The organism is Lentzea albidocapillata (genome assembly GCF_000719115.1).
Taxonomy (GTDB): domain Bacteria; phylum Actinomycetota; class Actinomycetes; order Mycobacteriales; family Pseudonocardiaceae; genus Lentzea; species Lentzea albidocapillata.
On the sequence record NZ_JOEA01000020.1, the window covers coordinates 1 to 230686 of the forward strand.

At 68.1% G+C, this 230686-nt stretch carries 220 protein-coding genes, 4 tRNA genes, 3 pseudogenes and 1 riboswitch (1 of these 228 cut by a window edge); of the genes and pseudogenes, 124 read left to right on the top strand and 103 right to left on the bottom strand.

The annotated features are described in order from the left end of the window. Positions 1-136: 136 nt before the first annotated feature. Positions 137-784 (bottom strand): pyridoxamine 5'-phosphate oxidase family protein, encoded by a 648-nt coding sequence (locus tag IG04_RS0129705; protein WP_338043601.1) that lies wholly within the window; start codon positions 782-784, stop codon positions 137-139. A 318-nt stretch (positions 785-1102) separates the two neighbouring features. Between IG04_RS0129705 and IG04_RS0129710 the strand changes: the two genes are divergently transcribed. Both IG04_RS0129710 and IG04_RS0129715 read left to right on the top strand, forming a co-directional pair. After that, the gene (locus IG04_RS0129710) at positions 1103-2206 is read left to right on the top strand and encodes an FAD-binding oxidoreductase (RefSeq protein WP_030480045.1); all 1104 of its coding nucleotides are present in this window, start codon (positions 1103-1105) and stop codon (positions 2204-2206) included. Positions 2207-2212: 6 nt separating this feature from the next. Next, positions 2213-2297: riboswitch (ZMP/ZTP riboswitch) on the top strand. A gap of 13 nt (positions 2298-2310) precedes the next feature. Further along, positions 2311-3528 (top strand): serine hydroxymethyltransferase, encoded by a 1218-nt coding sequence (locus IG04_RS0129715; RefSeq protein WP_030480046.1) that lies wholly within the window; start codon positions 2311-2313, stop codon positions 3526-3528. Here IG04_RS0129715 and IG04_RS0129720 read toward each other — a convergent pair. Next, positions 3511-4086, bottom strand: a complete 576-nt coding sequence (locus IG04_RS0129720; protein WP_030480047.1) for a TetR/AcrR family transcriptional regulator — start codon at positions 4084-4086, stop codon at positions 3511-3513. The two genes, IG04_RS0129715 and IG04_RS0129720, sit on opposite strands and share 18 nt — an antisense overlap. An 83-nt stretch (positions 4087-4169) precedes the next feature. Here IG04_RS0129720 and IG04_RS0129725 point away from each other — a divergent pair, with 83 nt between their 5' ends. Then, complete coding sequence (locus IG04_RS0129725) at positions 4170-5069, top strand: SDR family oxidoreductase (RefSeq protein WP_030480048.1); 900 nt, start codon at positions 4170-4172, stop codon at positions 5067-5069. Between the two features lies 1 nt (position 5070). On the opposite strand, the gene IG04_RS0129730 is transcribed toward IG04_RS0129725, so the two are convergent. The 8 genes from IG04_RS0129730 to IG04_RS0129765 all read right to left on the bottom strand — a co-directional run bounded on the left by IG04_RS0129730 (position 5071) and on the right by IG04_RS0129765 (position 11757). After that, on the bottom strand, positions 5071-5499 hold the full coding sequence (locus IG04_RS0129730; RefSeq protein WP_084401584.1) for a heat shock protein transcriptional repressor HspR: 429 nt from the start codon (positions 5497-5499) through the stop codon (positions 5071-5073). 5 nt (positions 5500-5504) lie between these two features. Then, entirely contained in the window at positions 5505-6668 is a 1164-nt protein-coding gene (gene dnaJ, locus IG04_RS0129735; protein WP_030480050.1) for a molecular chaperone DnaJ, read from the bottom strand. A gap of 17 nt (positions 6669-6685) precedes the next feature. After that, positions 6686-7309 carry a nucleotide exchange factor GrpE gene (gene grpE / locus IG04_RS0129740; protein WP_030480051.1) on the bottom strand — a complete coding sequence of 208 codons (624 nt, stop codon included), beginning with the start codon at positions 7307-7309 and terminating at the stop codon, positions 6686-6688. Continuing rightward, positions 7306-9177 (bottom strand): molecular chaperone DnaK, encoded by a 1872-nt coding sequence (gene dnaK / locus IG04_RS0129745; RefSeq protein ID WP_030480052.1) that lies wholly within the window; start codon positions 9175-9177, stop codon positions 7306-7308. Before dnaK ends, grpE (IG04_RS0129740) begins: the two co-directional genes overlap by 4 nt. A gap of 187 nt (positions 9178-9364) precedes the next feature. Continuing rightward, the gene (locus IG04_RS0129750) at positions 9365-10207 is read right to left on the bottom strand and encodes a DUF4097 family beta strand repeat-containing protein (protein ID WP_144065412.1); all 843 of its coding nucleotides are present in this window, start codon (positions 10205-10207) and stop codon (positions 9365-9367) included. 80 nt (positions 10208-10287) lie between these two features. Beyond that, entirely contained in the window at positions 10288-10842 is a 555-nt protein-coding gene (locus IG04_RS0129755) for a hypothetical protein (protein WP_030480054.1), read from the bottom strand. A gap of 4 nt (positions 10843-10846) precedes the next feature. Beyond that, positions 10847-11425 (bottom strand): TetR/AcrR family transcriptional regulator, encoded by a 579-nt coding sequence (locus IG04_RS0129760; protein WP_051770943.1) that lies wholly within the window; start codon positions 11423-11425, stop codon positions 10847-10849. An 8-nt stretch (positions 11426-11433) separates the two neighbouring features. After that, a complete protein-coding gene (locus IG04_RS0129765; protein WP_030480056.1) occupies positions 11434-11757 on the bottom strand; it encodes a DMT family transporter in 324 nt (107 codons plus the stop codon). Positions 11758-11901: 144 nt separating this feature from the next. Here IG04_RS0129765 and IG04_RS0129770 point away from each other — a divergent pair, with 144 nt between their 5' ends. Further along, entirely contained in the window at positions 11902-14163 is a 2262-nt protein-coding gene (locus IG04_RS0129770; RefSeq protein ID WP_030480057.1) for a (Fe-S)-binding protein, read from the top strand. 223 nt (positions 14164-14386) lie between these two features. Here IG04_RS0129770 and IG04_RS0129775 read toward each other — a convergent pair whose 3' ends face one another. The 3 genes from IG04_RS0129775 to IG04_RS0129785 all read right to left on the bottom strand — a co-directional run bounded on the left by IG04_RS0129775 (position 14387) and on the right by IG04_RS0129785 (position 17573). Beyond that, positions 14387-14767, bottom strand: coding sequence for a phage holin family protein (locus IG04_RS0129775; RefSeq protein WP_030480058.1), 381 nt, complete (start codon positions 14765-14767; stop codon positions 14387-14389). Between the two features lie 34 nt (positions 14768-14801). After that, a complete protein-coding gene (locus IG04_RS0129780) occupies positions 14802-16067 on the bottom strand; it encodes a hypothetical protein (protein ID WP_144065413.1) in 1266 nt (421 codons plus the stop codon). A 243-nt stretch (positions 16068-16310) separates the two neighbouring features. Then, a complete protein-coding gene (locus IG04_RS0129785) occupies positions 16311-17573 on the bottom strand; it encodes an SdrD B-like domain-containing protein (RefSeq protein WP_030480060.1) in 1263 nt (420 codons plus the stop codon). A 191-nt stretch (positions 17574-17764) separates the two neighbouring features. Between IG04_RS0129785 and IG04_RS0129790 the strand changes: the two genes are divergently transcribed. Then, positions 17765-18745 carry a cation diffusion facilitator family transporter gene (locus IG04_RS0129790; RefSeq protein WP_030480061.1) on the top strand — a complete coding sequence of 327 codons (981 nt, stop codon included), beginning with the start codon at positions 17765-17767 and terminating at the stop codon, positions 18743-18745. Here IG04_RS0129790 and dcd read toward each other — a convergent pair. Beyond that, the gene (dcd, locus tag IG04_RS0129795) at positions 18742-19323 is read right to left on the bottom strand and encodes a dCTP deaminase (protein ID WP_030480062.1); all 582 of its coding nucleotides are present in this window, start codon (positions 19321-19323) and stop codon (positions 18742-18744) included. The genes IG04_RS0129790 and dcd overlap by 4 nt on opposite strands. Before the next feature lie 72 nt (positions 19324-19395). Between dcd and IG04_RS0129800 the strand changes: the two genes are divergently transcribed. The 3 genes from IG04_RS0129800 (at position 19396) to IG04_RS0129810 (ending at position 21286) form a co-directional block, all read left to right on the top strand. Continuing rightward, positions 19396-19469 (top strand) — tRNA-Gly (locus tag IG04_RS0129800). Positions 19470-20338: 869 nt separating this feature from the next. After that, positions 20339-20755, top strand: a complete 417-nt coding sequence (locus IG04_RS0129805) for a roadblock/LC7 domain-containing protein (RefSeq protein WP_276326719.1) — start codon at positions 20339-20341, stop codon at positions 20753-20755. A 159-nt stretch (positions 20756-20914) separates the two neighbouring features. Continuing rightward, positions 20915-21286 carry a hypothetical protein gene (locus IG04_RS0129810; protein ID WP_030480064.1) on the top strand — a complete coding sequence of 124 codons (372 nt, stop codon included), beginning with the start codon at positions 20915-20917 and terminating at the stop codon, positions 21284-21286. 81 nt (positions 21287-21367) lie between these two features. Here the strand turns inward: IG04_RS0129810 and IG04_RS0129815 are convergent, their stop codons facing one another. Both IG04_RS0129815 and IG04_RS0129820 read right to left on the bottom strand, forming a co-directional pair. Continuing rightward, a complete protein-coding gene (locus tag IG04_RS0129815) occupies positions 21368-21784 on the bottom strand; it encodes a hypothetical protein (RefSeq protein ID WP_144065414.1) in 417 nt (138 codons plus the stop codon). Between the two features lie 148 nt (positions 21785-21932). Next, entirely contained in the window at positions 21933-23441 is a 1509-nt protein-coding gene (locus IG04_RS0129820; protein ID WP_030480066.1) for a sodium:solute symporter family protein, read from the bottom strand. 242 nt (positions 23442-23683) lie between these two features. Here IG04_RS0129820 and IG04_RS0129825 point away from each other — a divergent pair, with 242 nt between their 5' ends. Together IG04_RS0129825 and IG04_RS0129830 are read left to right on the top strand one after the other, a co-directional pair. Then, the gene (locus IG04_RS0129825) at positions 23684-24322 is read left to right on the top strand and encodes a LuxR C-terminal-related transcriptional regulator (protein WP_030480067.1); all 639 of its coding nucleotides are present in this window, start codon (positions 23684-23686) and stop codon (positions 24320-24322) included. A gap of 201 nt (positions 24323-24523) precedes the next feature. Then, positions 24524-26359 carry an acyl-CoA dehydrogenase gene (locus tag IG04_RS0129830; protein WP_030480068.1) on the top strand — a complete coding sequence of 612 codons (1836 nt, stop codon included), beginning with the start codon at positions 24524-24526 and terminating at the stop codon, positions 26357-26359. Positions 26360-26434: 75 nt separating this feature from the next. Here IG04_RS0129830 and IG04_RS0129835 read toward each other — a convergent pair. Next, positions 26435-27460 (bottom strand): annotated as a pseudogene (locus IG04_RS0129835) (Cmx/CmrA family chloramphenicol efflux MFS transporter); the annotation flags it as partial. A 171-nt stretch (positions 27461-27631) separates the two neighbouring features. On the opposite strand from IG04_RS0129835, the gene IG04_RS0129840 reads away from it, so the two are divergent. Continuing rightward, the gene (locus tag IG04_RS0129840; protein ID WP_030480070.1) at positions 27632-28078 is read left to right on the top strand and encodes a hypothetical protein; all 447 of its coding nucleotides are present in this window, start codon (positions 27632-27634) and stop codon (positions 28076-28078) included. Here the strand turns inward: IG04_RS0129840 and IG04_RS0129845 are convergent. The 4 genes from IG04_RS0129845 to IG04_RS0129860 form a co-directional block, all read right to left on the bottom strand. Beyond that, positions 28068-28859, bottom strand: coding sequence for a DUF1206 domain-containing protein (locus IG04_RS0129845; RefSeq protein ID WP_030480071.1), 792 nt, complete (start codon positions 28857-28859; stop codon positions 28068-28070). The two genes, IG04_RS0129840 and IG04_RS0129845, sit on opposite strands and share 11 nt — an antisense overlap. A gap of 46 nt (positions 28860-28905) precedes the next feature. Beyond that, on the bottom strand, positions 28906-30690 hold the full coding sequence (locus IG04_RS0129850; RefSeq protein WP_420843976.1) for a VanW family protein: 1785 nt from the start codon (positions 30688-30690) through the stop codon (positions 28906-28908). Between the two features lie 283 nt (positions 30691-30973). Beyond that, on the bottom strand, positions 30974-31267 hold the full coding sequence (locus tag IG04_RS0129855; RefSeq protein WP_084401587.1) for a GroES family chaperonin: 294 nt from the start codon (positions 31265-31267) through the stop codon (positions 30974-30976). Between the two features lie 36 nt (positions 31268-31303). Beyond that, on the bottom strand, positions 31304-33163 hold the full coding sequence (locus IG04_RS0129860) for an NHL domain-containing thioredoxin family protein (RefSeq protein WP_051770947.1): 1860 nt from the start codon (positions 33161-33163) through the stop codon (positions 31304-31306). 125 nt (positions 33164-33288) lie between these two features. Here IG04_RS0129860 and IG04_RS0129865 point away from each other — a divergent pair, with 125 nt between their 5' ends. Next, on the top strand, positions 33289-34341 hold the full coding sequence (locus IG04_RS0129865; protein ID WP_084401523.1) for an NAD(P)-binding domain-containing protein: 1053 nt from the start codon (positions 33289-33291) through the stop codon (positions 34339-34341). Here IG04_RS0129865 and IG04_RS0129870 read toward each other — a convergent pair. Both IG04_RS0129870 and IG04_RS0129875 read right to left on the bottom strand, forming a co-directional pair. Further along, positions 34338-35006 carry a dienelactone hydrolase family protein gene (locus IG04_RS0129870; RefSeq protein WP_030480076.1) on the bottom strand — a complete coding sequence of 223 codons (669 nt, stop codon included), beginning with the start codon at positions 35004-35006 and terminating at the stop codon, positions 34338-34340. The genes IG04_RS0129865 and IG04_RS0129870 overlap by 4 nt on opposite strands. A gap of 27 nt (positions 35007-35033) precedes the next feature. Then, positions 35034-35951, bottom strand: a complete 918-nt coding sequence (locus tag IG04_RS0129875) for an SDR family oxidoreductase (protein ID WP_030480077.1) — start codon at positions 35949-35951, stop codon at positions 35034-35036. 97 nt (positions 35952-36048) lie between these two features. Here IG04_RS0129875 and IG04_RS0129880 point away from each other — a divergent pair, with 97 nt between their 5' ends. Beyond that, positions 36049-36711, top strand: coding sequence for a TetR/AcrR family transcriptional regulator (locus IG04_RS0129880; protein WP_211257840.1), 663 nt, complete (start codon positions 36049-36051; stop codon positions 36709-36711). 21 nt (positions 36712-36732) lie between these two features. Next, entirely contained in the window at positions 36733-37506 is a 774-nt protein-coding gene (locus IG04_RS0129885; RefSeq protein ID WP_036016259.1) for an HAD-IIB family hydrolase, read from the top strand. On the opposite strand, the gene IG04_RS0129890 is transcribed toward IG04_RS0129885, so the two are convergent. The 5 genes from IG04_RS0129890 to IG04_RS0129910 form a co-directional block, all read right to left on the bottom strand. Then, on the bottom strand, positions 37503-37847 hold the full coding sequence (locus tag IG04_RS0129890) for a hypothetical protein (protein ID WP_036016262.1): 345 nt from the start codon (positions 37845-37847) through the stop codon (positions 37503-37505). The genes IG04_RS0129885 and IG04_RS0129890 overlap by 4 nt on opposite strands. 14 nt (positions 37848-37861) lie before the next feature. Continuing rightward, on the bottom strand, positions 37862-39232 hold the full coding sequence (locus tag IG04_RS0129895; RefSeq protein WP_084401525.1) for a S28 family serine protease: 1371 nt from the start codon (positions 39230-39232) through the stop codon (positions 37862-37864). 52 nt (positions 39233-39284) lie between these two features. Beyond that, the gene (locus tag IG04_RS0129900) at positions 39285-40136 is read right to left on the bottom strand and encodes an NAD(P)-dependent oxidoreductase (protein WP_030480082.1); all 852 of its coding nucleotides are present in this window, start codon (positions 40134-40136) and stop codon (positions 39285-39287) included. 226 nt (positions 40137-40362) lie between these two features. After that, complete coding sequence (locus tag IG04_RS47310) at positions 40363-40509, bottom strand: hypothetical protein (protein ID WP_169746017.1); 147 nt, start codon at positions 40507-40509, stop codon at positions 40363-40365. Positions 40510-40668: 159 nt separating this feature from the next. Next, the gene (locus IG04_RS0129910) at positions 40669-41862 is read right to left on the bottom strand and encodes an ATP-binding protein (protein WP_030480083.1); all 1194 of its coding nucleotides are present in this window, start codon (positions 41860-41862) and stop codon (positions 40669-40671) included. 154 nt (positions 41863-42016) lie between these two features. Between IG04_RS0129910 and IG04_RS0129915 the strand changes: the two genes are divergently transcribed. From IG04_RS0129915 to IG04_RS0129935, 5 genes are all read left to right on the top strand, one after another. Continuing rightward, entirely contained in the window at positions 42017-42631 is a 615-nt protein-coding gene (locus tag IG04_RS0129915) for an SIMPL domain-containing protein (RefSeq protein ID WP_036016305.1), read from the top strand. Positions 42632-42751: 120 nt separating this feature from the next. Next, a complete protein-coding gene (locus IG04_RS0129920; RefSeq protein ID WP_030480085.1) occupies positions 42752-43477 on the top strand; it encodes a hypothetical protein in 726 nt (241 codons plus the stop codon). A 1-nt stretch (position 43478) separates the two neighbouring features. Continuing rightward, entirely contained in the window at positions 43479-43817 is a 339-nt protein-coding gene (locus IG04_RS43005; protein ID WP_036016264.1) for a hypothetical protein, read from the top strand. 18 nt (positions 43818-43835) lie between these two features. Next, positions 43836-44564: a hypothetical protein gene (locus IG04_RS0129930; protein ID WP_051770949.1), complete on the top strand. Its 729-nt coding sequence runs from the start codon at positions 43836-43838 to the stop codon at positions 44562-44564. Further along, a complete protein-coding gene (locus tag IG04_RS0129935; RefSeq protein WP_144065416.1) occupies positions 44561-45148 on the top strand; it encodes a hypothetical protein in 588 nt (195 codons plus the stop codon). Before IG04_RS0129930 ends, IG04_RS0129935 begins: the two co-directional genes overlap by 4 nt. Positions 45149-45184: 36 nt before the next feature. Here IG04_RS0129935 and IG04_RS0129940 read toward each other — a convergent pair whose 3' ends face one another. Then, positions 45185-45445 (bottom strand): hypothetical protein, encoded by a 261-nt coding sequence (locus tag IG04_RS0129940; protein WP_030480088.1) that lies wholly within the window; start codon positions 45443-45445, stop codon positions 45185-45187. A 76-nt stretch (positions 45446-45521) separates the two neighbouring features. Further along, the gene (locus IG04_RS0129945) at positions 45522-46727 is read right to left on the bottom strand and encodes an acetyl-CoA C-acetyltransferase (protein WP_030480089.1); all 1206 of its coding nucleotides are present in this window, start codon (positions 46725-46727) and stop codon (positions 45522-45524) included. A 53-nt stretch (positions 46728-46780) separates the two neighbouring features. Here IG04_RS0129945 and IG04_RS0129950 point away from each other — a divergent pair, with 53 nt between their 5' ends. Next, entirely contained in the window at positions 46781-48016 is a 1236-nt protein-coding gene (locus IG04_RS0129950; RefSeq protein WP_030480090.1) for a 3-oxoacyl-ACP reductase, read from the top strand. After that, positions 48016-48777, top strand: a complete 762-nt coding sequence (locus IG04_RS0129955; protein WP_030480091.1) for a MaoC family dehydratase — start codon at positions 48016-48018, stop codon at positions 48775-48777. Before IG04_RS0129950 ends, IG04_RS0129955 begins: the two co-directional genes overlap by 1 nt. Here IG04_RS0129955 and IG04_RS0129960 read toward each other — a convergent pair. Beyond that, positions 48766-49404, bottom strand: coding sequence for a TetR/AcrR family transcriptional regulator (locus tag IG04_RS0129960; RefSeq protein ID WP_144065417.1), 639 nt, complete (start codon positions 49402-49404; stop codon positions 48766-48768). The two genes, IG04_RS0129955 and IG04_RS0129960, sit on opposite strands and share 12 nt — an antisense overlap. Before the next feature lie 98 nt (positions 49405-49502). Here IG04_RS0129960 and IG04_RS0129965 point away from each other — a divergent pair, with 98 nt between their 5' ends. The 3 genes from IG04_RS0129965 to IG04_RS0129975 all read left to right on the top strand — a co-directional run bounded on the left by IG04_RS0129965 (position 49503) and on the right by IG04_RS0129975 (position 52619). Then, positions 49503-50132: an SCP2 sterol-binding domain-containing protein gene (locus IG04_RS0129965; protein WP_030480093.1), complete on the top strand. Its 630-nt coding sequence runs from the start codon at positions 49503-49505 to the stop codon at positions 50130-50132. 10 nt (positions 50133-50142) lie between these two features. Continuing rightward, entirely contained in the window at positions 50143-51357 is a 1215-nt protein-coding gene (locus tag IG04_RS0129970) for an acyl-CoA dehydrogenase family protein (RefSeq protein WP_030480094.1), read from the top strand. 104 nt (positions 51358-51461) lie between these two features. After that, positions 51462-52619, top strand: a complete 1158-nt coding sequence (locus IG04_RS0129975) for an acyltransferase family protein (protein WP_051770951.1) — start codon at positions 51462-51464, stop codon at positions 52617-52619. Between the two features lie 105 nt (positions 52620-52724). Here the strand turns inward: IG04_RS0129975 and IG04_RS0129980 are convergent, their stop codons facing one another. From IG04_RS0129980 to pdhA, 6 genes are all read right to left on the bottom strand, one after another. Beyond that, positions 52725-53051, bottom strand: a complete 327-nt coding sequence (locus tag IG04_RS0129980; RefSeq protein WP_030480096.1) for a hypothetical protein — start codon at positions 53049-53051, stop codon at positions 52725-52727. Between the two features lie 69 nt (positions 53052-53120). Further along, complete coding sequence (locus IG04_RS0129985; RefSeq protein WP_144065418.1) at positions 53121-54041, bottom strand: helix-turn-helix domain-containing protein; 921 nt, start codon at positions 54039-54041, stop codon at positions 53121-53123. A gap of 34 nt (positions 54042-54075) precedes the next feature. After that, positions 54076-54252 carry a hypothetical protein gene (locus IG04_RS47315; protein ID WP_169746018.1) on the bottom strand — a complete coding sequence of 59 codons (177 nt, stop codon included), beginning with the start codon at positions 54250-54252 and terminating at the stop codon, positions 54076-54078. Positions 54253-54359: 107 nt separating this feature from the next. Then, positions 54360-55739, bottom strand: a complete 1380-nt coding sequence (locus tag IG04_RS0129995; protein ID WP_030480098.1) for a dihydrolipoamide acetyltransferase family protein — start codon at positions 55737-55739, stop codon at positions 54360-54362. Between the two features lie 14 nt (positions 55740-55753). Beyond that, positions 55754-56779, bottom strand: a complete 1026-nt coding sequence (locus tag IG04_RS0130000) for an alpha-ketoacid dehydrogenase subunit beta (RefSeq protein WP_030480099.1) — start codon at positions 56777-56779, stop codon at positions 55754-55756. Then, the gene (gene pdhA / locus IG04_RS0130005; RefSeq protein ID WP_030480100.1) at positions 56779-57975 is read right to left on the bottom strand and encodes a pyruvate dehydrogenase (acetyl-transferring) E1 component subunit alpha; all 1197 of its coding nucleotides are present in this window, start codon (positions 57973-57975) and stop codon (positions 56779-56781) included. The genes IG04_RS0130000 and pdhA overlap by 1 nt, the downstream gene beginning before the upstream one ends. Positions 57976-58344: 369 nt before the next feature. Between pdhA and IG04_RS0130010 the strand changes: the two genes are divergently transcribed. The 9 genes from IG04_RS0130010 to IG04_RS0130050 all read left to right on the top strand — a co-directional run bounded on the left by IG04_RS0130010 (position 58345) and on the right by IG04_RS0130050 (position 72210). Next, complete coding sequence (locus IG04_RS0130010; protein ID WP_420843974.1) at positions 58345-59748, top strand: M20/M25/M40 family metallo-hydrolase; 1404 nt, start codon at positions 58345-58347, stop codon at positions 59746-59748. 144 nt (positions 59749-59892) lie between these two features. Continuing rightward, positions 59893-61551 (top strand): ATP-binding protein, encoded by a 1659-nt coding sequence (locus tag IG04_RS0130015; RefSeq protein ID WP_211257841.1) that lies wholly within the window; start codon positions 59893-59895, stop codon positions 61549-61551. Positions 61552-61614: 63 nt separating this feature from the next. Beyond that, a complete protein-coding gene (locus IG04_RS0130020; protein ID WP_030480103.1) occupies positions 61615-64269 on the top strand; it encodes an MGH1-like glycoside hydrolase domain-containing protein in 2655 nt (884 codons plus the stop codon). 241 nt (positions 64270-64510) lie between these two features. Beyond that, positions 64511-65329, top strand: coding sequence for a basic amino acid ABC transporter substrate-binding protein (locus tag IG04_RS0130025; protein WP_030480104.1), 819 nt, complete (start codon positions 64511-64513; stop codon positions 65327-65329). Positions 65330-65402: 73 nt separating this feature from the next. Continuing rightward, the gene (locus IG04_RS0130030; protein WP_030480105.1) at positions 65403-66200 is read left to right on the top strand and encodes an amino acid ABC transporter permease; all 798 of its coding nucleotides are present in this window, start codon (positions 65403-65405) and stop codon (positions 66198-66200) included. Next, positions 66197-66964: an amino acid ABC transporter ATP-binding protein gene (locus tag IG04_RS0130035; protein WP_030480106.1), complete on the top strand. Its 768-nt coding sequence runs from the start codon at positions 66197-66199 to the stop codon at positions 66962-66964. The genes IG04_RS0130030 and IG04_RS0130035 overlap by 4 nt, the downstream gene beginning before the upstream one ends. A 4-nt stretch (positions 66965-66968) precedes the next feature. Next, positions 66969-69077 carry a hypothetical protein gene (locus IG04_RS0130040; RefSeq protein WP_051770953.1) on the top strand — a complete coding sequence of 703 codons (2109 nt, stop codon included), beginning with the start codon at positions 66969-66971 and terminating at the stop codon, positions 69075-69077. Positions 69078-69130: 53 nt separating this feature from the next. Beyond that, positions 69131-71299, top strand: a complete 2169-nt coding sequence (locus tag IG04_RS0130045; protein WP_030480108.1) for an NEW3 domain-containing protein — start codon at positions 69131-69133, stop codon at positions 71297-71299. Between the two features lie 11 nt (positions 71300-71310). Next, positions 71311-72210 carry an ROK family protein gene (locus tag IG04_RS0130050; RefSeq protein ID WP_030480109.1) on the top strand — a complete coding sequence of 300 codons (900 nt, stop codon included), beginning with the start codon at positions 71311-71313 and terminating at the stop codon, positions 72208-72210. Between the two features lie 323 nt (positions 72211-72533). On the opposite strand, the gene IG04_RS0130055 is transcribed toward IG04_RS0130050, so the two are convergent. Beyond that, positions 72534-73313, bottom strand: coding sequence for a LamB/YcsF family protein (locus IG04_RS0130055; RefSeq protein WP_051770956.1), 780 nt, complete (start codon positions 73311-73313; stop codon positions 72534-72536). Positions 73314-73409: 96 nt separating this feature from the next. On the opposite strand from IG04_RS0130055, the gene IG04_RS0130060 reads away from it, so the two are divergent. From IG04_RS0130060 to IG04_RS0130085, 5 genes are all read left to right on the top strand, one after another. Then, on the top strand, positions 73410-74096 hold the full coding sequence (locus tag IG04_RS0130060) for a GntR family transcriptional regulator (RefSeq protein ID WP_030480111.1): 687 nt from the start codon (positions 73410-73412) through the stop codon (positions 74094-74096). Between the two features lie 105 nt (positions 74097-74201). Further along, the gene (locus tag IG04_RS0130070) at positions 74202-74468 is read left to right on the top strand and encodes a DUF3311 domain-containing protein (protein ID WP_030480112.1); all 267 of its coding nucleotides are present in this window, start codon (positions 74202-74204) and stop codon (positions 74466-74468) included. After that, on the top strand, positions 74468-76102 hold the full coding sequence (gene mctP / locus IG04_RS0130075) for a monocarboxylate uptake permease MctP (protein WP_030480113.1): 1635 nt from the start codon (positions 74468-74470) through the stop codon (positions 76100-76102). The genes IG04_RS0130070 and mctP overlap by 1 nt, the downstream gene beginning before the upstream one ends. A 71-nt stretch (positions 76103-76173) precedes the next feature. Then, a complete protein-coding gene (locus IG04_RS0130080; RefSeq protein ID WP_036016275.1) occupies positions 76174-77421 on the top strand; it encodes a pyroglutamyl-peptidase I in 1248 nt (415 codons plus the stop codon). Beyond that, positions 77418-78260: a septum formation family protein gene (locus IG04_RS0130085; RefSeq protein WP_144065419.1), complete on the top strand. Its 843-nt coding sequence runs from the start codon at positions 77418-77420 to the stop codon at positions 78258-78260. Before IG04_RS0130080 ends, IG04_RS0130085 begins: the two co-directional genes overlap by 4 nt. Before the next feature lie 286 nt (positions 78261-78546). On the opposite strand, the gene IG04_RS0130090 is transcribed toward IG04_RS0130085, so the two are convergent. The 4 genes from IG04_RS0130090 to IG04_RS0130105 all read right to left on the bottom strand — a co-directional run bounded on the left by IG04_RS0130090 (position 78547) and on the right by IG04_RS0130105 (position 81920). Next, entirely contained in the window at positions 78547-78756 is a 210-nt protein-coding gene (locus tag IG04_RS0130090) for a hypothetical protein (protein WP_030480116.1), read from the bottom strand. A gap of 75 nt (positions 78757-78831) precedes the next feature. Beyond that, positions 78832-80643: a phosphoenolpyruvate carboxykinase (GTP) gene (locus IG04_RS0130095; protein ID WP_030480117.1), complete on the bottom strand. Its 1812-nt coding sequence runs from the start codon at positions 80641-80643 to the stop codon at positions 78832-78834. Between the two features lie 310 nt (positions 80644-80953). Further along, a complete protein-coding gene (locus tag IG04_RS0130100) occupies positions 80954-81640 on the bottom strand; it encodes a DUF6802 family protein (protein WP_030480118.1) in 687 nt (228 codons plus the stop codon). A gap of 43 nt (positions 81641-81683) precedes the next feature. Further along, positions 81684-81920, bottom strand: coding sequence for a hypothetical protein (locus tag IG04_RS0130105; protein WP_030480119.1), 237 nt, complete (start codon positions 81918-81920; stop codon positions 81684-81686). A 101-nt stretch (positions 81921-82021) separates the two neighbouring features. Between IG04_RS0130105 and IG04_RS0130110 the strand changes: the two genes are divergently transcribed. Next, positions 82022-82879, top strand: a complete 858-nt coding sequence (locus tag IG04_RS0130110) for a helix-turn-helix domain-containing protein (RefSeq protein WP_030480120.1) — start codon at positions 82022-82024, stop codon at positions 82877-82879. Positions 82880-82936: 57 nt separating this feature from the next. Further along, positions 82937-83068, top strand: coding sequence for a DUF397 domain-containing protein (locus tag IG04_RS45635; RefSeq protein WP_245816334.1), 132 nt, complete (start codon positions 82937-82939; stop codon positions 83066-83068). Here IG04_RS45635 and IG04_RS0130115 read toward each other — a convergent pair. The 3 genes from IG04_RS0130115 to IG04_RS0130125 are packed head-to-tail and all read right to left on the bottom strand — an operon-like array spanning position 83030 to position 86729. Further along, on the bottom strand, positions 83030-84850 hold the full coding sequence (locus IG04_RS0130115; RefSeq protein ID WP_030480121.1) for a dynamin family protein: 1821 nt from the start codon (positions 84848-84850) through the stop codon (positions 83030-83032). The genes IG04_RS45635 and IG04_RS0130115 overlap by 39 nt on opposite strands. Then, positions 84847-85212 (bottom strand): nucleotide exchange factor GrpE, encoded by a 366-nt coding sequence (gene grpE / locus IG04_RS0130120; protein ID WP_030480122.1) that lies wholly within the window; start codon positions 85210-85212, stop codon positions 84847-84849. Before grpE (IG04_RS0130120) ends, IG04_RS0130115 begins: the two co-directional genes overlap by 4 nt. Further along, positions 85209-86729: a dynamin family protein gene (locus tag IG04_RS0130125; RefSeq protein WP_420864958.1), complete on the bottom strand. Its 1521-nt coding sequence runs from the start codon at positions 86727-86729 to the stop codon at positions 85209-85211. The genes grpE (IG04_RS0130120) and IG04_RS0130125 overlap by 4 nt, the downstream gene beginning before the upstream one ends. Positions 86730-86765: 36 nt before the next feature. Here IG04_RS0130125 and IG04_RS0130130 point away from each other — a divergent pair, with 36 nt between their 5' ends. Next, positions 86766-87215 carry a hypothetical protein gene (locus tag IG04_RS0130130; protein WP_051770959.1) on the top strand — a complete coding sequence of 150 codons (450 nt, stop codon included), beginning with the start codon at positions 86766-86768 and terminating at the stop codon, positions 87213-87215. Here IG04_RS0130130 and IG04_RS0130135 read toward each other — a convergent pair. Together IG04_RS0130135 and IG04_RS0130140 are read right to left on the bottom strand one after the other, a co-directional pair. Beyond that, on the bottom strand, positions 87200-87568 hold the full coding sequence (locus IG04_RS0130135) for a GntR family transcriptional regulator (protein ID WP_030480125.1): 369 nt from the start codon (positions 87566-87568) through the stop codon (positions 87200-87202). The genes IG04_RS0130130 and IG04_RS0130135 overlap by 16 nt on opposite strands. After that, entirely contained in the window at positions 87565-88233 is a 669-nt protein-coding gene (locus IG04_RS0130140; RefSeq protein WP_051770961.1) for a hypothetical protein, read from the bottom strand. Before IG04_RS0130140 ends, IG04_RS0130135 begins: the two co-directional genes overlap by 4 nt. Positions 88234-88349: 116 nt before the next feature. Here IG04_RS0130140 and IG04_RS0130145 point away from each other — a divergent pair, with 116 nt between their 5' ends. Beyond that, positions 88350-89525, top strand: coding sequence for a sensor histidine kinase (locus tag IG04_RS0130145; RefSeq protein ID WP_338043604.1), 1176 nt, complete (start codon positions 88350-88352; stop codon positions 89523-89525). Between the two features lie 9 nt (positions 89526-89534). Then, positions 89535-90191 (top strand): response regulator, encoded by a 657-nt coding sequence (locus tag IG04_RS0130150; RefSeq protein ID WP_030480128.1) that lies wholly within the window; start codon positions 89535-89537, stop codon positions 90189-90191. A 64-nt stretch (positions 90192-90255) separates the two neighbouring features. On the opposite strand, the gene IG04_RS0130155 is transcribed toward IG04_RS0130150, so the two are convergent. Genes IG04_RS0130155 through IG04_RS0130165 form a run of 3 tightly spaced genes read right to left on the bottom strand, consistent with a single transcriptional unit; the run spans position 90256 to position 92160 of the window. After that, complete coding sequence (locus IG04_RS0130155) at positions 90256-91176, bottom strand: SDR family oxidoreductase (RefSeq protein ID WP_030480129.1); 921 nt, start codon at positions 91174-91176, stop codon at positions 90256-90258. Further along, positions 91160-91633, bottom strand: coding sequence for a pyridoxamine 5'-phosphate oxidase family protein (locus IG04_RS0130160; RefSeq protein WP_030480130.1), 474 nt, complete (start codon positions 91631-91633; stop codon positions 91160-91162). Before IG04_RS0130160 ends, IG04_RS0130155 begins: the two co-directional genes overlap by 17 nt. Then, entirely contained in the window at positions 91633-92160 is a 528-nt protein-coding gene (locus tag IG04_RS0130165) for a TetR/AcrR family transcriptional regulator (RefSeq protein ID WP_030480131.1), read from the bottom strand. The genes IG04_RS0130160 and IG04_RS0130165 overlap by 1 nt, the downstream gene beginning before the upstream one ends. Before the next feature lie 48 nt (positions 92161-92208). Between IG04_RS0130165 and IG04_RS0130170 the strand changes: the two genes are divergently transcribed. Then, positions 92209-92994, top strand: coding sequence for an HAD family hydrolase (locus tag IG04_RS0130170; RefSeq protein ID WP_030480132.1), 786 nt, complete (start codon positions 92209-92211; stop codon positions 92992-92994). Here IG04_RS0130170 and IG04_RS0130175 read toward each other — a convergent pair. Next, positions 92991-93425, bottom strand: a complete 435-nt coding sequence (locus tag IG04_RS0130175; protein WP_030480133.1) for a PPOX class F420-dependent oxidoreductase — start codon at positions 93423-93425, stop codon at positions 92991-92993. The genes IG04_RS0130170 and IG04_RS0130175 overlap by 4 nt on opposite strands. Positions 93426-93555: 130 nt before the next feature. Here IG04_RS0130175 and IG04_RS0130180 point away from each other — a divergent pair, with 130 nt between their 5' ends. The 3 genes from IG04_RS0130180 to IG04_RS0130190 all read left to right on the top strand — a co-directional run bounded on the left by IG04_RS0130180 (position 93556) and on the right by IG04_RS0130190 (position 96223). Continuing rightward, a complete protein-coding gene (locus tag IG04_RS0130180) occupies positions 93556-94467 on the top strand; it encodes an ABC transporter ATP-binding protein (protein WP_030480134.1) in 912 nt (303 codons plus the stop codon). 5 nt (positions 94468-94472) lie between these two features. Continuing rightward, complete coding sequence (locus tag IG04_RS0130185; protein ID WP_030480135.1) at positions 94473-95228, top strand: ABC transporter permease; 756 nt, start codon at positions 94473-94475, stop codon at positions 95226-95228. Between the two features lie 92 nt (positions 95229-95320). Next, positions 95321-96223, top strand: a complete 903-nt coding sequence (locus IG04_RS0130190; protein ID WP_030480136.1) for an ABC transporter ATP-binding protein — start codon at positions 95321-95323, stop codon at positions 96221-96223. Here IG04_RS0130190 and mycP read toward each other — a convergent pair. Next, positions 96189-97331: a type VII secretion-associated serine protease mycosin gene (gene mycP, locus IG04_RS43015; RefSeq protein WP_051770963.1), complete on the bottom strand. Its 1143-nt coding sequence runs from the start codon at positions 97329-97331 to the stop codon at positions 96189-96191. The two genes, IG04_RS0130190 and mycP, sit on opposite strands and share 35 nt — an antisense overlap. A 155-nt stretch (positions 97332-97486) precedes the next feature. On the opposite strand from mycP, the gene IG04_RS0130200 reads away from it, so the two are divergent. The 5 genes from IG04_RS0130200 to IG04_RS0130230 all read left to right on the top strand — a co-directional run bounded on the left by IG04_RS0130200 (position 97487) and on the right by IG04_RS0130230 (position 103044). After that, on the top strand, positions 97487-97996 hold the full coding sequence (locus tag IG04_RS0130200) for a hypothetical protein (protein ID WP_245816312.1): 510 nt from the start codon (positions 97487-97489) through the stop codon (positions 97994-97996). Between the two features lie 68 nt (positions 97997-98064). Beyond that, a complete protein-coding gene (trmB, locus tag IG04_RS0130205) occupies positions 98065-98709 on the top strand; it encodes a tRNA (guanosine(46)-N7)-methyltransferase TrmB (RefSeq protein ID WP_216824328.1) in 645 nt (214 codons plus the stop codon). Positions 98710-98841: 132 nt separating this feature from the next. Next, positions 98842-99948, top strand: a complete 1107-nt coding sequence (locus IG04_RS43020; RefSeq protein ID WP_063758336.1) for a nitric oxide synthase oxygenase — start codon at positions 98842-98844, stop codon at positions 99946-99948. A 293-nt stretch (positions 99949-100241) separates the two neighbouring features. Beyond that, the gene (locus tag IG04_RS0130220; protein ID WP_030480141.1) at positions 100242-101399 is read left to right on the top strand and encodes a sensor histidine kinase; all 1158 of its coding nucleotides are present in this window, start codon (positions 100242-100244) and stop codon (positions 101397-101399) included. A gap of 337 nt (positions 101400-101736) precedes the next feature. Continuing rightward, positions 101737-103044 (top strand): amidohydrolase family protein, encoded by a 1308-nt coding sequence (locus IG04_RS0130230; protein WP_030480142.1) that lies wholly within the window; start codon positions 101737-101739, stop codon positions 103042-103044. A 105-nt stretch (positions 103045-103149) separates the two neighbouring features. On the opposite strand, the gene IG04_RS0130235 is transcribed toward IG04_RS0130230, so the two are convergent. The 4 genes from IG04_RS0130235 to IG04_RS0130250 form a co-directional block, all read right to left on the bottom strand. After that, positions 103150-103827: an SDR family oxidoreductase gene (locus IG04_RS0130235; RefSeq protein ID WP_030480143.1), complete on the bottom strand. Its 678-nt coding sequence runs from the start codon at positions 103825-103827 to the stop codon at positions 103150-103152. 71 nt (positions 103828-103898) lie between these two features. Beyond that, on the bottom strand, positions 103899-105992 hold the full coding sequence (locus IG04_RS0130240) for a PhoX family protein (RefSeq protein WP_030480144.1): 2094 nt from the start codon (positions 105990-105992) through the stop codon (positions 103899-103901). 129 nt (positions 105993-106121) lie between these two features. Continuing rightward, entirely contained in the window at positions 106122-108134 is a 2013-nt protein-coding gene (locus IG04_RS0130245; protein ID WP_030480145.1) for a PhoX family protein, read from the bottom strand. A 64-nt stretch (positions 108135-108198) separates the two neighbouring features. Next, positions 108199-108411, bottom strand: a complete 213-nt coding sequence (locus tag IG04_RS0130250; RefSeq protein ID WP_030480146.1) for a hypothetical protein — start codon at positions 108409-108411, stop codon at positions 108199-108201. Between the two features lie 20 nt (positions 108412-108431). Between IG04_RS0130250 and IG04_RS0130255 the strand changes: the two genes are divergently transcribed. Beyond that, complete coding sequence (locus IG04_RS0130255) at positions 108432-109061, top strand: HAD family hydrolase (RefSeq protein WP_030480147.1); 630 nt, start codon at positions 108432-108434, stop codon at positions 109059-109061. Here IG04_RS0130255 and IG04_RS0130260 read toward each other — a convergent pair. Continuing rightward, on the bottom strand, positions 109010-109591 hold the full coding sequence (locus tag IG04_RS0130260) for a hypothetical protein (protein WP_051770968.1): 582 nt from the start codon (positions 109589-109591) through the stop codon (positions 109010-109012). The genes IG04_RS0130255 and IG04_RS0130260 overlap by 52 nt on opposite strands. A gap of 100 nt (positions 109592-109691) precedes the next feature. Here IG04_RS0130260 and IG04_RS0130265 point away from each other — a divergent pair, with 100 nt between their 5' ends. The 3 genes from IG04_RS0130265 to IG04_RS0130275 are packed head-to-tail and all read left to right on the top strand — an operon-like array spanning position 109692 to position 112028. Next, the gene (locus IG04_RS0130265) at positions 109692-110585 is read left to right on the top strand and encodes a DNA-processing protein DprA (RefSeq protein ID WP_036016277.1); all 894 of its coding nucleotides are present in this window, start codon (positions 109692-109694) and stop codon (positions 110583-110585) included. A gap of 1 nt (position 110586) precedes the next feature. Further along, positions 110587-111276, top strand: coding sequence for a ComF family protein (locus IG04_RS0130270; protein ID WP_051770970.1), 690 nt, complete (start codon positions 110587-110589; stop codon positions 111274-111276). Positions 111277-111293: 17 nt separating this feature from the next. After that, positions 111294-112028, top strand: coding sequence for an SDR family NAD(P)-dependent oxidoreductase (locus IG04_RS0130275; protein WP_030480151.1), 735 nt, complete (start codon positions 111294-111296; stop codon positions 112026-112028). Positions 112029-112070: 42 nt separating this feature from the next. On the opposite strand, the gene IG04_RS0130280 is transcribed toward IG04_RS0130275, so the two are convergent. Beyond that, the gene (locus IG04_RS0130280) at positions 112071-113156 is read right to left on the bottom strand and encodes an inositol-3-phosphate synthase (RefSeq protein ID WP_030480152.1); all 1086 of its coding nucleotides are present in this window, start codon (positions 113154-113156) and stop codon (positions 112071-112073) included. Between the two features lie 31 nt (positions 113157-113187). Then, positions 113188-113724 (bottom strand): PadR family transcriptional regulator, encoded by a 537-nt coding sequence (locus IG04_RS0130285; protein ID WP_030480153.1) that lies wholly within the window; start codon positions 113722-113724, stop codon positions 113188-113190. Between the two features lie 164 nt (positions 113725-113888). Between IG04_RS0130285 and IG04_RS0130290 the strand changes: the two genes are divergently transcribed. The 5 genes from IG04_RS0130290 (at position 113889) to IG04_RS0130310 (ending at position 120093) form a co-directional block, all read left to right on the top strand. Then, positions 113889-114287: a DUF5318 domain-containing protein gene (locus IG04_RS0130290; protein WP_030480154.1), complete on the top strand. Its 399-nt coding sequence runs from the start codon at positions 113889-113891 to the stop codon at positions 114285-114287. Positions 114288-114634: 347 nt separating this feature from the next. Beyond that, positions 114635-117139 carry a transglycosylase domain-containing protein gene (locus IG04_RS43030; RefSeq protein WP_157513021.1) on the top strand — a complete coding sequence of 835 codons (2505 nt, stop codon included), beginning with the start codon at positions 114635-114637 and terminating at the stop codon, positions 117137-117139. Between the two features lie 58 nt (positions 117140-117197). After that, entirely contained in the window at positions 117198-117383 is a 186-nt protein-coding gene (locus IG04_RS0130300) for a hypothetical protein (RefSeq protein WP_030480156.1), read from the top strand. 33 nt (positions 117384-117416) lie between these two features. Next, on the top strand, positions 117417-118127 hold the full coding sequence (locus tag IG04_RS0130305) for a hypothetical protein (protein ID WP_144065421.1): 711 nt from the start codon (positions 117417-117419) through the stop codon (positions 118125-118127). A gap of 352 nt (positions 118128-118479) precedes the next feature. After that, complete coding sequence (locus IG04_RS0130310; RefSeq protein ID WP_030480158.1) at positions 118480-120093, top strand: glycosyltransferase family 87 protein; 1614 nt, start codon at positions 118480-118482, stop codon at positions 120091-120093. Here IG04_RS0130310 and IG04_RS0130315 read toward each other — a convergent pair. Genes IG04_RS0130315 through IG04_RS0130325 form a run of 3 tightly spaced genes read right to left on the bottom strand, consistent with a single transcriptional unit; the run spans position 120005 to position 123202 of the window. Further along, positions 120005-121012, bottom strand: a complete 1008-nt coding sequence (locus IG04_RS0130315) for a GDSL-type esterase/lipase family protein (protein WP_144065422.1) — start codon at positions 121010-121012, stop codon at positions 120005-120007. The two genes, IG04_RS0130310 and IG04_RS0130315, sit on opposite strands and share 89 nt — an antisense overlap. A 19-nt stretch (positions 121013-121031) precedes the next feature. Beyond that, on the bottom strand, positions 121032-122408 hold the full coding sequence (locus IG04_RS0130320; protein WP_245816314.1) for a glycosyltransferase family 87 protein: 1377 nt from the start codon (positions 122406-122408) through the stop codon (positions 121032-121034). Between the two features lie 23 nt (positions 122409-122431). Beyond that, a complete protein-coding gene (locus tag IG04_RS0130325) occupies positions 122432-123202 on the bottom strand; it encodes a deoxyribonuclease IV (protein ID WP_030480161.1) in 771 nt (256 codons plus the stop codon). A 131-nt stretch (positions 123203-123333) separates the two neighbouring features. On the opposite strand from IG04_RS0130325, the gene IG04_RS44340 reads away from it, so the two are divergent. The 6 genes and pseudogenes from IG04_RS44340 to dnaB all read left to right on the top strand — a co-directional run bounded on the left by IG04_RS44340 (position 123334) and on the right by dnaB (position 128381). Beyond that, on the top strand, positions 123334-124266 hold the full coding sequence (locus tag IG04_RS44340; RefSeq protein WP_051770975.1) for a hypothetical protein: 933 nt from the start codon (positions 123334-123336) through the stop codon (positions 124264-124266). 101 nt (positions 124267-124367) lie between these two features. Further along, positions 124368-124742 (top strand): 30S ribosomal protein S6, encoded by a 375-nt coding sequence (rpsF, locus tag IG04_RS0130335; RefSeq protein ID WP_084401594.1) that lies wholly within the window; start codon positions 124368-124370, stop codon positions 124740-124742. 29 nt (positions 124743-124771) lie between these two features. Further along, positions 124772-125005, top strand: a pseudogene (gene ssb / locus IG04_RS0130340) (single-stranded DNA-binding protein); the annotation flags it as partial. A 93-nt stretch (positions 125006-125098) separates the two neighbouring features. After that, a complete protein-coding gene (gene rpsR, locus IG04_RS0130345; RefSeq protein ID WP_030480165.1) occupies positions 125099-125338 on the top strand; it encodes a 30S ribosomal protein S18 in 240 nt (79 codons plus the stop codon). A 17-nt stretch (positions 125339-125355) separates the two neighbouring features. Continuing rightward, entirely contained in the window at positions 125356-125811 is a 456-nt protein-coding gene (gene rplI / locus IG04_RS0130350) for a 50S ribosomal protein L9 (RefSeq protein ID WP_030480166.1), read from the top strand. 611 nt (positions 125812-126422) lie between these two features. Beyond that, on the top strand, positions 126423-128381 hold the full coding sequence (dnaB, locus tag IG04_RS0130355) for a replicative DNA helicase (RefSeq protein WP_420864959.1): 1959 nt from the start codon (positions 126423-126425) through the stop codon (positions 128379-128381). Positions 128382-128393: 12 nt separating this feature from the next. Here the strand turns inward: dnaB and IG04_RS44345 are convergent, their stop codons facing one another. Continuing rightward, positions 128394-129965 (bottom strand): TIR domain-containing protein, encoded by a 1572-nt coding sequence (locus IG04_RS44345; RefSeq protein ID WP_051770978.1) that lies wholly within the window; start codon positions 129963-129965, stop codon positions 128394-128396. A gap of 142 nt (positions 129966-130107) precedes the next feature. On the opposite strand from IG04_RS44345, the gene IG04_RS43040 reads away from it, so the two are divergent. Further along, positions 130108-130476 (top strand): nucleotidyl cyclase domain-containing protein, encoded by a 369-nt coding sequence (locus IG04_RS43040; RefSeq protein ID WP_051770979.1) that lies wholly within the window; start codon positions 130108-130110, stop codon positions 130474-130476. Positions 130477-130566: 90 nt separating this feature from the next. Here the strand turns inward: IG04_RS43040 and IG04_RS0130370 are convergent, their stop codons facing one another. The 3 genes from IG04_RS0130370 to IG04_RS0130380 form a co-directional block, all read right to left on the bottom strand. Then, entirely contained in the window at positions 130567-133572 is a 3006-nt protein-coding gene (locus IG04_RS0130370) for a beta strand repeat-containing protein (protein ID WP_030480169.1), read from the bottom strand. Positions 133573-133769: 197 nt separating this feature from the next. Continuing rightward, complete coding sequence (locus IG04_RS0130375; protein ID WP_030480170.1) at positions 133770-134546, bottom strand: hypothetical protein; 777 nt, start codon at positions 134544-134546, stop codon at positions 133770-133772. A gap of 149 nt (positions 134547-134695) precedes the next feature. Beyond that, positions 134696-136873, bottom strand: a complete 2178-nt coding sequence (locus IG04_RS0130380; RefSeq protein ID WP_030480171.1) for a translocation/assembly module TamB domain-containing protein — start codon at positions 136871-136873, stop codon at positions 134696-134698. A 79-nt stretch (positions 136874-136952) separates the two neighbouring features. Here IG04_RS0130380 and IG04_RS0130385 point away from each other — a divergent pair, with 79 nt between their 5' ends. Continuing rightward, positions 136953-138104 (top strand): AI-2E family transporter, encoded by a 1152-nt coding sequence (locus tag IG04_RS0130385; RefSeq protein ID WP_051770983.1) that lies wholly within the window; start codon positions 136953-136955, stop codon positions 138102-138104. On the opposite strand, the gene IG04_RS0130390 is transcribed toward IG04_RS0130385, so the two are convergent. After that, on the bottom strand, positions 138101-139303 hold the full coding sequence (locus IG04_RS0130390; protein ID WP_338043606.1) for a GGDEF domain-containing protein: 1203 nt from the start codon (positions 139301-139303) through the stop codon (positions 138101-138103). The genes IG04_RS0130385 and IG04_RS0130390 overlap by 4 nt on opposite strands. Before the next feature lie 116 nt (positions 139304-139419). Between IG04_RS0130390 and macS the strand changes: the two genes are divergently transcribed. From macS to IG04_RS0130405, 3 genes are read left to right on the top strand one after another with little or no spacing between them, the layout of a single operon-like run. Next, the gene (gene macS, locus IG04_RS0130395; protein ID WP_245816317.1) at positions 139420-140580 is read left to right on the top strand and encodes a MacS family sensor histidine kinase; all 1161 of its coding nucleotides are present in this window, start codon (positions 139420-139422) and stop codon (positions 140578-140580) included. Continuing rightward, complete coding sequence (locus IG04_RS0130400; RefSeq protein WP_030480175.1) at positions 140577-141239, top strand: response regulator; 663 nt, start codon at positions 140577-140579, stop codon at positions 141237-141239. The genes macS and IG04_RS0130400 overlap by 4 nt, the downstream gene beginning before the upstream one ends. After that, on the top strand, positions 141236-141775 hold the full coding sequence (locus tag IG04_RS0130405; protein WP_030480176.1) for a DUF1707 SHOCT-like domain-containing protein: 540 nt from the start codon (positions 141236-141238) through the stop codon (positions 141773-141775). Before IG04_RS0130400 ends, IG04_RS0130405 begins: the two co-directional genes overlap by 4 nt. A gap of 5 nt (positions 141776-141780) precedes the next feature. Here IG04_RS0130405 and IG04_RS44350 read toward each other — a convergent pair whose 3' ends face one another. Next, complete coding sequence (locus IG04_RS44350; RefSeq protein WP_144065424.1) at positions 141781-142596, bottom strand: nucleotidyltransferase domain-containing protein; 816 nt, start codon at positions 142594-142596, stop codon at positions 141781-141783. A 79-nt stretch (positions 142597-142675) separates the two neighbouring features. Here IG04_RS44350 and IG04_RS0130415 point away from each other — a divergent pair, with 79 nt between their 5' ends. The 8 genes from IG04_RS0130415 (at position 142676) to IG04_RS0130445 (ending at position 149815) form a co-directional block, all read left to right on the top strand. Then, a complete protein-coding gene (locus IG04_RS0130415; protein WP_030480178.1) occupies positions 142676-144130 on the top strand; it encodes an SDR family oxidoreductase in 1455 nt (484 codons plus the stop codon). A 36-nt stretch (positions 144131-144166) separates the two neighbouring features. Next, the gene (gene tdh, locus IG04_RS0130420; RefSeq protein WP_030480179.1) at positions 144167-145198 is read left to right on the top strand and encodes an L-threonine 3-dehydrogenase; all 1032 of its coding nucleotides are present in this window, start codon (positions 144167-144169) and stop codon (positions 145196-145198) included. Further along, positions 145198-146376 carry a glycine C-acetyltransferase gene (locus tag IG04_RS0130425; RefSeq protein ID WP_030480180.1) on the top strand — a complete coding sequence of 393 codons (1179 nt, stop codon included), beginning with the start codon at positions 145198-145200 and terminating at the stop codon, positions 146374-146376. Before tdh ends, IG04_RS0130425 begins: the two co-directional genes overlap by 1 nt. A gap of 97 nt (positions 146377-146473) precedes the next feature. After that, the gene (locus IG04_RS0130430; protein WP_084401541.1) at positions 146474-147301 is read left to right on the top strand and encodes a helix-turn-helix domain-containing protein; all 828 of its coding nucleotides are present in this window, start codon (positions 146474-146476) and stop codon (positions 147299-147301) included. Positions 147302-147313: 12 nt separating this feature from the next. Next, positions 147314-147481, top strand: coding sequence for a DUF397 domain-containing protein (locus IG04_RS45645; RefSeq protein ID WP_084401543.1), 168 nt, complete (start codon positions 147314-147316; stop codon positions 147479-147481). A 29-nt stretch (positions 147482-147510) separates the two neighbouring features. After that, entirely contained in the window at positions 147511-147984 is a 474-nt protein-coding gene (locus IG04_RS0130435) for an RNA polymerase sigma factor (protein WP_051770987.1), read from the top strand. Next, the gene (locus IG04_RS0130440; protein ID WP_144065425.1) at positions 147969-148979 is read left to right on the top strand and encodes a hypothetical protein; all 1011 of its coding nucleotides are present in this window, start codon (positions 147969-147971) and stop codon (positions 148977-148979) included. The genes IG04_RS0130435 and IG04_RS0130440 overlap by 16 nt, the downstream gene beginning before the upstream one ends. Next, complete coding sequence (locus tag IG04_RS0130445) at positions 148976-149815, top strand: LysR family transcriptional regulator (RefSeq protein ID WP_036016289.1); 840 nt, start codon at positions 148976-148978, stop codon at positions 149813-149815. Before IG04_RS0130440 ends, IG04_RS0130445 begins: the two co-directional genes overlap by 4 nt. Here IG04_RS0130445 and IG04_RS0130450 read toward each other — a convergent pair. Next, positions 149812-150210: a MarR family winged helix-turn-helix transcriptional regulator gene (locus tag IG04_RS0130450; RefSeq protein ID WP_084401600.1), complete on the bottom strand. Its 399-nt coding sequence runs from the start codon at positions 150208-150210 to the stop codon at positions 149812-149814. The genes IG04_RS0130445 and IG04_RS0130450 overlap by 4 nt on opposite strands. Before the next feature lie 100 nt (positions 150211-150310). Between IG04_RS0130450 and IG04_RS0130455 the strand changes: the two genes are divergently transcribed. Continuing rightward, entirely contained in the window at positions 150311-150736 is a 426-nt protein-coding gene (locus tag IG04_RS0130455) for a Rid family hydrolase (RefSeq protein WP_030480186.1), read from the top strand. Here the strand turns inward: IG04_RS0130455 and ptsP are convergent. Beyond that, on the bottom strand, positions 150733-152364 hold the full coding sequence (gene ptsP, locus IG04_RS0130460; RefSeq protein ID WP_030480187.1) for a phosphoenolpyruvate--protein phosphotransferase: 1632 nt from the start codon (positions 152362-152364) through the stop codon (positions 150733-150735). The two genes, IG04_RS0130455 and ptsP, sit on opposite strands and share 4 nt — an antisense overlap. A 157-nt stretch (positions 152365-152521) precedes the next feature. Here ptsP and IG04_RS0130465 point away from each other — a divergent pair, with 157 nt between their 5' ends. Next, entirely contained in the window at positions 152522-153571 is a 1050-nt protein-coding gene (locus IG04_RS0130465) for a right-handed parallel beta-helix repeat-containing protein (RefSeq protein WP_030480188.1), read from the top strand. A gap of 1 nt (position 153572) precedes the next feature. On the opposite strand, the gene IG04_RS0130470 is transcribed toward IG04_RS0130465, so the two are convergent. Genes IG04_RS0130470 through IG04_RS0130490 form a run of 5 tightly spaced genes read right to left on the bottom strand, consistent with a single transcriptional unit; the run spans position 153573 to position 158652 of the window. Beyond that, a complete protein-coding gene (locus IG04_RS0130470) occupies positions 153573-154436 on the bottom strand; it encodes a ribokinase (RefSeq protein ID WP_030480189.1) in 864 nt (287 codons plus the stop codon). After that, positions 154433-155347 (bottom strand): substrate-binding domain-containing protein, encoded by a 915-nt coding sequence (locus IG04_RS47320; RefSeq protein ID WP_030480190.1) that lies wholly within the window; start codon positions 155345-155347, stop codon positions 154433-154435. Before IG04_RS47320 ends, IG04_RS0130470 begins: the two co-directional genes overlap by 4 nt. 31 nt (positions 155348-155378) lie before the next feature. After that, on the bottom strand, positions 155379-156284 hold the full coding sequence (locus IG04_RS47325; protein ID WP_030480191.1) for an ABC transporter permease: 906 nt from the start codon (positions 156282-156284) through the stop codon (positions 155379-155381). Beyond that, the gene (locus IG04_RS0130485; RefSeq protein ID WP_030480192.1) at positions 156281-157690 is read right to left on the bottom strand and encodes a sugar ABC transporter ATP-binding protein; all 1410 of its coding nucleotides are present in this window, start codon (positions 157688-157690) and stop codon (positions 156281-156283) included. Before IG04_RS0130485 ends, IG04_RS47325 begins: the two co-directional genes overlap by 4 nt. Continuing rightward, complete coding sequence (locus tag IG04_RS0130490; RefSeq protein WP_036016338.1) at positions 157687-158652, bottom strand: LacI family DNA-binding transcriptional regulator; 966 nt, start codon at positions 158650-158652, stop codon at positions 157687-157689. The genes IG04_RS0130485 and IG04_RS0130490 overlap by 4 nt, the downstream gene beginning before the upstream one ends. Positions 158653-158754: 102 nt before the next feature. On the opposite strand from IG04_RS0130490, the gene IG04_RS0130495 reads away from it, so the two are divergent. Together IG04_RS0130495 and IG04_RS0130500 are read left to right on the top strand one after the other, a co-directional pair. Next, on the top strand, positions 158755-160758 hold the full coding sequence (locus IG04_RS0130495; RefSeq protein WP_051770992.1) for a DUF2339 domain-containing protein: 2004 nt from the start codon (positions 158755-158757) through the stop codon (positions 160756-160758). Between the two features lie 245 nt (positions 160759-161003). Continuing rightward, complete coding sequence (locus tag IG04_RS0130500; RefSeq protein ID WP_159460478.1) at positions 161004-161951, top strand: YVTN family beta-propeller repeat protein; 948 nt, start codon at positions 161004-161006, stop codon at positions 161949-161951. On the opposite strand, the gene IG04_RS0130505 is transcribed toward IG04_RS0130500, so the two are convergent. Then, positions 161891-164005, bottom strand: a complete 2115-nt coding sequence (locus IG04_RS0130505; protein WP_030480196.1) for an MMPL family transporter — start codon at positions 164003-164005, stop codon at positions 161891-161893. The two genes, IG04_RS0130500 and IG04_RS0130505, sit on opposite strands and share 61 nt — an antisense overlap. Positions 164006-164117: 112 nt before the next feature. Between IG04_RS0130505 and IG04_RS0130510 the strand changes: the two genes are divergently transcribed. The 3 genes from IG04_RS0130510 to IG04_RS0130520 are packed head-to-tail and all read left to right on the top strand — an operon-like array spanning position 164118 to position 165610. After that, entirely contained in the window at positions 164118-164825 is a 708-nt protein-coding gene (locus IG04_RS0130510) for a TetR/AcrR family transcriptional regulator (protein ID WP_030480197.1), read from the top strand. A 17-nt stretch (positions 164826-164842) separates the two neighbouring features. After that, positions 164843-165367, top strand: coding sequence for a hypothetical protein (locus IG04_RS0130515; protein ID WP_144065426.1), 525 nt, complete (start codon positions 164843-164845; stop codon positions 165365-165367). Positions 165368-165388: 21 nt separating this feature from the next. Next, positions 165389-165610, top strand: coding sequence for a hypothetical protein (locus IG04_RS0130520; RefSeq protein WP_030480199.1), 222 nt, complete (start codon positions 165389-165391; stop codon positions 165608-165610). 21 nt (positions 165611-165631) lie between these two features. On the opposite strand, the gene leuS is transcribed toward IG04_RS0130520, so the two are convergent. Beyond that, on the bottom strand, positions 165632-168409 hold the full coding sequence (leuS, locus tag IG04_RS0130525; protein ID WP_030480200.1) for a leucine--tRNA ligase: 2778 nt from the start codon (positions 168407-168409) through the stop codon (positions 165632-165634). Positions 168410-168659: 250 nt separating this feature from the next. Here leuS and IG04_RS0130530 point away from each other — a divergent pair, with 250 nt between their 5' ends. Next, positions 168660-169064: an SdpI family protein gene (locus IG04_RS0130530; RefSeq protein WP_245816321.1), complete on the top strand. Its 405-nt coding sequence runs from the start codon at positions 168660-168662 to the stop codon at positions 169062-169064. A gap of 18 nt (positions 169065-169082) precedes the next feature. Here IG04_RS0130530 and IG04_RS0130535 read toward each other — a convergent pair whose 3' ends face one another. Continuing rightward, complete coding sequence (locus IG04_RS0130535; RefSeq protein WP_030480202.1) at positions 169083-169661, bottom strand: YqgE/AlgH family protein; 579 nt, start codon at positions 169659-169661, stop codon at positions 169083-169085. Positions 169662-169896: 235 nt separating this feature from the next. Here IG04_RS0130535 and IG04_RS0130540 point away from each other — a divergent pair, with 235 nt between their 5' ends. After that, positions 169897-171240 (top strand): MFS transporter, encoded by a 1344-nt coding sequence (locus IG04_RS0130540; RefSeq protein WP_051770994.1) that lies wholly within the window; start codon positions 169897-169899, stop codon positions 171238-171240. Here IG04_RS0130540 and IG04_RS45655 read toward each other — a convergent pair. Together IG04_RS45655 and IG04_RS0130545 are read right to left on the bottom strand one after the other, a co-directional pair. Further along, a complete protein-coding gene (locus tag IG04_RS45655; RefSeq protein WP_090006620.1) occupies positions 171169-171438 on the bottom strand; it encodes a response regulator transcription factor in 270 nt (89 codons plus the stop codon). The genes IG04_RS0130540 and IG04_RS45655 overlap by 72 nt on opposite strands. Positions 171439-171519: 81 nt before the next feature. Next, positions 171520-172956, bottom strand: a complete 1437-nt coding sequence (locus IG04_RS0130545; protein ID WP_030480204.1) for a CCA tRNA nucleotidyltransferase — start codon at positions 172954-172956, stop codon at positions 171520-171522. Positions 172957-172998: 42 nt separating this feature from the next. Here IG04_RS0130545 and IG04_RS43050 point away from each other — a divergent pair, with 42 nt between their 5' ends. The 9 genes from IG04_RS43050 (at position 172999) to IG04_RS0130590 (ending at position 183221) form a co-directional block, all read left to right on the top strand. Next, positions 172999-173514, top strand: coding sequence for an NUDIX hydrolase (locus tag IG04_RS43050; protein WP_030480205.1), 516 nt, complete (start codon positions 172999-173001; stop codon positions 173512-173514). Next, positions 173511-175805, top strand: coding sequence for a DUF6049 family protein (locus tag IG04_RS0130555; RefSeq protein ID WP_084401552.1), 2295 nt, complete (start codon positions 173511-173513; stop codon positions 175803-175805). The genes IG04_RS43050 and IG04_RS0130555 overlap by 4 nt, the downstream gene beginning before the upstream one ends. Next, entirely contained in the window at positions 175802-177451 is a 1650-nt protein-coding gene (murJ, locus tag IG04_RS0130560; protein ID WP_030480207.1) for a murein biosynthesis integral membrane protein MurJ, read from the top strand. The genes IG04_RS0130555 and murJ overlap by 4 nt, the downstream gene beginning before the upstream one ends. A 37-nt stretch (positions 177452-177488) precedes the next feature. Continuing rightward, positions 177489-179006: a protein kinase family protein gene (locus IG04_RS0130565; RefSeq protein WP_030480208.1), complete on the top strand. Its 1518-nt coding sequence runs from the start codon at positions 177489-177491 to the stop codon at positions 179004-179006. A 79-nt stretch (positions 179007-179085) separates the two neighbouring features. Continuing rightward, the gene (gene sigM, locus IG04_RS0130570; RefSeq protein WP_030480209.1) at positions 179086-179703 is read left to right on the top strand and encodes an RNA polymerase sigma factor SigM; all 618 of its coding nucleotides are present in this window, start codon (positions 179086-179088) and stop codon (positions 179701-179703) included. Beyond that, positions 179700-180440, top strand: a complete 741-nt coding sequence (locus IG04_RS0130575; RefSeq protein ID WP_030480210.1) for a hypothetical protein — start codon at positions 179700-179702, stop codon at positions 180438-180440. Before sigM ends, IG04_RS0130575 begins: the two co-directional genes overlap by 4 nt. 78 nt (positions 180441-180518) lie before the next feature. Next, positions 180519-181499 (top strand): thioredoxin-disulfide reductase, encoded by a 981-nt coding sequence (trxB, locus tag IG04_RS0130580; protein ID WP_030480211.1) that lies wholly within the window; start codon positions 180519-180521, stop codon positions 181497-181499. A 33-nt stretch (positions 181500-181532) separates the two neighbouring features. Then, positions 181533-181862, top strand: coding sequence for a thioredoxin (trxA, locus tag IG04_RS0130585; protein ID WP_030480212.1), 330 nt, complete (start codon positions 181533-181535; stop codon positions 181860-181862). A gap of 219 nt (positions 181863-182081) precedes the next feature. Next, complete coding sequence (locus IG04_RS0130590; RefSeq protein WP_030480213.1) at positions 182082-183221, top strand: N-acetylmuramoyl-L-alanine amidase; 1140 nt, start codon at positions 182082-182084, stop codon at positions 183219-183221. Positions 183222-183274: 53 nt separating this feature from the next. Here the strand turns inward: IG04_RS0130590 and IG04_RS0130595 are convergent, their stop codons facing one another. After that, the gene (locus IG04_RS0130595) at positions 183275-183907 is read right to left on the bottom strand and encodes a GNAT family N-acetyltransferase (RefSeq protein WP_030480214.1); all 633 of its coding nucleotides are present in this window, start codon (positions 183905-183907) and stop codon (positions 183275-183277) included. 134 nt (positions 183908-184041) lie between these two features. Here IG04_RS0130595 and IG04_RS0130600 point away from each other — a divergent pair, with 134 nt between their 5' ends. Together IG04_RS0130600 and IG04_RS0130605 are read left to right on the top strand one after the other, a co-directional pair. Next, on the top strand, positions 184042-185358 hold the full coding sequence (locus IG04_RS0130600; protein WP_030480215.1) for an aminotransferase-like domain-containing protein: 1317 nt from the start codon (positions 184042-184044) through the stop codon (positions 185356-185358). Positions 185359-185374: 16 nt separating this feature from the next. Further along, a complete protein-coding gene (locus IG04_RS0130605) occupies positions 185375-186319 on the top strand; it encodes a D-alanine--D-alanine ligase family protein (protein ID WP_030480216.1) in 945 nt (314 codons plus the stop codon). A gap of 125 nt (positions 186320-186444) precedes the next feature. Here the strand turns inward: IG04_RS0130605 and IG04_RS0130610 are convergent, their stop codons facing one another. The 3 genes from IG04_RS0130610 to rsmG all read right to left on the bottom strand — a co-directional run bounded on the left by IG04_RS0130610 (position 186445) and on the right by rsmG (position 189028). Then, positions 186445-187413 (bottom strand): ParB/RepB/Spo0J family partition protein, encoded by a 969-nt coding sequence (locus IG04_RS0130610; RefSeq protein WP_030480217.1) that lies wholly within the window; start codon positions 187411-187413, stop codon positions 186445-186447. After that, positions 187410-188285 (bottom strand): ParA family protein, encoded by an 876-nt coding sequence (locus IG04_RS0130615; protein ID WP_030480218.1) that lies wholly within the window; start codon positions 188283-188285, stop codon positions 187410-187412. Before IG04_RS0130615 ends, IG04_RS0130610 begins: the two co-directional genes overlap by 4 nt. A gap of 95 nt (positions 188286-188380) precedes the next feature. Continuing rightward, positions 188381-189028: a 16S rRNA (guanine(527)-N(7))-methyltransferase RsmG gene (gene rsmG / locus IG04_RS0130620; RefSeq protein WP_030480219.1), complete on the bottom strand. Its 648-nt coding sequence runs from the start codon at positions 189026-189028 to the stop codon at positions 188381-188383. A gap of 159 nt (positions 189029-189187) precedes the next feature. Between rsmG and IG04_RS0130625 the strand changes: the two genes are divergently transcribed. After that, positions 189188-189676: a protein-tyrosine phosphatase family protein gene (locus tag IG04_RS0130625; RefSeq protein WP_211257842.1), complete on the top strand. Its 489-nt coding sequence runs from the start codon at positions 189188-189190 to the stop codon at positions 189674-189676. Between the two features lie 662 nt (positions 189677-190338). Here IG04_RS0130625 and IG04_RS0130630 read toward each other — a convergent pair. From IG04_RS0130630 to rpmH, 5 genes are read right to left on the bottom strand one after another with little or no spacing between them, the layout of a single operon-like run. Then, complete coding sequence (locus tag IG04_RS0130630) at positions 190339-190902, bottom strand: Jag family protein (RefSeq protein WP_030480221.1); 564 nt, start codon at positions 190900-190902, stop codon at positions 190339-190341. A gap of 30 nt (positions 190903-190932) precedes the next feature. Beyond that, positions 190933-191961, bottom strand: a complete 1029-nt coding sequence (gene yidC / locus IG04_RS0130635; protein ID WP_030480222.1) for a membrane protein insertase YidC — start codon at positions 191959-191961, stop codon at positions 190933-190935. Positions 191962-191966: 5 nt separating this feature from the next. Next, positions 191967-192224 carry a membrane protein insertion efficiency factor YidD gene (gene yidD / locus IG04_RS0130640; protein WP_030480223.1) on the bottom strand — a complete coding sequence of 86 codons (258 nt, stop codon included), beginning with the start codon at positions 192222-192224 and terminating at the stop codon, positions 191967-191969. Beyond that, the gene (rnpA, locus tag IG04_RS0130645) at positions 192221-192562 is read right to left on the bottom strand and encodes a ribonuclease P protein component (RefSeq protein WP_030480224.1); all 342 of its coding nucleotides are present in this window, start codon (positions 192560-192562) and stop codon (positions 192221-192223) included. Before rnpA ends, yidD begins: the two co-directional genes overlap by 4 nt. 26 nt (positions 192563-192588) lie before the next feature. Continuing rightward, positions 192589-192732, bottom strand: a complete 144-nt coding sequence (gene rpmH, locus IG04_RS0130650) for a 50S ribosomal protein L34 (protein WP_030465619.1) — start codon at positions 192730-192732, stop codon at positions 192589-192591. Between the two features lie 347 nt (positions 192733-193079). On the opposite strand from rpmH, the gene dnaA reads away from it, so the two are divergent. From dnaA to IG04_RS0130705, 11 genes and pseudogenes are all read left to right on the top strand, one after another. Further along, complete coding sequence (dnaA, locus tag IG04_RS0130655; protein WP_030480225.1) at positions 193080-194669, top strand: chromosomal replication initiator protein DnaA; 1590 nt, start codon at positions 193080-193082, stop codon at positions 194667-194669. Between the two features lie 773 nt (positions 194670-195442). Then, complete coding sequence (gene dnaN, locus IG04_RS0130660; RefSeq protein ID WP_030480226.1) at positions 195443-196567, top strand: DNA polymerase III subunit beta; 1125 nt, start codon at positions 195443-195445, stop codon at positions 196565-196567. Positions 196568-196610: 43 nt separating this feature from the next. Further along, positions 196611-197525, top strand: coding sequence for a phosphogluconate dehydrogenase (NAD(+)-dependent, decarboxylating) (gnd, locus tag IG04_RS0130665; protein WP_276326716.1), 915 nt, complete (start codon positions 196611-196613; stop codon positions 197523-197525). A gap of 5 nt (positions 197526-197530) precedes the next feature. Beyond that, positions 197531-198637, top strand: coding sequence for a DNA replication/repair protein RecF (recF, locus tag IG04_RS0130670; RefSeq protein WP_030480228.1), 1107 nt, complete (start codon positions 197531-197533; stop codon positions 198635-198637). A gap of 118 nt (positions 198638-198755) precedes the next feature. Then, the gene (locus IG04_RS0130675; protein ID WP_036016295.1) at positions 198756-199289 is read left to right on the top strand and encodes a DciA family protein; all 534 of its coding nucleotides are present in this window, start codon (positions 198756-198758) and stop codon (positions 199287-199289) included. Between the two features lie 227 nt (positions 199290-199516). Beyond that, the gene (gene gyrB / locus IG04_RS0130680) at positions 199517-201487 is read left to right on the top strand and encodes a DNA topoisomerase (ATP-hydrolyzing) subunit B (RefSeq protein ID WP_030480230.1); all 1971 of its coding nucleotides are present in this window, start codon (positions 199517-199519) and stop codon (positions 201485-201487) included. 49 nt (positions 201488-201536) lie between these two features. Next, complete coding sequence (gyrA, locus tag IG04_RS0130685; RefSeq protein ID WP_030480231.1) at positions 201537-204080, top strand: DNA gyrase subunit A; 2544 nt, start codon at positions 201537-201539, stop codon at positions 204078-204080. A 397-nt stretch (positions 204081-204477) separates the two neighbouring features. Further along, positions 204478-205128 (top strand): DUF3566 domain-containing protein, encoded by a 651-nt coding sequence (locus tag IG04_RS44355; protein WP_051771038.1) that lies wholly within the window; start codon positions 204478-204480, stop codon positions 205126-205128. Positions 205129-205198: 70 nt separating this feature from the next. Beyond that, a tRNA-Ile gene (locus tag IG04_RS0130695) sits at positions 205199-205272 on the top strand. Positions 205273-205471: 199 nt separating this feature from the next. Next, positions 205472-205591 (top strand): annotated as a pseudogene (locus IG04_RS47770) (DLW-39 family protein); the annotation flags it as partial. A 40-nt stretch (positions 205592-205631) separates the two neighbouring features. Next, positions 205632-205704, top strand: a tRNA-Ala gene (locus IG04_RS0130705). Between the two features lie 66 nt (positions 205705-205770). Here the strand turns inward: IG04_RS0130705 and IG04_RS0130710 are convergent. Further along, positions 205771-206163, bottom strand: coding sequence for a DoxX family protein (locus IG04_RS0130710; RefSeq protein WP_030480233.1), 393 nt, complete (start codon positions 206161-206163; stop codon positions 205771-205773). 109 nt (positions 206164-206272) lie between these two features. Here IG04_RS0130710 and IG04_RS0130715 point away from each other — a divergent pair, with 109 nt between their 5' ends. Then, positions 206273-206806, top strand: a complete 534-nt coding sequence (locus IG04_RS0130715) for a DUF2020 domain-containing protein (RefSeq protein WP_030480234.1) — start codon at positions 206273-206275, stop codon at positions 206804-206806. A 75-nt stretch (positions 206807-206881) separates the two neighbouring features. Here IG04_RS0130715 and IG04_RS44360 read toward each other — a convergent pair whose 3' ends face one another. After that, complete coding sequence (locus IG04_RS44360; protein WP_030480235.1) at positions 206882-207448, bottom strand: hypothetical protein; 567 nt, start codon at positions 207446-207448, stop codon at positions 206882-206884. Between the two features lie 93 nt (positions 207449-207541). Between IG04_RS44360 and IG04_RS0130725 the strand changes: the two genes are divergently transcribed. Both IG04_RS0130725 and IG04_RS0130730 read left to right on the top strand, forming a co-directional pair. After that, positions 207542-208090: a peptidylprolyl isomerase gene (locus IG04_RS0130725; protein WP_030480236.1), complete on the top strand. Its 549-nt coding sequence runs from the start codon at positions 207542-207544 to the stop codon at positions 208088-208090. Further along, positions 208087-209004 (top strand): rhomboid family intramembrane serine protease, encoded by a 918-nt coding sequence (locus IG04_RS0130730; protein WP_030480237.1) that lies wholly within the window; start codon positions 208087-208089, stop codon positions 209002-209004. The genes IG04_RS0130725 and IG04_RS0130730 overlap by 4 nt, the downstream gene beginning before the upstream one ends. Positions 209005-209011: 7 nt before the next feature. On the opposite strand, the gene IG04_RS0130735 is transcribed toward IG04_RS0130730, so the two are convergent. Both IG04_RS0130735 and crgA read right to left on the bottom strand, forming a co-directional pair. Then, positions 209012-209407, bottom strand: coding sequence for a PH domain-containing protein (locus IG04_RS0130735; protein ID WP_030480238.1), 396 nt, complete (start codon positions 209405-209407; stop codon positions 209012-209014). 234 nt (positions 209408-209641) lie between these two features. Further along, positions 209642-209908: a cell division protein CrgA gene (gene crgA, locus IG04_RS0130740; protein WP_030465604.1), complete on the bottom strand. Its 267-nt coding sequence runs from the start codon at positions 209906-209908 to the stop codon at positions 209642-209644. A gap of 212 nt (positions 209909-210120) precedes the next feature. Here crgA and IG04_RS43060 point away from each other — a divergent pair, with 212 nt between their 5' ends. Next, entirely contained in the window at positions 210121-211230 is a 1110-nt protein-coding gene (locus tag IG04_RS43060) for a class E sortase (protein ID WP_248782537.1), read from the top strand. Next, positions 211230-211385 carry a hypothetical protein gene (locus IG04_RS47330; protein WP_169746019.1) on the top strand — a complete coding sequence of 52 codons (156 nt, stop codon included), beginning with the start codon at positions 211230-211232 and terminating at the stop codon, positions 211383-211385. Before IG04_RS43060 ends, IG04_RS47330 begins: the two co-directional genes overlap by 1 nt. Before the next feature lie 534 nt (positions 211386-211919). On the opposite strand, the gene IG04_RS0130755 is transcribed toward IG04_RS47330, so the two are convergent. Continuing rightward, positions 211920-213263 carry an FAD-dependent oxidoreductase gene (locus IG04_RS0130755; protein ID WP_030480240.1) on the bottom strand — a complete coding sequence of 448 codons (1344 nt, stop codon included), beginning with the start codon at positions 213261-213263 and terminating at the stop codon, positions 211920-211922. Positions 213264-213340: 77 nt separating this feature from the next. Here IG04_RS0130755 and IG04_RS0130760 point away from each other — a divergent pair, with 77 nt between their 5' ends. After that, a complete protein-coding gene (locus IG04_RS0130760; RefSeq protein WP_030480241.1) occupies positions 213341-213982 on the top strand; it encodes an aminodeoxychorismate/anthranilate synthase component II in 642 nt (213 codons plus the stop codon). Between the two features lie 59 nt (positions 213983-214041). Here IG04_RS0130760 and pknB read toward each other — a convergent pair whose 3' ends face one another. The 7 genes from pknB to IG04_RS0130795 are packed head-to-tail and all read right to left on the bottom strand — an operon-like array spanning position 214042 to position 223699. Further along, the gene (pknB, locus tag IG04_RS0130765; protein WP_030480242.1) at positions 214042-216042 is read right to left on the bottom strand and encodes a Stk1 family PASTA domain-containing Ser/Thr kinase; all 2001 of its coding nucleotides are present in this window, start codon (positions 216040-216042) and stop codon (positions 214042-214044) included. 55 nt (positions 216043-216097) lie between these two features. Further along, positions 216098-217582 (bottom strand): serine/threonine-protein kinase, encoded by a 1485-nt coding sequence (locus IG04_RS0130770; protein WP_030480243.1) that lies wholly within the window; start codon positions 217580-217582, stop codon positions 216098-216100. After that, positions 217582-219057 carry a peptidoglycan D,D-transpeptidase FtsI family protein gene (locus IG04_RS0130775; protein WP_030480244.1) on the bottom strand — a complete coding sequence of 492 codons (1476 nt, stop codon included), beginning with the start codon at positions 219055-219057 and terminating at the stop codon, positions 217582-217584. The genes IG04_RS0130770 and IG04_RS0130775 overlap by 1 nt, the downstream gene beginning before the upstream one ends. Then, complete coding sequence (locus tag IG04_RS0130780) at positions 219054-220526, bottom strand: FtsW/RodA/SpoVE family cell cycle protein (RefSeq protein ID WP_030480245.1); 1473 nt, start codon at positions 220524-220526, stop codon at positions 219054-219056. Before IG04_RS0130780 ends, IG04_RS0130775 begins: the two co-directional genes overlap by 4 nt. A 3-nt stretch (positions 220527-220529) precedes the next feature. After that, entirely contained in the window at positions 220530-221921 is a 1392-nt protein-coding gene (locus IG04_RS0130785; RefSeq protein ID WP_030480246.1) for a PP2C family protein-serine/threonine phosphatase, read from the bottom strand. Continuing rightward, the gene (locus tag IG04_RS0130790; protein ID WP_030480247.1) at positions 221918-222379 is read right to left on the bottom strand and encodes an FHA domain-containing protein FhaB/FipA; all 462 of its coding nucleotides are present in this window, start codon (positions 222377-222379) and stop codon (positions 221918-221920) included. Before IG04_RS0130790 ends, IG04_RS0130785 begins: the two co-directional genes overlap by 4 nt. 51 nt (positions 222380-222430) lie before the next feature. Further along, the gene (locus IG04_RS0130795) at positions 222431-223699 is read right to left on the bottom strand and encodes a DUF3662 and FHA domain-containing protein (protein ID WP_030480248.1); all 1269 of its coding nucleotides are present in this window, start codon (positions 223697-223699) and stop codon (positions 222431-222433) included. A gap of 126 nt (positions 223700-223825) precedes the next feature. Between IG04_RS0130795 and IG04_RS0130800 the strand changes: the two genes are divergently transcribed. The 4 genes from IG04_RS0130800 to IG04_RS0130815 all read left to right on the top strand — a co-directional run bounded on the left by IG04_RS0130800 (position 223826) and on the right by IG04_RS0130815 (position 226415). After that, positions 223826-223908, top strand: a tRNA-Leu gene (locus IG04_RS0130800). 116 nt (positions 223909-224024) lie between these two features. Continuing rightward, positions 224025-224810 carry an NADP-dependent oxidoreductase gene (locus tag IG04_RS44365; protein WP_051770997.1) on the top strand — a complete coding sequence of 262 codons (786 nt, stop codon included), beginning with the start codon at positions 224025-224027 and terminating at the stop codon, positions 224808-224810. 316 nt (positions 224811-225126) lie between these two features. After that, entirely contained in the window at positions 225127-225744 is a 618-nt protein-coding gene (locus IG04_RS0130810; RefSeq protein WP_030480250.1) for a hypothetical protein, read from the top strand. Between the two features lie 14 nt (positions 225745-225758). After that, a complete protein-coding gene (locus IG04_RS0130815) occupies positions 225759-226415 on the top strand; it encodes an NAD(P)H-binding protein (RefSeq protein WP_030480251.1) in 657 nt (218 codons plus the stop codon). A gap of 159 nt (positions 226416-226574) precedes the next feature. Here the strand turns inward: IG04_RS0130815 and IG04_RS0130820 are convergent, their stop codons facing one another. Next, entirely contained in the window at positions 226575-227855 is a 1281-nt protein-coding gene (locus tag IG04_RS0130820; RefSeq protein ID WP_030480252.1) for a D-arabinono-1,4-lactone oxidase, read from the bottom strand. Between the two features lie 86 nt (positions 227856-227941). Here IG04_RS0130820 and IG04_RS0130825 point away from each other — a divergent pair, with 86 nt between their 5' ends. Further along, complete coding sequence (locus IG04_RS0130825; RefSeq protein WP_030480253.1) at positions 227942-229123, top strand: amino acid deaminase/aldolase; 1182 nt, start codon at positions 227942-227944, stop codon at positions 229121-229123. On the opposite strand, the gene IG04_RS0130830 is transcribed toward IG04_RS0130825, so the two are convergent. Continuing rightward, positions 229120-229764 carry a TetR/AcrR family transcriptional regulator gene (locus tag IG04_RS0130830; protein ID WP_051770999.1) on the bottom strand — a complete coding sequence of 215 codons (645 nt, stop codon included), beginning with the start codon at positions 229762-229764 and terminating at the stop codon, positions 229120-229122. The genes IG04_RS0130825 and IG04_RS0130830 overlap by 4 nt on opposite strands. A gap of 82 nt (positions 229765-229846) precedes the next feature. Here IG04_RS0130830 and IG04_RS0130835 point away from each other — a divergent pair, with 82 nt between their 5' ends. Next, on the top strand, positions 229847-230686 hold the 5' portion of the coding sequence (locus IG04_RS0130835) for a GH1 family beta-glucosidase (protein WP_030480255.1). The gene runs 408 nt beyond the window's last position; 840 of the gene's 1248 nt are visible here — the first part of the coding sequence; its start codon is at positions 229847-229849; its stop codon lies beyond the right edge, outside the window.

A 230686-nucleotide genomic window follows, 5' to 3' on the forward strand; every position in this document is an offset into this window, starting at 1 on the left:
GGGCAGCGCCCCCAGGGGAAGCACGCAACCGCAAGCTCGCCGCCCGCAAGGCGACCACCCGCCCGGTCGCGGCCCGCAAAGGTGACCACCCGCCCGGTCACAGCCCACCCGGTCACAGCACCCACAAAGGCCCGCGTCACCCGCCGGCATCACTCATCTTGTCGGCCTTGACCCCAAAGAAGTCGCCACCCTTCCGCTTAACATCATCAGTCCCCCAATGACGAACCCGATCAACGGGCACCATCCGCGGGACATGCTTGCGACAGTGGATATAGGCCTCCTGAACCGAGACCACCACCCACCGCTCGACCTTCTTACCCCCGGGACCGGTCGACGCCTCATCCCCGGAAGCGAACTCCTCAAGCGGAGCGATCCGGGCCCGCCCGTTCACATGCAGCCCGATCAGATCCTCGGCGAAGTCCACCATCAGCATCCCGACGTGCGGGTTCTCCATGATGTTCCCCAGCGAGGCCATCACGCCGTTCCCCCGGTACTCGGGGTAGACGAGGGTCCGCGAGTCGATCACCCGTAAAAACCCGGCAGAGCCGGCTCGCAGCGAGGAGTCGCACTCCCCGTCCGCATCAGCGGTCGAGATGAAGGCCATCTCCATCCGGCCGACGAACTCGGCCATCGCGGGGTTGAGGTGGTCCAGCACCTGGTCCGAGTAGAAGCGTGTGGCGCGGTCGGACGTCTCCAGGGCACATTGGAGGAAGTGCTCGCCGCGTGAGCCGGGGAGCTCGACACGGTCGGGTGAGGTGGTTTCAGTCAGCTCAGGCAGGGACACGCGGCCCACCCAAGCACGCAAGCGCACAACCCGGTACAGACCGACCCTCACATTCACACTGTTGCGGTAACAACTACTCACCTAGAGTGACCATGCTTCGCTCGAAGGTGGCATCAAGGAGTCAAACGGCCCGATCAGGGGTTACTGTCCACCCCTGTCGGGGGACGGATGCTTGACGAGGACGCACGGCGCCTTGCCGGCGCCACTGAGAACGACGATGAAGAACGTGGAGACTGCGCGCGGACCATGACTGCGAACGCTGTGCTGAGCCCCATCCCTACCCCGCCCCACCGAGAACCCCCGCCTGGTGTCACCGCGATGGTGCGGATGATCCGGGAGAGCTTCGCGGTGGTGGAGCCGTATTCCGAAGAAGTGGCGAAGTTCTTCTACGGAATGCTCTTCTCGCTCTCGCCTGCCACACGCGAGATGTTCCCCGCGAACATGGAGGTGCAACGCAGCCGTCTGCTGCGCGCCCTCGTGCACGTGGTACAGATGGTCGACCGCCCGGACGACCTCATCCCCTTCCTGCGTCAGCTGGGTCGTGACCACCGGAAGTTCGGTGTCATCAACGTCCACTACGAGGCGGTCGGGACCGCACTGCTGTCCGCGGTGAAGAAGTTCTCCGGCGCCGCCTGGACGCCCAAGGTCGAGATGGCGTGGGCAGAGGCCTACACCCTCATGGCCAGGGCGATGCAGGAGGCGGCCGACGCCGACAACGGGCCCGCCTACTGGCACGCGACGGTGCTGGAGCACCAGCGCGTCTCGTGGGACCTGGCCGTCGTGCGCCTGCAGCCGGACCACCCGGTGAGCTACAAGGCCGGTCAGTACGTCAGCGTGGAGACGCCGCAGCGCAAGCGCCTGTGGCGGTACTACACGCCGGCGAACGCACCGCGCGAGGACGGCGTCATCGAGTTCCACATCCGGTCCGTCGACGGCGGCTGGGTGTCCCGCTCGGTGGTCGGCCACACGCAGGCCGGTGACACGTGGCGCATCGGACCGCCCATGGGACGTCTCTCGGTCGACCGCACCGCCGGGACGGACATCCTGATGGTGGCCGGTGGCACGGGTGTCGCGCCGATGCACGCCATGATCGACGAGATGGCGCAGTACGGCGAGAACCCGCGCGTGCACCTGTTCTACGGCGGCCGCACCCGCGAGGACCTCTACGACCTGGACAACCTGCAGCGCATCGCGACCACGAACCCGTGGCTCACGGTCGTGCCGGTGCTGGAGTCCGACCCCGGCGTCCGGGGTGTCGAGCAGGGCAGCCTCGCCGACGTGGTCACCCGCTACGGCGCATGGGAAGAGCGCGACGTCCTGGTCTGCGGCAGCCCCGCCATGATCAGATCGACGGTGTCCCGCATGCTGGTCGCCGGAACGCCGCTCGACCGGATCAAGTACGACCCGTTCACGCTGGACTAAACTCGGCACGTCGAAAGCGACTGGCGTGCCGAGGGTGGAAGTGACCACCGGGAAGCGACGGCCGAGCGCACCGAACGCCTGGGTGCCCGGCACGGAGTGATGCCGTGCTGCGCGAAGTCGATCCCGAGATCGCCACCCTGATCCAGGCCGAGGAACACCGCCAGGCCCGCAAGCTGCGCATGATCGCGTCCGAGAACGACGTGTCTGCCGCCGTGCTCGAGGCAACGGGCTCGGTGCTGACGAACAAGTACTCCGAGGGCTACCCCGGCAAGCGGTACTACGAGGGCCAGCAGGTCATCGACCAGGTCGAACTGCTGGCGCAGGACCGCGCGAAGGCGCTCTTCGGCGTCGACCACGCGAACGTCCAGCCGTACTCGGGTTCCCCGGCGAACCTCGCCGTGTACCTGGCGTTCCTGCAGCCGGGCGACACCGTGATGGGCATGTCCCTGCCGATGGGCGGCCACCTCACGCACGGCTGGAGCGTCTCGGCCACCGGCAGGTGGTTCCGCAGCGTCCAGTACGAGGTCCGCAAGGACACCGGCCGCGTCGACATGGACGATGTCCGCGCGCTCGCACTCGCCGAACGCCCGAAGGTGATCTTCTGCGGTGGCACGGCGATCCCGCGCACCATCGACTTCCCCGCGTTCGCGGACATCGCCAGGGAGGTCGACGCGCTGCTGGTCGCCGACATCGCGCACATCGCGGGTCTCGTCGCCGGCGGCGCGCACCCGTCGCCGGTCGGGCACGCGCCGGTGATCACCACGACCACGCACAAAACGCTGAGGGGCCCGCGTGGCGCCATGATCCTCACCGACGCCGCGCACGCGAAGGCGATCGACCGCGCCGTGTTCCCCGGCCTGCAGGGCGGCCCGCACAACCACACGACGGCCGCCATCGCCGTCGCGCTCAAAGAGGCGTCGCAGCCGGAGTTCCGCGACTACGCGCACATGATCGTGAAGAACGCGCAGGCGCTCGCGGAGGCGTTGCTGGAACGCGGTTTCGACCTCGTGTCCGGCGGCACGGACAACCACCTGGTGCTGATCGACCTGACGTCCAAGCTGATCGGCGGCAAGCCGGCCGCGCAGGCGCTCGACCGCGCGGGCATCGAGCTGAACTACAACGCCGTCCCGTTCGACACCCGCAAGCCGTTCGACCCGTCCGGCATCCGGCTCGGCACGCCGGGCGTCACGACGCGCGGCCTCAGGCCCGAGCAGATGCCGTTGATCGCGGACTGGATGGACCGCGCGATCGCCGCCCACGACAACGACCAGGCGCTGGACCTCATCGCCGCCGAGGTCGAGGAACTACTCGGCTCGCTCTAGAGAACCGACGGCCGCACGCACGTCGCTGAACGTCCGGCGGGCGACTTCCGCGAAGTCCCCGCCGGTCTCCAGCCAGCGCTCGTAGCCGTGGTTGAACGCCAGCACTCCCAACTCCGCGGCCACGGCGGCCTCCAACTCCGGCACCCCGCGCTGCTTCAACGCGTCCGTCATCGCGACGGCGAACCCGACCATCTTCAACGCGGCCCGCTCGCGCAGTTCGTCGTTGCCCGCGATCACCACGAGCCGCTGCGGTCCGTGCGCCCGCCGCTCGTCGGTGAACGTCGCGGCCGTCGCCACCAGCGCCGCCTCGACCGCCTCCAGCGGCCCCGCCTCCGCGGGCGCACCGGAGATCGCGCCGGTCATCAGCTCGGCCAGCACGTCCTGGCCGCCGAAGAGCACCTCGCGCTTGTCCCGGAAGTGCCGGAAGAACGTGCTCTTCGTGAGGCCCGCGCGCTCGGCGATCTGCGCGACCGCGGTGTTCTCGTACCCCTGCTCGCTGAACAGGTCGAGTGCGGCGCGCACCAACCGCTCCCGCGCGTCCGGCTCCCATCGACCCATGGCTCACATCCTAAGTGATGCGACTCAGTCCCATCGCTCTGCTACGGTGATGAGACCAAGTCCCATCACTTGAAGGAAGTGTCATGAAGGTCTTCGTCACGGGCGCCAGCGGCCACGTCGGCTCGGCGCTGGTCCCGGAACTGCTGCGAGCGGGACACCAGGTCGTCGGACTGGCCCGTTCTGACGCCTCCGCCGCCAAGCTCGACACCCAGGGCGCCACGGTCAAGCTCGGCGATCTGGACGACCTCGACGGGCTGCGCAAGGGCGCGGCCGAGGCGGACGCCGTGATCCACCTGGCGTTCAAGCACGACGAGATGTACGCGGGCGACTACCAGGGCGCCTCCGACGCCGACCTCGCCGTCGTCCAGGCCTTCCTGGACGAGCTCTCCGGCACCGGCAAGGCGCTGGTCGGCACCGGCGGCACGCTGTCGTACTCGGGCCTGGGCCGCACCGCCACCGAGGAGGAGCGGGTCTCGAGCGAGAGCCCGCGGGGCGCCGCGCGCAACGCGATCATCGACGCCGCGGACGTCCGGGGCTCGGTCGTCGTGCTGCCGCCGACCGTCCACAGTGCACTGGACACGGCGGGTTTCATCCCGATCCTGGTCAGGACCGCCCGTGTCACAGGGATTTCCGGCTACCCCGGCGACGGCACGAACCGCTGGTCCGCCACGCACACGCTGGACGCGGCGAGGCTCTACCGGCTGGCCGCGGAGAAGGCCTCCGCGGGCTCGGTGCTGCACGCGGTCGCGGAGGAGGCCGTGACGATGAGGGAGATCGCCGAGGTCATCGGGCGGAAGCTGGACGTGCCCGTGCAGAGCATTCCGGCGGAGCGCGCCCAGGAGCACTTCGGCCCGCTCGCGTTCATGGTCTCGCGGGACGCACCGACGTCCAGCACGAAGACCCGCGAGCTTCTGGGCTGGGAAGCAGAAGAACCCGGCCTCCTCGCGGATCTGGAGGCCGGGTTCTACTTCGAGCAGCACTGAACTATTTGCGCGGCTTGGGTTTCCACACGACGAGCGCGGTCTCCTGCCGGATGGGCACGAGGTCGCGACGATAGGACGCGTGCACGGCGGCGGCCGTGGAGTCGGCTGCCGCCATGGCCTGCGCGAGCTCCTGCTGGAGTTCGGCGACCCGCGACTGCAGCGCGTCGACCTGGTTCTCCAGGTCGATGATCCGCTTGATGCCGGCGAGGTTCACGCCCTCGTCCTGCGAGAGGCGCTGGACTTCGCGCAGGAGCACGATGTCGCGCATCGAGTAGCGGCGGCCGCCACCGGACGTGCGGCCCGGAGAGACCAGGCCCATCCGGTCGTAGGACCGCAGGGTCTGGGCGTGCAGGCCCGACAGCTGGGCCGCCACCGAGATCACGAAGAACGGCGTGTCCTCATCGGTTCCCGGCGGGAACGGAAAACCCACCGAACTCACCGCCCTTCAAGGAGTGCGTTCAGATCGCCGCGCGGGTCATGGTCCTGGGTCACGTCCGCGTACGCCTCGAGTGCCTTGCGGGCCTCGGACGACAGGTTGTTCGGCACCGCGACCTCCAGGGTGATCAGGAGATCGCCCGCGGTCCCGTCCCGCTTCGTGATCCCCTTGCCCCGCGCCCGCAGCACCCGCCCGGAGGCGGTACCGGCAGGCACCTTCAGGGAAACCTTGCCGTCCAGCGTGGGCACGGTCAACGTGGTTCCGAGCGCGAGCTCGGCGAACGTCATCAGCGCCGTCAGCGTCAGGTCGTTGCCCTGACGGCCGAAGATGCCGTGCGGGTTGACGTGCACACGCACGAACAGATCGCCGTTCGGTCCGCCGTTGCGCCCCGGTTCGCCTTGCCCCGCAAGGCGAATCCGCTGGCCGTCGGAGACTCCCGACGGGATCCGGACGGTCAGCGTGCGGGTGCGGGTGCTGACGCCGTCGCCACCGCACTCGAGGCACGGGTCGTCGATGATCCGGCCGGTGCCACGGCAGTCGCGGCACGGCTCGCTGAACGCGAACGCGCCCTGCGACCGCGTGACGAGGCCGGAACCCGAGCACGTCGCGCAGGTGTGCGGGGTGGTGCCCGGCTTGGCACCGGAACCGTTGCACGTCGTGCAGGCGGCGGGGGACGACAGGCGCAGCGGCACCGTCGCTCCCTTCACCGCCTCGGTGAAGTCGATGCGGACGTCGGTCTCGACGTCCTCACCACGACGCGGCCGCGTGGGCGAACCCGCCGCCGCGCCGCCGCGCCGGTTGAACAGCCCGCCGAGCAGGTCGCCCAGGCCGCCGCCACCGGTGCCCTGCGCGGCACGGCCGAACAGGTCGTTGACGTCGAACCCGCCGGAGCCGAAGCCGCCGGAACCCGGGAACCCGCCGCCGCCCGCGAACAGGCGGCGGGCCTCGTCGTACTGCTTGCGCTTGGCCGGGTCCGACAGCACGCCGTAGGCCTCGGAGACCGCCTTGAAGCGGGCCTCCGCCTTGGCGTCACCGGGGTTCGCGTCGGGATGCAGCTCGCGCGCGAGCTTGCGGTACGACTTCTTGATCTCGTCCGCGGTCGCCTCGGAGGAGACGCCCAGCTCGCGGTAGAAGTCCTTCTCGATCCAGTCCCTCTGACTCACCGGACGGCTCCTCCTCCCTAGGCTTCTTCGGACGGTGCGGCTGCGGCGGGCTCGTGGTCGGTCACCGCGACGAGCGCGGGCCGGACGAGCTTGTCGCCGAACGTGTAGCCACGACGCAGAACTGCCGTGACGGTCGGGCCCTCGACGTCCGGGGACGTGCTGTGCTGCACGGCCTCGTGCACCGACGGGTCGAACGCCTCGCCGTCGTGCGCGAACGGCACCAGACCGGTCTTGGCGAGCGTGGACACGAGCTTGTCCGCCACCGCCTTGAAGGCACCGGTCAGGTCGCCGTGCGCGGCGGCCCGTTCGATGTCGTCCAGCACCGAGAGCAGTTCGGAGGCGACGGACGCCTTCGCGTTGTTGATCACTGCTTCCCGGTCGCGTTCCACCCGCTTGCGGTAGTTCGCGTACTCGGCGGTGAGCCGCTGCAGGTCGGCGGTGCGCTCGTCGAGCTGGGTCTTCAGCTCGGCGGCCACCTCGTCCACGACCTCGGCGACCAGGGGCTCTTCTACCGGAGCACTGTCCTCGGCAGCGTGGGCCGGCGGCCGGACGTCACCCGTTTCGGGGTCGATCCGGCGCCGGTCGTTCACGACTACCTGAGGCTGCTCCTCGTCAGGGGCGGCATGCCTCGGTTCGGTCACTTCTTCTCGTCCTCATCCACGATCTCGGCGTCGACGACGTCGTCCTGGCCGGCCTTGGCACCGGCGCCCGCACCAGCGGCACCCGGCGCGTCGGCACCGGGAGCCTCGGCACCGGGGGCGCCCGGCGCGTTGGCGTAGATCGCCTGGCCGATGGCCTGGGACTCGGTCGCGAGCTTCTCGACCGCCGTCTTGATGGCGTTGATGTCGGTGCCCTTGAGCGCCTCGGTCGCCTCGGCGATCGCCGCGTTGACCTTGTCCTTGATCTCGGCCGGGAGCTTGTCGTCGTTCTCCTTGACGACCTTCTCCGTCTGGTAGACGAGCGTCTCGGCCTGGTTGCGGACCTCGGCCTCCTCGCGGCGGCGCTTGTCCTCCTCCGCGTGGGCCTCGGCGTCCTTCACCATGCGGTCGATGTCGTCCTTCGGCAGCGCGGAGCCACCGGTGATCGTCATCGACTGCTCCTTGCCGGTGCCCAGGTCCTTCGCCGACACGTGGACGATGCCGTTCGCGTCGATGTCGAAGGTGACCTCGATCTGCGGCACGCCACGCGGGGCGGGCGGCAGGCCGGTCAGCTCGAACATGCCGAGCTTCTTGTTGTGCGCCGCGATCTCGCGCTCGCCCTGGAAGACCTGGATCTGCACGGACGGCTGGCTGTCGTCGGCCGTCGTGAAGGTCTCGGAGCGCTTCGTCGGGATCGTGGTGTTGCGCTCGATCAGCTTGGTCATGATGCCGCCCTTGGTCTCGATGCCGAGGGACAGCGGGGTGACGTCGAGCAGCAGGACGTCCTTGACCTCACCCTTGAGGACACCGGCCTGCAGGGCTGCGCCGACGGCGACGACCTCGTCCGGGTTCACGCCCTTGTTGGGCTCGCGGCCACCGGTCAGCTCCTTGACGAGCTCCGCGACGGCGGGCATGCGGGTCGAGCCACCGACGAGCACGACGTGGTCGATGTCGCCGACGGAGACGCCCGCGTCCTTGATCACGTTGTTGAACGGCGCGCGGGTGCGCTCGAGCAGGTCGTTCGTGATCCGCTGGAACTCGGCACGGGACAGCGTCTCGTCGAGGAACAGCGGGTTCTTGTCGCCGTCGACCGTGATGTACGGCAGGTTGATCGAGGCGTTGTTGGAGCTCGACAGCTCGATCTTGGCCTTCTCCGCAGCCTCACGGATGCGCTGGAGGGCCATCTTGTCCTTGGTCAGGTCGATGCCGTTGGCCTGCTTGAAGCGCTCGACCAGCCAGTCGACGACGCGCTGGTCCCAGTCGTCGCCACCGAGGTGGTTGTCACCGGAGGTCGCCCGGACCTCGACCACGCCGTCGCCGAGCTCGAGCAGCGAGACGTCGAACGTGCCGCCACCGAGGTCGAAGACCAGGATGGTCTGCTCCTTCTCGCCCTTGTCGAGGCCGTAGGCCAGAGCGGCCGACGTCGGCTCGTTGACGATGCGGAGCACGTTGAGGCCCGCGATCTGGCCGGCCTCCTTGGTGGCCTGGCGCTGCGCGTCCTCGAAGTAGGCCGGGACGGTGATGACCGCGTCGGTGATCTCCTCGCCCAGGTACGCCTCGGCGTCGCGCTTGAGCTTCATCAGCACGCGCGCGCTGATCTCCTGCGAGGTGTACTTCTTGCCGTCGATCTCGTCGGTCTGCCAGTTCGTGCCGACGTGACGCTTGACCGACCGGATGGTGCGGTCGACGTTGGTGACGGCCTGGTTCTTCGCGGGCTGGCCCACGAGGACCTCGCCGTTCTTGGCGAACGCGACGATGGACGGGGTCGTCCTGGAGCCCTCCGAGTTGGCGATGACCGTCGGCTCACCGCCTTCGAGGACTGCGACGACCGAGTTGGTCGTCCCGAGGTCGATGCCGACTGCACGCGCCATTGGAGTTCCTTCCGCTAGTACTTGTTGAGCGTTGCTGACTCAAGTTTGCCATCTCGCCCAACCTTGAGCCTACTCGACTCAAGCTTTCTGCCTGACCCAACGGCCGACAAGGTCTGGTTGTTCCCTCACAACGCGTCGAGGGCCACTCCTCGTGGAGTGGCCCTCGACACATTCCCCCCGGTCGAACTCAGGCCGCGAACACCTGGACCTCCCCGGATCCGGTGTTGAGGTCGAGTTCGAGCGATGCGTTCGGATCGGTCGGCACGTGGATCGAGCGCTCACCGCTGCCCGACGTGCCGGTGATCTTGAACGGACCCCCTGGCACCCGGACGACGACCTCGCCGGACCCGGTGTTGGCCCGCACCGAGTTCGCCACCGACAACATCAGTTCGATTCGCCCGGAGTCGGCCTTCGCGATCACCTCGCTCGCCATCGAGGTGCCGTTGATCTCCCCGGAACCGGTGCCGAGCAGCGCCTTGCCCTTGATCGCGTCCAGCAAGATCCCGCCGGACCCCAAGTCGGCCGTGACGGCGCCACCGATCCTGGCGCCCTCGAAGTCACCGGATCCGGCCTTCACCTTGACATCCCCCGCGATGTCGCGGGCGACGACCCTGCCGGAGCCGGTCCTGAAGTCGACGGAGGCCAGCCCCTCGACGGTCACGTCCCCCGATCCGGTGTCACCGATCAGCGAAATGCCCGCGGACGGGACCAGGACCACGTAGTCGATCTCGCAGTTCCTGCCGCAGCCGTCCAGCACCAGCGTGCTGCCCTCGATGCGGTGCGCGATGCCCGAGGGCTTGTTGTCCTTCGCGTGCTCGACCTTGCGGTGGATCTTCGTCTCGGCCAGCCCCTCCTGGTACCGGATCGACACGTCCCCCGCGCCGTCTTCTCCACGCACCTTCACCGACGTGAAGGTCTCAGCGACGACGTGGTCGTCCTGGAACTCGTACTTCATGATGCGGATGCCACAGCCGGTCGACACTGTGAGCACCGCCCCCGCCACCAACGCCACCAGCGCCGTCCTCATCATGAGCACAAAACTAGAGGTCGTGGCGCTCAGCTACACGGCTGCAAGCCCCCGGAGGCGAGGTGGGGTTCTCCCTACCTAGATCAGACGAGGTCTTCGAGCACCGCGCGCAACGCGGGAGCAGTGCGCGCCGGGTCGTTGAGGAACCTCGTCGACGCCAGCACGTGCGCGGGCGCGATCCGTTCCCACAGCAGGCCGTCCACCGGCACCTCGGCGATGTGCAGCTCGACGCTCTGCGCCCACCGGCCGATGCGCGACTCGATGCCGCGCAGCACGTCGCCCATCGGTAACGCGGCAGGGCTCTGCACCTGGTGCAGTCGCTCGATACCCGGCTTCAGCGCGAGCACCACGGCACGGCTGGCCGGGCGGGTCAGCAACGCCTCGGCGTCCTCGGGGGTCTCGGGTTCGGCGTTGCGCCTGCACGCGTCCAGCGCGTCGGCCCACCAGCCCGGCCATTCGGCGGTCACCGCGGCGCGGTCGGTGCCCGGCGGCACCCGCACCGGTAACGACGGGTCCAGGCCCGGCACGTGCGGCTCGACGTCGACCGACAACGCCAGCGAGTCGCGCACGTAGAGCGCGGCGAGCAGCCCCAGGCTCACCCCGTGGCTGATGCCGGACACCTCTCGCGCGAACTTCATGACCTCATTCTTCCCGCGGGGCGGCCGTGAAATCGTCGCAGCCGCGGATCAAGAAGGACACAATTGGCTCCAGCTCGTCCTCGTTCGGAGCAACGTCGGCGATCAGGCCCTGCATCAGCAGCCCGTCGACGGCCGCGAGGAACGCCCGGAACGCGACGGGATCCGCCGGCCGCACCGCCTCGACGGCCAGGTCCAGCCACCGGCGCGCGGCGGGCTTCAGCTCGGGACGCCGGCCCGCCAGCAGGTACAGCTCGTACTCGGCGAGCGTGCGACTCCGGTTCTCGTTGACCGCCTTCGCCAGGCTCTGCGCGATGTCGCGGGCGCAGCCGCCGCTCGCGACGATCTTCAGCATGTCGTCGCACAGCTCTTCCGCCGACCACAGCAGCGTGGCGATCAGCAGGTCGTCGAGTGTCGCGAAGTAGTAGGTGGGTGCCGTCGTCGGCACGCCCGCCTCACGGGCGACGCTGCGATGCGTCACGCCCGCGACGCCGTCGCGTTCGATCACGCGCAGGGTGGCCTCGACGATGGTGCGCCGCTTCTTCTCACCACGCGCCTTGCGGCCGTCGACCTTCTGCAACTCCACTGTCGCGGTCAGTGCGTCCTCCCGAGTTCGAGCGTCACCACGCCCCCGATGATCAGGACCAGCCCGATGACCATCGTGGGGTTGAGGGTTTCGCCGAGGAACTTCCAGCCGATGATCGCGACTGATGCAACGCCGACAGCGGACCATACGGCGTAGGCGACGCCCACGGGCATACCCAACTTCAACGCGCGCGAAAGCGCGGTAAAGGCGATGGCGTAACCGAGGACGACGACCACGGACGGCCAGAGTCTGGTGAAGCCCTCGGACAGCTTCAACGAGACGGTGGCGGCGATCTCCGCCACGATCGCCGCGGCGAGATACAGGTACAACACGGCGGCCTCCGGCTGCTCAGGACAACTACCTGAACAAGTGTTCCACAAGTTTTTGATCAATTTTCGGATTCTTGACCGGTACGTGAGGAGACACCGGCCACGTCCAAGTGGTTACTCATCAGTAACGTGGCCTAGAATCCCGCCATGACCCTCCAGCTGGTTCTCGGACTCGTCGCCGTGGCGGTGAGCGTCGTCGCCTGGGGCGTGTTCGTCGCCGCCGTGCTGAAGCAGATCAAGATCATCCGGCTCGGCCAGCCGGACGGCACCCGCATGGGCCCGTTCGTGCCGCGCATGAAGACGATGATCGTCGAGTTCGTCGCGCACACCAGAATGGCGAAGTTCCGTTCGGTCGCCCCGTGGCACTGGATGGTGATGTGGGGCTTCCTCATCGGCTCCGCGGTGCTGTTCGAGGCGTACGGCGAGGTGTTCGACCCGCACTTCCACTGGCCGATCATCGGCACGTGGTCGGTCTGGCTGCTGCTGATCGAACTGCTGGGCCTCGGCACGGTCGTCGGTGGTGTGGCCCTGGCGGTGATCCGCCAGCGCAACCACCCGCGCCGCGCCGACAGGGTCTCCCGGTTCCAGGGCTCCGACTTCAAGTCCGCGTACTTCGTCGAGGCCGTCGTGATCATCGAGGGCGTCGGCATCCTGATGGTCAAGGCGTTCAAGCAGTCGAGCGGCCTGGAGGTCGCCCCGCTGTGGACGTCGTTCGTGACGCAGCCGCTCGCGCAGATCCTCCCCGCCGCGCCCATCTGGGTGTCGGTGATGGCGCTGGTCAAGCTGCTGAGCGGCATGATCTGGCTGATCGTGGTCGGCCGGAACCTCACGATGGGCGTCGCCTGGCACCGGTTCTCGGCGTTCTTCAACATCTACTTCAAGCGCGAGGACGACGGTGGCGTCGCTCTGGGCGCGCTGAAGCCGATGATGTCCGGCGGCAAGGTCCTGGATCTGGAGGAGGCCGACCCGGACAAGGACGTGTTCGGCGTCGGCAAGGTCGAGGACTTCAGCTGGAAGGGCTGGCTCGACTTCTCCACCTGCACCGAGTGCGGCCGCTGCCAGTCGCAGTGTCCCGCCTGGAACACCGCGAAGCCGTTGTCCCCCAAGCTGCTCATCACCCAGCTGCGCGACCACGCCTACGCCAAGGCGCCGTACCTGCTGGCGGGCGGCTCGCGCGACATGGCCGGCGACGAGGTCGGCCTGACCGAGGACAAGTACGAGGACTACAAGAAGCGCCTCGAGTCCATCGACGTGCTGGCGATGGCCGAGGCCGAGCGCCCGCTGGTCGGCGGCCCGGACGAGCTGGGTGTCATCGACCCCGAGGTGCTGTGGTCCTGCACGACCTGCGGCGCGTGCGTCGAGCAGTGCCCCGTGGACATCGAGCACGTCGACCACATCGTCGACATGCGCCGCTACCAGGTGCTGATCGAGTCGAACTTCCCGTCCGAGCTCGGCGGCATGTTCAAGAACCTGGAGAACAAGGGCAACCCGTGGGGCCAGAACTCCAAGGACCGCCTGGCGTGGACCGAGGGCCTCGAGTTCGAGGTGCCGGTGTTCGACGGTGACCTCGGCGACGCGGAGTACCTGTTCTGGGTCGGCTGCGCCGGTGCGTTCGAGGACCGCGCGAAGAAGACCACCCGCGCCGTCGCCGAGCTGCTGCACACCGCGGACGTCAAGTACACGGTGCTCGGCCCGGAGGAGACCTGCACCGGTGACCCGGCCCGCCGCGCCGGCAACGAGTTCCTGTTCCAGATGCTCGCGCAGCAGAACGTCGAGGTGCTCAACTCGGTGTTCGAGGACCGGCCCGCCGGCCAGCGCAAGATCGTCGTGACGTGCGCGCACTGCTTCAACACGCTGGCGAACGAGTACCCGCAGGTCGGTGGCACGTACGAGGTCGTGCACCACACGCAGCTGCTGAACAAGCTGGTGCGCGAACGCCGCCTGGTGCCGGTCGCGCCGGTCACCGAGGACGTCACGTACCACGACCCTTGCTACCTGGGCCGCCACAACAAGATCTACGAGGCGCCGCGTGAGCTGATCGGGGCGTCGGGCGCGAAGCTGCGCGAGATGCCGCGGCACGAGGAACGGTCCATGTGCTGCGGTGCCGGTGGCGCCCGCATGTGGATGGAGGAGCGGATCGGCAAGCGCATCAACGTCGACCGCGTGGACGAGGCCCTCTCGACCGCGCCGTCGAAGATCGCGACGGGCTGCCCGTTCTGCCGCGTGATGCTGACCGACGGCGTGACCGCGCGTCAGGCCGACGGCCTGGCAGGGGCGCACGTCGAGGTCGTGGACGTGGCGCAGATGCTGCTCGAGTCCGTGAAGCGCGGTACGGAGAAGCAGGACACGCCGACCGACGAGGTCCCGACCGGCACGCCGTTGCCGGACGAGGACAAGGCGAAGGCCTAGTGCCGCGACCGGCAGCCTTTGCCCCCGTATTCGGCGGTCAGACGGGTGCATCGTGGTGCCGGCCCCACGTCCTCATCCTGGTTGGCTGTGGGCGTGGGGCCGGTGCCGCGAGGCGCCCTGCTGAGCGTCGAAGACGCGGCGAAGGTTGCCGGTCGTGGCACTAGTTCAGGCAAGCGAAAGGCCCTCGGTCCGTTGTGGACCGAGGGCCTTTTTCGTTGTGGTGTCAGTCTTTGTCGGTGACCTTGTCGTAGACCACGTTCAGCACCCAGCCCGTCAGGGCGACGATGATCGCGCCCCAGAACGCGGGCCAGAAGCCGTCGACGCGGAACGGCAGGTCGAACTGCTCCGCCAGCCACCCGGTGAGCATGAACAGCAGCGCGTTCACCACGAGCCCGATGAGACCGAGCGTCAGCAGGTAGAACAGGCAGCCGAAGAACTTCACCAGCGGCTTCACGATCGCGTTCACCAGGCCGAAGATCACCGCGACGCCGATCAGCGTGAGGATCCTCAACCCGGTCGAGCCCTCGCCCAGGTCGATGCCGGGGAGGGCGGTCGACACCCACACCGCCACGGCAGTCAGCAGCACATGCACCAAGATGCCCATGCCGCGCAGACTAGCCGTGGCGGGTCCTATGTGGTCAGGACCGGCGGCGGCGTGCCACGAAGACCGCGCTCGTGCCTGCTGCGAGCAGCAGGGCGCCGATGGCCAGGAAGCCCAGCGGTGACGCTCCGGTCGACGCGAGACCGGAGGAGTTGCCCGCCCCGGCGACGGCCGGAGTCGTCGTGGTGGTAGTCGGCGCGGAGGTGGTGGTCGAGGTGGTCGGGGCGGTGGTCTCCGCGCCCTTCTCGACGACCGTCACGGCGATCTGCAGCATGTTGTCGGTGCTGTCGACGTCCTTCAGCCCACGCATCGGGTCGAACACGACCAGTTGCAGGCCGGTGAAGATGGTGCCGGTGGGCGTGAACGTCAGCTCGATCTCGGCCGTCTCGCCGGGAACGATCTTGCGCTTGAGCTCGAACTGGGTGCTGGTGTCAGCTGCGAGGCTGTCGCTGTACCGGATCAGCTTCGCGTGGAACCGGCCCAGTCCGATCGTCGGCATGACCGGCGCGTTGCCGGTGTTGATCAGCTGCACCTTCGCGGTGATCTCCTCACCGACCAGGTAGGTGTCCTTGGCCGGCGAGAGTGACCCCTTGACGGTGATGTTCGCCGCCGCGGTGATGTAGCGCAGGTCGACCTGCTCGGTCTTGCCGGTGCTCGCCACGGTGATCGTGCGGGTGCCGGTGGCCCAGTCGACGTCGGTGGCGGACGCGGGCTTGCCGAGGACGAAGCCCTCGTCGTTCAGCGGCGTCGTGAGCGTGAACTCGCCGAGGGGCAGGTCGATCGCGTACGTGCCGTCCGAGCCCGGCGTCTTGCTCACGTCGACCGGGGAACCGTCCTTGGCCTTGCCCACGACCTTGATCTCGCCGGCAACGGCCCTCTCGTCCGCCTGCTTGGCTCCGTCACCGTTGGCGTCGAGGTACGAGGTACCCCTCACGACGTGGCCGACCAGCGGGAAGTCGCCGTTGGTCAGGGTCTCCGAGGTCGTGTAGGAGGTCTTGGAGCTGGTGTAGTTCGTGACGTCGAGGTTCTCGACCAGGTACGTCGACTTCGGCAGGTTGAAGATCCCGTATCGGCCGTTCGCTCCCACAGGAAGGGTGTGGACCTGTCCGCTGACCTGGTCGGTGATCCGGACGCCGACACCCCAGGCTCGGACGCCGTCGCCTGCGTCGTAGGTGTTGTCACCGTTGCGGTCGTGGAAGACCTGGCCGGCAATGTTGATCTTCTCGTTCTGCGCGAGGGCGGGAGCGCCCGTCGCGAGCAGCACGAGGGCAGCAGTCGCCCCGACAGCGAAGATTGTTCGCATTGATCCCCCAGCGTTCGGCTTATCCACTTAGGACATCGATTCACCGGGGGTCCGGTGTTGCGTGATGCCGGTCACTCACTCCGACAGTGGACAGCAGAACGGCCCGCGTCTCTCCCGGACGCGGGCCGTTCCGTCTTACCCCCTGGTGATCAGCGTCCCCCCGGAGCAGATCCCAGCTTTAAGACACCGCAGGGGCGGTCGATGTTGCCCACGCCCGTGAATGTCACTCGAATGGCCTAGAGATCAGGCCATCCGGCGGCGAGCACCGAAGACCGCCAGACCGCCGAGAGCCAGTGCGCCCAGACCGATCGCACCCGCGGCAACGGGGTCGACACCGGTGTCGGCCAGGCCGGCCGTCTTGTTGATCACGGGAGCGGCGTGGACCGGCTCGTCGCCGCGCGGCTGCTTGTGCGCCACCACGTCGATCGTGCGGGTCAGCACGTTGTTGGACAGGTCGGAGTCGACGTAGTCGCTCTTCACCTCCCACTTGATCTGACCGCCCTTGAACTCCTTCTCGACGGCGACCCTGGCGCCGGCGAACTCGATCAGGCCGGGGGCCTTCTTCGGACCGAACGGCACGATCACCTGCTGGCCCTGCACGACGGCGGTCTCTCCCAGACCACCGACCGGCGCGAGGATCCGCAGGCCCTCGGGCAGCGTCAGCGTGCCGCCGAGGCTCTCCGGCGCGTTGCCGTTGGCCACGACAGAGCCGATGATCTGGATGGTCTCGCCCACCTCGAAGGTGTTGCTGTCGGTGACCTGGCCGTTGTCGATCAGCAGCTGCACGGCCTTGAGGTCGGAGCGGAGCGTCCTGTACCCGGCGTCGATGCCCTTGACCTGCTCGCCCTTGCCGACCTTGACCGGCTGCGACAGCGCGCTGACCCAGTCGAACCTGGAGTCACCGCCAGGCTGGGTGAGCACGAGCGGGTCGTGCGTCCGCTTGCTGGAGACCAACCGGTACTCACCGGCGTCCAGGCCGTCGAAGCAGTAGACGCCGTCCGCGCCGGTCTCGACGTGCCGGTCGAGCTTCTCGACGTAGATCAGCCGGCCGGCCACCGGACCCTCGCCCGCCTGGCGCTTGCCGTCCTCGTTGGCGTCGTTCCAGGCCACACCGCAGATCGAGCCGCCGCGCACGCCGAAGTAGATGCCCGGCGTGTCCCCGGGACCGACCTTGACCTTGGTGGACGACGGCGTGGTGTTGCCCAGCTTCGGGTCGGCGTAGCTGACCTCGTACTCGCCGTACGGCGTGCGCTTCACCGTGAAGACGCCGTAGTTGTCGGTCGAGTACGGGTGGACCTGACCGTTCTCTCCCTTGACCGAGACGTTGACGTCCTTGATGCCCGGCTCGCCGTCCTGCTTCACGCCGTCGCCGTTGAGGTCGTTGAAGACGATGCCACCGAGGTAGCCCGTCTCGTCCTGAGCGACGGCGGTGCCGGCGAGCGCGAGCGGCACGGCGACCAGGGAGGTCGCGACGGTGATGGCTGCGGCGCGAATCTTGATGCTCATTTTCCTGCCCCCAGGATTTTTGCGCAGCGCAAATACGCCACGCATTTCTTCGGCCATTTTCCCGGCAGCTCCAGCGGCCGGTCGCTTATAGGTCGTTTGAGGGCCGGGCTCGGTTGCAGTCCGAGACCGAACCGTGATTCTCGCCGGTCAACGGCGTGTGCGCGCACACCTGGAGTCCTAGGCTGATCACTATGAGCGAGAAGCAGCCGAGTTCAGGCGAAAGCACACTCACGGTGGTGCTGGCGCTGTCGGTCAACCTTGCCATCGCGGTCATGAAGGCCATCGCGGGCGTTCTGACCGGATCGGCCGCAATCCTCTCGGAAGCCGCGCACTCGGTGGCCGACACGTTCACCGAGGCACTCCTGCTGACCGCTCTCCGCCGCTCCGGCCGGCCGGCCGACCGCCGCCACCCGTTCGGCTACGGCAAGGAGCGCTACTTCTGGTCGTTGCTCGCGGCGGTCTCGATCTTCGCCTCGGGCGCGATGTTCGCGTTCTACGAGGGCTTCCGCACGGTTTTCGGCGAGCCGGAAGAGCAGACCCGGCCGCTGGTCGGCTACGTCGTGCTGGGCCTGGCGTTCGTCCTGGAGTCCGTTTCGTGGACGCAGGCGTTCCGGCAGGTCCGTTCCGAGTCCGCCGCGCACGGCCGCGGGTTCTGGGACTTCCTGCGCGTCTCCGACGACCCGACCGTCAAGACCGTGTTCCTGGAGGACTCGGCCGCCCTGATCGGCCTGGTGCTGGCGTTCGCGGGCCTCGGCCTGCACCAGCTGACCGGCTCGTCGCTGTGGGACGGCCTCGCGTCGCTGGCGATCGGCCTGCTGCTCGCGCTGGTCGCTTACGTCCTGGCGCGCACGAACCGCGGCCTGCTGATCGGACAGCAGGCAGACCCGGTGATGGTGAAGTCGATCTGGCGTCGGCTGTCCGAGGCGTCCGAGGTGGACGCCGTCGTGGACATCCTGACGATGTCGATCGGCACCGACCGCGTACTGCTGTGCGCGCGGCTCGACTTCGACGACGCGCTGACGGCACATCAGCTGGAAGACGCGTGCGTGCGCATCTCCGCGGAGTTGCGCACGCAGTTCCCGGACCTGGACGAGATCTTCCTCGAGCCCGTCCCGCGCACCGATCCCGAACTGCGCCGGCGAGTGCTGGAGCGGTACGGCGACCTGAGTTAGCGCCGCGTGTCGGTCTGGTGGAAGTTCAGGTAGGCGCGGCTCGGCGTCGGCCCGCGCTGGCCCTGGTACCGGCTGCCGGCCTGCGTCGAGCCGTACGGGTGCTCCGCCGGGCTCGACAGCTTGAACAGGCACAGCTGCCCGATCTTCATACCGGGGTGCAGCGTGATGGGCAGGTTCGCGACGTTCGACAGCTCCAGCGTGATGTGGCCGGAGAAGCCGGGGTCGATGAAGCCCGCGGTGGAGTGCGTGAGCAGACCGAGCCTGCCGAGGCTGGACTTGCCTTCGAGCCGACCGGCCAGGTCGTCCGGCAGCGTCACCATCTCGTAGGTCGACCCGAGCACGAACTCGCCGGGGTGCAGCACGAACCGCTCACCCGCCGGCGTCTCGACCAGGCTCGTCAGCTCGTCCTGCTGCTGCGCGGGGTCGATGTGGGTGTACTTGGTGTTGTTGAAGACCCGGAAGAACCGGTCCAGCCGCACGTCGAAGCTCGACGGCTGGAGCATCTCGGCGTCGAAGGGGTCGAGGACGAGACGGCCTGACTCGACCTCTTTGCGCAGATCCTGGTCACTCAGCAGCACCCGGACAGGCTAACCGAAGCGGGCGCCCCACAGGTTCCCGCGCTGTGTATGATCGGCCACGAGCTTGCTCACGCGGGTGTAGTTCATTGGTAGAACGACAGCTTCCCAAGCTGTAGAGGCGGGTTCGATTCCCGTCACCCGCTCCACGCCGAAGGCCCTGGCGAGTCCCTCCGACTCGCCAGGGCCTTCGCTTTTGATCCCCCAGTACGGCTGACGACGTCATAACGGGCACCCCTTTCCAGCGGACTCATTTATCGGCAATGAAATGCTTGCCGTCTCAATTGGAATGCTTCACTCGATCAGGTGACGCTTGGCTTAGGTTGGCACTATCAGAAGGTAAGAAGTAGCCCTGGCGGTCACCCTTTCGATTCGAGCACCGCACTCGATCGGATGATCAGATCGCCAGACACTCCCGCGCTGTAAGTCCGAATCAACCGGAGCCAACCCCTGAGACGCGACAATCGAGCCGCATTCGACGTACTCGCGCAGGCCCCGGCTCGGTGTCACGCGGATCGAGTCACCCGGCACGTTGCGCATTGTGGGCAATGCGGGCGGGCTGTTCCATTTCCGCAATGGAGTGGTGATTTCGGTGGAAGTCCGGGCTCACCCGGAACGGAGACGCTGCTGCTGAGTTCGGGCCGGATCGAGGAAGAGGACTGGACCGCGGCTCTGGTGGAGAGTGTCGAGACGCGGTCCCTGCAGGCCGCGCTCGTCGCCCACGGGATCGGCGCCACCGAGCTCCAGAGCCTCATGAAGGCCGCGATGCACGACGGGGCGTTCTCCCTGTCGCCGTACCGGGACTGCGTGGTGCCCGCCCGCGTGACCTGGCGTTCGCGCTCGGCCGGAGCCTTCATCCGGTCACCGTCGAGATCGCCCGAATGCTCGAGGACGGACTGCTGGAAATCGCCCCGCCCGCGACGTCGTTCCGATGTTCGCACTGGGGGTTGGTTGCGCTGCGTCCGCGGACGCGGGCCGGAACGGATTTCGAAATCTCCCCGAGGTCTTCGGAGGTGTGATGTTTGTCCTGAGCGGTTCGACATTTCCGATTCTGAAAGGGAGTGAATTGGACTACGACGCTCTGAGCGCCGAACTGCGAAAGCTTCGAGAAAACGTCGCCGGAGTGACCGACACGGTCATCGCCGCGTCCGACGGGATCCCCATCGTCGCCGACGTGGCGAAGAACATCGACCCCGCCCACATCTCCGCGCTGGCCGCCGCCGATCTCGGAATCGCACGTCAGGCGGCGGAGGTGATCGGTCTGGGCACGCTCAGTCAGACCGTCGTGTTCGGCAGCGAGGGCTACCTGGCCGTGTACGCCATCGGCAGGCTGTCGCTGATGGTCGTGCTCGGGGACAAAGGCCTGAACCTCGGCCGCCTTCTGCACGAGACCCGGCCCGTGATCGAGCGGGTCGGCGTGATCCTCTCCTCGTAGACGCACCAGTGCGAAAAATGGTCGCAGCCCATGTCCACGCTTGGTTCACGGCTCTCGTCAATGATGTCTTCTTTCTGGAGACATGTCCGCACACGACCGAGCCTCGGCAATTCGAATACGCCGCCTCGGTCACCAGTAGGCATAGGAAAGTGGAGTTTGATGAACATCGATACCGCGTTGAAAGAAGCCATGTCCATCTCCGGCGCTGTCGGCGTCGCACTGGTTGACTACGACAGCGGGATGTCGCTCGGCACCAGCGGCGGAGGTGACTGGCTGAACCTGGAGATCGCGGCGGCCGGGAACACCGAGGTCATTCGCTCGAAACTCCGGGTGATGCAGTCGCTCGGCCTCAGCGACAGCATCGAGGACATCCTGATCACGCTGCACCGGCAGTACCACCTGATCCGGTTGATGGGCGGCGTGAAGAACAGGGGTTCGCTCTTCCTGTACCTGGTGCTGGAAAGAGACAATGCGAACCTCGCGCTGGCGCGGCACCAACTCAAGCGCATCGAGGGCGACCTGATCGTCTAGATCAGGTCAACACCGCGGAAATGCCGAAATTCCTCCGCGCGGGAGGGCTTTCGGCATTTCCGGAACAATCGCCTGGGAGCGTTAGTCGACCGGTAGGCCCCACGGCCGGCGGTCGAGCTCCACCCAGCCGCCACCGCGTGCGAGTGCAGCGCGCACACCGGCCACGTGGTCAGCGAACGACGCAAGGTCCCCGTGCAGCAGTTCGGCTCGCTCGACGTCCAACGGGTGTGTGTCGTCATGCCACAGGTCGACCGCGAACGAAGCGACGAACGACATCGACTGCAGGAGCTGCAGCAGCGCCACGGAAGGCCTCGGAGTCTCCGTGAGGTAGGAGAGGCGGATCTCCTCGCACACGGCCAGCAGCGATCGCACCTGGCGGATGGCGTCGGCCGGAGTGCCGTCCCACGACGGGTCCGGCCACACGCGGTCGCTCAGCTCCAGCCAAAGCCGCCAGCCCGTGGCGAGTTCCGCGTCGTCTGCAGGAGACCACTTACCCATGCATCCACTGTGCATGCGTGGGCAGGAAGAGTCTCGTGACGATGACGCACGCCACGGCAACCGATGCGCCACACACACGTCTTGTATGCCCTCGCGGCGGCGCCCCTGTTCGGGTGCGCCGCCGCGAGGACCATGAGGAACGAACGGCTTACGCCTTCACCCGCTCCGGTTCGGGCTCGTCGGAGTTGAGCGAGTCGAGCAGGACGTCGCGCTCGGTGGAGGGCTCCTTCTTCAGGAAGCCGATCGACAGGTAGAGCACCAGCGAGAGCAGCAGCGGCCACGACACGAGCACGCCCTTGGTGACCCAGGCGGCCTTGTTCAGCTGCTCGATGTACAGGAACGCCCACATGCCCAGGCCGCCGACGACCGAGGCGATCGCCGCCGTCGAGCCGACCTTGCGGAACCACGGCAGCAGGCCGAGCATCAACGGGATCGCGATCGGGCCCATCGTGGCGGCGACGAGGTCGACCACCACCTTGAGCACGAAGCCCTGGCCTCCGGACGCGATGGCGATGATCATGCTTATGCCGATGAAGGAGAACGTCGTGATGCGGGCCAGCTTCAGCTGGTTGTCCGCAGAGAACGTCTTCACCTTCTTCCAGAGGTGGGGCAGCATGTCGCGGTTGATGACCGCGGCGATGACGTTCGCGTCCGACGACACCATGGCCATGGTGTGCGAGAAGAAGCCCGCCAGGACCAGGCCGATCATGCCCGCGGGCAGCATCTGCTTGCCCATCTCGATGTACGCGTTCTCCGCCTGCGCGCCTTCGAGGCCCGGCACGATCAGCGGCGCGGCCCACATCGGGAGGAACAGCACGAGCGGCCACACGAGCCACAGCGCGGACGAGAGCAGCGCGGACCGCTTGGCCGCGAAGCCGGACGGCGCGGCCATGTAGCGCTGCGCCAGGTTCCACATGCCGCCGTTGTACTCGAGCGTCTTGATCAGGAAGAGCGCCATCAGGAACATCGACGTGTACGGGCCCGCCAGCGGGTCGCTGTGGCTCTCCGGGAGCTTGTCCCAGATCGTCACGGGGAAGTCCCAGCCGAGGGTGCCGGCGACGGCGAACAGCATCGCGAAGCCGGCGGCAGCCTGGATGATGAACTGGCCAAAGTCGGTGAGCGCGTCGGCCCAGAGGCCGCCGAGCACGGAGTAGACCATCGTGACCACGCCGATGATGATGATGCCCCAGGTGATCGGGACACCCGCGAAGCCGCGGAGCAGGATCGAGACGGCCGCCCACTTGGCGGCGATGTCGACGACCTTGAGCAACGCACCCGCGTAGGCCATGACCTGCTGGGTGGGCACGTTGTAGCGCTTCGCCAGGTACTCGAGCGGCGACTTGACGTCGTGCTTCGAGCGCAGTCGGTTCCACCGCGGCGCGAACAGGAACGCGCCGATGCCGACGCCGATGCCGATCGTCAGTGACCACCACACGTAGACGGTGAGTCCGAGCCGGTACGCCTCAGAGGCGAACGCGACGAACATGACCGCGCTGTAGCCCGACATGTGGTGCGAGATGCCGGACAACCACCACGGCATCTTGCCGCCTGCCGTGAAGAAGTCGGCGATGTTGTGGACTCGCCCGCGCGACCAGAGTCCGATCCCGACCATCACGAAGAAATAGCCGACAACCACGATCCAATCGAGGGTGCCCATGTGACCTCCTTGCGTGCACACACGTGTGCCCGCGAGAGCACCAGGCCTCATGGCGGCGGAACCTGGCACATCCGCACGGGATATGTGACGTAGGTCTTACGAGACTGTTGCGGTGGGGCGGAAGACCTTCGGCCGTCTTGAATCACATTCGTGACCCTTGTTCACCCACGTGAACCGATGATTCCGCGTCACGCGTCCGAGTGAACGACGTCTCTCCTCCAGAAGCACGAACGGAGGTGCTGATGCTCCCGCCCGGCCGGCCCACTCCCGGCGTCGCACTGATCGATCCCGTACCGCTCTACCGCGAAGGTCTGTCCGCACTGGTCAGACGGACTCCCGGCCTGCGCTGGCTCGGTTCGACCGGTGACCTGCACGCCGCCGTTCGCCTGCACGGACGACTGCGTCCCGACGTGCTGCTCATCGACTCCGTGCTCGACCCGGTGGGCCATCTGGCCCGGCTGCTGGTCGAACGCGATCCAGCCCTGCTCGTCATCGGACTCGTTCGCGACGCGCACTCGCACGCGAACTACGTGACGACCGCGTTGGAGGCAGGAGTCCGTGGCGTCGTGCCGCGCAGCGCCCAGCCCGAACAGATGCTGCGGGTGATCGCCGAGACGATCCGCTCGCGCGGCTACGTGCACCCCGACCTGCGGCCGAAGGACCGGCCGACGCTGTCCAAGCGCGAGTACGAGGTGCTCACGCTCATCGCGGACGGCCTGGAGAACCAGCAGGTCGCGAACGAGCTGATCGTGTCCGTCGAGACCGTGCGGACCCACGTCAAAGGCATCCTGCGCAAGCTCAGCGCACGCGATCGGACACACGCGGTGTCGCTTGCCTACCGGTCAGGACTGCTGATCGGCCGCCCAGCCATGCTCGAGTAACCGGCGCCGCACTTCCCGAGATGGTCTCCGAACGCTCAGCAGGCGTCTGACCGGCCCTCATGCCCGATTCAGGTCACTCAGAGGACTGTCTACTTCGCCACCAGTGGGTGGTCGGCCTTGCCGGGGTTACTGTCGAGTAATACTCTGTTGTTACCGGTCAGTAGGCGACCCCGCCGCGACCCTGAGGAGTGAGCTGACGAGATGGGCCACTACAAGAGCAACGTCCGGGATCTCGAGTTCAACCTGTTCGAGGTCTTCAACGTGCAGGACCACCTCGGCAAGGGGCCGTTCGAGCAGTCCGACGAGGACACTGCGCGCAGCGTGCTGGCCGAGGTGAAGAACCTCGCCGAGGGTGTCCTCGGGGACTCCTTCGTCGACGCCGACCGCAACCCGCCGGTGTTCGACCCGGCGACGCACTCGGCCACCCTGCCGGAGTCGCTGAAGAAGTCGTACCAGGCGGTGTGGGACGGCGAGTGGTACCGCCTGTTCCTGCCGAACGAGCTGGGCGGCTTCGGCACCCCGCCGTCGGTCACGTGGGCCGCGTCCGAGCTGCTGCTCGGTGCGAACCCGGCCGTCTACATGTACCTGGCGGGCCCGAGCTTCGCGACGGTCGTCTACAACAACGGCACTGAGCGCGACAAGCAGTGGGCTCAGCTGATGATCGACCGCGGCTGGGGCGCCACGATGGTGCTGACCGAGCCGGACGCCGGTTCCGACGTCGGCGCCGGCCGCACCAAGGCCTTCAAGCAGGACGACGGCAGCTGGCACATCGAGGGCGTGAAGCGCTTCATCACGTCCGCCGACCAGGACCTGACCGAGAACATCATGCACATGGTGCTCGCGCGTCCCGAGGGCGAAGGCATCGAGGCGAAGCCCGGCACCAAGGGCCTGTCGCTGTTCCTGGTGCCGAAGTTCCACTTCGACCCGGAGTCCGGTGACCTGGGCGAGCGCAACGGCGCCTTCGTCACCAACGTCGAGCACAAGATGGGCCTCAAGGCGTCCACCACGTGCGAGCTGACGTTCGGCCAGCACGGCGTGCCCGCCAAGGGCTGGCTGCTCGGCGAGGTGCACGACGGTATCGCGCAGATGTTCGACGTCATCGAGTACGCCCGCATGATGGTCGGCACCAAGGCCATCGCGACGCTGTCGACCGGCTACCTGAACGCGCTGTCCTACGCCAAGGAGCGCGTGCAGAGCGCCGACCTGACGCGTATGACGGACAAGACCGCGCCGCGCGTCACCATCACCAACCACCCGGACGTCCGCCGCAGCCTGATGCTGCAGAAGGCGTACGCCGAGGGTCTGCGCGCCGTGTACCTGTACACCGCGACGCAGCAGGACAAGGTGATGTTCGGCGGCGACGACGCGAAGCTGGCGGCCAAGGTCAACGACCTGCTGCTGCCGATCGTCAAGGGCGTCGGCTCGGAGCGCGCGTACGAGCAGCTGGCGCAGTCGCTGCAGACGCTGGGCGGCTCGGGCTTCCTGCAGGAGTACCCGATCGAGCAGTACATCCGCGACGCGAAGATCGACTCGCTGTACGAGGGCACCACGGCCATCCAGTCGCTGGACTTCTTCTTCCGGAAGATCATCCGCGACAAGGGCCAGGCGCTCACGTTCATCAACGGCGAGATCCAGAAGTTCCTCGACAACGAGGGCGGCAACGGCCGTCTGAAGGAGGAGCGGGCGCTGCTCAAGCAGGGTCTCGAAGACCTGCAGGGCATGCTCGGCGCGCTGGTCGGCTTCCTGACCACCTCGCAGGAGGACGTCCGCAACCTCTACAAGGTCGGCCAGAACTCGGTCCGCCTGCTGATGACCGCCGGTGACGTCCTCGTCGGCTGGCTGCTGCTGCGCCAGGCCGAGGTCGCGCTGGAGAAGCTCGGTGGCACGCCGTCCGCCAAGGACAAGGCGTTCTACGAGGGCAAGGTCGCGGTGGCGTCGTTCTTCGCGAAGAGCGTGCTGCCGGAGCTCACCGCTCGCCGCAAGATCGCCGAGTCCACGGACAACGCGCTGATGGACATCGACGAGAGCGTTTTCTAAGCGCCCCTCGACGGACTACGGGTCCTCGCACCTCCTGCCCGAGGTGCGAGGACCCGTTTTTCATTGCGCCACGAAGAGGAGCGGACCGGCCACGGCGCCGATGTTGAACGCGGTGGTCGCGTAGGAGCCGGCCATCGTCGGCGCACCTGCCGCGTGGTGCAGCACCCTCGCGATCAACGTGCTGCCCACCGCGAACGACACCACACCGAGCGCGAACACCAACGGCAGCAACACGATCGGCTCACGACCGAGCACGTCGAGGCTGAACCATCCCGCGAGCACCAGCACTCCGCCGATCGCGACGACCGGACGTGCCGCAGAGCCGGACAGGCGTCCACCTGTGGTGACCCCCGCGAACGAGCCGACGCCGAAGAGCACCAGCACGACCGGCACCCACCACTCACCCAGCCCTGCGACGTCGGTGACGACCGGGGCCAGGAACGTGAAGTGGCCGAAGGTCACCGCGTTCACCAGGACCGCGAGCGCGATCACCAGCACCAGCCGCGGTTTCCGCAGCTCCGCCAACTCGGGTCGCAACGCGACGGTGGTGTGCTGCTGCCGGGACGGAATCCCTTTGAGGACACCGGCTGCGGCCGGCACGCAGAGCACCGCGACGGCCAGGAACGTGGCACGCCAGCCGAGCGCGGTGCCGAGCAGCGATCCTCCCGGCACACCGGCGATCATGGCCACCGTCGTGCCGGACAGCAGCACGGCGAGCGCCCGTCCACGTTGCCGTGGCGGCACTGATGCCGTGGCGGACGTCAGCGCCACGGCGAGGAAACCGGCGTTCGCGAGCGCGGCCACCACCCTGGTCACGAGCAACACGGCGAAGCTCTCGGTGACGGCCCCGATCAGGTGTGCGGCGAGGAAGACAGCGAGGAACGCGAACAGGCTGAACCTCGGTGGCCAGTTGCGGGCCAGCGCGGCCATCAGCGGTGCGCCGACGACCATCCCTGCCGCGAAGGCCGAGGTGAGCGTACCGGCCGTGCCCACGGACACGTGGAAGTCGGCGGCGACGGCGGGCAACAGCCCGGAGAGCATGAACTCAGAGGTGCCCATGGCGAACAGGGCCAGGGCGAGCAGGTACAGCGAAAGAGGCACGGAGGAGCTCCGAGGACGAGGGGTTTACCGGGGCTGACGGCTAGACCGCAGACCCGACCCTGGATGCCTCAGGACTCGACATGATCGGCACGGTAGCGCGATCACCTCACACGATGCAGCTTGATTTCGTTGTCAGTTGACAGCCGCTCGTTCGGAATCAAAAATTGGCCGGTGTTCCTGTACCTGCTGATGCTGTGCGCGATCGCCGGCATCGTGGCGCTCGCGACGATCGTCCTGCGACGCCTCAAGAACCGGCAGGTGCGCCAGGACGAACTGTGGTCCGGGTACCAGCAGCACATGAACGCGCTGCGCGAGGCGTCGCCGGAAGCGGAGCTGGCGACGGTCGCGCAGGTGTACCAACGTGCGAAGAGCGGCACCAAGGCCGTGATCGCGTGGGAGCGCACGGGAGTCGAGCAGGACTCGTGGTTCGAGGGGATGGACCCGAGTCCCGGCGACGTCCTGCTGCTGCGCTGCAGCCCCGGCTGGGGGCCGGACTCCGCCAGCCCCAACGTCTTCTACGTGGCGCCGGGACAGGTCCTGTCGTCGATGACGGTGGAGGCGCAGGCAGCCGCGGCCCGGCATGAGCATCGGCTCGCGGCCACCGGCGTCACTCCTTGAGTGCTCGCGCGGCGGCGAAGCAGTAGACGCCGAACGCGGCGATGCCGATCGCCACGGCGGACAGCAGGAACATGCCGTAAGGCTGTGCCACCAACGTTTTCAGGGCCTTGTCCATGCCGCCGGACTGCTGGGGGTCCGCGTTGATCGCGGCGAGTCCGACGAGGACACCGATGACGCCGTACGCGGAGCCCTTGCCGATCCAGCCGATCCTGCCGACCGGCTCGATCCACGACGGCGCACGGCTCATGTCGAGATCCTTCTCGAAGGACTTCTTGATGCCCTTGTAGATGATCACGCCGGCGATGACGAGGATGCCGATCGCCACGGCGCCGACGATGAACTGGCCGCCGGACAGGGCGAGCAGCTGCGCCGTGAGTTCCTGCTGCTGCTGGTTCTGGTCACCGGAACCGCCCGAGCCCGTCGCGTACTTGAAGGCACCCAGCGCGATACCGGTCGCGGTGATGGCGCGGGCCGCGGACCCGATGCGCTTGGAGATCCGCTTCCGCTTCTTGCCGATGTAGGTGTACCCGACGAAGGCGAGCAGCAGCTGCCACAGCGCGAAGCACACGAGCCCGATGGCGAGCGTCCACAGCAACCACGCGCCGCCCTGCGCGATGTCGCTCACCGCGCCCTTCGAGTCGGCCTGTTCGGAGTCGCCGAACGCTACCTGGATCGCGAGCCACGCCACCAGGACGTGCACGACCCCGTAGAACACCATCCCCACCCGCCCGAACGTCTGGACGACGGGGTGTCTTCGCGCCTCTTGCGCAACAGTGGCCACGAACGGGTGACTACCCGCGCGTGGCCACTGTCAACCTGAAAGAAGCTCAGCCGCCGGGTGGTGGCTCACAGATGATCTTGAACTGCGGGTCGTAGCGGACCGTGCGCGATTCGCTGCGGGACTGGCCCGTGCGGCGGTCCGTGATCGTGCGGGTGTCCGTCACCGAGAAACCAGGAGCACCGTTGCTCGCGGAGCACGGGGTCTTGTTGACCTTCTTCTCCTGCGGCTGGGTGGGGTTGAAGTCCCCGCTGGTCGAGCCGGTGACGTCGTAGTTCTTGGTGCCCCACAGCACGATCTTGATGGACCCCGGGGTCCAGATCGTCTGGATGGCGACGCCCGTGTCGTCCGGGTTCGTGAAGGAGATGTCGATCAGGCTGTTGCCCGCGCCGTCCATGAACACGGTGGCCTCGCGGCCCTTCGGGTACCGCGTGATCCAGTAGCTGTGCTCCCTGTGGCCCGCGTCCTTCATGCCCGCGTAGTAGTACGCGTTGTAGAGCGTGGTCGCGAACTGCGAGATGCCGCCACCGACCGCCATGCCGGGGATGCCGTTCTCGATGATGCCCGCCTCGACGTAGCCCTGCGCGGTACCGCGGGGGCCGGTGTGCTTGTTGAGGCTGAACGTCTCCTTGGGCTTCACGATCGCGCCGTTGACCTTCTCGGCCACGACCCGGATGTTGACGCCCGAGGCGGGGGCGAAGCCACCGGTCTGGAACTCGCCGATGACCTCCTTGATGCCCATCTTGTTCGCCTGCTCGGTGGTGACCTTCGCGGGCGTGTGCTTGTACTCGAACTTGACCTCGCGCGCGTCGGTCTTCTTCAGCGTGTCGAAGTAGGGCTGGAGGTTCTTGTCCCAGTCGAGGTCGAGGCCGTCCACCGACGGCTTGACGGTCGGCCTGCCACCCTCGAAGACGATCTCGGCGTCCTTGCCCTGCTTGACCGTGTCCTTGAGCTGCGGCGTGGTCACCTCGGCGAGCTTGTCCTTGTTCGGCGTGACGTTCAGCGCGCCACCCTCACCGGGAGCGAAGGCCAGCGTGGTCCCGATCTGCTCCGGCGTGAGCGTCGCGTCCTTGCCCTCGCCCTTGATGACGACGGGACCGGACACCGCGATCTTCACGACCTCGTTGAGCGCCTTCTCGACGCCCTCCTTGGTCGTCTTGACCGGGGTGAAGTCCATCGGGACCTCGACCGGGTTGCCGGACGCCCAGTTCGCGACGACTGCGCCCACGGCTTCCCCGGCCTTGAGCTTCTGGCCTTCGTGCGGCTCGACGGCGACGGGATTCGCGCCCTCGAACCTGATGGTGCCCTCGATCGGGTCGTGGTCGAGCTTGGGGCGCAGGGCCTCCAGCGCGCCGGTGACCTTCGCGTCGTCGGCCTTCGTCGCGACACCGACCTCGCGGCTGGTGAAGAACGACGTGACACGCGTGAACGGGCTGAGCGGCTGGCTGCCGGCACGCTCGATCGTGCTGTTCCAGTCGAGCTCGAGACCCGCGGCCTTGGGGTCGAGCTCGGACGTGACGTCGCCGGCCTTGAGCGCGACGGGCTTGTCCAGGCGCGGGCCGATCTCGTCGCGCAGCTTCTTCTCGGCCTCGTCGTGGCTCATGCCGCCGACGTCGACGCCCGCCACCGTCACACCGCGCGGCACGTTGCCGCTGGAGACGAGCATGTCGAGGCCGTAGAGCAGACCGAAGGCGCCGACCACGGCCGCGGCCACGATCAACGCCTTCTTCTTCGTGTTCTTCGGCTGCGCCTCGTCCTGACCCGGCTCGATCATCACGGGCCCGTAGACGCCGGAGTCCTCCGGCTGCGGCTCGGGTGGCGCCACCGGCTTCATGTACTCCGTGGCGGCCTCGGCGGCCGGGAACCCGACACCGGGCACAGCCGCGGTGACGGTCGGCTCGTTCGAGTCCGGCTCCTCAGACGGCCACGCCTCGGTCGAGGCGTCCACCTGGACCGGAGCGATCTTGGTCGTCTGCTCCGAGGACGTGCCGCCGGGACCCACCGGTGGCATCGCTCTCGTCTTGTCAGCGTCGTACGGCACAGCTCTCCCCGTTGCCCTGTCTCTCCTGAGGTGGCATATGTGTGCAGCTATCAGGCGTCGATCACGAACCGGCGGCTCATAGGTACAGACCAGTACCGTGCTCGGTGAGCTCCGTCGCAACCGCGTGCAGATCGCGTTCCCTCATCACGAGATACGTGGTGCCGTGCACCTCGACCTCAAGCTGATCTTCCGGGTTGAACATCACCCGGTCCCCGACCTTCACGTGGCGCACGCTGGTACCGACTCCGAACACATCACCCCACGCCAACCGCTTCGCCATCTGGGCCGTAGCGGGGATCACGATGCCTCCGCTGGAACGCCGCTCGCCGTCCTCGGGCGAGATGCGGACCATCACACGGTCGTACAGCATCTGGATCTCGAGCTTGACATCAGGCACCAGCAGAGTCTACGTGCCTTGTGGACCCTCCTCGTCCATGCCGCCCATCAGCAGCGGGAGCCGGGTAGGTGCATCGGCAACAACTCGAACCGGGACCCCCCAGTCCTGCCTGGTCAGACGGCACACCGGGTGTTCGTCCGCAGGATCGTCACTGCAACTGGCGGCCTGCGCTACGACATGCAGAACGCCGTTCGTGACCTGATCGTTGATCCGCAGCGCCCGTACCAGCCCAGTGGTGACGCCGGCCCCCTCGATGATCAGCTCCGGAGGCGAGCTGGTGATCTCCAGACGGGTGGAGGGGCCGTACCTTTCGTCCAGTTTCGTCCCGGTCGGCGGGGTGAAGACGACCGCGAGCTCGAACGCTCCCGGCGCGATGTCGGTGGACGGCCGCTTCACCTCGTGGGCCGCGCCGTCGATCTTCGTGGCGGCCGCCGTGAACCGTTCGAGCCGGTGGGCCGCACTCGCGACCACGACGAGTTCGTTCTGGATGAGGAGCGCGTCGGACGGCTCGGCGATGTCCGTGGCGATGGTGGTCAGGGTGTTCGTCTCAGGGTCGAAACGCCTGATCGCGTTGTTGTAGGTGTCGCTGATGACGACCGAGTGGTCGCCGAGGACCGTGACGCCCAGCGGGTGCTGCAGCAGGGCCTCGTCCGCGTCACCGTCCTTGTGCCCGAACGCGAACAGCCCCTTGCCGACGACCGTGCGGACCTCACCGTTCTCGAGGTAGCGCAACGCACTCGTCTCGGAGTCGACCATCCACAGCCGGTCGCCGTCCGCCGCGAGCCCGGACGTCTGCGCGAAGAAGGCCCCTTCGGCCGGACCGTCGTTGATGCCCTCGACGGTGGTGCCGGCCAGCCTCCTGACGGTGCCGGTCCCAGGGTCGAAGAAGCTCAGCGTGTGGTTGCCGGCCATCGCGATCGCGACACCGCCGTTCCACCAGGCCACGTCCCACGGACTAGTCAGCTCGATCTTGTCGGCCGGCCCGTCGGTCTCCCCGTCACGCCACTGCTCGCCGGTGCCCGCGAGCGTCGTGACCTCGCCCGTTTCGAGGTCGAGGCCGCGAAGGAGGTGGTTGACCGTGTCGGCGACGACGACGTCGTTGGTACCGGGAACCAGCGTGAGACCCGCGGGCTCGGAGAAGGTGGGGTTCAGGCCGTCCTGCCGGCCGCGCTCGCCGGTGCCGATGCGGCGGATGACGGTCTCACCGTCCGCTTCGAGCTCCACGATGCTGTGGTGGGCCGAGTCGCTGACGAGGATCGTGCCACTCGGCGTCACGATGGCCTTGGCGGGGAAGCGAAGCGTGGTGTTCTCCGGCTCCGGCGCCTGGTACGGACCTCGGCCGCGGTGCAACGTGCCCTTCTCGTCGTGCTCCTCGACCAGTTCCCTGATGACGGTCCTGAGCGCCTCGACATGCCCCTCACCAGCGGCGACGTGCACGACGTAACCCTCGGGGTCGACCAGGGTCAGCGTCGGCCACGCCTTCACGGCGTAGTTCTGCCACGTCGTGAGCTCCGGGTCGTCCAGGACCGGGTGATGCACCCCGTACCGCTCGACGGCGGCCTTGAGCGCCTCGGGGTCCGCCTCGTGCACGAACTTCGGCGAGTGCACGCCGATCGTGACCAGGACGTCCTCGAACTCGTCCTCCAGCGGGCGCAGCTCGTCGAGGACGTGCAGGCAGTTGATGCAGCAGAACGTCCAGAAGTCGAGGAGCAAGATCTTGCCGCGCAGGTCCTTGAGGCTGACCTGGTCGCCGCCGGTGTTCAGCCAGCCGCGTCCTACCAGCTCAGGGGCACGGACACGGGCACGGCGCTTCGCAGTCGTCACGTCCCGATCCAACACTGTGGACGGTCGTGCTGTTCCGGCGTCCATCACGTGAGAAGAACGGCCTTGAGATGTGGCCCGGCTCCTCGCATCCCGGCCTACGGGAAGGTTGACCCGAACCCACCGGTAGCCCTCATCATGGAACGAGGACCGCCCGCCTGAACCTTTTCGCCGTGATCGGCGTAGAGGACGCCGGGAGGTGCGTGATGGTGGAGTACCTGGTGATCGGTGCGGGTCCGGCGGGCTTGCAGATGGGGCGCTTTCTACACCGTGCGGGCCGCGACTACCTGATCGTCGAGCAGGAACCCGAGCCGGCGAGCTTCTTCCGGACGTTCCCGCGGCACCGCGTGCTCTCGACGGACGACAACTCGCTGTTCGATGGTGCGCCGTTCGCGCGCTACAGCAAGCGGTCCTTTCCCGACGCGGATGATCTGGTGCGTTATCTGGAGGACTTCGCGCGGCCGTTGAACATCCGCTACAACACGCCGGTCAGCGACCTGAGCCGGTACCAGGCGCGGCACGTGGTCGTCGCGACCGGCAACAAGCCCCACCTGCCGAACGTTCCCGGCGTCGAGCACACCGAGACGTACGCGAGCGCGAGCACTGATCCGACCGAGTACGCGGGCAAGCGCGTGCTGATCGTCGGGCGCGGGCCCAGTGCGTTCGAGACTGCCGACAACATCGCGTCCACGGCACGGCTCACGCACACCGTCGGGCGGTCCGTGCAGCGGATCGTCAAGGAGGGCAACGAGTTCGTCGCGACGATCGACGGCACCGGCGAGCTGCGCTACGACAAGGTCGTCGTGTGTACCGGGTTCCGCAGGGACACCGCGCTGGACGGACCCGGCGTGCACGTGCTCGGCGGCGACTCGATCAAGGCGATCCGGCACTCGGCCAGGGCGTTGCACCGGTCGTTGGAGGCCGAGCATCACGGGGTGCCGTGGCCGCATCGCCGGTTGCGTAGCCGGCCGGACGCGCTGGCGGCCACGATCGCCACGCGGGCGAGTGAGATTCCGGACGGGCTGGCGGATGTCGTTGTGACGCAAGGGCAGCACGCGCTGCTCTACGACGAGATGCCCACCACCGAACGGAACGGGTTCGTCGTCACGAGCACGCAGGTGAGGCACTACCGGCGCAACGAGCTGATCGCGGTCGAGCGCCGGTTGCACCGCAAGCCGCTGGAGAGGTTCTTCTCGCAGCAGCTCGCGGTGCCGTGCATTTCCTAGACCGGCAGTGTGCGCGCGAGGAACTTCACGGAGACGTCCCACGCGCTGTCGGCGGCGTCCTTGTCGTACCAGGGGCCGAGGTGGTTGAGGAACGCGTGGCCCGCGGGCTCCAGGTGGATCTCGGCGCCCTGATGCGACGGCACCGCGTCCACGACCTTCTGGTAGCCGGTGATGAACGGGTCCTCGCTACCGAAGACGAACTGGATCGGGCACGACACCTGGTCGAGCGTGCTGATCTGGTCCGGCACGCCCGAGCCGTAGAACGAGACGGCGGTGTCCGGGTCGGAGGCGGTGGCCGCGGCGTAGGCCAGGGTGCCGCCGAGGCAGAAGCCGAGCACGCCGACGCCGCCGGTCACCTCGGGCAGGTCGCGCAGGTACTGCACGGACTTGACGACGTCCTGCACGGCGAGCGGGAAGTCGAGGTTGCCGACGACCTCCATCGACTTCGCGATGCCCGCCTCGTCGTGCTCACCGACCCAGCCCGGCTGGAAGCGGTGGAAGAGCTCGGGTACGGCCACGACGTAGCCGAGCGCGGCGAGCTTCTCCGCGACGCCGCGCAGGTAGCCGTCCAGGCCGAAGATCTCCTGGATCAGCACGATGCCGGGGCCGGAACCGGACTCCGGGAGCCAGACCGGCAACGGCATGTCGTCAACTCGATGGGTCATGAACCGATCTTGCCCGAGCACGTCCGATCACCGGCCCACGACCTCCACCGACGTGCCGGTGAGGCGTTCGGCCTCGGTCCACAGACGGGCGGCCAGCGCCTTGTCCCGCGCGGACCGGGGCATCGAGGCGGGCCTGGTCGGACCGACGAGCGCCCAGCGCGGCCCGTAGTAGCCACCGGCGACCGCTGCCGGATCGGCCGCCGCGTGCAGGAGCGGTTCGGTGCCCTGCTCGACGCCCTGCGAGGGCACGAACCGATACCCGACCGACTCGATCAGACCGGGCTTGCCACCGTTCAGGCGCGGGCCCGAGGTCATCAGGTTGGTGCGGGTGTAGCCGGGGTGCGCGCCGACCGAGAGCAGCGGCCAGTCGTTCTCGGCCGCGAGGTCCGCCAGGCGCACCATCATCAGCAGGTCGGCCAGCTTGGAGAGCGAGTAGGCCGGCATGGGGCTGTACCGGCGGCGGGACTGCAGGTCGTCGAAGTCGATCCGCCCGAGGTACGCGGCACCGCTGCTCATCATCACGACTCGCGGCGCGGGCGCGGCCAGCAGCAACGGCAGCAGGCGGACGGTCAGGGCGAACGGGCCGAGGAAGTTGCTGGCGAGCTGGAGCTCGAAGCCGTCGACGGTCTCGGTCCGCGCGGGCACGTTCATCACGCCGGCGTTGTTGACCAGGACGTCCAGCGGCTGGCCCTCGGCGATCAGCTCCTCGGCGAACGTCCGCACCGACGCCTGGTCGGCCAGGTCGAGCCGCCGGACCTCCACCCTGGCTCCGGGATGCGCGGCGAGGATCTCCGCCTCGGCCTGCCGGCCCTTGGCCTCGGTGCGCACCGCGAGGACGACGTGGGCCCCGGCTCCCGCCAGTCGTTTTGCCGCCTCCTTGCCGGTGCCGCTGTTCGCGCCGGTGACGACGATGCGCTTGCCGTGCTGGTCAGGAACCTGGTACATCGCGACCCCTCATTAAGTACTTCCGGTCTCTTATGTCACCAACATAACGGACCGTCGGTATCTTAGTAAAGTACCGCTGGTCTGTAACATGCGCGACATGAGTTTCCAGCGGGCGCGCACCGACGAGCAGCGCAACGAACGGCGGCGGCAGATCCTCGCCACCGCGGCCGCGATGCTCATCGAGATGCCGGTCGCCGAGCTGACCCTCACCGCGCTCAGCCGCCGGGTCTGCCTGGCCAAAGCCAACGTCCTGCGCTACTTCGAGTCGCGGGAGGCGGTGCTGCTGGCACTGCTGGAGGCGGAGATCGCGGACTGGATCACGGAACTGGAGTCTGCGGCGTTCCCCGGCGGTGGCACCGCCGGGGAACGCGGAGACCGGCTGGCGGAACTCCTGGCCAGCTCACTGGTGCGTCGCCCTGTGCTGTGCGACCTGATCAGCGCCCAGGCCACCGTGCTGGAGCGCAACATCTCCGCCGAAACGGCGCTGCGGCACAAACGCGCCATCCACGAGTGCCTGACGACGCTCGTCCAGTTCACCGGACGGCACCTTCCCGAACTGGGCGACGAGAACGCCGGCGCCCTGATGCGGACCGTCATGCTGATCGCGGTCGCCGCCTGGCCGGCCAGCCGTCCCCCGCAGGCGGTTCTCGACGCCTACGCCGCCGATCCGGATCTGGCCGTGATGTGCGTCGACTTCGCCGACGTCGTGCGCCGCACCGCCGAGGTGACGGCTTCCGGGCTTCTCGCCCGCAGCCGGTAGGTCCTGCCCGATAATCAGCCGATGATCAGGTTGATCGCGACCGACCTCGACGGCACGCTGCTGCAACCGGGCGGCGTGCTGAGCGATCGCACCCGCGCCACGCTCCACGCCGTCGACGCGGACGTCGTGGTCGTCACGGCGCGCCCGCCGCGGTTCGTGCAGAACCTGGAGTTGACCGGCACGGCGATCTGCTCCAACGGTGCGATGATCTACGACCTGACGAACCGCGAGGTCACGCACGCGCAGACGGTGCCGTTCGACGTCGTGCGGAAGGTGTCCGAGGCGTTGGCCGAGGTGATCCCGAACGTCGGCATCGCGGTCGAGACCGGGCTGGAAGTGTTGTCGGAGCCCGGTTTCCAGGGCTTCGGGCCGAAGAATCCACACAGGACACTGGAGTTGCTCGACCACGTCTTCGAGGAGGCGCACCAGGTCGTGCAGATGCTCGCGTGGGCACCGGACGCCGAGGTCGACCACATGATGGAGATCGCGCGCGAGGCCGTCGGGCAGCACGTCTCCGTCACGCACTCTGGCGGCCTCGGACTGCTGGAGATCAGCCCGCCGGGCGTCTCGAAGGCCGCCACGCTCGAATCCCTGTGCAACACCAGGGGAATCGGCAAGGACGAGGTCATCGCGTTCGGTGACATGCCGAACGACCTGTCGGTGCTCGGGTGGGCCGGCACGGCCTACGCGATGGGCAACGCGCACCCGCTCGTGAAGCAGGCCTGCACCAACCACGCGCCGCCCAACACCGAGGACGGCGTGGCGCAGATCCTCGAAAGCCTCTTCAGGCTCTAACGACGCGGCACCGAGGTGGGTCCTGCCACCTCGGCACCCAGCGCCGTCACCCGCTGCCGCAACTCGCGGTCGGCGGTCACCACCGTCACCGAACGCCCCAAGCCCTCGGTCCGCACGACCTCGACGATCGTGTCGTCGCCATCGCCGGGGGCGGAGACCACCCGGACGTCGTCAACGGAGGAAACGTTGCGCGCCTTGCCTTCCACGACCAGGACGACCTCCTCGTCGCGGCCGCGCAGGGCGTCGCGGAGGCGTTCGGCCGCGCCCGCCCGGTCGCGCCACCACCCGTCCGGGACCGATCCCACGACGTTGGCTGCGTCGACCACGAGCAACGGCTTCACACCCTCAGCGTGCCTCAGCCCCGGCGCGCCCGCAGCGCGTCCAGCGAGTCCGGGCCCTCGTCCACGGCAAGTGCCGCAACAGGAGCGGACGGAACGCCGGCCCAGCGCAGGACGGCGGCCGTCGCGGCGGCGCGTTCCTTTTCGGGCAGCTTCGCGATGTTCGCGCCGTGGTTGCCACCGGGCACCGTGAGCGACAGCGAGTCGCGCGTGCCCCGGCCGAGGCGGAATGGCTCCGCGCTCCACGGGTCGTTCTGCCCGTTCACGAACAGCAGCCGCGAGCCCTGGTGGCGCACCCACGAGTCCACGTCACGCATCGCCGACCGGTCGAACCGCGGGAACCTGATGTCCGGCGAGACCATCGAGCGCGGCACCGAGGAACCGGGGTGGCGCAGCAGGTCGCGCACGGCGGACTCGTCCGCTTCCGGCCAGCCGAGCTGCGTGCCCGCCTGGTAGTAGTACGCCGTGTAGGGCGCGACGCCGGCGTCGGTGTAGAAGTCCCAGCCCACGGTCGTGTCGATGAACTTCCAGAGGTCGTCGACCGAGGCGCCCGCACCGGGGACCAGCGCGCACTGCGCCTGCGTGCCGTACTGCCAGAACGTGAACGGCGTGTCGAGCACGAGGATCTCCAGCGCCTTGTGCGCGCTGCCGAACTGCTTGTAGGTGTAGCCCTTGGCCTCCAGCCGCGAGACGAACTCGTCGCGGTGCTGCAGGATCTGCCGCTGCACGCCTTCCAGACGGCGGTTGCACGTCGGGTCGTCGCCGACCTCGCGGATGAACTCACCGTAGATGTCGCGGTCGTTCACCACGTCGTTCGGCGCCACATACGCGATGGTCGCGTCGACGTCGCGCGGGAAGAACCGGCGGTGGTAGATCGACGTCATGCCGCCCTTGCTGGCACCCGTCGACAGCCACTTCGCGCCGTAGATCTTCTTGAACGCGCCGACGATCCGGTGGTGGTCACTGGCCGCCTGCCAGATGTTCAGGTCGTCCCAGTCGGCCGGAGCGGGCCGTGACGGCGTGAAGAACCGCTGCTCGACGCTGATCTGGTTGCCGTCGACGAGCCGGGCGGGCTCGGACGGGCTGATCGTGCCGGACAGGTTGTAGCCGCTGGTGTGCAGCACCATCGGCTTCGATTCCGCCTTGTGCAGCAACGAGAAGCGCTGCTCGAACCTCGTGCCGCGCGGTCTGCGGTGGTCCGCGGGCTGCTGGATGCCGAGGACGAACGTCCGCGCGGTGCCGGACGTCCCCTCGCTGATGATCCGCACGCCGGGGATGGCGGCGATGCGGTCCTTGATGTCGGGAGCGGCGGACACGACTGCGGCGGTGGCCACGACCTGCGCCGATGCCAGGCCGAACGCCAGCAGGGAGCGTGCGAGTCTGTTCACCAGGCCAAGCTATTGAGCCCGCACGCCCCGCCGGACCGGCCGATCGTCGGGCTTATTCGTGGCTCGCGTAGTAAGACGCGGCCATGTCCTCGCCGCCGTGCCCCTTGGTGACAGCGCGGTTCAGCCGCGCGCTCGACGCCTGCGCCACGTCGAGCCGCACGTTGGCGCGCACCGCGGCCTCGTTCACCAGCAACGCGTCCTTCAGCGCGTTCTGCACGGTGAACGCGGGCGGGAAGGACCGCTCGATGACCGCGTTGCCCTTCGTCTGCAGGTACGCGCAGTCCACCGCGCCACCGGACACGGCTTCGAGGAACAGCTTCGGGTCGATCCCGGACGCCTCCGCGAGCGACACGGCCTCGCCGACGGCGGCGGTCAGCGCGAGCACCCAGCTGTTCGCGACCAGCTTCAACTTCGACGACGCCCCGGCCTCGCCGACCCACATCGTGCGGGCACCGATCACGTCGAACACGGGCTGCACGCGCTCGCGCAGTTCATCGGCACCGGAGGCGAGCACGACGAGCTTGCCCTCGGCCGCGGGCTTCGTGCTGCCGAGCACGGGCGCGTCGACGAACTCCAGGCCGAGCGACCGCGCCAGGGCGATGTGGTCCTCGGTGAAGGCGACGCCGACCGTGGACGCCTGGATCCACACGGCGTCGTGCGACAGGGAGGGTGCGGCGTCCTGCATGGCGGCGGTGACCGTGGCGCCGTCGTTCAGGACCGTCAGCACGACCTCGGCGCCTTCGACGGCCTCAGCGGGGCTGTCCGTGACGGTGGCGCCCTTCGCGGCGAGCGGTTCGGCCTTGGCGCGCGTGCGGTTCCAGACGCGGACGGCGTGTCCGGCTGCGGCGAGGTTGGCTGCGATGGGGGCACCCATGAGGCCGGTGCCGAGCACGGCGATCTTCATGTCCCCCAGCAAACAAGAAACCTCGCGGTGCTGCCAGGTCGGGGGTCCGACAGCACCGCGAGGTCAACAGTGACATCGGCGGACCGACGTGCGCTGTTACAACGCCATCATACTGTGGCGTGGATCACGTTTAACAGAATGAAACCCCTGGAGCGCGGGAGATGCTCCAGGGGTTCCGGTAAGGGAGGCACTCGCGACGGGGCGCCGTGCGAGTGCCGGGTCGTGGTCAGCGGAGGGTGGTGACCTGAGCCTGGGCGATGGCCATGAGCTCGTGACGCATGGACGGGGTGGTCGCCATGTCGATCGCGCGAGCCACGGCCTTCCGGTTGCGCGCCTCGGCACGGCGGGCGCGGAGCTTCGCTGCGAAGTTCATCTCGGTCTGCACTTCCCTCTGTGAGGTCTGTTTGGCTGGTAACCCAAGTATGCACCTACGCGCGCATGAAAGCACGTGATTATCCGGTGAGGTGGGGCACATGCCGATGAATCATCGGCTGACAACGTGAACAGCCGGACAACGACGGGGTGCCCCGGGTCACTCCTCGCGGCCGAGCAGGAACCGTCCGAAGTGCGGCACGGTGAAGGCGATCTGACCCCGTTCCGCGCTGTAGACCAGGCCTTTCTTGATGAGCGAGTCCCGCGCGGGTGACAGCGACGAGGGCTTGCGCTTCAGGTGGTCGGCCACCTGGGCGGTGTTGACGCCCGCATCCTTTCCGTCGGTCAACTCGGCCATCGACCGGAGATACTCGCGTTCAGCGGGCGTCGCACGCTCGTATCGGGAGCCGAAGAAGCCAACTGCGAGCTCCGCGTCGGCCTCCGGAGCGGCCACGGAGACGTCCATCGCGGTGATCGGATCGGCCGGCGCGGCGTCCCAGGCGGCCTTTCCGTACGCCTGGATGAAGTACGGGTAGCCCCCGGACGCGTCGAACAACGCGTCGAGCGCCTCATCGGTGATCCCCGCGTCCTCGCGTTCGACGGGAGCGAGCACGGCGCGGTCGGCGTCCTCACGGCTGAGCCGGTCGATGCGGACGTAGCGGAAGAGGCGTTCCGAGTAGGACTTGCTCGCACTCAGCACCGCCGGCAGGTGCGGCAGGCCGGCGCCGACGACCACCAGTGGCGCGCCGATCTGCGACAGCTCGTGGCACGCCGCGCACAACGCGCTGATGTCGTCCGGCTTGAGGTCCTGCATCTCGTCGATGAGCAGCGCGACGCCGGTGCCGACGTCCTGCGCGAGCTCGGCGACGTCGGTGAACAGCTCGACCAGGTCGATCTCGATGTCGCCGGAGTCGGCCCGCCCGGACGCCGCGGGCACGTCGATGCCGGGCTGCCAGCGGTCGCGCAGCTTGGCGCCGTCGGGAGCGGCCCTGAGCGCGAACGCCTTCAGGATGCCGAGGATCGCCTCGACCCGGTCCGGCGCGCGGTGCCGGACCGCGAGATCCCGGATCGCCCGGTGCAGCGCGGCCGACAGGGGCCTTCTGAGATCGGCGTCGGGCCTGGCCTCGACCTTGCCCGCGCCCCAGCCGCGTTTGACGGCCATCGACCGCAACTCGCCGAGCAGCACGGTCTTGCCGACGCCCCGCAGCCCCGTCAGCACGAGGCTGCGCTCGGGACGGCCGCGGGCCACGCGTTCGAGCACCACCTCGAACGCGCCGACCTCTTTGTCCCGGCCGGCGAGCTCAGGAGGCCGCTGGCCTGCACCGGGAGCGAACGGATTGCGCACCGGGTCCATGGCTCGCACCGTATCCGCGTTTCTAGTACTCGCCGTAGAGACGCGCAGACCAACCTCGAAGTGCGGCCGGATGCCGCTGTATTGGTATATCTAGTGATTGAGCAATACGGGGTAATAGTTGCGGATGAACCCCTGTGCCGGTTGGCTGGCGCTCGTGGCTGAAGTCGTGACGAAGGGAACGGGCGAGGTCGAGCGCACTGCCGACCGCGCCCAGGTGGACGTGACGTTCGAGGCTCTCGGCGCCGAACGCTCCGAGGCGGTGAGCACGCTCAACCAGCGCATTTCGGCCGTCGAGCCGCTGCTCGAGGAGTTCGAGGTGCGGTCGCGGCAGCTGTCCGCGCACGACAACTGGGACAACAACCAGCGCGTCGGCAGCCGCGCGTCCCAGCAGTACGTGATCTGGGTGAAGAACCTGGACCGCCTCGACGCGCTGCTGGCCGAACTCGTGCAGGCGGAGCCGTCCTGGATCAACGGCCCTTCGTGGACGCTCGTCGACGACACCGAGGCGATCCGTGAGGCGCAACGGGAAGCCGTGGCAGACGCGCTGCGACGTGCCGAGGGGTACGCATCGGCGTTGGGGCGGCGGCTCGGGCCGTTGCTGCGCATCGGCGACACCGAGGGAGGCGCGCACTACCAGCCGCGCATGATGAGCGGCGCCGCGTCGTTCGAGATGGCCGGGCCCGCCGGAATGGTCGACCAGCTGAACCTCAAGGCACAGCAGATCACCGTGTCGGCGTCGTGCACGGCGGCCTGGTCGCTGCTGGACTGACTCCTCGACGAGGTCACCGAGTGCAACTGTTCGGTTACCCAAATAGCCTGCATCGCCCTTGAGACGTCGCTATGGTCGATTCCGTACGTACGAGCGTTACGGAATTCGGGGGTACGCGTTGTGCCACTTGAGCACATCGAACTGGCGAGGCTGAACGTTCCGGACAACCCGCAGACCAGAGCCCGCTTGGCCGAGCTCACCCATCCCGCAGGCGTCGCCCTCCAGCCGGCCGACACTTACGAGGCCCGCGACCCGGCAGGGATCGTCACCATCGTCGTGGACAGACACCAAATGGTGACGAGTGTGCGCATCCGCCCTCGGTGGTTCGAGCAACTGCGGCCGGAGGCTTTTCCAGCCACCGTCTACAACACGTACGTGACCGCGGTTCAACGCGCGCTTGCGGTGGAGTTCGCTCACCGCGCTCCAGAACCGCAGGGCCAGTTCGCGCCTCCTGCGCCGAGAGCGGATCCCTCTGACGTTCCACTCGAGGAGTGGCTGGCGAGCACGAGGTCCCGGCTCGACGCCATCGACGCCGAGTACGACGCGATCCGCCGCCGGGAACAGGCACCGCCATCGGCCGACGTCACCGAAGTCCGCAGTCCGCTCGGCTATCTGTCGATGCAGATGCGCAACGGCGGGCCGATCTCGCTGCAGGGTGACCCGCAGGCGCTGGACAACCCGTCCGACACGGTGCTGGCCGACGACGTTCTGCGCCTTTTCGTGCGCGCGGGTCTGGGCGTCGACCCCGGTGAACGTCCGCGCCCAGCGGCGCGGCCGCGAACCGGCGGTGACGAAGGGGACGACGACTACTTCACCGATTTCCGCGTCTTGGGCAAGGGGGACTGACATGGCCGGCTACGAGGTCGTCACTCAGGATCTACGGGAAGAGGCCAAGCTCTGGCAGGAGAAGGCCGACAGAGCCGAGCCGGTCGTGCAGGCCGTGCGCGACACGCACCTCTCCGCACCGGCGTTCTTCGTGGGCGACCTCGCGACCCTGGGGGCCGGGATGGTCAACGCCGCGTTCGAGGCGAGTCAGTACGAGCAGTTCCGTGCGTTCATCGAAAAGTGCGTCACGGGAGCCGTCACCGAGTTCAACCAGATCGACGGCGTGCTGCGCAAGATCGCGGACGAGTACGACCGCACCGAGAGCGTGAACGAAATCGAACTCCGCGAGTTCTACGGCTAACAGGAGCGCCACAATCCCATGAGCAGTTCCGGTGAATTGACCAACCTGTTCGAACGCGGGTTCCAGGGACTCGAAGACAAAGCTCGCGAGTGCGCCCAGAAGTTCAACGCCGGTGTCGACCACATCAACGACTGGCGCTTCGTGCTCGGTCCCGCGATGCTCGTCATCAACCCGGCGCTGGACACCATCCGCGAGGCCATGGAGAAGGTGTTCAAGCTGATCAGGACAGCGGTGGAGCACCACATGCCCGTCGTGTCGCTGATCTGGCAGTCCTTCAACTGGGTCGAGAAGGTCCAGCAACCGATGAACGGACTCACCCATCAGCCGTCCGACACCTACCTGGCCGCTCGCTGGTCGGGCGAAGCCGCGACCGCCTACTCGCAGCGGTTCACGGCGCAGAACAACGCGATCACCGCCGTCTCGACCAAGGCCGACGGCGTCAGCAAGTGGCTGATGGACATCGCCAAGTACAACATCGAGTACATGACCGAGCTGTCGAAGATGGTGACCGAGTTCCTCGGCGCGCTGGTCGCCGCCGCGATCGAAGGTGCGACAGTCGTCGGCATCGTGTTCTCGGTCAAGGACCTGGCCGGCGCCATCGGCACCCTCGTCACCCAGTCGCTGGACAATCTGGTGGGCATCGCCAAGCGGTTCGTCGAAGCCCTCAGCAAGGTGCGGGACCTCCTGAGCATGATGACCGACTCGAACTTGCCCAACCAGGGGTGGCCGCAGGCGGTGAAGGGGTGAGGGCGTTCGCCGGCGCGGTAGCGGTGCTGGCCCTCGTCGCGGGTTGCAGCGCCAAGCGGGCGGAGACGCCGACGTTCGATCCGACCTCGACGCCTGTCTCCACGCCGCCCACGAAGCCAAGCGGGTCACCTCCAGGTTCGGTGAAGTACACGACCGAGAAGCTGAAGAGCTGCCTCGAGATCCGGCAGCAGGTGGGCGCGGAGCTGCCTGCCTCGCAACCGGACGACGACCAGCGGCTGGGTTCCGACTCGTCTGCGAGGACGTGCACTTTCAGGGCGGGCGAGCAGTCGATCGTCTTCAACGTCCGCTCGTGGGAGAACACGGACAACGCCGCAGGTGTCACGTCCGGACCCGACCACGCGAAGAAGTACTTCGGCGACCGCACTGCCTCGTGGGAGCAGGACAGCGGCGTGAACATCGGTTCGGACGCGCGCTGGCGGGCAGCGCAGGCCTCGGCCTGTGCGTTGGAAGTTCTGGACGAGAACGCAGTGCTGACGATCATGCGCAGCGGCACCGAAGGTGAGCAGTGTCGTGCGTCCGTGCGTGAGCTCGCGAAGAAGTTCTACGCCGCCGTGCAGCCGTAGTTCTGACGCGCGGATCATGCTTCGGCGTGATCCGCGCTAGCGGCCGTCGAGCGACTCCATCGCGTGGTGCACCGCAACGGCATCGCGGTCGTCCGGACGCGCCTTGAGCCAGTTCCTGAGCCACTCGACGCGGCGCATGGCCGCCGTTGCCAGCGTCAACGTGATGTAGGCGCGGCGCTCCCACTCGTGCGCGGACCGCATCGCGTCGGCGGCCGGTCGCCACTCGTCGCGGAGGGTGCCGACGAGTGCGCGCGCCAGCACCGGATCTTTCTCCGGATCAACCTGCAGATCCTGCATCCCACCCCCAGCGTCGCTGCGGCGCGACACTGTGAGTGTGCATGAGGGACCGTCGAGTTCGCCAAGCCTAAGTGCGTCACCGTTCCAGAATCGCCGTGATCCCTTGACCTCCGGCGGCGCAGATGGACACGAACCCGCGTCCGCTTCCCCGCTGGTGCAACAGCTTCGCCAGCGTCGCCACGATCCGGGCGCCGGTGGCGGCGAACGGGTGGCCTGCCGCGAGCGACGAGCCGTTGACGTTCAGCCTGGACCTGTCGATCTCGCCGAGTTCCTTCTCCCAGGCCTTGAGCGTGGCGAGCACCTGTGAGGCGAACGCCTCGTGCACCTCGTAGAAGTCGAAGTCCTGCAGCGTGAGGCCTGCTTTGTCGAGCATGCGCGGTGCGGCGTGCACGGGTGCCATGAGCAGGCCCTCGTCGCCGTGCACGTAGTCGACGGCGGCGGTCTCGGCGAACGTCAGGTAGGCGAGGACCGGGAGCTTGCGGGCGCGGGCCCACTCCTCGGTGGCGAGCAGGACCGCGGAGGCGCCGTCGGAGAGCGGGGTCGAGTTGCCGGCGGTCATCGTGTCGCCGAAGACGGGCTTGAGCTTCGCGAGCTTCTCGGCGCTGCTGTCCGGGCGGAGGTTCTGGTCGCGGGTCAGGCCGAGGTACGGGGTGACCAGGTCGTCGAAGAAGCCCTCGTCGTAGGCGCGGGCGAGGTTCCGGTGGCTGCGCGCGGTCAGTTCGTCCTGGTCCTCGCGCGTGATCTCGTACCGCGCGGCGGTGACGGCCGCGTGCTCGCCCATCGACAGGCCGGTGCGCGGTTCGCCGTTGCGCGGCAGGTGTGGCACGACGTGGCTGGGACGCAGCCGGGTGAGCAGGCTGATCTTGCGGGTGCGGTTGAACTCCAGCAGGAGCTTGCGGAAGTTCTCGTTCACGCCGATCGGGGCGTCGCTGGTGGTGTCGACGCCGCCCGCGATGCCCGCCTCGATCTGGCCGAGCGCGATCTTGTTGGCCACGGCGATGATCGCCTGTAGACCGGTGCCGCACGCCTGCTGGAGGTCGTAGGCGGGGGTTTCCGGGCTGAGCCTGCTGCCCAGCACCGACTCGCGCACGAGGTTGAAGTCGCGCGAGTGCTTGAGCACCGCTCCCGCGACCACCTCGCCGAGCCGCTCGCCCTGCAGGCCGAAGCGGCTGACCAGGCCGTCCAGCACCGTCGTGAACATGTCCTGGTTCGACGCGGTGGCGTACGGGCCGTTCGAGCGGGCGAACGGGATGCGGTTGCCGCCGATGATCGCTACTCGCATACCGCCATACTACCTACTAGCGGGTAGACTTACTAGCGAGTAGGTTATGTGACGTGGACAGGTACCAGAAGTTCGCAACGTCGGGGCTGGGGCGCCAGCTCGTGCGCAGGCTCGGCCTGCCGAACCCGTATCCACTTCGCCGCGACGCCGCACTGGCCACACCCGTGCTGGTCGGTGGTGCTTCCAGGCTGCCCTTTCTGAAGCAGCTGGAAACAGGCCCCGCTCCGTACGGCGCGCTGGTGTTCGACGCGTCCGGGATCGCGACCGTCGCGGACCTGCGGCAGCTGCACGACTTCTTCCACCCGGCGATCACGCAGCTCGGGCCGTGCGGACGGGTGATCGTCATCGGACGGTCGCCGGACTCCGTGGCGCAACGGGCCCTCGAAGGGTTCGTGCGGTCGGTCGGCAAGGAGCTGCGGCGTGGCGGCACGGCCAACCTCGTCTACGTGGCCGATGGCGCGGATGACGGGGTCGAGTCGACGCTGCGGTTCCTGCTGTCCGGGCGGTCCGCGTACGTGTCCGGGCAGGTCGTCCACGTGTCCGGGAACTCGCCGGCAGGCACGCTGGACGGCAAGGTCGCGCTGGTCACGGGTGCGTCGCGGGGCATCGGTGCGGCGATCGTGGCCACTCTCGCCCGTGACGGCGCGCACGTGGTGTGCCTCGACGTCCCCGCCGCCGGCGACGAGCTGTCGAAGGTCGCGAACTCCGCCGGCGGGTCGGCGTTGCAGCTCGACATCACCGGCGATCCCGCTCGACTCATCTCGTACCTGCTGGAACGGCACGGCGGCGTCGACGTCGTCGTGCACAACGCGGGCATCACGCGCGACAAGACGCTGGCGCGCATGGACTCCTCGCAGTGGGACTCGGTGCTGGAGGTCAACCTCGCCTGCCAGGAGCGGGTGAACGACGCGCTGCTGGACGGCGATGTGCTGCGCACCGGCGGGCGGATCGTCGGGGTGTCGTCGATCGCCGGCATCGCGGGCAACGTCGGCCAGACCAACTACGCCACCTCGAAGGCCGGTGTGATCGGCATGGTGCGGACACTGGCGCCCGTGCTCGCCGCTCGCGGGGCGACGATCAACGCCGTGGCGCCCGGTTTCATCGAGACGAAGATGACCGCGGCGGTGCCGTTCGCGACGCGTGAGGTCGGGCGGCGGATGAACAGCCTGTCGCAGGGCGGGTTGCCGGCCGACGTTGCGGAGACCGTGGCGTGGTTCGCGTCGCCGGGTTCCGGTGGCGTGAACGGGAACGTCGTGCGGGTGTGCGGCCAGATGCTCCTGGGGGCCTGATGTTGCTGCGTGCCGCTCTGACGTCGTTCCGGCGCGGGGAAACGCTTGCCGCCCAACCGGTTTCGGCCACGGTCGACGTGTCGTTGAAGCACCTGGCGGCGTACGACGCGGTGTGCGGGTTCGGGTTGCGCGACGCGTTGCCGCTGACTTATCCGCACGTGCTGGGCTTTCCGTTGCAGATGAAGCTGATGTCCGGCGCCGGGTTCCCCTTTCCGTTGCCAGGCCTCGTGCACGTCGCGAACCGGATCACGCAGTCGCGTCCGCTGACGTTGGACGAGCCGTTGGAGATCACGGTGTCCGCGCGCGATCTGCGGCCTCATCCGCAGGGCACACAGGTCGACGTGGTGACGTCGGTTTCCGGTGTCTGGGAAGGGGTTTCGACCTACCTGCGGCGCACCGGCGGGGCGTCCGGCACCAGCGAGGAACTGGAGCGGCCGGTCGGGTCGGCCGTGTGGCGGGTGCCCGCGGACATCGGACGGCGCTACGGCTCGGCGTCCGGCGACCGCAACCCGATCCACCTGTACCCGTTGAGCGCCAGGCTGTTCGGCTTCAAGCGCGCGATCGCCCACGGGATGTGGACGAAGGCTCGTTGTGTGGCCGCGCTGGAGGGGCGGCTCCCCGAGGCCGTGACGGTGGCCGTCCGGTTCAAGAAGCCGCTGCTCATCCCCGGTCGCGTCGAGTTCTCGGCCACCGAGGGTGCTGATGGCTGGGAGTTCGCCGTGTGGGGCAAGGGGCCCCACCTGGTCGGCTCAGCGACGTGACGGTGGATGCCAGACGTTGCCGTCGACCAGGTCGCCGAAGCCCATCCAGACGAGGTTCATGAGGCGGGCCGCGACGACGCCGGCGGGTTCCTCGGGGTGGTCGAGCCACCAGTCCGCGAGCGACTCGCCGGCCCCGACCAGCGCGGCGGCCAGCGACTCGGCCTCGAGCTTGGTCGCGGGCGCCTTCGTGGACTGGGTGAGCAGCGCCGCGACCAGTGACACCGCCCGGCCGCGCATGTCGGTGAGCTCGATCGCGAACGGCCCGCCCTGCGTGGACGCCTGCCGGTGCAGCACCATCCAGCTCGCCCGGTTCTCGCCGACGAACCCGAAGAACGCCCGCAGTCCGCTCCACAGCTGCACGTCCGGTTCCTGGTCGGGCTCGACGCCCGTCGCGATGGCCTCCATCATGCGGGTGGCCTCGCGCCGGATGCACGTCGCGAACAGCTCCTCCTTCGAGCCCAGGTAGGCGTAGAGCATCGGCTTGGAAATGCCCGCGACCTCGGAGATCTCGTCCATGGAGGCCGAGTGGAAGCCGAGCCGCGAGAACACGTCGACGGCGGCATCCATGATCTGCCGCTCACGCACGGCGCGTGGCAAGCGCTTGGCTCGACCTTCTGTGCGCATCATTACCCCTCGGTTCGGAGCGGCAAGATTATCCGATCGGCTTGCCGCTCTATCTACTCACCAGTAGTCTTACTCGCGAGTAGGTACAGGAGGTGTTGTCCATGACGCTCGACCTCACCACCGAGGCGATCGCGAAGCTCAGCCCGGCCGAGCTGATCAGCACGTTGCAGCAGATCTCGCCGGACGACCCGGCGCTGGCCGAGGTGAACATCGACGTCATCGCCCGCGGCATCGACCCGAAGAAGCTCGGCAGGGACGACTTCGCGGCGTTGCTGAACGCCCTGGGCGCGTTGGCGGACGGCGGCGCCGACCTCGACCTGTCGAAGATGGACCCGTCCAACTTCGCCCGCATCATCTCGCGCGCCTCGAAGGACCAGATCGAGGCCGTCGTCGCCGATCCCGCGCTGCGCGTGCGCGTGCTGGACGAGGTGTTCCGCCGGATGGAGGTCCACTTCCGTTCAGACCGGGCCGGCGCGACCAAGGCCGTCGTGCACTTCCACGTGCTGGAAGACGTCTACGAGGCCATCATCGAGAACGCCGAGTGCACCATCAACAAGGGCGTGACGCGCGAGGCCCGTGCCATCGTGACGCTGACGCCCGCCGACTTCCTGAAGCTCGCGACCGGCAACGCCTCCGCGCCCGTGCTGTTCATGACGGGCAAGCTGAAGGTGAAGGGCGACCTGGGGTTCGCGGCCGGGTTCATGAGCCTGTTCAACATCCCGAAGGCTTAGGAGACTTCTTGTGGGTGGCTTCTCGCTCGAACTGAACGAAGACCAGACCGACCTGCGCGACTGGGTGCACGGCTTCGCTCGTGACGTGATCAGGCCGGCGGCCTCCGAGTGGGACGAGCGCGAGGAGACGCCGTGGCCGGTGATCCAGGAGGCGGCGAAGATCGGCCTCTACGGCTTCGAGGCCCTCGCGACCTGGTTCGCCGACCCCATCGGCCTGTCACTGCCGATCGCGACCGAGGAACTCTTCTGGGGCGACGCCGGAATCGCGTTGGCCCTGATGGGCACCGGCCTCGCCGTGGCGGGCATCTTCGCGTCCGGTGAGCCCGAACAGCTGGCCGAGTGGGTGCCGGAGTGCTTCGGCGACGAGAGCGACCCGAAGCTGGCCGCGTTCTGCGCCTCCGAACCCCAGGCAGGTTCCGACGTGGCCGGTTATCGGACGAGGGCGCGCTACGACGAGGCCACCGACGAGTGGGTGATCAACGGCCAGAAGGCCTGGGCCACCAACGGCGGCATCGCGAACGTCCACGTCGTGACCGCCGTGCTGGACCCGGCACTGGGATCGCGCGGCCAGGCAGGGTTCATCATCCCGCCCGGCACACCCGGCCTGTCGTCCCCCGGCAAGATCAAGAAGCACGGCATGCGCGCTTCCCACACGGCTGACGTCTTCCTCGACGACGTGCGCGTGCCCGGCCGGTGCGTGCTCGGCGGCCGCGAACGCGTCGAAGCACGCCTCGCCCGTGCCCGCGAAGGCCAGAAGTCCGGCGGCCAGGCCGCGATGGCGACGTTCGAGACCACGCGCCCGACCGTAGGCGCGATGGCCGTCGGCGTCGCCCGCGCCGCCTACGAGTACTCGCTCGACTACGCGAAGGACCGCGAGGCGTTCGGGCGCAAGATCATCGAGAACCAGTCGATCGCGTTCGACCTCGCGAACATGCGGATGGAGATCGACGCCGCGCGGCTGCTCGTGTGGCGGGCGGCCTGGATGGGCCGCAACAACGTGCCGTTCACCGCGGGTGAGGGGTCGATGTCGAAGCTCAAGGCGTCCGAGGTGTCGGTGTGGGCGACCGAGCGGGCGATCCACATCCTCGGTGGGGCCGGGTACACGCGGGAGCACCCGGTGGAGCGGATGCACCGGGATTCGAAGATCTTCACCATCTTCGAGGGGACGTCGGAGATCCAGCGGCTCGTGGTGTCGCGGGCGATCTCGGGCATGCAGATCAAGTAGGACCGTGCGCGGGCCGGGACGTGCGCCCCGGCCCGCGACCATCGGCATTTGGTAACGTGCCGGGCGCCCCGGTGGTCTGGGCGGCCACATCTTGGAGGCACGTCGTGCGTACGTTGACCCATGCCGAGTTCATGGAAATGCGGCGCTTTCCCGCGCTCGACGGACTCCGGGCGTTCGCGGCCGTCATCGTGGTGGTCTTCCACTTCGGCGGCGCCGAGTGGAAGTGGCTCTCCGGCTGGGTCGGCGTCTACCTGTTCTTCGTGCTGTCCGGCTTCCTGATCACCACGCTGCTGCTGCGCGAACAGGACCTCAAGGGCCGGATCTCGCTCAAGAACTTCTACATCCGGCGCGTTTTCCGGATCATGCCGCCGTACTTCGTGATCTTCGCGTTCATCATGGCGTTCTTCTACCTGCGCGGCGACTTCTTCACGATCCGGTACCCGGAGACGCTGAAGTACTACCTGCCGTTCATGAACGAGTTCCTGCCGGCCGGCATGGCGGGCGCGCCGAACGACTACTTCTCGGGCTCCTGGACGCTCGGCATCGAGCAGAAGTTCTACCTGGTGTGGCCCGCGCTGATGGTCGTCGCCGGCGTAGCCGCGGCCCGCCGTCGCGTCTACATCGCGGTGGGCGCCATGGCCGTGCTCGTCGCCCTCATCCCGTTGACCGGTGGCTGGTACACCAACTACTCGATGAGCGCGCTCTACACGTCGTCGGTGCACTACGTGGTGCTGCTGGTCGGGGCGCTGCTGGCGATCGTCATGAACAGCAAGCGCCTGTACGCGTTCGTCCAGCCGCTGACACACCCGCTGATCGCGCCGCTGGCGATGATCGCGTTCGCGGTGCTGCACGTGAACATGGAGACCCTCTGGCACTCCACGAGCAACGCCGTGGTGCTGCTGCTGGGCTACGCGGTGCTGACGGCGATGCTGATCGTGTCGCTGATGAACCGCAATCCGGTGACGTGGGTGCTGTCGACCGGGCCGGCACGTTTCGTCGGCGACCGCTCCTACTCGCTGTACCTGTTCCAGGGCATCGCGGGCTTCATGGTGGCGGGGCTGCTGCCGCGCTTCGCGGTCTACGGCACGCTCACCGCTCTCGTGGTGACGCTGGTGTCGTTGCTGCTGGCCGACATCGTGTTCCGCTGGGTCGAGCACCCGGCGATCGAACTGGGCCGCCGCATCATCGCGCGCCGCTCGACGAAGACGACCCCGGTCAACCCGCCGAAGAAGGAAGTTCCGCCGATCCCGGTCAACGCCTGAGTGTGAAGCGGCCCGCCGTTCCCCTGAGCCGGCGGGCCACGCACGACACCGTCTCGGTTTGTGGTTATGGCGCGGTAAAAATCCAGGTCGGGCTTCATCGGAGGATCAGAGCGGCAGGGTCAGGACCGTGCCCACGCGGTTGAGCTCGCGGCGGTGCACGGCCAGCAGCACCGTGTCGTGCGGGCGGCGGAAGTGCAGCACCACGAAGTTCGGGTGCGGCGGGTCCTGGTCGACGACCTGCTCGACGCGGCCCTCCGCGTCGCTGAAGACGATCCGCTCATCCCAGATGATCCTGGTGGGGCCGAAGAACAGCTCGCCCTCCTGCCACTCGCCGTCCACGAAGACGTCGGCGTCGCCGTGCGCGTGGTCTTCTCCGCCTGGCCCGAAGGCCTCGCCGAACACGCTCCCCAGGATTTCGAACAGAGCAGACATGACGATTCCCCCTTCGTTGCCACAGGAACGAGCTGGGCGCCCAGCTGGTTCCCGCGGGATCTCAGAGGTCTAGCCGAACGGCTGGCCGGCTTCGCGCAGCCAGGCGCGCTCGCGCGAGTGGTCCGGCATGGCGGGCCAGCCGTTGATCCTCGCGATCAGGACCCAGTACCGCTCGGCACGCGGGTCCGCGAAGTCGGAGAGCTCACGCAGCCGTTCGACGAGGCTGTCGTCGTTCGGCAGGCCCAGCGCCTCCGCCCAGTTGGCGTTCACGCGGTCCACGACCTCGCGGGCTTCGGCGGACTCCGGCGCGATGCCCGCGTCGAGAGCCTCGCGTGCCTGGGCGATCGCGAAGTTGAACGCCTCCATCTGACCGTCCCCCGGCGGACCCATGTCCGCCCCTTCGCGACGCTTTTCCTCGTGCTGCTGGGACATCCGCTTGACCGCGGCGCGGAAGTCCGGGTCCTGCACGAGCTTCGCGAGCTCGACCCACGCTTCCAACTGCTCGGTCGACGGGTCGTCCGGCAGCTCGATCCGCACGGATCGCATGTGCTGCTCGAACTGCGGGTCCAGCTCGTAGGGCCCGAACACCTCCTCGAAGAAGTCGTCGAGGATCCGCTGGCGCTCCTCGTCCGACATGCGTGCCAACTCGTTCATCAGTTCCATCTCCCCTCCCTTGGCGACGGCGCGCAGGACGGCGCGGCGCAACCGCAACGTCTTCATCTGCGCGTCGATCGCGTCTGCGTGTGCACGCGCCACGTCGGTCACCGACACCTCACGGGCCAGCACGCGGCCGGCTGTCGGCAGGTCGACGCCCAGATCCCTGAGCGTGCGGACGAGCTTCAGCCTCGCCAGCGCGTCGGTGTCGTAGGTGCGGTAGCCGCCGGTGGTCCTGTCCGTGGGCGGGATGAGGCCCGAGTCGGAGTAGAACCTGATGGTGCGGACGGTGAGTCCGGTCATCCTGGCGAGCTCGCCGATCTGGTAGCGCGTCACGGGGACAACTCTGCAGTCTCCATTAGGTGGAGAGTCAAACCTTCGCCTTGGGCGGGTCCATGACGACGATCAGGAACGTGGCGACCGGCCCGAGAATCAGCGACAGCAGGAACCAGGCGAGCCCGCTGCGGCCCTTGGCCTGGGCGAGACCGGCGTTGATCAGAGTCAGCGTGCCCCAGCCGATGAAGTACTCACTGTTCGTCTCGATCATGTTCTCAGCGTTGCACACCGTCTGACGAGGGGAGATCAACGACAAGGGGGATCCCTCGTCCACTTCACGCGAACGAGGGATCCCCCTTGGGAGAGCAGCGAGCTACCTCAGTAGGTCATCGCGATGCCCGGCTCTGCCAGCAGCGCGCCGACGTCCGCCAGGAACTGCGAACCCTGCTGACCGTCGACCACGCGGTGGTCGAAGGAGAGCGCGAGCTGACAGATCTTGCGGATCTTGATCTCGCCGTCGACCACCCACGGCATGTCGCGGATCGCGCCCAGCGCGAGGATCGCGGACTCACCGGGGTTGAGGATCGGCGTACCGGTGTCGACGCCGAAGACGCCGACGTTGGTGATCGTGATGGTGCCGTTCATCATGTCGGCCGGCGACGTCTTGCCCTCACGGGCGACCGTGGCGAGCTCGTCGAGCGCGATCGCCAGTTCCTTCAACGACATCCGGTCGGCGTCGCGGACCTTCGGCACGACCAGGCCGCGCGGCGTTGCTGCCGCGATGCCCAGGTGGACGTAGTCCTTGTAGACGATCTCGTTCGCCGCCGCGTCCCACGTCGCGTTGACGTCCGGCGTGCGACGGGCCGCGAGGATGATCGCCTTCGCGCAGAACGCGAGGGGCGTCAGCTTCACGCCGCGGAACTCCGGCGCGTTCTTCAGGCGTGCGCGCAGTTCCATCATCGGCGTGACATCGACCGTCAGGAACTCGGTGACGTGCGGTGCGGTGAACGCGCTGTCCACCATCGCCTGCGCGGTCGCCTTGCGGACGCCCTTGATGGGCACCCGGCGTTCGCGCGAGCCGTTGTCCACAACGGACTGCACGGGAGCGGCAGCCGGTGCGGAGACAGCGGTTTCGACGTCCTCCCGCGTGATCACGCCGTTCGGGCCGGAGCCCGTGAGCGCGTGCAGGTCGACGCCGAGGTCCTTGGCCAGCTTGCGCACCGGCGGCTTGGCCAGCGGCACGTACCCGCCCGGCGTCTGCACCGGAGCGGCGACCACGACCGGAGCCGGGGGTGCCACCACCGGAGCGGGAGCGGGCGGGGTCGCGACGGCTGCGGCCGGTGCGGCGGCGGGCGTGTCCTTGCGGGCGCGACGCTTGGCCGTACCGGACTTCGGGCCGTAGCCGACGAGCGTCGCGATGCGCCCGCCCGGCATCTCCTCGCCGATCTTGCCGGACGAGGTGCCGTTCGCCTCCGCCGCGACGGGAGCCGGGGCGGGTGCGGCCGCGCCACCGGGGTCGGTGTCGATCGTGATGATCGGCACGCCGACCTCGACGGTCTGGCCGGGCTCCGCGAGGAGCTCGGTCACGACGCCTGCCCACGGGCACGGCAGCTCGACGGCGGCCTTGGCCGTCTCGATCTCGACGATGATCTGGTTGACCTTGACGGTGTCACCGGGCTTCACGTGCCAGGTGAGGATCTCGGCCTCGGTCAGCCCCTCAGCCGTGTCCGGCAGGGGGAATTGCTTGTACTGCGGCATTTCCGGTTGTCCCCTTACCAGGCGAGAGAGCGGTCGACGGCGTGCAGCACCCGGTCGAGGTCGGGGAGGAACTCCTCCTCGAGCTTCGACGGCGGGTACGGGGTGTCGAAACCGGTCACCCGCAGCACCGGTGCTTGCAAGGAGTAGAAGCACTCCTGCTGGACCTTGGCCGCAATCTCGCTGGCGATCGAGGACTCGGACGGCGCCTCGGACACGACGACCAGCCGGCCGGTGCGGCGCACCGAGTCGTAGACCGGTGCGAGGTCCAGCGGCGACAGCGTGCGCAGGTCGATGACCTCCAGCGAGGTGCCGTCCTCTGCGGCCGCGTTCGCGGCGTCGAGAGAGGTGCGGACCATCGGGCCGTAGGCCACCAGCGTCGCGTCCGTGCCGGGCCGCAGAACGCGCGACTCGAACAGCTTGCCGGGCTGGGCCGTGGTGTCGACCTCGCCCTTCTCGTAGTAACGGCGCTTGGGCTCGAAGAACAGCACCGGGTCGTCGCTGTCGATCGCCTGCTGGATCATCCAGTACGCGTCGGCCGGGTTCGAGCACGAGACGACCTTGAGGCCGGCGGTGTGCGCGAAGTACGACTCCGGGGACTCCGAGTGGTGCTCGACCGCACCGATGCCGCCACCGAACGGCACGCGGATCACGATGGGCAGCTTGATCTTGCCCTGGGTGCGGTAGTGCAGCTTCGCGACCTGCGACACGATCTGGTCGAAGCCCGGGAAGATGAAGCCGTCGAACTGGATCTCGCACACCGGGCGGTAGCCGCGGATCGCGAGGCCCACGGCGGTGCCGATGATGCCGGACTCCGCGAGCGGCGTGTCGAGCACGCGCTGCTCACCGAAGTCCTTCTGCAGGCCGTCGGTAATTCGGAAGACACCGCCGAGCTTGCCGATGTCCTCGCCCATCATGATGACCTTGGGGTTGGCCTCCATGGCCGCCCGCAAGCCCATGTTGAGCGCCTTGGAGATCGTGAGCGTCTGCACCGGCGACGCCGGAGCAGCAGCCGTGGAACGGTCCATGGTCGGAGCAGCCATCAGTGCTCACCTCCAGCAAAACCCGAGACGTAGCCGAGGAATTCGTCGCGCTGCGCTTCGAGGTTGGGGTTCCCCTCCGCGTACACGTTGCTGAAGATCCGTTCAGCGGGCGGATCGGGCATGTTCGTACAGAACTCCCGCAACTCCTCGCCCAGCTTGTCGGCGTCAGCCTCGACGCTGTCGAAGAACTCGCTGTCTGCCCACTGCTGCTTGACCAGGTAGACCTTCACGCGCTCGATCGGGTCCTTGAGCTTCCACATCTCCAGCTCGTCCGACAGCCGGTAGCGCGTCGGGTCGTCGGAGGTGGTGTGCGCGTCCATCCGGTAGGTGAACGCCTCGATCAGGATCGGGCCGTTGCCGTGGCGGCACTCGTCCAGCGCCCACTTCGTGACGGCGAGCGTCGCGAGGACGTCGTTGCCGTCGACGCGGATGCCGGGGAAGCCGTAGCCGCGGGCACGCTGGTACAGCGGCAGACGCGACTGGCGCTCGGTGGGCTCGGAGATGGCCCACTGGTTGTTCTGGCAGAAGAAGACCAGCGGCGCGTCGTAGACCGCGGCCCACACGAAGCCCTCGTGCACGTCACCCTGGCTGGTGGCGCCGTCGCCGAAGAAGCACATCGTGGCTTCGCCGTCGTCGTCTCCGACCTTGCCGTCGAACTTCTGGCCCATCGCGTACCCGGCCGCGTTGAGGACCTGGTTGCCGATGACGATCGTGTACGGGTGGAAGCGCTTCTCGACCGGGTCCCACGTGCCCTGGTCGGTGCCGCGGAAGATGCCGAGCAGCTCCGTCGGGTTGATCCCGCGCGTCCACGCGATGCCGTGCTCGCGGTAGCTCGGGAACGCCATGTCGGTCGGACGCATCGCGCGGCCGGAACCGATCTGCGCTGCCTCCTGACCGAGCAGCGGCACCCAGATGCCGAGCTGGCCCTTGCGCTGCAGCGCGTTCGCCTCGCGGTCGACGCGGCGGATCAGGACCATGTCGCGGTACAGGCCGCGCAGCTCCTCCGCCGAGATGTCGATGTCGAAGTCGGGGTGCGTGACCCGCTCGCCCTCAGGGGTGAGGAGCTGCACCAGGTCGGCGCCGCCCTCATCAGTCGCACGCAAGCCTGCGATCACCTGTTCCGCTGTCGGTTTTGCGGCAGTGGCGGCCGGCGCTGCGTCCGGCTCAGGGTGCGTCCATTGCTCAGGGGACGACATGCGCCTTCTCCTCTGTCTTCTCCGACCGCCTGATCGCTCGTGACGATCTCGTGCGGCGACGCCGGCGGTCGCCGCTGACCCTGTGGGGCCGGAGGCAGCCGTCGACGGTGACGGTGGCTTACGACCACATCCTGACACGGCCTCACCCGAGTTGGTGAGACCCGTCCCACTTCGTAACACACAAGTCAACGTTCTGATCAGGGACAACAGTCGGAGGTTCGACCTTTTGCCCTCCGACTAGGCCGTCCGATTACCGGACGACGATGTCCCGGTTACCGATCGTTAACTTAGCTGCGGGTCTCTGACTAGAGGCTACGGACGCGAGCGGAGGCGGAGTCGTGACAGGATCGAGAGGTGGACCGCTCACTTGTGACCAGCACTGTCAGGACGCTCTGGGACGACGACATCCTCCCGAGCCTGTCTCAGCTCGTCGCCGTGCCGGCGATCTCGCCCGCGTTCGATCCCGCCTGGGAAGAGCACGGCGAACTGGCCGCCGCGATCGAGCACGTGCGTTTCTGGATCGAGTCACGCGCGCTTCCCGGAGCAGTGCTGGAAGTCGTCCAACTGGCGGGACGTACGCCACTTCTGATGGTCGACGTGCCCGCATCCGGTAACTCGTCCGACGACACGGTGTTGCTCTACGGACACCTCGACAAGCAGCCGCCGGTGGGCGGTTGGAGCGAAGGCCTCGGTCCGTGGACCCCGGTTCTGCGTGACGGACGTCTCTACGGCCGTGGCGCGGCCGACGACGGTTACTCCGGATATGCCGCGATCGCCGCCATCGAGGCCGTGCGCGCCGCCGGCGGTTCGCACGCCCGTTGCGTCGTGCTGCTGGAGACCGGCGAGGAGTCGGGTTCGCCCGACCTGCCCGCGTACCTGGAGCACCTGTCTTCACGGCTGGGCCAGGTCTCCTTGGTCGTCTGCCTGGACTCGGGCGGCTCCGACTACGACCGCATGTGGCTGACGACGTCGCTGCGTGGCCTGGTGCAGGTCACGGCCACCGTGCGGGTGCTGGACGGCGGCCTGCACTCCGGCATGGCGTCCGGCATCGTGCCGTCGTCGTTCCGGATCGCGCGGGTGCTGCTGGACCGGCTGGAGAACTCGGAGACCGGCGAGGTCCTGGTGCCGGAGATGCACGTCGAGATCCCGGCGGGCCGGCTGGCCGAGGTCCGCGATGCCGTCGAGGCCGCGCCGGGCGCCCTGTGGGGTGCGGTGCCGCGCGTCGGTGACCTGCAGCCGATGTCCGACGACGAGGTGGAGCTGGCGCTCAACTCCGGGTGGCGGCCGACCCTGTCCGTGACCGGAGCCGAGGGCCTGCCCCTGCCGGACGACGCGGGCAACGTGCTGCGCCCGTTCACGACGCTGGTGCTGTCGTTCCGCCTGCCGCCGACGGCCAACGCCGCCGTGGCGCTGGAGGCGGTACGCGAGAAGCTGACCACCGACGTGCCCTACAACGCGACCGTGGAGCTCTCCCGCGTCGAGTCGGCCGACGGCTGGAACGCGCCCGAGCTGGCACCTTGGCTGTCCTCCGTCCTGGACGAAGCGAGCAAGGAGGTCTTCGGCGCGCCTTGGCGGACCGTGTCGCTGGGTGGGTCGATCCCGTTCATGGGGCTGCTGCACGAGGCCTACCCGGACGCCCAGTTCGTGGTGACCGGAGTGATCGGGCCGGACTCCAACTGCCACGTGCCCGACGAGTGGCTGCACCTGGCGCACGCGGCTCGGGTCACCGAGGCCGTGGCGCTGGTCCTCGACTCGCACTCCAAGCAGTCCTGACGACTCACCGCTACCCTCAACTACTCTCAAGCTGGTCTCTCAAGTACTCTGAAGCTGCTTGACAGTTCAGCTTGAGAGTAGGACCGCGTGGATACGTCCAATTTCGCTTCCCTGATCGACCGCCTTCGGAAAGTCGGAGGCGAGGTGAGCGATGTCGAAGTGAAGTCGGCAGAGGGCGGCCTGCCCAAGAGCATCACGGAAACGCTGTCCGCCTTCGCCAACACCAACGGCGGCTTGTTGCTGCTCGGACTGGATGAGCAGAGCGGTTTCGCTCCGGTCACGCTGAACAACCCGGCCAAGTTGCGGGACGACCTGGCATCGGCCGCGAGCAGCTGCCTCGTCCCCCCGCTCCGCATCTCCACCGATGTCATCGAGATCGAGGGTCAGGCTCTCGTAGTCGCCGAGATCGATCCGCTGACCTCTGACCAACGCCCTTGCTATGTCGAAAGCCGCGGCATCGCCAACGGATCGTACGTCCGCGTCGGCGATGGAGACCGGCGGATGACTCAGGCGGAGATCGGGCTCGCCATCGCCAATCGCGGCCAGCCGCGCTATGACCTCGAGCCCGTTCCTCAGGCCGCTGTCACAGACCTCGACCGGGCAGCGCTGGCTCGAACGCTCGAACGAGTGCGCCAGACATCCAGAGCTTTTCGGGACGTCGACGAAAGCACGGCACTGGAGCGGTTGCATGTACTGGTACGGGATGGGCAAAGCAACCTGGTGCCTTCCGTGGGCGGTCTGCTCACGTTCGGTGTCTATCCCCAGCAGCACTTCCCACAGCTCACGGTGTCGGTCGTCGTCTACAGCGGAGAACAGACGGGACCCAGGTTCGTGGACAACCCGGTGATCCGTGGTTCGATTCCGGAGCTAGTCGCCGAGACGATCGCGGTGCTGCGCCGACACATGCGAGTGAGGAGCTACGTCAGCGCGGCCGGCCGCCACGAACGACTCGACTACCCGCTCGAAGCGGTGCGCGAGGCAGTCGTGAACGCGGTACTGCACCGCGACTACAGCCCGGTGACCCGAGGAACACAGGTCCAGGTCGAGCTGCACCCCGATCGCTTGCTCGTACGCAGCCCGGGAGGCTTGTTCGGGCCCGTGGTCGTCGAAGACCTGGGCACAGAAGGCGTAACTTCGTCCCGCAACTCGTTCCTTGCGGCAATGCTGTCCGACACCTTCGTGCCCGGCACCGATCGGCTGGTTGCGGAGAACAAGGCTTCCGGCGTGCCTGCCATGATCAAGGAACTCCGGCTGTCCGGGATGACTCGACCGGTCTTCAGCAACTTCGCCAGCCGTTTCGAGGTGGAGTTCAACAGGTCAGAGCTGCTCGACCCAGCCACCCGCCGCTGGCTCGACACCCTCCGGAAGCCCGGACTCGGACAGTTGCACGAACTGGCCCTCGCCACGATGTTCCACGGCCAGTCCATCGGCAACGCGACCCTGCGAGAGTTCGGCGCGAGTCCGGCGACCGCCACGGCTGCGCTGCGGGACCTCGTCATCTGGGGGCTGGCTGTCAGAACCGGAGGGCGCCGCTATGCCACCTACTCCCTCAACGCCCCCGTTCAGGCACCCGAGCAACCATCGCTCTTCCCGGAGGTCGAGGAGCTCACATCGGCGGACCTCGTGGCAGCCGCTCTGCGGGAACTCAAAGCGGCACGGGCGAGTGATCTGATCGCGGCGACCGGGTACTCACGTCCCACCGTGCTCGCCCGCCTCGAAAACCTGGTCCGCAGAGGGCTCGTGAGCGTCGAGGGCACTCCGAGAAGTCCCAAACGCAGGTACCTGTGGACCGGTGTCGAGTGAGGTACGACTCAGCCGAGGCCTGGGCACCACCAGCCGTCCGACCCCGTATCCCACACTGGGGCGATGGGCGAACATGCGGAACGGGCGCGTCTCGCGGAGTCGGACACACCGACTTCGCCGTGGCGGCTGTGGGGGCCGTACCTCTCGGGTCGCCAGTGGGGCACGGTCCGCGAGGACTACTCGCCCGAGGGTGACGCGTGGGCGTCGTTCCCGTTCGACCACGCCCGTTCGCGCGCCTACCGGTGGGGCGAGGACGGCATCGCGGGCATCTGCGACGTGCACGGGTTCATGAACTTCGCCGTCGCCCTGTGGAACGGCAAGGACCCGATCCTCAAGGAGCGGTACTTCGGCCTCACCAACGACGAGGGCAACCACGGTGAGGACGTCAAGGAGCACTGGTGGGTGACCGACGGGACGCCCACCCACTCCTGGATGCAGATGGTCTACCGGTATCCGCAGCGCGAGTTCCCGTACGACCAGCTGCGTGAGATGGCGCGCAACGCCGGCCGGGAGAACCGCGAGCCAGAGCTCTCAGATACCGGGGTGCTCGACGAGAACCGGTTCTTCGACGTCCAGGTCACCTACGCGAAGGCCGAGACGGACGACATCTGCATCGAGATCAGTGCGACGAACCACGGGCCCGAGGACGCGCCGTTGCACCTCCTGCCGCAGCTGTGGTTCCGCAACACGTGGGCGTGGGGCAGGGACCAACGGCCGTGTCAGCTCGTTGCGAGCACCACGGCCGGACGCAAGGTCACGGCTGACCACGGCAACCTCGGCCGGTACACGCTGCATCTGGACGACTCGCCGTCGATGCTCATGACGGACAACGAGACCAACGAGGTGTCGCTCTTCGGGGCCGAGCGCAACCCGTCGCCGTGGACCAAGGACGGCATCTGCGACTACGTGGTGCGTGGCAGCACGAGCAGTTGTCAGGTCGTGGGGCCGGACGACGCCGGGGTGGCGGGCACCAAGTTCGCGGCCTGGTACTCGTTCGACCCCGTGGAGCCGGGCGAGACGGTGACGGTCCGGCTGCGGCTCGTCGGCGGCGACGGGCACCTGGACCCGTTCGGGCCGAGCTTCGAAGAGACCGTGGCGCGGCGCAGGATCGAGGCCGACGAGTTCCACGACGCCATCGCGCCACAGACCGAGCCCGAGGAGAAGCACGTGCTGCGGCGCGCGCTCGCGGGTCTCATGTGGACGAAGCAGCACTACAGGTTCCGCACGCGCGACTGGCTCGACGGCGATCCGACGAAGCCCGAGGCGCCCAGTTCCAGACGTACGCCCGAGGCGCGCAACGTGCACTGGCGGCACCTCGACGTCGCCGACGTGATCTCGATGCCGGACGAGTGGGAGTACCCGTGGTTCGCGGCGTGGGACCTCGCGTTCCACACCATCCCGTTCACGCTGGTCGACCCGGCGTTCGCGAAGGAGCAGCTGCTGCTGTTCTGCCGTGAGTGGATGATGCACCCGAACGGCCAGATTCCCGCCTACGAGTGGGAGTTCGGCGACGTCAACCCGCCGGTGCACGCGTGGGCGGCGTTGCAGGTCTACCGCGCGGACGGCAGCAGGGACCGCGGGTTCCTCGCCAAGATCTTCCACAAGCTGCTGCTCAACTTCTCCTGGTGGGTCAACCGCAAGGACGCCGACGGCAGCTACCTGTTCGAGGGCGGGTTCCTCGGCATGGACAACATCGGGCCGGTCAACCGGTCCGAGCCGATGCTGGGCGAGTGGCGGCTGGAGCAGTCCGACGCGACGTCGTGGATGGCCGCGTACAGCCTGCACCTCATGCAGATCGCGCTGGAGCTGGCGCGCGACGACGAGTCCTATGAGGACGTCGCGACGAAGTTCGTCGAGCACTTCCTGTCGATCGCGGAGGCGTTCACGCACTTCGGGTCGCACGGCGGCGGAATCTGGCACGACGAGGACGGCTTCTGCTACGACCGCGTCTCGCGGCGCCGTCCCGACGGCGAAGTCGAGTCCGAGCCGGTGCGCGTGCGGTCGATGGTCGGCCTCATCCCGTTGCTGGCCGGCGCTGTTCTCGAACCGTGGGTGCTCGAAGAGCTGCAGGGGTTCACGAGCCGGCTGGAGCACCTGCTCAAGCGGCGGCCCGAGCTGCGGCAGTTCATCACGTTCCACTACGAGCGCGGCGCGTTCGTGTCGTTGCTCGACGAGGGCAAGCTCAAGCGCGTGCTGCACCGGATGCTCGACGAGCAGGAGTTCCTGTCGCCGCACGGGATCCGCTCGCTGAGTGCCGCACACCGCGAGGGCCTGGAGGTCAGCGTCGCGGGCCAGGACCACCGCATGGGCTACGAGCCGGGCGAGTCGCACACGCCGATGTTCGGCGGCAACTCGAACTGGCGCGGCCCGGTCTGGTTGCCCACGAACGCGCTGCTGGTGGAGGCGCTGCGCACGGTCTGCGCGTTCCACGACGGCATGTTCCAGGTCGAGATGCCGACGCACTCCGGACGCCGGGTCACCGCCGGCCAGGTCGCGGACGAGCTGAGCGACCGGCTCGTCGGGCTCTTCCTGCCCGACCACGACGGGCGCCGGCCGTCGGACGGCAAGCGGATCGAGGCCTCCGAGTCACCTCTTTGGCGCAGGCACGTCACCTTCAGCGAGTACTTCGACGGGGACACGGGTGAGGGCCTCGGCGCCACCCACCAGACCGGCTGGACGGCTCTGGTGGCGGGCCTGCTGGCCGAGAGAACACGCTGACCAGCGCCGTCGTGATCAAATCCTGATCAAGGACACGCTCGCAGATGGTTATCATTCGTGCGCAATACGTGAAGACGTTGTGTGATCTGGCCCAAATCGCGCAAGATTCTGTGCCTGAAAGACCGATTTGACGCAAAATCATTGCAAGGCAGTGGCCTGTAACACCCACGTGCTGTCCACCGCGTCAACCGAGTGGCAGGATCCCGTTCACTCGTCCGCGACAGTTACGAGGAGTGACGCAGTGGCTCGTCGATCCAGGCACGTGCTCGCCCTACTGCCCGCAGCGGCCCTTGCGCTGACCGCGCTCGCCGGATGCGCGACGAGCACCAACAGCGGCGGTGGCACCACCGACGGTGGGATCAAGCTTGTCAAGGAAGGCAAGCTCGTCACCTGTACCCACCTGTCCTACAAGCCGTTCCAGTACACCGATGGTGACAAGACCGTCGGCTTCGACGTCGATCTGGTCGATCTGATCGCCGAGGAACTGAAGGTCAAGCAGGAGATCTTCGACACCCAGTTCGAGACGATCACGTCTGGCGCGAGCTTCAACGCGAACCAGTGTGACCTCGCCGCGGCGGGTATGACGATCAAGGAAGAACGCAAGCAGGGGATGGACTTCTCCGACCCGTACTTCGAGGCCTCGCAGGCGCTGCTGGTCAAGAAGGACTCGCCGATCAAGTCGCTGGCGGATCTCAAGGGCAAGAAGATCGGTGTCCAGCAGGACACCACCGGTGAGATCTACGCCAACGACAACAAGGCCGCCAACGGCTACGAGGTCATCCAGTTCGAGGACCTCCCGCTGATGGAGACCGCCGTGCGCACCGGCGCCGTCGACGCCGCGATCAACGACAACGGCGTGCTCCTCGACTACGTCAAGGAGTTCCCGGACACCGCCGTCTCCGCCGAGTTCGACACGAACGAGCAGTACGGCATCGGCGTGAAGAAGGGCAACACCGCGCTGCTGGCCAAGATCAACGAGGTCCTGAAGAAGGCCAAGGACAGCGGCAAGTACGACGAGATCTACGAGAAGTGGTTCGGCAAGAAGCCGGAGAAGAAGTAGCGATCTGAGCTGGCGGGGCGGCGGACGACGCCGCCCCGTTCGCGTCCGAACCACATCCGCTAGGAGTCGTACCATGGCGCTGTCCAAGCGCAGGCGGGCCGAATACTTCCGGTACGCGCAGTACACGCTGCTCGTCGTCGCCGCCCTGGTGATCGCGTTCTTCGCCGACTGGGAGCAGATCCGCACGGCGTTCTTCAACTTCAAGACGATGGGGGACATGTTCCCCAACGTCATCACCATCGCGTTGAAGAACACACTCATCTACACCGCACTCGGATTCGGGTTCGGCCTCGCGCTGGGTCTGGTCCTCGCGCTGATGAAGCTCTCGTCGATCGCGCCGTACCGCTGGATCGCGACGATCTACATCGAGTTCTTCCGCGGCATTCCGGCACTGCTGGTGTTCATCGGTCTCGCGTACGGCGTGCCGCTCGCGTTCCAGCTCCAGTTCGACATCTACTCCACGGTCATGCTGGCGCTCGGCATCGTCGGTGCCGCCTACATCGCCGAGACCATCCGCGCCGGCCTCCAGGCAGTGCCGAAGGGGCAGGTCGAGGCGGCGCGCTCGCTGGGCATGTCGCAGGGCCGCGCGATGATCACCATCGTGATCCCGCAGGCGTTCCGGATCATCCTGCCGCCGCTGACCAACGAGCTGATCCTGCTGACCAAGGACTCCTCGCTGATCTACATCATCGGGCTCGCCCGTGACCAGTACGAGCTGACGAAGTTCGGGCGGGAGACGCTGAGCCGCAGCCCGTCGCTCACCCCGATCCTCGTCGTCGGTCTGTGCTACCTGATCATCACGTTGCCTCTCGGGTACCTGTCGAGGCACCTGGAGCGCCGCTCCGGCGGAAAGAAGGTGTCCGTCCTGTGAGCGAGATTTCCGTTGAGATCACCGGGCTGAAGAAGTCGTTCGGCTCGTTGGACGTCCTCAAGGGCATCGACGTCACGGTCAACCGCGGTGACGTGGTCTGCGTCATCGGTCCGTCGGGTTCCGGCAAGTCGACGTTGCTGCGCTGCGTGAACCTGCTGGAGGAGCCGAACGACGGCAAGATCGTCGTCAACGGTGTCGAGCTGACCGATCACGACGTCGACATCGACCTGGCTCGCACGAAGATCGGCATGGTCTTCCAGTCGTTCAACCTGTTCTCACACCTGAACGTCCTCGCGAACCTCACCGTCGCGCAGCGCAAGGTGCTCAAGCGCGGCGAGAAGGAAGCGCAGGAGATCGCCCTGCGCAACCTGGACCGGGTCGGCCTGCTGGAGAAGGCCAACTCGATGCCCGCGCAGCTCTCCGGTGGCCAGCAGCAACGCGTGGCGATCGCCCGCGCGCTGTCGATGGACCCCGACGTGATGCTGTTCGACGAGCCCACCTCGGCGCTCGACCCCGAGCTCGTCGGTGACGTGCTGGGCGTGATGCGCCAGCTCGCCGACGAGGGCATGACGATGCTGGTCGTGACGCACGAGATGCAGTTCGCCCGCGAGGTCGCCGACAAGGTGATCTTCATGGACGGCGGCTACATCGTCGAGGAGGGTCCGGCGGCCGAGGTGATCGGCAACCCGCAGGAGCCGCGCACCCAGGAGTTCCTGGCGCGCGTGCTCGACCCGACGCACCACGGTCCGAGCGACCCGGTCTAGCTGCATGGCGAGGGGGAAGGTCGCCGCGGCGGACGTGCTGCGGGGGCTGTTGGGGGAGAACGACAACTCTGGTGGTGGCGGGTGGAGGTTGCCTCGGCGCAAGCCGAGCACCCCGCCCGTTATCCGCGTGGTCGACCGGGTGGTCACCGACGTGCTCGACCTGCGCGCGGTCGAGGTGCCTTACGTGCTGGAGTTCGAGCGCTGCCAGTTCGAGGCGGCGCCGGACCTGCGGCAGGCGAATCTGGCGGGCATCTCGTTCACCGACTGCGACCTGCCCGGTCTCGAAGCGCGCAACCTCAGCAGTGGCAACGACGTGTCGCTGCTCGACTGCCGCGTCTCGGGCCTGACCGACTTCACCGACGCCGAGATCGCGGGCTCGGTCCTGTTGCGGGACACCAGGTTCAGCGTGCCGGGCGGGCTGTGCCTGCACGGTGACCGGCTGACGGTCGCCGGTGCGCTGCTCGGGTTCGGCATCGTCACCGAGGGCGAGGTGCGGCTCGCGGGCGCGCGCATCGGCGGCAACGTCAACCTCGGCAGCGCGGTGCTGGAGAACGCCGACGGCTTCACGTTGAACGGCAACGGCATGCAGGTCGGCGGCAACTTCCTCGGCGCGTTCACCTCGCACGGCGTGGTGTTCCTGGCCAACGCGCGGATCAGTTCGACGCTGTCCTTGAGTGGCGCGACGCTCTCGCGCGGGCCGGACTTCACGGCCTCCAGCGACCCGCACGCCGACCCGTCCGCCACGCTCTTCCTCGACCGGGTGGACGTGTCCGGTGACCTGCAGCTCGACCGCGGCTTCACCAGCCAGGGCACGATCCGCGCGGTGAACGCGAAGATCGGCGGCACGTTCACGCTGGCAGAAGCGGTGCTGGACGCCGTGTCGCCGCCGTCGGCCGGCACCGACCCGACCGGCTCGGGCCGCGCGTTGCACGTCGACGGCGCGGAGATCGGCGGCGACGTCGTCGGCCGTGGCGTGCGGATCAAGGGCCAGCTGCGCATGGTCGACACGCACGTGCGCGGCAGCATCACCATCGAACGGGCCACTGTGGACAATCCGGCCGCGGATGCCGTGCTGGCCAACCGTTCCCAGATCGGCAGCAACTTCGTGGTGCGCGAGTCGGACGTCGCCGGCGGCCTGGAGCTGCGCGGCATCACCGTCGGCGCGAACCTCGACCTGCGCGGCAGCCGGTTGATCAAGCCGGGCAAGTACCGGCACCAGCCGCGCGAGAAGCCGTCGCTCGACATCGGTGGCGCCACGATCGGCCGCGACCTCATCTGCGCGCGCGGCGACAAGGAGTTCGTCGCGCATGGCGGCGTGCGGTGCCGTCGCGCGATGATCGGCCGGATGGCGAACTTCAACGGCGCGGTGCTCGGCTACAAGCTCGACAGCCACGCGTTGAACGCCATGGGCATGCAGGTGCAGGAGCTGATGCTCAACGTCGTGTCGCCACCCAAGGGCCTCGTGACGCTGCGGCAGGCGCGCTGCACGTCGTTGGACGACAACGAGAACTTCTGGAACGCCACGGGTTTCATCGACCTCGACGACTTCCGCTACGACTCGCTCGCCTATCCGATCGACCTGCGCGACGACGACCAGGTGCAGCAGCGGCTGCGCTGGCTGCGGCAGGCGATGCGGCGCAGCTACCACCCGCGCCCGTACGACCAGTTCGCCGAGATGCTGACCGCGGCCGGCAACGAGGAGCACGCCTCGACCGTGCTGATCGAGAAGCAACGCCTGCGGTACCGCGCGGTCGCCGAGGGCATGCGGTTCTTCGGTCCGCTGGTGCTGGTGTGGAGCTTCCTGCAACGGTCGATGGTCGGCTACGGCTACCGGCCGGCGCGGGCGCTGGGATGGCTGATCGCGGCGTGGTTCCTCGGCAGCATCTGGTTCCAGGTCCAGGGACGGTTGACCGAGATCAACGAAGATGACCACCTGCCGTGGAACGCCTGGATCTACACGATCGACCTGGTGGTGCCGATCGTCGACTTCGGCAACAAGAACCGCTGGCAGACGCCGGGCGCGTCGCAGTGGATCGCGTCCGGACTGATCGTGACGGGCTGGATCCTGGCGACGACCGTGGCGGCCGGTCTGACCCGGATGCTGAAGAGGTAGAACGCCACCATCGGGGTATTTCGCCGCCTGGTGAACAGTGGTGCGATCGTCCGGTGATCGCCGCCGAGTCCACCGAGCTGTTCGTCGGACCTCGGACCGCACTGCTGCAGGTGGTGCGGCTGACCTCGCCCACGGTGGCGGGACCGGTGCACGCGCACGTCTCCGGGCCCGGCCTGCACTCGCCGCGGCACGGCGGTTCGCTGGTGCCGGGGCCGTTCGGCTACGAGCTCGCCATCGACGTGTCCGAGCACCCACCCGGTGCCGTCGTGCCCGCACAGGCAGTCGTGCGGTCGGCCGCCGGCGAGGAGTCGTGCACGTTCTCGCTGGTCGTGGGCTCGCCGGGGTGGACGGTGCACCTCGTCGGGCACGTCGCGGGCGACGCCCCGTTCCCTGCCGTGCGCGCCCATCTGGACCTCGCGCTGACCGATCCCGCCTACCGGTTCGCCGTGACGTCGGTCGAGTTGTTGCAGCCGTACTGGGACACGTTCCCGCAGCACCGCTCGTTGCTGCTGCGGCTGATCTACGAAGGCCGGGTCGAGGTCGTCGGGTCCGAGTCCAATGTGGTCGGTGTGCCGCCGCTGCTGTCCTCGCTGCCGTCCGGGCCTTCGCTGGCGGCCTCGTCGCTGGCTGAGGCCGAGCGGTCGGTCTACTCCTCGTTCCTGGAGTTGCGGTCCGGGGTTGTTGCGCCGCACGTGATGCTGCCGGTCGGTTCCGATCGTGAGGGTCCGAACCCGTGGGTGACCGCGATCCACCACGACTGGAGCGCGCGCTACACGTGGCCGCGGATGATCTGCTCGTTGCCGCGCGCCTACTACGTGCGCGGATCCGTGCCCGTGCCGCCCGCACCTGCGGACGACTCGCCTGCCGCTGTGTTCGCTTCGCACGCGGCTCGGCTGACCGGGGCTGCATATCCTGCCGCCGCGCTCTCACGCGCTGCGGTGGCGCACCCGCGGGAGGCCTTCGACCTGCAGTCCGACGTCATCTCGCGGTCGCTCGCGGCCTTGACGTCCACTGTGGACTCTTCGGTGGTCGTGTGGAACCCGTCGTCCTCGGCGTGCACCGACATCATGTCGGTGCACCTGCCGTTCGAGCGCAACGTGCACGTGGAGTTCGACGGCGTTGTGCTACCGACGTTGGTGGACGGCGTGACCGTGACGTTCTTGGCACGTGAGGTGCCCGCGCGCGGATGGCGCACCTACTCGTTGGTCGAGGACGACATCGATCACGGTTGGAAGCGCGGCTACGGCACCGAGATCGCGTCCACTCACTACGTCCTGTCATACGGCCCGATCGCTTCTCTCGTCGCCGTCGACGGTCCTGCTCTGGAAGCGCCTCGGCTGGTCGGGCCGGTAAGCGTGTGGCACAGCGAGGTCGGCGAGAAGATGGTCGGCTCCACGACCTTCACGCTGTGGAACGAGGTCGGGCACCTGGGGCCTTCGTCTTTGTACGCCGTGCTCGGCTCACGCAGCCCATCCAGCGGCACCCTGCCGTCCGTGGCGCCGCGACTGGCGTTGGCCGGACCGCCGCTGGGGCCCGTCTCACCTGCCGTGACCCCGGTGTTCGCGCGCTACTGGCTGCACGAGCCAGCGCCGTTGGGCGGCCTGCGCGCGAACGTCCACCTGGAGGTGCTCGGCCCGACCCGGCTGCGCGTGGTGACCGTGTCGGACGGCCCGGCGTTCTCCGGCGTCGTCCGGCTCGCGCTGCCCGACGGCTGGTCGGCGTCGTGGGACTCGTTACCGGTGTCGCTGCCGGCCGGTGGTCACGTGTCGGCCGAGGTGCGCCTGGTGCCGCCGCGGATCCCCGGCTGCCACCCGGTGCGCGCCACGTTGGAGGGGCTGCCCTTCGACGTCTACGACGTGGCGCTGCTGACCGTGCCGGAGTGGGACGGTGACGAGCCCGTCGAGGCGCTGTGGGTGGCCTCGTCGCCGGCCGTGGTGTCGGTCAGACCGGGGGAATCGGCGTCGGTGCGGGTCGTGCTCGCCTCCGGCGCACACGGTGACCTGCCGGTTCAGGCCCGGTTGCTGTCGCCGCGCTCCTCGTGGGAGTTCGCCGGGCCGTTCTGCGTGAGCGGATTGGTGCCGCGGCAGGGCAGGCTGCCGCTCGACTTCACGCTCGAAGCGCCCGCCTGGGCCACGCCGGGCACGTGGCCGGCCGTCGTGCGCGTGGCCGCGGGTGACCTGGTCCGCACCACTGCGCCCATCCGCCTCGAAGTGGCTGGTTAAGCTGCGTCACCGTGACTGATCTGGTGCTGGCACTGGACTTCGGCGGCACCAAGATCGCCGCCGCGCTGGTGGACCCGTTCGGCTCGGTGGTGCGGTCCTCGCGCGTGCCGACGCCGTCCGAAAACCCTTGGGACGCGGTCGTCTCAGTGATCTCCGAGGTGGTCCAGGACTCGGCCGTAGCGGGCGTGGGCATCGCTTCCGCGGGCCCGGTCGACACCACCGCAGGCACCGTCTCGCCGATCAACGTGCCGTCGTGGCAGGAGTTCCCGCTGCGGTCGTCGGTGGCGTCGCTGTTCCCCGGCGTCCCGGTCGAACTCGCGGGCGACGGCGTGTGCATGGCGCTGGGCGAACACTGGCGCGGCGCCGGCCAGGGCAGCACGTTCATGGTCGGCCTCGTCGTGTCGACCGGTGTCGGTGGCGGCCTGGTGCTGGACGGACGGCCGTTCGGCGGCCGCACCGGCAACGCGGGCCACATCGGCCACATCGTCGTGGAACCCGACGGCGAACCCTGCACGTGCGGCGGCCGGGGGTGCGTGGAGACCATCGCGGGCGGCCCGCGCATGGTGGCCTGGGCGCGCCGCGCCGGCTGGCCGGCACCGGACCACGCCGACGCCGCCCTGCTCGCCGCCGCCGCCCTGTCCGGCGAGGAGATCCCGCTGGAGGCCTTCGACCGTGCCGGTCAGGCCGTCGGGATGGCGATCGCCGGGGCTGCCGCGGTGTGCGACCTGGAGCTCGCCGTCATCGGGGGTGGGGTGGCGCAGGCCGGGGAACTGCTGTTCGAGCCGGTGCGGCGGACGTTGAAGACTCATGCCGGGCTGTCTTACCTGAGTGGGCTGGAGGTGCGGGCGGCTGAGCTGGGTGGGGAAGCCGGGCTGGTGGGGGCGGCTGCGCTGGTTCGGCAGTCCGTTTGATCGGCGCGGTCGGCGGCAGGCCGGTCGGCTGACCGGACTGGCGGGCTGACGGTTCGGCGGGCTGACGGACTCGAGGTGCGCGCGGCTGAGCTGGGCGGGGAGGCCGGGCTGGTGGGGGCGGCCACGCTGGTTCGGCAGTCCGTTTGATCGGCGGGGTCGGCGGCAAGCTCAGCGGCTCGGTGGCACGGCGAGCTCGGTGGAGCAGCCGCTCGGCGGGCAGGCGGCTCGGCAGGGCGGGCCAGTCCGCCGCACCGGACGGTCTCGGTGGCGCTGGCCGACCGGGCCGAAGCGGTCGCGCTGATCGGCCGGTGCGTGCGGCAGCGTCAGACTGCCTGGCGGGTGTGCCGCAGTGGCGACTCGACCCTGGCCACCGCGATGCCTGCCGCCTCCAGGGCCGAGCGGACCGCGCGGGCTATCTCCACCGCGCCTGGGGTGTCGCCGTGCACGCAGATCGAGTCGGCCTGGATTCGCACCGGACGGCCGGAGACGCTGCGGATCCAGCCCTCGGTCGCCAGTTGTACGCAGCGGGCCGCGATCTCGGCCGGATCGCGTAGGACGGCTCCCGGTTCGTTGCGGGGCACCAGGGTTCCTGATGGTGTGTAAGCCCTGTCGGCGAAGGCCTCGTGCCATACGCGCAGGCCGGCCACCGAGGCTCGCTTCAGCCATACCGCGCCTGGTGGGCCCAGTACTGCGAGCGTCGGGTCGAAGAGGCGGACGGCGTCTACCACGGCGTCGGCTTGGGCTTCGTGTCTGACCAGGGTGTTGTAGAGGGCGCCGTGTGGCTTCACGTACGAGATTCGGGTGCCGGCGGCGCGTGCGAACGCCGACAAGGCTCCTAGTTGGGCCAAGACCTCGTTGGTGAGGGTGTCCGGGGCTACGTCTATGAACCTGCGGCCGAAGCCCGCCAGGTCTTGGTAGCCGACGTGTGCGCCTACGGCTGTTCCTGCCGCGGCGGCGAGGGTGCAGGTTTCGCGCATCGTGTCGGCGTCGCCGGCGTGGTGGCCGCAGGCGATGTTTGCGCTGGTCACTACTGCGAGCAGGGCCTTGTCGTCGCCTAGGGTCCAGCGGCCGAAGCCCTCGCCCAGGTCCGCGTTCAGGTCCATGGCCGTCCTTCCCTGCGCGCTCGTTTGTTGGATTGTGGGATTGTTGAACGATTCTACGATAGGGCAATCGAACGATCCTGCAAATAGACTGCCGGGGTGACCGAGACGTGGGTGTCGACGCTGGCTCAGAACAAGGCGGATCTGGAGCGCGCGAGCACCGCGCAGAAGGTCGCCGACATGCTGCGCGAGCGAGTGCTCCTCGGTGAGCTGGAGCCGGGCCTGCGCCTGAGCGAGGAAGCGATCGGCGGAGCGCTGGGCGTCAGCCGCAACACGCTCAGGGAAGCGTTCCGGCTGCTCACGCGCGACCGGATCCTGGTGCACGAACACAGCCGCGGCGTCTTCGTCCGCCGCCCGACCGGCGAGGACGTGCGCGACCTCTACGCCGCGCGCCGGGTGATCGAGTGCGGCGCGCTGAGGCTCTGGAACGACGTCGGCGACGCGCAGCGGGAAGCGGTGCGGGCACCGGTCCGCCAGGCCGTGGCACGCGCCGAGAAGAACGACTTCAGCAGGACCGGCAGCGCGAACATCCAGTTCCACCGCGGCATCGTCGGCCTCGCGGGCAGCACCCGCCTGAGCGACGAGTCCGACCGGCTCTTCGCCGAGCTCATGCTCGCCTTCCGCGTCGCGCACGAGGTCGAGGCCTTCCATCAGGCCTATCTGCCATGGAACCGCAAGATCGTAGAATTGTTGAACAATGGAACGGTTGAACAGGCGGTCCAGCAGCTCGACGAGTACTTCGACGCCGCCGAACAGGACCTGGTCAGCCGTCTGGTGGCGGATTAGTCCAAAGAGAACGTTAAGCCGAAGGCAACGATTGCGATCACGAGGCTGACGGCACCCTTCATCAGGCCTAACATCCGCGCAACACCGCGTACACGGAGGGCCACCATGCCGTCGGAGCACAAGACCGGCTTGCGCTGGAGCAACTGGAACCTGCTGCTGATACTTCCGCTGTTCATGCTCATCACGCCGTGGTTCAACCAGGACGAGCCCAGGTTCTTCGGGCTCCCCTTCTTCTACTGGTACCAGTTCCTGTTCGTCCCGCTCGGCGTCGTGTGCGTCGGACTCGTCTACATCAAGACCAAGGACGAGCCCGTGGTCACCGGCAAGCCCGACAAGCTCGGCGTTGACGACCTGGACGAGGGAGCGAAGTGATGCAGTGGACCGAGCTGATCGTTTTCAGCGCTCTCTTCCTGCTCGTCACCGTGATGGGCTTCCTGGCGGCGCGGTGGCAGAAGGGCGACACCCTCGAACACCTCGACGAGTGGGGTCTCGGCGGCCGCAAGTTCGGCAGCTGGATCACCTGGTTCCTGGTCGGCGGTGACCTCTACACCGCGTACACCTTCGTCGCGGTGCCGGCACTGATGTTCGGCGCGGGCGCGACCGGGTTCTTCGCGCTGCCGTACACGGTGATCCTCTACCCGCTCGTCTTCCTGCCGCTGGTGCGGATGTGGTCGGTCAGCCGCGTGCACGGTTACGTCACGCCCGCCGACTTCGTGAAGGGCCGCTACGGCTCGCACTGGCTGGCGCTGATCATCGCCATCACCGGCATCGTCGCGACCATGCCGTACATCGCGCTGCAGCTCGTCGGCCTCGAGGCCGTGCTGCGCAGCATGGGCCTCAACGGCTCCGGCATCCTCGGGCACCTGCCGCTGTTCATCGCGTTCGTGATCCTGGCGCTCTACACCTACCAGTCGGGTCTGCGGGCGCCGGCGCTGATCGCGTTCGTCAAGGACATCCTGATCTACCTGGTGATCCTGGTGGCGATCGTCTACCTGCCCGCGAAGTTCGGCGGCTGGGGCGAGATCTTCAACGACGCGCAGGCCAAGTTCGACGCGACGCCCAGCAAGACCGACGGCATCCTGCTCTCCGGCAGCAACCAGCTGCAGTACGCCACGCTGGCGCTCGGGTCCGCGCTCGCGCTGTTCCTCTACCCGCACTCGCTGACCGGCATCCTCGCGAGCCGCGGCCGCAACGTCATCAAGCGCAACATGGTCGCGCTGCCGGCGTACTCGCTGCTGCTGGGTCTGCTAGCGCTGCTGGGCTTCGTCGCGATCAGCGCGGGCACCAAGCCGCTCGTCAACCAGGCGACCGGCCGTCCCGACACCAACACGATCGTGCCCGAGCTCTTCGGCGCGAACTTCCCGTCGTGGTTCGCGGGCATCGCGTTCGCGGCCATCGGCATCGGCGCGCTCGTGCCGGCGGCGATCATGTCGATCGCGGCGGCGAACCTGTGGACCCGCAACATCTACAAGGAGTACGTCAAGAAGAACGCCACCCCGGCGGAGGAGGCCAAGCAGGCCAAGCTCGCGTCGCTGGTCGTGAAGTTCGGCGCCGTCGCGTTCATCGTGTTCGTCGACCCGCAGTTCTCGATCGACCTGCAGCTCATCGGCGGCGTCATGATCCTGCAGACGCTCCCGGCGGTCGCGATCGCGTTGTACACGCGCTGGTTCCACGTGTACGCCCTGGTCGCCGGTTGGTTCGCGGGTATGGGCTACGGCATGTGGCTGCTCTACACCATCGGCAACCCGGCCATCGGCAAGGCGCACTTCGCCGGTTCGGCACTGCCACTGGGCAACATCTCGATCTTCGGGTGGCACCCGTTCGGCGCCTCGACGACGCAGATCTACGTCGGCATCATCGCGCTGTTGGTCAACCTCGTGGTCGCGGTGGCCGTCACGCTGATCGCCAAGAAGGCCAAGTGGTTCAACGGCACGGACCAGACCGATCCGTCCGACTACCACGTCGACGAGGACAACCCGAGGGTCAAGCCCATCGCTGCCCACTGAGACGCAGTCGTCGACACTATGGGCCACCCGTCGGTTTCGACGGGTGGCCCTTTGCGTTGAGGATCGAGTACGTGAAAACCATCGCCGGACTGGTCGGACTGACCGCGATCGCCCTCACCCTGAGTCCTGCCGTCGCTCAAGCGCAGGACGCGAACTGCTACGACACCGCCGCGCCGCTCACCGTCGAGGAACAGCGCCTCGACGACACGCTCGTCACTGGCGGCCCCGCCGTCGGACCCTCGCTCGTGAAACTGGCCGGGTTCGATGGCCGCGTCACGGACTTCACTGCCGGGCTCTGCCGCCAGATCGTGCCGAAGCAGGCACAGCAGTTCGTGGAACGCGAAGGCAACGCGCTGTGGAAGGCCGCTGTCGCCCGCGCGCAAAGCACAACACCCGTCACACACGACGCCTACGACGACCGGCCGCTCTACTGGGCCCGGCTGCAGCTCAGTTCCGCGCTGCGCCAGTGGAAGCCGAAGTTCGCCATGGCACCCAACGACCGCGCGAAGCTCATCCAGCGGTTCGACTGGGCCTCGCGGGGTTTGAGCGACTCGGCGTTCCCGAGCAGGCCCGGCGTGCGCAGGATCGCCGTCACCGGCTTCGATCCGTTCCAGCTCACCGGCGTGAACGTGCGGCGCGCCAACCCGGCCGGCGCGGCGGCGTTGCAGCTCGACGGCCGGGAGATCTCGACGCCGGACGGCAAGGTCGTCCTGCAGGCGGCGGTGCTCCCGGTGCTGTGGGGCGGATTCGACGAGGGAGTCGTCGAGCAGTTCTACGGTTCGGCGCTGCAGCAGAAGCCCGACGCGTTCGTGACGATCAGCCAGGGCCGGCCCGGCCGGTTCGACGTCGAGCGGTGGGCGGCGCGCTGGCGCGGCGGGTTCGCGGACAACAACAACGTCGGTTCGTTCGGCAGCGTCCCGAACGCCGCCGGCTGGCCGCAGCCCGGTCACGAGTTCATCGAGACGAGCCTGCCGTTCCAGAAGATGATCGACGCGGGCACCGGCCCGTTCGCGGTCAACTACAACCTCGCCTTCTGCGAGTGGGTCGTCGTCGGTTCCCAGCAGTCATGCCGCACCGACAACCCCACTCCCGGCCGGGTCGCGGCGTCCGGTGGCGGTGGTGACTACCTCTCCAACGAGAGCATGTACCGGGCCAACCGGCTGCGAATCGGTTACGGCGCAACGAACGTCCTCGGTGGACACCTGCACACGCCGGTGCTCGGGCAACCGGCCGACCCGGCCGCGTTGACCGATTCCACCTTCGAAAAACAGCGTCGGGACATCGCCGATCAGGTGAAGGCCCTAGTCTCTGTGGTGTGACTCGTGTGCGGCCGGCGGTGGCAATTGTCCTGAGCGCGCTGACCCTGTCCGCGTGCGCTATCCAGGTGGGAGGGCAGGCGGTCCCCGGACCACTGCCTTCGACCGCCTCCGCCTCCGCGCCCGCCCTGCCCAAGGCCGGGCAGTGCATGAACGCCTACGAGCTGAAGGTGCTGCAGTGCACCGAATCGCACGAGGCCGAGGTCATGAGCGTCGGTGAGCTCACCGGGCTGCCGACGACCTACCCGGACACGCAGGCGCTGCGCAAGGCCGCGCTCCCGCCGTGCCGTCAGACGCTCAACGAGTACCTGGGCACCGGCGACGCGGACTCGACGCGCCTGCGGGTCTGGGCGTTCTGGCCGAACGAGCAGGGCTGGAAGGACGGCCAGCGCTGGCGGCTGTGCACCGTCGTGGAGATCAGCCCGGACGAGAAGCCGCTGGCACGCAAGGGTTCCGTGAAGGACGTGCTGAAGGGCAACGGCTTCGGCACCTTCCAGACCTGCACCCAGGGTTCGCCGTCGAAGGATCAGGAGATCAAGGTCGTCGCCTGCAACACCCCGCACATGGCCGAGGCCGTGCCCGCCGGCGTCGTCTCGCTCGGCAAGTCGACCGACCCCGCTCCGTCCAAGGAGCAGATGAACTCGATCGCGAACGAGAAGTGCACCAAGGCCGTGCACGACTACCTGGGCTCGACCAAGCGCTCGGACGTGTTCCCCGCGTGGCGGAACCCCGGTTCCCAGGCCTGGTCAGAGGGTTGGACGAACGCCGTCTGCTACGCGGAGGCCACCAAGGCCTTCAGCGGCACCCTCCTCGGCATCCGCGACAACCCGCTCCCGAACTGATCCGGCGACCACGACCATCAGCACGGCGGCCAGGGACAGCACCAGCATCGCGATTCCTGCGATTCCCATGGCACACCTCCCCTTCCGTCTCCGGTGACGATCTTTGTGATCGCCATCACATACCTAAGACGTTCCCGGAAGGGTCTGGGTTCATTCCTGGAGCAAGACCATTCTCAGAACCTGTGGAGAAGTCCCCAGGCTTGTCCACAGCTATCCACAACATGTGCACAAAACCGTCCACACCTGTGGACAACTTCGTCTGTTGTGGACGATGAGCTGCGGTGATTCAGAGAAAATTACTGCACAGGACCACACCGGCGACCACGCCGACGGCTAAACCGAGGCCGAACACGAGCGCGTGCCGCCACCGCGACGGGCGGGCAGGTGGGGCGGCCGGCACCGGGTAGTAGCGCACGATGCCCGTCGACGGGCCGACCTCCACATCGCGCTTCGAACCGTCGAAGTTCAGTCCGCCGATGAAGTCGTCCTGCGTCACACCACCAGTAGTACCTCATAAAGAAGCCCCAGCGGTCGCCGTTGACCGCTGGGGCTTCGAAACACCTCGGGCTTGCTAGCCCAGGCGCTGCTTCAGGTTCGCCAGCTCGTCGCGGAGCGTGGTCGGGACCTTCTCGCCGATCTTCGCGAACCACTCCTCGACCAGCGGGATCTCGGCGCGCCACTCGTCGGCGTCGAACTCCAGCGAGGCCTCGATGTCCTCACGCGACGCCTCCAGACCCTCGAGGTCCAGGTCGGCGGCGGTCGGCACGTAGCCGATGGGGGTCTCGACAGCGGCGGCCTTGCCTTCAAGGCGCTCGATGGCCCACTTCAGCACGCGCGAGTTCTCGCCGAATCCGGGCCACAGGAAGCGCTTGTCATCGCCACGGCGGAACCAGTTGACGTAGAAGATCTTCGGCAGCTTGTCGGAGTCGGCGCGCTTGCCGAGGTCGACCCAGTGCTGGAAGTAGTCACCGGCGTTGTAGCCGATGAACGGCAGCATCGCCATCGGGTCGCGGCGCACGACGCCGGTCTTGCCGACCGCGGCGGCCGTGGTCTCGGACGAGAGCGTGGCGCCCATGAAGGTGCCGTGCTGCCAGTCGCGCGACTCGGTGACCAGCGGGATCGTCGTGGCGCGGCGGCCACCGAAGAAGATCGCCGAGATCGGGACGCCGTTCGGGTCCTCCCACTCCGGCGCCTTGATGTCGCACTGCTCGATCGGCGTGCAGTAGCGCGAGTTCGGGTGCGACGACAGCTCCTCGCTGTCGGGCGTCCAGTCCTGGTGCTTCCACGAGGTGAGGTGGGCCGGCGGCTCGCCCATGCCCTCCCACCAGACGTCGCCGTCGTCGGTCAGCGCGACGTTCGTGAACAGCGAGTTGCCCTTGGCGATGGTGCGCATCGCGTTCGGGTTGGTGTGGTAGTCGGTGCCGGGCGCGACGCCGAAGAAGCCGTTCTCCGGGTTCACCGCGTACAGGCGGCCGTCCTCACCGAAACGCATCCAGGCGATGTCGTCGCCGAGCGTCTCGACCTTCCAGCCGGGGATGGTCGGCTCCAGCATGGCGAGGTTCGTCTTGCCACAGGCCGACGGGAACGCGGCGGCGATGTAGTACGCCTTGTTCTCCGGCGAGGTGAGCTTGAGGATCAGCATGTGCTCGGCGAGCCAGCCCTCGTCGCGCGCCATGGCCGAGGCGATGCGCAGCGAGTAGCACTTCTTGCCGAGCAGGGCGTTGCCGCCGTAGCCGGAGCCGAAGCTCCAGATCTCGCGGGTCTCCGGGAAGTGGGAGATGTACTTGGTGTCGTTGCACGGCCACTGCACGTCTTCCTGGCCGGACTCCAGCGGGGCGCCGAGCGAGTGCAGCGCGGGGACGAACGGAGCGTCCTCACCGAACAGCGCGAGAGCCTTGTTGCCCATGCGGGTCATGATGTGCATGGAGACGACGACGTACTCCGAGTCGGTGATCTCGACACCGAGCATCGGCTTCTCCGCGTCCAGCGGGCCCATGCAGAACGGGATGACGTACATCGTGCGGCCACGCATGCAGCCCCGGTAGAGCTCGGTCATGATGGCCTTCATCTCTGAAGGGTCCATCCAGTTGTTCGTCGGGCCCGAGTCCTCCTCGCGCACGGAGCAGATGTAGGTCCGCTCTTCCACGCGCGCGACGTCCGTCGGGTCCGAGGCCGCCCAGAACGAGTTCGGCTTCTTCTTGAGCGGCACGAACGTGCCGGCGTCGACGAGCTTTTTCGTGAGACGGTCCCATTCGCCCTGAGACCCGTCAGCCCAAACAACCTCGTCGGGGCAGGTCAGCTCAGCGACTTCCTGAACCCATGCGAGCAGACGCGCGTGGTTGGTAGGTGCGTGTTCGAGACCGGGAATGGTCACTGCCGTCATCTCGTCTCGTCTCCTGACTGAACGCCTCGGCAACCCGAGCACGTGGTGGTCCGGTGCAGGACTTCGTCGTCCTCGGGAATAGCTCCACACGCCCGGTGGGGCCGGGCGTGTGTGAAGGGGATGGACCGAGGTTAGCCCGGTGAATGGCAGGTAAAGCACCCCCAGCCTGTCGCTTCCCTCACAAAACCGATTCTGGAATCGATTCAGCACCCGGACGGCGTTAAGGCCGGCTTGAGGTGGGAAAAACACAAGAGGCCCCGGTGCGGTTCTCACCACACCGGGGCCTGTGACCTGCGTTTCAGTCAGGGGGTCAGTTCGGACTGATCCACTGGCCCGTTGTGGAATCGATTCGGACGACTCCGTCGAACCGTTCTTCCTCGAGCCAGTCGTCCGAGTCGTCCAAAATGCCGCTCTTCGAGTCGGTCACGTACCGGCCGTCGGACTCGATGTGCCCGTGCTCGACGTCGACCCAGTCGTCACCGCGGTGTTCCGACATCGTGACCTCGCCGGATCGCGTGATCTCGGTCGCCACGTCGGCCTTGCCGTCGCCGTCCTTGTCCGTGAACAACCACGTGTCGCCGGCGTCGTCCCGGACGACGGCGGTGTCCGCCTTGCCGTCCCCGTCGGTGTCCTCGGTGGCCTGCCCGACGTTTCGTTCACCGTCGTCGGTGTCCACGACAATCGCCTGTGTGGGAGACGAATTCGTCTTTTCCCGCTGGGAGTCGCTCGGGTCGACGGCAACCCACTCACCGGAATTCTCCTCGAACCGCGCCTGGCTCAGGAGATTGCCGTCCTTGTCGAACGTGGTCATCAGATCGGCGTCACCGTCGCCGTTCGTGTCGGTGAACGCGAGGTGTCCACCGTCGTCCGTCTCGACGACGGCGGAGTCGTTCACGCCGTCGTGGTCGAGGTCGAAGGTGACGTCGGCGGTGTACTCCTCATCCTCGACGGTGACCTTCAGCTCGGCGTCGGCCGCACCGTTCTCGTCGATGTACACCGGGACACACCTCCTACTTGCTCATGTACCGGTATGACCCACGTTATGCCGGTTTGGTTCCGTCGCCAACCTCGTGCCGCGCGCGCCGGTCGATCTCGCTCTGGCTGATCGCGGCGTCGAGGGCCGCGCGGAACTCCTGGATCTCCAGGCCGACGAACGTGAAGGCCGGGCCGTCGGGGCCGGCGATCTCCACGGCACCCGCGCTCACGCTGACCTCGCACACCGCACGGTCCGCGTAACTGTCGCTGCAGCGAAGGAGCCACTCGCGCCTGACTTCCATGTCAAACCTCATCTTCGCCCCAGGCGGCTCGAATCAGACTTAACTTTAGAGCTACTTGAGGCTAAAGTCGCTCGCCTAAGCGTATGAAGGGAGGCAGCCACGTGGGTCAGGCCAGGCAGACCGTGGAGCGCCTCCAGTTGGGGCTCACGCTCCAGCGCCTCCGTCTGGCCGCCGGGAAGTCCCAGCAGGAAGCCGCCGATCTGATCGGCCGCAGCGCGGGCAGGCTCAGCCAGGTGGAGAACGGCAAGGGCGCTCTGGGCACGGAGGAGCTGACCCGGCTGCTCGGCTTCTACGGCGTGACTCCCGAGCAACGCGACTCGGTGCTCGCGCTGGGCAAGGCGAGCAGGCGCAGGCAACCTCGGCTCGGCTACCTCGACACGCTGGCCGACTCGTACGTCCGCTTCATGGACCTGCTCGCGGCGGCACGACACATCGGCTGGTACGAGTGCGGCGTGATTCCAGGCCTCGTCCAGTCGCGGGGCTATGTCGAGGGCCTCATCCGGGCGAGCAGTTCCGTGCGGTCAGAGGAGGAGACAGCCGAACTCATCGCCTTCCGCCTCGACCTCCAGCAACAGGTGCTCTCCAGCGGGAAGGTCAAGAGCATCGACATCGTCTTCACCGAGGACAGCCTTCTCCACGTCGTGGGCGACCAGTCGGTGATGCGGGAACAGGTACTGCACCTCCTTCAGCTGCTGGAGCAGCACCCGTCGTTGAACATCCGCATCGTCGGCCTCGGCACCCCCGGCAATCCGGGGCTCGGTGGCGGGATGGTGACACTGGATTTCGACACGTCCGATCCGATCACCTTCACCTCCAGCCTGTCCGGCCCGCCGATCTATTACGATCAGCCGTCCCACACCGAGCGAATGCGGAAGCTCTTCGAGCGAATCGCCGATCTTGCGTGGAGTCCGAGGGACACCCGAACGGCATTGGCCGACTTTCTCGCGAGGAGCTCGTAGTTGCCTGCGTGGACCAAGAGCAGCCACAGTTCGAGTGACAGCGGCGCGTGTGTCGAGGTGTTGATCACCAGCACCCTGGTGTCCGTGCGCGACTCGAAGAACCCTCGTAGTGCTCAGTTCGACTGCACGCCGAAGGCCTGGCGGGCGTTCCTAGGCTCGGTCCCGCACGGACCTGATCCGGCCCAGTAGCTCCTCGGCCTTCGAACGGCCCTGCTCCACCTCCGCGAGCTGCCGGGTCACGGCCTGCAGCTCGCGGCCGCGTTCACCGGCCTCCATCCGCAACGCGCGGTCGACCTCGCGCAGTTCGGCCTCGATGGCCTCGATGCGCTTGGCCAGCGCCTCGTCCAACGCGAGCGACAGGGCCTGTTCGGCCTCGATCAGCTGCTCGGCGGCCAGTTGGTCCACTGTGGAGCGCGCGTCGGCAATGGCGTCGGAGAGCCACTGCTTGACATGCTGCTTCTCGGCCGTGTGGGTGCGGGTGCGGGCCATCCACCAGCCCGCGCCGAGGCCCAGTGCGATGGTGACGGGCAGGACGATCGGGTTCAGCACGGCGATGCCGAGGCCCGCGAGCGGCATGACGGCGAGCTTGCCCGCGCCCAGGCCGCCGGAGACGCCCATGAACACCAGCAGTTTGTCCTCGGCCGTCGGCGGGCGCTTTTCCTTGGGGCGCAACACGACCGGCGGTTGCTCGCCGCGGGCGAACTGGCCGCGGATCAGGGTCAGCTCCTCCGCGCTGAACAGCGTGGCCAGCACGGCGTCGGTGACCTGCGAGAGACGCACGGACAGAGCGGTGGAGATCCGGCCGGAGACGACCTGCAGTGCGGTGTCCACCTGCTGCGGCAACGCGCTCAGGGCGGTGCGGTCGGCGGAGTCGATGGCCTGGCGGTACCAGGTCTGCAGGTCACGCATCTGGCGGGAGATCTCGTGGGAGTTCTCGATGCGGGCTCGCTGGACCTCGCCGCGCAACCGGACCTGCCAGCCCCGGGTCGAGGAACGGCGTTCGGTCTGCAGTTCTTCGCGGCGGGCACGAAGTAGTACAGCCTCGTCCTCGCCCACGGACAGAGCGCGCTTCTCGTGTTCGAGGCGGATTTCCAGCTCCGCCAGCACGGTCGACAACGCGCGCAGGGCGTTGGCCTCCGCGAGCATCCCGGCGCGGCCCGTGACGAGTTCCTGCAGGGCGGTCTGCAGCGCGGAGATGCCGGAGCGTTCGCGGAGCATCGAGGCCGCGTCCGGGTTCGGGGCCTGGGCGGCCATGCCGAACATGCGCGACGACACCGGGTAGAAGGTGGCGTCGGCGAAACGCGGGGCGTGCTCGGCCAGCAACGCCTTGTCGGCGTCGAGGACCTGGCGCCAGCCCCGGTACTGGTCGGTCTTGGTCAGCGCGAAGACGACGGTCTCGACGCGGTCGCCGACGCGTTTGAGGAAGTCCAGCTCGCCACGGGTGAACGGCGACGAGGCGTCCACGACGAAGATCAGGGCGGTGGCCGACGTGACGGCCTCCAGCGCCAGTTCGCCGTGCACCGACTCCAGGCCGCCGACGCCGGGAGTGTCCACAACGGACATCCGTTCCAGCAACGGGATCGGGGCGTCGACCTCGACGTAGCGCGGGGGCAGCTCGCCCTCCGGCAGGTCGTGGGCGGCGGAGACCCAGTTGATCAGCGCGGGCAGCGGGAAGCTGACGGGCGCGAGCAGGCCGGGATAGCAGGCACGGGCCGCCCAGGACGGGCCGTGCTGGAAGACGAGGTAGGTGGAGGTGGCCACGTCCGCGTCGACCGGCGAGAGACCCGGAGCCGACAGCAGGGCGTTGACCAGCGACGACTTGCCGCGGTTCGTCTCGCCGACGATCACGACCGACGACACCTCGGGCGCCGCGCGACGAGTCACCCAGTCGGCCATCGACGTGTCGAGCTCACGCACGAGAGAGGTGAGGCGTTCGCGGGTCTGCCGGACTGTCTGCGAAAGGTTGCTCATCGGGACGTGTAGACCGTCACGATCGGGGCCCGCAGGAGGCGGCCTCTGTCGCAGAAGCCGGGCACCTCGGTCTCGGCGACCAGGCCCTGCAACGACAGGTCGTCGGTCGGCACGGCGCCACCGGCCTCGTGCTGCGACGGGTCGAACCGCTCACCGTCCACCCGCAGCGCCACGACGCCTATGGACGACAGGCCTTCCTCGATGCGTGCGACCACGCCGGCACTGGCGCGGTCCAGTGCGTACAGGCACAGCTGGACCAGCGCACGGCGCTCAGCCAGCGCCTGGTCGAGCAGCTCGTCGGCAATGGTCTCCACACCGTCGTCCGACGCCAGATCGGTGGGTTCGGTTCCGTTCGCGCTCATCGGTGCCCCCCAGCACGTAGTTGCTGCCAGATGAGGAAATACGCCCTGTGGACGACATGCGCCACCCGAGCCTGCGCCGGAGTCGCGCCGAAGGAGGCGAACGAACGCCACCAACCGGCCCGTTCCAGCGCGCACGCGACCAGTTCCGCGCCTGGTCTGCCCGGCATGCCCAGCTGAGCGGCGACGTCCGGGGTGCTCCCGACGCGCAGCACCTCCTCCGTCAGGTCCGGGGCCAGGTCGACCGTGCCGGACGAGACGAGCGTCAACGCCTCCAGCAGCCGCAGCTGGTGTGCCTCGGGACGGGCCAGCAGGACCTCGATCGCGTCGTGCACGCGCTGCCGTTCGCCGGGATCACCCGAGGCCAGTGACGTGACCGAGGCCAGCGCGGCCGCCGCCTTGATGCCGTCGGCCCGCGCCCGGAAGACCGCGTCCAGCCGGCCTCGGACCGCGGCGAACCCGGACGCGTCGAACAGCACCCGCCGCAACGCCCCGGCGGGCAGCGCGGGCTCGGCGTCCAGCGCCAGGAGCGCCTGGCCGATGCCGTAGAGGTCGAGTTTCTCCAGCAACCGGGAGCGCACACCGGCCGCGACGTCGCACTCCCACGACGTGAATAGGTCGCCGGACATCAGCATCATCGTGCGGGTGTCCGCGTCGAGGGCCGCCAGCGCCCGCAACGCCTCCGCGTCGGCCGACGTGAACTCCCCGGTCTCCGCGGACTCGGCGAGCAGGCTGATGACCGGCAGCACGTCGGCGACGCGCGGCCTGAGCAGTTCGGCCTGCTTCGCCGCGAGGATCTGCGCGGCGCGCCAGACATCACCTTCCGAGCCCTCAACGGTTTCCGGCGCGACGGCGTCGACCTTGTTCAGCGCGGCGATGGCGTTGACCGGGCCTGCCTCGCGGGAAGCGGTCGCGGCCGTGAACGCGGCCAGCGTCGAATGGTCGTCCGCCCGCACGCCCTGTGTCACGACGTAGAGCACGGCCTCGGCACCGGCGACTGCGTTGCGCGACACGGGATCCAGCAGTTCCTCGGTGCGCGCTACCGACGCCGCGTCCAGCGAACCGAGCCCTGGTGTGTCGATGACGGTGATGTCGCGCAGCACGGCATTCGTCAGGTACGCCTCGATGTGCGAAACGCCTTCCAGGCCAAGAGAGGCGGGGATCATGCCGTTCGCGTCGAACGGCAGTACCTGCCGTCTGCCGTCTCGCAACACGACTTCGATGCGGTCGACCGTGCCGTACTGATAGCGCGTGACGAGCCGGGTGCACTCGCCGATGTCGGTGGGCGCGACCCGGCGTCCGATCAACGCGTTGACCAGTGTCGACTTGCCGGACTTGATCCGGCCGGCCACCGCGACCTGCAGGGGCGCGTGCAACCGGCGCAGCACTTCCTGGAAACCGGCGGCGGTCCGCGGAGACACCTGCGGGTGGAGGGCAGCACACAGGTTGGCCACCGCCGCGCACAGCGGGCCGGCCAGTTGTTGTCCCTGCAACGCCGTCACGGGCACTGATCGTGCCACGGTTTGCATGCGGGCGTGCGCGGGTAGCCACAGCGCATGGGTGACAGCTACGTGACGTTCCTAGTGCTGGGGATCGTCCTGGTCGTGGTCGACGGTCAGCTGCTCTACCGCGGTGGCAAGGGATACCTGAAGCGCGCCGCATATGACGAAGAGCAGGCCGACAGCATGATGAAGCTGACGGCCGTGCTGTTCCACCTCGTCGTACTGGGCCTGCTGGCGTTGGTCTCGATCATCGAGGTCGACACCGGCGATGCGGTGAAGAACGTGGTCATGAAGCTGGGCATCGTGCTGTTGCTACTGGCACTGGCTCACGGCGCGACGATGGCGATCCTGGCCAGGATTCGGGACCGCCAGGTGCAGCAGCAACTCGCTGACCAGATGGCCGAGGAACACCGCATCTACGAGGAACGGCAAGAGGAACGTCAGTCCCACATCAACGAACCGCGACCCGCACCCAAGATCGAGTCGCCTTACTCACCCAAGTAGTGGGCTCGCACGGCGTTCAGCGCCTCCCCCTCGCTGGCGCCGAGTGACCGAGCTATGGCGACGAACTCCGCCGCGGCGGCGGAGAGCGGCTCCGGTGCATGCGAAGGCAGGGCAGCCACCACGGTGCCCTGCCTTCGTCCTGTCGTGAGCACGCCGCTGGTCTCCAGCTCCCGGTAGGCCCGCGCGACCGTGCCGGCGGCGAGGCCGAGGTCCGCGGCGAGCTGCCGGATCGTCGGCAGCCGGGACCCGACCGGCAGCACCCCACCGTTGATCAACCGGACGAGCTGGTCCCGGACCTGGCGCCACGGCGGGACACCGTTCTCGACGTCGACGACTATGCGGGGTGCAGTCACCACACGATCTTCTTGGACACGACGTTCGTGTTGGCCATCAGCACCCACGCGACGACGCCGGCCAACAGGAACGGGCCGCCGACGAGTGCGCCGACCAGTGCCGCGCCGATTCCCGCCGACACGTGCACGCTGCGAGTGCGAAGTGCCCGGTCGACCTCCTCGTCGCCGTCCGCCGGGCGCGCGACCGCCGCCCACATGACCACCGCGACCGCGGCGACGGACACCACGAACACGGGCAGTTGCGCGATCTCGAGCCGCACGAGCAGCCAGGCCAGCCCGAACAGCACGATCGCCGCGTACGCGATCAGCACGTACTGCGACCCGATGTCGAACAGGCCGCGCGGCGTGAGCGTGGCCACCCGCTGCCTGCCTTCGCGGGGCAGCGCCAACGGGATCAACTCCGCGAGCAGCGTGCCTCCGAGCACGACCGCCGCGAGCGACCCGAGACCGCGACCGGTGGCGAACGGCACGAACGACAATCCGACGAAGAGCCACGGGTAGAGCAACCGCCGCCGCTTGAGGTAGCGGATGGCGTCGTCGATCTGCGCGGGCGTCGGGTCGGACACCCTCCAGCTCTTGAGCAAGCGCTTGCCTGTCGACTGCGTCGGCCACAGAGCGACCAGCAGGAACAACCCAACGCCAGCAGCCCACAGGACGTCGTACATGGCGAACCCCCGAACTTTGTATCAATCCCTCGACACAATAACTCACACTGAAGTCGTACGCAGCGTCAACCCGTGGCGCGACGCGCGAAAGTTCGGTCCGCACCTAACCTTGTCCAGTGCGGCGGTTCAGTCTGTGGATGAAGGCTCATCCGGCGTTCGGGGACTCCCTGATCGCCGGAGTTCTGCTGCTCTTCGACATGGGCATCGCGGTCACAGTGGTCGACCAGGGCGTGTCGTTCTCCGCCTATATCGCGGTGACGTTGCTGATGCTCGGGCCGATGCCGTTTCGCCGGTACCACCCGCTCGGCACCAGCTACCTGATCCTCGCGGGCGGGTTCCTGCAGCTCTTCTCGCACGGCGGCATCAACGGCATCCCGGTCCGCATGTCCGACTTCGCGCTGGCCATAGCGCTGTACACGCTCGTCGCGTACACGAACCGCAAGACGGCGTTGATCTACGTGGGCTGGCTGGTCGCCGGCACGCTGCTCTGGGCGATCTTCCAGATCGGCGAGCTCCAGGCCGTGTTCCTCGTGTTCCTGGTCTTCGTGATCTTCGGGTTCAGCTGGGCGATGGGCGAGTTCATCGGCGCGCGCCGTGCCTACCAGCGTGAGATGGAGCAACGCTTGGTGCTGCTCGAAACCGAACGCGACCAGCAGGCCAAGATCGCCGTGGGCGAGGAGCGTTCCCGGATCGCCCGCGAACTGCACGACATCGTCGCCCACGCGGTGAGCGTGATGATCGTCCACGCCGACGGCGCCGCGTACACGATCAGGTCCCAGCCGGAGGTGGCGGAGAACGCGGTCCGCACGATCGCCGACACCGGCCGCCTCGCGCTGACCGAGATGCGCCGCCTGCTCGGCGTTCTGCGCAGCGAGGAGGCCGAGACGCAGTGGGCCCCGCAGCCCGACGCGCGAGGTGTGGTCGAACTCGCCGAGAACACCAGGGCCGCCGGCGTGCCGGTGCGCCTGGAGATCAACGGCGACGTCGACGACCTGCCCGTGGGCGTCGGCCTGAGCGTCTACCGGATCGTGCAGGAAGCTCTGACGAACACCATCAAGCACGCCGGAGCAGGGACCACCGCCTTGGTCCGCCTGGCGCGCTCGCCCGAGGAACTGCGGCTGGAAGTGACCGACAACGGGTTCGGCACGCCCCACGACGTGGTCAAGGTCTCCGGCGGCAACGGGCTGATCGGCATGAGGGAAAGGGCAGCGGTGCTGGGCGGGGAGTTCGAGGCGGGTCCCAACCCCGGTGGGGGCTGGCGCGTGCGCGCGACATTCCCGCTAGCCGCATAGGGTGATCGAGTGATTCGGGTACTGCTCGTAGACGACCAGGAACTCATGCGGATGGGCTTTCGCATGGTGCTGGGCGCACAGGAAGACATCGACGTGGTCGGCGAGGCGGCCGACGGCCTCGACGCCGTGCAGATGGCGGCGAAGCTGCGGCCCGACGTCGTCCTGATGGACGTCCGCATGCCCGTGATGGACGGCGTGGAGGCGACCAAGCGCATCACCGAGGCCGACTCCGCGAAGGTGCTGGTCATGACCACCTTCGACATGGACGAGTACGCGCTGTCGGCGTTGCGCAACGGCGCCAGCGGGTTCCTGCTGAAGGACACCCCGCCGTCCGACCTCGTGTCGGCCCTGCGCGCGGTGGCCTCCGGCGACGCGGTGGTCTCGCCGTCGGTGACCAAGCGGCTGCTGGGCCGGTTCCTCGGCGACGGCGGCGGTGAGCTCCGGGACGCAGCGATGCTCGACGTGCTGACCGAGCGCGAGCGCGAGGTGCTCGTGCTGATCGCGAAGGGTCTGTCGAACACCGAGCTCGCCCGCAAGCTGTTCCTGTCCGAGGCGACGGTGAAGACGCACGTCGGCAGGATCCTGGCGAAGCTGGAGCTGCGAGACCGGGTGCAGGCCGTGGTGCTGGCCTACGAGACCGGTCTCGTCCGACCCGGTGACGCGTAGGGCGTGTTACCCAGGTCCGTGTTCGCGATAGCCGGGGCTGAGGCGGAGACCTGGGTAACACGCCCTACCGGTACTTCTCCGGATCGGCGTTCACGGTCGCGCCCGCCATCCGCGGCTTCACGACGTCGTCCCACCAGTGGCCCCAGTCGGGCTGCGAGCCGTCGAGGTCGGTGAACCCGTACTCGCGCTTGAGCTTCCACGACGAGAGGCACTGCCCGGCGAACCGCTTGCGGTCCTTGTCGGCCGCGAGGTGCGCGAGGCCGCGCCCGAGGTAGTGCGGCGTCTCGGACAACGCGTAGTCCGGCACCTTCTCGATCGCGTCACGCCAGTTCGCCTCGGTGACGCCGAAACCCTCCAGCATCTGCTCGGACCGCAGGAACCCCGGCGTGGCCGCGACCGCCGTCACGTTCGGGTGGTCCTTCAGGTCCTTCGCCAGCACCTCACCGAACCGGCGCACCGAGCTCTTCACCGCGTCGTACGAGAGGTTCACGAAGTACGCCTCGCCGTCCTCGCCGTCGGTCACCTCGACCACGAGCCCGTCGTCGGACCTGATCAGGATCGGCATGAGCTTGTGCAACGCCACGAGGTGCGTCTCGACGCCGTTGCGCCACATGTGCAACTGCTTGTCGAGGTCGTGTTCCCAGAACTTGCCCCACTCGACGAGGTTCTCGCCGCCCCACGCGTTGTCGATGAAGATGTCGAGCCTGTCGATCCTCGCGGCGAGAGCGTCCACATCGGACGGATTCGTGAGGTCGCAGCGGACCGCGATCCCCTTGCCGCCGGCCGCGTCCACGAGTTCGGCGGTCTCCTCGATCGTCTCCGACCGCCCGATCTCGGACTGCTGCGTCCGCGTGGTCCGGCCGGCGACGAACACCGTCGCCCCCGCCGCCCCCAGTTCCACGGCGATCGCCCGTCCCGCACCGCGCGTGGCGCCGGTGACGACCGCGACCTTCCCGCTCAGATCGGGATTACTTCTTGCCGACACGGCGAGTTCCCCTTCCCTCGTGCCAGGAGAGGACGACCATCCCGTCGCCCTCGACGGTGAGCTGCACGACCTCGGTGACGTCGAACCGGAACAGGTCGAACTCACCCGGATCCCAGCCGGTGCGCTCGAACAGGTCCTTCAGGTAGTCGGTCTTGTCGGTCCAGAACTCGGCGGTGCCGCTGATCTTCGCGTCACCCGCCTCCGTCATCGACGCGGTCGTGGTCATGCAGTGCAGCGCGAACCTCGGGTCGCGCCGCAGGTCCTTCGACTTCAACGAGTCCGGCATCGTGCCCGCCCACAGTTCGCCGCGGGCGAAGTCCGGTTCCACACCGCTGATCCGCGGTGAGCCGTCCTTGCGCAGCGTCGCGATCAACGCATGCCGGTCCGCGGCGAACCGGCCCTGCACGAACGCGGCCATGTCGGGCTGTTCGGCCGCGAACTCCGCCCAGGTAGCCATCAGCGCATCCCTTTCAGCACTAGGTCGATGTCCTCGGCCGTGCGTGCCAGCAGGTCGCCGCGCGGTCGCACCGACCAGTCCATCGAGATCCCGTAGACGAGCGCGGCGAGGACGCGCGCCGCGTTGGACGGCAATCCCTCGGCCGCGCAGAGGACTTCCAGCTCTTCTTCCAGCACCGCGTAGTGCCGGGCCAGCAGCGCGCGCAGTTCCGGGTCGATCAGGTCGACCCCGAGTTGTGCCAGGTTGTTCGTCGCCACCACCGGGTCGGCGAGCCGGTCGAACCAGGTCAGCAGCGCCTCGCGGACGGTGCCGGCCTCGCGCATCCTGCGGGCGACCTCCTCGGTGCCCGCCTTCGTGAGTGCCTGCAGCAGCCCGCTCTTGGACCCGAACCGCTTCGCCACCGCGCCGACCGACACCCCGGCCTCCGCCGCCACGTCCGCGACGGTGAACTCCGGTCCACGCCGGTCGATGACGGCCGCGACGGCGTTCAGGATCCGTTCGTCGGTGATGGTGCGAGGTCGTGCCACGTAGTTAGTGAACCACAATTCACTAACCTTCGCATAGGGTGGCGTCACGTGACCTGGAGACCGCGCCTGGTGGCGCTGGACATTGACGGAACCCTGACCGCTGTCGGCTCGAACGACATCTCGCCCGCCGTGAAGGCGGCCATCACGCGCGCCACCGAACACGGTGCCGTCGTCGTGCTCTGCACCGGCCGCAGCCTCGTCGGCATCAGTGCGGTAGCCCCGCAACTGCCTGCCTCATATGCCATCTGCTCGAACGGCGCGGTGTGGTGGGACCCGGCGCTGGACGAGGTGACCAAGCGCGTGACGTTCGACCCCGGACCGACCATCAAGACGTTGCAGGCGCTGCTGCCCGGCGCCGTGTTCGCGGTCGAGCAGACCGGTGTCGGCAACCTGTCGCTGGGCGAGTTCCTGCCCGGTGACCTGTGGGGTGCGACGACTCAGGTGACGTTCGAGGAGATGGCGGTGCCGACCTCGCGACTGGTCATGCGCTGGCTGGACCGCACACCGGCCGAGCTGGCGTTCGCCGTGCGCGAGCTGGAACTGCCCGGCATCGCGTGGTCCGTCGACCACACCGAGGCGTGGCTGACCGCGGTGCCTCCGGAGGTCTCGAAGGGCTCGGCACTCGACGAGCTCTGTGCGCAGCTGGACATCAGGGTCTCGGACGCGCTCGCGATCGGTGACGGGTCCAACGACGTCGAGATGCTGAAGTGGGCGGGGCTCGGCGTCGCGATGGGCCAGGCGCCGGCGCACGTACAGGCGGTGGCGGACGAGGTGGCGCCGACCGTGCTGGAGGACGGCGCCGCCCAGGTGCTCGACCGCTTCTTCGCCGGCTAGTCGGAGACGTTCTGCACGGCGACGACCTTGCCGACCTTCACCCGCACGACCATCTCGCCGGGCACGCCGTTGCGGTCGGCGTACTCGTCGGCGCGGTCGGCGCCCATGTAGCGCGCGGCGGTGCGGCCCGCCCAGTACTTGAGCTGGTCCGGGTCCTCGTCGATCACGGCCTGGCCGGTGATGGTGACGAAGTTGAACGGCGGCCTCTCGTCGTCGAAGCACAGGGCCACGCGGCCGTCGCGCAGGATCGACTTGCCCTTGACCGTGTCGCGGGCGGTCAGGAAGACGACGTCCGGGCCGTCGAGGTCGACCCAGACCGGGGCGATGTGCGGTGAGCCGTCCTTGCGGGTGACCGCGAGCTTGGCGGTGCGGGCGGGTTTGGCCAGGACGAACTCGCGCCACCAGCCGTCCGGGGCTTCCGTGTATCCCATGTGGCTCATTCAACTACGACGGAGGTAGCACCACCGGACGACGGAAGTTGACGCACGCGCAGACCGCAGGCCGATGTGGCAGGACCCCTCGGAACGTCAAAGTAGTCCCATCACCGAGAGGGGACAGCCAATGATCGAGGCAATCGGCCTCACCAAGAGATACGGCAGGACGGTCGCGGTCGACGACCTGTCGTTCACCGTCCAACCTGGACGGGTGACCGGATTCCTCGGTCCGAACGGCGCCGGCAAGTCGACCACCATGCGCATGATCCTGGGGCTCGACCGTCCGACGGCAGGCCGCGTGCTGATCGACGGAAAGCCCTACACCGAGTTGCACCGTCCACTGCAGACGGTCGGTGCGCTGCTCGACGCCAAGTGGGTTCACCCGAACCGCTCCGCCCGCGCTCACCTGCGCTGGCTCGCCAAGTCCAACGGCCTGCCGGACAACCGCGTGGACGCGGTGCTGGAGGCCGTCGGTCTCACGCAGGTCGCCGGCAAGAACGCCGGCGGGTTCTCGCTCGGCATGTCGCAGCGGCTGGGGATCGCGGCGGCACTGCTCGGCGACCCGAAGGTGTTGCTGTTCGACGAGCCGGTCAACGGCCTCGACCCGGAGGGCATCCTCTGGATCCGCACGTTCATGCAGAACCTCGCCGCAGAGGGCCGCACGGTCCTGGTGTCGAGCCACCTGCTGTCGGAGATGGCCGTGACGGCCAGCGAGCTCATCGTGATCGGCCGGGGGAAGCTGATCACGCAGAGCACCACGCAGGAGTTCATCGACAGCGCAACGGGTAACACCGTCCTCGTGCGCAGCCCTCAGCTCTTCAAGCTCGGCCCGCTGCTCGTCGACAAGGGCTTCACCGTTCGTGACGGTGCGGACGGCGCGTTGTCCGTATCGGGTGCAACCAGTGACCAGATCGGTGACATCGCCGGTGCCAACGGTGTCGTCCTGCACGAGTTGAGCCCCCAGCGTGGTTCGCTCGAAGAGGCGTTCATGCAGCTGACCGGTGATGCTGTCGAGTACCACGCAGAGATCGGGAAGTGAGTCTGATGACCCTGTTGGCAGTTGAGAGAATCAAGCTCTTCTCGACCCGCTCGCCGTACTGGTGCAGCGCGCTCGCCCTGATCCTGGGTGTCGGACTCACCGCGATCATCGCGGCCTCGACCGACAACGGCCAGTTGTCCCTCGGAGTCACGCAGTTCGGCAGCAGCCAGCTCGCGCTGTCCGTCGTGCTGGTGATGGCGGCCCTCGCGGTCACGACCGAGTACCGCTTCAGCACGATCCGCGCGACGTTCCTCGCGGTGCCGAACCGGACGTCCGCGCTGGTCGCGAAGACCGTCGTGGTGGCGTTCATCGCCGGTGTCCTCGGTGAGATCATCGCGTTCGGCTCGGTGGGCATGGCGAAGCTGTTGTCGCCCGCCTCGGACCTCGCGATCAACACGAGCGGTGAGTGGCGGCACGTCGCGGGCGTCGGCCTGCTCTACGGGATCGGCGCGATCATCGCGATCGCGGTCGGCATCCTGGTCCGGCAGACCGCCGGTGCCGTGGCCATCCTGCTGGTCTGGAACATGCTGCTCGAAGGCCTGATCGGGATCATCCCCAAGGTCGGCGTGAAGATCCAGGCGTGGCTGCCCTTCATGAACGCCAACCACTTCCTGCAGCTCGGCGGCGGCGACGCGGCCGAACAGGCGGGGGCGGGCATCGACTTCAAGCTGAGCCAGTGGGGATCGCTGGCCTACTTCGCCGGTATCGCCATCGCGATGCTGGTGGTCGCACTGATCGTCGCGAAGCGGCGGGACGCGTGACCTGTTCCGAATAAGGGGGAGAGGGGCCTGGGTCATCCGTCGGGGGGTGACCCAGGTCCCTGTCAGTTCTGTCGAGCGAACCGGGAGAGGTCATGATCGAAGCAGTGCGGTTGCAGAAGCACTACGGCAGGACGAAGGCCGTCGACGACCTGTCGTTCACCGTCCAGCCGGGCCGCGTCACGGGCTTCCTCGGCCCGAACGGCGCCGGCAAGTCCACGACGATGCGGATGATCCTCGGCCTCGACACCCCCACCGCCGGCGACGTCAGGATCGACGGGCAGCACTACGCCCAGCTCAAGCAGCCGTTGCGCAAGGTCGGCGCGCTGCTCGACGCGAAGTGGGTGCACCCCAACCGTTCCGCGCGATCGCACCTCAAGTGGCTCGCCGTCTCGAACAAGATCCCGGTCAGCCGGGTGCAGGAAGTGCTGGAGGTCGTCGGCCTCACCGAGGTCGCGCACAAGAACGCCGGTGGCTTCTCGCTCGGCATGTCGCAGCGGCTCGGCATCGCGGGCGCGTTGCTCGGCGACCCCGAGGTGCTGCTGTTCGACGAGCCGGTCAACGGCCTCGACCCCGAGGGCATCCTCTGGATCCGGCAGTTCATGCACCGGCTCGCGAACGAGGGCCGCACGGTGTTCGTGTCGAGCCACCTGCTGTCCGAGATGGCGCAGACCGCCCAGGACCTCATCGTCATCGGCAAGGGTCAGCTGATCGCGCAGACCTCCACCGAGCAGTTCATCAACGACGCCACCCAGGACACCGTCCGGGTGCGGTCACCGCACGCCGCGAAGCTGCGCGAGATCCTCGCGGCGCACGCCACGGTGACCGACGACTCGGCGAGCGGAAGCCTGGTGGTGCACGGGATTCCGGCGCAGCAGATCGGTGAGCTCGCGGCGGAGAACCAGATCGTGCTGCACGAGCTCAGCCCTCAGCGCGGTTCGCTGGAGGAGGCCTTCATGCAGCTCACCAAGGAGTCGGTGGAGTATCACGCGCACTGACGGGCTTGGGGCGCCGTGACCTGATGGCGGGCAACACGATCAGCAGCCCGGTCATCACGGCGGTGCCGCCCGCGACGGCGGCGACGAACGGCAGCCGGTCCTCCACGTCGACCGGCTGCTGGGGACGCTGGGCAGCGAGTGTCGGAGTCGGTCGCGTGGTCGAGGGTGGCGGCGGCAGCAGCGGATTGCGTTCCACCGGCGGGAGTTGCGCGGTGAGCGCGCCCATCGGGTTGACCATGCCGAACCCGGTCGCCTCGTCCCGGCCGGGCTCCGCCAGGTCGGTCGCGGTCTTGACCAGCGCGTTGACGACGTCCTTCGCCGCCATGTCCGGGTGCTTCGCGCGGACCAGCGCGGCGACGCCGGACACGATCGCCGACGCCGCGCTCGTGCCGTCCATCTCGGCATAACCGCTGGCGTAGACGCTTTGCGGCGCGATGGTCACGATGCCCACCGCCGGAGCCGCGAGCACCGTGTCCGCGCCGACGTTGGACGACGCCCAGGGCTTGCCTTCCTTGTTCGTGCCCGCGACCGCGATCACGCCGTTGATGTTGGCGGGCGCGGAGACCTCCTTGCCGTCGTTGCCGGTGGCGGCGACGAGGACGACGTCCTTCTCGATCGCGTAGTTCACGGCCTTGACCAGCGTCGGCGTCATCGAGCTGGAGAAGCCCAGCGACAGGTTGACGACCTTGGCGCCGTGGTCGGCGGCCCACCTGATGCTCTCGGCGACGGCGTCGAGCCCGAACTGCTCCTTCTCGTCGGCGCTGGCGATCGGCAGGATCTTGGCGCCGGGCGCGATGCCCAGCGCCCCGCCGTCCCGGCCGGTCGCGGCGATGATCCCGGCCATCCCGGTGCCGTGGCCATCGGCGTCGGTCGTGCCGTCGGTGCCCTTGGAACGGCCGAAGCCCGCTCCGGGCAGGACCTGTCCGGCTAGGTCGGGGTGCTTGGCGTCGACGCCGGAGTCGATCACTGCGACGATCACGCCATCCCCGCGGGCCTGGGCCTGCGCCGAGTAGACGTCGAGCGCGTCGAGGTGCCACTCCTGCTCCTCGATCGTCTGTGCGGCGAGCAGCAACGGCAGCGCGACGGCGAGCGCGGAGACCAGGTGCACGTCAGCTACATCGTGTTTCCACGTCACTCCGCAACGTGCCTGGCGTCACACGTTGCGTAAGGGTGCTGTTAACAAGCCGTGAAAAGCCGCAATCTGGACATCACCGGCGTTTGAGTTCACGTTCAATGGGGATATCCCCGCTGCGGAGGTGGCCAGTGGTCCGTGTGGAAGCAATGCTCGGCCTCGAGTGGTCCAGTGCGCTCGAAGCTCCCAACCCTGCCGAAATCGCCCTCACCCCTGCAGACGCGCGCCGTTCCTGGGTGAACCGCGCCGCCGAGAGTGAAGTCCTGACGATGTATCGCTCGGTGCGGGACGTCGAGGACGCGCCCGCGCCGTGGTGGCTGCGAGCGCTGGACCGGGGGCGGCTGCGTTCCCGTGCCGAAGGTCATGCCGTCGAGGACGCGGTGAGCGAACTGCTCTCCTCACGTCCCGGCTGGGTGTTCGTGCCCTGGGTCGACCTCGGCGAGGTCGGGTACTGGGAGTACGTGCCGTCCGAGAGCGGTGTCTACGGGCCCGCCACCCCGACAACCGTGCAGTTCACCGACTCGCACCGCGGGTTCGTGCACCTGGTTCCCGCCCATCGCGGGGCCGGTCGGCCCCAGCCCATCGACTTCACCGTTGCTGACCTGCGAGCTCAGATCGAGGACATCGAACTCATTGCCTAGACTGTCCCGTCGTGACCAGGCCTGAGTTCCCCCGTTCCATCGTCAGCTTCGTCCAGCGCGGCGAGCGCATGACCGTGGGACAGGAACGTGCCTGGGACACGTACTGGGAGAAGATGGGCAACGACGTCAAGTCGTTGCCCGAGGGGCCCCTGGACTTCGACTCGTGGTTCGGCCGCTCCGCGCCCGTGCTGCTGGAGATCGGTTCCGGCATGGGCGAGACCACCTCCCAGCTCGTGGCCGCCGCGCCCGAGCTCAACTACGTCGCCGCCGAGGTCTACAAGCCGGGACTCGCCCAGCTGCTGCTGCGCGCCGAGCACCTCGGTGGGCTCGACAACCTGCGCGTGCTGCGCGGTGACGCCGTCGACCTGCTGACCGACCACATCGCGCCCGCGTCGCTGCACGGCGTGCGGATCTTCTTCCCGGACCCGTGGCCGAAGAACAAGCACCACAAGCGCCGGCTCGTGCAGCCGGAGTTCGTGGCGCTGGTGGCGTCCCGGCTGGAGCCCGGTGGCGTGCTGCACCTCGCGACGGACTGGGAGCAGTACGCGGACCAGATGCTGGAGGTCTGTTCCGGCGAGCGGCTGCTGACCAACGTGTACGACGGCTGGGCGCCGCGGCCGGACTGGCGGCCCGTCACGAAGTTCGAACAGCGTGCGGTGAACGAGGACCGCGTCTCGCACGACCTGATGTTCCGGCGGAACGACCTCACCTGATCGAGGTCTCAAGCCGATCGAGCGAACACCCTGGGTCTCGCATTCACTCGTTGGAGTGGCCGGTGTTGATCACCCGAAATGCCCCGAGTGGCAGTGACGCGTGAGCCTGTTCCGGGCCTAGCGTCTCGCTCCGTGACCCCCGACGTCCTCCCCGTCGCGGAGGAGTTCGTCCGCATGTTCCACGCGGCGCACTCCGACGCAGGCTCGCTGTCCGCCCGCATCGCCCAGGTGCGCGCCGAGATCACCGAGACCGGAACCTACCGCCACACCACCAACGAACTCGCCTACGGCGCGCGGATCGCGTTGCGAGATTCCGGCTGGTGCACCTCCGGTGTGCCTTGGCGCCGCTTGAAAGTCCGCGATCTGCGCGGCTACCGCAACGCCGCCGCAGTCGCCGGCGAATGCGTCGAACACCTGCGGCTGGCGACCAACGGTGGTGAAATCCGGCCGCTGGTAACGGTTTTCGCGCCGGACGCACCCGGTTCGCCCGGGCCGGTGATCTGGAACGAGCAGCTGATCCGGTACGCCGGGTACGCCGACGGGATGGGGGACCGCCGGTACACCCAGTTCACCGAGACCATGCAGGGCATGGGCTGGCGTCCGCCGGTGCGGCGTTCACGCTTCGACCTGCTGCCGTTGGTGGTGGAGACGCAGCACGAGGGGCCGCGGCTGTTCACGCTGCCGTCCGAGATCGTGCACGAAGTTCCTTTGGAGCACCCGACTCTGCCGTGGTTCGGCGAGATGGGCCTGCGCTGGCACGCGGTTCCGGTCATCTCGAACATGCGGCTGTCGATCGGTGGCGTGCACTACCCCGCCGCGCCGTTCAACTCGTGGTTCGTCGGCGCCGAGATCGGCACGCGGTCACTGGCTGAGGAAGGTGCTTACGGTGTGGCGCGTGAGGTCGCCGATGCGTTGGGTCTGGACACCTCGTCCGAACGCACGCTGTGGCGGGACTTCGCGACCGTTCACCTGAACGCTGCAGTGCTGCACTCGTTCGACAAGGCGGCCGTCACCATCACCGACCACCACGCGGAAGCGTTGCACCGCCTCGCCTGGCTGCGTTCCCGCCAACGGCCTTCCGCCGCGCGGCCCGCGTTCCGGCTCGACAGCGCAGCCGCAGCGCGTGCACGGAACGGTTCTCCGGCGCGCTTCACGGCCGCGTTGGACGAGACCCGTCCCCAGCCGACGAGCCGGCTGGCGGAGCTGCTCCGCCAGCAACACTCCCTGACCAGCGTCTGACTTCCCCATCACACGCTGGTGGGGACCTAGTGCTTCGAGTCGATCATCACGCCTGACAGAGCCATCAGAGCAAGGACCAACAGACCGACCACCGCGGCGGCCCAAGTGAACACAACTGACAACATGGCGTCCTCCATCTCCCGACTTTCGCTCCTCCAGAGTCCGTGACCGGCGCGTAATCCGGCATCCGCCGTGAGGGTGTTTCCGCAGGTCGTTCCATCAGCCTTCTGGCTGATGCCGTGGTAGCCCCCGGTCGGACGCGGGGTCGCACTTTCGGCCCTACTGTTGCTCGGGTGGAGAGCACGGAACTGAACTGGCGGTTGCTCGCCAAACGTCAGTGGCCGCTGGCGGTCTCGCTCACCGCCATCGCCCTGCTGGAGACCGGTTCGATCTCGACAGGTCTCGGCTGGTGGCAGGTGCCGGGTGTCGCGGTGGTCTGCGTGATCGCCGTGCTCGCACCCCGCAGGCCGTTCGACGCCGCACTCGCGCTGGCGTTCGCCGTCGCCTGCGTCGCCGTCTACATGCGGCTGCTCGGAGTGTCGATCGAGCCGCACCTGTTCTGGAGCGGCGCGGGCATCTCGATGACCGGGGCCGCGATGGCCACCATCGCGACTCTCGTGCGGGACGCGACGCGGGTCAAGGCAGTGGCGGGAACGCTGGTCGTGCTCGCTGCCATGGCGTTCGCGGAGGTCCTGGGATGGCCGATCGTGGCGGCGCGCGAGTATCGCGAGTGGAGCCCGGACACGTGGAACTTCCTGATCGCGGCGGTTGTTCTGCTCGTCCTGTCGGTAGGCACCGGGATGTACTTCCGGGCACGTGACGACGAACGCGCGTCTCAGCTGGCTGCTTCCGTTGCGGCGGCCCAGAACGCCGAGCGGATGGCGTTGGCGCGCGAACTGCACGACGTGGTCGCGCACTATGTGACGGCGATCGTCGTGCACGCGCAGGCAGGTCAGCTCAACCGCGAGGTCGACGTGCTGCCGTCGATCGCCTCGTCCGGTACCGAGGCGCTGACCGCGATGCGGCGGCTCGTGGGAACCATGCGGGACGGGAGTTCCGAGGGTCCGGCCGCTTCTTCGTCGTTGATGGACGACGTGCGGGCGCTGGCCGCCGAGTCCGGTCTGCCGGTGCGGCTCTCGTTCGACCTGCAGGACGCGGTGCCGCAGGAGCTGGCCCGCTCGGTGCTGCGCCTGGTGCAGGAATCGCTGACGAACACCCAGAAACACGCTTCCGCTGTGTCCTCAGTGGACGTCTCGCTGTCCTCAGGCGACGGCGTGCTGCACCTGGCGGTGCTCGACGACGGCGTCGCGTCCGGTGTGCCCGTGGGCGGATCGGGAGGCTACGGGCTCGTCGGCATGCGCGAGCGCGCGGAACTTCTGGGCGGCACCTTCTCCGCAGGCCGACGCGAACCGACTGGGTGGACGGTCCGCGCCGATCTGCCGATCAGCTAGTCGCGGATGACTTCGAACTCCTGCGTCATCTCGACATCGCTTTGCTGGTCGTCGTTCTGAGGGTCGATGTCGGCCACTGAATGCCTCCGCATGATCACGCCCGGTCGTGGAGTGTGATCATGCCAACTCAGCGCCGGGTCGGCGGCTTGGGGGTGGCGGGCTTCTGCGGATGCACAAAGGGCCCGTCGCATCACGCGTGACGAGCCCTTTGGTCGGGGAGAAGTTTTAGGCCGGGGCGGACCCTGGGGGTCGGCCCGCGCCCGACACAGCGAGGATGCCCACCGCGTCCGGATGCATGCATGCTTGTGACCGGCATCACAGTGGCAGGATTCTTCGCATGTCACTGCGTCTGCACGCCCCGGTGGTCCTGCCCTGCGACCCGTCCTGCGCCGTGTTGCGCGACGCGGTCGTGGACGTCGTCGACGGCCGGATCACCTACGTGGGTGCCATCTCCGATGCCCCCGCCTTCGACGGCGAGGTCCGCGCGCTGTCGGGGATCCTGATGCCCGGCCTCGTGAACACCCACGCGCACAGCCCGATGACGGTGCTGCGCGGCCTGGGCTCCGACCTGCCGCTGCTGCGGTGGCTGCAGGAGCAGATGTGGCCGAACGAGGCGCAGATGACGCCCGCCGACATCGGCACCGGCATGTTGCTCGGCGCCGTCGAGATGCTGCGGCACGGCGTCACCACCTCCGCCGAGATGTACTTCCACGGCCGCGAACTGACGGAGGCCGTCCTGGCCGCCGGGTCACGGGTGGTGTTCGGCGGGGCGATCCTCGACGTGCCGGGCATGGACTGGAAGTCGCTGACCGACGAGATCTCCGCGTGGATCGACGCCGACGGGCTGCGGTTCGGGCCTGGTGAGCGGGTCGAGCTGGCCTACGGGCCGCACTCCGCCTACACGCTGTCGGCTCCTCAGCTCACGTCGATCGCTCTTGAGGCGCGGGCCCGTGGGGCGCTGTTCATGGTGCACGTGGCCGAGTCGCCGTTCGAGGACGAGGCCGCCCGCACCGAGTTCGGGTCCGTGCCGGCCCTGATGAAGGCTTCGGACGTGCTGGGCGGACGGGTGTTGTCCGCGCACTCCGTGCACCTGTCCGACGACGACATCGCCCTGTACGCGGCGTACGGCGTCGGCGTCGCGCACTGCCCCGGCTCCAACACGAAGCTCGCTTCGGGCATCGCGCGGGTGCCCGAACTGCTGGCCGCGGGCGTGGCGGTCGGGCTGGGCACCGACGGGCCCGCGTCCAACGACGACCTGGACCTGCTGGAGGAAGCGCGGCTGGCCGGCCTGCTCGCCCGCGTCTCCAAGATGGACGCGACGGTGCTCGGGGCCGCGCAGGCGTTGCTGATGGCCACTCGGGGCGGGGCCGACGCGCTGGGCCGCGACGACATCGGCGCGCTGGAGGCCGGTCGCTGGGGCGATGTCGTGCACGTCGCCGCCGACGACCCGGCGTTCGCGACCGGGCTGGACGCGCCGGACTCGCAGCTGCTGGCGAACCTCGTCTGGGGGTCCGGGTCGCGCCGGGTCACCGACGTGTGGGTCGCCGGTGACCACGTCGTCGCAGGTGGGGAGTCGACTCGGGTGGATCGGCACGAGGCGCAGGCCGGAGTCGCCGCGGTGGCACGGCGACTGCGCAGCGTCTAGCCACCTAGTGGCGCGACCCGGAACGTTGGCGAGGTAATCCACGCTCAGCAGGGCGCCTCGCCCGTCTGACCGCGAATTCCCCCGGCAACGTTCCGGGCCACGCCACTAGTGCGGCCGCGACCGCACGTTGATCTCGGTGATGTGGGCGTCGGGCGTCGCCAGCACGGCCGACGCCACCGCCCGCCCGATCGAGGCCGGGTCGATGTACTTCGACGGGTCGTACTCGCCACCCTCCTGGCGCCGCACGTCCTGCTGCATCGGCGTGGCCGTGCGGCCGGGGTAGACCGTGGTCACCCGCAACGACGGCTCGTCGCCGCGCAGGGCGTCGGCGTAGGCGCGCAGAGCGAACTTCGAGGCCGCGTAGACGCCCCAGCCGGGGTTCGCGGCCAGGCCGGCGCCGGAGTTGATGAGCACGACGTGGCCGGAGGCGGCGCGCAGCTGCGGCAGGACGAGGTTGGTCAGTTCGGCCACCGCGAAGACGTTCACGTCGAACGTGCGGCGCCAGTCGTCCTGGGAGGCCTCGGCCAGCGGGCCGAGCAGGGCGATGCCGGCGCTGTGGACGATCACGTCGAGGCGCGAGACGGCGGCCACGTCGGCACTGGCGACGTTCGTCAGGTCGAACGGCCACGCCTGCGCGCCGGGGAGTTCGGCGGCCAGCACCGACAGCGACGTCTCGTCGCGGCCGCCTAGCAGCAGGTCGTGAGTTGTGGCCAGATTTCTGGCGATGGCCGAGCCCATTCCGCTGGATGCCCCGGTGACGAGGGCGACCGGACGATCACTCATGGGGCGACCATAGTGCCCCGGTGGGTGCAGCCACCCGTCACACGGACGGACGGCTGCACCGGCTGACAAGATCAGTCGCAGATCTTGCGACGGTCCTTGCGCCACACCACCGCGACCGACGGACGCGGCTGCGAGGTGCCACCGTCCGGCCAGTGCGACAGCGGGTTGTTGGCCGAGGCGCCGTCGATCTCGCCGGGGTGCTGCACGGACACCAGCACGAAGTCGTCCTCGATGACCGGGCCGCAGGCTTCGCCACCGATCGGCACGGTGAGGAACTGCTTCACGAAACCGCGGTGCCTGCCCTCGACCGGCACAGCGAAGATGCCGTCGTTGGACTTCAGGGCGTTGCCGTCGGTGGAGATCCACAGGTTGCCCCGCGAGTCGAACGCGACGTTGTCCGGGCAGGAGATCGGGCTGACCTGCCCCTTGTCGTACCCGCCGAAGTAGGTGCCGGGGTCGTTGGGGTCACCGCACACCAGCAGCAGCTTCCACGAGAACGTGGTCGCCGTGTTGTCACTGTGGCGCTCCTCGAGCTCCAACACGTGACCGTGCTTGTTGCCGAGCCGCGGGCTGACCTCGGTGGCGCCTTCCTTGCCGGGCTTGCCGCGGTCGGTGTTGTTGGTGAGCGCCGCGTAGACGCGGCGGTTCCTCAGCGACGGCTCGACGTCCTCCGGCCGGTCCATCTTCGTGGGGCTGACCTTGTCGGCGGCGAGGCGCGTGAAGATGTAGACCTCTTCGGCGGTGAAGCCGGGCACGAACGACCTGTCGTTGTGCGCCAGTGGAATCCACTGACCTGAGCCGTCGAACTCACCGTCCGACGGCAGCTTGCCGGTCCCGTCGATCTCGGAGGCCGGACTGTCACCGGTGAACTTCGCGACGTAGAGCGTGCCCGAGTCGAGCAGGCGCTTGTTGTGCTCGCGTGCGCGCTTCGAGCTACCCGGCATGTAGCACTCGTCGGTGACGAACTTGTACATGTAGTCGAAGCGCTCATCGTCACCCATGTACGCGACAACGCGACCGTTGCGAGCGACGATGACGTTCGCGCCCTCGTGCTTGAAGCGACCGAGCGCGGTGTGCTTGACCGGCGTCGACGTCGGGTCGAGTGGGTCGATCTCGACGACCCAGCCGAAGCGGTTGGCCTCGTTGGGCTCCTGCGTGAGATCGAAGCGCTTGTCGAACCGCTCCCACTTACGCGTCGATGCCGTGCCCCTGATGCCGTAACGCGCGTTGCGCGCCTTGGCGGTCGCGTCGGTCACCAGGTCGCCGTTCGCGAAGTACTGGTTGAAGTTCTCCTCGCCGGACAGGATCGTGCCCCACGGCGTGACGCCGCCCGCGCAGTTGTTCTGCGTGCCCAGCACGACCTTGCCGCTCGGGTCGGCCGACGTCTTGAGGTACTTCGAGTCGGCGGCCGGACCACGCATCTCGAACGGCGTGGTGAGCGTGATACGGCGGTTGTAGCGGCGCTTGTCCTTCGACACCACCAGCTTGCCGCTGCGGTGGTCGCGCTCGACCTGCACGACCGAAAGGCCGTGCGCGGCCCACGCGATCTTGACCTGCTCCTCGGTCGGGTTGTTCGCGTCCCAGTTCTTGAACATGAACTCTTCGGACGAGTACTCGTGGTTGCTCACCATGAGCCAGCGGTTCCAGCCGGGCAGCGGAACGAGACCGCAGAAGTCGTTGTTGTAACCGAACTGCTTCGCCTGGGCGGCGGCGGTCTGGTTGTCGAAGTCGAACTTCGGCGCGTCCGACAGCACCGCGTCGCCCCAGCGGATGACGACGTCCTGCTGGTAGCCCTTCGGCACGACGACCGCGTCGAGGGTGTTGGGCTGCACCGGCTCGAAGTTGAGTCCGTCACGGTCGCGGCCGAACTTGAGGCCGAGGTCGAGGTCGAGGTCAACGTCGACCGGAGCGGCGGCGGCGGTACCGGAGAACGCGAGCGCGCCGGCGCCCGCGGCCGCGACGACGGCGCCGGCCTTCAGTATGCCGCGGCGGCTCACGACCTCCTTGACGACGTCGCCGAAGTACGCGTTGGCCGAGGTGTTGGGAGCCTCGTGCGAACACGCGTTGCCGCAGCGGTACTGGCAGGTGACGGCCTGGCGCCCGAGCGGGTGGTTGGCCGTGAGCAGGGGCAGCAGGCGACGGCCCGGATCGGTGGGTGAGGACACGCAGGCCTCCGAGATCGGTCAGTGTGGGAACTGGCCGAACCTAAGAGCCGAACGAGTTCGCCAGCCGTCCACAAGATGAACGGCGGGCGAACTCGTACTACACCGCAACGATCACAGCACGCAGGGTGATCAACCGATTTCACCCAGCTGACGACGGCCCTTGCGCCACACCGCGACGACCGACGCACGAGGTTGCGACTTACCTCCGTCCGGCCAGTTCGAAGCCGGGTTGTCGGCACTCGCGCCGTCCACCTCGCCGGGGTGCTGCACGCACACGGTGATCACTCGCTCGCCGATCACCGGACCACACGTCTCACCACCGGCCGGCACCGTGAGGAACAGCTTCAGGTGCCCGCGTTCACGCCCGTCCAGTGGAACGCCGTACAGGCCGTCGTTCAGCCCGTTGAGCGCACCGCCCGAGTCCGTGGAGATCCACAGGTTGCCGTGGCGGTCGAACGCCACGTTGTCCGGGCTGGAGATGGGGCTGACCTTGGACTTGTCGTAGCCGCCGAAGTAGGTGTTCGGGTCCGCCGGGTCACCGCAGACGAGGAACAGGTTCCAGTTGAACGTGAGCGCGAGCGCGTCGCCGCGCCGTTCGGTCAGCTCCAGCACCTGGCCGTGCCGGTTCTTCACGCGCGGGTTCGGCTCGGTCGCACCTTCCTTGCCGGTGTTGCCGCGCTCGCTGTTGTTGCTCAGCGCGCAGTAGACCGTGCCGGTGCGCGGGTGCGTCTCGATGTCCTCGGGACGGTCCATCTTGGTCGCGCCGACCTTGTCCGCCGCGAGGCGCGTGAAGACGTACACCTCTTCCGCGGTCATACCGGGCACGAAGGACTTCGTGCCCGCCGCCAGCGGGATCCACTCGCCGGAGCCGTCGAACTTCCCGTCACTGGGCAGCTTTCCGGTGCCGTCGATCTCGGACGCCGGGCTGTCGCCCTTGAACCGCGCGACGTAGAGCGTGCCGTCGTCGAGCAGCGTCATGTTGTGACGGCGCGCCGCCTTGCTGTTGCCGCGCTTGACCTTGCCGTTCGAGATGTACTTGTAGATGTACTCGAACCGCTCGTCGTCACCGGAGTACGCGACCACCCGGCCGTCGTCGGCGACGCGCACGTTCGCGGTCTCGTGCTTGAACCGGCCGAGGTGCGTGTGCTTGACCGGGGTCGAGTCCGGGTCGTTGGGGTCGAGCTCGATCACCCAGCCGAACCTGTTGACCTCGTTGGGTTCCTGGGCGAGGTCCCAGCGCTTGTCGAAGCGCTCCCACTTGCGCGTGGTCGCCGTGCCGTTGACGCCGTACCTCGTGAGCCTCGGGTCGTTGCGGCCGGCGGCGTTGGCGAAGTACTGGTTGAAGTTCTCCTCGCCGGACAGGATCGTGCCCCACGGCGTGACGCCACCGGCGCAGTTGTTGATCGTGCCCAGGACCTTGCGGCCCGTGGGGTCCACAGAGGTTTTCAGCAGGTCGCTGCCCGCTGCCGGTCCGCGCACCTCGAACGGCGTGTGCAGGGTGATGCGGCGGTTGTACCTGCTGAACTTCGCCTTGTAATGCCCGGAGAACAGCGATCGCTTGATCATGAACACCGACAGGCCGTGCGCGGCCCAGGCGATCTTCACCTGTTCCTCGGTGGGGTTCGCGGAGTTGTAGCCGCGGAACATGAACGACTCGCTGGTGTACTCGTGGTTCGTGACCATGATCCCGGTCAGTTCCAACGGGTCCAGCGGCAGGATCGCGGCGAAGTCGCAGTTGAAGCCGAACTGCTTGGCCTGCTTCGCCGCGGTCTGGTTGTCGAAGTCGAACTCGGGGACGCCGGGGAAGAGCGGGTCGCCCCAGCGGATCACGATCCCCTGCTCGTACCCCTCGGGGACGACGACCTCGTCCTTGGTGTTGACCGCGACGGGCTTGAAGTCGAGTCCCCTGGGTGGGCGGCCCTGGGGTTCGGCGGCGGCTGCTGTTGTCGCCGGCGTGGCGATGGTGGCCGCCGCCGCGACGACCGCACCCGCCTTGAGCGCGGTGCGGCGGCTGACCAGATCGCCGAAGTAGGGGTTGTCCGAGGTGTTCGGGACCTCGTGGAAGCACGCGTCCCCGCAGCGGTACTCGCATGTCACCGCCGCTCTGCCGACGCGGTGGTTGACGAGTGGCAGAGGGATCATGGTGGTGGCCTCCTACGGTCGGTGCGGGAACCAGCACCGACCGTAGGCTTCCGTTCATGCTTTGTTAACCCACAAGTTGTTCACCCGCGAGGACAGCTTCGGACGGAACGTCCCTTGTGTCCGTCCAGTTGAGCGTCAGCAGACCGGCGGCGACGACGCAGAGGACCGCGGCGAGAACTGTGAAGAACGCGGCCGTGTAGAGCGCCGCTCCGATCGACGTGCGGAGCAGAACGGGGTTCCGGAGGGCCTTCAGCGGGTCGAGCAGGCTGATCCCCATGAAAAGGTACCGTTCACCACGTGGATGCGGTGATCTTCGACCTCGACGGCGTGCTGATCGACTCAGAGCAGGTGTGGGACGAGGTGCGCCAGTCCTTCGCCGCCGCTCACGGCGGGGTGTGGACCGCCGAGGCGACCCGCGCCATGCAGGGGATGTCGACGCCGGAGTGGGCCGAGTACCTCGTGTCGGCCGTCGGCGTCCGGCTCTCGCCCGCCGAGGCGTCCGCCGGCGTGATCGCCGAGATGAAGAAGGCCTACGCCGCGCACCTGCCGCTGATCCCGGGCGCCACCGAGACGGTACGTCTCGTCTCGTCGCGCTACCCGGTGGCCATCGCGTCGTCGGCGCCCGCGGTGCTGATCAAGGTGTTCCTGGAGGTGACCGGCCTGCCGGTGCCTGTCGCGGTGTCGTCGGAAGAGTGCGCCGCGGGCAAGCCGTCACCGGACGTGTACCTGCTGGCGGCTTCGCGACTCGGGTTCGCAGCGTCTTCTTGCTACGCCGTCGAGGATTCGACCAACGGCCTGAAGGCGGCCCTGGCAGCGGGCATGACCGTGCTCGCCGTGCCGAACCCGCACTTCCCGCCCGCCGAGGACGTGCTGGCTCAGGTGCGGGTGCTGTCCTCGATCACCGACCTGCCGGACGCGCTGGCGTAGCTGATCGCGGCCATGCCGATCGCAATGCAGGCGCAGGCGATGACGCCCTTCGGCCAGTAGATGTGGCTGCTGAGGAACAGGTAGCTGCCCAGCAGCAGGAACACAGCGCCTGGGATCGCCTTGAGGTGATGCTTGAGCAGCGCGCACACCACGATCGCAGCGCTGGCCGCGAAAAAGCACCACGCGCCAACGGTTCCGAGCTGGTTGCCGATCTTGAACAGCGGCTCGTCGGCACTGGTGCGACCGCCGTTGGCCAGCGTCATCGCCCCGCCGCCGATACCCGCCAGCGCGTCCAGCGCGCCGTAGAAGACGACGTAGCCGAAGGTCGCGGCGCGGGCTGGGTAGCGGACGTACCTGGGGGCGTCGGCCAGCAGGACCCATTGCGCGGCACCGAGAAGCGGGAAGATCACCGCCAGGATGATGTGCATGTCCTGCCACCACTGCGCGGTCGACGCGTCCAGGTGGTGCGGGTGGGTCAGGCCGATGCCGGCGAGGACCAGGCCGGGGAGGGCGACGAGCAGCGTGCGCACCGGCCGAACCTAGCGGTGATCACTGCTTTCCCAGCTAGACTCGCCCACTTTCAGGCGATTCGGCCGAGCAGGTCGAACCTGTGTTCGATAGGATGTGGCAGTGGTGAACCGGCGTGAACAGGCAGCGCTCCTGCTCGCACTTCGCGACAGCGAGCGCGGCTGGGCCGACGTCACGAGCGCCGTGGAGGACGCGGGCTCCGCCCTGTCCGTGCTGGAGTCACTGCTCACGCCCGCCCAGCCGACGCTGGACCACGTCGCTCCCGACGTGACCGGCCGACTGGAACTGGCCGAGAAGGAGATCGCGTCCTGGGCGGACGAGGGCATCCACCTCGTCACCGTGCTCGACGAGGAGTACCCGGTCCAGTTGCTCATGGTGCACCAGCGCCCGCCTTTCCTGACGTGCAAGGGCTTCCTGGACCCCGCTGACCAGTTCGGCGTCGCGGTCGTCGGCAGCAGGCACGCGAGCGCGCGAGGACTCCGGATCACGCGCGAGATCGCGACAACGCTGACCAAGCACGACATCACCGTCTTCAGCGGCCTGGCCGCAGGCGTCGACACGGCCGCGCACCGTGCCGTCGTGGATGCCGGAGGCCGAACTGTCTCCGTGGTCGGCACGGGTCTGCGTCGCTGCTACCCGGCGGAGAACGCGGACCTCCAGCAGGAGATCGCCAGGACAGGTGCGGTGCTGTCCCAGTTCTGGCCGGACGCGGGTCCCGCCAAGCACCACTTCCCGATGCGCAACGCCGTCATGAGCGGCTGCAGTGTCGCGACCGTCGTCGTGGAAGCGGGCGAACACAGCGGCACCCGCATCCAGGCACGGCTCGCGCTGGAGCACGGCCGACATGTCTTCCTGCTGCCCGAGGTCGTGTCCGGCACGACGTGGGGCCGTGAGATGTCCGAACGACCGAACACGACTGTCCTGGAAGATCCCGACCACCTGCTGCGCGTGCTGGACGAGCTGCACGCCGGAGTCCCGGACCTGATCGACCTCTGACGTGAGCCCGCTCAGCCGCATCTCCGAGAGCTACCTCAACATCCTCGTTCCGCCACCAGTACGTGGGCCGGACGTGTGCGAGGTCTGCCGCAGGGCTACCGGAGGATTTCGCCGGTGCTGGCAGTGCAACCAGCACTTCCAGTCCCACGGCGCCGAGTTGGCCGACGAGGTCCTGCCGATCTCGATGGCGGTGGAAGGCAGTCAGCTGGTCCACGTGCTGGGCAACTACAAGAACAGCAGGTTCCCAGGCGTGCGGAAGCAGTTCACCAACGAACTCGCCGGCGTCCTCGCGACCTTCCTGGCCAGACACCGACGCTGCCCCGGCGAGTTCGACCTCGTGACGGTCGTACCGAGCACGAGGCAACGGGCAGACGGCCATCCGCTCGTCGACATCCTCGGACGACGTCTCGGCGTCACCCGCGCTCACTTCGCCCAGGTGCTCAGCACTTCTGGCGGCAACAGCCGGCTGCTGCGTCCGGACGAGTACGTCGTTCACTCCGAGGTCGAAGGCAGGCGGGTCCTGGTGATCGACGACCAGTGGACGTCGGGAGCCAGCCTCCAGTCGTCAGCCATCGCCCTCAAACGCGCAGGAGCAGCACGAGTCGCCGGACTCGTGATCGGCCGACGAGTCGATGCGGGATCGCCCGGCACGTTCGACTGGGACGACTGCGTTGTCTGTCAGCGCGCCTGATGCCTAGCGTGGCCCCCATGACGCAACGAGTTGCCGTGGTCACGGGCACGGCGCAGGGCATGGGGCTGCGGATCGCCGACGTGCTGCGCGAGGACGGGTTCGCCGTCGTCGGCTTCGACCTGCAGGAGAGCAAGGACGGGATCGTCGGCAACGTGGCGAGCGCCGCGGACGTCCAGCGCCTGACCGAGCACGTCCAAGCCACCTACGGCCGGGTGGACGTGTTGGTCAACAACGCGGGGATCGCCGGCATCGTGCCGTTCGAGGACACGAGCCTGGAGCAGTGGGAACGGATCATGGCGGTCAACCTGACCGGGCCGTTCCTGCTGACGCAGGCGCTGGGAAGGATCATGCTCGACCAGGGCAGCGGCAGCGTCGTCAACATCGCGTCCGTCGCCGGGCTGCAAGGGGTGGCGGACCGGGCCGCGTACAACACGACGAAGCACGGGCTGATCGGGTTGACGCGCACGCTCGCCGTGGAGTGGGGCGGGCGGGGGATCAGGGTCAACGCCGTGTGTCCCGGGTGGGTCAAGACGGAGATGGACGTCGAGTCGCAGGCCGGCGGGTACTACGTCGATGAGGACATCACGGACCACGTGCCCATGAACCGGTTCGCGGCGCCCGATGACATCGCGCAGGCCGTGCGGTTCCTGGCTGGCGACAACTCCAGGTACATCAACGGCGTCGCGCTGCCCGTCGACGGCGGGTGGACCGCGGACGGCAGCTGGCAGAAGCTGCGGCTCTCGAAGCGGTGAAGGGAAAGGCCGCTCTCACGAGGAGAGCGGCCCTTCACTGCATCAGATCTCGCCGCGAATGAACTTCTCGACGGCCTCGTGCGCCTCGGAGTCCGAGTACTGCACGGGCGGGGACTTCATGAAGTACGACGACGCCGAGAGGATCGGGCCGCCGATACCCCGGTCGAGGGCGATCTTCGCCGCGCGTACCGCGTCGATGATGATGCCCGCGGAGTTCGGGGAGTCCCAGACCTCCAGCTTGTACTCGAGGTTCAGCGGCACGTCGCCGAAGGCGCGGCCTTCCAGGCGCACGTAGGCCCACTTGCGGTCGTCGAGCCACGCCACGTAGTCCGACGGTCCGATGTGGACGTTGCGCTTGCCCATCTCGCGGTCCACCTGGGACGTGACGGCCTGGGTCTTGGAGACCTTCTTGGACTCCAGGCGCTCCAGTTCCTTCATGTTCAGGAAGTCCATGTTGCCGCCCACGTTCAGCTGCATGGTGCGGTCGAGCTGGACGCCGCGGTCCTCGAACAGCTTCGCCAGCACGCGGTGCGTGATGGTGGCGCCGACCTGGGACTTGATGTCGTCACCGACGATCGGGACGCCGGCCGCGCGGAACTTCTCCGCCCACTCCGGGTCCGACGCGATGAAGACGGGCAGGGCGTTGACGAACGCCACACCGGCGTCGATGGCGCACTGGGCGTAGAAGCGGTCCGCGTCCTCGGAACCCACGGGCAGGTACGAGACCAGCACGTCGGCCTCGGCCTCGCGCAACGCCGCGACGACGTCGACCGGCTCGAAGTCGGACTCCTCGATCGTCTCCCGGTAGAACTTCCCGAGGCCGTCGTAGGTGTGCCCGCGCTGCACGACGACGCCGAGCGGCGGCACGTCCGCGATCTTGATCGTGTTGTTCTCGCTGGCCCCGATGGCCTCGGCGAGGTCGACCCCGACCTTCTTCGCGTCCACGTCGAACGCGGCGACGAACTCGACATCGCGCACGTGGTAGTCACCGAACTGCACGTGCATGAGACCGGGCACGCGGGTGCTCGGGTCGGCGTCCCGGTAGTAGTGGACGCCCTGCACCAGCGACGCCGCGCAGTTACCAACCCCGACGATGGCCACTCGAACGGTGCGGCGGTTTTCGCCCATTGCCGAGTCCTCCTTGATCAACAGTGAAGTGCTACTCGTCCTGCTCGGACTTCTCGTGCGCGATGAGCTCGTTGAGCCACCGCACCTCGCGCTCCGTGCTTTCCAGGCCTTGGCTGTGCAGCTCACGGGTGTAGCGGTCGATCTGCTCACCCGTGCGCGTGAGCCGCTCGCGAAGCCCTTCCCTGCGTTCTTCGACACACCGCCGGCGGCCCTCCAGGATGCGCATCCTGACGTCGGCCGGCGTGCGCGAGAAGAACGCCAGGTGGACTCCGAACGAGTCGTCGTCCCAGGTCTGCGGACCCGCGTTGGCCAGGAGATCGGCGAACCGCTCCTTGCCCTCCGGCGTCAGCTTGTAGACCTTGCGCGCCCGACGTCCCCAAGAAAGAGCCGATTCCTCCGGCCCCTCCTCCACGATCAGGCCCGCACGTTGGAGCCGCCGCAATGTTGGGTACAGCGACCCGTAGGAGAACGCGCGAAACGCTCCGAGCAGGTCATGCAAACGCTTGCGCAGCTCGTAGCCGTGCATGGGCGCCTCGTGCAGCAGGCCGAGCAGCGCGAACTCGAACACGAGTCACCTCCTCGCACCTGCACCGATAGGTGAGGTGAGTATATCGGCTCGATACATCGATGGCTCCTTGTAACTGTGGGATGTGGCACACCGTGATACCGCGTCGGGGCCCGCTGCCCTGAACGGCCCATCATCGAAAAGCGCCCGGCACGTACTCTGGTCACGTGTTGACCCAACGGCAGGTGGTGGACTACTCGCTGCAGCGGCGTGCGCTGCTGGCGGAGGTCTATGCCGGTCGCACGGGCACCATGGAGGTCTGCGACGCGAACCCGTACCTGCTGCGAGCTGCGAAGTTCCACGGGACGGCGACCGACGTGCCCTGCCCGGTGTGCCGCAAGGAACCGCTCACGCACGTGTCATGGGTCTACGGTGACGAGCTCAAGCACGCGGCCGGCTCAGCGCGGACTCCTGAAGAACTGGTGAAGATGGCGAACCTCTTCGACGAGTTCTCCGTGTACCTAGTTGAAGTTTGTCGCACGTGCAGTTGGAACCACCTTGTGCAGTCATACGTCCTGGGGAAGCGTGGGCTGGAAAAGCCACGCAGGAGGACTGCGGCTGAATGATCCACAGGTGACACTGCTCCGAATGAAGTACGACCACCGAACCGTGTGCTGTTGCACGCCGGTCTGGGAGGCCTTTTCACGTGAACGACCAGCATGATGACCGGCAGCGCGGAGGCGAGCCGCAGTGGCCGACCGGGGACGACCCGGACGGCGGCGGCGCGAGGCGCGATGTCCCGAATCAGCCACGTCCGGGTACCCCGCCCGGTGGTTTCGCGCGCCCTCCTCAGGGTGGCACGCCACCTGGTGGTTTCCCACAGCAGCAGCCCCCACGCCGCCCGAACGGACCAGGCGGTCCGCAGGGTGGGCCTGGCGGACCGCAGGGTGGGCCAGGACGTCCGCAGGGCCCCATGAGCGGTCCCGGTGGGCCCCAGGGCGGTCCCGGTGGTCCGGGCAACCGTCCTCCGACGCCTCCCGGCGGCATGCCCATCGCCCCGCCTCCCGGCGCCCGTCGCCCCGGTGGACCGGCCGGCCCCGGTGGACCGCAGGGTGGCCCTGGCGGCCCCGGCCGTCCCGGCGTGCCCCCGCGCGGCCCCGGTGAAGATCGCACCACGCAGATGCCGCCGGTCAACCGGCCCACGCAGCGCGAGCCCGAACTCATCACCCACCGCGAGCCTGACGACGAGTTCCTCATGGCCGGTGTCGGCGACGATTACGACGAGTACGAGTACGACGACGAGCCGGAGCTCACCGAAGAGGAGGAGCGTCGTCTGCGTAAGAAGAAGATCTGGAAGCGCGTCCGGATCGCCGCTTTCGTCTCGATCGGCCTGATGATCCTGGGCCCGGTGATCGCCATCGCGGTCGCGTACCCGCTCGTCGACTGGCCCCGGCCGAGCGACATCGCGGCAGATCAGGACAAGACGATCACCCTGCTCTACTCGGACGGCACCGAGATGGGCAAGATCACCTCACCCGGTCAGAACCGCACGCTGCTCACCTACGACGAGCTCCCGGACACCGTCAAGAACGCGGTCATGGCGGCGGAGGACGCGGACTTCTTCGACAACCCCGGCTTCGACGTCAAGGCCATCGCCCGCGCCGTCTGGATCCAGGCGACCGGCGGCAGCTCCGGTGGTTCCGGTCTGACGCAGCAGTACATCAAGAAGGCGACCGGCAACGAGGAAGCGACGCTGACTCGTAAGTTCACCGAGCTCGTCAAGGCCTACAAGATGAGCAACGAGTCGGACCACCCGACGATCCTCACCGCGTACATGAACACGGTGTACTTCGGTCGTGGCGCGAACGGCATGAAGGCCGCGGCGCAGGTCTACTACGACAAGGAGATGAAGGCCCTCACTCCTTCCGAGGCCGCTTTCATCGCAGGCATGATCCAGATCCCCTCCTGGTCCGAGGACGAGGTGCACGCGAAGAAGCGCTGGGAATTCGTGATGAAGCAGATGCTTCAGAAGGGATGGATCAGCCAGGCCGACTACGACGCCCGCCAGTACCCGACGCCGCTGCCGTTCGAGCAGACGCAGCCCGCGAGCCTCGATGGCCCGCTCGCCCGCGTGAGCCAGCAGGTCCAGAACGAGATCGACAGTGAGCTCGTCGGCCTCACGATGGAGAAGGCGCAGAAGGTCGGCGTCACCGTCACCACGACGATCGACCCGAAGATGCAGCAGGCCGCGCTCGACGCCGTGAACTCGGTGATGGCAGGCCAGGACCCGGAGCTGCGCACCTCGCTCAGCGCGATCGAGCCGCAGTCCGGCGCCGTCAGGGCCTACTACCCGGGCAAGGACGGCCTCAAGGGCATCGACTACGCCAAGGGCACGATCCAGGAGGCCGGCTCGTCGTTCAAGCCGTTCGACCTGGTGGCCGCCCTGAAGATGGGCAAGGGCATCGGCGACACCTACGACGCCACCCCGCGGAAAATCGCCGGCGTCGAGATCCGCAACGCGAGCAACACCCAGTGCGGCAAGCAGTGCACGATCAAGCAGGCCATGAAGGAGTCCCTCAACACCGTGTTCTACGACATGGTGGCGAACGACACCGGCCCCAAGGCCGTGGCGGAGGCGGCACACGCGGCCGGCATCCCGAAGGTCGTCCGGGTCGGCGGCCAGGACAAGCAGACATTGGTCGGTGAAGGTGGCGGCGCACCGAACGCCGGTATCTCGATCGGCGCCGACAACGCCCAGGTGCGGCCGTTCGACATGGCCTCGGCCTTCGCGACGTTCGCGGCCCGCGGCGTGTACCGGGCTCCGTTCTTCGTCACGAAGATCGTGGGCCCCACCGGTGACGTCCTCTACCAGCACGTCGACCAGCCGGTGCCGGCGTTCGACCCGGTCGAGACGAAGAGCCGCGACATCGCGGACAACGTCACTGAGACGCTGAAGGACATCCCGTCAGGGCCGATCGCGTGCGCCGGCGGCCGCCCGTGCGCCGGCAAGACCGGTACCCACGAGCTCGCGGGCAGCCTCGACCAGAACTCGAAGGCCTGGATGGTCGGCTACACGCCGCAGTTGTCCGCCTCCGTGTGGGTCGGCAAGGACCAGGGCAACGTGGCCATCAAGGACAAGAGCGGCAAGGCCGTCTTCGGCTCCGGCCTGCCCGGCCTGATGTGGAAGAAGTTCATGGACGGGGCACTCGCGGGCGCACAGAAGGAAGCGTTCCCGAAGCCGGTCCCGCTGGGCAACTTCAACCCGCCGCGCAAGTCCGACCCGCCGTCGACCCCGGCCAGCAGCACCAACCCGTCGACCAACAACCCGCCGTCGCAGACCTCGGCATCGACCAAGCCGTCGCAGACGAAGCCCCCGAACCCCGGTTGCATCCCGGGCATCAACTGCCCCGATCCGTCCGATGATCCCGATCCGTCGACCAGCGGCCGCCCCAGGGGCGGCAGTCCAGGAGACGGCTGACTCGTGAAGGAGCCCGGTGCACACGCACCGGGCTCCTTCGCTTTGTGCGGTACCTGGGATGTTGACCACGGCGAAACGGTCGGTCACCCGTGAAGAACGCGTCGCACCCACGTGGGCCGAGTCCCTCGCCTGGGGCCTGAGCAGACCGTACGGCGAGCACGCGGGCCCGAGCAACGACCCCGAGAACCCGAACACCGGGCCGCAATCCGAGTGGCGGCTAAAGATCGACAACCAGAGCGCTTGACTCAGCACTGGGCAACCGCTTCAATCGATATGCGTGGGGGTGGGGACCCGCTACGGCGCAGATGTCCACTGGGGGCGTCTCGAAGAGCAACTCGCTGAGTTTCAGCAATCATTCTTTATCGTTTTCCAAAACGATCGTACTTCTGTTCACATCACGACGCCTGCGTCAACCCGCAGGCCGCTCTTTCCTGCCCGAAGACAAGGACAGGAACACGATGAATCCACACTTTCTGGGAGAACTGCGAAGAAGGCTGTATTCGCACTGCTCGGATGCACGCTCATGTTCGGGTCCTCGACGCCGGCCAGCGCCGGACCCGCCGACGACTTTTGCATCAGCGTGACCACCACGGACGCTGGTCAGGCAGCGAAGGTTACATGCGACTTCAAGCCCGACACCGTCAAGCTCAAGGCAGCGAAGGCCGAAGCGGTTGCGGCAGGCGCAGAGGGCCTGATGACTTGGTACGACAACGCCGGATACAACACCGCTGCAGGTTGGCACGCGTGGTACGGCTACGCTGGTCCCTGTGACGTCGACGGTTACAGGACGTACATGAATGGCGACCAATTTCAGTGGCGTAACAGGATCTCGTCCTGGCGGGTTTGGTCACCCTGCCACACGACTGTTGCCTGGGACGTGTCTGGCGACGATTCCAGCGGGTCGTGGCGAGTCAATGGCGACGTTTGGTACACCGGCGACTTGTTTAACGATAGAATTGAGATGTTCCGCGTCTCCGTTGCTCGCTAGTCGCAGCCTGGCAATTTCTCACACCTAGATGCCGCCTTGTGGTCACACGAAGCATGTGCGGCCACAAGCCCGGTGGTATACGCACGACAATTGAGCAATTAAAGAAAAGCATTCAGAAGATAGACCAGAGATCAGCTTTGCATACAACAGTGCTCACACTCCTGCCGGGAATGACTACGGTCGCCGCACTCAGACCTGCACTGAACGTCGAGGGCAAACGGACCAAACACCAAACCACGACCGGTCACGCAGCAGCAACGGGCGGACGTTCCCGAGCATAACTGGCAGCAGCCAAAGACAACTACAGACCGATTGACCACGGCGAAACGGTCTTGGCCGTAACATCCGCCCCGTGCCCAGCAGCCCTGCCGAGCGTCCCGCCGAGGCCTCCGAGACGGACCTCGCCGAGGAAACCGACTCGCTCACCCGTGAAGAACGCGTCGCACCCACGTGGACCGAGTCCCTCGCCCGCGGCCTGAGCAGACCGTTCGGCGGTCCGCTCGGCGAGCACGCGCAGGTCGGCCGGAACTACTTCTGGACGGCGCTGCGGGTGGTCCTGATGCTCGCCGTGGTCACGTTGCTGCTGGGATGGGTGCAGAAGTCGCCGTGCATCCAGCAGTACACGGATGACAAGGGCGTCGTGCAGCTCGACTGGCGGGGCAGCAAGCAGTTCACCGCGCTCTGCTACTCCGACACGGTGCCGCTCTACACCGCGGAACGGCTCGACCAACGCGGTTCCTTCCCGTACATCACGTCGTGGAAGGACGACGAGGGCAAGCCGACCGAGCAGGTCCGGTACATGGAGTACCCCGTGGTCACCGGCGTGTTCATGTGGCTCAACGCGCGTGTGGCGCAGGGGCTCGTGGCGCTCGTGCCGGGGCTGCCGATGACGGTGATCGTGTTCTTCAACGTCACGGCGTTCTGGCTGGCCGTGGCGTGGCTGGTGACGGTGTTCTCGGTCGCCCGGATCGCGCGGCGCAGGACGTGGGACGCGGCGATCGTGGCTGTGTCACCGCTGGTCATCGTTCATGCGTTCACCAACTTCGACACGATCGCGACGGCGTTCGCGACGGCGGGCCTGCTGGCGTGGGCGCGGAAGAAGCCCGTGCTCGCAGGGGTGTTGCTGGGGCTCGGTGGTGCGGCGAAGCTCTATCCGTTGTTCCTGCTCGGGCCGTTGCTGTTGTTGTGCTGGCGGTCCAAGAGGATCAAGGTCGGCCTCACCACCACGGCCGCGGCCATAGGCGCGTGGGCGCTCGTCAACGCGCCGATCGCATTGAACCCGGCTTCGCAGACGGGGTGGCGTGAGTTCTTCCGCCTCAACACCGAACGCAACGCGGACCCGGACACGCTCTACAACGTGCTCGTGCAGTGGACGGGGTGGCAGGGCTTCGACCCCGGGCTGACGCAGGGACAACCACCGACGGTCCTCAACACGGTCAGCATGGTGCTGTTCCTCGTCTGTTGCGCCGGCATCGCCTACGTGGCCCTCTCGGCACCGACGAGGCCACGGCTCGCGCAGCTCGGGTTCCTGGTCGTGGCGGCGTTCCTGCTGACGAACAAGGTGTGGAGCCCTCAGTACTCGCTGTGGCTGGTGCCGCTGGCCGTGCTGGCGTTGCCGCGCTGGAAGCTGCTGCTGGCGTGGATGACGGTCGACGCGCTGGTGTGGGTGCCGCGCATGTACTTCTACCTCGGCACGGACAACAAGGGCCTGCCGATCGACTGGTTCCTCGGCGCCGTGCTGTTGCGTGACGCTGCCGTCGTCGGGCTGTGCGTGATGATCCTCAAGGAGATCTACCACCCGGAGCGCGATCTCGTGCGGCTGGCGGGCGACGACCCGCTGGCGGGCGTGCTGGCCGACGCGCCGGACCGGCCGCTCGTCACACCCGCACGAGGCGCGCCATCGCACCGAATGCGTTCCCGTTCGGATGCAGGTGATCACCGGAGTCGAACTCCGGACGCAGTCTGAGCGGATCGGCGGGGTCGCGCACGGCCTCGTCGAAGTCGATGGCATCGCGGAAGGTGGCGCGGATCCACGCGTTCACCTTCTGGCGCTGCTGTTCCTTCTCCTCGGTCCACGCGTGCCAGCCGCGCCACGGCGTGATGGTGCCGACGTGGAACTCCACGCCCTCGTTGCGGCATCGCAGCTGAACGGTGCGGATGCCCGCGATGACCTCCTCGGCGCTGACGCCGCTCTGGATGTCGTTGATGCCGCCTAGCAGCACGACCTTGCGGACCTCGTTGCTGAACAGGACGTCCCGGTACACGCGCGTGATCATCGGTGCGTTGCCCAGCACCACGCCGTTGCCGCTGATGCCCGCGTTCAGGACCGCGTAGTCGCTCTGCACCAACGACGGCCAGGTGTTCTCGTGGAACCCCTCGGTGATCGAGTCGCCGAACATCACGACCGCACCCGGCGCGGTGAAGCCCGCGACCTCGACGGCCGAGACGAGGCAGATCTGGTCGCGCGTGGACGTGATCGTGCGATGCGCGCGGGCCTGGCAAGGCGTGCCGGCCGGGGCGTACGTGCTGATCTCCAGCGTCTTGGTGACGTCGAGCCGCACGGCGTCGCTGTAGACCTCGGCGCGGGCCCTGATCGTGACACCTTCGGACCTGTCGAACGTGAGTCGCCGCGTCTCGCCGTTCGCGGTGACGGTGACCTGCTCGACGCGGACCGGCTTGATGCCCATCAGGTTCGACAGGCGCACCCGGACCGAGGTGCCGCCCGCCGCGAGGTCGACCGTCGTGCGCACGCTCTGGTCCGGCACCGAACCCGACAACGTAGGCACGGCCTGCCACACGGGCAGCCAGCGGATCACCTCCGAGCGCACGGGCACGCCGGAGGCACCGCAGGCCAGCAGCAACGCCAGCACGATGATCACCCTCACGGGTGAAGTCTGCGGCGGATCAGGCCCTCGTTGCTACAGCCCCGCGGATGAACTTCAGGTCTTCTTGATCATCCTCGGTGACGTCCCTGGCCTTGAGGAACACGACGAACAGCGCCACGAGCAACGCGGCCCGGCCCCACACGCCGATCATCACGGCCTGCGCGGAGAAGCTGTCGTAGATCCCGGCCGGCTGACCGAACTCGATCGCCCAGAACCAGCGGAAGATGCCGATGCCCATGGCCAGGTCGACCACGAAGTAGGCGAAGGCCCACACCAGCCGCACACGCAGCAGCACGAGGAACGGCACCAGCCACAGCGTGTACTGCGGCGAGTGGACCTTGTGCAGCAGCATGAAGCCGCACAGCATCGCGCCGGACACCGCGATCCACGGGTAGCTGCCCTCGCGCCGGAACCGCATCCAGCCGTAGCCGGCCGCGATGCCGAACGAGAGCAGGATCGTGATCGGCGAGATGACGCCGACCAGCGACTGCATCGCGTCGTCGCCGATGAACGGCCGCAGGCCCCAGTACCAGATCGAGTTCGTGGTGATGTCGACCCGGCGCAGCTGCTGGAACTCGAACGACGCCGCCCAGCCGTCGTAGCCCGCGATCGCGAACGGCAGGTTGACCAGCACGACCGTGACGATCGACGCGAGCCCGACCTTGACCGCGCCCGCCACGTCGGTCTTCTTGCCGGTCGGCATCTCCTGGCCGCGCCAGCCGCCGGTGGCGACGAAGAGCATCAGCGGCAGCACGAAGGCCGCCGGGTAGACCTTGAACGCGAACCCGAGCCCGAGCAGCACGGACGCGACCATGGCTCTCTCGACCAGTGGCCGGTTCCAGCGGTGCACCACGAAGACCGCGGCGACCGAGCACAGGACGACGGGCAGGTCCCAGTTGTGGAACGCGTAAAGGATCAGCGGTGGACCGATCGCCCACAGCAACGCGCGCCAGCGGGCCAGCTTGCCCAGCATGTAGCCCGTGAGCAGGCCGAACGGCGCCATCAGCAGCGACGAGTAGAGCAGGTACTCCGCGTCGTTGTGCGCGAAGATCGCACCCGCCCAGATGAGCAGGCCGGACAGCACCGGGTACTCGACCGAGCCCCCGATGAGGACGCCCTTGTCGTTGATGTTGCCGTCGACGTACGGGAAGACGTGCCGGTCGATGTCACGCCCGATCCAGAGGTGCTGGATGTCGGAGTAGCAGACGTCCTGCTTGTTGCGCTCGTCGTAGTCGGGCTGCGTGCGGCCCCACTGGTCGAACGCGGGACCGGTGCAGCGGTCCTTGTTGACGAAGCCCAGCAGCAGCGTGAGCCCGCACAACAGCACGAGCACGGCGGCGGCAGCGCTGCCGAAGCGGTTCACGAAACGCCCGGCGTCGCCTCGCTCGGGCGTCACGCTCACCACCTCGTGCACGGTGTTCACCGGCCGGCGCGGTCGCGCAGGAAGGCGATGTCGTCGGCCTGGCCCTCGTCGGGAGTCTCCACCACGACGGGGCATCCGGCGGTGGCGACCACGGCTGCCAGCTGGTCGGCGTCGATGGTGCCAGTCTTGATGTTGTCGTGCCGATCGCGCGAGGAACCGAACTCGTCGCGCGAGCTGTTGAGGTGCACGAGGTCGATCCGGCCGGTGATCGCTTTCACCCGGTCGACGATGCCGACCAGGTCCTCACCGGCGGCGAACGCGTGGCAGGTGTCGAGGCAGAAGCCCGCGCCGAACTCGCCGACCGCGTCCCAGAGCAGTTTGAGGGAGTCGAACGTGCGGGCCATGGCGCCGTCGCCGCCCGCGGTGTTCTCGATCAGGACCGGGACCGCGAAGCCGCCGTCGGCGACCTGGCGCTCGAAGAACTTGCGCCAGTTCGCGAACCCCTCCGCCGGGTCCTCGCCCTTGGTGACGTGACCGCCGTGCACGATCAGGCCCTTGGCGCCCACGGTCGCGGCTGCCTCCGCGTGCTGGATCACGTTCTTCCTGGACGGAATCCGGATCTTGTTGTTCAGCGACGCGACGTTGATCATGTACGGGGCGTGGATGAACACGTCCAGGTCGGAGGCGAGCAGGGCCTCCGTCTGCGGATGGGGTTGGGGCTTCTTCCACCCCTGGGGATCCGACATGAAGAACTGGACGACCTCAGCCCCGCGTTCGGCCGCGGCGCCGACCGGGTCGTCGTCGCGTACATGGGCCCCGATGCGCATACGCACGAGGGTAGTCGGCGCCCATAACGCCATCGCAGCCGCCGCCGATAGGAGTAATTGGAAAAACTGGGGATGGTTTACGTCACCACCAGGACCTACGGTCGTTACTAGAGAGTAGGAAAGGGGTTCGCATGAGGCTGTTGAGCGCTGCCGCCACGGCGCTGCTGGCCCTGGCGTCCGCTTCGGTGGGCGGGGTCGCGCACGCGGCTGATCCGATCGTGGCCGGCAGTTGTGCCACCACCGTGCAGGGCGCGCCCGGCACCCCCGTCTCTCTGAGTCCGGCCGCCGTGACGCAGCCGATCACGGACCTCGTGCGCGCCGTCCCGTTGCTCGGGCCGCCGCTCGCCGAACCGTTCAAGCAGGCGTTCGCGCAGGTCAAGCCCATGCCGATCGGCGCGGTGCAGGTCGGCACGACGACCATCGGCGGCGGCACGATCGCCAACGCCGTGATGGCCGAGGTGAACAAGATCCCGCTGCTCGGGCCGATCCTCGGCACGCTCGACAAGACCGTGCGCACGACGCTGACGCAGGGCTGCCAGGTGACGGTGGTCGGCGTCAACAAGGCCGTCGCACCCGTCCAGGACGGCGCCAAGGCCGTCGCGGACGCCTCGCAGCAGGCCGTCGGTGCGATTCCCGGTGCACCGAAACCGCCTGGTCAGCAGCCCCAGCCGCAGCCCGGGACCAACCCCGGCACGCAGCCGGGCACCCAGCCTGGCGTTCCCGGGGTGGGCGCCGGTGCCCCCAGCAACCGCGACTTCTCGCTCTATCCGATCGGCTCGAACTTCGGCCGCGTGCCGCTGTTCAGCTACGGCTCGCTGCCGTTCGCGATGCCCGGCCTCTACTCGCCGTCGCCCGGTGTGCGGTACGGCTCGCAGGTACCCCGCGCGTCCAGCGGCACCGGCGTCGAGGGCGACTCTGTGCAGGCCGCCGGTCGCGCCACGGCGTTGCCCAGGCTGAGCGGTCCCGGCGGGGTCGGCGCTCCGGTGCTGGTCGCGGTGTTGATGCTCGCCCTGGTCACGGGTGCGCTGGTGCGGACCTGGGCGCTGCGCCGCACCCCTGCGTAGTCGCCGGACGCGCTCTGTTAACCTTTGTCAGTTGCTGACGCGACGACCCTCCTGCCACGGAAAGCCCGTGGCCGCGAGTCCACAGGAGGTGAGTGGTCCTCATGCGTCATTACGAAGTGATGGTCATCCTCGACCCCAGTCTCGACGAGCGCACTGTCGCACCGTCGCTCGACACGTTCCTCAACGTCATCCGCACCACGGGCGGAAACGTTGAGAAGGTCGAGGTTTGGGGCAAGCGCCGGTTGAGCTTCGAGATCAACAAGAGCAGCGAGGGCATCTACGCGGTGCTCGACCTGACCTCGACGCCCGACGCGGTGAAGGAACTGGACCGCCAGCTCGGTCTGCAGGAGACGGTGCTCCGGACGAAGGTCCTGCGCCGCGAGCCCGCCAAGGCTGCCAAGTTGGCCGCCAAGGCTGCGGCCAAGTCGGACGCCAAGTCGGCCAAGTCGGCGGCCAGGGCCGCTGCCAGGGCCTGACGAACCTCGACTAGGGGAGCTCCCAAGACATGGCTGGTGAGACGACGATCACGGTAGTCGGGAACCTGACTGCCGACCCCGAACTGCGCTTTACCCAGTCCGGTGCGGCGGTGGCCAGCTTCACGGTCGCCTCCACGCCCCGCACGTTCGACAAGCAGTCGGGCGAGTGGAAGGACGGCGAAGCGCTGTTCCTGCGGTGCAACGTGTGGCGGCAGGTCGCCGAGAACGTGGCCGAGTCGCTCACCCGCGGTTCGCGACCGGTTCCAGCGGTGGTTTCGCCGACGAGCCCCCCTTCTAGACCGACTGCACCGGTCATCCAGTACTTCACTCATCGCGTATTCAGGAGTTAGAGACACATGGCCAAGCCGCCTGTGCGCAAGCCCAAGAAGAAGGTCTGCGCCTTCTGCAAGGACAAGAGCGCGTCGCTGATCGACTACAAGGACACGACGCTGCTCCGCAAGTTCATCTCCGACCGCGGCAAGATCCGTGCCCGCCGCGTCACCGGCAACTGCTCGCAGCACCAGCGCGACGTCGCTGTTGCCGTGAAGAACGCCCGTGAGATGGCCCTGCTGCCCTACACCTCGACCGCTCGCTAAGAGAAGGAGACACTGCGATGAAGCTCATCCTCACCGCTGACGTTTCCGGCCTTGGCGCTCCCGGCGACATCGTCGAGGTCAAGGACGGCTACGGCCGCAACTACCTGCTCCCGCGTGGTCTCGCGATCGTCGCGACCCGTGGCGCGCAGAAGCAGATCCAGGTCATCACCCGCGCGCAGGACACCCGCCGCGTGCGCGACCTGGACCACGCCAAGGAGATCAAGACCGCGCTCGAGGGTCTCTCCGTGACGCTCAAGGCCAAGGCCGCCGCCGGCAGCAGCAAGCTGTTCGGCTCGGTCACCGCGTCGGACGTGGCGGCTGCCGTCAAGTCCGCCGGTGGTCCGGTCCTGGACAAGCGCGCCATCGAGCTGCCGGGTCACATCAAGACGACCGGCAAGCACTCGGTCACGGTTCGCCTCCACCCCGAGGTCACCGTCGCCCTGCCGCTCGAGGTCACCGGTTCCGCCCAGTAGTTCGTCGATCTCGTCAGGCGAGACCAGCAACTCTTTGGTGGGGTTCGCCTACGGTTCGGTTTGCTGAAGCGCTGCCTACCCGGAATGCTCCGGGTGGGTGGCGCTTTCGCTCGTTCGGACCAGTGTCGCCCTGTCCACTTCCTGTGGATAAACGACGCGTTCAGCGGAGCCGCGACACGCCGACGAAGGTGTTTTTTGCGACACGCCGAGGGTGTGGCGCACAACTTCTTCCACAACTTGTACACAGCCCTTGAGCTGCAGTTACTTCTGTCACTCCGCTGGTTGTCAACAGGTTGTCCCCAGCGCCGCGACCCCTGTGAGCAACCATCCACAGGTTGTCCCCCAGTTGTCCACAGGGCGATCCACACGCTGGTTTGCTTGCTCCGGACGGGTCCCTCTAGCGTCGCTGTCAGGGCAGGGCCATCGCACAGCGTGGCCGCCCGAAATTGTCGGTGCCGCGCGGTACAACTAGGTGATTCAGGCACCGGCTCTCGACTTCTCGCAGGGGTGATTCGGCAGTGGCGCTCGTGGACGACCGGGGCATGGCGGAGCCCGCATTCGAGCGTCAGCCGCCCCAGGACCTCGCGGCGGAGCAGTCCGTTCTCGGCGGCATGCTGCTGTCCAAGGACGCGATCGCGGACGTCATCGAGGCACTCGCGCCCAACGACTTCTACCGCCCGGCACACCAGGCGATCTACGACTGCATCCTCGACCTGTACGGCCGCGGCGAGCCCGCCGACCCGATCACCATCTCGGCCGAGCTCGAACGCCGCGGCGAACTGCTGCGCGTGGGCGGCGCGCCGTACCTGCACACGTTGATCGCGACGGTCCCCACGGCCGCGAACGCCGGCTACTACGCCGAGATCGTGGCCGAGAAGGCGGTGCTGCGCCGTCTGGTCGAGGCCGGCACGCGCATCGTGCAGCTGGGTTACAACGGTGCCGAGGGCGCGGACGTCGACGAGGTGGTCGACCGGGCGCAGGCCGCGATCTACGAGGTCACCGACCGCCGCACCACCGAGGACTACGTGGCCCTCGAGGACCTGCTCCAGCCGACCATGGACGAGATCGACGCGATCGCGTCGCGCGGCGGCATGTCGCAGGGCATCCCGACGGGCTTCGCCGACCTCGACGCCCTGACCAACGGCCTGCACGGCGGCCAGATGATCATCGTCGCGGCCCGCCCCGGTGTCGGCAAGGCGCTCGCCCTGGACACCCCGCTGCCCACCCCGTCCGGCTGGACGACGATGGGCGCCGTGTCGGTGGGCTCGTTCCTGATCGGCGCCGACGGCCGCCCGACCCGCGTGGTCGCCGCGACCGAGGTGATGACGGGCCGCCCGTGCTTCGAGGTCGAGTTCTCCGACGGCACCGTGATCGTGGCCGACGCCGAGCACCAGTGGCTGACGGAGTCGTGCAGCGAGACCGGCGGCTTCTGGGCGATCCGCACGACCGCGCAGCTGTTCGAGCGAGTCGGCCTGTGCCGCATGTTCGTCCGCATGTCCGCGGCCTGGGAGCTGCCCACCGCGTCGTTGCCGCTGTCCCCGCGCGCGCTGGGCCTGTTCCTGTCCGGCCTGGGCGACCTGGAACTGACCGACGACGAACTGCGCGTCGCCAAGGAACTCGACCTGGCCGACGACCCGCACATCCCCGCCGCGTACCTGCGCGCGTCCCACAAGCAGCGCGCGGAACTGCTGGCCGCGCTGCAGATCGACGGCCGCTTCGCCCGCCTGCGCCGCGACGTCGACGAACTGCTCGCAGGCCTCGGCGAGCACGACCAGGTGGAGGTCGTCGCGGTCCGCCCGGTCGCCTCCGTCCCGGTGAGGTGCGTGGAGGTCGACAACCACGACCACCTGTACCTCGCGGGCGAGACGATGATCCCGACGCACAACTCGACGCTGGGCCTCGACTTCGCCAGGTCGTGCTCGGTCAAGCACGGCATGACCAGCGCCATCTTCAGCCTGGAGATGAGCCGCACCGAGATCGTCATGCGCATGCTCTCCGCCGAGGCACGCATCCGCCTCAGCGACATGCGAGGCGGCACGATGAGCGACGACGACTGGACCCGCCTGGCCCGCCGAATGAGCGAGATCAGCGAGGCGCCGCTCTTCGTGGACGACAGCCCGAACCTCACGATGATGGAGATCAGGGCCAAGGCCCGCCGCCTCAAGCAACGCCACGACCTCAGGCTCGTGATCGTCGACTACCTCCAGCTGATGTCATCGGGCAAGAAGACGGAGTCGCGCCAGCAGGAAGTCTCGGAGTTCTCCCGAAACCTCAAGCTGATCGCCAAGGAACTCCACGTCCCGGTCATCGCGATCTCCCAGCTGAACCGTGGCCCGGAACAGCGAACCGACAAGCGCCCGATGCTCTCCGACCTCCGTGAGTCGGGCTCCCTCGAGCAGGACGCGGACATGGTCATCCTGGTCAACCGCCCGGACGCCTGGGAACGAGACGACCCGCGCGCCGGCGAGGCCGACCTGATCATCGCCAAGCACCGCGCGGGGCCGACCGCGACCATCGTCGTGGCGCACCAGCTGCACTACAGCCGCTTCACCGACCTGGCCCAGACGTAAGCCACGCTCAAATCATTCAACCGGCCACAGCCAGCAACCAGGCGAGAGTTTCGTGTTTGAGTGCCTAGTGGCTGCCGCGACGGCCTTGCCGTCAGGGCTGAACGCCACCAAATGGACATAGTTGTCGGACAGCTCACGTTTGAGGCGGCCGGTGCCGGCATCCCAGAAGCGCACTCCGGTCGCACCACCAGTCAGCAGAGTTCTGCCATCCGGGCTGAACGCAAGTGAATGTGTCTGCTCGCCGATAAAAGTCGCCATGACTGCGCCGGTGCCAGGATCCCACAGCCGTACACCTGTCTCTCCCGCGGTGGCGATGGCGTCGCCGGCCGGGTCGAACGCCACCGAGTTCGTGGGCTCCGCGAGGAGACTCAGCAGCGCCCGGCGCTCGGTTATGTCCCACACTGTGCAGCCGTTCTCCGCCATGCCGATCCAATCCTTGTCCCTCGGGGCAATACCACCCGCGACGGCGAGGCGCTTCCCATCCGGGCTGAATGCCATCCCGGTCACGCTCCGCACCGCGCGGTCGATGTCGTACCTTTCAGGGATCAGGTGGGCGACGACCTTGCGGCCAGCTATGTCGACGAGTGAAGGGCCATCGGTAGACGTCCCGACAGCGAGGAGTACCCCGTCCGGACTGATTGCGAAGCACGTGATTTCGGGATCGGCGGCGAAATGCCTCAGGTCCGTTTTTTCTTCGAACCCGTACTTGTCTTTCACGATGATGCCGGTGCGTACATCACGCCGCACAAGATCGATCGTCTCATTGGTGACGAACGACTTGCCGTCAGGGTGAACCACCGGATTCCGAACCAAGACATTCCTCCCATCAACCTCCGCGAGAGGATATCGGGTGCCCGCGTCCCAGATTCGAACCATTCTCTCGAAATTCGAAGTGGCGCGATGGGTCGATATAAGCATTCCGCCGTCGCGGCTGAACGCAATCCCGGTGGTGTCATCGCTGGTCAGTTTGCCCGCCTTCGGCCACATGACCCAGGCCATCCCACCCGCCGCCCCGGCGCCGATCAGCCCGAGCGATCCGATGACGAACCCGCGCCGTGACAGAGCCCTGCGCCGGTTTCGCACTGCCGGCCCGTCCCGTTCCACGGGCTCGGCGTCTCTCTGTTCTTTGTCGCCCTGTGTTGGGATCCCCGCCCCGTTACTCACCACCCAGTCCTCGGCGCGGTCACACTTGATCGCGATCAGTTCGGCCAGCTGGCCCGGCGTGGTTCTCCTCAGATCGATGAACCCCACACTCGGCGGTAGCCCAGGCACATCGGTGTCGTCGAACCGGGCCGGCAGCACGTACTCGGTTTCAGGGGTGAGCCTGCGAGCGAGCGCACTACGGCGCTCGTGGATGGTCCACATCTTCTCCACGTACTCGGTGGACACGAACATCACGCAGAACCGGGAGTTCTTGCGATAGATGTCGTCGAGGTGCTCGGTGAGCTCCTTGCCCCAGAGGTCGGCCAGCTCGTCCTCGTCATAGAAGTAGCTGATGCCGAGCGCCTTAAGCCGGTCCGCGACCTCCTTGACGTATTGCCGTTGCTCGCCGGCGAACGACAGGCACACGCTGTACTTGGCCATCGCGCGCGATCGTAGCCGTGGGATCCGCTCAATCGTGGCACGTTGGCTCAGCCGTTCACTCAGCTTGCGGCGCTGCTGGGATGACTCACCCATGCGGGTCGCGGTGCTGGTCAACGGGACTGGGCTCGGCTAGAACCGGAGGGTGCTGCACGACCCGCTGACGGGGCTGCCCGGACACGCGCTGCTGCTCGATCGTCTGGAGCAGTCGCTCATCCGCGCCCGCACCCGCGGCACGCTCGTGACGCTGGTGCTGATCACCGGGCCGGACGACGTGCTGGACGCGGCGCGAACCCTGCGGCGGAACGTCCGGCCCGACTTCACGGTCGCGCGGTATGGCGACGCGGTGCTGGCGGTGCTGGCGGAGCACGACTTCGGGGACGGGTCGCCTATCGCCGAGCTGATCAGGGGGCTGGTCGGGGAGCGTCCGCAGGTCCACTGGGTGACGAGTGACGGTGATGCCGCGCCACAAGAAATGCTCGCCACAGCACGAATTCCCCCCGAACGGCACTGAGCCCCAGCGACACTGTCGTGTCGCTGGGGCTCAGCTTCTTACCGGAGGGAGGGTGTTACGTACTGCGGGGGTGTTACGTGGTGCGGGGTGTTACAGCGAGCCGGTCACCGTCTGGAACAGGTTGGCCGGGTCGATCATGGCGATCGCCGGAGCGTCGAACGGCAGCGCGCGCTCGTCGGCCTTCGGGGCCAGACCCTGGGTCGGGTTCAGGCTGAGACCCGAGAGGGAGGCCGGGCCGTCGACGGGCAGTGCCGGCAGCGAACGCTCGGTGGGCAGCGCGGGCAGCTGCACCGGCAGCGGCAGGGCCGGGGCGGTCACCGGGAGGGACGGCAGCGAACGCCCGGTGGCGCCGGCCGGAACCAGGCCCTTCGCGGCGTCGAGCAGCTGGCCCAGGGGCAGGCCCTGGACGTTCGGCGTGATGCTGCCGGTGCCACCGTTCAGCGGCAGGGAGGAGCGCTCCTGCGCCACACCGGGCAGAGCCGGGGTGGGCAGCTGGCCGGTCAGACCCGTCAGGTCACTCGGGTTCGGGAGCTGGTTGATCGGCAGCTTGCTGTCGAGACCGTGGAACGCCGGAACCTCGTTGGCCTTCATCAGGCTGTCGACGCCCTTGGGGAGCTCCAGGCCCTTGAGCTGCGTGGCGCGCAGGGTGCCGTCGGTGTCCTCGCCGGTGAGCTGCGTGTCGTCGCTCGTGCCCAGCGTGGTCGCCTGGCCGACGACCTCGACGGGGATGCGCGCGAGCTTGGCAGCCGCCTCGACCGGGACGTGCATGTCGCGGGCGGTCAGCGGGCCGCTGCCCTCGGTGAGGGTCTCGCCGCCGGCCTGGGTGTACGAGGCCTTGTCGGTGACCGTCGTCGCGTTGCCGGCAACGGCCACGGCGTTCGCGTACACGCCGGCGAAGGCGTTGGCCGGAACGTTGATCAGGTTGCCGGACACCGAGGCGTCCTCGGCCGAGGAGTAGCTGTCGTCACCGGACACGACGTTGGTGGCGGACACCACGTCGGAGTTCGTGATGCCGGCCGCGGCGACCGTGTTGCCGGGAACGACCGGGAGGACCGCCGGCTGCGCACCGATCAGGTTGCCGGAGACGGCACCCTTGTCACCGTTGCTGTTGACGTCGCCGCCGGCGACCGAGCTGAGGTCGTTGGTGGCGGTGGAGTTGACGTTGCTGCCGCCGCCGACCGACCAGCCGAGCACCTGGGTGCCGGTCGCGACCGGAGCCGACACGACGTTGCCCGCGATGGAGCCCGCCTCGCCGGTGGTGATGGCGTCGCCGCCGGCCGTCATGTCGGTGGCGTTGACACCCTTGGTGTCGTTGTTGCCCACCAGCGTGACGCCGTCAGCGAAGACCTGGGCCGGCGTCGAGGTCGGGACCTGGACGATGTTGCCGGACGCCGAGCTCTTCTTGCCGGTCGCGTGGGGCGCGTCGCCCGCGGTGACCGTGGTGTCGTTCGCCGAGTCCGACGTGGTGTTGCCCACGAGACCGGCGGTGACGGCGAAGACCTGCGGGGCAACCGCGGTCGGCGCGGTCACGATGTTGCTGGAGACCGTGCCGCGGTCGTCCTCGGTGTTCGGGGTGCCACCGGACTGGACCAGCTTGACCTCGTCGGCCGAGCCTGCGGCCTGGCCACCGACGGCGGCGGCGAGACCGTAGACCTCGGCGGGCGCGGCGAGCGGGGTCGAGGCGATGTTGCCCGAACCGACCGAGTCGTTGCCCGTCGTGCCCTGGTAGCCCGAGGTGACCGACTTGACGTCGTTCTCGCAGGTACCAGCGGCCTGACCGACGAGCGTGGCACCGTTGCCGCACGCGTCCACGGCCGTGGCCGGGGGAACGTCCGCGATGTTGCCGGAGAGCACGGACTTGTCGCCGACGGTGAAGACGTCGCCACCGGCGGTGGAGTTCGCCTCGTTCGAGTGGTCGGTCAGCGCGTTGCCGACCACGGACGCACCGTTGCCACCCACCGCTGCGGGCAGCGAGACGGGCGCGCCGGCGACGTTGCCGGACGCCGTCGAGCCGTGGCCGGTGGTGTGCTTCGAGTCTCCGGCGCGCGAGTCGTTGACCGTGTCGCTGACCGCGGCGGCGTTGCCACCGGCGGCGGCGGCGTTGTCGTCGACCGTGATCGGGCCGGCGAGCGCGGGCTCGGCGATGTTGCCGGCGAGGGTGGCGGGGTCACCGTTGGTGATGGTCTTGCCACCGGCGTACGCGGCACCGGTCTGGGTCGAGTCGGTGGCGGAGTTGCCCGCACCGGCGGCCGAGTTGCCGTTCACCTCGAACAGCGGGGCCAGCGGGATCGGCACGGCGTTGCCGGAGATCGAGCTGTTCTTGCCGCTGGTGATGACGTCGCCCTCGGAGGAGGCGAACGTGTCAGCGGTGGAGTTGGCGTTGGCGATGCCCGCCGCGCCCACACCGTTGCCGGTGATCTGAACCGGGGTCGCACCCTGCTCGGAGACGACGTTGCCGGAGATGGCGCCCTTGTCACCACTGGTGGTGATGTCGCCGCCGGTCGTGGAGACCTGCTCGGCGGAGGTGTTGGTCTCGGCGTTGCCGCCGGCCGCGATCGCGTTGCCCGTGATCTGGACCGGGAGGATGTGGTTGACGGCGACGACGTTGCCGGCGAGAGCCTGGCCCGCGCCATCCGTGACGATCGTGCCGTCGCGGTGGGTGTGCTGCACGCAGTCGCCGGACGCCTCGGTGTTCGCGAGGACCGCGATCGCGTTGCCGCAGATGTTGATCGGCACGTCGGCGTGCGCCTGGATCGTGTTGCCGCGCACCACGTTCTGGAGCGGGGTGCCCTGCAGGCGCTCGCCGGTCTGACGAACCAGCGGGTTCGCGACGGGCGCTGCCGTGCGGGTCGGCACCACGCTGGTGACGCGGTCCGTGCTGATGGTCCGGTCGATCTTGGGGACCGTGACTTCCCGGACCGGCGTGGCCAGCTTGTTCTGGTCGGCCTTGATCGGAACCGAGGCCGCAACGTCGACAGCCGGAGGCGCAGCGTCCGGGTCGACGTTCTCCTGGGCAGAAGCGATGCCCGTACCGAGCATCAGCAAACCACCAGTGACAAACGCGGTCTGAAGTCCGCGCTTTGCCCAGGTCTGCATTAGATCTCCTTCATCGGGTTCCCGTCGAGAAAGCGACGGGGGCTCAAGGGGGTGGGGCCGAAACGCGCAGGGGAGGGCGCGTCATCACCGGGGGAGTCGCACGCGGTGATCGACCTGTGTGAGCGCAAGAAAAAAGCGCGACGGTCGACTTCCGGACAGCCATGGGGAGGTGGGCTGCCGCGGACCGCGCGCTGGAATCAGTCGGGGTTGATACCGGGCTGCTTGCCCGGCGTCACGGTGACCTCGTCGGTGGACGGCGCGAGAGCGCGCGTCGACGAGATGCCGTGAGCGTCACCGGGTGCAGCGAGAGCAGCCATCATGCTGCCCTTGGCAGAACCAGAACCGTCGTTGCACGAAGCGCACTGCACCGGCGCGGGGGCCGGGATGGGCAGCTTCGGGAGCGGGGTGCTGGGCAGAGGCGGATGCTGCTCGGAAGGCACGACGAAGTCGTTGTGCTCCAACAGATCCGTCCAGCTGCCACCGGACGGGCCGGTGAACTGCGAGACCACCGGTGCCGGCGACTGTCCGGCATCGGTGGTGGGGGCCGGGATCTCCGGGAACGTCACGTCCATCGCCCGCTCACTGGCGGGGCTGCTGGACTGACCGATCCTGGTGGCCTGCGGCAGGATTCGAGCGGAGATCCGCTCGACCGCCTGGGAGACCTGCATGTCCGGCAGGGAGGCGCGAGCCTTCTCCTGCTCGGCGCGCAAGGTCTCGTCGATCTTGTGCACTGCCTTGGCAGCGGGAACGACGACCGGCAGCTTCTCGTCCGTATTGGCGACGAGCTTGCTGAAGACGTCGAACTGCTGCGCGTCGGCAGCGGGCACGGTGTCGGCCGCGTTGGCCGACGTCGTGGCGAGCGCCAAGGCAACGGCCGTTCCCGCGATCGCTCCACCGACGGCGAGCAGCGCTCGGGTGGCGAACCGGCGGATGCCGTTCGCTCCCGTCTTCGCTCGCAGCTCAGTGGAGAACAACGCAGGAAACCTCGCTACTCGGTGGCACTCAAGGGAATCGCCGACGATCAACGTGATCAAGTCGACGTCGGCGACTCTGCCAGTCCATCCACCCCAAATGCACGCTCTGGGCACTCGGTTAACTACATCGTGTGAACGGCTTCCTTGGCTCACAGCCGTTTCAGCACACGGGCCGCACCTGCGGCCGCGGTCGACGCGAGCACCCAGCCCACCGCCACGAGCAGCGAAGATATCCATTGCGACGCACCGGTGAACTGCCACTTGCCGTCGTGGCCGAAGTCGATGATCGGGATCAGGAGGTCGAGGGCGAGCAGCGCGGCGTTCCACACCGGGTCCTCGTCGGAGTTGAGCTTGACCATCGGGTTCCAGTTGAACCACAGCGCGCCGAACAGCCAGAACACGGCGAGCCAGCAGATCGCGAGCCACGGCCGGTAGCCGTAGCCGACCGTCCACCGCTGCACGACGCCCCAGACCCGGCCGGCGTGGCCGAGTTCGGAGTAGCGGCGGCGTTGCTTCTCCAGCTGGACCTTCTGCGCGAGTTCCTCCTCGCCACCCTGCTGGTAGACGGCGGCGAGCTGTTCGTACGGTCCGGGCGCGAAGTCCGGCTGCACCTTGAGCAACCACTTCAGCCGCGTCTGCACCGGCACGTCCGGGTCGGCGGTGATGCCGGCGAACTCGAAGTCGTCCACGGCGACGCCACCCTCGGCGTCCCACAGCCCCGGCCCGTCGGTCACCGACACCGCTTTCAGGCGGCTCAGCACTATTTTCCCCTTGGGCTGCTGGCCCTCGGGAATGTGCAGGCGGAACTGGTGGACGGTGAGGCCGTAGGCGTTGAGCGCGATGTCCGCCGCGGTCGAACCGAGGTGCGAGTCACTGAACGTCGCCATCTTGCCGACCTCGCCCAGCCGGATCCGCACGCCGCCGACCGCGGTGAACCCGCGGCTGCACAGGAGGTCCTTGCCGATCGTGATGGCGCGGGCGTCCAGTGACGGCTTCTGCGTGCCGTTCCCGCGGAGCCGCGGGAGGGTGAGCTCGGCACCGGAGAGGTCGAGCGTGGAGCCGATGTTCGCGTTCTGCAGGCGAACCGAGCCCTTGGCCTTCAGCTCGCGCAGGAAGAGCGTGCCGCCGACCTGGAGGCGGTCGGCGAACAGGACGTCGATGCCCGGCCCGTGCAGCGAGACGCCGGACATGCTGGCGCTGCCGTTGATGGTCGCGTTGGACAGCCGGACCTGGCCGTAGGTGTGCAGTGCCTTGGAACGGATGCCCGCGCCGTTGACGGCACTGCGCGCCTCGACGTCGCCGCGGACCTGCATGCCGTCGGCGTGCAGGGCGACCGGGATGCGGTTCGTGACGTCCCCGGCGAGCTCTTCGGCGATCTCCCGCGGCCCGATCACCGCGCCGGACAGGCGGAGGTAGCCGCCGATGCTCGCGTTCGGCAGCCGGACCGTGCCCTCGCTGATGAAGCCGTCGTCGAGTTCGACGTTGCCCTCGACCCGGATGCGGTCGGCCACGAGCGTCGCGGCCTCGTCGGCCGATCCGTGCGGCAGCACCAGCACCTGGTTGTCGACGCGGTGGGCGGAGTTGAGGCGGGCGCCGGTGAACTCGACGTTCCCGTGGACGCGCGCACCGTCGAACAGCACGCGGCCGTCGGCGGTGAAGCGGCCGCCCTCGGCGTTGCAGAAGACGTTGCCCGCGACGACGATCCCGGACGCGTCGAGCGCGTCCTTGCCGGTGTTGACCAGCCGCGCGCCGCCGAGGTGGACGCTGCCGCCGATCGCCGCGCCACGGAGCCGCACCTCTCCGTTCGCGCGCATCGCGATGGCCTGGATCGAGCCGCTGACCCTGAGCCGGGCGCCGAGCAGTGCGTGGTCGGTGTTCGAACGCAGCACCGCGCCGGCGAGGCGGAGCGTTCCGTCCACCGCGGCGTCGGTGAGGTCGACGGTGCCGGTGCAGGTGAAGCCGGCTTCGAGGACCAGATCGCTGAAGATCCTCAGGTTGCGGCCCTGGAGGCCGGGAAGGCGGGTGCCGCGCAACCGCAGGCCGATGAGGCGGGCCATGCGGAGGTCGACCGACTCCTCGAACGTGCAGTGGGTGAGGTCGATGACCCGCGTGACGCGGGTGCCCTCCAGTGCGAACCTGCCGGTGATCCGCGCGTTGCGCAGACGCAGAGCCGGTAGTCCCTTGCGCGGCACCCGGTACATGCCGGTCAGCAGACCGGTGAGCACCTCGCCGCGCACGCTCTGCCCGGTCAGGTCGATCTCGGTGCCACCCGCATAGGCCCCGGCGACCTGGCGTTCGAGCTCGGTCAAGTCTTCGGGCTTGATCACGTTCGTCCTCCCCTGACGAATCGGATCATCCCTGCTGGGGTTGCACCTTGGCGAGGGTATGAACAGTTAACGTGAGGCCATGAGCACGCCGGAGTCGGAGATCAGCGGCCGCGTTCCGACGCTGCTGCGCGTGAGTGCCGCGCTGAGCTGGCGGTTCGTGGTCGTGGTGGCCGCGTTGTACGTGGTCGCCTACGTGTTCGGCTTCCTCGCGTCGATAGTGATCCCCGTCGCTATCGCGCTGCTGCTCGCCGCACTGCTGTCACCCGGCGTCTCGAAGCTCGTCGAGTGGCGGGTGCCGCGGGGCGTGGCGGTGACCGTGATGATGATCATCGGCGTCGGTGTTCTCGGCGGCGTGCTGACGTTCGTGATCAGTGAGTTCTCCCGGGGCCTGCCCGAGCTGCAGACACAGGTGGCGGCGTCGCTCGACACGATCCAGAAGTGGCTGAAGGACGGGCCCGCGCACCTGTCGGACCAGCAGCTGCAGAACTACCTCAACGAGATCGTGAAGACGATCAAGGAGAACCAGGCGGAGATCACCTCCGGTGCCCTGACGACCGCCGCGACCCTGGGCGAGTTGCTCACCGGGCTGCTGCTGGCGCTGTTCACGCTGATCTTCTTCCTGCACGACGGTGACGGCATCTGGCGTTTCGTGACTCGTGCGGTGCCTCGGGACGTGCGTCAGCGGGTCGACGTGGCGGGACGGCGCGGGTTCGGCTCTCTCGTTTCTTATGTGCGCGCTACGGCCGTGGTCGCGATCGTGGACGCCGTTGGCGTTGGTGTCGGTCTGGCGATCATCGGTGTGCCGCTCGTGGTGCCGCTGTCCGCCTTGGTGTTCCTCGGCGCGTTCGTTCCCATCATCGGTGCGGTGTTCACCGGTGCCGTGGCGGTGTTGGTTGCGTTGGTGACCAACGGGCCTATCGCTGCGTTGATCGTGCTGGCCGTGCTCATCGGTGTGATGCAGCTGGAGTCGCACGTTCTGCAGCCGTTGCTGCTGGGACGTGCGGTCAAGTTGCACCCGTTGGCCGTGGTGCTCGCGATCGCCTGCGGATTGGTGACCGGTGGCATCGCCGGGGCGTTGCTGGCTGTTCCGTTGCTGGCGGTGCTGAACTCGGGGATCCGGTCGCTGGTGTCCGATTCGGACGCTTTGCAGACGCCGGAGAAGGTGGACGTGCTGAACCCTCAGGACACGGCGCCGAAGGACGACACGGGCGAACGGGTCAAAGAGCTCTAGGCCATCGACACGAGGTTTCGGCCATAAGCCTTGGCCGCCAGCAACGCCGCGTCGGCCGCCACCAACAGGTCCGGCAGCTCGTACCCGAACCGAGTCGTCGTCGACACCCCTATGGACACAGTCAGCCCGTGCAGCTCGTGCGGCTTGCCATCCGTGGCCATCGTGGGCACGCGAAGTGCCTCCACGGCCTTGCGAACGCGTTCGGCGACGTACTCGGCCTCGTCGGACGTCGCCTCGGGCAGGAGCACGACGAACTCCTCGCCGCCGAACCGGCCCACCAGGTCTCCTCGGCGGACGGTGCCGCGCAGCAGCAACGAGATCGCGGCCAGGGCGGCGTCGCCCGCGAGGTGGCCGACCTCGTCGTTGACCCTCTTGAAGTGGTCCAGGTCGAGGAGCATGACGGCCATCGGGCGGGTGCGGCTCGCGCCCTTGTTCAGTTCGTAGCGGGCTCGGGTGTCCCAGTGCACCGCGTTGGCCAGGCCGGTTTTGGCGTCACGCTGGGCTGAGCGGCGCCATTGGGGGAGTTGGGCCGCTCGTTCCAGCAGGGCCAGGGACGGGCCGGCGATGAGGACGTGGACGGCGTTCGACTCCGCCACGCAGCCCATGAGGCCGCCGATCGACACGGCGACTATGCCGAGGATGGCGTCGATGGGTTCGCCGACGTTCTCCTCGAAGGTGGCGGACGGGCTGCGCAGCTTCAGGCCCAGCGCGATCAGGCCCGCTCGCAGGACCAGCAGCAGTACCGCGGCCAGGGTGAGGACCACGAGGTTGGTGTGCGGGTCAGCCCAGCCGAGGACGTAGCGGGTGGCGAAGACGGCCAGTGTGGTGGCGCTCAGCGTGAAGAGCCAGCGGTGGGTCTCCGGGCGCTGGGCCAGCAGGCAGTGCAGGGCCGGGCCGAAGAGGAGCAGCACCATCAGGTTCGGCGGGAGGGCGAGGATGCCTGCCGTCAGGTAGCAGAGGTGGGCGGCCCACGGGTTGCGTTCCGTCTCGCCGAGGCGGTGGCTGTAGATGGTGGTACCGATGATCACCGCACCCGCTGTGCCCGCGATCGCGGCGAATCTGGCGATTTCGGAGGGTGATGGTGTTTCGGAGGAAACGATCGCGTAGGTGACGGTGGCGAGGGCTGCCATGTCGATGAACAACCAGTAGTAGAGCGCAGGCCGCCGCAAAGTCCACACCGGCCAGTCCCGCACCCGCATCGCCCTCCCCCGAACCCGGAGAGCGTCGCACATTCCTCCGTTCGGCAGAAGACGGCCACCTGGGGGTTAGCCAGCACACGTTCACCCGGCAGGATGGTGTCCGAAAGGAGCACAGCGTGCCCAAAGAGCCTGCCGAACGTGTGACAAAGGTGATCGACGACCCGGCCACGCCCCTGTGGCGCGGGACGATTGCGCTACGCATAGTCACATTCCTCTTCGCGGCGGCCAACGTCATCGCGAACCAATCCGGTTACGTACGGCCGTGGCTTGCGTGGACCACGCTCGGGGTGATGGCGCTGTGGTCCGTCTTCACGAGCCGCGCCTACAGCACGACGTGGGGCAGGCGGTGGCCGCTCGTGCTGGTCGACCTGGCCCTGACCTGCGGTCTCATGTCGCTGTCGCCGTTGATCATGTCCGACCACCAGTTGCTGGTCCTGCACGTCCCGCTGATCACGACGATCTGGGCGTGCGTGCCGGCGGTTGCGCTGGGCGCGCTCGGCGGGCCGGCCGCGGGCTTCGGCGGCGGGCTGACCGTCGGCCTCTTCACCTATCTGTCCCACCGTTCGCCGAGCCTCGACCTGCTGCGCGACGTCGTGCTGCTGTCCGGTGCGGGCATGGTCGTCGGCATGGCGTCGGCCACGGCACGGCGTTCGGCTGTGCTGCTCGCCCAGGCCTTGAGAGCCGAGGCGGCCACAGCGGAACGCGAACGTCTGGCCCGTTCGATTCACGACAGCGTGCTGCAGGTCCTCGCCCGCGTGCGCAAGCGCGGCCTGGAGGTCGGTGGCGAGGCCGCCGAACTGGCCAAGATGGCGGGCGAGCAGGAGGTGGCGCTGCGGAACCTGGTGGCCGCCGCGCCGACGGACTCCACTGTGGATGGAGACATCGACCTGCGCCCTGGCCTGCAGATGCTCGCCACACCGAGGATCCAGGTCTCGACACCCGCGACCCAGGTGATGTTCGAGGCCCCGGCGGCGGGCGAGCTCACGTCGTTGGTGCGTGAGGCTCTGTCCAACGTGGACAAGCACTGCGGCGAGGACGCACGCGCCTGGGTGTTGCTGGAAGATCTCGGGGAGGAGATCGTGCTGAGCGTCAGGGACGATGGGCCTGGCATCCCCGAAGGCCGGATCGCGTCGGCCGCCGCGGAAGGCAGGATGGGGATCGAGAAGTCGATCAAAGGCCGGGTGGAGTCGCTCGGCGGAACGCTGGAGCTCCAGACCGGGCCGGGGGAGGGCACGGAATGGGAGGTTCGGGTGTTCAGGAAGGGGGCGGCAGGATGACGGTCTCGGTGATGGTCGTGGACGACCACCCGATGTGGCGCGAAGGCGTGGCGCGCGATCTCCAGGAACGCGGCTTCGAGGTCGTGGCGACCGCGGGTGACGCGCCCTCGGCCGTGCGGATCGCGAAGGCCGTGCGGCCCAACGTGGTCCTGATGGACCTCAACCTCGGCGAACTCTCCGGGGTCGACGCCACCGCGATGATCACCAGTGAGCTGCCCGACACGCGCGTGCTCGTGCTGTCCGCGTCCGGTGAGCACGACGACGTGCTGCAGGCCGTGAAGGCGGGCGCGTCCGGCTACCTGGTGAAGTCCGCGTCCTCGGAGGAACTGGTCGAGGCCGTGTCCCGGACGGCAGCGGGCGACGCCGTGTTCACGGCGGGGCTCGCGGGCCTGGTGCTGGGCGAGTACCGGCGGATGGCCGCCGCGCCCGACGGCGCGGAGGAGAAGCCTCAGCTCACCGATCGGGAGACCGAGGTGCTGCGGCTGGTCGCCAAGGGCCTGACCGCACGACAGATCGCGAACCGCCTGGTGATCTCCCACCGCACGGTCGAAAACCACGTTCAATCGACATTGCGCAAGCTCCAACTGCACAACCGGGTGGAGTTGGCGCGTTATGCCATCGAGCACGGTCTCGACGCCGAACCGGAGGCAGAGAAATGACAGACCCCAGAGAGTTACGCGTGTCCGATGCGGAACGTGAGCACGTCGTCACCCTGCTGAACAAGGCGGTGGGCCGCGGCATGATCACGCTCGACGAGTTCACCGTGCGCACGGACACCGCACTCGGCGCGAAGACCAGGGCCGATCTGAACGTGGTGCTGCTCGACCTGCCCGGCATGGTCAACAACGAGCTGGCCCGCGAGCGGACCGAGCTGAAGAACACGATGAGCACCACGACCCGCAAGGGTCACTGGGTCGTGCCGAACGAGCTCGTCATCCGCAACACCCTCGGCACCACGAACCTCGACTTCACCGCCGCCGAGGTGCCGCCGGTCGTCAACGTCGACCTGGACGTGTCGCTGGGCACGGTGAAGCTCCTGCTGCCGGCGGGGTCGTCGGTCAACGCCGACGCCGTCGAGATCACCGCGGGCGAGCTGAAGGACAAGGTCCAGAACACCACCATGGGCAACCCGCACTTCCAGCTCAAGGGCTCGGTGCGCGGCGGGACCGTGGTGATCAAGCGGAGCAAGCGCTGACCTGGTCAGACGTGCGGGTGCCTGAGGGCGGCGTCTAGTTCGGCGAACAGAGCGGTCGGGGCGCCTCGCCCGTAGCGGGTGGCGATCACGGGCCACAGCCGGCGGCCCAGCTCCAAGGCGGCACGCAGCGCCCCGACCAGCTCCTGCGGCGACGCAGCGCAGGTAGCTGCCCTCAGCTCCGCCACCGTGTCCGCGGACAACTCACGCTCGGCACCTCGCGACGGAGTCAACCAGTGCGCGGTGGACTCCTCGGCGAGGCGTGCCATCCACAGGAGATGCCGCTGGGCATGCCCGAGCGCGTCCCACGCACGCAGATCCTCGCCTCGCGCCGCCAGATGGTGCGCCAGCACCAGCCAGTTGGCGAAGGGGTCGCAGTACTTCGTGATGATCTCAGGGCTGTCGACCGGCGGCACGTACCGCTGGGGCAGGCCGCGCAGCACCGGAGCCAACGCTCCACTGCGATCGACGATCAGCATCCGCTCGACCTCGGCGCCGCGCGCCGGCCACTCCGCCACCGTGGCGATGTCGTCCACGGTCGCGAAATGGAACTCGCCACGCACGAGGCCGGGGAAGAACGCCACATAGGTGCCGAACTCGTTGAGCAGGCCGTAGCTGGTCGGCGCGATGTCGGCGCACCACGACCGCGGCTCGATCTCGGCGCGTCTCCGCGTGGTGAAGAACAGCCAGAACTCGATGTCACTGTGCTCGTCCGCCTCCCCTGCGGCGAAGGAGCCGTACATCAGCGCGGCGTCCAGCCCGTCGTCGGCAGCGCACACTTCGCGAACACGCTCGATCAGCTCTTCCTGATACAGCACACGCACAGCCAAACACCGGACGTCCGGGACCGGCAACGACATTCCCTGATCGGCGGTCGCCGCCGCGAAGCCGCAGGATCGAGGCATGCGGTGTCTCGTGACCGGCGCGACCGGGTACCTCGGCGGACGACTCGTGCCCAGGCTGCTGGCCGAAGGGCACGAGGTCCGCTGCCTGGTGCGTTCGCCGGAGAAATTGCGCGACGTCCCGTGGGCCGCTGACGTCGAGATCGTGCGCGGAGACGTGCTCGGTGATCTCGACGAGGCGATGCGGGACGTCGAGGTCGTCCACTACCTCGTGCACTCGCTGCACTCGAAGGACTTCGCCGACGCCGACCGCAAGGCCGCGGAGAACACGGCGAGTGCCGCCGAACGGGCCGGTGTGCGGAGGATCGTCTACCTGGGCGGTCTGCACCCGGCCGGTGTCGAGCTGTCGCCGCACCTGGCTTCGCGCAAGGAGGTCGGCGAGGTCTTCCTGCGCTCGAACGTCCAAGCCGTGGTGCTGCAGGCCGCCGTGATCATCGGCTCGGGGTCGGCGAGCTTCGAGATGCTGCGCTACCTGACCGAACGGCTGCCGGTCATGGTCACGCCGCGCTGGGTGCACAACCGGATCCAGCCGATCGCCGTGCGGGACGTGCTGCGCTACCTGGTCGAGGCCACGACGCTCGAGAACGAGAACCGGACGTTCGACATCGGCGGGCCGGACGTGCTGACGTACCTGCGGATGATGCTCCGGTACGCCGAGGTCGCCGGGCTGCCCAAACGCCGGGTGCTGCCCGTGCCGCTGCTGACGCCGGGCCTGTCCTCGCACTGGGTCAACGCCGTCACGCCGGTGCCGCGGTCGATCGCGAAGCCGCTGATCGAGTCGCTGGTGCACGAGGTGGTGTGCCGGGAGAACGACATCCGCGAGGTGCTGCCGGGCGAGAACACCGGCTACGACAAGTCCGTCGAACTGGCGCTGACCAAGGTCCGCGACGCCGACGTGGAGACCCGGTGGTCGGGCGCGACGCTGCCGGGCTCGCCGAGCGAGCCGCTGCCGACCGACCCCGGCTGGTCCGGCGGTTCGGTCTACACCGACGAACGCGAGCGGCGCACCAATGCGACGCCCGAACGGTTGTGGGAGGTCGTCGAAGGCATCGGCGGCGAACGCGGCTGGTACTCGTTCCCGCTGGCCTGGGCGATCAGGGGATGGATGGACCGGCTGGTGGGCGGCGTCGGGCTGCGGCGCGGACGGCGTGATCCGCAGCGGCTGTACGTGGGCGAGGCGCTCGACTTCTGGCGGGTCGAGGAGATCGAACGCGGGCAGCTGCTGAGGCTGCGAGCCGAGATGAAAGTGCCGGGGAAGGCGTGGCTGGAGCTTCGAGTGGCGGGCAACGAGGGACACGGGTCCACTTACCGCCAACGCGCCGTGTTCGTGCCCAAAGGGCTCGCCGGACACCTCTACTGGGGGATCGTCTGGCCGTTTCACGGCATCGTGTTCGGCGGCATGGTGCGCAACATCACCAATGAAGCTGAGCTGCACAAGAACTTCAGAAAGTCCTGATGGACTGCACAAGCAGCAAAGGGTGAAACTTCCCGCATGAAGGCTCTCGTCAAGGTCGCCGCAGGGCCTGGCCTCGAACTGACCGACGTCCCGGACCCCACCCCCGGACCGACGGACGTGCTGGTCAGAGTGTTGCGCACCGGTATCTGCGGCACCGATCTGCACATCGACTCGTGGGACGACTGGGCCGCGCAGAACATCAAGGCGCCGCTCATCCTCGGCCATGAGTTCGTCGGCGAGGTCGTCGAGATCGGCGGCAGCGTCACCGGCGTCAAGGTCGGCGACCTGGTCAGCGGCGAGGGCCACCTCGTCTGCGGAACCTGCCGCAACTGCAAGGCCGGCCGCCGCCACCTCTGCGCCAACACGCGCGGTCTCGGCGTGCACTCCAACGGCGCGTTCGCGCAGTACGTCGTGCTGCCCGAGCAGAACGCCTGGGTGCACCGCACGGCCGTCGACCTGGACGTGGCCGCGATCTTCGACCCGTTCGGCAACGCCGTGCACACGGCACTGAGCTTCCCCGTCATCGGCGAGGACGTGATCATCACCGGCGCCGGCCCGATCGGCATCATGGCCGCCGCCGTCGCCAAGCACGCGGGCGCGCGCAACGTCGTGATCACCGACATCTCCGAGCACCGCCTCGACCTCGCGCGCAAGGTCGGCGTCGACCTCGCGGTGAACGTCGCCGAGAAGACGATCGCGGACGCCCAGGCCGAACTCGGCATGGCCGAGGGCTTCGACGTCGGCATGGAGATGTCCGGCAAGCCGATGGCGATGCGGGACATGATCGCGAACATGGCGCACGGCGGTCGCATCGCGATGCTGGGGCTGCCCGCGGACGAGTTCTCCGTCGACTGGAGCAGCGTCGTGCTGAAGATGCTGCACATCAAGGGGATCTACGGCCGCGAGATGTTCGAGACCTGGTACTCGATGACCGTGCTGCTGCAGCGCGGCCTCGACCTCACGCCGGTCATCACGCACCGGTACGACCACACGCAGCACGCGGAGGCGTTCGCCACCGCGCGCGAAGGCAAGTGCGGCAAGGTCATCCTCGACTGGACGGGAGCCTGATGTACGGCGAACTGAAGAACGACCTCCTCAAGACGATCGAGGAGATCAGGGAGGCCGGTCTCTACAAGTCCGAACGCGTGATCGGCACCCCGCAGAACGCAACCGTGCGCGTGGGTTCCGGCGACGAAGTCCTGAACTTCTGCGCCAACAACTACCTCGGTCTCGCCGACCACCCGCGGCTGATCGAGGCCGCGAAGAAGGCGCTGGACGACTGGGGCTTCGGCATGGCCTCGGTGCGGTTCATCTGCGGCACCCAGGAGCCGCACAAGGAACTGGAGCGCAAGCTCAGCGAGTTCCTCGGCACCGAGGACACGATCCTCTACAGCTCGTGCTTCGACGCGAACGGCGGCCTGTTCGAGACGCTGCTCGGCGCCGAGGACGCGATCATCTCCGACGAGCTGAACCACGCGTCGATCATCGACGGCGTCCGCCTGTCGAAGGCTCGCCGGTTCCGCTACAAGAACCGCGACATGGACGACCTGGAGCGCCAGCTCAAGGACGCGGCCGACGCCCGCTACCGGCTGATCGCGACCGACGGCGTGTTCTCGATGGACGGCTACCTCGCGCCGCTGGACGAGATCTGCGATCTGGCCGAGCGCTACAACGCGCTGGTCATGGTCGACGACTCGCACGCCGTCGGCTTCACCGGCCCGACCGGCCGCGGCACCCCGGAACTGTTCGGCGTGCAGGACCGCGTCGACATCGTCACCGGCACCCTCGGCAAGGCGCTGGGCGGCGCATCCGGCGGCTACACGTCGGGCCGCAAGGAGATCGTCGAACTGCTGCGCCAGCGCTCGCGCCCGTACCTGTTCTCGAACTCCCTCGCGCCGTCGATCACGGCTGCCGCGATCGCCACGCTGGAGATGCTTTCCAGTTCCACGGAGCTGCTCTCCCAGCTGAGGTCGAACACCGAGCTCTTCCGCCGGCGGATGACCGAGGCGGGCTTCGACCTGCTGCCCGGCGAGCACCCGATCATCCCGGTGATGATCGGCGACGCGGCCGAGGCGGGCAGGTTGGCGGATCTCCTGCTGGAGCAGGGCGTCTACGTCATCGGGTTCTCGTACCCGGTCGTGCCTCACGGCAAGGCGCGCATCCGTACGCAGATGTCTGCTTCACACACGACCGAGGACGTTAACCGCGCCGTGGACGCGTTCATCGCCGCACGCGCAAAGATGTAAAGGTCGGACTTGTACCGGCTCCAAAAACTACTTCCTTCGGTGACATTCGGAGAGAAACAATGGAGCCGGTACGGGTCTAGCTTCTACTTTCGTCGACATGCCACGACGAAAGTCCAGTGTGGTGGGACGCGAGTTCGGTAACGCCGTTCGCAACGCCATCGAGCAGACCGGGCTGACACACCGCAAGCTCGCCGAGGAACTCGGCTGGGACGAAGCCAAACTCTCCGACCTGGTCCGCGGCAAGGGCGGCGTCACCGAAGCCGATCTGATGCAGCTGCTCGGATACTGCCGCGTCAAGCCGCTTGAGGCCCAGTACCTGCTCGCCCTGTTTCGCGAAACGCGCGAGAGCGGTTATCTCAAGATCCCTGACGGGCCGCCGGACCAGGTACCCCTGCTGCTCAACCAGGAGCGCCTCGCCAACGAGATCACTGTCTGGTCGGCGAATCTCATCCCAGGCCATCTCCAGACCGCTGACTACATGCGTGCTGTGATCGACGGAGCGGCGCGCGACAAGTCGACCGACTACGAAAAGGTCATCGCCGCAAAGCTCGAACGCCGCAATCTCTTCCACTGGAGCCGCACGTTCGAGTTCTACGTCCATGAACATGCTCTGCGCCTAGAGGGAGGCGGGCCAGACGTGATGAAGGATCAATACGTCCACCTCTTGATGATGGCGCAGCGCTCCTACATCACCCTGAGAGTCGTGCCGAACTCCGTCGGCGTGCACGCGGGCAGTTCTGGATCATTCCTTCGGCTCAGCTACGAGAAGTTCGAGCCGGTGATCTTCCTCGAAGGAGAGACCTCCGGCCTCTTCCTCGAAGACACGAAATCCCTCGCCAGGTACTCCTCCGTGTTGAAGCGGCTCGACGCTCAAGCCATGGATCCGGAACAATCGAAGGAGCTGATCACCAGCATCCTGTTCTGAGGAGGCGTCCGCATGTCGGTTTGGCGCAAAAGTTCCTACAGCGCGAACTCCAGCGACTGCGTTGAGGTTGGGCATGGTGTCGGCATCCGCGATAGCAAGGCGCCCTCCACGCACCTGCCGGTGTCAGGCGAAGCGTGGTCGGCGTTCCTCCGTGATGTGACCCGCGTCACCCCACGGTAAGAATCGACCAGGTCAGCGCACTACCTCACGTGGAGGAATTCTCGGTCGTCTACCGCGAGTGCTACCCGCGAGTGCTCGCCTATGCGGCGAGCCACGCGGGCAGCCGGCTCGCCGAGGACATCACCAGCGAGACCTTCACGATCGCCTGGCGCAAGTCCGGCCAGATGCCGTCGAACGCGCTGCCGTGGCTGCTCGGCATCGCGCGCAACCTCGTGCGCGCCGCCCATCGGCAGACGACGACCTACGAGCTCACTGACTTCCCGGCCGACGACGACTTCGCGGTGATCGAGCTGCGGGCGGCGTTGTCGAGTCTGTCCGAGGCCGACCAGGAAGTTCTCACGCTGATCGCGTGGCACGGGCTGGCCGCGGCCGAGGCCGCGCAGGTGCTGGGGTGCACGACGGCGACGTTCTTCGTGCGGCTGCATCGGGCTCGACGTCGTTTGCAGGCTGCTCTCTGGACGCCGAAATTCGACAGTGCGAGGGAGTCATGGAAGACCTCATGAAGGACCTGGCGCAGGCCAGGCCGCCCGTGCCCGAGGTCGACCGCGACCGGATGGAACGCGATCTCGCGCGCATCGTCACGTTGCCGCGAGAGAGGCCGGTGCGCAGGCAGTTCGTGCGGCGGTTCGCTCCGTTGCTGGTGATCGGGGTCGTGATCGTGCTCGCGGTCGTCCTGCTGCCTTCACCCCCTCAGCCCGTGCAGCCGGCCTCCACGCCTCAGTGGTGGCGGGTGTTGCGGCAGCAGTCGTCGTTGATGGTCGTCGGGGAGCCGACGAAGCCGTACATCGTGCGGTTCGACTCCAGGACCGATCAGTGGCAGGCCGGGAAGCGCGAGATCGCGGTGGTGCAGAAGGACGGCAAGGTCGAGCCGTTCTCGCGGGGCGACAACACCGCGTGGGAAGCCGCTGGCCGGCCGGAGGTCGTGCCTCAGCTCGGCGGCAGCCGGTCGGTGCGCATCGGTCCGATGGCACCGGCGGTGCAGGAGTCCTACGTCAGCGGGCTCTCGTTGACGTCCGCCTACTGGGAGCGGCTGGAGTCGTTCGACGACCTGCCCGCAGACCCGGCGGGCATGAGGGCGAAGCTGCAGCCCGAGGAGAAGGGCGCCTACGAGCTCGCGGACCTCGTCATGGCGGTGATGATCGCCGACGTGCGCGACGACCAGCGGCGGGGAGCGTTCGAACTGCTCAGGTCGCTCGACGGGGTGCGGTACCTCGACCGCGTGCCCCTGCCCGACAAGGGAATGGGCGTCGGGGTGGCGATCCCCGCGCTGCCGCAGTTCCAGTTCGGCGACGTCGAGACCCAGTTCGTCATCAACCCCGCGACGGGCAAGCCGATCTTGAAACGGAACGTCATCACGAAGTCCCAGCACGGCCTTCCCTCGATGACGTCGATCGCGGAAGAGCGGTACCTCCTGCTGGAGGGGACGAACGCCGAGCCGATCCTGCCGCTGGGCGTCCCCGTGAACGGCGAAGTGGAATCCCCCATCATTGAGCGGTGATCGACCCACGACGGCTCCGCGTGCTGCGCGCACTCGCTGACCACGGCACCGTGACGGCCGCAGCCGCCGCATTGCACCTCACGCCGTCGGCGGTGTCGCAGCAGCTCGCGGCGCTGGAGTCCGAGGCAGGGCATCCGTTGCTGCTGCGCAAGGGACGACGGGTGTCGCTGACACCGGCGGGCGACCTGCTCGTCACGCACGCCCACGTCGTCGCCGCCGAACTGGAACGCGCACAGGCCACTTTGGACGCTCTTGCCGACGGGTCCGCGGGCCGGGTGGGGGTGGCGGCGTTCGCGTCGGCGATCACGCAGGTGGTGGCGCCCGCGCTGGCCGCGCTGAAGGAACGGTCGATCGAACTGTCGGTGCGCGACGCCGAGGGGCACGAGAGCGTGCGGTTGTTGCTGGACGGCGAGATCGACGTGGCGATCACCGAGGAACACCGCGCGACAGACCGTTTCACCCGGTTTCCGCTCTACACGGAGCCCTTCGACGTCGTGCTGCCGCCGGGGCATCCGGCCACCGGGCCGGTGGACCTGGCGGCGCTCGCCGACGAGGACTGGGTGGTGACGCTGCCCGGCAACCCGTTGCGCAACATCGTGGAGATGGCGTGCGCGCAGGCCGGGTTCACACCGCGAATCAGGCACACGTCTGACGACTTCCGCGCGATCCAGGCCCTCGTCGCGGCCGGTGCCGGGGTGGCGCTGGCGCCGCGCAACGCCGTGCGCGGGGTGCCGGTGGCCGGGGTGGCGCCGCTGCGGCGGGTCGTCGCGGCGGTGCGCACCGGTTCGGAGGACCACCCGCTGATCAGAGCGGTTCTCAACGAGCTTCGCCCCTAGGGTGGCGGGATCGTCACGCTCAGCTTGGCCGCGATGCGCGTCAACGCCTGGCGGTCGGCGGCGGTGAGCGGGTCGAGCACGAACTGCCGGACCGTGCGCAGGTGCGTGGGCGCGGCGGCCGCGACCACCTCGTAGCCCTCGTCGGTCAGCGAGGCGATGGTGTACCGGCCGTCGTCGGGGTCGGGGAAGCGCACCACCCAGCCGCGTTGCTCGAAGCGCTTGACCACGTTGGACAGCCGCGACAGCGAGCCGTTCGCCAGGTGCGCCAGTTCGCTCATCCGAATCCTGCGGTCCGGCGCCTCCGAGACGTGGCTCAGCACCAGGTAGTCGAAGAGGCTCAGGCCCGACTCCTGCTGCAGCGGCGCTTCGAGCCGGCCCGGCAGCAGCAGCACCATCGAGATCAGCCCGGTCCAGGCTTCCTTCTCGTCCGCGTTCAGCCACTCCACGCCGCGCAGCTTACTTCATGCTTGAAGTCGTGTACGGTTGACTTCAAGCATGAAGTCATTGGAGGCAGTCGTGGACAAGCCGGAGTTCTTCGCCACCCCCGGATACGGCGAGACGCAGCTCAGGAACATGCGGTACAGCCAGGCCGTGCGCATCGGCGACCGCGTCGAGACGTCCGGGCAGGGCGGCTGGGACGACGGGTTCGAGTTCCCCGAGTCGCTCGAGGACGAGATCGTGCGCGCATTCGACAACGTCGAGCGCACTCTCGTGACTGCGGGCTCGTCCTGGGCCGACGTCGTGCACGTGAACTCGTACCACGTGCTCGGCGACGACTCGTTCGACGACCACAACCGCGTGATGGTCGAGCAGTTCCGTGCACGCATGGGTGATCGCGCGCCGATCTGGACCGAGAGCGGGGTCACCGCCCTCGGTCACCCGAAGATGCGCATCGAGATCCGCGTGACCGCGATCGGTTAGTGCGGGGCGCGCGCCGCCAGCTTGGCCGAGGCCGGGTCGCCCGCGGCCAGCGCGCCACGGGCCGCGAGCTGGCAGATGTCCATGCTGGACGTCGCGAGCCTCGCGCCGACGCCGGCGAGCGCCGTGTGGTTCATCGACAGCGACGTCACGCCGAGGCCGATCAGCACGCACGCGAGCAGCGGGTCGGCCGCCGCCTCGCCGCAGACGCCGACGGGCTTGCCGGTGGCGGTCGCCGCCTCGCCGACCAGGGCGATCAGGCGGAGCAGTGCGGGCTGCCACGGGTCGTTCAGCGCTGCCACGCCGCCGAGCTGGCGGTCGGCGGCGAAGACGTACTGGGCCAGGTCGTTGGTGCCGATGGAGATGAAGTCGACGACCTGCAGGATCTCGCGGGCCGACAGTGCCGCGGACGGGACCTCGACCATCACGCCGACGCGCTGGATGCCGGCCTTGCGTGCGCGTTCGACGAACCACGCGGCCTCGGCGGCGGTCGCGACCATCGGGGCCATGACGGAGACGTCGGCGCCGGAGGACTCGGCCGCGGCCGCGATGGCCTCGAGCTGACGGTCCAGGATTTCGGGGCGGTCGAAGGCGACGCGCAGGCCGCGGACGCCCATGGCCGGGTTGGGCTCGGGGTCCGGGTTCAGAAACGCCAGCGGCTTGTCCGCGCCCGCGTCGAGGGTGCGCACCACAACCGGCTTGCCTGTAAACGGCGCCAGCACAGCCTCATAAGCAGCAGTCTGTTCAGCAACGGTCGGTTCCTCTGCTGCGTCCAGGAAGCAGAACTCCGTGCGGAAGAGTCCCACGCCCTCCGCGCCGGCCTGAGCAGCGGCCAGGGCGTCGGCGGGTGAGCCGACGTTGCCCAGGACCTTCACGCGGAGGCCGTCCTTGAGCACACCGACGCCGTTCCACTCGGCCTTCTTGCCCGTGCCGGCCGCGCGGACCTTGCCGTCCGACTCGCGGACCTGGCCCGTGTCACCGTCGACGTCGAGAGAGGTGCCCTCGAACGCGAGGATGCCGCGGCACGCGACGACGGCCGGGATGCCCAGCGAACGGGCGAGGATCGCGGTGTGGGAGGTAGGGCCGCCCTCTTCCGTGACCAGGGCGAGGACCTTCGCCGGGTCGAGGCCCGCGGTGTCGGCGGGCGCGAGGTCGCGAGCCACCAGCACGGACGGCGAGGCCAGGTCGGGGACTCCCGGCGCGGGCCGGCCGAGGAGTTCGGCCACCACCCGGTCGCGGACATCCTGGACGTCGCGGGCCCGTTCGGCCATGTAGCCACCGGCGGCCTGCAGTGCGGAGATGAACTTCTGCGCGGCCTCGTGCACGGCACGGGCGGCGGTCAGCGACTGGTCGACGACGAGGTTCTCGGCGGCCTTGATCAGGGACGGGTCGCCGGCCATCGCCGCCGTCGTCTCCAGCACGGCGCGGGCGTCGCCCTCGACCGTCTTCGCGCGCTCCATCAGGCGCTGCGCCACGACCTCCGTCGCGGGACGGATGAGGGAGGCTTCCATCTTCGTATCCGCTGTTCGCTGGCCCGCAGGAGGTTCCGGCAGGGCCTCGGCGATCCTTACCACGGGGCCGGTTGCCCGACCGCTGCTGACACCGACACCGCTCAGCCGCGCGCTCGACATGGTCTAGACCATACCCTCCGACCGGAAACCCAGGACAGCTCAGTGTGACCAATCAAGCGGCGGAACGCGCAGCGATGCGCAGTTCGTCATCATGGCTTAACACGCACAGCCGACCGCGATGTGACCTTAGGCCGTTCGGCCCAGTACGGTGCCAGCCGTGCGCCTTCCGTGCGGCTTCGCCGCAGTCCTCCTGGTCGCCGGGTGCTCGTCGGCGCAACCGGGCCTCGGCCCCGAGATCAACGTTCCCGCGCAGCTGAGCACCATCCAGGACGCCGTCGACGTGGCGCAGGAGGGCGCGACCATCGTCGTGTCGCCGGGCGTCTACGAGGAGTCGGTGCAGGTCAGGACCAAGGGCCTCACGATCAGGGGAGCCAAGCGCGGCAGCGTGATCATCGACGGCGAGGCCGAGCGCGCCAACGGGATCGTGGTCGCCGCTCCGGACGTGTCCGTGCAGAACCTGACGGTCCGCAACCACACCTCAGACGGTGTGCTGATCTCCGAGCAGCGCGGCTTTCGCGTCTCGTACGTGACGGCCAGCAACAACGCGCGGTTCGGCGTCCACGCCGTCAACGCCCAGAACGGCGTGATCGAGCAGAGCTACGCGAGCGGCAGCGCGGACGCCGGGTTCTCCGTCGGCAGGTGCAAGCCGTGCGACGTCGTCGTGCGCGGCAACGTCGCCGAACGCAACGCCGTCGGCTACCAGGGCGTGAACGCGTCCGGCCGGATGTTCGTGCTGGGCAACAGGTTCAGCGGCAACCGGGTCGGCATGACCTCGGCCGCCGAACGCCAGGAGGACGTCGTGCTCGTCGGCAACCTCGTCTCCGACAACGACGAGGCCCTCTCGCCCGCGCAGGCCGACGGCGCGTTCGGCCTCGGCATGAGCCTCCTGGCCAGCACGAAGAACCTGGTGTCCCGCAACCTGATCACCGGCAACCCCGGCACCGGGCTGGCACTGAGCCCCGGCCAGGACCCGGTCGGCCTGGGGAGCAACGTGATCGTCGGCAACGGACAGGACGTGCGGTACGACGCCGACGCGCCGCGCAAGAAGGTCAGGGCGCCGCGCGGAATCCCGTTCAACCAGGTCGCCGCCCCGCCGCTGCAACCGGAGATGCCTGCGGACCCGTTGCCGGACAGGGCACCGGACGTCGAGAAGTACGCGCTGCCGAGCGAGGACCTGTTCGACGACCGTGCGGCGGTGCGGACGTAGGTCAGCCGACCTCGGCGGCGGTCGGGTAGGACGGCTGCGCGCCCACCTTCGTGACAGACAGCGCGGCGACCTTCGCGGCGTAGCGGGCGGCCTGCACCAGGTCGTCGCCCTCGGCCAGCCGCGCGGACAGCGCGCCGGCGAACGCGTCACCGGCGCCGGTCGTGTCGACCACCTCGTCGACCTCGATCGCCGGCACCTCGACGATGCCGGACTCCTGCACGACGGCGGCGCCGCGCGAGCCCAGCGTCACGATGGCCGAGCTCGGGCCGAGTTCGAGCAGGGAACGCCAGTCCGAGGCGAGCTGCGCGGCCTCGTGCTCGTTCACGATCAGCACGGTGAGCTGCCGCAACGTCTCCGCGGGCAGTTCCGCGACCGGCGACAGGTTGAGCACGGTCCGGACGCCGGCGCGGGAAGCGGCGCCGATCGCGTGGACCACCGTCTCCAGCGGCACTTCCAGCGAGCACGTCAGCACGGCAGCGCCGTCGAACGACAGAGCGTCCACATCGGACAGTGACACGTCGGCGTTGGCACCGGGCGACACCACGATGGAGTTCTCGCCGTCCGGCGTCACGGTGATGTACGCGATCCCGGTGGGACGAGAGGAAGTCTTCACCAGCGCGGTGTCGACGCCGGACGACTCCAGCGACTCGCGCAGCAGCGAGCCGTACCCGTCGCCACCGACGGCACCGACCAACGCGACGGAGGCACCGACGCGTGCGGCGGCAACGGCGGTGTTCGCACCCTTGCCGCCGGGCAGCACGACGGTGTCGCCACCGAGCACGGTCTCACCGCCGGCGGGCCGCCTGCCGACCTCGACCACGAGGTCGGCGTTGGCGGACCCGAGAACGAGCAAAGTCTGCGTCACTTGACGAACTCTGCCACGTTCTTCGCCGTGATGACCTTGACCTCGACGTCGACGACCTGCTGAACCGGCTCGCCCTTCGCGGCGTGCACGGCCTGCTCGACGGCCTTGGAGCCCAGGAGCTTCGGCTGCTGCGCGATGGTCGCGGCGAGCGTGCCGTCCTGGATCGCCTTAAGGCCGTCCGGCGTGCCGTCGAAGCCGACGACCTGCACGTCCTTGCCCGCGCGGGCGCCGAGGGCCTTGATCGCGCCGAGCGCCATCTCGTCGTTCTCGGCGAAGAGGCCCTTGAGACCGGGGTGGCCCTGCAACAGGTTCGTGGTCTCGTTGAGGCCCTTGGCGCGGTCGAAGTCGGCGACGGCCGAGGCGACGACCTTGATGTTGCCGCTGTTGAGGCCCTGTTCGAAGCCCTGGCCGCGGTCACGCGACGCCGAGGCGCCCGGGATGCCCTTGAGGTGCGCGACCTCGCCGGAGGTGGCGCGGCCGAGTTCGATGGCCGCGAGGCTGCCGCCCGAGACGTTGTTCGACGCGACCTCGGCGGCGACCTTGCCCTCGACGGCGCGGTCGACCGAGATCAGCGGGATGTTCGCGGTCTCGGCGGCCTTCGCGGCCGGCCCGGACTGCTTGGAGTCGACCGGGTTGAGGATGATCGCCTTGACGCCCTGCGTCACCAGCGTCTGCACCTGGTTGACCTGGTTCGTCGCGTCGTTCTGCGCGTCGACCACGGTCAGCTTGGCGCCGAGCCGGTCCGCCATCTCCTGTGCGCCCTGCTGCAGTTCCACGAAGAACGGGTTGTTCAAAGTGGACACCGCGAGGCCGATGGTGAGCTGGTCACCGGACGCCCCGGTACCGCTGCATCCGGTCGCCAGCAGAGCAGCGGCGCCGAGCGTCAGCGCGATCCGTCGGGTCACCTTCATTGGTGTCTTCCTTACCTGTTGCGGGGTTTTCTCAGCGACGGCGAAGTGAGTCGAGCAGTGCGGCGAGAGCGATCACCGCGCCGATGACGACCTGCTGCCAGAACGGCGGCACCTGCAGCAGGTTGAGGCCGTTGCGCAGGACGGCGAGCACAAGTGCGCCGACCAACGTTCCGGTGGCGCGGCCGACACCACCGGACAGCGACGCACCACCGATGACGACCGCGGCGATGGCGTCGAGCTCGTAACCGACCGCTGCCTGCGGACCGGCGGATCCGAGCCGCCCCGCGAGCACGAGGCCCGCGGCGGCGGCGAAGAGGCCGCTCAGCGCGTAGATCCAGAGCTTCTGCCTCCGGACGTCGATGCCGCTGAGCTTGGCTGCTTCCTCGTTGCCGCCGATCGCGTACATGCGGCGGCCGAGGTTGGTGCGCGTAAGGATCAGACCGGTGATGCCGAAGAACGCCAGCATCAGCAGCAGTGGCAACGGAACCATCGGCGCGAGGTTCGAGCCGAGGAACGTGACCAGCGCGTCGGTCTCGTGCGGCTGGCCCTCGGAGAACACCAGCGTGAGACCGCGGGCGACGCTGAGCATGGCCAGCGTCGCGATGAACGGCGGCAGCTTGCCGTAGCTGACCAGCGCACCGTTGACGAGGCCGCAGAGTGCGCCGACGACCAGGCCGATCGGTCCGGCGGTGAGCGCGCCGACCATCGCGGCCAGCGCCGCGATGCTGCCCACCGACAGGTCGATGCCGCCCGCGACCACCACGAACGTCATGCCGAACGCCATGATCGCGATGACCGCGGCCTGCACACCGACGTTGAGCAGGTTCTGCGCGTTGAGGAACGCGGGCTGCATGACCGCGATGACCAGTGCGAGGATGAGAAGCCCCGCGAGGGCCCCGTTTTCGCTGGCGTACTTCCGAATGCTGATCGTGCTCACGCTGAGATCTCCTGCACGGCGAGTGCCATCACCTGGTCTTGGGTCGCGCCCCTGGGCAGCTCACCGGCCACCCGGCCGTGTGCCATCACGACGACGCGGTCGCTCATCCCGATCACCTCGGGCAGGTCGCTGGACACGAGCAGCACGGCCCGGCCCTGCGCGGTCATGCGGTTGATGAGCTCGTAGATCTCGACCTTGGCGCCGACGTCGACGCCCCTGGTCGGTTCGTCGAGGATCAGCACCTTCGGGTCCGCCAGCAGCCATTTGCCGATGACGACCTTCTGCTGGTTGCCGCCCGACAGTTCCTTCACCGGCTGCTCGACGCGGCCCTTGATCCGGAGCTTGCCCGCGATGTCGTGCAGGCGCTTCTGGTCGCGGTCGTCGAGCGTGACGAGTTCGAGGTTCTGGCCGACGGTCGCGGTGAGGACGAGGCCCTGGCCCTTGCGGTCCTCGGGGACCAGGCCGAGACCGGCCTTGATGGCGGCCTGCACGTCGTTGCGGCGCAACGGCTTCCCGTCGACCTTGACCGTGCCGTGGTCGTAGCCGTCGACGCCGAACGCGGCCCGCGCGACCTCCGTCCGGCCCGCGCCGACCAGGCCGGCGATGCCGACGACCTCGCCCGCGTGGACCTCGATGGAGATGTTCTCGAAGACGCCGCGCCTGGTCAGGCCCTCGATGCTGAGCAGCGGCTGACCAGGACGTTGCCGGGCGCGTGGGTACTGCTCGTCGATCGGGCGGCCGACCATCAGCTCGATCATGTGCTGGGTGGTGGCGCGCGGTCCGAGGACGCCGACGCTCCGGCCGTCGCGCAGGATCGTGATGCGGTCGGCGATGCGCTGGATCTCGTCGAGGTGGTGGGTGATGAAGACGAGGCCGACGCCGTTGTCGCGCAGCTGGGCCATGATCTGCAACAACCGGTCGGTCTCGGTGTCGGTGAGGACCGCGGTCGGTTCGTCGAGGATCAGCACGCCGGCGTTCTTGTCGAGCGCGCGGGCGATCTCGATCATCTGCTGCTGGGCGATGCCGAGGTCCTTGACCTTGGCGGCCGGGTCGACGTCCAGGCCGACGCGGTCCAGGAGTTCCGGTGCCCTGCGGCGCATCTCGGCCCGGTCGACGAAGCCGAACCTGCGCGGGAGGCGATTGAGGAACAGGTTCTCGGCGACGCTCAGCTCGGGGACCAGCGCCAGTTCCTGGTGGATGACGGCGAGGCTGGCGTGGCCCTCGATCGTGCCGGCGTACTGGCCGTGGATGCCCGCGAGGACCTTGACCAGCGTGGACTTGCCGGCACCGTTCTCGCCGAGCAGGACGTGGACCTCGCCCGCGTTGATGTCGAGGTCGACGCCGTCCAACGCCTTGGTGGCACCGAAGTGCTTGGTGATGCCGCGGGCGGTGATGAGGGTCTTCACAGCTCGGCCTCCCCGAGCGAACCGCGCAGCACGAGCTTCGCGGTGAGGCGGACGTCGTCGGGCTGCCGGCCGTCGATCAGGGCGAGCAGGCTGCGGGCGGCGGCCTTGCCCATCTCGACGGTCGGCTGCGCGATGACCGTGATCGGCGGGTCGAGCAGCGGGAACCACGGCTGGTCGTCGAACACCGCGAACGCGATGTCGTGCGGGATCTGCAGGCCGCGCGCCCTGACCTCGCCCAGCGCGCCGAGGCCCATCAGGTTGTCCATCGCCACGAGCGCCGTGGCGCCGTCGTCGATGAGCCTCGCGGCGGCCTGACTGCCGCTCTCCTGCCGGAAGTCGCCGTGCACGACCTGCGCGAGGCCGCCGAGAGACCCGGTGAGCACGTCGGTTCGTTCTCTTCCAGTGGAGGTGTTCGGCGGACCCGCGATCACTCCGATGCGGGTGTGGCCGGCGCCGACGAGCCGCCGGGCGAGCGCGGTCAACGCCTCACTGCCGTCAGCGCGGACGACGGGGCATGTGGCGCCCCTGACCGTCCGATCGAGCAGAACCAGCGGTACGCCGCCTGCACTCACTTCGCGAACCAGACTCGGGTCGTCGGTCGCGGGGCACAGCAGGAGGCCGTCCACCCGGCGGTCGAGCAGGGTGCGCACGTAGGTCGCTTCCTGCTCGGCGCTCTCGTCGGCGTTCCCGATCACGACGCAGTAGCCGTGTGACCGGGCTTCGTCCTCGACCGCTCGGGCGATCTCGGCGAAGAACGGGTTCAGCAGATCGCTGATGACCAGACCGAGGGTCTGGGTGCTGGTGGTCCTGAGGGATCGCGCCAGGGCGTTGGGCCGGTAGCCGAGTTCCTCGATCGCGGCGAGCACGCGCTCACGGGTCTCGGGGGTCGGTGCGGCGTGCCCGTTGAGCACGCGCGACACGGTGGCCGTGGAGACGCCGGCGTGCTGCGCGACGTCCTTCATGGTCGTCACGGAGCAGTAGTTAATCGATTACACATGTATCTAGTCAAGCGGATGAGTAGGTGTACGGATGTAACTGGGCGTGCTCTGCCTCACCCTGATCACATGGACGGACAGGATCGCCTCGGGGACGAGCAGCGCCTCGCGCTGGAGCTCGCTGCCATCGGGCAGCGGCTGACGACGATCAGCACGGAGATGCGCGAGCGCTCCGCCTCGACCGCGACGGCGGTGATCGAGGCACCCGAGGTGGCGCGGCCCGGTGAGGTGCCGCAGCCGCCGGCCACGACCGTCCCGCAGCCGCCGGCCGGAATGCCGCAGCAGCCCACCGGTGTGCCGTCACCGCCCGTTGGCGTGCCGCAGCAGCAGAACCCGTGGTCGCAGCAGGCCTCGACGCAGTTGCCGCCTCCCGGCCCGCAGTTCCCCGGCCAGCAGCCTCCGCCGCCCGGCCACCACTTCCCGCCGCCTCCCCAGGCGCGGTGGCCCCACCCCCAGCAACAGCAGTGGCCCGCGCCGCAGCCGCGCGAGACCCTGTTCGAGAAGCTCGGCAAGGACGGCGCCGGCGCGAAGCTGCTGGCCTGGGTCGGTGGCGCGATCACCGTGCTCGGCTTCGTGCTGCTGCTGGTCCTCGCCGTCCAGCGCGGCTGGCTCGGCCCGATGCCGCGCGTCATCGGTGGCGCGGTGTTCAGCGGCGCGCTGGTCGGCATCGGCATGTGGCTGTACCGCAACCCCGCCGGGCGCACCGGGGCGATGGCGCTGGCCTTCACCGGTTTCGCCGGGCTCTACCTCGACGTCCTCGCTGCCACGAGCCTGTACCGGTACCTGCCGGAGAGTGTGGGTCTAGTCGTCGGGCTGGCCGTCGCCGCGGCCGGTGTCGTGCTCGCGCTGAAGTGGGAGTCGCAAGCGCTCGCGGTCACCGTCGTCGCAGCTTGTGCGCTGTGCTCACCGATCATCACCGAGGGCTTCACGGTCCTGCTCGTCGGCTTCCTGCTGGTGCTCAAGATGGCCAGCACGCCGGTCCAGATCAAGCGGAACTGGCCGGGCCTCGCCATCGCCGGTGGCTTCCCGGCGATCCTCGCCTCGCTGCTCACCACCGCGAACGCCATCCCGCGCTCCTACGAGTGGACCGTGGTCGGTATCGCGGCCGCCACGACCGTCGTCGGTATCGCGGTCGCCCTGCTGACCATCCGCAAGCGGCCCGACGACATCGTCGCAGTCGCGTTGATCGCAGGTTCGGCGCTGCCTGCCCTGTTCGCCACGACGCTGCTGAATGACCCGGCCAACTCGATCCTCGCCGGTGTGGTCGCGGCCGTGCTGCTGGCGATCTGGATGGTGCCCGATCTGCCGCGCGGGTTCGCCGCGGCGGCCGGTGCGACGGGCATGCTCGCGTTGTTCCAGACCACGATGATCGCGCTCGACGGCAACGTCCGCACGGCGATCGTGCTGGCCGAGGCGGTGCTGCTGGCGTTCCTCGCAGCACGCCTGAACAAGAAGAGCGCCCTCGCAGGCTCGATCGCGTTCGGTTTCGTCGGGTTCATCATGACGATCGGCATCGCCGTGCCGATCACGTGGCTGCTCGACGAGCCGCGCTTCTTCAACTACATCAAGCCCGGTGACTACGCGGCAGGCCTGGTGACGGCGGTCGTGCTGGGTGTCTTCGCCGCGATCCTGCCGTGGGCCGCGCTCAAGATGCAGGTGCTGCGCGAGCCGGCCAAGCACCCGTTCCCGTGGATCGTCTCCGGCATCGTGCTGCTCTACGGCGCGGCGGGTGCGGTGCTGTGCGCGGCGCTGCTGGTGTCGCCGGACGAGACCGGGTTCCTCTTCGGGCACTCGATGGTCACAGTGTCGTGGACGATCGCCGCGTTGTTCCTGCTGGTCAGGGGGATCAACAACAAGGCGCTGCGGATCTCCGGCCTGATCCTGGTCGGTGCCGCGGTCGTGAAGCTGGTGCTGTTCGACCTCTCCGCGCTCGACGGCGTTGCCCGCGTCCTGGCGTTCCTCGGTGCCGGTCTGGTCCTGCTCACCGCGGGCACTCGTTACGCCAAACTGGTGACATCGGCGAGGAATCCCGAGTCATATGAATCCAAATCAGTGGCTCCGCCCTCTTACTGACGGGACGGCTGTCGTCCGCACCGCCGTCGCGGACGACAGCCGTACTACCTCCAGGCAAAGATTTCACTCGGCCGAGTGACTGAAGTGGATCGAAAGCACCCGGAAGTGTTCCCATCGGGCGTATGGCAAAGCCACGCCTCGTGGCCGCGGTTCTAGCGCTCTCAGCGGCCTTCGCGGCGACGGGTGTTCACCAAGGGCACGAGTACACAAACACTTCTTCAGCATCAGCGGCACCGCTTGCGTACGTGGTGGGGAAGACCGGTCTCGTCCAGGTCGTGGACACCCGCAACGGTGCCGTTCTCGTGCAGGCCGACACCGGGGGCCGTGCGACCGGCGTCGCGGTGTCGCCCGACGGGCGGCGGCTGTACGTGATCAACGGGTGGACCGGCGCGATCACCGTGGTCGACCCGGGCACCGGCGCGATCCTCGACCGGCTCTTCACCCAGGTCCAGCTGTCGCACGCGGTGATGCGCCCGGACGGCCAGCGGCTCTACGTCTCGGCCGGCGGCGGCGTCGCGGTGGTGAACCCGGAGAACTTCCAGATGGTCGCGGTGATCAAGGCCGGCGGGCAGCCGCAGGGCCTCGCCGTCCACCCGGACAACAAGATCCTCTACGTCGCCAACTCCCAGGACGGCACGGTCGGCCTGGTCGACACGGCGACGGCGTTCCAGACGGCGACGGTGCGGGTCGGCGGACTGCCGCAGCACCTGGCGATCTCACCGGACGGCAAGCGCCTCTACGTGAGCAGCATGCGCCTCGGGGACCGGACGCCGGGCACGTTGTCGGTGATCGACACGACCACGAACCAGGTCGTCGGCACGGTCGACGTCGGCAGGGGAGCGGGCAGCGTCGCCGTCACCCCGGACGGCGCCACGGTCTACCTGACGTTGCCGAAGGAACGGTCGGTCCTGGTCGTCGACGCGGCGACCATGACCGTGCGCGAACGTTTGCGCATCGACTCGCCGAACGTCGCCATCGCGCCGGGTGACACGAGGGTCTTCCTCGCCACCGGCGCAACGACGACGGTCCTGGACAGCACGAACGCGGTGCTCACCACGTACCGGATGAAGGTGGGCGAACTGGAGGCGAGGCCGCGCCTCTTCGACGCGGCCATGATCGCCTTCCCGCCCGGTCAGCCGACGGGGACCGGCCTGCGGACCTCGTCGTCCAGGTCGTCCACCGGCTCGTGGTGAAGCGCGAGGCGTTCCTGGATCTTCTTGAGCGGACCGGGTGACCACCACGCGGCGTTGCCGAGCAGCTTGAGCACGGCCGGCACGAGCAGCATGCGGACCACGGTGGCGTCGAGCGCCAGCGCGAGGATCATGCCGACGCCGACGAACCGCATCATCGCGACCTGCGAGAACGCGAACGCACCGGTCACCACGATCAGCAGCAGTGCGGCCGAGGTGATCACCCGGCCGGTCTTGGCCAGGCCGGTGGTCACCGCCTCCTCCGTCGTCGCGCCCTGGCCCCGCGCCTCGACCATGCGGGAGAGCAGGAAGACCTCGTAGTCCGTCGACAGACCGAACACGATGGCCGCCATCAGCACGACGATGCCGGACTCCAGGGGGCCTGGCGTGACACCCAGCAGGTCGGCGCCATGGCCGTCCTGGAAGATCCACACCAGCACGCCGAACGTCGCGGACAGTGACAGCGCGCTCATGACCACGGCCTTGATCGGCAGCACGACCGAGCCGAACGCCAGGAACATCAGGATCAGCGTGGCGCCGACCAGCAGCGTGACCATCAACGGCAGGCCGTCCGCGATGGCGTCGAGCGAGTCACCGACCACCGCGGTGTTGCCGCCGACGAGCACCTCGGCGCCGGCCGGGGGCTGCAGCGCGCGGACGTCCTTCAGCGCCTGCTTCGACTCCTCGCTCAGCGCGTCGTGCTCCAGCCCGGCCATCGCGGCCGTGACGCCCTTGTCCGCACCCGTCGGCTGGACCTCGCCGACGCCGGGCACGTCCTTGACCTTGCCCAGGTAGGCCTGGACCGCGGCCTCGTCACCGCCCTTGACGACGATCTTGAAGCCGGTGTCGGAGAGCGCCGAGAAGTTCTGGTTGATGTTCTCGGTGGCCACGCGCACGGCGTTGCCCTCGGGCAGGACCTTCTCGGTGACCTGGCCGAACTGGACGCCGAGGAACGGCGAGCCGAGGGCCAGCAGCACGCCGACGATCGGCACGGCGATCAGCACGGGCCGCTTCATGACCTTGCCGCTGAGCTTGCGCCAGCCGCGTTCGCTGGGCTCCTTCCTGCGCCACGGCATCGCGAGCTTGTCGACCCGGTGGCCGAGCACGCCGAGCAACGCGGGCAGCAGCGTGACCGAGACCAGCGCCGCGATCGCGACCGACGACACACCGCCGTACGCGAGGGACTTCAGGAAGCCGTGCGGGAAGAGCAGCAGCCCGGCCAGCGCGATGACCAGCAGCGTCGCGCTGAACACGACGGTCCGGCCGGCGGACGCGACGGTACGTGCGACGGCCTGTTCGGCCGTGCGGCCTTGCGCGAGTTCCTCGCGGAACCGTCCGACCATGAACAGGCCGTAGTCGATGGCCATACCCAGGCCGAGCAGCGAGGCGACGTTGACCGCGAAGGAGTTGACGTCGGTGAAGAGGGCGACGCCGTGCAGCACACCGAGCGAACCCATGATCGCGAGACCGCCGACCACGACCGGCAGGGACGCCGCCACGAGGCCACCGAAGATGATCACGAGCAGCAGCAGGACCAGCGGCAGCGAGAACATCTCCGCGCGCGTCAGGTCCTCCTGGGACATGTCGTTGATGGCCTTCTGGGTGGGCACGAGCCCACCGACCTGCTCGGTGAAGCCGTCGATCTTCAACTGCGGCTGGATGTCCTGGAACTGCTTGATCTGCTCGTTCGAGTCACCGCTGCTCAGCGTGATCGCGACGAGAGCCTGCTGCCTGTCGTCCGACGGCACCGGCCCGCTGGCCTTGAGCACGTCGTCCTTGGGGAAACCGCTGACGTGGTCGGCGACCTTCTTCAGCTCGAGCGGGTTCGCGAAGTCGCCGCGATAAATGACGATCACGTCACCGTTCTGCCGCCCGAACGCCTCCTCGGCTACTTTGTCGGCCCGCGCCGCCTCACTGGAGGGAGCCTCGTAACCACCCTGGCTGAGCTTGTCGAACACGCCGATGCCCCACACACCGCCGACGACCGCGAGCAGTACGGTCGCGATCAACACCCCCCACCGGCGGCGATAAGCGATGGATCCCCACTTCGCGAACATCGACGACGGCCTCCTGGGTTACCGTGCTGTGAATACCGTGAACTCTTGTAAACACCGTTCACTGAAACCGTACGGGGCCATGGACGGGGTCTACAACCCGATGGAGTGACATATGACCGAGGCCACTCGCCGAGAACGACTCCGCGCCGAGACCGAGCGTGAGATTCGGCAGGCGGCCCGCGCCCTCTTGGTGGAAAACGGCCGCGACGCGGTTACCCTGCGTGCCATTGCACGTAAACTCGGCATCACCGCGCCGGCCCTCTACCGCTACTACGACTCGCACGACGCGCTCCTGCGCCAGCTCTGCGACGACATCTGCGCGGACATGGCGGCAGCGCTCTACGCGGACCTCGCCGCAGACACGTCAGGCGAGGTGGGATGCCAGGTCAGAGCGGTGTGCCACGCCTTCCGCCGCTGGGCCCTGGCCCACCCGCAGGAGTTCGCACTGGTCTTCGCCTCGCCGCGCGACCCGATCGGCGCCGACCAGTTCGGCTCGGTGTTCCTGCAGCTCGCCGGGCAGCTGATCGCGTCGAACCTGGTCGCCACCCACGCGGACGACGACGTGCCCGAGGTGCTGCACGAGGACCTGGTGAGGTTCCAGCAGGTGCTGGTGGACGCGGTGTCGGAGCACGGCGTGACGATCGGCGACGACGTCCTGAACCTGGGCAAGATCTACCACGTCGTCCAGTCGTGGGTGCGGCTGTACGGGCACGTGGCGCTGGAGGTGTTCGGGCGGTTCCCGTTCGCGGTGAGCAACCCGGAGCCGATGTTCGACAGCATGCTCGACCAGATGCTGACGGACATCGGGTTCAGTGCCTGATTTTCAACCGCCAAGCAGTGAGTAGCGCCGGCCGGGCGTTCGGCGACATACGACCCGTGGTCGACGCCAAGAACTCGGCAGCTCCCGCTGATCTGCCTGATGTCATCGAAGGACCGGACTCGCCGTCGAGTGGACCTGGCCAGGTGGTCCTCAACCTCCTGGACAAGGCCATCGGCCTGCAGACGCCGCTGGTCCGCAAGAACATCGCCCGCGCCCGCCAGCGCAACCCGGAGGCGACACCGGCGGAGGTCATCGGCACCCTGGAGAAGATGTACGTCAGCGCCCTGGCGAGCACGGGGGCCGCTGTCGGAGGCGCCGCGGCCGCACCTGGTGTCGGCACCGGGATCGCGCTGGCGCTGTCGGCGGGCGAGGCTCTCTCCTCGCTCGAACTGAGCGCCCTGTACGTGCTCTCGGTCGCCGAGGTCCACGGGGTCCCGCTCGACGAGATCGAACGCCGCCGGATTCTCGTCCTGGGGATCCTGCTCGGCGAGTCCAGCTCCAAGGCGATCGGCAGGGTCGCCGAGCGCACCGGTCAGCACTAGGCCCGCCAGCTCGTCAGCGCGGTGCCCACGGCGACCCTGAAACAGATCAACAAAGTCCTGGGCAGGAACTTCATCACCAAGTACGGCACGAGGCAGGGGATCGTCGTGCTCGGGAGGGCGGTCCCGTTCGGCATCGGCGCGCTGATCGGCGGCGGCGCGAACGCCACCATGGCCGCCCTGGCTGTTCGGGCTTCCCGGCGCGCGTTCGGCCCGGCCCCGGAGTCGTGGCCGGCGCAGCCGTAGCCGCGCCGGCCCTTCTCGGTGCTACAGAACGATGTTCACCAGGCGGCCGGGAACGACGATCACCTTGCGCGGCTCGCCACCGGCGACCAGCTCGGCGATCTTCTCCTCGGCCAGCGCGGCGGCCTTGATCTCGTCCTGCGCCGCGGACGCCGAGACGACGACCCGCGAGCGGACCTTGCCGTTGACCTGGATCGGGTACTCGACCGTGTCCTCGACCAGGTACTGCTCGTCGGCCTTCGGGAACGGGCCGTGCGCCAGCGAGCCCTCGTTGCCCAGCTTCGCCCACAACTCCTCGGCCACGTGCGGGGCCTGCGGGGCCAGCATCAGCACCAGGGCCTCGGCCAGCGGGCGGGGCGTGCCGGACGAGTAGTGCTTGGTGACGTAGTTGTTCAGCTCGATCAGCTTCGCGCCTGCCGTGTTGTAGCGCAGGTTCGCGTAGTCGTCGTGCACGCCGGCGATCGTCTTGTGCAGCAGGCGCAACGCCTCGACGGACGGCTCTTCGTCCGTGACGCGCAGCGAGCCGTCGGTCTCGTCGACCAGGTTGCGCCACAGACGCTGCATGAACCGTTGCGCGCCCACGACGTCCTTGGTCGCCCACGGCCGTGACACGTCCATCGGACCCATGGACATCTCATAGAACCGGAAGGTGTCAGCGCCGTACCGTTCGCACATCTCGTCCGGCGTGACGACGTTCTTCAGGCTCTTGCCCATCTTCCCGTACTCACGAGTGACTTCCTCGCCCTTGTACAGGTACTTGCCGTCGGCCTCGACGACCTCGTCCGCGGGCACGTGCACGCCGCGCGGGTCGCGGTAGGCGTACGCCTGGATGTAGCCCTGGTTGAACAGGCGGCGGTACGGCTCGTCGCCGGACAGGTGGCCCAGGTCGAACAGGACCTTCTGCCAGAAGCGCGAGTACAGCAGGTGCAGCACCGCGTGCTCGACGCCGCCGATGTACAGGTCGACGCCACCGGGGTCGGTCGGGCCGTGCTCGGCCGTGCGCGGGCCCAGCCAGTACTGCTCGTTCTCCGGGTTGACGAACCGCTCGGTCTCGACCGGGTCGACGTAGCGCAGCTGGTACCAGCACGAACCCGCCCAGTTCGGCATGGTGTTCGTGTCGCGGCGGTACGTCTTCAGGCCGTCGCCCAGGTCCAGCTCGACCGTCGTCCACTCGGTCGCGCGCGACAGGGGCGGCGACGGCTCGGTGTCCGCGTCCTCCGGCTCGAAGGTGCGCGGCGAGTAGTCGTCGACCTCGGGCAGCTCGATCGGCAGCATCGACTCGGGCAGCGCGATGGCGGTGCCGGCCTCGTCGTAGACGACCGGGAACGGCTCGCCCCAGTAGCGCTGGCGGCTGAACAGCCAGTCGCGCAGCTTGAACTGGACGGTGCCGTGACCGTGGCCGTTCTCCTCCAGCCAGCCGATCATCGTCTTCTTGGCGTCGTCGATCGCCATGCCGTCCAGGAACCCGCTGTTCACCGCCGGACCGTCGCCGGTGAAGGCCTCGCCCTCGAAGCCCTCCGACGGCTGGACCGTGCGGATGATCGGCAGCTCGAACTTCTTCGCGAAGTCCCAGTCACGCTGGTCCTGGCCGGGCACGGCCATGATCGCGCCGGTGCCGTAGCCCATCAGCACGTAGTCGGCGATGTAGACGGGGATTTCCTTGCCGTTCACCGGGTTCGTGGCGTACGCCCCGATGAAGACGCCGGTCTTCTCCTTGTTCTCCTGACGGTCCAGTTCGGACTTCAGGGACGCGGCGCGCCGGTACGCGGCGATGTCTGCCACGCGATCGGGCGTCGCAATCTGGTCCACCAGCTCGTGTTCCGGTGCCAGGACCATGTAGGTCGCGCCGAACAACGTGTCCGGACGGGTCGTGAAGACCTCAATGCACTCGTCTCCCACCGCGAATCGGACTCGGGAGCCATGCGAGCGCCCAATCCAGTTGCGCTGCATGGCCTTGACCTTGTCCGGCCAGTCCAGCCGGTCCAAGTCGTCGATCAGCCGGTCCGAGTACGCGGTGATGCGCATCATCCACTGGCGCAGGCTTTTCCTGAACACGGGGAAGTTGCCACGCTCACTGCGACCGTCCGCGGTGACCTCTTCGTTCGCCAGCACAGTACCCAGTCCGGGACACCAGTTGACGGGCGCCTCCGACATGTAGGCCAGGCGGAATTCGCCCAAGATCCTTTGCTGGTCGGCAAAAGACAGCTCAGACCACGTGTGGCCGCCCTCGACGTCGCGCTCGCCAGACTCGAACTGCGAGATCAACTCGGCGATCGGGCGAGCCTTGCGGGCGTCCGGGTCGTACCAGGAGTTGAAGATCTGCAGGAAGATCCACTGAGTCCACTTGTAGTACTCGGGGTCGATCGTCGAGATGCGGCGACGCTCGTCGTGGCCCAGCCCCAGCCTGCGGATCTGACGCAGGTAGGTGTTGATGTTGTCCTCGGTGGTCTTGCGCGGGTGCTGACCCGTCTGCACCGCGTACTGCTCCGCGGGCAGGCCGAACGCGTCGAACCCCATGGTGTGCAGCACGTTGCGGCCGTTCATGCGGTGGTACCGCGCGAAGACGTCCGTGCCGATGAAGCCCAGCGGGTGACCGACGTGCAGCCCGGCGCCGCTCGGGTACGGGAACATGTCCTGCACGAACAGCTTGTCGGCGGGCACGTCACCCTTGAGCGCGCCAACGGGGTTGGGCGCGTGGTAGGTGCCGTGGTTCTCCCAGTACCGCTGCCACCGCTCCTCGATCTGGTTCGCCAGCTCGGCGGTGTAGCGGTAGGCGGGAATCTCCGCCGCGTCCGTGCTCATTTCAAGGTCCCTCTCACGTCTGTTCCTGCCCCTGACATGACGAAACCCCCCAGCCCAGACGGGCATGGAGGGCGGCCGCGCCGACCGTCTCTCGAAGAGGTCGTCGCGGCTAGATAAGGAGCAGGCGGGCCGTGCTCATGTCGTCAACGGTATCAGCGCAGCGCAAGCACGATGAACCGGGCGGTGGCCTGCGGCACATCAGACCGGGGTGACCGGGAGGTGAACCGCGGTCCCGTCTTACCCTCATGGGGTGAACATCGTGCTGTCGGTCGTCCTGGGTGTGCTCGGCGTCGCTCTCGGCGCGGTCGGTCTGCTCGGTCTGCAGGGCAGGCTGCGCCGCAACCGCTTCGTCGGCGTGCGCACAGCCGCCGCCCTGCGTGACGAGGAGACGTTCGCGCTGGCCAACCGGGTCGCGGGCGTGCCGAACGTCGCGGCCGGTGTCGTCGCCGTCGTGTCCGGCGCGATGGCGTTCGTGATGGTCGACCTGGCGGTGACCGCTGGGATCATCGGACTGATCGGCGCGCTGACGATCGCGCTCGCCGGTGGCGTGATGGGCAGCCGGGCGGCCGCGCTGGTGCCGGAGCCCGTCAAGCCCAAGGGTTGTGGCGGCTGCGCCTGCGGTGGTGGCGGTTGCTCTCCGCTTGCGGGGCTGTAACCCGATGTTTCACGTGGATCAGTTGTCGCGGACGTCCTTCGGGTAGGTCGACAGCAGCGCCAGCGGCATGCCCTGCCGGCGCAGCACCCTGCCCCACAGGTCGACGTTCGCGCCGGCCAGCACGTCGTCGGCCAGTCCGGTCACGACGATCCAGTCACCGCGGTCGATCTCGCTCTGCAACTGGCCCTCGCCCCAGCCCGCGTAGCCCGCGAACACCCGCAGGCCGCGCACGAGCGGCATCAGGTCGTCCGGCTCTGCGTCGAGGTCGACCAGTGCGACCGGACCCTGCACGCTGACCAGGCCCTCCACGGCATCGGGGTCGGTGCCTGCCTTCAACGCTGCCAGGCACAGCGCGGTCTTCTGCTCGACCGGACCGCCTATGTAGATGCACTGCGGCTTCGTGACCTGTGAACCCCACGGCGGAAGTACGTCGTGCACCGCCACGTCGGAGGGGCGGTTCAGCACGACGCCGAGGGTCCCCTCTGGACGTTGGTCGATGATGTAAACGACGGTGCGTCTGAAGTTCGGGTCGTTCAGGCTCGGAGCGGCAACCAACAGGGAGCCTGGCTCGACTTCGACTTCGTCATCGGGACGCACGTCACCATGAAATCACCCGTGATCGCCGGAACAACTCAGGCCCGCGTCCAGTTAGACTGAGGTGTCGGATGTCTTTGTGTCCCCCGGGCTCAACAGACAACCGCCTTTGCGGAATACCGTTCGGCTGGAACCGCTTAGTGCACCGCGCCGTGAGGCGACCTGGCATCCGGCACCAGGGGAGCCGGACCGCGAGGTCCGGCTTTCGTGGTTTTCACCACTACGCGCCTAGAGTGCAATGGTGACAACGCTTGCGGTGGAGAAGCACCACTGGGGATCACGCCGGTTCCTCGGCATCCCCGCCTACCGCAGACTTCTCGCCACTCGTCTCGCCTCCCAGTGGGGTGACGGGCTCTTCCAGGCCGGGCTCGCCGGTGCCGTGTTGTTCAACCCCGAGCGCCAGGCCGATCCCGCGGCGATCGCGGCGGGGTTCGCGGTGTTGCTGCTGCCGTACTCGCTGATCGGTCCGTTCACGGGTGCGTTGCTCGACCGGTGGGACCGCAAGAAGGTCATCCTCGTCGCGAACGTCACGCGGGCCGCGTTCGTCCTGCTCACGGCGCTGGCCGTGAGCGCTGGGCTGAGCGGGCTGCCTCTCTACGTCTCCGCGCTCATCGTGATGGGCATCGGCAGGTTCGTCGGGTCCGGCCTGAGCGCGTCACTGCCGCACGTCGTCGACGAAGATCACCTGGTCGAGGCGAACGCGCTGGCCACGACGGCCGGCGCGGTCATGGCCGTGATCGGTGCCGCCAGTGCGATCGGGTTCCGCACGCTGCTCGGCGCCGGGGACGGCGGCTCAGCATGGACCACCAGCATCGCCGTGGTCGGACTGCTGCTCAGCGCGTTCATCGCCAGCCGGTTCAAGGCGGGTGTGCTCGGACCGGACGAGGTCGACGAGCCGCACAACGCCATGACGGCCGTCGCCCGCGGTCTGCTGGACGGAGCGAAGGCCACCTGGCGCACGCCGAGCGTCACGGCCGGGCTGGCCGCGTTGCTCGCGCACCGGGCCGCGTTCGGCATGAGCCTGATGATCACGCTGCTGCTGATGCGCTACAGCCTGGAGGATGTCGGAATCCTCAAGGCGGGCATCGGCGGGCTCGGCGAGGTCGCGGTCGCCGGCGGCGCGGGTGTGCTGCTCGCCGGGATCCTGACGGACCGCATCGTCGACAGGTTCGGGGTCAAGCGCACGATCTGCGGCGCGTTGCTGCTCACGGCCTCGGCCCAGGTCGGGCTCGGGCTGCCGATGACGCTGCCGTCCATCCTGCTGGCCAGCTTCGTGATCATCTTCGCCGGTCAGATCGTCAAGCTCTGCGTGGACACCGCGGTGCAGCACGACGTCGGCGACGAGGTACGCGGGCGCGTGTTCGCCCTCTACGACACCCTCTTCAACATCGCGCAGGTCACCGCGGTGTCGATCACAGCGATGGTGGTCCCCCTGGACGGGCGTTCGCCCGGCCTCCTCCTGGTCGCCGCGAGCCTCTACCTGGTCGGGCTCGGCGCCTACCTGGTCCTGTCAGCGCGGAAACGGCAGGTGCAGCATCCCGGCCTCGTGGGCGAAGACGACAGCCGCCACTCGATCGGTTAGATCCAGGCGCCGCAGGATCTCGGTCACCTCGTCGGCCACCCGCTGTTGCCCGATGCCGAGCACGCGCGCGATCTCGTGGTCGGCGTGGCCACGCGCGAGACACCTCAGCACGGCTCGTTGGTCGTCGGTCAGAACGTCCAGGTCCCGTACGGCAGGACCTGCGGAAAGTCCCCAAGCGAACATCTGCACCACCCCCATGCGCCCCCCTGGCGCACTGACCATGGTGCATCCCCGCGCTGACGCTTCGCTAACGCGGGGATTCCATTCGCTCACAATGCGTTAGGGAGCGGGTGGCGTGATCCCCTGTTCGCGCGCCCAGTCGAGCAACGCCGCTTCGGCTTCGTCGCGGTCCAGCGGCCCGCGGTCGAGCCTGAGCTCCTTGAGGAACTTCCACGCGGCGCCGACCTCGCGGCCCGGCGGCAGGCCGAGGAGCTTCATGATCTCGTTGCCGTCGAGGTCCGGACGGACGCGCGCAAGGTCTTCCTCGGCCGCGATGCGCGCGATGCGTTCCTCAAGAGAGTCGTAGGTCTTGCGCAGCAGGTTCGCCTTGCGCCTGTTGCGGGTCGTGCAGTCGGCGCGGACGAGCTTGTGCAACCGCGTCAGCAGATCACCGGCGTCGGTCACATACCGGCGCACGGCCGAGTCGGTCCACTCGCCGTCGCCGTACCCGTGGAAGCGGAGGTGCAGGTAGACGAGCTTCGCGACGTCCTCGGTGATCTCCTTCGAGTACCGCAACGCTCGCAAGCGCTTGCGGACCATCTTCGCGCCCACGACCTCGTGGTGGTGGAACGAGACGCCGCCGCCGGACTCGAACTTCCGCGTCGCCGGTTTGCCGATGTCGTGCAGCAGCGCGGCGATCCTCAGCACCAGATCGGGTGATTGATCAACTTCTTCAAGATCAATTGCCTGCTCCAGCACAACCAGCGAGTGGTCGAAGACGTCCTTGTGCTGATGATGTTCGTCGATCTCCAGCTTCATGGCCGTGAGCTCGGGCAGCACGATGTCGGCCAGCCCGGTCTCCACCATGAGCTCAATGCCGCGGCGCGGGTGCGCGCCGCACAGGAGCTTCGAAAGCTCCACCTGCACGCGCTCCGGCGTGATGCGGGCGAGTTGGCCTGCCATCGACCGCATCGCCTCGACCACCCGCGGCGCGGGTGTGAAGCCGAGCTGGGAGACGAACCGGGCGGCACGCAGCATGCGCAGCGGGTCGTCGCCGAACGACTCCTGCGGCGTCGCCGGGGTGTCCAGTACGCCGTCGCGCGCCGCCTGCAGGCCGCCGGTCGGGTCGACGAACTCGCCGGCGGCGATGTCGAACGCCATCGCGTTGACCGTGAAGTCGCGCCGGACCAGGTCGCCGTCGATGGAGTCGCCGAAGGTCACCTCGGGATTGCGGGTCACGCCGTCGTAGACGTCCGCGCGGAAGGTCGTGATCTCGATGATCTCGCCGTTCTTCGACGCGCCGACCGTCCCGAAGGCGATGCCGGTGTCCCACTGCGCGTCGGACCAGCCGCTCAGCAGCTTCTGGATCTCCGCAGGTCGCGCGTCCGTGGTGAAGTCGAAGTCGTTCGTCGGGCGCCCCAGCACGGCGTCGCGCACACTTCCACCGACGAGGTAGAGGCGCTTGCCGCCGGCTGCGAACCGAGCGGCGAGTTCGGCGACGACAGGTGTGATGGCGGGTGGTTCCACCACCGCATTCTGCTGGAGCGATCGAGACACGGGAAACCAGCGTACTCAAGGTTCATAAGTACGATCGGCCGTATGCCCCCGTCAGCCGCGCGTTCCGGGAGTCCCAAGCCGGGGCGCCGGAAGCGGCGCCGGGGCCGGAGGCTCGAGACCGTCGACGAGACGTCGGCCGGTGGCCTGGTGCTCGACGGAGAGCGGCGGGCCGCGGTGATCGGCAGACTTGACCGGCGAGGCCGGTTGCTGTGGTCTTTGCCCAAGGGTCACATCGAGGCCGGCGAGACCGCGGAGCAGACCGCGGTGCGCGAGGTCGCCGAGGAGACCGGTATTCATAGCAGGGTGCTACGCCCGTTGGGGTCGATCGACTACTGGTTCGTCGCTGACGACCGCCGGGTACACAAGACGGTTCACCACTTCCTCCTCGAAGCGACGGGGGGAGAGCTTTCCGACGAAGACGTGGAGGTCACCGAGGTGGCGTGGGTGCCACTCGGCGAACTGGACGAGCGACTCGCGTATGCCGACGAGCGCCGCCTGGTCCGCCGAGCAGCCGAACTGCTCTCCGGCCGCTGCCGCAACGGGGCGGAGTCGGCGTGAGCCTGAAGAAGCTCGTCTGCACAGCCGCTGTCGCCGCGTTCGTGGTGATCACAGCGCCGGCCGCCGGCGCCCAGCAGGCGCAGCCGGACGAGATCGACGCGTTGCCGTTCATGCCCGCTCCCGCCACCCAGGTGTGGGCGACCAGATCGCTCTCCGCCCAGCCGGGCCAGGCGCAGCCGCAGTTCCTGCGACTCGACATCGACCAGCTCACCCCCAGGTTCGTCACGAGCGACTCCCCGGCGACCGTCAGGATCACCGGCAAGATCGTCAACATCGGCGACCGCAAGGTGTCCGACATCGTGCTGCGCCTGGAGCGCGGCGAGCCGCTCGACTCCGAGGACGACCTGCGCAAGGCGTTGCGGGAGCCGGCGGCGGCCGAGGCCGTGCAGCCCAAGTTCACCCCTGTCACCGGCGAGCTCGAAGCCGGCCAGCAGAAGGACTTCACGCTGGAGGTGCCGCTGCGCGGTACCGAGCCGACCTCGCTGCAGGTCGACCGGCCGGGCATCTACCCGATCCTCGCGAACGTCAACGGCAGGCCGGACTACGGCGGCCAGGCACGTCTCGCGGCGCTGTCGACGCTGCTGCCCGTGCTGGGCGTGCCCGGCGGCGAGACCAAGGGCAAGCCGGGTGCGGGCTCGAAGCTGACGGTGCTGTGGCCGATCGCGGACCGCCCGCGGCTGGTCCGGCTCGGCGGCGAGGGCCAGTCGCAGCTGATCGACGACGAGCTCGCGGCGTCGCTTTCCGTCAACGGCCGGCTGTACGGCCTGCTGCAGGCCTATGAGCAGGCGGTTCCGCAGATGAGCACGGCCATGTGCCTGGCCATCGACCCGGACCTGTTGCGCACCGTGCAGGCCATGAGCACCGGCTACCGGCTGCGTAGCGGCGCCGAGGGCAAGGGCAGGATCGAGGCGAAGCTGTGGCTCGACCGCCTCAAGCTCGCCGTCACGGGCCGTTGCGTCGTCGCGCTGCCGTACGCCGACGCCGACCTCGTGGCGTTGAACAGGGCGAAGCTCGCGACCATGCGCACGCTCGCGGTGACGGACGGCCCCAAGCTCATCCAGGACGTCCTGTCCGTACAGCCGCTGCCCGACCTGGTGTGGCCGGAGGACGGCGTGCTCGACCAGTCGACGTTCGACGAGCTGGTCACCCCGCAGCCGGACAGGGGCTACCCCGGCGTGAAGTCACTGCTGCTCGACCCGACGGGCCTCGCCGACGCGCCGGGCACCGCGCCGGTCGTCATCGGCGGCAAGAACCCGGTGACCGCGGTGAAGATCGACTCGATGGTCTCGGACGCGCTGCAGGGCAGCGAGTCGCGGCCGCGCACGTTGTCCGGTGTGACCACGCCGGTCGAGAGCCAGCCGGTGTCCGTGCAGAACGCGCTGGCGGTGCTGGTGTTCCGCGCCGGCTGGCAGGGCGAGGGCCGCAACGTGCTGGTCGCGCCGCCGCGTCGCTGGCACGCGCCGCTCTCGGAGATGACCGAGTTCCTCGCCACCGCGCAGAAGCTGATGACCGGCGGCTACGCGACCCAGACCGGGCTCGCGGAGCTCACCGGGGCCACGCCCGCGGTGACGAACGCCAGGATCTCCTACCCGCCGGAGGCCGGTGCGCGGGAGATCTCGGCGATCATCTCGAACTCCGTGACGAGCCAGAGCGTCGAGCTCAACGGCCTCGTCGCGGCCATGCAGCAGGAAGACAGCGCACACGCGGCACCGGCCGACCTGGCCGACCCGCTGTGGCTCGGGCTGCTCCGGGCGATGTCCGGCGCGTGGCGGAACAACGAGCAGGGCGCCCGTTCCGCGGCCGAGGTCAGCCAGAGCGAACTGGACGCGCTGACCGGCATGGTCGGCGTGACGCAGCCGAACAGCCCGATCCTGCTCGGCTCCGGCGACAGCCCGATCCCGGTCACGATCACGAACAAGCTCGACGTCCGCGTGACGGTCCGGATCAACCTCGCCGACACCCCCGGCATCCGCAAGCTCGACCTCGCCGACCAGGTGCTTCCCGCCCGCGGCGAGCGCGTCGTGCGGGTGCCCGTCGAGGTGCTGCGGTCCGGCCGGTTCCCGGTCAACGTCCGGCTGACCACTCCCGAGGGCGTCCCGCTCGGTGACACTGTCAAGCTGGAGGTGTCGTCGTCCGCCTACGGCACCATCACGGTGATCATCACCGTGATCGCCGGCATCGCGCTCGTCCTGCTTTCCGGGCGCCGGATCTACAAGCGGGTCCGCGCCCGCAACGGCGAGAACGGCGCACCGTCCATCGAGAACGTCACACCGGAGAAGTCGAGCGCGTGAGCGAGACAGCCACGACCACCCAGCCAGAGCACCAGAAGCAAGCACCGTCGGTCGCCAGGGCGAGCGGCTCGATGGCGATCGCGACGATCGTCAGCCGGGGCACCGGCCTGCTGTCGAAGGTGCTGCTGATCGCGGTGATCGGCGCCGAGATGCTCGGCGACTCGTACCAGGCGGCGTCGACGCTGCCCACGATGATCAACGAGCTGCTCCTCGGCGGCATCCTGACCAGCGTGGCGATCCCGCTGCTGGTCCGCGCCGAGAAGGAGGACGGCGACGGCGGCGAGTCGTACGCCCAGTGGCTGATCACCATGGGCACGCTGATCCTCGGCGTCGGCACGGTCATCGCGATGGCCTGCGCGCCGTTGCTGACCGACCTCTACATCTCCGACTCCGAGAACGCGAACCCGGAGCTGGTCACCGCGTTCGCGTACCTGGTGCTGCCGGGCATCGTCTTCTACGGCCTGACGGCGCTGCTCAGCGCCGTGCTGAACGCACGGCACGTGTTCGGCATCCCCACCTGGGCACCGGTGCTGAACAACCTCGTCGTGATCGGCGTGCTGGTCGTCTACGCGCTGCTGCCGGGCGAGCTCACGCTCAACCCGGTCCGCATGACCGACGTCCACCTGCTGGTGCTCGGCCTCGGCACCGCGCTCGGTGTGGCCGTGCAGGCGTCCGTGCTGTTCCCGGCGCTGAGGAAGACCGGGTTCCGCTTCAAGTGGCGGTTCGGCTGGGACTCGCGCCTCTCGGACTTCGGCAGCCTCGCGTTCTGGGTGCTGCTCTACGTCGCGCTCGGCCTGGCCAGCATGACGGTGCTGACGAACGTGGCGACGAGCGCCGAGGGCACGCTGACGGCGTTCAACTACCAGTGGCTGATCGCCCAGGTGCCGTACGGCGTTCTCGGTGTCTCGCTGCTGACCGCTCTGATGCCGAAGATGAGCCGGGCGGCCGCGAACAACGACAACGAGTCGATCGTGCGCGACCTGCTGTTCGGCAACCGCATGTCGGCGATCCTGCTGATGCCGTTCAGCGCGTTGATGACGGTGTCCGGCCTGGCCATCGGCCTCGCGGCCTTCGCCTGGGGCGCCTCCGGCGTCGACGGCGGCACGAGGATCGGTCTCGCGCTCGCGCTCTCCGCGTTCGGTCTCGTGCCCTACGCCGTGACGCTGCTGCAGCTGCGGGTCTTCTACGCGATGAAGGACGCCCGCACGCCGACGCTCATCCAGGCGTTGATCGTGGCGGTGCGCATCGGGCTGCTCTACCTCTTCCTCGGCGTGTCCACGCCGGGAGACGCCTCGCAGCTGGCCGTCGGCGTGTCGCTCGCGATGTCGCTGAGCTTCGTGTTCGGCGCGATCGTCGGCCAGGTGTGGCTGCGGATCCGCCTCGGCCGCCTGCGCACGGGCTTCACGATCTGGACCGTCTGCCTCACCGTCGTCGCCTCCTCGCTGGCCTTCGCGGTCGCCAAGGGCGCGAACTGGCTGGTCCTGGGCATGCTGGGGACCATCGAGCCGGTCGTGGCAGCCTGGATCGAGGTCGTGCTCGTGACGGCGATCGGCCTGCCGCTCGCGTTCGGCCTTTTGGCGGCATTCCGGGTACCCGAGATGAAGCCGGTGATCGCCAAGATCAACCGTTTGGTGCGGCGAAGGTGACTCCAGTCCGTAAGCGCCGTCCCGTACTCTCGTGCCCGTGAGTAGCGGAGTTCACGCCGCCCTGAATCCCGGGGGCGTCATCGGCAACGGCCGCTACCGGCTGCTCGCGAGGTCCGGCGCGGACGCGCGGTCCAATGCGGAGCTGTGGCGCGCGCGGGACGGGCAGCTCAACCGGGACGTGGCGCTGACGGTGCTGCTGGGCGATCTCGCGGACAACGACGCGGCCGCCCGTGCCCGCCGAACGGTCGAACGGGCGATGCACGCGGCGTCGTTCACGCACCCCGGCGTGTCCAGGGTGATCGACGTGCTCACGCCCGGCACCGGCATCCGCCCCGACGAGGGCATCCTCGGCATCGTCATCGCCGAGTGGACCCAGGGCACCGACCTGATGGACCTCATCGCGGAGGGCCCGCTGCCGGCGGGCGCCGCGACCCGCCTGCTCGAGCCGCTGGGCGCCGCCATCGAGGGCGCGCACCACGCCGGTCTCGTGCTGGGCGCCGACCACCCGCAGCGCATCCGGGTCACCTCGGACGGCCGCCTGCGCCTCGCGTTCCCCGGCCCGCGGCCGGACGCGATCGCGCGCGACGACGTCAAGGGCCTCGGCGCGATCCTGTACCTGCTGCTCACCGGCCGTTGGGCGTTGCCTGGCGGTCCTCAGGGCGTGCCGGTCGCGCCGACCGGGCCGGACGGGTCCGTGGTCGCACCGAGCGCGTTGCACCCGTACCTGCCGCACGACCTGTCGTCCGTCGCGGTGCGGTCGCTGGAAGACACCTCGGTGGGCGGTATCCGCACGTCCGCGGCGATCCTGCAGGTCCTCGACCAGATCGCGGCCGAGGAAGCCCAGACCTCGCTCATCCCGGCCGTGGCGGCGTCACGCGATGACGACGACCAGGTCGTGTGGACGACCCAGCGCCCGCGGCAGGACAAGCAGCAGAAGAAGAAGCTGTGGATCAGCGTCGGGGTGCTCGCCGTGGCCACACTGACCGTGATCGTCTGGCTGAGCGTGCAGATCGTCGGATTCTTCAGCGACGAGCCGACCAAGGGCGGCGGCCCGACCGTGGTGATCAACCAGCCGGGGTCGAACGGCCAGAGCGCGCCTCCGCCCGCGCCCGCCGGGCCGGTGCAGCCGGCGGCCATCGGCGTCTACGACGTGACGAACAAGCCCGACAACCCCAACCAGGCGAGCCGGGCGGCCGACAACAACGCGGGCACGTTCTGGCGGACCGACAACTACTTCCAGCCGTTCCCGACGCTGAAGCCGGGCATCGGGCTGATGGCCTCGTTCGCGGAGCCGGTGAAGCTGGCCTCGGTCACCATCACCTCGCCCAGCAAGGGCACGCACGTCGAGATCAGGTCCGCGTCCGCACTGGACGCGCCGCTCGAGGAGACCAAGGTCATCGGGGTCGCCGACCTGTCCGACGGGCAGACGCAGATCCAGCTGAACGAGCACGAGCCGACCGGTCACGTCCTGATCTGGATCACGCAGCTCACGAGCTCCGGCGGTGGCAAGAACCAGTCAGAGGTCCGGGAAATCCTCTACACCCGCGCGCAGTAGAACCCCGAGTAGGACTACTGCCGCACTCTGGGTAGCCCTGTCCGGGTGATGTGTGATCACGCTCGCTAAAGTGCGTTCCGTGACCGCCGCAGCCAGCTCGGACGCCGATCTCATCTCGGCCCACGCCGCAGGTGACCCCTACGCGTTCTCGGAGCTGGTCAAACGGCACCGCGACCGGATGTGGGCGGTGGCGTTGCGCACGCTGCGTGACCCGGAAGAGGCCGCGGACGCGCTGCAGGAGGCGTTCATCTCGGCCTTCCGGGCGGCGTCGTCGTTCCGCGCGGAGTCACAGGTCACCACCTGGCTTCACCGAATCGTGGTGAACGCGTGTCTCGATCGGATGAGACGCCGACAAACGAGACCGACAGTGCCGTTGCCCGAGGCCGGTCCCGGCGAACCCGTCGCTCCCCGTGACGCGATGAGCGACCGCGAGACCAGCCTGATGGTGCAGCAGGCGTTGATGGAGCTGCCGGAGGAGCAGCGGGCGCCCATCGTGCTCGTCGACATCGAGGGGTATTCGGTCGCCGAAACGGCGCAGCTCCTGGGCATCGCGGAGGGCACGGTCAAGAGCCGGTGTGCGCGGGGTCGCGCCAAGCTGGCCAAAGTTCTCGGGCACCTCAGGAACCGAATCGCAGATGCGAACGTCCCAGCTGACGGTGTGAATGTGCAAGAGCAACGTCAGTGGGAGGGCCGATGACCGGCATGGAGCGCGTGCCGATGGGTCCGCCGTGGTCTGTTGACCTCATCGCGGACCTGCATGCGGGCGTGCTGCCCCCTGAGGTCGCCGCACAGCTGCGTCCGAGGGTCGAGGCGGACGCTGAGGCCAGCGAGGTCCTGCGGGCGCTCGACGCCACGCTGGAGGACCTGCACTCGCTGCCGCCCGTCCCGATGCCCGACCACGTGGCGGCGCGGATCAACGCCGCACTGGCCGCGGAGGCCCGTCCCGGCATCGCGCCGGTCGTGTCGCTGAACGAGGCCCGCAAGCGCCGCAACCGCCGGCTCGGTATGGGTGGCGGCGGCGTACTGGTCGCCGCCGCGGCCGCGTTCGGCATCGTGCTGGCCGTGTCACCGGGTGCGCAGCAGCCGCCCGCGAACGACGCCGCGCCCGCGCCGACCAGCAAGCAGAGTGAGGCGCCTCCGCTCGCGCTCAAGCGCGACGAACTGGGCTCCGCGGTCGGTGAAGTGCTTGGAGCGCAGAACTACGGCCCGCTGGAGACCCCCGACCGGTTGACCGGCTGCCTGAAGGGCGGCGGCATCACCAGCTCGGGCACCCCGCTCGGCATCAGCCCGATCGACCTGGAGGGCAAGTCCGCGGTGATGGCGATCCTGCCCGCCGGACTGGGCAAGTACCGGCTGGTCGTGCTGGATCCGGCCACCTGCGGGCCGGACAGGCAAGAGGGCGTTCTCGCGGACACGACCGTGGGCCAGAGGTAGTCGCTCAAGTCACGGAATTAGCTGCACCTACGATCCGTTGAGCCAGTCAGACGACGAGATCGAGGAGTTGCTGGGGCCGTGAGCGTACGCAACGTGATCATCATCGGATCGGGACCCGCGGGCTACACCGCGGCGGTCTATGCCGCCCGTGCTCAGCTGGAACCCCTGGTCTTCGAGGGTTCGCAGTACGGCGGCGCCCTGATGACGACCACCGAGGTGGAGAACTACCCCGGCTTCCGCGACGGCATCATGGGCCCCGAGCTCATGGAGCAGATGCGCGAGCAGGCCACCCGCTTCGGTGCCGAGCTGCGCGCCGAGGACGTCGAGTCGGTCGAGCTGACCGGGGAGATCAAGAAGGTCGTCGCGAACGGCGTCGAGTACCAGGCCAAGGCCGTCATCCTCGCGATGGGTGCCGCGGCCCGTTACCTGAACATCCCCGGCGAGCAGGAGCTGCTGGGCCGCGGTGTGTCCGCCTGTGCGACGTGCGACGGGTTCTTCTTCCGCGACCACGACATCGCGGTGGTCGGCGGCGGCGACACGGCCATGGAGGAGGCGACGTTCCTCACACGCTTCGCCAAGTCCGTGACGGTCATCCACCGCCGCGAGGAGTTCCGCGCCTCCAAGGTGATGCTGGAGCGCGCCCGCGCCAACGAAAAGATCAGGTGGCAGCTGAACACGCAGGTCACCGACGTGCTCGGGGACGGCACCGTGTCATCGATCAAGGTGAAGGACACCCAGACCGGCGCCGAGTCCGAGCTGCCCGTCACCGGATTCTTCCTCGCGATCGGCCACGACCCGCGCTCGTCGCTGGTCAAGGGCCAGGTCGACCTCGACGCGGAGGGCTACGTCCTGACCAAGGGCAGCTCCACGTACACGAACCTGGACGGCGTGTTCGCCGCCGGTGACCTGGTCGACCACGAATACCGTCAGGCGATCACCGCCGCCGGTTCCGGGTGCAGCGCCGCGATCGACGCGGAGCGGTGGCTCGCCGAGCACGGCACCGAGCAGGCCGAGATGGCCGCCGAGGCCGTCGGCGGCGGCTACGGCAAGAGCAACTGAAGTTCCTTCTGCGAGTCTTTTAGGGAGATCAACATGGCAGGCGCCACCGTCACGGTGACCGACAAGTCGTTCGCGGACGACGTGCTGACCAGCGAGAAGCCCGTGCTGGTCGACTTCTGGGCGACCTGGTGCGGCCCGTGCAAGATGGTTGCGCCGGTGCTGGAGGAGATCGCGGCCGAACACGGCGAGAAGATCACCATCGCCAAGGTCGACATCGACGCCAACCCGTCGATCGCCCGCGACTACCAGATCATGTCCGTCCCGACGCTGATCCTGTTCCAGGGCGGCCGTCCGGTGAAGCAGATCGTCGGCGCGAAGCCCAAGGCCGCGCTGCTGAAGGACCTGCAGGACGTCCTGGCCTGAGCCAGAAAGTTGCTCAGGACGAGAAGTCCTCTGCAACGCGCAACGTGACCCACCCGTCTATCGATAAGACGGGTGGGTCACGTTCGTTTTGTTTCCGGGAACGTGACCTCGGTACGACTGTGAGTAGCCCTGCATCGATCACTTAGCGCAGCAGGGCACAATGAAGACTTCCCAACTGACGCGCCGACCAGGTTCGGCGCCCTAGTCGAGCGAGGGTGCATGCAGCTGCTCCGCCGCGGGGACGTCGGAAGTGATGTTGCCGAGATCCGGTCGACCCTGACCAGGCTCGGACTGCTTCCGCCGGCCGACCCACAGGCGCCGCCGGTGTTCGACCAGCAGGTCGAGCACGCAGTGCGCGCGTTCCAGCAGCAGCGGGGGCTGATCATCGATGGCATCGTCGGCCCGGCGACCTACCGTTCACTGCGTGACGCGACGTTCCGGTTGGGGGACCGGCCGCTCGCGTTCCTGATGTCGCAGCCGACGACCGGTGACGACGTGCTGGCTCTGCAGGAACGCATGCTGGAGCTCGGTTACGACGCCGGTCGCGCCAACGGCGTGTTCGGCCAGCAGACCGAGCAGGCGCTGAAGAACTTCCAGCGCGACTACGGACTGATCGTGGACGGCATGTGCGGTCCGGACACCGTGCGCGCGTTGCGTCAGCTCCAGCCGAAGGTCCGCGGCGGCCGTCCGCAGCTGCTGCGCGAGCAGGAACAGCTTCGCGGCGCCGGTTCACGCCTGTCCGGCAAGCGCATCGTCATCGACCCAGGTCACGGTGGCGAGGACCGCGGTGTGGTCGTGGACGGTCTGTCCGAGGCCGACCTGATGCTGGACCTGGCCCGTCGCCTCGAAGGCAAGATGGCGGCCACCGGCATGGAGGCGCTGCTCACGCGAGGGCCGGACAACTGCCCGGACGAGAACGAGCGCGCCCGGTTCGCGAACGAGGCCGGCGCCGACCTGATCCTGTCCCTGCACAGCGACGGCAACTCGTCGCCGAACGCGCAGGGCGTGGCGACGTTCCACTACGGCACCGGCAACGGCGCGTCGTCGACCGTCGGTGAGGCGCTGGCCGGGTTCATCCAGCGCGAGGTCACCGCCCGCACGACGATGTCGAACTGCGGTTCGCACCCGAAGACGTGGGACCTGCTGCGGCTCACCCGCTGCACGGCCGTCCGCGTCGAGGTGGGCTACCTGACGAACGCGGAGGACCGCGCACGGCTGTCGACCCCTGGGTTCCGCGACATCGTGGCCGAGGGCATCCTCGTGGCCGTGAAGCGTCTGTACCTGCTCGGCAAGGACGACCAGCCGACGGGCACGTTCACGTTCAACGACCTGCTGCGCTACGAGATGGCCAAGGGCTGACGCTCTGACGAAAGAGGCCCCCTCCGCTTCGGCGAAGGGGGCCTTTCGCTGTCTCAGACCGGGCGGAAACTGGGTTCCGCGGTGGAGACGGTGACGCTGTTGAGGAGCCGTTCGAGAGCGGCCTCCACGTCTTCCTTCCAGGTGATGGAGCTGCGGAGCTCCATCCGCAACCGGGGCCAGCGCGGGTGCGGCCGCACGGTCTTGAAGCCGACGCTGGTGAGGAAGTCGGCCGGCGTGACGCAACTGGACTCTTCGTCGTCCGGGCGCATGTCGCCGAACGCCTCGATGGCCTTCACGCCACGACGCGTCAGATCCTTCGCCACGGCCTGCACGAGGACTCGCGCGAGTCCGCCCCCTCGGAACTCGGGGAGGACGTCCAGCGACGTCATGAGGACCGCGTCCGGGCTCACCGGAGACGTCGGGAAGGCGGAGCTGCGCGGAACAGCGGCCGGTGGTGCGTAGAAGACCGAACCGGCGGGAATGCCGTCGCAGTAGATGATGCGGCCGCACGAACCCCACTCGAGCAGGACGCTGGAGACCCAGGCTTCCTTCTCGAACTCGGTGTCGCCGTATTCCTCAGCCTGTTCTCGCAGGTGAGGGGCCAGTTCCCAGAAAACGCACGTCCTGCTGTGCTTGGAGAGATGCTCCAGGTTGTCCAGCGTGACGCCTACGACGCGACGGGACACCCCGACCTCCACCCGTTAACACACACAGCGAACCCATACGAGGGTAGGCGAATGTGACGGAAGCCGGAAGGCGCGTGCCCTGAACGGGACGACGGTTACACTCGCTCGGGACATTTCCTATACAGGAGTCCCACATGACTGCGCCCGGACAGCCCGCCAAGCAGGGCCCCAGAAGCCTCGACCCCCACCTCCGCCGCTACGCAGCGCGCACGGCAGGGATGACGGCATCGGAGATCCGGGCACTTTTCGCAGTCGCGTCCCGTCCCGAGGTCGTATCGCTGGCCGGCGGCATGCCGCATCTGGCCGCTCTGCCTCTGGAGTCGCTGTCCGCGGAGATCGGTCAGCTGGTGGCGTCCGAGGGCCTGGTGGCCCTGCAGTACGGCTCGGCGCACGGTGTTCCGACGCTGCGCGAGCAGATCTGCGACGTGATGGCGCTGGAAGGCATCAACGGCCACCCGGACGACGTGGTGGTGACCGTGGGCTCGCAGATGGGCCTCGACATGGTCACCCGGATCTTCTGCGATCCCGGTGACGTCGTCATCGCCGAGGGGCCCTCCTATGTGGGCGCTCTCGGGTCGTTCACCGCGTACCAGGCGCAGGTCGTGCACGTCGCGATGGACGCCGACGGGCTCGTGCCGTCGTTGCTGCGAGAGGCCCTGGAGGCCTGTAAGCGCAACGGTCAGCGGGTCAAGTTCCTCTACACGATCCCGAACTTCCATAACCCGGCCGGCGTGACGCTGGCGGTGTCTCGGCGGGCCGAGATCCTGGAGATCTGCCGGACCTACGGCGTGCTGGTCGTGGAGGACAACCCGTACGGGCTGCTCGGGTTCGACGGGCAGACCTACCCGGCGTTGCGGTCGATGGACCCCGACAACGTCGTGTACCTCGGGTCGTTCTCGAAGACGTTCGCCGCCGGTCTGCGGGTCGGCTGGGTGCTGGCGCCGCACGCGGTCCGCGAGAAGCTGGTGCTGGCCGCCGAGTCGGCCACGCTGTGCCCGCCGACGCTGAACCAGATGATCGTGTCCCGGTACCTGTCGACGCAGGACTGGAAGGGTCAGATCAAGACCTACCGCGAGGCGTACCGGGAGCGTCGGGACGCGGCCATCTCCGCTCTTGAACAGCACATGCCGCAAGGTTCCACGTGGAACATTCCGGATGGCGGCTTCTACGTCTGGGTGACGGTGCCGGAGGGCATCGACACGAAGGCGATGCTGCCCCGCGCCGTGACCGCCCGTGTGGCGTACGCGTCCGGCACCGGCTTCTACGCGGACGGCTTCGGCTCCCGCCAGTTGCGGATCTCGTACTGCTACCCGACGCCGGAACGCATCCGCGAGGGCGTCCGCCGCCTGGCGAACGTCATGGAGGAAGAGATGCAGCTGGCCGCGACCTTCGGGGCGACGCCGGGCCGTCAGCTGTCCGGTCCGCAGACCCCGTCGCCCGACACCGCCTGATCCTTGGAGTTCTGCTGTGGCTGACCGCATGGTCGCTGTGCTGTCCGGTGGGCTTTCCCACGAACGTGAAGTCTCGATCCGCTCCGGCCGCCGGCTGTCGGCCGCCCTGCGGTCGGTGGGCGTGACGGTGGAGGAGTGGGACGCCGACTCGTCGTTGCTGACGCGGTTGCAGGAGGGCCGCCCGGACGCCGTCGTCGTCGCGCTGCACGGTGGCGAGGGCGAGAACGGGTCGGTGCAGGCGATCCTCGAGATGTTCGGCGTGCCGTACGTGGGCACGGACTCGCGGGCGTGCCGGCGGGCGTGGGACAAGCCGACCGCGAAGGCCGAGCTCGCCCGTGCCGGGCTGGCGACGCCGGAGTGGGTGGTCCTGCCGCACGCGACGTTCCGGGAGCTGGGTGCCAAGCCGGTGCTCGACGCGATGGTCTCGACGCTCGGGCTGCCGTTGATGCTGAAGCCGGACCAGGGTGGCTCGGCGCTGGGCGCCCAGGTCGTCCGTGAAGCCGCGGAGCTGCCGCCGGCGATGGTCGGCTGCCTGGCGTACGGGGACACCGTGCTGGCCGAGCAGTTCATCTCCGGGGTGGAGGTGGCGGTGACCGTCGTCGACAGTGCCGATGGCCCCACCGCACTGCCCGCGGTCGAGATCGTTCCGGAGAGCGGGGTGTACGACTACACCGCTCGGTACACCGCGGGGCTCACCGACTTCCACGCGCCGGCCCGGCTGGACGCTGCCTCGGCCAAGGCGGTCGGGGAGCTCGCGGTGGCGGCGCACCGGTTGCTCGGGTTGCGGGACGTGTCGAGGACCGACGCCATCGTCGCGGAGGACGGGACCGTCTACTTCCTCGAAGTGAACGTGTCGCCGGGGCTGACCGAGACGTCGCTCCTGCCGATGGCCGTCGAGGCGGCGGGGAAGTCGTTGGGTGAGATCTACGCCGGGTTGATCGAGCGCGCTGTCGCTCGCTGAGTTGCTCCGGATCGACGGTCTGAGAGCCGCGTTCGGTGATCGACAAATAGGTGACGCCCCGTATCCAATTGGATGCGGGGCGTCATCGTCACCGTGACATAAGACCCTGGGGTGATCCTATGGGCCTACTCCGATGTCCGAATTGTCGTTTCTGGGCTCATCATGCCGATGATCCTTTGAAGATCATCAACTGACCCGAATTCGACCACGATCCGGCCTTTTCGTTGCCCGAGTTCGACCTTCACGCGGGTGTCGAAGTTGTCGGAGAGGCGCTCGGCGAGCTCCTGCAGACCGGGCGCGTGCAGCTGCTTGCGCGGGGCGGCCTTCTCCTTCTTGGGCTTCTCGTTCTTGGCGACAGTCACCGCTTCTTCGGTCGCACGGACCGACATGCCCTCGGCGATGATCCGTGCCGCGAGGTCTTCCTGCGCTCCCGCGTCGTCCAGACCGAGAAGCGCCCGCGCGTGCCCGGCGCTCAGCACGCCCGCCGCGACCCGCCGCTGAACGGGGAGGGGGAGCTTCAGCAGCCGGATGGTGTTCGTGACGACGGGGCGGCTGCGTCCGATGCGGTCCGCGAGTTCCTCGTGCGTGACGCCGAACTCCTGCAGCAGCTGCTGGTACGCCGCCGCCTCTTCGAGCGGGTTGAGCTGGACGCGGTGGATGTTCTCCAGCAGCGCGTCGCGCAGCATGACGTCGTCGGCGGTCTGCCGGACGATAGCCGGGATCGTCTTGAGCCCGGCCTGCTGCGTGGCCCGCCACCGGCGCTCGCCCATGACGAGCTCGAAGGTGTCCGCGGTCAGCTCGCGGACCACGATCGGCTGCATGAGCCCGAACTCCTTGATGGAGAACGAGAGCTCGTCGAGCGCATCCTGGTCGAACACCTGGCGCGGCTGCTTGGCGTTCGTCCTGATCGCCGTAACCGCGATCTCGCGGTAGATGGCGCCCGCGACCTCACCGGCAGGCTGCTGAGCCAGGGTCTTGGTGGACCCGTTGCCGGCCACCGCGGGCCGGAGCGTGCTCGGCGCACCGGCCGGCGGACCCTGCGGGATGAGTGCGGCCAGACCGCGCCCGAGTCCGCCCTTGCGCTGCTCCGTCATGCGCCCTCCTCCTTGGCCCCGCGGATCGCGATCTCCTTGGCGGCGTCGAGGTAACTCATCGACCCGCGCGAGCCCGGGTCGTAGGTCAACACCGTCTGCCCGAATCCTGGTGCCTCGGAGACCTTCACGCTGCGCGGAATCACCGTCCGGAGGGCGACGTCGCCGAAGTGGCCGCGCACCTCACTGGTCACCTGGTCCGCGAGCTTCGTGCGCCCGTCGTACATCGTGAGGAGGATCGTGGAGATCGCGAGATCGGGGTTGAGGTGCTGCTGCACGAGCTCGATGTTGCGGATCAGCTGACTCAGCCCCTCCAGCGCGTAGTACTCGCACTGAATGGGGATCAGCACCTCCTGCGCCGCGACCATCGCGTTGACGGTCAGCAGACCGAGGCTCGGCGGGCAGTCGATGAAGACGTAGTCCGGCTGCAGCTGGTCGAGCGCCTCGGAGGAGAGCGCCTCCTTGAGCCGCGACTCACGCGCCACCATCGAGACGAGCTCGATCTCGGCGCCCGCGAGGTCGATCGTCGCGGGCACGCAGAAGAGGTTCGGCGACGTCGGGCTGACCTGAGCCGCCTCGGCGATGGAGATCTCGCCGAGCAACACCTCGTAGACGGACGGCGTGCCGCTGCGGTGCTCGACGGAGAGCGCCGTGCTGGCGTTGCCCTGAGGGTCGAGGTCGATCACGAGCGTCTTGAGCCCGTGAATGGCGAGCGCGGCAGCGAGGTTCACCGTGCTCGTCGTCTTGCCGACGCCACCCTTCTGGTTGGCGACGGTCATCACCCGGCGATGTGTCGGGCGGGGGAGCAGTGACTCGTCGGGGTGCAGCACGCTTGCCGCACGAGCCGCCTCTTCTGCAATCGGGGTCCACACCACGGCGCTGTCATCTCCGTTGTTGGTCGGCTTGGCTTTGGGTTTGGAGGGCTGCGTTTCACGTGGAACATCGGCTGCGTGAAACTCCGGGTACACGCTCAACGATCCCTCCGCTGCTGGCGCTCCACGATGAGCACCGTCGTAGGCACCTCAAGTACATCCGCTCCCACGACGACGACATGTGCGTTGGCGCCGCCGGCTTTGAGCACCGCCTCGCCGTCGCGTTCGAGCTCCTCCTGCGCACGCTCGCCCTTGAGCGCGACCATCCGCCCACCGCCCCTGAGAAGCGGGAGGCACCACTTCGTCAGCTTCTCCAGCGGAGCCACCGCCCGCGCCGTCGCGGCGTCGCAGTTCAACAACTGCTTGCGGATGGGTGCTTCCTCCGCGCGTCCCCGGAGGACCGTCACGTTGTCGAGCTGGAGCCGTTCCTTCACTTCCTCGAGCCACGCGATGCGGCGCGCCATCGGCTCGAGAAGCGTGATCCTCAGGTCGGGCCGCGCGATGGCGAGCGGCACCCCCGGCAGCCCGGCGCCAGAGCCCACGTCGACGACACGTTCGTTGGGCTGGAACAGCTCCTCGATCACCGCCGAGTTCAGCACGTGCCGATCCCAAATCTTCTCGACTTCACGAGGACCGATAAGTCCGCGCTCCACGCCGTGCTCCTCCAGGAGCCTGACGAACTCGGCGGCACGCTCAACGTGCTCACCGAAGACGAGCTTCGCGCTGTCGGGCAACTCCCCGGCCATGTTCTCCGTCCGCGTTTCACGTGAAACCACGCGGCGCGGTGTTCCAGCAGCCGGTGGAAGAGCTGGCGAATGCCAGGGGACCATCATGACGGATCGACCGTGTGCGGCGCCAAATCCTGAGCGCCGTTTCACGTGAAACTTGGGGGAAAGTTGCGTCCGTTGCTCTACACCGTCGCTCGACCCGGTCCCGGCACCGTCTCGACGATGAGCCATCCGGCCGGTGGCATGTACCTGGAGGGCAAGATCCGCGAACTGCGACGGGTTGGGGTTGATGTGCTCGTGTCGACTCAGACCGACAGCGAACGGGTCGAGTGCGATCTCGTCGATGAGGAGAAGGTGGTTGTCGCCGCCGGCCTGCAGTACGTGTGCTTCCCGATCGAGGATCGTGCGGTGCCGGACGTGGAGTCGGCGGTCGCTGCCGTCCAGCCGCTCCACGCGCTGTACCGGCGTGGGGCGCATGTGGTGTTCCACTGCTGGGCCGGGATCGGGCGGTCGTCGTTGCTGGCTGGGTTGTTGTTGGGAATGGATGGGGTTTCGCCTGGGGAGGCTTGGGGGTTGATTGCGGCGGCTCGGGGGTGGGTGGTGCCGGACACGGCGGAGCAGGGGGAGTGGTTGGCTGCTTGGTGGGATGGGCGCGAGACTCACTGATCGGTGGGTTGGTGTGCGTAGGTTCAGCCTGTCTGCGGGGTGGGTGTTTCACGTGGAACGCGTTGAGGGTGCCGTGCCGTGCCGTGCAGGCGGGGTCGGTTCGCGTTGACTGGTTCCGGGGGGTGTCGTGCGGGTCGGCTTGCGTTGGCTTGTCGCGTTCCAGCGGGGTGGTCACCTGCCGTGCGGATGGTCGCCGTGCGAGGGTGGCCGGGCGGGTAGTACCGGGCCGGTGCCGGTCATCGCCGCTGCGCGTCGATAGCGATTGGGGCTTGACCTTGAGCCTCTGGCGGGATGCTTGACGGCCGGAAAAGGCCGGGCTCGGCTTCGCCATTGGCGTGGGCGGCAGGGTGGCTCGGCTTCGCCATCGCCCTGTCGCGCGGGAGGGGACGTGAGGAGAGCGGAGAGGAGGCTCCTTGGGCCATCACGTTGCGGTCATCGCGTCGTGTCGACATGTCGCCACCGGATGCGGCGGCCCATCTTCGCGCTTCCGTTGTCGCGGACCCCTCGATCGTTTGCGTGGTGGCCGCTGGGTGGGTTGTTCGTGCCGGGCCGGGGCGGAGCTCTTCTTGGCTCCTCGCCGGCGCGGTGCTCGTCCCTGGTTGGGACAGCGAACGGCCCCTGGTTCCGGGTGGAACCAAGGGCCGTGGGGAAAGCTGGAGCTGCTAGGGCTTCGGGAAGATGATGACCCGGCGCTGCGGCTCTTCGCCTTCGCTCTCGCTGTGTACGCCCGCGACGGTGGCGACGGCGTCGTGGACCACCTTGCGTTCGAACGGGGTCATGGGGTGCAGGCGGGCGCGTTCGCCTGAGGCGGCCACCTTTTCCGCGGTGGTTCGGCCCATCTCCGCCAGTTCTGCTCGGCGGCCTGCTCGCCACTGGGCGATGTCCAGCATCAGGCGGGAGCGGACTCCCGTTTCCTGCTGGACTGCCAGGCGGGTGAGTTCCTGGAGCGATTCGAGGACGTTGCCTCTGGGGCCCACCAGCTTGGCGAGGTCTTCGCCGCCGTCGATGCTGACGATGGCCCTGCCGCTTTCCACGTCCAGGTCGATGTCGCCGTCGTAGTCCAGCAGGTCCAGCAGGCGCTCGAGGTAGTCGCCTGCGATGTCGCCTTCCTGGACGAGCAGGTCCTCGGTCTTGCTCTGCGACTGCGGCTCGGCCGTGGTCTCGGACTCGGCTGCGGCCTCCGACGACGCCTCCACGTCGTCGGTCGCCTGCAAGGTCTCCGACACGATGTCTCCTCTCCGGGGCAACGCCCGAAATCAGCGGCGCTTCTTGCTGCCCGGCTTCTTGCTGGTGGATCGGCCTGGGGTCAGGCCGGGGATCTCGGTGTTCGCGTTGCCGTTGGTGGCGTCCGTCGATGCCTTCGGCGCTCCGCTCGGGCCCGCGGTCGGCATGCGCTTGGCGCCGTTGGCCGGCTTGGCTCCGGGAGCGGGCTTCTTCGGGTTGACCGGCTTCGCGCCCGGCTTCGGAGCGAGGGCCTGACGGGTTTCGACGACCGTGGCCTTCTTCTCCTCTTCCTCGGAGTCGATGCGCTTGTAGACGAAGTGCTGCTGGCCGAGGGTCCACGCGTTGTTGGACAGCCAGTACAGCAGGATCGCGACGGGGAAGAAGAAGCCACCGGCCAGGACGCCCAGCGGGAAGATCCAGAGCGTCAGCTTGTTCATGATGGCCGTCTGCGGGTTGTCCAGCGCGGCCTGGTTCTGACGGGCGACGGAGTGGCGGGCCGTGAAGTGGGTCGCGATGGACGCCACGATCATCAGCGGCACCGACAGCAGGATGACGTTCAGGCGTTCGGTGCCGTACTGGGCCAGCTGGTCACCGGGCATCGTGATGAACGTCGAGAGGTTCGTGCCGAAGAGCTTGGCGTTGACGAACGAGTCGACGCCCTGCTTGTCGAAGAAGTAGACCTCGCCCCAGCCCGGCTTGAACGAGCGCAGCACGTGGAACAGACCGATGAACACCGGGATCTGCACCAGCATCGGCAGGCAGCCGCCGAGCGGGTTGACGCCGTGCTCGGACTGCAGCTTCTGCATCTCCTGCGCCTGGCGCTGCTTGTCGTTCGGGAACTTCTTCTTGATCTTCTGCATCTCCGGCGCGAACTCCTGCATCTTTCGCATGGAGCGCACCTGGCCGACGAACGGCTTGAAGAGGATGGCGCGGAGGGTGAAGACCAGGAAGATCACGGCCAGTGCCCAGGCGAATCCGCTCGACTCACCGAAGACCTTGCCGAACACCCAGTGCCAACACCACAAGATGAAGGACACCGGGTAGTAGATGAAGTTGAGCACGGGAGCTACTCCTCGGTGGATACGTCGGGGACCTGCCGCCTCGGCGGAACGGGGTCCAGGCCTCCAGGGTGCCAGGGTCCGCAGCGCAGCAACCGGCGGATGGTCAGCCAGGTTCCTCGAAGTGCGCCGTGGACTGTCAGGGCTTCCACCGCGTACGCGCTGCAACTCGGGTAGAAGCGGCAGGTCGGCGGCAGCAGCGGCGAGATGAACTTCCGGTAGAAGTGCACCGGCAGCAGCGCGACCTTCGCGGGCAACGTGGTCATCGCAGCACCTTGCGCAGGGCAGAAGAGAAGTCGGCGGCGAGCTCGGAACTCGACGCCTCGGCTGCTGGAGCCAACGCCCGGACCACGACGAGAGTTCCCGGCGGCATCTCTGCGAGCACGGGACGCACCACGTGGCGCAGGCGCCGGTAGACACGGTGGCGGACCACCGAGTTGCCCACTGCCTTGCTCACGACGAAACCCACCTTGGACGAATCCAAGGTGGGCACGTCAGGCTTCAAGACGTGGACGACCAACCGGGGTCGTCCGGCGCGGCGGCCTCGGCGGACCACCAGGCCGAAGTCCTGGCTGCGGGTGAGCCGGGCGGCCGGTGGTAGCACGACGACGCTGCGCTTACCAGCCGCGGTCAGGCGGACAGAGTGGCACGGCCCTTGCTGCGGCGCGCGGCCAGAATGGCGCGGCCGGCGCGGGTCCGCATGCGCAGCCGGAAGCCGTGCGTCTTCGCGCGGCGGCGGTTGTTGGGCTGGAAGGTGCGCTTACCCTTGCTCACGGTCGGTCTCCCGGTGCTTCACTGCTGACAAAAGCCTTGTGGTTGTCCCCGACGGCAGTGGACGTAGGCGCGCGAAAGGCGCCCGTCGCAAACGGGAGACTCGTACGAGGGTACGCATGCCCGGGTGCGGCGACCAAATCGGGGTGGGCCACGCCACGTCTTGTGAGGTGTGCCGGGCCTTGTTACCGTTCGTCCTTCGCGCGTGCCGGGGCTGGCGTGGGAGCCGCCACCGACCGGCATCACAACGCACCTTTTAGTGCACAGTTGTGGATAACTCTGTGGATACCTCTATTCTCCGTGTCCACGGTGGAGTCTTCGGCTCCGGTGGAGGGGAGGGGAGCGCGGAGGTGTCGAACCAGCAGGTCGATCTTGGTCTCGTGTGGGCCGAGGTGGTGCAGGAACTGGCGACCAGCCACCTGTCCCCCCAGCAGCGTGCGTGGATGAGGGTCACCCGTCCTATCGGTTTGCTGGATGGAACGGCACTGCTCGCTGCTCCCAGTGACTTCGCGAAAGAGGCGATCGAACGCGCACTGCGCGACCCGATCACCGCCGCGCTGTCCCGCAGGCTGGGCCGTACCGTCTCCCTGGCGGTGAAGGTCGACTCGCCGGAGCCGGTGAATCCCGTGAGCCCGCCGACCACGCCGATCTCGATCCAGCCCGTGGCGGCGGTCCAGATCCCGCCGGTTCCCGGCGTTCCCAACGGCGACACGCCCGGCTCCGTGATCACGGAGGACGTGGGCGCCGCCGACGGTGCCGAAGAAGAGGTGGACGAGGCCGGCGACGCGCTCGCCGCCGTCACCGAGATCTGGCCGACCTTCAACACCGCCAACGCGGCGGGCGGCGCGGCGCCGAACGCGAACCTCCCGTACACGAGGCCCGCGAACCCGTCGCCGTCGCAGACCAGGCTGAACGAGAAGTACAACTTCGACACGTTCGTCATCGGCGCCTCGAACCGGTTCGCGCACGCCGCGGCCGTCGCGGTGGCCGAGGCTCCCGCCAGGGCGTACAACCCGCTCTTCATCTGGGGCGAGAGCGGCCTCGGCAAGACACACCTGCTGCACGCCGTCGGGCACTACGCCCAGCGCCTGTTCCCCGGCATGCGCGTGCGGTACGTGTCGACCGAGGAGTTCACCAACGACTTCATCAACTCGCTGCGTGACGACCGCAAGGTCGCCTTCCAGCGCCGCTACCGGGACATCGACGTTCTCCTCGTCGACGACATCCAGTTCCTGGAGGGCAAGGAAGGTACGCAGGAGGAGTTCTTCCACACGTTCAACACGCTCCACAACACGAACAAGCAGATCGTGGTGTCGAGCGACCGGCCGCCCAAGCGGCTGGAGACGCTGGAAGACCGCCTGCGCACGCGGTTCGAGTGGGGCCTGATCACGGACATCCAGCCGCCCGAGCTGGAGACCCGGATCGCGATCCTCCGCAAGAAGGCGGCCCAGGACCGGCTCGCGGCTCCGGCCGACGTGCTGGAGTTCATCGCCTCGCGCATCGAGCGGAACATCCGCGAACTCGAAGGCGCGCTCATCCGCGTCACGGCGTTCGCGTCGCTCAACCGCCAGCCGGTCGACATCCAGCTCGCCGAGATCGTGCTGCGCGACCTGATCCCGGACTCGCACGCACCGGAGATCACCGCACCGATGATCATGGCGGTCACCGCCGAGTTCTTCGGGGTCTCGATCGACGACCTGTGCGGCCCCGGCAAGACGAAGGCGCTCGCGCAGGCACGGCAGATCTCCATGTACCTGTGCCGCGAACTGACGGACCTGTCACTGCCGAAGATCGGCCAGACGTTCGGCGGCCGCGACCACACCACGGTCATGCACGCGGACAAGAAGATCCGCAAGGAGATGGCCGAGCGCCGGCGGATCTACGACCAGGTGCAGGAGCTGACGTCGCGCATCAAGCAGCGCGCCCGCCACACTCCCTGACCCGCCCGGGTGGCAACGAAGGGGTCCTCCATCGAGGAGGGCCCCTTTTTCGTGCGCCCGACACGGAGCGGGCAACTGGGACCCGGCGCCCGGGGACGCGACCAGTGGGGCGCGAGACGAGCACCCGGGGACGCGGCCGCGGCTCGACGGCCAACACCCGGGGACGACTTCGGCGCAACGATGGGACTGCATCAGTCCGTGCGGCTCCAACCACCACCACGCGCCACACACGTACCCGGGTAGACGGGGCTCGATCCGCCGCGCGGCGAGGCTTTCTGTTCGCCCCCTGCACTCGAAGGGGTGGGGACAACTGGAAAAGTCTGAGACCCAGGCCACGATCTGGCCACGGAAGCCTGTGCATCACCCGGGTACAACTGGCCCGCACCCGGGGACGCACCCGGGGACAACTGTGGACGATCTGTGGATCGAGACCTGTGCACAACTGGTTGTCCCCGGGTGCGCCGATCTGTCCCCGGGTGCTGTCCCCCCTTAGTCCACATGGTGGGTCACACCTTGACCTGCAGGTTTAAGGGCTGTCCCCACAATCCACAACCCCTACTGTTACTGCTGTTTGATCTCTTCTAGAAAGAACTCAAAAGCAAAACAGCGTGGACAGCTCCCGGGGATCGTGGCCGAACCCCGAAGTGACGGGAAGGGCCAGGACGCTCTAACGTGGTTGCTCCGCACCTCGGTCAGCCGAGGTCGAGGCTCCCTAACCCCCACTGGCACGTTGTCGTGGTTGGGCTTGTCGACTGTCGAGGAAAGGACGCCTCATGAAGATCCGCGTCGAACGCGACGGCCTGGCCGACGCTGTCGCCTGGGTCGCTCGCAGCCTTCCGTCCCGTCCGCCGGTCCCCGTGCTGGGCGGCGTGCTGCTCGACGCGGAGTCTGACGATTCGCTGACGGTGTCCGGGTTCGACTACGAGGTCTCCGCCCAGGTCGGCGTCCCGGCGACGATCGCCGACGGTGGCCGCGCCCTGGTCTCCGGGCGTCTTCTCGCCGACATCACCAAGGCGCTGCCGAACCACCCCGTCGAGATCGCGGTCGACGGCGCTCGCATGATGATCAGCTGTGGCAGCGCCAGGTTCAGCCTCCCGACGATGCCGGTCGAGGACTACCCGGCCCTGCCGTCGATGCCGCAGTTGATCGGTGAGCTCCCCGGCGAGGTCTTCGGCGAGGCCGTCAGCCAGGTCGCCGTCGCGGCCGGCAAGGACGACACGCTGCCGATGCTGACCGGCGTCCGCGTCGAGATCGGCGAGGGCAAGCTGACCCTCGTCGCCACCGACCGGTTCCGGCTCGCCATGCGGGAGTTCCCCTGGGAGCCGGACGCAACCCTCGGCGAGGTCGCGGTCCTCGTCCCGGCCCGCACCCTCGGCGACGCGGCCAAGACGCTCGGCTCGTCCGGCAGCAAGGTCGAGATGTCGCTCGCGGCCAACGACGGACTGCTCGGTCTCTCCGGCTCCGGCAAGCGGACCACCACCCGCCTGCTCGACGCGGACTTCCCGAAGTACCGCCAGTTGCTGCCCTCCGAGCACAGCGCCGCGGCGATCATCGACATCGACGCGCTGCAGCAGGCGATCAAGCGCGTGTCGCTCGTCGCCGAGCGCGGCACGCAGGTGCGCCTCGAGTTCGTCGACGGTGGTCTGCGTCTGTCCGCCGGTGGTGACGACGAGGGGTCGGCCGAGGAAGAGCTCGCGGTCGAGTACACCGGCGACGCGGTCACCATCGCGTTCAACCCGGGCTACCTGCTCGACGGACTCGGTGCGGTCCGCACGCAGAAAGTCCACCTGTCCTTCACCACACCCAGCCGACCGGCACTGCTGAAGCCGGTGGACGAGGATGGGAACGTGGCGCCGGGCTACCTGTACCTGCTCATGCCCGTTCGCCTTCCCGGCTGAGAAAACCCTTACCGGGTACCAGAAGAACTTAGGGGAGAACACCGTGCAGCTCGGACTCGTCGGCCTCGGCAAGATGGGTTTCAACATGCGCGAGCGGGTGCGCCGGGCCGGTCACGAGGTGATCGGCTACGACCGCAACCCCGAGGTCAGCGACTCGGATTCGTTGGCGGACATGGTGTCCAAGCTCGAAGCGCCGCGCGTGGTGTGGGTCATGGTGCCCGCCGGCGACATCACCCGTGACACGGTGAAGGAGCTGTCCGAGCTCCTGTCGCCGGGCGACCTGGTCGTCGACGGCGGCAACTCCAAGTTCACCGACGACCGGGTCCACGCGGACCTGTTGGCGGAGAAGGAGATCGGCTACCTCGACTGCGGCGTGTCCGGCGGTGTGTGGGGCCTCGAGAACGGCTACGCGCTGATGGTCGGCGGCGACGCCGCGCACGTCGAGCAGGCGATGCCGATCTTCGACGCGCTGCGCCCGGAGGGTCCGCGCGAGGAAGGCTTCGCGCACGCGGGCAAGGCCGGCGCCGGCCACTACTCGAAGATGGTCCACAACGGCATCGAGTACGGCCTGATGCAGGCGTACGCCGAGGGCTTCGAGCTGCTCGACAAGACCGACGTCGTGGACAACGTGCCCGCGGTGATCTCGGCCTGGCAGCGCGGAACCGTCGTGCGGTCGTGGCTGCTCGACCTGCTGGTGCGCGCGCTGGAGTCCGACCCGGAGCTCGACGACCTGCGCGGGTACGTCGAGGACTCGGGTGAGGGCCGGTGGACCGTCGAGGAGGGCATCAACAACGCGGTGCCGCTCCCGGTGATCTCCGCCGCGCTCTTCGCACGGTTCCAGTCGCGGCAGGAGGACTCGCCCGCGATGCGTGCCGTCGCCGCGCTGCGCAACCAGTTCGGCGGTCACTCGGTGCACCTCGCCGGACCGTCGTCCGGCGCCGGCAGCACCCAGGGCTAGCGAGAGTGCACGTCAGACATCTCCAGGTCAGCGACTTCCGGTCGTGGGAGCTCGCCGACCTGGAGCTCGAACCCGGCGCGTCGGTGCTCGTCGGGCGCAACGGCCAGGGCAAGACGAACCTGGTCGAGGCGATCGGGTACGTGGCCACGCTGGGTTCACACCGCGTTTCCAGCGACGCGCCGCTGATCCGGCACGGCGCCCAGCGTGCCGTCGTGCGGACGGCCGTGGTCAACGACGACCGCGAGCTGCTCGTGGAACTGGAGATCACGGCCGGCAAGTCGAACCGGGCGCGGATCAACCGGGGTCCGGTGCCGCGTCCGCGTGACGTGCTCGGGATCCTGCGCACCGTGTTGTTCGCACCGGAGGATCTCTCTCTTGTGCGGGGCGATCCGAGCGACCGGCGGCGGTTCCTCGACGAGATGCTCGTGCTGCGCACACCGCGTTATGCCGGTGTCCGCAGTGACTACGACCGTGTCCTGAAGCAGCGCAGCGCGTTGTTGAAGACGGTGAAGCACTCCCGATCGGCGGACCTCTCGACGCTCGACGTCTGGGACGGGCATCTCGCCAAGCACGGCGCGGAGCTGCTGGCCGCGCGGCTGAAACTGATCCGCGACATGGCGGACCACGTGACCTCGGCGTACGCGGAGGTCGCTCCGGAGTCGCGCCCGGCGCTCATCGCGTACCGGTCGAGCGTCGGCGATCTCCCGGAGGACCGGGAGAGCATCGAGGACCTGCTGCTGGCCGAGCTCGACCGGGTGCGGCGGCAGGAGATCGAACGGGGAGTGTGCCTCGTCGGTCCGCACCGGGACGACCTGGACCTGACGCTCGGCGAGCTGCCGGCGAAGGGCTACGCCAGTCACGGAGAGTCATGGTCATTCGCGCTCGCCCTGCGGCTCGGCGGCTACGAGCTGATGCGTGTCGACGGCATCGAACCGGTGCTCGTGCTGGACGATGTGTTCGCGGAACTCGACCGCGGCCGGCGTCGGCAACTGGCCAAGGTGGCGGCCGCCGCCGAGCAGGTGCTGATCACCGCGGCGGTGGCGGAGGACGTTCCGGACGAGCTGGTCGGTGCCCGGTTCGAGGTCCACGGCGGGGAGGTGCGGCGTGTCTGACTCAGAGGCTGACTCTCGGGGTTCAAAGCCCCCATATGTAGCTCGATCGGGTGTGTCCGCCCACACATCTGGGGACAAGTCTGTGGATGGTGTGGATAACTCCGTCACAAATCCGGACTTGTCCACAGGTTCATTCACACCTGAGGGTGAGCAGCTGAAGGGTTCGGACCTCGCCCGAGCTGCTCTGGAGGCGGCGAAAGCGTCCGCGAAGGCCCGCGGGCGGGTGCCGGGGAGCAAGGCGAAGGGCCGTCCGGTCAACCGTCGCCGGCGTCGCTGGTCGGGCGCGGGCCCGGACGACCGCGACCCCCAGCCGCTCGGGCGGATCGCCTCCAGGATCGCGGCGGACCGCGGCTGGGTCGAGCAGCTCCAGGGTGGCCAGGTCTTCGGTCGTTGGGCCAAACTGGTAGGTGAGGACGTTGCCGAGCACGCGACTCCAATCGCTCTCAGTGACGGGGAACTGACGGTCCAGGCGTCGTCGACGGCGTGGGCCACTCAGCTGCGCCTCCTGCAGCGCGAGCTGATCAAACGGATCGCCGCGGGCGTGGGCAACGGCGTCGTCAAACGGCTCAAGATCAAGGGACCGGACGCTCCCAGCTGGCGACACGGCCCCAGGCACGCGCCGGGGCGCGGTCCGCGTGACACCTACGGGTGAGGTCCTGTCAAGGGCTCAGCGGCGATTCTGTGGCTCAATGAGGGTTCACCAGCGGATTTGAACCCCCTTTTCAGCGGTCCTGACCCGTCTGATGGCGCTTGAGGCGCTCTGTGACCGAATCAAAGGTGTCCTTGGCCCCGTTCTGTCGGGGTGCACCGGTAGAATCACAGAAGCGTCACCCATCACCGTGCGGGTTCTGCCCGCATCAGCGAGGAGACTCCAGGCCCGTGTCAGCTAAGAAGAATGAGTACGGCGCGTCCTCGATCACCGTCCTCGAAGGCCTCGAGGCAGTGCGCAAGAGGCCGGGCATGTACATCGGCTCGACCGGCGAGCGCGGTCTGCACCACCTGGTCCAGGAGGTTGTGGACAACTCCGTCGACGAGGCGATGGCCGGTTTCGCGACGAAGGTCGACGTCACCCTGCTGGCCAACGGCGGCGTCCGGGTGATCGACGACGGTCGTGGCATCCCGATCGACATGCACCCGGTCGAGAACGTGCCGACCGTCGAGGTCGTCATGACCAAGCTGCACGCGGGCGGCAAGTTCGACAGCGACTCCTACGCGGTGTCCGGCGGTCTGCACGGCGTAGGCATCTCCGTGGTGAACGCGCTGTCCACCGCCGTCGACCTCGAGATCAGGCGCCAGGGTCACGTCTGGACCCAGCGCTACGAGGCCACCAAGCCCGCGCACGAGCTGCGCCAGGGCGAGGCGACCGACGAGACCGGCACCACGACGACGTTCTGGGCCGACCCGGAGATCTTCGAGACCACGACGTACAACGTCGAGACGATCGCGCGCCGCCTGCAGGAAATGGCGTTCCTCAACAAGGGGATCACCATCATCCTGCGCGACGAGCGGGTCTCGGAGGAGGACGAGGAAGCCGACGCCGAGGGCCACCAGGCCGCGGTGAAGGAACGCGTCTACCACTACCCCGGTGGGCTCGAGGACTTCGTCCGCCACATCAACCACACGCGCGACGCGGTGCACCAGAAGGTCATCGGGTTCGAGGCGAAGGGCGAGGACCTCGAGGTCGAGGTCGCGATGCAGTGGAACACCGGCTACACGGCCTCGGTCTACACCTTCGCGAACACGATCAACACGCACGAGGGCGGTACGCACGAAGAGGGCTTCCGCGCCGCGCTGACGCGAGTCGTCAACGAGTACGCGCGCGAGAAGAAGCTGCTCAAGGAGAAGGACACCAACCTCACCGGTGACGACATCCGCGAGGGTCTCGCCGCGATCATCTCGGTGAAGTTGAAGGAGCCCCAGTTCGAGGGCCAGACGAAGACCAAGCTGGGCAACAGCGAGGCGAAGTCGTTCGTGCAGAAGTCGACGAACGAGCACCTGGCCGACTGGTTCGAGCGTCACCCCAACGAGGCGAAGACGATCGTCAGCAAGGCGGTCTCGTCGGCGCAGGCCCGCATGGCCGCGCGCAAGGCCCGTGAACTGGTCCGCCGCAAGGGCGCGCTGGACATCGGCGGCCTGCCGGGCAAGCTGAAGGACTGCCGCTCCACCAACCCGGAGGAGTGCGAGCTCTACGTCGTAGAGGGCGACTCCGCCGGCGGCTCGGCCAAGGAAGGCCGGGACTCCATGTACCAGGCCATCCTGCCGATCCGCGGCAAGATCATCAACGTGGAGAAGGCGCGCATCGACCGCGTGCTGAAGAACAACGAGGTCCAGAGCATGATCACCGCTCTGGGCACGAGCATCCACGACGAGTTCGACCTGTCGAAGCTGCGCTATCACAAGATCATCCTGATGGCGGACGCCGACGTCGACGGCCAGCACATCCGCACGCTGCTGCTCACTCTGCTGTTCCGCTTCATGCAGCCGCTTCTCGAACACGGCCACGTCTACCTCGCCCAGCCGCCGCTCTACAAGATCAAGTGGCAGCGGATCGAGCCGGAGTACGCGTACTCCGACCGCGAGCGCGACGGCCTGATCAAGGAAGGCCTCGCCGCCGGCAAGAAGCTCGGCAAGGACGACAACATCCAGCGCTACAAGGGTCTCGGCGAGATGAACGCCGCGGAGCTGTGGGAGACCACGATGGACCCGGCGAACCGGGTGCTCCTCCAGGTCACCATGGACGACGCCGCCACCGCCGACGAGCTGTTCAGCGTGCTCATGGGTGAGGACGTCGAGGCGCGCCGCTCGTTCATCACGCGTAATGCCAAGGACGTGAAGTTCCTGGACGTCTGAGTCCGGTCCCTTCTAGACATCCACGGCTGGCGAAGAGGAAAGAAGAACCGTGACTGAGACGACCCTTCCGCCGGAGCACGACCGCACCGAGCCGGTCGACATCCAGCAGGAGATGCAGAACTCCTACATCGCGTACGCGATGAGCGTCATCGTCGGCCGGGCACTGCCGGACGTGCGTGACGGACTCAAGCCCGTCCACATCCGCGTGCTCTACTCGATGTTCGACTCGGGGTTCCGGCCGGACCGCGGCTACAACAAGTGCGCCCGCGTCGTCGGCGACGTGATGGGCAACTACCACCCGCACGGCGACTCGTCGATCTACGACGCGCTCGTGCGGCTCGCCCAGCCGTGGGCCATGCGGTACCCGCTGATCGACGGCCAGGGCAACTTCGGCTCGCCGGGCAACGACCCGGCCGCCGCCATGCGCTACACCGAGTGCCGCCTGACCCCGCTGGCCATGCAGATGCTCGCGGACATCGAGGAAGAGACCGTCGACTTCCGCGACAACTACGACGGCCGCATCCAGGAGCCGACGGTCCTGCCGTCCCGCATCCCCAACCTGCTGATCAACGGCAGCTCGGGCATCGCGGTCGGCATGGCGACGAACATCCCGCCGCACAACCTCCGCGAGGTCGCGTCGGGCGTGGTGTGGGCCCTGGACAACTGGGAGGCCTCCGACGAGGAGACCCTCGAAGCCGTGATCGAGCGGATCAAGGGCCCGGACTTCCCGACGTACGGCCAGATCCTCGGCAACTCGGGCATCCAGGACGCGTACCGCACCGGCCGCGGTTCGGTGAAGATGCGCGCGGTCATCGAGGTCGACGAAGATGCCAAGGGCCGCACGATCCTGGTCGTCACCGAGCTGCCGTACCAGGTCAACCCTGACAACCTCGTCGAGAACATCGCCTCGCTCGTGCGTGACGCGAAGCTCACGGGCATCTCGAACATCGCGGACGAGTCGAACAGCCGCCGCGGCATGCGCATCGTCGTCACGCTCAAGCGCGACGCGGTGGCGAAGGTCGTGCTGAACAACCTCTACAAGCACACCCAGCTGCAGTACTCGTTCGGCGTGAACATGCTGGCGCTGGTCGACGGCGTGCCGCGCACCCTGCGGCTCGACCAGATGATCCGCCACTACGTGAAGCACCAGATCGAGGTCATCGTCCGGCGGACCAGGTTCCGCCTGCGCAAGGCCGAGGAGCGCGCACACGTGTTGCGCGGTCTGGTCAAGGCGCTCGACCACCTCGACGAGGTCATCGCGTTGATCCGCCGGTCGCAGACGCCGGACATCGCGCGCACGGGCCTGATGGAGCTGCTCGACGTCGACGAGATCCAGGCGAACGCGATCCTGGAGATGCAGCTGCGCCGCCTGGCCGCACTGGAACGTCAGAAGATCATCGACCAGCTGGCCGAGATCGAGGTCGAGATCGCGGACCTCAAGGACATCCTCGCGAAGCCGGAGCGGCAGCGCGCCATCGTGCGCGAGGAGCTCATGGCCATTGTGGACAAGTACGGCGACGACCGGCGCACGGAGATCATCCCGTTCGACGGCGACGTGTCCATGGAGGACCTGATCGCGGTCGAGGACGTGGTCGTCACGATCACGCGCACCGGCTACGCGAAGCGCACCAAGACCGACCTCTACCGGGCGCAGAAGCGCGGTGGCAAGGGCGTGCAGGGTGCTCAGCTCAAGCAGGACGACATCGTCGCGCACTTCTTCGTGTGCTCGACGCACGACTGGATCCTGTTCTTCACGAACAAGGGCCGCGTCTACCGCACGAAGGCGTACGAGCTGCCCGAGGCGAACCGCAACGCCCGCGGTCAGCACGTCGCGAACCTCCTCGCGTTCCAGCCGGACGAGGAGATCGCACAGGTCATCCAGATCAAGAACTACCTGGTGTCGCCGTACCTCGTGCTCGCCACCCGCAAGGGCCTGGTCAAGAAGTCGAAGCTGTCCGACTTCGATTCCAACCGATCGGGTGGTCTTATCGGCATCAACCTGCGCGAGGACGACGAGCTGGTCGGAGCGGTGCTCTGCTCGGCCGACGACGACCTGCTCATGGTGTCCGCCGACGGGCAGTCGATTCGCTTCCACGCCACCGACGACGTGCTGCGCCCGATGGGTCGTGCCACGTCAGGCGTGCAGGGCATGCGGTTCAACGCCGATGACGAGCTGCTTTCCGTCGGTGTCGTCCAAGAGGGTCTGTTCGTTTTGGTCGCGACGGACGGTGGGTACTCGAAGCGAACGCCCATCGAGGACTACCCGGTCCAGGGGCGTGGCGGCAAGGGTGTGCTGACCATTCAGCACGACCGCCGTCGTGGCAGGCTGGTGGGCGCGCTCATCGTCGACGTCGACGACGAGCTCTACGCCATCACCTCGAGCGGCGGGGTCATCAGGACCCGGGCCGAGCAGGTGCGCAAGGCTGGACGGCAGACGAAGGGCGTGCGGCTGATGAACCTCGGCGAGAGCACCACTTTGATCGCCGTCGCACGCAACGCGGACGAGCCCAGCGACGTCATCATCAGTGAGGCGTCTGCCGCGGAGGACTCTGCCGCTGACCAGGCAGCCACCCCCACCGACTCGGCTGAGTAGTCGGAATCGCTAGCGAGAGGTCAAGGACAAGCTCGTGACTCCACCCGAGAACCGCGAAGGTCGGGACGCGGACAAAACCGCGGTGATCACCAAACCGACTCCGCAGAACTCCGCGCAGAAGCCGGCGGAGAAGAAGGCGGACTCGGCTGCGGCCTCCGGTTCCTCGGGTGGAACCGCGCAGGACAAGACCAAGCCCGTGTCGGCGGACAAGGCGGCCGAGGCCGCCGCACCCGCTCAGGAGAAGCCGGCCGCGCCCGCGGCTCCGGCCACTCCGGCGCCGACTGCCACGCCGACCCCCACTCCTGCTCCGGCGGTCACCCCGGCCGCTCCGGCGGAGGAGAAGACGGTCTCGCTCGGCAGCGCCACTCCGGCACCCGCGCCCGTCGCCGACGAGCCGATCATCGTTTCGGCACCGCCGCCCTGGCAGCGGGTGACGAACGACACGGAGGCCGCCCAGGGCGAGGCGACCGCGACGTACGTGGCTCCGGGCGCACCGCCCGTGCCGTCCGCCGCCGAACCGCCCCCGGCCTTCCCGCAGACCGACCCGGACACCGTCAAGGTGCAGAAGCCCGTGGTCACGGGCTCGGCCGTGCCGGTCGGCCTGGGCAGCAGCCGCACGTCGGTGAACATGGGCAACAGCGGGGCCCGCCCCGCCGCGTCCAGCCCGTCGGCCCGCCGCCCCGGCCGTGGCCCGCGCCGCGCCTCGCTCCAGGTGAAGCGCGTCGACCCGTGGTCGGTCCTCAAGCTCGCCCTGGTGCTGGGCGTCGCACTGTTCTTCGTCTGGCTCGTGGCGGTCGGTGTGCTCTACGGCGTCCTGCACGGCATGGGTGTCTGGGACAAGATCAACAGCACCGCGAACGACCTGCTCCAGGCCAACGAGCCGGGCGAACCGTTGATCAGTGCCGGCCGCGTCTTCGGCGTCTCGGCGATCATCGGCGCCGTCAACATCGTGCTGTTCACGGCCCTCGCAACCGTTGGCGCGTTCGTCTACAACGTGTCCGCGGATCTGGCCGGTGGCCTGGAACTCACGTTGTCGGAACGAGAGTGACCCCCTGATTTGGGAGCAACGAGGACGATCCTGTAAGGTCTTCCTCGTTGCCCCGAGGGGTGATGATCGAGGGCCTATAGCTCAGGCGGTTAGAGCGCTTCACTGATAATGAAGAGGTCGGAGGTTCAAGTCCTCCTAGGCCCACTCGATTCGGGGACTTTCCATGTCGGCGGAATGCGCCGACCGTTACCCGAATCATCGTCCTTTATCTGGGGGCCAAGCCCCCAGACCCCCTGCCGGGGGCGAGCCCCCGGACCCCCATCAGTGTTGACTGCTCGGCGGTCGTTGCCTTGCTGTAACGTGGTGGGGTCGCTGGGTTTACGGTCTTTGGGAGGGATTCGAAGTGGCTAAGAAGATCATCGCACTCGTCGTGGTCGCCGGTGCGGTTCTGTTCTTCGTGAAGCGCAGCCGTTCGGCCAAGGCCGACGCGGACCTGTGGCGTGAGGCCACCGCTCCCACCGACTGATCTTTGCTCTGACGGGCGGCTCGCCGCCCCCAGGCTTGGGGACGTAGCTCAATTGGCAGAGCACCGCCTTTGCAAGGCGGGGGTTAGGGGTTCGATTCCCCTCGTCTCCATCCGCTTTCACTGAAGCCCTGTTCGCGCTGTTGCGAACAGGGCTTCAGTGCATTCCGCACATCACGTCACGCCGAGGTGAGTGACTTCTTCGGCGCCTTGCGAAGAGCGTCGATGCTCCACGCGCCGGCGCCTGTGAACGCCAGCAGCAGGAACGCCCACGAGTAGACCGCCGCGAGCTCGCCGCCGTTCTCGATCGGGAGCAGGGCCTTCGGCTGGTGCACCACGAAGTAGGCGTAGGCCATGGCGCCGGAACTGAGCAGCGCGGCCCAGCGCGTCCACAGCCCGATGAGGATGAGGCCGCCACCGATCAACTCGATGAGCGCCATGGGGCCGGACGGCCACGAGACCAGCTCGACTCCCTTAGAGAGCTTCTGCACGCCGTGGAACACGAAGAACAGACCGATGATGATGCGGAAGAGCGCCAGGGCGTGCTCTCGTCGTTGCTCCAGGAACTCCATGATCGGGTCCTTCCAGGGCGGGGGTACAGGGGCAGAGGCACAAAAGGTATGGACCAATTTAGAGTGTCCCGCTAGAGGCGCTTTTGGTATCTGGTTGACTGTTGCCCCTATGAAACGAGCACTGCTGCTGCCCCTGCTCGGCGTCCTCGCCGCATGCGGCACCCCCGTCGCCCAGGACGTGCCGGTTCCCACGACCCAGCCCCAGCAGGTCACGACCACTACCAGCGCGGCTCCGACAGTGCCGCCCGCGCCCCAGCCCGCGAACGACGGCACGTGCCCGTACCTGGCGACCGGTTTCGTCGCGGAAGCCAACGGACAGCGCGTACCCAAAGTGAAACTGTCAACGGACGAACCTCACCCAGCATGCTTCTTCTACGCCACTGCAACTGAGATCCAGTTGACCGTGCAGGTCTACGTGGGGGATGAGAGCGTCGCGAAGCTCATCGTCAACAAGGCGGCACCGGACGGTTCACAGCCCGCGAACTCGCCCACCGGTTGGACCGGAGGGTACGTGAGCAACGAGACCGGCGTCGTCTACGCCGTGTCGAAGAGCGACGCCGCTGTGGTCGTCACCAGCAACCAGAAGCAGTCGATCAAGGCCCGCCGCATCGCGGAAGAGGCGATCAAGGGCCTGAAGATCTAGACAATCAACACCGCCCCCGCGCGGGATGCGCACGGGGGCGGTGGAAGACACGGCGAACATCAGCGGTCGCCGTACTTACCTGATCGGCTCCTTCTGGGAGGGCACCTGCCCGTTGAGGACGGGCTCCGCGTGCGGGACCTGCTCCTCGTCCTGCAGGTGGACCTCCTGCGGCCGACGTGTCATCGCGACGTAGCCGGCTGCCGCGGCCGCGATCAGGAGACCGAGCACCCACGGCCAGCGGCGGCGCTTCGGTGCGTCGGCACCTAGCTGGGCCGCGGCCTTGCGGATCTCCTTGGCGCGCACCTTGGCGTCCTTGCGCGCGCTCTTCGCCGCCTTCTTCACTTCCTTGCGCACGACCTCGGCCTTGCTCATGAGGTCGGAGCGCGTCTTCGCGCTCTTCTTGGCGAGGCGCTTGCGAGAGCGACGCGTCTGCTTCTCCCAGTCCTCGGCCTTGCCCATGAGCGTGTCAGCCCGCTCGACGAGTGCGCCGCGAACCTGGTCCGCCGTGATGCCGCGCTCGGCAAGCCTGACCTCAGCGGCGTGACCAGCGCGAACGACGCCCTGACGCGCGGCCTTCAGACCGGTGCCGACAGCCTTGCCAACGTTCTCGCCGGCTCGGGTCATGACGTCCACCTCGTCCATCTCTGCTCCACACGTTGTCGTCTGGTGATGTCATAGAGGTACCCATCGTGCCCCTTCCTGAACATCGGCGCCCGTGGATGGCACGATGGGGTGGTGGCTGACAGCAACGAATCCTTCGTCGGGACCAAGGTGACGGCGACCCTGCACACCACGCAGGGCGACATCCGCATCAACCTGTTCCCCGACCACGCCCCCAAGACGGTGGCGAACTTCGTCGGGCTCGCCGAGGGCACGAAGACCTACACCGAGGCGAACGCGAGTGGCACGAAGACGGGGCCGTTCTACGACGGCACCCTGTTCCACCGCGTCATCGCCGGCTTCATGCTCCAGACCGGCGACCCGACCGGTACCGGTCGCGGTGGCCCCGGCTACCGCTTCGCGGACGAGTTCAACTCCGAACTGCAGTTCAACAAGCCCTACCTGCTCGCGATGGCGAACGCCGGCCCCAACACCAACGGCTCGCAGTTCTTCGTCACCGTGGCACCGACGACGTGGCTGAACTTCAAGCACACGATCTTCGGTGAGGTCGCCGACCAGGAGTCGCGCGACGTCGTCGACGCGATCGGCGGCACCACGACCGGTGCGGGCGACCGTCCGGTCAACGACATCAAGATCGAGCGGATCACGATCGAACGCGCGTGAGCAACGCCCCCGTGCCACCGGACGGGCCGATCGGAGCGCAGCCGGACATCCCGGTCTGCGCACGTCATTCCGATCGGCCTACCCGGCTGCGCTGCAGCAGGTGCGACCGTCCGGCGTGCCCGGACTGTCTGCGCGACGCCTCGGTCGGCATGCAGTGCGTCGACTGTGTGAACGAGGGCGCCCGCACGGTGCGCCAAGCCCGCACGTCCGCGGGCGCGGTGGTCTCCCACGGCCGCCCGATCATCACGCAGGTGATGATCGCGCTCAACGTGCTCGCGTACGTCGTCACGGTCGTCCAGTCCGGCAGCCCGATGAACAACTCGCGGGCCGGCCTGTTCACCGCGACCTCGATGATCCCGGAGCTCACCGCCAACGGTGAGTGGTGGCGGATCCTCACGTCGGGGTTCATGCACTTCGGCCTGATCCACCTCGTGCTCAACATGGCCGCGCTCTTCGTGGTGGGCCCTGTGATCGAGCAGGAGCTGGGCAAGCTGCGGTACAGCGCCGTCTACTTCCTGTCGCTACTCGGCGGCAGTGCGGCGGCGTTCTTCTTCGGCACCGTCTGCCAGCAGCTCGCCGGTGCGTCCGGCGCGGTGTTCGGCCTGATGGGCGCGCTGTTGATCGTGTTCAAGCGGCAGAAGCGGGACATCTCGACGATCCTCGTGATCGTCGGCATCAACCTGGTGTCGAACCTCTTCACCAACGCCTCGCTGCTCGGGCATCTCGGCGGGTTCGTGATCGGCGGCCTGCTGACGCTCGCCATGGTCAAGGCGCCCGCGAAGAACCGCAACGCCTACCAGATCGGCGCTGTGGTGGCGGCCGCGTTGTTGCTCGGAGTCATGTTCGTGTTGCGTGCCTCCGAACTCGACACGGCGGCCGAAGTGATCCTGGAGTACGCCAGGACCTGCCGCTAGAACTGATTCACGGCCGCAGTGCGTGGAGCACTCCGGCGACTTCTTCGGGATCGGCGCCGAGGTCCAGTCTCGTGAGCACCACGAGACGGTCATCGGCGTCGAGTTCCAATGTCTGCTGTTCCCTGCCGAGCCGGCGAGTGGTCTGCAGCTTGACCTTCACCTCGTGCCACGGCAGCAGTGTCGTGCCCGTGAACCCGCGCACGGCCAGGCCGTCGACGTCCGCGGTGAGCCTCGGGCGTGCGATCGTCGCGAACGCCGCGAGGCAGGTGACCAGCAGCGTTGCCAGTCCGATGAGGAGACGGCCCGCGTTGTCGTCGGCGATGAACGCCGCGACGGCGAGGGCGAGGGCGGCCACCCACGCGGTGACGACCAGCGGGACGGGCGTGGACCAGGTTCGAGTCACACTGTCGAGTGTCCCGCATGAAATGTGGACAACTGAACGGGTCCGCATGAGGGAAAACCGTCGCTTGTGCATTTTGGTGCAAAGTTGTCCACAGGACTTGTCCCCAATGGGGATGACTTACAACCGTGTGCTTCGGTGACGCTCGGATGAACCAGGTGAACCCGGGGCGAACAAAGGTCGGCCCGGACGTGTGACGTCCGGGCCGACCTCTACGAACGGTGACTTGCCGAGCGCTCAGCGCCAGCGCATCGTCATCAGCAAGCCGATGATCATCAGCGCGAAGCCGATGGCGAAGTTCCACGCGCCCAGCTCGAGCATGAACGGGATCTTCTCGGCCGCGATGTAGTTGACGACCAGCCACGCGAGGCCCAGCAGCATGAAGCCGAGCATGACAACGACGTAGACCGGGTGAGACGGCCCCGCTGCCTTGACCTTGACCGGCGTGCGGCGGTCAGTGGGTGCGGTGTAGACCGCCTTCTTCCGGACCTTCGACTTGGGCATGCTGTCCTCGCCTGACGTGGATATCCGTGAGTGACGCGAGTTTACGTGCACTACTCAGTAGACACGTTAACGTAGCGGCGGTGGTCAGCGAACCATCCTTGTAGACGCAGTTGTTTTCAGTTCACAGTCCGCGCGGAGGTTCTCAGGTGAACTCGGGACCCCAGCAGCCGCCTCCACGGCGTCCTGTACCTCGTCGTGATGACCTGCAGCACGTGCGGGCCACACCGGCTCCCCACCCCGTGCCGCCGCCCGAGGCGACTCAGTTCACCAGTGCTTTCTCCGGAAGCCTGCCTCCGAACGCCCAGCGGCCGCCCTTCCCCGGCCCGCCTCCGGGCGGAGTGCCCCGCAGGCCGACGCCGCCGCGTCCCCGCCCGGTCGATCCGCCCACCGAGGTGATCCCGCGCGTCGAGGACGACTACGACGACGAGTACTACGACGATGACGAGTACTACGACGATGACGAGTACTACGACGACGAGCCTGCGGCGAAGGACGCCCCGCCGCCGGACAGCATCGCGCGCAAGGCCGTGCGCGGTGTTGGCGAAGCCCTCATCACGATGGGCCTGGTCGTACTGCTGTTCGTCGTCTACGAGGTCTACGTGACCGACCTGCTCTCCGCGGAGAAGCAGCAGGACGCGACCGCCGCGCTCGACTCCGAATGGAGCTCGAACGTCGTCACGCCGCCCCCGGCGGACCCGAACCGTCAGTCGAAGCTGAACCTCATCGAGGGCAAGGCCTTCGCGAAGATGTACATCCCGGTCTTCGGCAACGACTGGAAGTTCTCCGTCGTCGAGGGCACCACGGACAAGCACCTCGAAATCGGCCCCGGCCACTACAAGGACACCGCCCAGCCCGGCGAGGCCGGCAACTTCTCCATCGCCGGCCACCGCGTGGGCAAGGGCGCGCCGTTCAACGACCTCGACCTGCTCCAGTCCTGCAACTCGATCGTCGTGCAGACCCAGACCCAGTGGTACGTCTACCGGGTGCTGCCGATGCGCAACGAGGTGGCCGGCTGGGCCTCGAACCCGAAGTCGAAAGAAGCCGCCTGCACCGGCGTGGCCCCGCTGTCGACGACGCTCGGCGACGCCTACGCGAAGACCGTCGGCCAGGAGATCGTCGTGCCGACCCAGGGCGAGGTCATCGCCCCCATCCCGCACCACGTGGGCGCGGCCGTGCCCGCCGACAAGCAGGCCCGGCTGCTCACGCTGACCACCTGCCACCCGCGCTTCTCCGACAAGCAGCGCCTGATCGTGCACGCCATCGAGACCAAGAGCTACCCGGTGGCCGACGGCTTCGTGCCGCCCGAGATGACGGAGGGCTGATGTACGGCTGGATCTGGCGGCACCTGCCGGGCCCGCTGTTCCTGCGGGTCATCGAGGCCGTCGTGCTGGTCTTCGGCATCGTCGCGCTGCTGATGTTCGTGGTGTTCCCGTGGGCCGAGCCGAAGCTGCCGTTCAACAACGTCACAACGCAGTGAGTTGCTCCTCGGAGAGCCGCAGTTCAGGTCGCCTGATCGGGTGATGTCCAGCTGCGATCATGGAGCTGGACCCGCTGTTTGCGCAGCTCAGCTCGCTGATCGGTTAGCGTGGTGTGGTACGGCGGAGGAGTTGTCCACAGGATGCCGGGCACCGCAGGAACCGAAACCTCGCCGTCGTCGTTGCGCATGAGGAAGCGCGCGGGGGCAGCGGGCACAGGATCGCCGTCCTCCCTCTGAGGGCACGACAGCTGTTCACACAGGTCGAGTCTCAACTCGGCCAGCGTCCGCGCGGAACTCGGCCAGCGTCCGCGCGGAACTCGGCCAGCGTCCGCGCGGACGCGACCGAAACATGTGAAACCGCCACCGCGCGAACACGCGATGGCGGCCTCATCGGGGAACGGCGTTCTCAGCCGTTCAGGTTCTCAGCCGTTCAGGTTCTCAGCCGTTCAGGTTCTCAGCCGTTCAGGTTCTCAGCCGTTCGAGATCTCAGCCGTTCGAGATCTCAGCCGTTCGAGATCTCAGCCGTTCGAGATCTCAGCCGTTCGAGATCGTGGTCATCTCCTCGCGCGACACGACCTTCACGCGCTCACGCCCGTGCGCCGCGCCCAGCGCGATCTCGTGCGCGTCGAGCCGGCCCCAGCCCTCGTTGGTCACGAACGGCACGCCGCGCTGCTCCAGGAACTCGACCACTGCCGAAGGCTCCGGCGACGTGGCGAGGGGGAGTGCGGCGGCGTCCTCGAGGAGGCTGGTGATGGTCTCCAGGGCGTCGCCCTTGGTGTGGCCGATGAGGCCGATCGGGCCGCGCTTGATCCAGCCGGTCGTGTAGACGCCGGGCATGGGCACCTCGTCGAGGTCCAGCACGCGGCCGGCGAGGTGGGGGATCGTGCCCGAGACGTGGTCGAACGGGATGTCGGCCAGGTGCGTCGAGAGGTAGCCGACGGCGCGGTAGACGGCCTGGACGTCCCAGTCGGTGAAGACGCCGGTGCCGCGGGCGTTGCCGTCGCCGGTCAGCTCCTGGGTTTCGGTGCGCAGGCCGGTGACGCGGCCGGAGCCGAGCACCTCGACCGGTGCCTCCAGGAAGTGCAGGTGCAGGCGGCGCGGGCGGGTGCCGACGTCGCGGATCGCCCATTCCTGGAGGGTCTTCACGATCATCTCGACCTGCTTGTTGGTCCTGATCGCGTGCATCGAGGCCTCGTCGAACTCGATGCCCTCGGCGTGGACGATCACCTCGACGTTCGGCGAGTGGTCGAGTTCGCGCAGTTCCAGTGGCGTGAACTTGGCCTGGGCCGGGCCGCGGCGGCCGAAGACGTGCACGTCCGTGACCGGGGACGACGACAGGCCCTCGTAGACGTTCTCGGGGATCTCGGTCACCAGCAGTTCGTCGGCGGTCTTGGCCAGGATTCGGGCCACGTCCAGGGCGACGTTGCCGACGCCCAGCACCGCGACGGACCGCGCCTCCAGCGGCCAGGTGCGCGGGACGTCGGGGTGGCCGTCGTACCACGACACGAAGTCCGCGGCGCCGTAGCTGCCGGGCAGGTCGATGCCGGGGAGATCGAGGGCGCGGTCGGCCGAGGCGCCGGTGGAGAAGATGACGGCGTCGTAGAACTGGCGCAGGTCGTCGAGCTTGATGTCGACGCCGTACTCGACGTTGCCGAAGAAGCGGACCGACGGCCGGTCGAGCACCTTCTGCAGGGCCGTGACGATGCCCTTGATGCGCGGGTGGTCGGGTGCGACGCCGTAGCGGACGAGGCCGTAGGGCGCCGGCAGCTTCTCGAAGAGGTCGATCTGCGCGTCGACGTCGGACTTGGTCAGGATGTCGGCGGCGTACACGCCCGCCGGTCCAGCGCCGACGACCGCGACGCGCAAGGAGCGACTCATGACACCTATTTTAGGGTAGCCTTACCTCAGCGGAGACGAGAGCTAACTCACTCGACTCGACCGACTAGGCTCTCTTCATGCGCGTGCTCGTGGTCGACAACTACGACAGCTTCGTCTACAACCTGGTCCAGTACCTGGCTCAGCTGGGTGCGGAGTGCGTCGTGCGGCGCAACGACGAGGTGGACCTCGACGAGATCGGCAAGGTCGACGGTGTCCTCGTCAGCCCCGGCCCCGGTACACCGGAGCGCGCGGGCGCGAGCATCGACGTCATCAAGAAGTGTGCCGACACCGGCAAACCCGTCTTCGGCGTGTGCCTCGGCCACCAGGCCATCGGTGTCGTCTGGGGCGGCACGGTCGACCGCGCGCCGGAGTTGTTGCACGGCAAGACGAGCATCGTCTTCCACGAGGGCAAGGGTGTTCTCGCCGGCGTGCCGCAGCCGTTCATCGCGACGCGCTACCACTCGCTGACGGTGCTGCCGGAGACGATCCCCGCGGAGTTCGAGGTCACCGGCAAGACCGAGACCGGCATCGTGATGGGCATACGCCACAAGGAACTCCCGGTCGAGGGTGTGCAGTTCCACCCCGAGTCGGTGCTGACCGACGGCGGCCACCGGATGCTCGCGAACTGGCTCAAGGTCTGCGGCTTCGAGGTTCCCGAGGCCACGGTCGCGACGCTCGAGAACGGCATGCGCACGCTCGCCGCGGCCGCGCGTCTGTAGCAGGCAACGAAAAAGGGGCGGCTTCCCAACGGAAGCCGCCCCTTCGCACGTTCGGAGAATCAGCTTCCGCCGATCCCCAACTGGCCGACGGTGACGGTCACCGCGGTGCCCTTGGTGATCGACGTGCCCTTGGCCGGCTGCTGCGTCAGCACCTGGTTACGCTTCGACGGGTCGGTGACGGTCTCCTTCTGCACGTTGAAGGAAGCGTTCCAGCCCAGCGAGCGCAGTTTCTGCTCGGCTTGCTCCTGGCTCAGCCCCACCAGGTCCGGCATCTCGATCTGGTTGCCCTTCGAGACCCTCAGCGTGACCGTCGAACCCTTGTCCGCCTTGGTGTTGGCGACCGGGTTCTGCGAGATGACGGTGCCCTCGGGCTTGGCGCTGTCGACCGGCTCCACCACGACCTTGAAGCCGGAACCCTCCAGCGTCTGGCGGGCGTCGGCCTGGTCGTCGTTCACGACGCCGGGCACGTTCACCTTGTCCGGCGCCCTGCCGAGCTGGATGTTGATCGTGCCACCCTTTTTCAGCTTCAGGCCGACCTCGGGGTTCTGCTGCGCGACCTTGCCGGCCTTGGCCGCGTCGTCGACCTCGATGGACTCGCCCTGCTGCAGCTTGAAGCCGTTGGGATCCTTGTCCAGGATCGCCTGGGCCTCCAGCGCCGTCTTGCCCTTCAGGTCGGGGACCGTGCCCTCACCAGGTGGCGCGCCGACGGAGATGGTGACCTGCCCACTCTTCGTCAGCTGGGTGCCCTCCGGCGGGTTGGTGCTGATCACCTTGTTGATCTGGTCTGCGGTGCACTTCGCGGCAGCGCCGCCCGGGCCGGGCTCACATGCGACGTCCTCCTGGACGGCCACGAGGCCGGCCTTCTGGATCCTCTCCTTGGCCTCCAACGGACTCAGGCCCACGATCGACGGGACCGAGACCTTCTCCGTCGCCGCGTTGCCCTGGTCCATCACGTTCTTGGTGATCCACGCGGCGAGACCGAGGACGGCCACGCACAGGATCACCACCAACGTGACCATGATGGCCTTCTTGCGCCTCGCGCGACGCTCTTCTTCCTCGTCGGCGATCGGGTCGTAGTCGTCGTCCGGCTCCGACTTCAACGCCGCCGGGCGGTGTCTTCCGCCGGACACGACCTGTGTGCGTGCGGGACGTGCCGCCGCCTGCTCGTTCATCACGGCGGTGCGGTCCTCGGCCGTCATCACGGCGGGCGCGGACGGACGCTGACCCGACAGCACGCGCACCAGGTCGCCGCGCATTTCCGCAGCCGACTGGTAGCGGTTCGCCGGGCCCTTCGACATCGCCTTCAGCACGATCGCGTCGAGCTGCGGCGACACCTTCGGGTTCAGCTGCGACGGGGCCTTCGGGTCTTCCCGCACGTGCTGGTACGCGACCGCCACGGGCGAGTCGCCGGTGAACGGGGGCTCGCCGGTGAGCAGCTCGAACAGCACACAACCGGCCGCGTAGACATCGGAACGGGCGTCGACGGACTCGCCGCGCGCCTGCTCCGGCGACAGGTACTGGGCCGTGCCGATGACCGCGGCGGTCTGCGTGACCGCGGCCTGGCCGTCGTGCAGCGCACGGGCGATGCCGAAGTCCATCACCTTCACGGCGCCGGACTTCGTGATCATCACGTTCGCCGGCTTCACGTCGCGGTGGACGATGCCGTGCCGGTGGCTGAAGTCGAGCGCGGCCGAGACGTCGGCCATGACCTCCATCGCGCGCTTGCCCGACAGCGGACCCTGCGTCTTCACGATGTCGCGCAGCGTCCGTCCGTCGACGAACTCCATCACGATGTACGGCAACGGGCCGTACTCGGTCTGCGTCTCACCTGTGTCGTAGACGGCGACGATCGCCGGGTGGTTCAGGGCGGCGGAGTTCTGCGCCTCACGCCGGAATCGTTCCTGGAACTGGGAGTCACGGGCGAGGTCGGCCCGCAGCACCTTGATCGCCACGTCTCTGCCGAGGCGGACATCCCGCCCCTTGTGGACCTCGGACATGCCGCCGTACCCGAGAGTCTCACCCAGTTCGTAGCGGTTTGAGAGCAGTCGCGGAGTGCTCATCGGTGCTTCGTCCCGCTCCTCGTCGACGGTGTTCCGAACTCGGTTCTGGTCTTGCTCATGGCGCGCACGTCACCTTCACCTGCGAGCCGACCGGCACCTCGCCTGTCGGCGCGATGGCGGTGACCCGGCACCTCTTCAAGTCGCCCGGTGGCGTGCCCTGCGCGCTCTGCACCTGAGGTTCCAGGCCTTGGTCGATCAGCTCGATGCTGACCTCGTCGCCGGAACGGCCGATGTAGTCGTCCTCGTCGATCCGCTTCGGCGAACTGCCCGGAATCCGGTCGGCGGAGTCGGGCTTCGCCTGACCGTTCGCCGGGGGATTCGAGTTCGCCGGGCTGGACGTCGCCGGCCGGCCACCTTGCCCGGTGCTGTCGTTCTGCTTGACGGTGAACTTCCACAGGAGGAACACGCCAAGAATCACCAGCACTGCCACCAGGACAGCGACCATAACCCAGACTGCGGTCCGGTTTCTCCCCGGTGGTGTCGGCATGGGAGTGAACGTTCCGGTTCGGTGCACCGGCTGCATTCCGGTCTGGTGCGCCGGCTGCATGGCCGGATGGGTACCGGGACGTCCTGGTCCTCCCTGGTGGTGCGCCATCTGCGGCGGAATCTGCAGCGGCTGTGAAGCCTGTGGTGGCGGGGGTGGTGCCTGCACCACCTGCTGCGGGATCACCGGAGGCATCGAAAACCCGGACGGCGTCGGCAGCGGCTGGCCCACCCGCACCGCGCTGACCGCCGCGGCGAACTCCCCGCCGGTCCGGTAGCGCTGCCTCGGGTCCTTCACCAGCGTGGCCTCGATCAACGCCCGCGCACCCGGCGGGACGTCCGGCGGCAACGGCGGCGCGATGTCGCGGATGTGCATCATCGCGACCGTCACCGCGTTGTCCGAGAGGAACGGCCGATGACCGGCCATGCACTCGTAGCCACACACTGCCAACGAGTAAACGTCGCTCGCCGGTTCGGCCTCACCGCCAAGAGCCTGCTCGGGGGCGATGTAGTGCGCGGTGCCCATGACCATGCCGGACCGCGTCACGGGTGCCGCGTCCACGGCCTTCGCGATGCCGAAGTCGGTGATCTTCACCTTCCCCGACGGCGTGACCATGATGTTGCCGGGCTTCACGTCGCGGTGCACGAGACCGCGTTCGTGGGCCGCCTGCAACGCGTTCCCGGTCTGTTCCAGCAGGTCGAGCGTCACGTCGGCGGTCAGCCGACCGCGGGAGATGATCGTCGCGAGCGGTTCGCCCTCGACGAGTTCCATCACCAGGTACGCCGTGTCCTCCGGTCCGTCCGCGACCGACGCGGTCTCGCCGTAGTCGTGCACCGACGCGATGCCGGGGTGGTTGAGCGACGCGGTCATCCGAGCCTCGACACGGAATCGGTGCAGGAACTCGGGATCTCCGGAGAGCTCCGCCTTGAGCACCTTCACCGCGACGCGGCGGTCGAGCCTGTCGTCCGCCGCCTCCCAGACCTCTCCCATGCCACCGACCGCTATCCGCCTGCTCAGGCGGTAGCGGTCGGCGAGGAGCTGGCCCTTGGTCAGCATCAGCGGCCTGCCAGGTACGCGTTCATCACGGCGCGCCCGATCGGCGCGGCGACCTTGCCGCCGGTGGCGCCCAGACCGCGGTCGCCACCGTCCTCCACGATGACCGCGATCGCGATCTCCGGCTTCTGGGCCGGCGCGAACGCGATGTACCAGGCGTGCGGCTTGTTCTCCGCCACGTTCTCGCCGTGCTCGGCGGTACCGGTCTTCGACGCCACCTGGACGTTCGACAGCCGGCCCTCGCCACCGGTGTTGATCTCCGACTGGATCATCATGTCGCGCAGCACGTTCGCGTTCGCCGTGCTCATGGCGGTCTCGATCTGGTCGGGCTCGGTCTCGTCGATCGACTTCAGGTCCGGGCCGAGGATCTTCGACACCAGGTACGGGTGCATGCGCTTGCCGTTGTTGGCGATCGTCGCCGCGACCATCGCGTTCTGCAGCGGCGTCACGCGCACGTCGCGCTGGCCGATGCCGCTCTGGTAGAGCGCGGCCTCGTCCTGGATCGCGCCCAGGGTCGACGTCTCGACCGCCAGCGGCACCTCGAGGTCGTTGTCGTTGAAGCCGAACTTGTTCGACTGCGTCGTAAGTTTGGACTTGCCGACCTGTGCCGCCATCTCACCGAACGCCGTGTTGCACGACTTGGCGAGCGCGGTCTCCATCGACACCGTCTCGCCGGGGCCGCAGGGCTGGCCGTTGAAGTTCGGGAACGGCGCGTTCGACGTGCCGGGCAGGTTGATCGTGCCCTTGGCGGTGTACTGGGAGTCCTTGTTCTTGCCGTCCGCGAGCGCCGCGGCCGCCACGACGACCTTGTACGTCGAGCCGGGCGGGTAGAGGCCCTGCGTCGCGCGGTTGATCAGCGGGTTGCCGTTGCCCTTGGCGGTGAGCTGCTTCCACGCCGCCTGCTGCTCCGCCGCGTCGTGGCTCGCGAGGCGGTTCGGCTCGTAGGACGGCGTGCTCGCCATCGCGAGGATCTCGCCGGTGTCCGGCTTGATCGCGACGACCGAGCCGGTGAAGCCCTTCGCCACCAGCTGGTCGTACGCGGTCTGCTGCACCTTGGCGTTCACGGTGAGCTGCACGTTGCCGCCGACCGGGTCACGACCGGTGATCAACGCGGAGACGCGGCGCGTGAACAGCCTGTCGTCCGAGCCGTTGAGGAGGTCGTTCTCGGTGCGCTCGATGCCGGAGGTGCCGTAGGTGACCGACAGGTAGCCGGTGACGGCCGCGTAGGCCGGGCCGTTGTTGTAGGTGCGCAGGTACCGGAGACGATCGCTCGTCTCCTTGACGTCCGCGATCACGGTGCCGTCGGCGACCGTGATCAGACCGCGCTTGCGGGCGTACTCGTCGAGCAGCACCCGGCGGTTGTAGGCGTTCTTGCGCCACTCGTCGGCGTTGATCACCTGGACCCACGTGGCGTTGCCCAGCAGGAGCACGATCATCACCATCATGGCCATGCCGACGCGGCGGAGCGGTGTGTTCATTTGGGACGCTCCACCATCACAGTGTGCTGGTCGGCGATAGCCGGTTGTTGCGGTTTCGGCTTCGCGATCCGTTGCGGGGCCCGCGCCGCCGCAGAAATTCGCAGTAGCAACGCGACCAGGATGTAGTTGGCGAGAAGTGACGAACCGCCGTAGGACAGGAACGGCGCGGTGATACCCGTCATCGGGATCAGCTTCGTGACACCGCCGACGACGATGAACACCTGGAAGCAGACCGCGAACGCGAGACCGCCGCCCAGGAGCTTGCCGAAGCTGTCGCGCACCGAGATGGCACCACGCAGGCCGCGCAACGCGAAGACCATGTAGACCAGCAGCAGGGCCGCGAAGCCGACGAACCCGAGCTCCTCGCCGATCACGGCGGTGATGAAGTCGGTGTTCGCCTCGGGGATCATCTCCGGCCGGCCCGCGCCGAGACCGGCACCGCCGATGCCGCCGGTCGCGAGACCGAACAGCGACTGCGAGATCTGGTACCCGCCGCCGATCACGTCGTAGCGGGCGATCGGGTCCTGCCAGTTCGCTACGCGCTGCTGCACGTGCGTGAAGAGCTTCCACGCGATGACGGCGCCGCCGGCGAACAGGCCGAGACCGAGCACGACCCACGCCGCTCGTTCAGTGGCGATGTAGAGCAGCACGAGCACGATGCCGAAGAACAGCAGTGAGGAACCGAGGTCCTTCTGCAGCACCATGACCGCGACCGTGACGCCCCAGGCCGCGAACAGCGGGCCCAGGTCACGGGCGCGGGGCAGGTCCATGCCGAGGAACCGGCGGCCCGCCACCGTGAAGAGGTCCCGCTTCGACACGAGGAACGCGGCGAAGAAGACCATCAGGAGGATCTTGGCGAACTCACCCGGCTGGAGCGACAGCGGTCCGATGCGCAGCCAGATCTTCGCGCCGTTGATCGTCGGCGCGATGAAGTTGGGCAGCACACCGGGAAGCAGCAGCGCGACCAGTCCGACGAGGCCGAACGTGTAGCCGAAGCGCGCGAGCATCCGGTGGTCCGGGAGGAACTTCAACGTGGCCGCGAACATCAGCAACCCGATGCCGGTCCAGATGACCTGCTTGAACGCCACCGGGTCCCACGTGGAGCCGTCCAGGAAGACGGTGCCCTCCAGGGCCAGGTCGATCCGGTGGATGACCACCAGTCCGAGCCCGTTGAGCAGCGCGACGCACGGCAGGATCGCCGGGTCGGCGTACGGCGCCCACCTGCGCACGGCGAAGTGGGCACAGGCGAAGAGTCCGAGGTACGCGAGACCGAGGTAGAGGATCCTCAGGCTCAGCGAGCGTTCCTGGTTCAGTTCGACCAGGATCAGCGCCAGCGTCACGAGACCGGCGGCGAACGACAGCATCACCAGTTCGGTGCCGCGTCGCGTCGGCGCCTTCAGCCCCGGCGACGTGTTGGTCGCCACCGACGCGCCTGGTGAACCTTCCCCGGCGGGGACGGGCGAGCCCATCAACTACGGACCCTCCCGGCATTCCACACCCGGCTTTTGCTGGGATGGGGTGAGCGAAGGCTCGGTGGCACCGGTCTCCGGGGTCGAAGAGCCGTTGGCGGGCGGCGTGCTGGACGGAGTGCTCGGCGTCGTGCTGGTCGACGACGTGTCCTTGCACAGCGGCAACATGTGCTCGGTGCGCAGCAACCGGACCGCGGCGCGGGCGCCGTCGAGGCCGTTGTCGCTGCGGATGCCCGCGGTGATGGTCTTCCGGCCGGCTTCCTGCAGGTCGTTCAGCGTGATCGGGGTACAGCCCGTGGATCCGGGCGGGCACGAGTCCTCGACCTTGGACGACAGCTTGAAGCCGAGCACCGAGCCGTTCAGGCCGCGGAAGATCGCGACCTGGCCGTTCTCGGTGGCTCCGACGTAGAACTGGGTGTTGAGCCACAGCTTGCCGCCGACCGCCACGACACCGGTCAGCAGGAGCAGCACGAAGATGATCGCGAACGCCTTGATGGCGTTGCGCTTCTTCCGCTTCGGGTCCTGCGGAGGTGGTGGCGGTGCGTCCATCCGCTGTGGCATCGGCGGGCGCTGCTGCGTGAGCGCGCTCGCCCGCGAGGCCGCGGAGTCGGGCGGGGCGTTGTGGTCCTCGCTGCCGTCGCCGGCCGCGCCACCGAGGATCGGGTAGTCGTCGCCGAAGTCGACGTCCTGGACGTCCGCCACGATCACCGTGACGTTGTCGGGGCCGCCGCCCTTGAGCGCGAGCTCGATCATCCGGTCCGCGCAGGCCTGCGGGTCGGGAATGCGGATCGCCTCGTCGAGCGTCTCCAGGCTCACGACGCCGGACAGACCGTCCGAGCAGAGCAGGAACCGGTCGCCGACGCGCGCTTCGCGCACCGTGAGGCTGGGCTCGAAGTCGTGCCCGGTGAGGGCGCGCAGCAGCAACGAGCGTTGCGGGTGCGTGGCGGCCTCGTCCGGGGTGATCCGGCCCTCGTCGATCAACGACTGGACGAACGTGTCGTCGTGCGTGATCTGCGCGAAGGAGCCCTCCCTCAGGAGGTACGCGCGCGAGTCGCCGATGTGCACGAGCCCGAGGCGGTTGCCCGCGAACAGGATGGCCGTGAGCGTGGTGCCCATGCCCTCCAGGTCCGGGTCGCTCGTCACGAGTTCGGAGATGGCGCCGTTGCCACTCGCGACCGCGTCGCGCAGCTTGCCGAGGAGGTCGTCGCCGGGCTCGTCGTCGTCGACGTGGGCCAGCGAGGCGATGACCACCTTGCTCGCGACCTCACCGGCGGCGTGGCCACCCATGCCGTCGGCTACTGCGAGCAGGCGGGGGCCCGCGTACACGGAGTCCTGGTTGTTGGCACGAACCAGGCCCCTGTCGCTGCGGGCCGCGTATCGAAGAACCAAGGTCATGAGCGCAGCTCGATCACCGTTTTGCCAATGCGGATCGGGGTGCCGAGAGGTACGCGCAGGGGTGCGGTGACCTTGGCTCGGTCTAGGTAGGTGCCGTTCGTGGAGCCGAGGTCCTCCACGTACCAGTCGGTACCGCGCATGGACAGCCGCGCGTGCCTGGTCGACGCGAAGTCGTCGTCCAGGACGAGGGTGGAGTCGTCAGCACGGCCGATCAGGATCGGCCTGCCGTCGAGCGAGATGCGGGTGCCTGTGAGCGCCCCGTGGGTGACCACGAGTTGCCGAGGCGCCTTGCTTCCCCTCGCCGACTTCTCGGACCTCCGGAATCCGGGCAGTCCTGATGCCCGGAGCCCTGAGGCTGCGTAAAGATCAGAGCGGACCACACGTAGGGCGGCCAGCACAAAGAGCCAGAGGAGCACGAGAAAGCCCGCTCTGGTCAGCTGCATCACCAGCTCTTGCACCGGTTGTAACCGCTCCTGCCTTGAGTTGCATACCCGACACCCGTGTCGACCTCAGCCCGCGGTGCGGAAGACCAGTGACGAGTGGCCGATGCGGACGACGTCGCCCTCCGCGAGCTGCCAAGTCTGCACTGGCGTGCCGTTCACCGTGGTGCCGTTTGTCGAACCGAGATCAGCGAGCATCGCATTCTGCCCGTCCCAGGAGATTTCCAGGTGGCGCCTGGAGACTCCGGTGTCCGGGAGGCGGAAGTCGGCTTCCTGCCCACGACCTACGACGTTTCCACCCTGCTTCAGGTTGTACGTCCGGTTGGATCCGTCGTCGAGGTGCAGCGTCGCGTTGAGCTGACGGTTCGCGCCCTGGGTGGCCGGCGGGGCGTATCCGCCCTGGTTGTAGCCCTGGTCGTAGCCGCCCTGCTGGCCGTAGCCCTGCTGCTGGCCGTAACCCTGGTCGTAACCACCGGCCGGCTGCTGGCCGTAGCCCTGGTCGTAGCCGGCGCCCTGTTGCTGGCCGCCGGCGTAACCCTGGTCGTAGCCCTGCTGCTGCTGGCCGTAGCCCTGCTGCTGGCCGTAACCCTGGTCCTGGCCGTAGCCCTGCTGCTGGCCGCCGCCGTAACCCTGGTCGTAGCCCTGCTGCTGGCCATAACCCTGGTCGTAGCCGGCGCCCTGTTGCTGGCCGCCGGCGTAGCCCTGGTCGTAGCCCTGCTGCTGGCCGTAGCCCTGCTGGCCGTAGGCCGGGTCCTGTCCTTGCTGGCCATAACCCTGCTGCTGGCCATAACCCTGCTGGTCATAGCCCTGCTGCTGGTCGTAGCCCTGCTGGCCGTAGCCGCCCTGACCATAAGGGTCCTGGCCGGGCTGGCCCTGTCCTTGTCCGTAGCCGGGTGGCTGGCTCATGGGTCGGTCTCCTGCGGTGCGAGGTGGTGCTGACCGTCGGCTGGCCGCTTTCACGTCGGGGTCGACGGACGAGCTGGTTCGGAACTGTCCGGTGTGCAGCGCCTCGGAGCGCTCCAGGGAGACTACGACGTCACCATAGGTATCCCACCCGGACTCGGCCAGGTGCTCCCGCAGGCCCTCTGCGAGAAGCTGTGTGATGCGTAGTTCATCCTGCTCATCGCCCGCAAGACGTTCGTGGTCCTGAGGCCCGAGCAGCACCTTGTAGTGGTTGGGGGCTAGCAGTCTGCCACCCGCGAGCTCGCGGATGTTGCTGTCACCCTCCCGATGCAGTGCCTGTGCCACCTCTTGGGGCACGACGCTGCCGCCGAACACGCGCGCGAAGGTGTTGCCGACCAGACCTTCGAGCTTGCGCTCGAAGCGTTGCAGGCCCATGTCGACTCCTTCCGTTCGTGTCGATCGGCCGGGCTCCTGTACCGATCGTATCCGGGTACGACCAGCCCTACAGGGGGCGATTAGGAACCCGGTTTGGCCGCGTGCTAGTGTTTCCAACGTCTCCAGGGGCAAGTGGCGGAATGGCAGACGCGCACGGTTCAGGTCCGTGTGTCCGAAAGGACGTGGGGGTTCAACTCCCCCCTTGCCCATCGAAAGACAGATGGAACCCCCCTCGCGAATATCGCGAGGGGGGTTCTTTCGTTGATCGGCAGTATCGGATTCGTTGATCCAACAGGTGATGTCTGTCACTCGTTCGGGGGGCGCCATGTGGGCGATAGCGGCTGCCGGCTTCGGCGCGGAACTCGAGCTCGTCGAGGTTCCCCGGCCCACGCCAGGCCCAGGTCAGCTCCTGGTCCGGCTGTTCGCGGCGAGCGTCAACCCGTTCGACCGCAAAGTCGTGAACGGGATGCTCCGCGGTTCCGCTCCCCACCGGTTCCCACTCGTTCCCGGAACTGATGGGGCGGGTGAGGTGGAAGGTTCCGGAGAGAGGATTTTCGGCACCTTCTTCCACCGTCCGGTCGGCGGCGGAACATACGCCGAGTACGTCACAGTTCCGGCCGAGAACGCGTTGGCGCCGTTGCCGGAAGATCTGGATCCCGCCGTCGCCGCCGCATTGCCGACCGCGGGTATGACCGCTTTGCAGTTGGTCGAGTCACTCGGCACCGCGGAATCCGTGCTGATCGTCGGTGCCTCGGGTGGCGTCGGGTCGTTCGCCGTCCAGATCGCGCGTGCGGCGGGCAAGCGGGTCATCCCGATCGGCCGCGGCGACTCCCTCGTGGAGGCCGACGCGCTCATCGACCTCGTGAGTGCCGACCGTTCGTCGTTCGAGGCGAACGCGCGCTACGCGCCGCTGGCCTTCAACACCAACTACGTTTCCGCTGATCCCGCGCAGAATTTCGGCCTGAAGGGGTCACGGGAAATGCTGGTGCGACTGGCATCCATGGTGCAGTCGGGTGACCTGGAAGTGCCGATCGGCCGACGCGTGCCGTTGCGTGGGGCGGCCGACGTTTTCGCAGGTCACGGGCCCGGCAAGACAGTGATCATCATGTAGGTGGTCGTTCTGGCGCGGTGAGCGGTCGACGGACGGTGACCGGTGCCGCTGACCGGTTTTTTGCCCTCACGCCTGGCGCACCTACTTTGAGCAGCTCTTTTGGTGCGTCCATCCGGATTAACGTCACCCAGACGGCAGCACAGCAGGACCGAACTCCCCTCGGCACTCCTCGACCGGTCACCGACCGGTCGGCGCCGTCGATCGCAGGGGGTCCTGTGACCTGGGGGCGGGCCGCGCGCTTCCTGCTAATTCTTATGCCAGAGCACGAGTCGAAACGCGGCGGATCTCCCGCCGCGGGTGACGAGGAGGCACTGGCGTGAGCAGCACCCCAGCAAGGATCGCGGCGCTCGACAGTTCGAACGGTCTGTCGACCACCCCGGTCCCGGTTCCGGAACTGCCCGCGTCCGTCGAGGAGCTGGCTGCCGCTGCGGCGATCCGCCTCGGCTGGCACGGCGTGGTTCTCCCCGAAATGGTCCTGATGGGCCGCAAGGTCGTCGTGGTGGCCGAACTCCTGGCCGCCGCCCACGCCGAGCGCGTGTGTGTGGGTGCGGGCCCCGAGGCCGACAAGACCACCGTCTCCACGTGGGTGTGGCCGGAGATGGAAGGCCGCGTTCCCCCCGCCGCGGTGCGGATCGTCGGCGTCCTGGCCGTCGCCCGTCACTGGAGGACGGCTCTGGCTTCCGCAGTCCCCTTCGCCCGCTACGGCAACGCCGCGGTCGTCCTGCCCGAGTCGGTCGCCTTCTCGCACGACTACCTCGCGAACTGCCTGCCGCGCGTGCGCCGTTACGGCGTCTCGGTGCTGCTGGCCGACGACGAGAAGGACCTCTCGGTCGACGTGTCCGGCCGCCAGGAGAACGCGCCCTCCGAGGACACCGCCATCACCCGCTGGGTCAACGAACTGGTCTACGAGCAGGTGCTCGCCACCGCTTCCTGATCTACGGTCGGGCCATGCGAGTAGTCATAGCCGGCGGACACGGGCAGATCGCGCTGCTTCTCGAGCAGCTGCTGGCCACCCGTGGAGACGCCGCCACAGCACTGGTCCGCAATCCCGATCATTTTGGCGATGTGCAGGAAGCCGGAGCCGTTCCGGTGTTGTGCGACCTGGAGTCCGCTGACCTGGACTCGGTCGCCGCGTATTTGAACGGTGCTGACGCGGCCGTGTTCGCCGCTGGTGCCGGCGCCGGATCCGGTACCGCCCGCAAGGACACCGTGGACTACGGGGCCGCTGCGCTCTTCGCCTCTGCCTGCGTCGAGGCAGGGGTGCGGCGGTTCCTGCAGGTGTCCACCGTCGGGATCGAGTCCGCTGACTCGCCGTCGGTGGACCCCGAGTTCGCGGTGTACCTGAAGGCCAAGAAGCTGGCCGAGGACGACCTGAAGCCGCGTGATCTCGACTGGACGATCCTGCGGCCAGGGCCTCTGGTGAACGACGCGCCGACCGGGCTGGTCACGTTGGCCGAGCCCCGGTTGCCGCGGTCGTCCGTCACCCGTGCGGACGTCGCCGCCGTGCTGGCCGAACTGCTCAACGCTCCCAACACGATCGGCAAGACGCTGGAGCTGGTGAACGGCGAGACGCCGGTCGCGGACGCCGTTCGCCTGATTCTCTAGTGGTGTGGCCCGGAACGTTGCCGGGGGAATTCGCGGTAAGACGGGTGCATCGTGGTGCCGTCCCCACGTCGTCGTACTGGTTGTACGGGGGCGTGGGGGCGGCGCCGCGAGGTGCCCTGCTGAGCGTGGATTACCTCGCCAACGTTCCGGGTCGCGCCACTAGCCGAGCACGCGGTCCAGGTAGGGGTTCGTGAACGTCCTGCCTGGATCGACCTCGTCCCGCACCCGCAGGAAGTCGTCGAAGTGCGGGTACAGCGGCCGGAGCTCCGTCGCGGTCAGGTCGTGCATCTTGCCCCAGTGCGGGCGGCCGCCGACCGACGCCGCGATGCTCGCGTACGCGTCGAAGAAAGCCTTGTACTGCATGCCGAGTGCCTGGTGCATCGAGATGTACGCGGTGTCGCGGCCGTTCGCCGTGGAGAGCCAGATGTCGTCGGCCTGGGCCACGCGCACCTCGCACGGGACGATCAGGTGGTCGCGCTCTCCCAGCTTGGCGGCCACGGCCTGGAGTTCGCGGATCACGTCCATCAGGTTTTCGCGGGGGATCGAGAACTCGGTCTCCACGAACCTCACGCGCCTGGGCGTCACGAAGACGTTGTGCGAGTAGTCCGAATAGGACCGTTCGGAGATCAGCGAGCCGCAGAGTTCGTTGAGGCGCCTGGTGTAGCGGGGAAAGGTCTTGGCGACCTTGGTGACCGCGCCGAACGCGGCGTTCTCCATGACCTCGTACTCCCAGGCCTGCCGGAGCTTGGAGAGCGGGCGCGCGGCCTCGGTGATCCTGTTGTTGCGCTTGAGGATCACGCGGTCGGAGTGGGTGAACCAGTGGAACTCGACGTGGTCCTCCACGGCGCAGAGGTCGTCGAACTGCTCCAGCACGGCGTCGAGGCGGCCGGGGGATTCCTGGGCCTGCAACACGAACGACGGGACGCAGCGCAGGGTCAGGGTGCTGATGACGCCCAGCGCGCCCAGACCCACGCGGGCAGCGTTGAAGAGGTCCGGGCGTTCGGTCCGGGAGCAGGTGACCACGGAACCGTCGGCGAGGACCAGTTCCAGCGCTTCGATGGCGGTGGCGAGGACGCCCAGTTTTCCGCCGGTGCCGTGGGTCGAGGTGGAGACCGCGCCGGCGACGGTCTGGGCGTCGATGTCGCCCAGGTTCGGCATCGCCAGGCCCAGGCGGTGAAGGTCCGCGTTGAAGACGCGCAGGGGAGTGCCGGAGCGGACGGTGACCAGGCCCGTTTCCGCGTCCGCGCGTACGATCCCGGTCCACCGGTCCAGGTCGAGCGCGGTTTCCGGGGCTACGGCGATGTCGTTGAACGAGTGGCCGCTGCCTCGCGCGCGGACGCGGCCGCCGGAGAGGACGGCTGCGGCGATCTCGTCCGTGCTGGACGGGTGGACGACGCGCGCAGGCGTGCACGAAGCCGTTCTAGCCCAGTTCGTCCACACGCGAACCTCCACGAGAGAGTGTGACCTGCGAGTAACGTAAGTGAAAGCTCTTCACGTTTCAAGGGTTCAGCACGTACCGTCAGAGCATGCGCAGAACTCGACTCGACGCCGCGACGAAGGACCTGGATCCTCCGTTCGCGATCGTCGACCTGGATGCCTTCGACCACAACGCGGCGGACCTCGCCCGTCGCGCTGCCGGTCATCCGATCCGGGTCGCGAGCAAGTCGGTCCGCGTGCGCGAACTCGTGAGCCGGGCGCTCGAACGGCCCGGTTACGCCGGCGTCATGTGCTACTCGCTGGCCGAGGCGTTGTGGTTGTCGGAGCAGAACGTGACCGAGGACCTGCTCGTCGCCTACCCGACCGCCGACCGCGCGTCGCTGCAGAAGCTCGCGGCCAACGAGACCGCACGTCAGCGCGTCACGATCATGGTCGACTCCACCGAGCACCTCGACTTCGTGGACGCGGCGATCGGACCGCACGCCGACATCCGGGTCTGCCTGGAGCTCGACGTCTCGTGGCGGCCGTTGCCCGGCGTACACATCGGACCGCGTCGTTCGTCGATCCACACGCCTCAGCAGGCCAAGGCGCTCGCCGCCAAGATCGTGCAGCGGCGCGGCTTCAAGCTGGTCGGCGTCATGGCCTACGAGGGCCAGATCGCCGGCCTGGGCGACAACCCTCCTGGCCAGCCGCTTCGTGCGATCGGGATCCGGCTCATCCAGGGCAGGTCCGGCCCTGAGCTGGTCCAGCGTCGCACCGCCGTGGTCACCGCGGTCCGGCAGGTCGCCGACCTGGAGTTCGTCAACGGTGGCGGCACCGGAAGCCTGGAACTCACCGGCTCGGACCCGTCGGTCACCGAGCTCGCGGCAGGGTCCGGCCTCTTCGGGCCGACGCTGTTCGACGGCTACCAGGCGTTCAAGCCGGAACCGGCGGCGCTGTTCGCGTTGTCCGTGGTGCGCAAGCCGACCAGGCGGGTGGCCACGCTGTTCGCCGGCGGCTACATCGCGTCCGGCACGCCGACACCCGACCGCCAGCCGTCGCCGTACCTGCCCGACGGCCTGAAGACGCTCGGGCTCGAAGGCGCGGGCGAGGTGCAGACGCCGGTCACCGGCAAGGCGGCGGAACAGCTGCGCATCGGCGACCGCGTCTGGATGCGGCACGCCAAGGCGGGCGAGCTGTTCGAGCGGTTCGACGAGGTGCACCTGGTGCACGGTGACCGCATCGAGCGCACCGTGCCCACGTACCGCGGCGAGCGCCGCAACTTCGGTTAGACCGGCAGACGTGACGACAGGTAACCCCTGACCAGGGCCCTTGCTTCGGTCAGGATGGCCTGGTCGCCCGTCGGGTTCTTGCGGAACGCCATCTTCATCACGGCGTCGGCGGCCTCGACGGCGATCGCGATCGGCAGGCCGACCTCGCCCATCGGAATGGCGAACTTGACCGAGATCAGCTCCGAGATCTTGTCGGAGATGACGGCGTTGTTGTCGCGGCGGTCGTCGAGCAGGCGCATGTCCACGACGTCACCGAAGTGCAGCTTCCCGAACGCGGGAATCTCGCGGTGCATCGTCACGTAGACGTCGAACACCGTGTCCACGGCGTCCCACCAGTGCTCGAGTGTCGCCTGCTCGAGCCGTTCGGTGATGCCCTGGGAGAACTTGTCGACGTTGCGCAGCGTCAATGCCTGCACGACGGCTCTCTTGTCGGGGAAGAACTGGTAGAGCGAACCGACCGCCACTCCCGCTCTCTCCGCGATCAACGTCGTGGTGACGCCGTCGTAGCCCACCTCGTCGATCAGGGTGGCGCAGGCTTCGAGCATGCGCTCGACTCTCTTGGCGCTGCGCTGCTGGACGGGCTGACGGCGAAGCGGGGTGGTGCTCGTCACGGCGACTCCCAGTAGTTCGGGTACTTCCATCTTGCCTGTTGTACGGCTCTTTCACTTCCCTGAACCTGGCAACACGCCTACGATCCGAACAAGTTTCACATTTGGAGGATCGATGAGCGACTTCCTATGGGGAGTGTCGACGTCCGCGTTCCAGATCGAGGGCGCGTTCGACGCTGGTGGCCGAGGCCCCTCCGTGTGGGACGAGTTCTCTCCTGTACACGAGAACCAGAACGCTTCCGTTGCGTGCGACCACTACCACCGGTGGCGCGAGGACGTTGCGCTCATGACGCAGCTCGGCGTGAACGCGTACCGGTTCTCGATCGCGTGGCCGCGCATCCAGCCGTCCGGTAAAGGACCCGTCAACGCCGAGGGCCTCGACTTCTACGACCGCCTGGTCGACGCGCTCGTCGACGTCGGTATCGCCCCCGTGGCGACGTTGTACCACTGGGACACGCCGCTGGAACTCGAAGCCGAGGGCGGCTGGCTCAACCGGGACATCGCCGACCGGTTCGCCGACTACACGGCGCTGGTCGCGGACCGGCTCGCCGACCGCGTGAAGCTGTGGATCCCGATCAACGAACCCGCGATGGTGACGTTGCAGGGCTATGCGATCGGCGAGCACGCTCCCGGCAAGACGTTGCTCATCGACGCGTTGCCGACCGCCCACCACCTGAACCTCGCTCACGGCCGTGCGGTCGAAGTGCTCCGGTCGTTCAACGCGCAGGCCGTCGGCACGGCGAACAACCACACCCCCGCGTGGCCGGTTGGGCCGAACGACGTAGCAGCTGCCGAGGCCTACAGCGAAATTCACAACTGGATCTACGCGGATCCCATGCTGTCGGGCCGATATCCCGACGCAGTCGCCGAACTTCTGCCTATCGCCGATGGTGACCTGGCCATGATCCACCAGCCGCTCGACTTCTACGGCGTGAACTACTACAACCCGACGCGG

Excerpts from the sequence above, each read along its gene's own strand:
- IG04_RS0129710 (WP_030480045.1), top strand. The coding sequence starts at position 1,103 with ATGGTGCGGATGATCCGGGAGAGCTTCGCGGTGGTGGAGCCGTATTCC.
- IG04_RS0129720 (WP_030480047.1), bottom strand. The coding sequence starts at position 4,086 with ATGGGTCGATGGGAGCCGGACGCGCGGGAGCGGTTGGTGCGCGCCGCA.
- IG04_RS0129725 (WP_030480048.1), top strand. The coding sequence starts at position 4,170 with ATGAAGGTCTTCGTCACGGGCGCCAGCGGCCACGTCGGCTCGGCGCTG.
- dnaK (WP_030480052.1), bottom strand. The coding sequence starts at position 9,177 with ATGGCGCGTGCAGTCGGCATCGACCTCGGGACGACCAACTCGGTCGTC.
- IG04_RS0129750 (WP_144065412.1), bottom strand. The coding sequence starts at position 10,207 with ATGATGAGGACGGCGCTGGTGGCGTTGGTGGCGGGGGCGGTGCTCACA.
- IG04_RS0129755 (WP_030480054.1), bottom strand. The coding sequence starts at position 10,842 with ATGAAGTTCGCGCGAGAGGTGTCCGGCATCAGCCACGGGGTGAGCCTG.
- IG04_RS0129770 (WP_030480057.1), top strand. The coding sequence starts at position 11,902 with ATGACCCTCCAGCTGGTTCTCGGACTCGTCGCCGTGGCGGTGAGCGTC.
- IG04_RS0129775 (WP_030480058.1), bottom strand. The coding sequence starts at position 14,767 with ATGGGCATCTTGGTGCATGTGCTGCTGACTGCCGTGGCGGTGTGGGTG.
- IG04_RS0129780 (WP_144065413.1), bottom strand. The coding sequence starts at position 16,067 with ATGCGAACAATCTTCGCTGTCGGGGCGACTGCTGCCCTCGTGCTGCTC.
- IG04_RS0129785 (WP_030480060.1), bottom strand. The coding sequence starts at position 17,573 with ATGAGCATCAAGATTCGCGCCGCAGCCATCACCGTCGCGACCTCCCTG.
- IG04_RS0129790 (WP_030480061.1), top strand. The coding sequence starts at position 17,765 with ATGAGCGAGAAGCAGCCGAGTTCAGGCGAAAGCACACTCACGGTGGTG.
- IG04_RS0129805 (WP_276326719.1), top strand. The coding sequence starts at position 20,339 with ATGTTTGTCCTGAGCGGTTCGACATTTCCGATTCTGAAAGGGAGTGAA.
- IG04_RS0129810 (WP_030480064.1), top strand. The coding sequence starts at position 20,915 with ATGAACATCGATACCGCGTTGAAAGAAGCCATGTCCATCTCCGGCGCT.
- IG04_RS0129815 (WP_144065414.1), bottom strand. The coding sequence starts at position 21,784 with ATGGGTAAGTGGTCTCCTGCAGACGACGCGGAACTCGCCACGGGCTGG.
- IG04_RS0129820 (WP_030480066.1), bottom strand. The coding sequence starts at position 23,441 with ATGGGCACCCTCGATTGGATCGTGGTTGTCGGCTATTTCTTCGTGATG.
- IG04_RS0129825 (WP_030480067.1), top strand. The coding sequence starts at position 23,684 with ATGCTCCCGCCCGGCCGGCCCACTCCCGGCGTCGCACTGATCGATCCC.
- IG04_RS0129830 (WP_030480068.1), top strand. The coding sequence starts at position 24,524 with ATGGGCCACTACAAGAGCAACGTCCGGGATCTCGAGTTCAACCTGTTC.
- IG04_RS0129850 (WP_420843976.1), bottom strand. The coding sequence starts at position 30,690 with ATGAAGCCGGTGGCGCCACCCGAGCCGCAGCCGGAGGACTCCGGCGTC.
- IG04_RS0129855 (WP_084401587.1), bottom strand. The coding sequence starts at position 31,267 with ATGCTGTACGACCGTGTGATGGTCCGCATCTCGCCCGAGGACGGCGAG.
- IG04_RS0129860 (WP_051770947.1), bottom strand. The coding sequence starts at position 33,163 with ATGGACGCCGGAACAGCACGACCGTCCACAGTGTTGGATCGGGACGTG.
- IG04_RS0129870 (WP_030480076.1), bottom strand. The coding sequence starts at position 35,006 with ATGACCCATCGAGTTGACGACATGCCGTTGCCGGTCTGGCTCCCGGAG.
- IG04_RS0129875 (WP_030480077.1), bottom strand. The coding sequence starts at position 35,951 with ATGTACCAGGTTCCTGACCAGCACGGCAAGCGCATCGTCGTCACCGGC.
- IG04_RS0129880 (WP_211257840.1), top strand. The coding sequence starts at position 36,049 with ATGAGTTTCCAGCGGGCGCGCACCGACGAGCAGCGCAACGAACGGCGG.
- IG04_RS0129885 (WP_036016259.1), top strand. The coding sequence starts at position 36,733 with ATGATCAGGTTGATCGCGACCGACCTCGACGGCACGCTGCTGCAACCG.
- IG04_RS0129900 (WP_030480082.1), bottom strand. The coding sequence starts at position 40,136 with ATGAAGATCGCCGTGCTCGGCACCGGCCTCATGGGTGCCCCCATCGCA.
- IG04_RS47310 (WP_169746017.1), bottom strand. The coding sequence starts at position 40,509 with ATGAACTTCGCAGCGAAGCTCCGCGCCCGCCGTGCCGAGGCGCGCAAC.
- IG04_RS0129910 (WP_030480083.1), bottom strand. The coding sequence starts at position 41,862 with ATGGACCCGGTGCGCAATCCGTTCGCTCCCGGTGCAGGCCAGCGGCCT.
- IG04_RS43005 (WP_036016264.1), top strand. The coding sequence starts at position 43,479 with ATGGCCGGCTACGAGGTCGTCACTCAGGATCTACGGGAAGAGGCCAAG.
- IG04_RS0129930 (WP_051770949.1), top strand. The coding sequence starts at position 43,836 with ATGAGCAGTTCCGGTGAATTGACCAACCTGTTCGAACGCGGGTTCCAG.
- IG04_RS0129940 (WP_030480088.1), bottom strand. The coding sequence starts at position 45,445 with ATGCAGGATCTGCAGGTTGATCCGGAGAAAGATCCGGTGCTGGCGCGC.
- IG04_RS0129945 (WP_030480089.1), bottom strand. The coding sequence starts at position 46,727 with ATGCGAGTAGCGATCATCGGCGGCAACCGCATCCCGTTCGCCCGCTCG.
- IG04_RS0129955 (WP_030480091.1), top strand. The coding sequence starts at position 48,016 with ATGTTGCTGCGTGCCGCTCTGACGTCGTTCCGGCGCGGGGAAACGCTT.
- IG04_RS0129960 (WP_144065417.1), bottom strand. The coding sequence starts at position 49,404 with ATGATGCGCACAGAAGGTCGAGCCAAGCGCTTGCCACGCGCCGTGCGT.
- IG04_RS0129965 (WP_030480093.1), top strand. The coding sequence starts at position 49,503 with ATGACGCTCGACCTCACCACCGAGGCGATCGCGAAGCTCAGCCCGGCC.
- IG04_RS0129980 (WP_030480096.1), bottom strand. The coding sequence starts at position 53,051 with ATGTCTGCTCTGTTCGAAATCCTGGGGAGCGTGTTCGGCGAGGCCTTC.
- IG04_RS47315 (WP_169746018.1), bottom strand. The coding sequence starts at position 54,252 with ATGATCGAGACGAACAGTGAGTACTTCATCGGCTGGGGCACGCTGACT.
- IG04_RS0129995 (WP_030480098.1), bottom strand. The coding sequence starts at position 55,739 with ATGCCGCAGTACAAGCAATTCCCCCTGCCGGACACGGCTGAGGGGCTG.
- IG04_RS0130000 (WP_030480099.1), bottom strand. The coding sequence starts at position 56,779 with ATGGCTGCTCCGACCATGGACCGTTCCACGGCTGCTGCTCCGGCGTCG.
- pdhA (WP_030480100.1), bottom strand. The coding sequence starts at position 57,975 with ATGTCGTCCCCTGAGCAATGGACGCACCCTGAGCCGGACGCAGCGCCG.
- IG04_RS0130020 (WP_030480103.1), top strand. The coding sequence starts at position 61,615 with ATGGGCGAACATGCGGAACGGGCGCGTCTCGCGGAGTCGGACACACCG.
- IG04_RS0130030 (WP_030480105.1), top strand. The coding sequence starts at position 65,403 with ATGGCGCTGTCCAAGCGCAGGCGGGCCGAATACTTCCGGTACGCGCAG.
- IG04_RS0130040 (WP_051770953.1), top strand. The coding sequence starts at position 66,969 with ATGGCGAGGGGGAAGGTCGCCGCGGCGGACGTGCTGCGGGGGCTGTTG.
- IG04_RS0130055 (WP_051770956.1), bottom strand. The coding sequence starts at position 73,313 with ATGGACCTGAACGCGGACCTGGGCGAGGGCTTCGGCCGCTGGACCCTA.
- IG04_RS0130070 (WP_030480112.1), top strand. The coding sequence starts at position 74,202 with ATGCCGTCGGAGCACAAGACCGGCTTGCGCTGGAGCAACTGGAACCTG.
- mctP (WP_030480113.1), top strand. The coding sequence starts at position 74,468 with ATGCAGTGGACCGAGCTGATCGTTTTCAGCGCTCTCTTCCTGCTCGTC.
- IG04_RS0130095 (WP_030480117.1), bottom strand. The coding sequence starts at position 80,643 with ATGACGGCAGTGACCATTCCCGGTCTCGAACACGCACCTACCAACCAC.
- IG04_RS0130105 (WP_030480119.1), bottom strand. The coding sequence starts at position 81,920 with ATGGAAGTCAGGCGCGAGTGGCTCCTTCGCTGCAGCGACAGTTACGCG.
- IG04_RS0130115 (WP_030480121.1), bottom strand. The coding sequence starts at position 84,850 with ATGAGCAACCTTTCGCAGACAGTCCGGCAGACCCGCGAACGCCTCACC.
- grpE (WP_030480122.1), bottom strand. The coding sequence starts at position 85,212 with ATGAGCGCGAACGGAACCGAACCCACCGATCTGGCGTCGGACGACGGT.
- IG04_RS0130130 (WP_051770959.1), top strand. The coding sequence starts at position 86,766 with ATGGGTGACAGCTACGTGACGTTCCTAGTGCTGGGGATCGTCCTGGTC.
- IG04_RS0130140 (WP_051770961.1), bottom strand. The coding sequence starts at position 88,233 with ATGTACGACGTCCTGTGGGCTGCTGGCGTTGGGTTGTTCCTGCTGGTC.
- IG04_RS0130160 (WP_030480130.1), bottom strand. The coding sequence starts at position 91,633 with ATGGCTACCTGGGCGGAGTTCGCGGCCGAACAGCCCGACATGGCCGCG.
- IG04_RS0130175 (WP_030480133.1), bottom strand. The coding sequence starts at position 93,425 with ATGGGATACACGGAAGCCCCGGACGGCTGGTGGCGCGAGTTCGTCCTG.
- IG04_RS0130180 (WP_030480134.1), top strand. The coding sequence starts at position 93,556 with ATGATCGAGGCAATCGGCCTCACCAAGAGATACGGCAGGACGGTCGCG.
- IG04_RS0130185 (WP_030480135.1), top strand. The coding sequence starts at position 94,473 with ATGACCCTGTTGGCAGTTGAGAGAATCAAGCTCTTCTCGACCCGCTCG.
- IG04_RS0130190 (WP_030480136.1), top strand. The coding sequence starts at position 95,321 with ATGATCGAAGCAGTGCGGTTGCAGAAGCACTACGGCAGGACGAAGGCC.
- trmB (WP_216824328.1), top strand. The coding sequence starts at position 98,065 with ATGACCGTGGGACAGGAACGTGCCTGGGACACGTACTGGGAGAAGATG.
- IG04_RS0130230 (WP_030480142.1), top strand. The coding sequence starts at position 101,737 with ATGTCACTGCGTCTGCACGCCCCGGTGGTCCTGCCCTGCGACCCGTCC.
- IG04_RS0130235 (WP_030480143.1), bottom strand. The coding sequence starts at position 103,827 with ATGAGTGATCGTCCGGTCGCCCTCGTCACCGGGGCATCCAGCGGAATG.
- IG04_RS0130245 (WP_030480145.1), bottom strand. The coding sequence starts at position 108,134 with ATGATCCCTCTGCCACTCGTCAACCACCGCGTCGGCAGAGCGGCGGTG.
- IG04_RS0130250 (WP_030480146.1), bottom strand. The coding sequence starts at position 108,411 with ATGGGGATCAGCCTGCTCGACCCGCTGAAGGCCCTCCGGAACCCCGTT.
- IG04_RS0130275 (WP_030480151.1), top strand. The coding sequence starts at position 111,294 with ATGACGCAACGAGTTGCCGTGGTCACGGGCACGGCGCAGGGCATGGGG.
- IG04_RS0130280 (WP_030480152.1), bottom strand. The coding sequence starts at position 113,156 with ATGGGCGAAAACCGCCGCACCGTTCGAGTGGCCATCGTCGGGGTTGGT.
- IG04_RS43030 (WP_157513021.1), top strand. The coding sequence starts at position 114,635 with ATGAGCGGTCCCGGTGGGCCCCAGGGCGGTCCCGGTGGTCCGGGCAAC.
- IG04_RS0130300 (WP_030480156.1), top strand. The coding sequence starts at position 117,198 with ATGTTGACCACGGCGAAACGGTCGGTCACCCGTGAAGAACGCGTCGCA.
- IG04_RS0130325 (WP_030480161.1), bottom strand. The coding sequence starts at position 123,202 with ATGCGCATCGGGGCCCATGTACGCGACGACGACCCGGTCGGCGCCGCG.
- IG04_RS44340 (WP_051770975.1), top strand. The coding sequence starts at position 123,334 with ATGAGGCTGTTGAGCGCTGCCGCCACGGCGCTGCTGGCCCTGGCGTCC.
- rpsF (WP_084401594.1), top strand. The coding sequence starts at position 124,368 with ATGCGTCATTACGAAGTGATGGTCATCCTCGACCCCAGTCTCGACGAG.
- rpsR (WP_030480165.1), top strand. The coding sequence starts at position 125,099 with ATGGCCAAGCCGCCTGTGCGCAAGCCCAAGAAGAAGGTCTGCGCCTTC.
- rplI (WP_030480166.1), top strand. The coding sequence starts at position 125,356 with ATGAAGCTCATCCTCACCGCTGACGTTTCCGGCCTTGGCGCTCCCGGC.
- dnaB (WP_420864959.1), top strand. The coding sequence starts at position 126,423 with ATGCTGCTGTCCAAGGACGCGATCGCGGACGTCATCGAGGCACTCGCG.
- IG04_RS44345 (WP_051770978.1), bottom strand. The coding sequence starts at position 129,965 with ATGGCCAAGTACAGCGTGTGCCTGTCGTTCGCCGGCGAGCAACGGCAA.
- IG04_RS0130370 (WP_030480169.1), bottom strand. The coding sequence starts at position 133,572 with ATGCAGACCTGGGCAAAGCGCGGACTTCAGACCGCGTTTGTCACTGGT.
- IG04_RS0130385 (WP_051770983.1), top strand. The coding sequence starts at position 136,953 with ATGAGCACGCCGGAGTCGGAGATCAGCGGCCGCGTTCCGACGCTGCTG.
- IG04_RS0130390 (WP_338043606.1), bottom strand. The coding sequence starts at position 139,303 with ATGCGGGTGCGGGACTGGCCGGTGTGGACTTTGCGGCGGCCTGCGCTC.
- IG04_RS0130400 (WP_030480175.1), top strand. The coding sequence starts at position 140,577 with ATGACGGTCTCGGTGATGGTCGTGGACGACCACCCGATGTGGCGCGAA.
- IG04_RS0130405 (WP_030480176.1), top strand. The coding sequence starts at position 141,236 with ATGACAGACCCCAGAGAGTTACGCGTGTCCGATGCGGAACGTGAGCAC.
- IG04_RS0130415 (WP_030480178.1), top strand. The coding sequence starts at position 142,676 with ATGCGGTGTCTCGTGACCGGCGCGACCGGGTACCTCGGCGGACGACTC.
- tdh (WP_030480179.1), top strand. The coding sequence starts at position 144,167 with ATGAAGGCTCTCGTCAAGGTCGCCGCAGGGCCTGGCCTCGAACTGACC.
- IG04_RS0130425 (WP_030480180.1), top strand. The coding sequence starts at position 145,198 with ATGTACGGCGAACTGAAGAACGACCTCCTCAAGACGATCGAGGAGATC.
- IG04_RS0130430 (WP_084401541.1), top strand. The coding sequence starts at position 146,474 with ATGCCACGACGAAAGTCCAGTGTGGTGGGACGCGAGTTCGGTAACGCC.
- IG04_RS45645 (WP_084401543.1), top strand. The coding sequence starts at position 147,314 with ATGTCGGTTTGGCGCAAAAGTTCCTACAGCGCGAACTCCAGCGACTGC.
- IG04_RS0130440 (WP_144065425.1), top strand. The coding sequence starts at position 147,969 with ATGGAAGACCTCATGAAGGACCTGGCGCAGGCCAGGCCGCCCGTGCCC.
- IG04_RS0130450 (WP_084401600.1), bottom strand. The coding sequence starts at position 150,210 with ATGGTGCTGCTGCTGCCGGGCCGGCTCGAAGCGCCGCTGCAGCAGGAG.
- IG04_RS0130455 (WP_030480186.1), top strand. The coding sequence starts at position 150,311 with ATGAAGTCATTGGAGGCAGTCGTGGACAAGCCGGAGTTCTTCGCCACC.
- ptsP (WP_030480187.1), bottom strand. The coding sequence starts at position 152,364 with ATGTCGAGCGCGCGGCTGAGCGGTGTCGGTGTCAGCAGCGGTCGGGCA.
- IG04_RS47320 (WP_030480190.1), bottom strand. The coding sequence starts at position 155,347 with ATGAAGGTGACCCGACGGATCGCGCTGACGCTCGGCGCCGCTGCTCTG.
- IG04_RS0130490 (WP_036016338.1), bottom strand. The coding sequence starts at position 158,652 with ATGAAGGACGTCGCGCAGCACGCCGGCGTCTCCACGGCCACCGTGTCG.
- IG04_RS0130495 (WP_051770992.1), top strand. The coding sequence starts at position 158,755 with ATGGACGGACAGGATCGCCTCGGGGACGAGCAGCGCCTCGCGCTGGAG.
- IG04_RS0130505 (WP_030480196.1), bottom strand. The coding sequence starts at position 164,005 with ATGTTCGCGAAGTGGGGATCCATCGCTTATCGCCGCCGGTGGGGGGTG.
- IG04_RS0130510 (WP_030480197.1), top strand. The coding sequence starts at position 164,118 with ATGACCGAGGCCACTCGCCGAGAACGACTCCGCGCCGAGACCGAGCGT.
- leuS (WP_030480200.1), bottom strand. The coding sequence starts at position 168,409 with ATGAGCACGGACGCGGCGGAGATTCCCGCCTACCGCTACACCGCCGAG.
- IG04_RS0130540 (WP_051770994.1), top strand. The coding sequence starts at position 169,897 with ATGGTGACAACGCTTGCGGTGGAGAAGCACCACTGGGGATCACGCCGG.
- IG04_RS45655 (WP_090006620.1), bottom strand. The coding sequence starts at position 171,438 with ATGGGGGTGGTGCAGATGTTCGCTTGGGGACTTTCCGCAGGTCCTGCC.
- IG04_RS43050 (WP_030480205.1), top strand. The coding sequence starts at position 172,999 with ATGCCCCCGTCAGCCGCGCGTTCCGGGAGTCCCAAGCCGGGGCGCCGG.
- IG04_RS0130575 (WP_030480210.1), top strand. The coding sequence starts at position 179,700 with ATGACCGGCATGGAGCGCGTGCCGATGGGTCCGCCGTGGTCTGTTGAC.
- trxA (WP_030480212.1), top strand. The coding sequence starts at position 181,533 with ATGGCAGGCGCCACCGTCACGGTGACCGACAAGTCGTTCGCGGACGAC.
- IG04_RS0130590 (WP_030480213.1), top strand. The coding sequence starts at position 182,082 with ATGCAGCTGCTCCGCCGCGGGGACGTCGGAAGTGATGTTGCCGAGATC.
- IG04_RS0130600 (WP_030480215.1), top strand. The coding sequence starts at position 184,042 with ATGACTGCGCCCGGACAGCCCGCCAAGCAGGGCCCCAGAAGCCTCGAC.
- IG04_RS0130610 (WP_030480217.1), bottom strand. The coding sequence starts at position 187,413 with ATGACGGAGCAGCGCAAGGGCGGACTCGGGCGCGGTCTGGCCGCACTC.
- rsmG (WP_030480219.1), bottom strand. The coding sequence starts at position 189,028 with ATGGCCGGGGAGTTGCCCGACAGCGCGAAGCTCGTCTTCGGTGAGCAC.
- yidD (WP_030480223.1), bottom strand. The coding sequence starts at position 192,224 with ATGACCACGTTGCCCGCGAAGGTCGCGCTGCTGCCGGTGCACTTCTAC.
- dnaN (WP_030480226.1), top strand. The coding sequence starts at position 195,443 with ATGAAGATCCGCGTCGAACGCGACGGCCTGGCCGACGCTGTCGCCTGG.
- IG04_RS0130710 (WP_030480233.1), bottom strand. The coding sequence starts at position 206,163 with ATGGAGTTCCTGGAGCAACGACGAGAGCACGCCCTGGCGCTCTTCCGC.
- IG04_RS0130715 (WP_030480234.1), top strand. The coding sequence starts at position 206,273 with ATGAAACGAGCACTGCTGCTGCCCCTGCTCGGCGTCCTCGCCGCATGC.
- IG04_RS44360 (WP_030480235.1), bottom strand. The coding sequence starts at position 207,448 with ATGGACGAGGTGGACGTCATGACCCGAGCCGGCGAGAACGTTGGCAAG.
- crgA (WP_030465604.1), bottom strand. The coding sequence starts at position 209,908 with ATGCCCAAGTCGAAGGTCCGGAAGAAGGCGGTCTACACCGCACCCACT.
- IG04_RS47330 (WP_169746019.1), top strand. The coding sequence starts at position 211,230 with ATGTACGGCTGGATCTGGCGGCACCTGCCGGGCCCGCTGTTCCTGCGG.
- IG04_RS0130755 (WP_030480240.1), bottom strand. The coding sequence starts at position 213,263 with ATGAGTCGCTCCTTGCGCGTCGCGGTCGTCGGCGCTGGACCGGCGGGC.
- IG04_RS0130760 (WP_030480241.1), top strand. The coding sequence starts at position 213,341 with ATGCGCGTGCTCGTGGTCGACAACTACGACAGCTTCGTCTACAACCTG.
- pknB (WP_030480242.1), bottom strand. The coding sequence starts at position 216,042 with ATGAGCACTCCGCGACTGCTCTCAAACCGCTACGAACTGGGTGAGACT.
- IG04_RS0130770 (WP_030480243.1), bottom strand. The coding sequence starts at position 217,582 with ATGCTGACCAAGGGCCAGCTCCTCGCCGACCGCTACCGCCTGAGCAGG.
- IG04_RS0130775 (WP_030480244.1), bottom strand. The coding sequence starts at position 219,057 with ATGAACACACCGCTCCGCCGCGTCGGCATGGCCATGATGGTGATGATC.
- IG04_RS0130780 (WP_030480245.1), bottom strand. The coding sequence starts at position 220,526 with ATGGGCTCGCCCGTCCCCGCCGGGGAAGGTTCACCAGGCGCGTCGGTG.
- IG04_RS0130785 (WP_030480246.1), bottom strand. The coding sequence starts at position 221,921 with ATGACCTTGGTTCTTCGATACGCGGCCCGCAGCGACAGGGGCCTGGTT.
- IG04_RS0130795 (WP_030480248.1), bottom strand. The coding sequence starts at position 223,699 with ATGGGCCTGCAACGCTTCGAGCGCAAGCTCGAAGGTCTGGTCGGCAAC.
- IG04_RS44365 (WP_051770997.1), top strand. The coding sequence starts at position 224,025 with ATGTGGGCGATAGCGGCTGCCGGCTTCGGCGCGGAACTCGAGCTCGTC.
- IG04_RS0130815 (WP_030480251.1), top strand. The coding sequence starts at position 225,759 with ATGCGAGTAGTCATAGCCGGCGGACACGGGCAGATCGCGCTGCTTCTC.
- IG04_RS0130825 (WP_030480253.1), top strand. The coding sequence starts at position 227,942 with ATGCGCAGAACTCGACTCGACGCCGCGACGAAGGACCTGGATCCTCCG.
- IG04_RS0130830 (WP_051770999.1), bottom strand. The coding sequence starts at position 229,764 with ATGGAAGTACCCGAACTACTGGGAGTCGCCGTGACGAGCACCACCCCG.